Origin of the sequence: Spiroplasma endosymbiont of Panzeria rudis (assembly GCF_964019705.1) — a bacterium.
Lineage (GTDB): Bacteria > Bacillota_I > Bacilli_A > Mycoplasmatales > VBWQ01 > Spiroplasma_E > Spiroplasma_E ixodetis_A.
In genome coordinates, this window is record NZ_OZ026460.1 from 57,672 (window position 1) to 288,357 (window position 230,686).

The 230,686-nt window shown below is 24.2% G+C and carries 251 protein-coding genes, 9 tRNA genes and 7 pseudogenes (1 of these 267 running past the window's edge); 152 read left to right on the plus strand and 115 right to left on the minus strand.

Going from position 1 to position 230,686, the window contains the following annotated elements:
- From AACK89_RS00285 to AACK89_RS00330, 10 genes are all read left to right on the plus strand, one after another.
- Positions 1-418, plus strand: the 3' portion of a protein-coding gene (locus tag AACK89_RS00285) for a F0F1 ATP synthase subunit A (protein ID WP_338958309.1). 389 nt of this gene lie to the left of the window's left edge; only the last 418 of its 807 coding nucleotides appear in the window; its start codon lies off the left edge, out of view; its stop codon occupies positions 416-418.
- Between the two features lie 26 nt (positions 419-444).
- The gene (gene atpE, locus AACK89_RS00290; RefSeq protein WP_281749185.1) at positions 445-738 is read left to right on the plus strand and encodes an ATP synthase F0 subunit C; all 294 of its coding nucleotides are present in this window, start codon (positions 445-447) and stop codon (positions 736-738) included.
- A gap of 33 nt (positions 739-771) precedes the next feature.
- Positions 772-1,299, plus strand: a complete 528-nt coding sequence (gene atpF / locus AACK89_RS00295) for a F0F1 ATP synthase subunit B (protein WP_281749184.1) — start codon at positions 772-774, stop codon at positions 1,297-1,299.
- 12 nt (positions 1,300-1,311) lie between these two features.
- Complete coding sequence (locus AACK89_RS00300) at positions 1,312-1,854, plus strand: F0F1 ATP synthase subunit delta (RefSeq protein ID WP_338978519.1); 543 nt, start codon at positions 1,312-1,314, stop codon at positions 1,852-1,854.
- A gap of 11 nt (positions 1,855-1,865) precedes the next feature.
- Positions 1,866-3,449 carry a F0F1 ATP synthase subunit alpha gene (gene atpA / locus AACK89_RS00305; protein WP_338978521.1) on the plus strand — a complete coding sequence of 528 codons (1,584 nt, stop codon included), beginning with the start codon at positions 1,866-1,868 and terminating at the stop codon, positions 3,447-3,449.
- Between the two features lie 28 nt (positions 3,450-3,477).
- The gene (gene atpG / locus AACK89_RS00310) at positions 3,478-4,329 is read left to right on the plus strand and encodes an ATP synthase F1 subunit gamma (protein ID WP_338978523.1); all 852 of its coding nucleotides are present in this window, start codon (positions 3,478-3,480) and stop codon (positions 4,327-4,329) included.
- 17 nt (positions 4,330-4,346) lie between these two features.
- Entirely contained in the window at positions 4,347-5,909 is a 1,563-nt protein-coding gene (gene atpD, locus AACK89_RS00315; RefSeq protein ID WP_338978525.1) for a F0F1 ATP synthase subunit beta, read from the plus strand.
- A gap of 14 nt (positions 5,910-5,923) precedes the next feature.
- The gene (locus AACK89_RS00320) at positions 5,924-6,241 is read left to right on the plus strand and encodes a F0F1 ATP synthase subunit epsilon (RefSeq protein WP_174480958.1); all 318 of its coding nucleotides are present in this window, start codon (positions 5,924-5,926) and stop codon (positions 6,239-6,241) included.
- 5 nt (positions 6,242-6,246) lie between these two features.
- On the plus strand, positions 6,247-6,477 hold the full coding sequence (locus AACK89_RS00325) for a hypothetical protein (RefSeq protein WP_338961288.1): 231 nt from the start codon (positions 6,247-6,249) through the stop codon (positions 6,475-6,477).
- 241 nt (positions 6,478-6,718) lie between these two features.
- On the plus strand, positions 6,719-8,779 hold the full coding sequence (locus AACK89_RS00330; protein ID WP_338978528.1) for a PTS transporter subunit EIIC: 2,061 nt from the start codon (positions 6,719-6,721) through the stop codon (positions 8,777-8,779).
- Positions 8,780-9,216: 437 nt separating this feature from the next.
- Here AACK89_RS00330 and AACK89_RS00335 read toward each other — a convergent pair whose 3' ends face one another.
- A complete protein-coding gene (locus AACK89_RS00335) occupies positions 9,217-10,347 on the minus strand; it encodes an Mbov_0401 family ICE element transposase-like protein (RefSeq protein ID WP_338978530.1) in 1,131 nt (376 codons plus the stop codon).
- A 291-nt stretch (positions 10,348-10,638) separates the two neighbouring features.
- Between AACK89_RS00335 and AACK89_RS00340 the strand changes: the two genes are divergently transcribed.
- The 3 genes from AACK89_RS00340 (at position 10,639) to AACK89_RS00350 (ending at position 11,560) form a co-directional block, all read left to right on the plus strand.
- Positions 10,639-10,977 (plus strand): hypothetical protein, encoded by a 339-nt coding sequence (locus tag AACK89_RS00340; RefSeq protein WP_338978532.1) that lies wholly within the window; start codon positions 10,639-10,641, stop codon positions 10,975-10,977.
- 93 nt (positions 10,978-11,070) lie between these two features.
- The gene (locus AACK89_RS00345) at positions 11,071-11,370 is read left to right on the plus strand and encodes a hypothetical protein (RefSeq protein ID WP_338978534.1); all 300 of its coding nucleotides are present in this window, start codon (positions 11,071-11,073) and stop codon (positions 11,368-11,370) included.
- Positions 11,363-11,560 (plus strand): hypothetical protein, encoded by a 198-nt coding sequence (locus AACK89_RS00350; RefSeq protein WP_338978536.1) that lies wholly within the window; start codon positions 11,363-11,365, stop codon positions 11,558-11,560. The genes AACK89_RS00345 and AACK89_RS00350 overlap by 8 nt, the downstream gene beginning before the upstream one ends.
- Here AACK89_RS00350 and AACK89_RS00355 read toward each other — a convergent pair.
- Together AACK89_RS00355 and AACK89_RS00360 are read right to left on the minus strand one after the other, a co-directional pair.
- On the minus strand, positions 11,557-12,327 hold the full coding sequence (locus tag AACK89_RS00355; RefSeq protein ID WP_338978539.1) for a hypothetical protein: 771 nt from the start codon (positions 12,325-12,327) through the stop codon (positions 11,557-11,559). The two genes, AACK89_RS00350 and AACK89_RS00355, sit on opposite strands and share 4 nt — an antisense overlap.
- 30 nt (positions 12,328-12,357) lie before the next feature.
- A protein-coding gene (locus tag AACK89_RS00360) for an IS3 family transposase (protein ID WP_338977768.1) occupies positions 12,358-13,457 on the minus strand; the annotation gives its coding sequence in 2 pieces (ribosomal slippage) (positions 12,358-13,214 and positions 13,214-13,457; 1,101 coding nt in all).
- Between the two features lie 96 nt (positions 13,458-13,553).
- Between AACK89_RS00360 and AACK89_RS00365 the strand changes: the two genes are divergently transcribed.
- Both AACK89_RS00365 and secA read left to right on the plus strand, forming a co-directional pair.
- Positions 13,554-14,051, plus strand: a complete 498-nt coding sequence (locus AACK89_RS00365) for a hypothetical protein (protein WP_338978541.1) — start codon at positions 13,554-13,556, stop codon at positions 14,049-14,051.
- Positions 14,052-14,234: 183 nt separating this feature from the next.
- A complete protein-coding gene (secA, locus tag AACK89_RS00370) occupies positions 14,235-16,619 on the plus strand; it encodes a preprotein translocase subunit SecA (protein ID WP_338974175.1) in 2,385 nt (794 codons plus the stop codon).
- Between the two features lie 112 nt (positions 16,620-16,731).
- Here the strand turns inward: secA and AACK89_RS00375 are convergent, their stop codons facing one another.
- From AACK89_RS00375 to AACK89_RS00385, 3 genes are all read right to left on the minus strand, one after another.
- Positions 16,732-17,130 carry a hypothetical protein gene (locus AACK89_RS00375; protein WP_338978543.1) on the minus strand — a complete coding sequence of 133 codons (399 nt, stop codon included), beginning with the start codon at positions 17,128-17,130 and terminating at the stop codon, positions 16,732-16,734.
- A gap of 452 nt (positions 17,131-17,582) precedes the next feature.
- Complete coding sequence (locus AACK89_RS00380; RefSeq protein WP_281749630.1) at positions 17,583-18,821, minus strand: IS256 family transposase; 1,239 nt, start codon at positions 18,819-18,821, stop codon at positions 17,583-17,585.
- A gap of 321 nt (positions 18,822-19,142) precedes the next feature.
- Positions 19,143-19,292, minus strand: coding sequence for a hypothetical protein (locus AACK89_RS00385; RefSeq protein WP_281748502.1), 150 nt, complete (start codon positions 19,290-19,292; stop codon positions 19,143-19,145).
- A 123-nt stretch (positions 19,293-19,415) separates the two neighbouring features.
- Between AACK89_RS00385 and AACK89_RS00390 the strand changes: the two genes are divergently transcribed.
- The 4 genes from AACK89_RS00390 to AACK89_RS00405 all read left to right on the plus strand — a co-directional run bounded on the left by AACK89_RS00390 (position 19,416) and on the right by AACK89_RS00405 (position 21,848).
- Positions 19,416-20,515, plus strand: a protein-coding gene (locus AACK89_RS00390) for an IS3 family transposase (protein WP_338978545.1) whose coding sequence is annotated in 2 segments (ribosomal slippage) — positions 19,416-19,659 and positions 19,659-20,515 — 1,101 coding nt in all. Because the reading frame shifts where the segments join, the coding sequence is not laid out codon by codon here.
- 303 nt (positions 20,516-20,818) lie between these two features.
- Positions 20,819-21,439 (plus strand): ribonuclease H family protein, encoded by a 621-nt coding sequence (locus AACK89_RS00395; protein WP_281748496.1) that lies wholly within the window; start codon positions 20,819-20,821, stop codon positions 21,437-21,439.
- Positions 21,440-21,462: 23 nt separating this feature from the next.
- Positions 21,463-21,591, plus strand: a complete 129-nt coding sequence (locus AACK89_RS00400; protein WP_338978546.1) for a hypothetical protein — start codon at positions 21,463-21,465, stop codon at positions 21,589-21,591.
- Positions 21,592-21,593: 2 nt separating this feature from the next.
- On the plus strand, positions 21,594-21,848 hold the full coding sequence (locus AACK89_RS00405; RefSeq protein WP_338978548.1) for a hypothetical protein: 255 nt from the start codon (positions 21,594-21,596) through the stop codon (positions 21,846-21,848).
- Positions 21,849-21,860: 12 nt separating this feature from the next.
- Here AACK89_RS00405 and AACK89_RS00410 read toward each other — a convergent pair whose 3' ends face one another.
- Positions 21,861-23,450 carry a DEAD/DEAH box helicase gene (locus AACK89_RS00410; RefSeq protein ID WP_338978551.1) on the minus strand — a complete coding sequence of 530 codons (1,590 nt, stop codon included), beginning with the start codon at positions 23,448-23,450 and terminating at the stop codon, positions 21,861-21,863.
- Positions 23,451-23,608: 158 nt separating this feature from the next.
- Positions 23,609-24,708 (minus strand): IS3 family transposase gene (locus tag AACK89_RS00415; RefSeq protein WP_338978554.1). Its coding sequence is split into 2 segments (ribosomal slippage): positions 23,609-24,465 and positions 24,465-24,708, totalling 1,101 coding nucleotides; the frame shifts between segments, so codons are not numbered across the junction.
- A gap of 228 nt (positions 24,709-24,936) precedes the next feature.
- Between AACK89_RS00415 and AACK89_RS00420 the strand changes: the two genes are divergently transcribed.
- A complete protein-coding gene (locus AACK89_RS00420; protein WP_338978556.1) occupies positions 24,937-25,794 on the plus strand; it encodes a hypothetical protein in 858 nt (285 codons plus the stop codon).
- Between the two features lie 248 nt (positions 25,795-26,042).
- On the opposite strand, the gene AACK89_RS00425 is transcribed toward AACK89_RS00420, so the two are convergent.
- The 3 genes from AACK89_RS00425 to pepF all read right to left on the minus strand — a co-directional run bounded on the left by AACK89_RS00425 (position 26,043) and on the right by pepF (position 30,855).
- Positions 26,043-27,437, minus strand: a complete 1,395-nt coding sequence (locus AACK89_RS00425; RefSeq protein ID WP_338978559.1) for a hypothetical protein — start codon at positions 27,435-27,437, stop codon at positions 26,043-26,045.
- A gap of 460 nt (positions 27,438-27,897) precedes the next feature.
- Positions 27,898-28,887, minus strand: coding sequence for a GMP reductase (locus AACK89_RS00430; protein ID WP_338978562.1), 990 nt, complete (start codon positions 28,885-28,887; stop codon positions 27,898-27,900).
- 129 nt (positions 28,888-29,016) lie between these two features.
- Positions 29,017-30,855, minus strand: a complete 1,839-nt coding sequence (gene pepF, locus AACK89_RS00435; RefSeq protein ID WP_338978565.1) for an oligoendopeptidase F — start codon at positions 30,853-30,855, stop codon at positions 29,017-29,019.
- A gap of 145 nt (positions 30,856-31,000) precedes the next feature.
- On the opposite strand from pepF, the gene AACK89_RS00440 reads away from it, so the two are divergent.
- Complete coding sequence (locus AACK89_RS00440) at positions 31,001-32,395, plus strand: peptidase M17 (protein ID WP_338975775.1); 1,395 nt, start codon at positions 31,001-31,003, stop codon at positions 32,393-32,395.
- A 70-nt stretch (positions 32,396-32,465) separates the two neighbouring features.
- Here the strand turns inward: AACK89_RS00440 and AACK89_RS00445 are convergent, their stop codons facing one another.
- The gene (locus AACK89_RS00445; protein WP_338975776.1) at positions 32,466-32,963 is read right to left on the minus strand and encodes a hypothetical protein; all 498 of its coding nucleotides are present in this window, start codon (positions 32,961-32,963) and stop codon (positions 32,466-32,468) included.
- Between the two features lie 442 nt (positions 32,964-33,405).
- On the opposite strand from AACK89_RS00445, the pseudogene AACK89_RS00450 reads away from it, so the two are divergent.
- Positions 33,406-34,644: pseudogene (locus AACK89_RS00450) on the plus strand (IS256 family transposase).
- Between the two features lie 30 nt (positions 34,645-34,674).
- Here the strand turns inward: AACK89_RS00450 and AACK89_RS00455 are convergent.
- Positions 34,675-35,442, minus strand: a complete 768-nt coding sequence (locus AACK89_RS00455; protein WP_338978568.1) for a hypothetical protein — start codon at positions 35,440-35,442, stop codon at positions 34,675-34,677.
- 344 nt (positions 35,443-35,786) lie between these two features.
- On the opposite strand from AACK89_RS00455, the gene AACK89_RS00460 reads away from it, so the two are divergent.
- Entirely contained in the window at positions 35,787-36,728 is a 942-nt protein-coding gene (locus AACK89_RS00460; protein WP_338978570.1) for an ETX/MTX2 family pore-forming toxin, read from the plus strand.
- Positions 36,729-36,783: 55 nt separating this feature from the next.
- On the opposite strand, the pseudogene trmB reads toward AACK89_RS00460, so the two are convergent.
- A pseudogene (gene trmB, locus AACK89_RS00465) lies at positions 36,784-37,447 on the minus strand (tRNA (guanosine(46)-N7)-methyltransferase TrmB).
- 478 nt (positions 37,448-37,925) lie between these two features.
- On the opposite strand from trmB, the pseudogene rpsJ reads away from it, so the two are divergent.
- The 35 genes and pseudogenes from rpsJ to AACK89_RS00640 all read left to right on the plus strand — a co-directional run.
- A pseudogene (gene rpsJ, locus AACK89_RS00470) lies at positions 37,926-38,228 on the plus strand (30S ribosomal protein S10); the annotation flags it as partial.
- Positions 38,229-38,343: 115 nt separating this feature from the next.
- The gene (gene rplC / locus AACK89_RS00475) at positions 38,344-39,036 is read left to right on the plus strand and encodes a 50S ribosomal protein L3 (protein WP_174480934.1); all 693 of its coding nucleotides are present in this window, start codon (positions 38,344-38,346) and stop codon (positions 39,034-39,036) included.
- 23 nt (positions 39,037-39,059) lie between these two features.
- The gene (gene rplD, locus AACK89_RS00480) at positions 39,060-39,689 is read left to right on the plus strand and encodes a 50S ribosomal protein L4 (protein WP_338978575.1); all 630 of its coding nucleotides are present in this window, start codon (positions 39,060-39,062) and stop codon (positions 39,687-39,689) included.
- Between the two features lies 1 nt (position 39,690).
- Positions 39,691-39,984, plus strand: a complete 294-nt coding sequence (gene rplW / locus AACK89_RS00485; protein WP_338978577.1) for a 50S ribosomal protein L23 — start codon at positions 39,691-39,693, stop codon at positions 39,982-39,984.
- A 24-nt stretch (positions 39,985-40,008) separates the two neighbouring features.
- A complete protein-coding gene (gene rplB, locus AACK89_RS00490) occupies positions 40,009-40,872 on the plus strand; it encodes a 50S ribosomal protein L2 (RefSeq protein ID WP_252319248.1) in 864 nt (287 codons plus the stop codon).
- 14 nt (positions 40,873-40,886) lie between these two features.
- Positions 40,887-41,159, plus strand: coding sequence for a 30S ribosomal protein S19 (gene rpsS, locus AACK89_RS00495; RefSeq protein WP_174480930.1), 273 nt, complete (start codon positions 40,887-40,889; stop codon positions 41,157-41,159).
- A 12-nt stretch (positions 41,160-41,171) separates the two neighbouring features.
- Positions 41,172-41,504 (plus strand): 50S ribosomal protein L22, encoded by a 333-nt coding sequence (gene rplV, locus AACK89_RS00500; RefSeq protein WP_174480929.1) that lies wholly within the window; start codon positions 41,172-41,174, stop codon positions 41,502-41,504.
- A 16-nt stretch (positions 41,505-41,520) separates the two neighbouring features.
- Positions 41,521-42,264 carry a 30S ribosomal protein S3 gene (rpsC, locus tag AACK89_RS00505; RefSeq protein ID WP_281748519.1) on the plus strand — a complete coding sequence of 248 codons (744 nt, stop codon included), beginning with the start codon at positions 41,521-41,523 and terminating at the stop codon, positions 42,262-42,264.
- A gap of 1 nt (position 42,265) precedes the next feature.
- Positions 42,266-42,751, plus strand: a complete 486-nt coding sequence (gene rplP / locus AACK89_RS00510) for a 50S ribosomal protein L16 (RefSeq protein WP_281748520.1) — start codon at positions 42,266-42,268, stop codon at positions 42,749-42,751.
- Positions 42,732-43,226, plus strand: a complete 495-nt coding sequence (rpmC, locus tag AACK89_RS00515; RefSeq protein WP_281748521.1) for a 50S ribosomal protein L29 — start codon at positions 42,732-42,734, stop codon at positions 43,224-43,226. The genes rplP and rpmC overlap by 20 nt, the downstream gene beginning before the upstream one ends.
- Positions 43,226-43,504 carry a 30S ribosomal protein S17 gene (gene rpsQ, locus AACK89_RS00520; RefSeq protein WP_338978580.1) on the plus strand — a complete coding sequence of 93 codons (279 nt, stop codon included), beginning with the start codon at positions 43,226-43,228 and terminating at the stop codon, positions 43,502-43,504. Before rpmC ends, rpsQ begins: the two co-directional genes overlap by 1 nt.
- A 21-nt stretch (positions 43,505-43,525) precedes the next feature.
- Complete coding sequence (gene rplN, locus AACK89_RS00525) at positions 43,526-43,894, plus strand: 50S ribosomal protein L14 (protein ID WP_338978582.1); 369 nt, start codon at positions 43,526-43,528, stop codon at positions 43,892-43,894.
- Positions 43,895-43,907: 13 nt separating this feature from the next.
- Positions 43,908-44,255 (plus strand): 50S ribosomal protein L24, encoded by a 348-nt coding sequence (gene rplX / locus AACK89_RS00530; RefSeq protein WP_338978583.1) that lies wholly within the window; start codon positions 43,908-43,910, stop codon positions 44,253-44,255.
- A gap of 21 nt (positions 44,256-44,276) precedes the next feature.
- A complete protein-coding gene (rplE, locus tag AACK89_RS00535) occupies positions 44,277-44,834 on the plus strand; it encodes a 50S ribosomal protein L5 (RefSeq protein WP_174480922.1) in 558 nt (185 codons plus the stop codon).
- 1 nt (position 44,835) lies between these two features.
- The gene (locus AACK89_RS00540; protein WP_338978584.1) at positions 44,836-45,021 is read left to right on the plus strand and encodes a type Z 30S ribosomal protein S14; all 186 of its coding nucleotides are present in this window, start codon (positions 44,836-44,838) and stop codon (positions 45,019-45,021) included.
- 13 nt (positions 45,022-45,034) lie between these two features.
- Complete coding sequence (gene rpsH, locus AACK89_RS00545; protein ID WP_174480920.1) at positions 45,035-45,439, plus strand: 30S ribosomal protein S8; 405 nt, start codon at positions 45,035-45,037, stop codon at positions 45,437-45,439.
- Between the two features lie 12 nt (positions 45,440-45,451).
- Positions 45,452-46,006: a 50S ribosomal protein L6 gene (gene rplF / locus AACK89_RS00550; protein ID WP_252319239.1), complete on the plus strand. Its 555-nt coding sequence runs from the start codon at positions 45,452-45,454 to the stop codon at positions 46,004-46,006.
- Positions 46,007-46,036: 30 nt separating this feature from the next.
- Entirely contained in the window at positions 46,037-46,387 is a 351-nt protein-coding gene (gene rplR, locus AACK89_RS00555; RefSeq protein ID WP_174480918.1) for a 50S ribosomal protein L18, read from the plus strand.
- 18 nt (positions 46,388-46,405) lie between these two features.
- Positions 46,406-47,110, plus strand: coding sequence for a 30S ribosomal protein S5 (rpsE, locus tag AACK89_RS00560; protein ID WP_338978585.1), 705 nt, complete (start codon positions 46,406-46,408; stop codon positions 47,108-47,110).
- A gap of 9 nt (positions 47,111-47,119) precedes the next feature.
- Positions 47,120-47,563: a 50S ribosomal protein L15 gene (gene rplO / locus AACK89_RS00565; protein WP_174480916.1), complete on the plus strand. Its 444-nt coding sequence runs from the start codon at positions 47,120-47,122 to the stop codon at positions 47,561-47,563.
- Positions 47,564-48,922 (plus strand): preprotein translocase subunit SecY, encoded by a 1,359-nt coding sequence (gene secY, locus AACK89_RS00570; protein ID WP_338978588.1) that lies wholly within the window; start codon positions 47,564-47,566, stop codon positions 48,920-48,922. It abuts the gene before it with no gap.
- A 9-nt stretch (positions 48,923-48,931) separates the two neighbouring features.
- Positions 48,932-49,597, plus strand: coding sequence for an adenylate kinase (locus AACK89_RS00575; RefSeq protein WP_281748525.1), 666 nt, complete (start codon positions 48,932-48,934; stop codon positions 49,595-49,597).
- Positions 49,590-50,372, plus strand: coding sequence for a type I methionyl aminopeptidase (gene map, locus AACK89_RS00580; protein ID WP_338975787.1), 783 nt, complete (start codon positions 49,590-49,592; stop codon positions 50,370-50,372). Before AACK89_RS00575 ends, map begins: the two co-directional genes overlap by 8 nt.
- On the plus strand, positions 50,372-50,692 hold the full coding sequence (gene infA / locus AACK89_RS07645; RefSeq protein ID WP_348774424.1) for a translation initiation factor IF-1: 321 nt from the start codon (positions 50,372-50,374) through the stop codon (positions 50,690-50,692). The genes map and infA overlap by 1 nt, the downstream gene beginning before the upstream one ends.
- A gap of 21 nt (positions 50,693-50,713) precedes the next feature.
- Entirely contained in the window at positions 50,714-50,827 is a 114-nt protein-coding gene (rpmJ, locus tag AACK89_RS00590) for a 50S ribosomal protein L36 (RefSeq protein WP_174480911.1), read from the plus strand.
- Positions 50,828-50,851: 24 nt separating this feature from the next.
- Positions 50,852-51,250: a 30S ribosomal protein S13 gene (gene rpsM / locus AACK89_RS00595; protein ID WP_174480910.1), complete on the plus strand. Its 399-nt coding sequence runs from the start codon at positions 50,852-50,854 to the stop codon at positions 51,248-51,250.
- Between the two features lie 17 nt (positions 51,251-51,267).
- A complete protein-coding gene (gene rpsK / locus AACK89_RS00600) occupies positions 51,268-51,660 on the plus strand; it encodes a 30S ribosomal protein S11 (RefSeq protein WP_252319229.1) in 393 nt (130 codons plus the stop codon).
- An 18-nt stretch (positions 51,661-51,678) separates the two neighbouring features.
- Positions 51,679-52,647 carry a DNA-directed RNA polymerase subunit alpha gene (locus AACK89_RS00605; RefSeq protein ID WP_281748527.1) on the plus strand — a complete coding sequence of 323 codons (969 nt, stop codon included), beginning with the start codon at positions 51,679-51,681 and terminating at the stop codon, positions 52,645-52,647.
- A gap of 18 nt (positions 52,648-52,665) precedes the next feature.
- Positions 52,666-53,031: a 50S ribosomal protein L17 gene (gene rplQ / locus AACK89_RS00610; RefSeq protein WP_252319218.1), complete on the plus strand. Its 366-nt coding sequence runs from the start codon at positions 52,666-52,668 to the stop codon at positions 53,029-53,031.
- Positions 53,032-53,631: 600 nt separating this feature from the next.
- Positions 53,632-54,730, plus strand: a pseudogene (locus tag AACK89_RS00615) (IS3 family transposase).
- Between the two features lie 196 nt (positions 54,731-54,926).
- On the plus strand, positions 54,927-56,207 hold the full coding sequence (locus AACK89_RS00620) for an ankyrin repeat domain-containing protein (protein WP_338978590.1): 1,281 nt from the start codon (positions 54,927-54,929) through the stop codon (positions 56,205-56,207).
- 189 nt (positions 56,208-56,396) lie between these two features.
- Positions 56,397-57,821, plus strand: coding sequence for a hypothetical protein (locus AACK89_RS00625; RefSeq protein ID WP_338978592.1), 1,425 nt, complete (start codon positions 56,397-56,399; stop codon positions 57,819-57,821).
- A gap of 200 nt (positions 57,822-58,021) precedes the next feature.
- Positions 58,022-58,864, plus strand: a complete 843-nt coding sequence (locus AACK89_RS00630; RefSeq protein ID WP_252320168.1) for an energy-coupling factor transporter ATPase — start codon at positions 58,022-58,024, stop codon at positions 58,862-58,864.
- Positions 58,840-59,718, plus strand: coding sequence for an energy-coupling factor transporter ATPase (locus AACK89_RS00635; protein WP_281748539.1), 879 nt, complete (start codon positions 58,840-58,842; stop codon positions 59,716-59,718). Before AACK89_RS00630 ends, AACK89_RS00635 begins: the two co-directional genes overlap by 25 nt.
- A gap of 13 nt (positions 59,719-59,731) precedes the next feature.
- A complete protein-coding gene (locus tag AACK89_RS00640; RefSeq protein ID WP_338978593.1) occupies positions 59,732-60,580 on the plus strand; it encodes an energy-coupling factor transporter transmembrane component T in 849 nt (282 codons plus the stop codon).
- 457 nt (positions 60,581-61,037) lie between these two features.
- Here the strand turns inward: AACK89_RS00640 and AACK89_RS00645 are convergent, their stop codons facing one another.
- Both AACK89_RS00645 and AACK89_RS00650 read right to left on the minus strand, forming a co-directional pair.
- On the minus strand, positions 61,038-62,276 hold the full coding sequence (locus tag AACK89_RS00645; protein ID WP_281749630.1) for an IS256 family transposase: 1,239 nt from the start codon (positions 62,274-62,276) through the stop codon (positions 61,038-61,040).
- A 47-nt stretch (positions 62,277-62,323) separates the two neighbouring features.
- Positions 62,324-62,755 (minus strand): hypothetical protein, encoded by a 432-nt coding sequence (locus AACK89_RS00650; RefSeq protein ID WP_338978594.1) that lies wholly within the window; start codon positions 62,753-62,755, stop codon positions 62,324-62,326.
- A gap of 612 nt (positions 62,756-63,367) precedes the next feature.
- Here AACK89_RS00650 and AACK89_RS00655 point away from each other — a divergent pair.
- The 15 genes from AACK89_RS00655 (at position 63,368) to AACK89_RS00725 (ending at position 70,150) form a co-directional block, all read left to right on the plus strand.
- Positions 63,368-63,444 (plus strand) — tRNA-His (locus tag AACK89_RS00655).
- A 188-nt stretch (positions 63,445-63,632) separates the two neighbouring features.
- Complete coding sequence (locus tag AACK89_RS00660; protein WP_338978595.1) at positions 63,633-64,481, plus strand: rolling circle replication-associated protein; 849 nt, start codon at positions 63,633-63,635, stop codon at positions 64,479-64,481.
- A gap of 438 nt (positions 64,482-64,919) precedes the next feature.
- The gene (locus AACK89_RS00665; protein ID WP_281748544.1) at positions 64,920-65,207 is read left to right on the plus strand and encodes a hypothetical protein; all 288 of its coding nucleotides are present in this window, start codon (positions 64,920-64,922) and stop codon (positions 65,205-65,207) included.
- A gap of 49 nt (positions 65,208-65,256) precedes the next feature.
- The gene (locus tag AACK89_RS00670; RefSeq protein WP_281748545.1) at positions 65,257-65,451 is read left to right on the plus strand and encodes a hypothetical protein; all 195 of its coding nucleotides are present in this window, start codon (positions 65,257-65,259) and stop codon (positions 65,449-65,451) included.
- Between the two features lie 107 nt (positions 65,452-65,558).
- Positions 65,559-66,416: a hypothetical protein gene (locus AACK89_RS00675; protein ID WP_338978597.1), complete on the plus strand. Its 858-nt coding sequence runs from the start codon at positions 65,559-65,561 to the stop codon at positions 66,414-66,416.
- A 1-nt stretch (position 66,417) separates the two neighbouring features.
- A complete protein-coding gene (locus AACK89_RS00680; protein ID WP_338978599.1) occupies positions 66,418-66,837 on the plus strand; it encodes a hypothetical protein in 420 nt (139 codons plus the stop codon).
- 16 nt (positions 66,838-66,853) lie between these two features.
- Positions 66,854-66,982, plus strand: a complete 129-nt coding sequence (locus tag AACK89_RS00685; protein WP_281749165.1) for a hypothetical protein — start codon at positions 66,854-66,856, stop codon at positions 66,980-66,982.
- A complete protein-coding gene (locus AACK89_RS00690; RefSeq protein WP_338978600.1) occupies positions 66,982-67,230 on the plus strand; it encodes a hypothetical protein in 249 nt (82 codons plus the stop codon). The genes AACK89_RS00685 and AACK89_RS00690 overlap by 1 nt, the downstream gene beginning before the upstream one ends.
- Entirely contained in the window at positions 67,230-67,463 is a 234-nt protein-coding gene (locus tag AACK89_RS00695; RefSeq protein ID WP_281748368.1) for a hypothetical protein, read from the plus strand. Before AACK89_RS00690 ends, AACK89_RS00695 begins: the two co-directional genes overlap by 1 nt.
- Before the next feature lies 1 nt (position 67,464).
- Positions 67,465-67,671 carry a hypothetical protein gene (locus AACK89_RS00700; RefSeq protein WP_338978603.1) on the plus strand — a complete coding sequence of 69 codons (207 nt, stop codon included), beginning with the start codon at positions 67,465-67,467 and terminating at the stop codon, positions 67,669-67,671.
- 22 nt (positions 67,672-67,693) lie between these two features.
- A complete protein-coding gene (locus AACK89_RS00705) occupies positions 67,694-67,948 on the plus strand; it encodes a hypothetical protein (RefSeq protein ID WP_174480864.1) in 255 nt (84 codons plus the stop codon).
- Positions 67,949-67,958: 10 nt separating this feature from the next.
- Positions 67,959-68,333: a hypothetical protein gene (locus AACK89_RS00710; RefSeq protein ID WP_338960394.1), complete on the plus strand. Its 375-nt coding sequence runs from the start codon at positions 67,959-67,961 to the stop codon at positions 68,331-68,333.
- A 208-nt stretch (positions 68,334-68,541) separates the two neighbouring features.
- Positions 68,542-68,733 carry a hypothetical protein gene (locus AACK89_RS00715; protein ID WP_338978605.1) on the plus strand — a complete coding sequence of 64 codons (192 nt, stop codon included), beginning with the start codon at positions 68,542-68,544 and terminating at the stop codon, positions 68,731-68,733.
- Between the two features lie 2 nt (positions 68,734-68,735).
- Positions 68,736-69,788, plus strand: coding sequence for a hypothetical protein (locus AACK89_RS00720; protein ID WP_338978608.1), 1,053 nt, complete (start codon positions 68,736-68,738; stop codon positions 69,786-69,788).
- 11 nt (positions 69,789-69,799) lie between these two features.
- Positions 69,800-70,150 (plus strand): hypothetical protein, encoded by a 351-nt coding sequence (locus AACK89_RS00725; protein WP_338978611.1) that lies wholly within the window; start codon positions 69,800-69,802, stop codon positions 70,148-70,150.
- Positions 70,151-70,268: 118 nt separating this feature from the next.
- Here the strand turns inward: AACK89_RS00725 and AACK89_RS00730 are convergent, their stop codons facing one another.
- On the minus strand, positions 70,269-71,429 hold the full coding sequence (locus AACK89_RS00730; protein ID WP_338978613.1) for an Mbov_0401 family ICE element transposase-like protein: 1,161 nt from the start codon (positions 71,427-71,429) through the stop codon (positions 70,269-70,271).
- 103 nt (positions 71,430-71,532) lie between these two features.
- Between AACK89_RS00730 and AACK89_RS00735 the strand changes: the two genes are divergently transcribed.
- The 12 genes from AACK89_RS00735 to AACK89_RS00790 all read left to right on the plus strand — a co-directional run bounded on the left by AACK89_RS00735 (position 71,533) and on the right by AACK89_RS00790 (position 81,947).
- Positions 71,533-71,916 (plus strand): hypothetical protein, encoded by a 384-nt coding sequence (locus AACK89_RS00735; RefSeq protein WP_338978616.1) that lies wholly within the window; start codon positions 71,533-71,535, stop codon positions 71,914-71,916.
- Positions 71,917-72,019: 103 nt separating this feature from the next.
- Entirely contained in the window at positions 72,020-72,535 is a 516-nt protein-coding gene (locus tag AACK89_RS00740; RefSeq protein ID WP_338978619.1) for a hypothetical protein, read from the plus strand.
- A 28-nt stretch (positions 72,536-72,563) separates the two neighbouring features.
- Entirely contained in the window at positions 72,564-73,898 is a 1,335-nt protein-coding gene (locus tag AACK89_RS00745; RefSeq protein WP_338978622.1) for a hypothetical protein, read from the plus strand.
- Between the two features lie 2 nt (positions 73,899-73,900).
- Complete coding sequence (locus AACK89_RS00750) at positions 73,901-74,188, plus strand: hypothetical protein (protein ID WP_338978625.1); 288 nt, start codon at positions 73,901-73,903, stop codon at positions 74,186-74,188.
- Positions 74,157-74,990 carry a hypothetical protein gene (locus AACK89_RS00755; protein ID WP_338978626.1) on the plus strand — a complete coding sequence of 278 codons (834 nt, stop codon included), beginning with the start codon at positions 74,157-74,159 and terminating at the stop codon, positions 74,988-74,990. Before AACK89_RS00750 ends, AACK89_RS00755 begins: the two co-directional genes overlap by 32 nt.
- Positions 74,990-75,901: a hypothetical protein gene (locus tag AACK89_RS00760; RefSeq protein WP_338978627.1), complete on the plus strand. Its 912-nt coding sequence runs from the start codon at positions 74,990-74,992 to the stop codon at positions 75,899-75,901. The genes AACK89_RS00755 and AACK89_RS00760 overlap by 1 nt, the downstream gene beginning before the upstream one ends.
- A complete protein-coding gene (locus tag AACK89_RS00765) occupies positions 75,902-76,456 on the plus strand; it encodes a hypothetical protein (RefSeq protein WP_338978629.1) in 555 nt (184 codons plus the stop codon).
- Positions 76,457-76,459: 3 nt separating this feature from the next.
- Positions 76,460-76,801 carry a hypothetical protein gene (locus tag AACK89_RS00770; protein WP_174480417.1) on the plus strand — a complete coding sequence of 114 codons (342 nt, stop codon included), beginning with the start codon at positions 76,460-76,462 and terminating at the stop codon, positions 76,799-76,801.
- 43 nt (positions 76,802-76,844) lie between these two features.
- Entirely contained in the window at positions 76,845-78,620 is a 1,776-nt protein-coding gene (locus tag AACK89_RS00775; RefSeq protein WP_338978631.1) for a hypothetical protein, read from the plus strand.
- A 4-nt stretch (positions 78,621-78,624) separates the two neighbouring features.
- Positions 78,625-80,148: a hypothetical protein gene (locus tag AACK89_RS00780; protein WP_174480419.1), complete on the plus strand. Its 1,524-nt coding sequence runs from the start codon at positions 78,625-78,627 to the stop codon at positions 80,146-80,148.
- Position 80,149: 1 nt separating this feature from the next.
- Positions 80,150-81,535, plus strand: a complete 1,386-nt coding sequence (locus tag AACK89_RS00785; RefSeq protein ID WP_338978633.1) for a hypothetical protein — start codon at positions 80,150-80,152, stop codon at positions 81,533-81,535.
- Positions 81,447-81,947 (plus strand): hypothetical protein, encoded by a 501-nt coding sequence (locus tag AACK89_RS00790; protein WP_338978635.1) that lies wholly within the window; start codon positions 81,447-81,449, stop codon positions 81,945-81,947. Before AACK89_RS00785 ends, AACK89_RS00790 begins: the two co-directional genes overlap by 89 nt.
- A gap of 4 nt (positions 81,948-81,951) precedes the next feature.
- Here the strand turns inward: AACK89_RS00790 and AACK89_RS00795 are convergent.
- Positions 81,952-83,051, minus strand: a protein-coding gene (locus tag AACK89_RS00795) for an IS3 family transposase (protein WP_338977768.1) whose coding sequence is annotated in 2 segments (ribosomal slippage) — positions 81,952-82,808 and positions 82,808-83,051 — 1,101 coding nt in all. Because the reading frame shifts where the segments join, the coding sequence is not laid out codon by codon here.
- 230 nt (positions 83,052-83,281) lie between these two features.
- On the opposite strand from AACK89_RS00795, the gene AACK89_RS00800 reads away from it, so the two are divergent.
- Together AACK89_RS00800 and AACK89_RS00805 are read left to right on the plus strand one after the other, a co-directional pair.
- On the plus strand, positions 83,282-85,606 hold the full coding sequence (locus AACK89_RS00800; RefSeq protein ID WP_338978637.1) for a hypothetical protein: 2,325 nt from the start codon (positions 83,282-83,284) through the stop codon (positions 85,604-85,606).
- A gap of 49 nt (positions 85,607-85,655) precedes the next feature.
- Positions 85,656-85,916, plus strand: a complete 261-nt coding sequence (locus AACK89_RS00805; RefSeq protein WP_338978638.1) for a hypothetical protein — start codon at positions 85,656-85,658, stop codon at positions 85,914-85,916.
- Positions 85,917-86,063: 147 nt separating this feature from the next.
- Here the strand turns inward: AACK89_RS00805 and AACK89_RS00810 are convergent, their stop codons facing one another.
- The 15 genes from AACK89_RS00810 to AACK89_RS00880 form a co-directional block, all read right to left on the minus strand.
- The gene (locus tag AACK89_RS00810) at positions 86,064-86,507 is read right to left on the minus strand and encodes a hypothetical protein (protein ID WP_338978641.1); all 444 of its coding nucleotides are present in this window, start codon (positions 86,505-86,507) and stop codon (positions 86,064-86,066) included.
- 129 nt (positions 86,508-86,636) lie between these two features.
- Entirely contained in the window at positions 86,637-86,807 is a 171-nt protein-coding gene (locus tag AACK89_RS00815; RefSeq protein WP_338978643.1) for a hypothetical protein, read from the minus strand.
- Positions 86,807-86,971 (minus strand): hypothetical protein, encoded by a 165-nt coding sequence (locus tag AACK89_RS00820; RefSeq protein ID WP_338978645.1) that lies wholly within the window; start codon positions 86,969-86,971, stop codon positions 86,807-86,809. The genes AACK89_RS00815 and AACK89_RS00820 overlap by 1 nt, the downstream gene beginning before the upstream one ends.
- 131 nt (positions 86,972-87,102) lie before the next feature.
- A complete protein-coding gene (locus AACK89_RS00825) occupies positions 87,103-87,375 on the minus strand; it encodes a hypothetical protein (protein WP_338978648.1) in 273 nt (90 codons plus the stop codon).
- A 3-nt stretch (positions 87,376-87,378) separates the two neighbouring features.
- Positions 87,379-87,519, minus strand: coding sequence for a hypothetical protein (locus AACK89_RS00830; RefSeq protein WP_338978652.1), 141 nt, complete (start codon positions 87,517-87,519; stop codon positions 87,379-87,381).
- 5 nt (positions 87,520-87,524) lie between these two features.
- Positions 87,525-87,707 (minus strand): hypothetical protein, encoded by a 183-nt coding sequence (locus AACK89_RS00835; protein ID WP_338978655.1) that lies wholly within the window; start codon positions 87,705-87,707, stop codon positions 87,525-87,527.
- The gene (locus AACK89_RS00840; protein ID WP_338978656.1) at positions 87,707-87,904 is read right to left on the minus strand and encodes a hypothetical protein; all 198 of its coding nucleotides are present in this window, start codon (positions 87,902-87,904) and stop codon (positions 87,707-87,709) included. Before AACK89_RS00840 ends, AACK89_RS00835 begins: the two co-directional genes overlap by 1 nt.
- Positions 87,904-88,422 (minus strand): hypothetical protein, encoded by a 519-nt coding sequence (locus tag AACK89_RS00845; protein ID WP_338978657.1) that lies wholly within the window; start codon positions 88,420-88,422, stop codon positions 87,904-87,906. The genes AACK89_RS00840 and AACK89_RS00845 overlap by 1 nt, the downstream gene beginning before the upstream one ends.
- A 118-nt stretch (positions 88,423-88,540) precedes the next feature.
- Entirely contained in the window at positions 88,541-89,269 is a 729-nt protein-coding gene (locus tag AACK89_RS00850; protein WP_338978659.1) for an ERF family protein, read from the minus strand.
- A 1-nt stretch (position 89,270) separates the two neighbouring features.
- The gene (locus AACK89_RS00855) at positions 89,271-89,927 is read right to left on the minus strand and encodes a PD-(D/E)XK nuclease family protein (protein ID WP_338978662.1); all 657 of its coding nucleotides are present in this window, start codon (positions 89,925-89,927) and stop codon (positions 89,271-89,273) included.
- Positions 89,902-90,078, minus strand: coding sequence for a hypothetical protein (locus AACK89_RS00860; protein WP_199188879.1), 177 nt, complete (start codon positions 90,076-90,078; stop codon positions 89,902-89,904). The genes AACK89_RS00855 and AACK89_RS00860 overlap by 26 nt, the downstream gene beginning before the upstream one ends.
- Before the next feature lie 15 nt (positions 90,079-90,093).
- A complete protein-coding gene (locus AACK89_RS00865) occupies positions 90,094-90,303 on the minus strand; it encodes a hypothetical protein (protein ID WP_338978665.1) in 210 nt (69 codons plus the stop codon).
- Positions 90,304-90,308: 5 nt separating this feature from the next.
- Positions 90,309-90,497 (minus strand): hypothetical protein, encoded by a 189-nt coding sequence (locus AACK89_RS00870; protein ID WP_338978668.1) that lies wholly within the window; start codon positions 90,495-90,497, stop codon positions 90,309-90,311.
- A complete protein-coding gene (locus AACK89_RS00875) occupies positions 90,481-90,639 on the minus strand; it encodes a hypothetical protein (RefSeq protein WP_338978670.1) in 159 nt (52 codons plus the stop codon). Before AACK89_RS00875 ends, AACK89_RS00870 begins: the two co-directional genes overlap by 17 nt.
- A gap of 134 nt (positions 90,640-90,773) precedes the next feature.
- On the minus strand, positions 90,774-91,262 hold the full coding sequence (locus tag AACK89_RS00880; protein WP_338978672.1) for a hypothetical protein: 489 nt from the start codon (positions 91,260-91,262) through the stop codon (positions 90,774-90,776).
- 306 nt (positions 91,263-91,568) lie between these two features.
- Between AACK89_RS00880 and AACK89_RS00885 the strand changes: the two genes are divergently transcribed.
- On the plus strand, positions 91,569-92,255 hold the full coding sequence (locus AACK89_RS00885; RefSeq protein WP_338978674.1) for a hypothetical protein: 687 nt from the start codon (positions 91,569-91,571) through the stop codon (positions 92,253-92,255).
- 143 nt (positions 92,256-92,398) lie between these two features.
- On the plus strand, positions 92,399-92,935 hold the full coding sequence (locus tag AACK89_RS00890; RefSeq protein WP_338961175.1) for a DUF402 domain-containing protein: 537 nt from the start codon (positions 92,399-92,401) through the stop codon (positions 92,933-92,935).
- A 61-nt stretch (positions 92,936-92,996) separates the two neighbouring features.
- Here the strand turns inward: AACK89_RS00890 and AACK89_RS00895 are convergent, their stop codons facing one another.
- The 3 genes from AACK89_RS00895 to AACK89_RS00905 form a co-directional block, all read right to left on the minus strand.
- Complete coding sequence (locus AACK89_RS00895; protein WP_281748988.1) at positions 92,997-93,218, minus strand: hypothetical protein; 222 nt, start codon at positions 93,216-93,218, stop codon at positions 92,997-92,999.
- Between the two features lie 166 nt (positions 93,219-93,384).
- Complete coding sequence (locus tag AACK89_RS00900; protein WP_338978675.1) at positions 93,385-94,347, minus strand: HAD family acid phosphatase; 963 nt, start codon at positions 94,345-94,347, stop codon at positions 93,385-93,387.
- A 65-nt stretch (positions 94,348-94,412) separates the two neighbouring features.
- Positions 94,413-94,637: a hypothetical protein gene (locus AACK89_RS00905; protein ID WP_252320154.1), complete on the minus strand. Its 225-nt coding sequence runs from the start codon at positions 94,635-94,637 to the stop codon at positions 94,413-94,415.
- A 397-nt stretch (positions 94,638-95,034) separates the two neighbouring features.
- Here AACK89_RS00905 and AACK89_RS00910 point away from each other — a divergent pair, with 397 nt between their 5' ends.
- Complete coding sequence (locus AACK89_RS00910) at positions 95,035-95,550, plus strand: hypothetical protein (RefSeq protein ID WP_338978676.1); 516 nt, start codon at positions 95,035-95,037, stop codon at positions 95,548-95,550.
- 7 nt (positions 95,551-95,557) lie between these two features.
- Here AACK89_RS00910 and AACK89_RS00915 read toward each other — a convergent pair whose 3' ends face one another.
- Positions 95,558-96,073, minus strand: a complete 516-nt coding sequence (locus AACK89_RS00915; protein WP_338978677.1) for a hypothetical protein — start codon at positions 96,071-96,073, stop codon at positions 95,558-95,560.
- Positions 96,074-96,192: 119 nt separating this feature from the next.
- On the opposite strand from AACK89_RS00915, the gene AACK89_RS00920 reads away from it, so the two are divergent.
- The 8 genes from AACK89_RS00920 to AACK89_RS00955 all read left to right on the plus strand — a co-directional run bounded on the left by AACK89_RS00920 (position 96,193) and on the right by AACK89_RS00955 (position 106,483).
- Positions 96,193-96,453, plus strand: a complete 261-nt coding sequence (locus tag AACK89_RS00920; protein WP_338978678.1) for a helix-turn-helix transcriptional regulator — start codon at positions 96,193-96,195, stop codon at positions 96,451-96,453.
- A gap of 175 nt (positions 96,454-96,628) precedes the next feature.
- Positions 96,629-97,987 (plus strand): BMP family ABC transporter substrate-binding protein, encoded by a 1,359-nt coding sequence (locus tag AACK89_RS00925; RefSeq protein WP_338978681.1) that lies wholly within the window; start codon positions 96,629-96,631, stop codon positions 97,985-97,987.
- Between the two features lie 332 nt (positions 97,988-98,319).
- Positions 98,320-99,627, plus strand: coding sequence for a BMP family ABC transporter substrate-binding protein (locus AACK89_RS00930; RefSeq protein WP_338978683.1), 1,308 nt, complete (start codon positions 98,320-98,322; stop codon positions 99,625-99,627).
- A 17-nt stretch (positions 99,628-99,644) separates the two neighbouring features.
- Complete coding sequence (locus AACK89_RS00935; RefSeq protein WP_281748979.1) at positions 99,645-101,225, plus strand: ABC transporter ATP-binding protein; 1,581 nt, start codon at positions 99,645-99,647, stop codon at positions 101,223-101,225.
- On the plus strand, positions 101,218-103,518 hold the full coding sequence (locus AACK89_RS00940) for an ABC transporter permease subunit (RefSeq protein ID WP_338978685.1): 2,301 nt from the start codon (positions 101,218-101,220) through the stop codon (positions 103,516-103,518). The genes AACK89_RS00935 and AACK89_RS00940 overlap by 8 nt, the downstream gene beginning before the upstream one ends.
- Complete coding sequence (locus AACK89_RS00945) at positions 103,518-104,438, plus strand: ABC transporter permease (protein ID WP_338978688.1); 921 nt, start codon at positions 103,518-103,520, stop codon at positions 104,436-104,438. Before AACK89_RS00940 ends, AACK89_RS00945 begins: the two co-directional genes overlap by 1 nt.
- A 277-nt stretch (positions 104,439-104,715) precedes the next feature.
- Complete coding sequence (locus tag AACK89_RS00950; RefSeq protein ID WP_338978690.1) at positions 104,716-105,336, plus strand: hypothetical protein; 621 nt, start codon at positions 104,716-104,718, stop codon at positions 105,334-105,336.
- Positions 105,337-105,383: 47 nt separating this feature from the next.
- Positions 105,384-106,483, plus strand: a protein-coding gene (locus tag AACK89_RS00955) for an IS3 family transposase (protein WP_338978692.1) whose coding sequence is annotated in 2 segments (ribosomal slippage) — positions 105,384-105,627 and positions 105,627-106,483 — 1,101 coding nt in all. Because the reading frame shifts where the segments join, the coding sequence is not laid out codon by codon here.
- A gap of 238 nt (positions 106,484-106,721) precedes the next feature.
- On the opposite strand, the gene AACK89_RS00960 is transcribed toward AACK89_RS00955, so the two are convergent.
- From AACK89_RS00960 to plsX, 3 genes are read right to left on the minus strand one after another with little or no spacing between them, the layout of a single operon-like run.
- Positions 106,722-110,279: an ABC transporter permease gene (locus AACK89_RS00960; RefSeq protein ID WP_338978694.1), complete on the minus strand. Its 3,558-nt coding sequence runs from the start codon at positions 110,277-110,279 to the stop codon at positions 106,722-106,724.
- A 2-nt stretch (positions 110,280-110,281) separates the two neighbouring features.
- A complete protein-coding gene (rnc, locus tag AACK89_RS00965) occupies positions 110,282-111,001 on the minus strand; it encodes a ribonuclease III (protein WP_174481262.1) in 720 nt (239 codons plus the stop codon).
- A 28-nt stretch (positions 111,002-111,029) separates the two neighbouring features.
- Positions 111,030-112,058 carry a phosphate acyltransferase PlsX gene (plsX, locus tag AACK89_RS00970; protein ID WP_174481261.1) on the minus strand — a complete coding sequence of 343 codons (1,029 nt, stop codon included), beginning with the start codon at positions 112,056-112,058 and terminating at the stop codon, positions 111,030-111,032.
- Between the two features lie 773 nt (positions 112,059-112,831).
- Between plsX and AACK89_RS00975 the strand changes: the two genes are divergently transcribed.
- Complete coding sequence (locus AACK89_RS00975; protein WP_338978695.1) at positions 112,832-114,805, plus strand: hypothetical protein; 1,974 nt, start codon at positions 112,832-112,834, stop codon at positions 114,803-114,805.
- 46 nt (positions 114,806-114,851) lie between these two features.
- Here AACK89_RS00975 and AACK89_RS00980 read toward each other — a convergent pair.
- Positions 114,852-115,972, minus strand: a protein-coding gene (locus tag AACK89_RS00980) for an IS3 family transposase (RefSeq protein ID WP_338977698.1) whose coding sequence is annotated in 2 segments (ribosomal slippage) — positions 114,852-115,729 and positions 115,729-115,972 — 1,122 coding nt in all. Because the reading frame shifts where the segments join, the coding sequence is not laid out codon by codon here.
- A gap of 243 nt (positions 115,973-116,215) precedes the next feature.
- On the opposite strand from AACK89_RS00980, the gene AACK89_RS00985 reads away from it, so the two are divergent.
- From AACK89_RS00985 to AACK89_RS00995, 3 genes are all read left to right on the plus strand, one after another.
- On the plus strand, positions 116,216-116,377 hold the full coding sequence (locus tag AACK89_RS00985) for a hypothetical protein (RefSeq protein ID WP_338978696.1): 162 nt from the start codon (positions 116,216-116,218) through the stop codon (positions 116,375-116,377).
- A gap of 96 nt (positions 116,378-116,473) precedes the next feature.
- Complete coding sequence (gene ruvX / locus AACK89_RS00990) at positions 116,474-116,899, plus strand: Holliday junction resolvase RuvX (protein WP_281749598.1); 426 nt, start codon at positions 116,474-116,476, stop codon at positions 116,897-116,899.
- 16 nt (positions 116,900-116,915) lie between these two features.
- On the plus strand, positions 116,916-117,110 hold the full coding sequence (locus AACK89_RS00995) for a zeta toxin family protein (RefSeq protein WP_338978698.1): 195 nt from the start codon (positions 116,916-116,918) through the stop codon (positions 117,108-117,110).
- Here AACK89_RS00995 and AACK89_RS01000 read toward each other — a convergent pair.
- From AACK89_RS01000 to AACK89_RS01020, 5 genes and pseudogenes are all read right to left on the minus strand, one after another.
- A pseudogene (locus AACK89_RS01000) lies at positions 117,084-118,182 on the minus strand (IS3 family transposase). The gene AACK89_RS00995 and the pseudogene AACK89_RS01000 overlap by 27 nt on opposite strands.
- A gap of 22 nt (positions 118,183-118,204) precedes the next feature.
- Positions 118,205-118,477: a hypothetical protein gene (locus tag AACK89_RS01005; RefSeq protein ID WP_338978699.1), complete on the minus strand. Its 273-nt coding sequence runs from the start codon at positions 118,475-118,477 to the stop codon at positions 118,205-118,207.
- A gap of 143 nt (positions 118,478-118,620) precedes the next feature.
- The gene (locus AACK89_RS01010) at positions 118,621-118,824 is read right to left on the minus strand and encodes a hypothetical protein (protein WP_281748672.1); all 204 of its coding nucleotides are present in this window, start codon (positions 118,822-118,824) and stop codon (positions 118,621-118,623) included.
- A 134-nt stretch (positions 118,825-118,958) separates the two neighbouring features.
- The gene (locus AACK89_RS01015) at positions 118,959-119,477 is read right to left on the minus strand and encodes a hypothetical protein (RefSeq protein ID WP_338978701.1); all 519 of its coding nucleotides are present in this window, start codon (positions 119,475-119,477) and stop codon (positions 118,959-118,961) included.
- A 686-nt stretch (positions 119,478-120,163) separates the two neighbouring features.
- Positions 120,164-120,958, minus strand: coding sequence for a hypothetical protein (locus AACK89_RS01020; protein ID WP_338978702.1), 795 nt, complete (start codon positions 120,956-120,958; stop codon positions 120,164-120,166).
- A gap of 405 nt (positions 120,959-121,363) precedes the next feature.
- Here AACK89_RS01020 and AACK89_RS01025 point away from each other — a divergent pair, with 405 nt between their 5' ends.
- Positions 121,364-122,575 (plus strand): hypothetical protein, encoded by a 1,212-nt coding sequence (locus AACK89_RS01025; protein ID WP_338978703.1) that lies wholly within the window; start codon positions 121,364-121,366, stop codon positions 122,573-122,575.
- An 85-nt stretch (positions 122,576-122,660) separates the two neighbouring features.
- On the opposite strand, the gene AACK89_RS01030 is transcribed toward AACK89_RS01025, so the two are convergent.
- Positions 122,661-123,647 carry an OTU domain-containing protein gene (locus AACK89_RS01030; protein WP_338978706.1) on the minus strand — a complete coding sequence of 329 codons (987 nt, stop codon included), beginning with the start codon at positions 123,645-123,647 and terminating at the stop codon, positions 122,661-122,663.
- 296 nt (positions 123,648-123,943) lie between these two features.
- Between AACK89_RS01030 and AACK89_RS01035 the strand changes: the two genes are divergently transcribed.
- The gene (locus tag AACK89_RS01035) at positions 123,944-124,411 is read left to right on the plus strand and encodes a hypothetical protein (RefSeq protein WP_338978708.1); all 468 of its coding nucleotides are present in this window, start codon (positions 123,944-123,946) and stop codon (positions 124,409-124,411) included.
- A gap of 97 nt (positions 124,412-124,508) precedes the next feature.
- On the opposite strand, the gene AACK89_RS01040 is transcribed toward AACK89_RS01035, so the two are convergent.
- Positions 124,509-127,577 carry a DNA polymerase III subunit alpha gene (locus tag AACK89_RS01040; protein ID WP_338978709.1) on the minus strand — a complete coding sequence of 1,023 codons (3,069 nt, stop codon included), beginning with the start codon at positions 127,575-127,577 and terminating at the stop codon, positions 124,509-124,511.
- Positions 127,578-127,941: 364 nt separating this feature from the next.
- On the opposite strand from AACK89_RS01040, the gene AACK89_RS01045 reads away from it, so the two are divergent.
- Positions 127,942-128,232, plus strand: coding sequence for an ankyrin repeat domain-containing protein (locus AACK89_RS01045; protein WP_338978710.1), 291 nt, complete (start codon positions 127,942-127,944; stop codon positions 128,230-128,232).
- An 85-nt stretch (positions 128,233-128,317) separates the two neighbouring features.
- Here AACK89_RS01045 and AACK89_RS01050 read toward each other — a convergent pair whose 3' ends face one another.
- The 6 genes from AACK89_RS01050 to AACK89_RS01075 all read right to left on the minus strand — a co-directional run bounded on the left by AACK89_RS01050 (position 128,318) and on the right by AACK89_RS01075 (position 133,508).
- Positions 128,318-128,545 carry a hypothetical protein gene (locus AACK89_RS01050; protein ID WP_338978711.1) on the minus strand — a complete coding sequence of 76 codons (228 nt, stop codon included), beginning with the start codon at positions 128,543-128,545 and terminating at the stop codon, positions 128,318-128,320.
- A gap of 211 nt (positions 128,546-128,756) precedes the next feature.
- Positions 128,757-129,929: a tRNA uracil 4-sulfurtransferase ThiI gene (thiI, locus tag AACK89_RS01055; RefSeq protein WP_338978714.1), complete on the minus strand. Its 1,173-nt coding sequence runs from the start codon at positions 129,927-129,929 to the stop codon at positions 128,757-128,759.
- A 23-nt stretch (positions 129,930-129,952) separates the two neighbouring features.
- On the minus strand, positions 129,953-131,647 hold the full coding sequence (locus AACK89_RS01060) for a hypothetical protein (RefSeq protein ID WP_338978716.1): 1,695 nt from the start codon (positions 131,645-131,647) through the stop codon (positions 129,953-129,955).
- A gap of 44 nt (positions 131,648-131,691) precedes the next feature.
- Positions 131,692-132,465 carry a type III pantothenate kinase gene (locus AACK89_RS01065; protein ID WP_281748037.1) on the minus strand — a complete coding sequence of 258 codons (774 nt, stop codon included), beginning with the start codon at positions 132,463-132,465 and terminating at the stop codon, positions 131,692-131,694.
- Positions 132,466-132,467: 2 nt separating this feature from the next.
- Positions 132,468-133,142, minus strand: coding sequence for a DNA integrity scanning protein DisA nucleotide-binding domain protein (locus AACK89_RS01070; RefSeq protein ID WP_338978720.1), 675 nt, complete (start codon positions 133,140-133,142; stop codon positions 132,468-132,470).
- Between the two features lie 213 nt (positions 133,143-133,355).
- Complete coding sequence (locus AACK89_RS01075) at positions 133,356-133,508, minus strand: hypothetical protein (protein WP_338978723.1); 153 nt, start codon at positions 133,506-133,508, stop codon at positions 133,356-133,358.
- Between the two features lie 138 nt (positions 133,509-133,646).
- Here AACK89_RS01075 and AACK89_RS01080 point away from each other — a divergent pair.
- Positions 133,647-134,745, plus strand: a pseudogene (locus tag AACK89_RS01080) (IS3 family transposase).
- Between the two features lie 150 nt (positions 134,746-134,895).
- Here AACK89_RS01080 and gmk read toward each other — a convergent pair.
- The gene (gene gmk / locus AACK89_RS01085) at positions 134,896-135,474 is read right to left on the minus strand and encodes a guanylate kinase (protein ID WP_338957663.1); all 579 of its coding nucleotides are present in this window, start codon (positions 135,472-135,474) and stop codon (positions 134,896-134,898) included.
- A 14-nt stretch (positions 135,475-135,488) separates the two neighbouring features.
- Positions 135,489-136,046 carry an RsmD family RNA methyltransferase gene (locus AACK89_RS01090; RefSeq protein ID WP_338976230.1) on the minus strand — a complete coding sequence of 186 codons (558 nt, stop codon included), beginning with the start codon at positions 136,044-136,046 and terminating at the stop codon, positions 135,489-135,491.
- A gap of 101 nt (positions 136,047-136,147) precedes the next feature.
- Between AACK89_RS01090 and def the strand changes: the two genes are divergently transcribed.
- Positions 136,148-136,738: a peptide deformylase gene (gene def, locus AACK89_RS01095; RefSeq protein WP_338978726.1), complete on the plus strand. Its 591-nt coding sequence runs from the start codon at positions 136,148-136,150 to the stop codon at positions 136,736-136,738.
- A gap of 160 nt (positions 136,739-136,898) precedes the next feature.
- A complete protein-coding gene (locus AACK89_RS01100; RefSeq protein WP_338978729.1) occupies positions 136,899-138,611 on the plus strand; it encodes a ribonuclease J in 1,713 nt (570 codons plus the stop codon).
- Positions 138,612-138,681: 70 nt separating this feature from the next.
- On the opposite strand, the gene AACK89_RS01105 is transcribed toward AACK89_RS01100, so the two are convergent.
- From AACK89_RS01105 to AACK89_RS01120, 4 genes are all read right to left on the minus strand, one after another.
- Positions 138,682-138,879 (minus strand): hypothetical protein, encoded by a 198-nt coding sequence (locus AACK89_RS01105; RefSeq protein WP_338976236.1) that lies wholly within the window; start codon positions 138,877-138,879, stop codon positions 138,682-138,684.
- Positions 138,880-138,923: 44 nt separating this feature from the next.
- Positions 138,924-139,529: a hypothetical protein gene (locus tag AACK89_RS01110; protein WP_338978732.1), complete on the minus strand. Its 606-nt coding sequence runs from the start codon at positions 139,527-139,529 to the stop codon at positions 138,924-138,926.
- A 136-nt stretch (positions 139,530-139,665) separates the two neighbouring features.
- Positions 139,666-141,438 (minus strand): ankyrin repeat domain-containing protein, encoded by a 1,773-nt coding sequence (locus AACK89_RS01115; protein ID WP_338978734.1) that lies wholly within the window; start codon positions 141,436-141,438, stop codon positions 139,666-139,668.
- A 53-nt stretch (positions 141,439-141,491) separates the two neighbouring features.
- On the minus strand, positions 141,492-141,935 hold the full coding sequence (locus tag AACK89_RS01120) for a GNAT family N-acetyltransferase (protein ID WP_281748109.1): 444 nt from the start codon (positions 141,933-141,935) through the stop codon (positions 141,492-141,494).
- 167 nt (positions 141,936-142,102) lie between these two features.
- Here AACK89_RS01120 and AACK89_RS01125 point away from each other — a divergent pair, with 167 nt between their 5' ends.
- The 8 genes from AACK89_RS01125 to AACK89_RS01160 all read left to right on the plus strand — a co-directional run bounded on the left by AACK89_RS01125 (position 142,103) and on the right by AACK89_RS01160 (position 146,715).
- Positions 142,103-143,302 carry a hypothetical protein gene (locus AACK89_RS01125; RefSeq protein ID WP_281748107.1) on the plus strand — a complete coding sequence of 400 codons (1,200 nt, stop codon included), beginning with the start codon at positions 142,103-142,105 and terminating at the stop codon, positions 143,300-143,302.
- Positions 143,303-143,409: 107 nt separating this feature from the next.
- The gene (locus tag AACK89_RS01130; RefSeq protein WP_338974739.1) at positions 143,410-143,550 is read left to right on the plus strand and encodes a hypothetical protein; all 141 of its coding nucleotides are present in this window, start codon (positions 143,410-143,412) and stop codon (positions 143,548-143,550) included.
- Positions 143,551-143,611: 61 nt separating this feature from the next.
- Entirely contained in the window at positions 143,612-143,776 is a 165-nt protein-coding gene (locus tag AACK89_RS01135) for a hypothetical protein (protein WP_338978736.1), read from the plus strand.
- A 117-nt stretch (positions 143,777-143,893) separates the two neighbouring features.
- Entirely contained in the window at positions 143,894-144,184 is a 291-nt protein-coding gene (locus AACK89_RS01140; protein ID WP_338978737.1) for a SemiSWEET family sugar transporter, read from the plus strand.
- A complete protein-coding gene (locus AACK89_RS01145) occupies positions 144,177-144,482 on the plus strand; it encodes a SemiSWEET family sugar transporter (RefSeq protein ID WP_281748102.1) in 306 nt (101 codons plus the stop codon). The genes AACK89_RS01140 and AACK89_RS01145 overlap by 8 nt, the downstream gene beginning before the upstream one ends.
- Positions 144,483-144,524: 42 nt before the next feature.
- Positions 144,525-145,238, plus strand: a complete 714-nt coding sequence (gene plsY / locus AACK89_RS01150) for a glycerol-3-phosphate 1-O-acyltransferase PlsY (protein WP_338978738.1) — start codon at positions 144,525-144,527, stop codon at positions 145,236-145,238.
- 166 nt (positions 145,239-145,404) lie between these two features.
- Positions 145,405-145,671, plus strand: coding sequence for a 30S ribosomal protein S15 (gene rpsO / locus AACK89_RS01155; RefSeq protein ID WP_252319942.1), 267 nt, complete (start codon positions 145,405-145,407; stop codon positions 145,669-145,671).
- A gap of 210 nt (positions 145,672-145,881) precedes the next feature.
- Positions 145,882-146,715: an ankyrin repeat domain-containing protein gene (locus AACK89_RS01160; protein ID WP_338978739.1), complete on the plus strand. Its 834-nt coding sequence runs from the start codon at positions 145,882-145,884 to the stop codon at positions 146,713-146,715.
- Between the two features lie 97 nt (positions 146,716-146,812).
- Here the strand turns inward: AACK89_RS01160 and AACK89_RS01165 are convergent, their stop codons facing one another.
- From AACK89_RS01165 to AACK89_RS01185, 5 genes are all read right to left on the minus strand, one after another.
- Positions 146,813-148,051, minus strand: coding sequence for an IS256 family transposase (locus tag AACK89_RS01165; RefSeq protein WP_281749630.1), 1,239 nt, complete (start codon positions 148,049-148,051; stop codon positions 146,813-146,815).
- Positions 148,052-148,168: 117 nt separating this feature from the next.
- The gene (locus tag AACK89_RS01170) at positions 148,169-148,405 is read right to left on the minus strand and encodes a YneF family protein (protein ID WP_252319938.1); all 237 of its coding nucleotides are present in this window, start codon (positions 148,403-148,405) and stop codon (positions 148,169-148,171) included.
- 13 nt (positions 148,406-148,418) lie between these two features.
- The gene (gene tkt, locus AACK89_RS01175; RefSeq protein ID WP_338978741.1) at positions 148,419-150,425 is read right to left on the minus strand and encodes a transketolase; all 2,007 of its coding nucleotides are present in this window, start codon (positions 150,423-150,425) and stop codon (positions 148,419-148,421) included.
- Between the two features lie 228 nt (positions 150,426-150,653).
- Complete coding sequence (locus tag AACK89_RS01180; RefSeq protein ID WP_338978743.1) at positions 150,654-151,130, minus strand: hypothetical protein; 477 nt, start codon at positions 151,128-151,130, stop codon at positions 150,654-150,656.
- Between the two features lie 81 nt (positions 151,131-151,211).
- Complete coding sequence (locus AACK89_RS01185) at positions 151,212-151,976, minus strand: hypothetical protein (RefSeq protein WP_338978745.1); 765 nt, start codon at positions 151,974-151,976, stop codon at positions 151,212-151,214.
- 378 nt (positions 151,977-152,354) lie between these two features.
- On the opposite strand from AACK89_RS01185, the gene AACK89_RS01190 reads away from it, so the two are divergent.
- Together AACK89_RS01190 and AACK89_RS01195 are read left to right on the plus strand one after the other, a co-directional pair.
- A complete protein-coding gene (locus AACK89_RS01190) occupies positions 152,355-153,119 on the plus strand; it encodes a hypothetical protein (protein ID WP_338978747.1) in 765 nt (254 codons plus the stop codon).
- A 195-nt stretch (positions 153,120-153,314) separates the two neighbouring features.
- On the plus strand, positions 153,315-153,641 hold the full coding sequence (locus tag AACK89_RS01195) for a hypothetical protein (protein WP_338978748.1): 327 nt from the start codon (positions 153,315-153,317) through the stop codon (positions 153,639-153,641).
- A gap of 97 nt (positions 153,642-153,738) precedes the next feature.
- Here the strand turns inward: AACK89_RS01195 and AACK89_RS01200 are convergent, their stop codons facing one another.
- Positions 153,739-154,140 carry a hypothetical protein gene (locus tag AACK89_RS01200; protein WP_338962099.1) on the minus strand — a complete coding sequence of 134 codons (402 nt, stop codon included), beginning with the start codon at positions 154,138-154,140 and terminating at the stop codon, positions 153,739-153,741.
- Positions 154,109-154,927 (minus strand): hypothetical protein, encoded by an 819-nt coding sequence (locus AACK89_RS01205; protein WP_338978751.1) that lies wholly within the window; start codon positions 154,925-154,927, stop codon positions 154,109-154,111. The genes AACK89_RS01200 and AACK89_RS01205 overlap by 32 nt, the downstream gene beginning before the upstream one ends.
- A gap of 211 nt (positions 154,928-155,138) precedes the next feature.
- Here AACK89_RS01205 and AACK89_RS01210 point away from each other — a divergent pair.
- Positions 155,139-156,238 (plus strand): IS3 family transposase gene (locus tag AACK89_RS01210; RefSeq protein ID WP_338977768.1). Its coding sequence is split into 2 segments (ribosomal slippage): positions 155,139-155,382 and positions 155,382-156,238, totalling 1,101 coding nucleotides; the frame shifts between segments, so codons are not numbered across the junction.
- 227 nt (positions 156,239-156,465) lie between these two features.
- Here AACK89_RS01210 and AACK89_RS01215 read toward each other — a convergent pair.
- The 6 genes from AACK89_RS01215 to AACK89_RS01240 all read right to left on the minus strand — a co-directional run bounded on the left by AACK89_RS01215 (position 156,466) and on the right by AACK89_RS01240 (position 164,793).
- A complete protein-coding gene (locus tag AACK89_RS01215; RefSeq protein WP_256468302.1) occupies positions 156,466-156,588 on the minus strand; it encodes a hypothetical protein in 123 nt (40 codons plus the stop codon).
- A 267-nt stretch (positions 156,589-156,855) separates the two neighbouring features.
- Positions 156,856-157,218 (minus strand): hypothetical protein, encoded by a 363-nt coding sequence (locus AACK89_RS01220; RefSeq protein WP_252318892.1) that lies wholly within the window; start codon positions 157,216-157,218, stop codon positions 156,856-156,858.
- A 22-nt stretch (positions 157,219-157,240) separates the two neighbouring features.
- On the minus strand, positions 157,241-157,660 hold the full coding sequence (locus tag AACK89_RS01225; RefSeq protein ID WP_281748311.1) for an HIT family protein: 420 nt from the start codon (positions 157,658-157,660) through the stop codon (positions 157,241-157,243).
- Positions 157,661-157,711: 51 nt separating this feature from the next.
- Complete coding sequence (locus AACK89_RS01230) at positions 157,712-159,424, minus strand: hypothetical protein (protein WP_338978754.1); 1,713 nt, start codon at positions 159,422-159,424, stop codon at positions 157,712-157,714.
- 16 nt (positions 159,425-159,440) lie between these two features.
- The gene (locus tag AACK89_RS01235; protein WP_338978757.1) at positions 159,441-162,743 is read right to left on the minus strand and encodes a hypothetical protein; all 3,303 of its coding nucleotides are present in this window, start codon (positions 162,741-162,743) and stop codon (positions 159,441-159,443) included.
- Between the two features lie 16 nt (positions 162,744-162,759).
- Positions 162,760-164,793, minus strand: coding sequence for a hypothetical protein (locus AACK89_RS01240; protein WP_338978758.1), 2,034 nt, complete (start codon positions 164,791-164,793; stop codon positions 162,760-162,762).
- A 305-nt stretch (positions 164,794-165,098) separates the two neighbouring features.
- On the opposite strand from AACK89_RS01240, the gene AACK89_RS01245 reads away from it, so the two are divergent.
- From AACK89_RS01245 to AACK89_RS01270, 6 genes are all read left to right on the plus strand, one after another.
- The gene (locus AACK89_RS01245; protein WP_338975993.1) at positions 165,099-166,382 is read left to right on the plus strand and encodes an aminotransferase class V-fold PLP-dependent enzyme; all 1,284 of its coding nucleotides are present in this window, start codon (positions 165,099-165,101) and stop codon (positions 166,380-166,382) included.
- A complete protein-coding gene (gene sufU / locus AACK89_RS01250) occupies positions 166,369-166,827 on the plus strand; it encodes a Fe-S cluster assembly sulfur transfer protein SufU (RefSeq protein WP_174481014.1) in 459 nt (152 codons plus the stop codon). Before AACK89_RS01245 ends, sufU begins: the two co-directional genes overlap by 14 nt.
- Positions 166,811-167,371: a 5-formyltetrahydrofolate cyclo-ligase gene (locus AACK89_RS01255; protein ID WP_338978760.1), complete on the plus strand. Its 561-nt coding sequence runs from the start codon at positions 166,811-166,813 to the stop codon at positions 167,369-167,371. Before sufU ends, AACK89_RS01255 begins: the two co-directional genes overlap by 17 nt.
- A 99-nt stretch (positions 167,372-167,470) precedes the next feature.
- Positions 167,471-168,570 (plus strand): IS3 family transposase gene (locus tag AACK89_RS01260; protein ID WP_338978762.1). Its coding sequence is split into 2 segments (ribosomal slippage): positions 167,471-167,714 and positions 167,714-168,570, totalling 1,101 coding nucleotides; the frame shifts between segments, so codons are not numbered across the junction.
- 326 nt (positions 168,571-168,896) lie between these two features.
- Entirely contained in the window at positions 168,897-169,274 is a 378-nt protein-coding gene (locus AACK89_RS01265; protein WP_252318945.1) for a S1 RNA-binding domain-containing protein, read from the plus strand.
- A 170-nt stretch (positions 169,275-169,444) separates the two neighbouring features.
- Entirely contained in the window at positions 169,445-170,755 is a 1,311-nt protein-coding gene (locus tag AACK89_RS01270; RefSeq protein WP_338978765.1) for a glucose-6-phosphate isomerase, read from the plus strand.
- A 160-nt stretch (positions 170,756-170,915) separates the two neighbouring features.
- Here AACK89_RS01270 and AACK89_RS01275 read toward each other — a convergent pair whose 3' ends face one another.
- From AACK89_RS01275 to AACK89_RS01290, 4 genes are all read right to left on the minus strand, one after another.
- The gene (locus AACK89_RS01275) at positions 170,916-171,350 is read right to left on the minus strand and encodes a hypothetical protein (RefSeq protein ID WP_338978767.1); all 435 of its coding nucleotides are present in this window, start codon (positions 171,348-171,350) and stop codon (positions 170,916-170,918) included.
- A 193-nt stretch (positions 171,351-171,543) separates the two neighbouring features.
- A complete protein-coding gene (locus tag AACK89_RS01280; RefSeq protein WP_338962067.1) occupies positions 171,544-172,170 on the minus strand; it encodes an isochorismatase family cysteine hydrolase in 627 nt (208 codons plus the stop codon).
- 9 nt (positions 172,171-172,179) lie between these two features.
- Positions 172,180-172,494 carry a hypothetical protein gene (locus tag AACK89_RS01285; RefSeq protein ID WP_281748332.1) on the minus strand — a complete coding sequence of 105 codons (315 nt, stop codon included), beginning with the start codon at positions 172,492-172,494 and terminating at the stop codon, positions 172,180-172,182.
- 118 nt (positions 172,495-172,612) lie between these two features.
- Entirely contained in the window at positions 172,613-173,041 is a 429-nt protein-coding gene (locus AACK89_RS01290; protein ID WP_338976000.1) for a hypothetical protein, read from the minus strand.
- A 284-nt stretch (positions 173,042-173,325) separates the two neighbouring features.
- On the opposite strand from AACK89_RS01290, the gene AACK89_RS01295 reads away from it, so the two are divergent.
- From AACK89_RS01295 to AACK89_RS01325, 7 genes are all read left to right on the plus strand, one after another.
- Positions 173,326-173,401, plus strand: a tRNA-Val gene (locus AACK89_RS01295).
- A 7-nt stretch (positions 173,402-173,408) separates the two neighbouring features.
- A tRNA-Thr gene (locus AACK89_RS01300) sits at positions 173,409-173,485 on the plus strand.
- An 11-nt stretch (positions 173,486-173,496) separates the two neighbouring features.
- A tRNA-Tyr gene (locus tag AACK89_RS01305) sits at positions 173,497-173,581 on the plus strand.
- A gap of 10 nt (positions 173,582-173,591) precedes the next feature.
- A tRNA-Gln gene (locus AACK89_RS01310) sits at positions 173,592-173,666 on the plus strand.
- Between the two features lie 16 nt (positions 173,667-173,682).
- Positions 173,683-173,757, plus strand: a tRNA-Lys gene (locus AACK89_RS01315).
- A gap of 6 nt (positions 173,758-173,763) precedes the next feature.
- A tRNA-Leu gene (locus AACK89_RS01320) sits at positions 173,764-173,851 on the plus strand.
- Positions 173,852-173,916: 65 nt separating this feature from the next.
- Positions 173,917-173,998: transfer RNA gene (locus tag AACK89_RS01325), tRNA-Leu, on the plus strand.
- 73 nt (positions 173,999-174,071) lie between these two features.
- On the opposite strand, the gene AACK89_RS01330 is transcribed toward AACK89_RS01325, so the two are convergent.
- The gene (locus AACK89_RS01330; RefSeq protein ID WP_338976001.1) at positions 174,072-175,100 is read right to left on the minus strand and encodes a hypothetical protein; all 1,029 of its coding nucleotides are present in this window, start codon (positions 175,098-175,100) and stop codon (positions 174,072-174,074) included.
- Between the two features lie 488 nt (positions 175,101-175,588).
- Between AACK89_RS01330 and AACK89_RS01335 the strand changes: the two genes are divergently transcribed.
- The 3 genes from AACK89_RS01335 (at position 175,589) to AACK89_RS01345 (ending at position 177,984) form a co-directional block, all read left to right on the plus strand.
- A complete protein-coding gene (locus tag AACK89_RS01335) occupies positions 175,589-177,133 on the plus strand; it encodes a sodium-dependent transporter (RefSeq protein WP_338978769.1) in 1,545 nt (514 codons plus the stop codon).
- 5 nt (positions 177,134-177,138) lie between these two features.
- Positions 177,139-177,267: a hypothetical protein gene (locus AACK89_RS01340; RefSeq protein WP_281749467.1), complete on the plus strand. Its 129-nt coding sequence runs from the start codon at positions 177,139-177,141 to the stop codon at positions 177,265-177,267.
- A 643-nt stretch (positions 177,268-177,910) separates the two neighbouring features.
- Positions 177,911-177,984: transfer RNA gene (locus AACK89_RS01345), tRNA-Gly, on the plus strand.
- A 53-nt stretch (positions 177,985-178,037) separates the two neighbouring features.
- Here AACK89_RS01345 and AACK89_RS01350 read toward each other — a convergent pair.
- The 3 genes from AACK89_RS01350 to AACK89_RS01360 form a co-directional block, all read right to left on the minus strand.
- A complete protein-coding gene (locus AACK89_RS01350) occupies positions 178,038-178,235 on the minus strand; it encodes a hypothetical protein (RefSeq protein WP_281749520.1) in 198 nt (65 codons plus the stop codon).
- The gene (locus AACK89_RS01355; RefSeq protein WP_174481002.1) at positions 178,235-178,462 is read right to left on the minus strand and encodes a hypothetical protein; all 228 of its coding nucleotides are present in this window, start codon (positions 178,460-178,462) and stop codon (positions 178,235-178,237) included. The genes AACK89_RS01350 and AACK89_RS01355 overlap by 1 nt, the downstream gene beginning before the upstream one ends.
- Before the next feature lie 799 nt (positions 178,463-179,261).
- Positions 179,262-180,380, minus strand: coding sequence for an Mbov_0401 family ICE element transposase-like protein (locus AACK89_RS01360; RefSeq protein WP_338978771.1), 1,119 nt, complete (start codon positions 180,378-180,380; stop codon positions 179,262-179,264).
- 303 nt (positions 180,381-180,683) lie between these two features.
- On the opposite strand from AACK89_RS01360, the gene AACK89_RS01365 reads away from it, so the two are divergent.
- Together AACK89_RS01365 and AACK89_RS01370 are read left to right on the plus strand one after the other, a co-directional pair.
- Positions 180,684-181,094, plus strand: coding sequence for a hypothetical protein (locus AACK89_RS01365; RefSeq protein ID WP_338978773.1), 411 nt, complete (start codon positions 180,684-180,686; stop codon positions 181,092-181,094).
- 26 nt (positions 181,095-181,120) lie between these two features.
- Complete coding sequence (locus AACK89_RS01370) at positions 181,121-181,399, plus strand: hypothetical protein (RefSeq protein WP_338978777.1); 279 nt, start codon at positions 181,121-181,123, stop codon at positions 181,397-181,399.
- Here the strand turns inward: AACK89_RS01370 and AACK89_RS01375 are convergent.
- The 3 genes from AACK89_RS01375 to AACK89_RS01385 form a co-directional block, all read right to left on the minus strand.
- A complete protein-coding gene (locus AACK89_RS01375; protein ID WP_338978780.1) occupies positions 181,396-183,420 on the minus strand; it encodes a hypothetical protein in 2,025 nt (674 codons plus the stop codon). The two genes, AACK89_RS01370 and AACK89_RS01375, sit on opposite strands and share 4 nt — an antisense overlap.
- Positions 183,371-184,612: a hypothetical protein gene (locus tag AACK89_RS01380; RefSeq protein ID WP_338978783.1), complete on the minus strand. Its 1,242-nt coding sequence runs from the start codon at positions 184,610-184,612 to the stop codon at positions 183,371-183,373. The genes AACK89_RS01375 and AACK89_RS01380 overlap by 50 nt, the downstream gene beginning before the upstream one ends.
- Positions 184,613-184,755: 143 nt before the next feature.
- On the minus strand, positions 184,756-185,325 hold the full coding sequence (locus AACK89_RS01385) for a hypothetical protein (protein ID WP_338978786.1): 570 nt from the start codon (positions 185,323-185,325) through the stop codon (positions 184,756-184,758).
- Positions 185,326-186,302: 977 nt separating this feature from the next.
- Here AACK89_RS01385 and AACK89_RS01390 point away from each other — a divergent pair.
- The 4 genes from AACK89_RS01390 (at position 186,303) to AACK89_RS01405 (ending at position 191,216) form a co-directional block, all read left to right on the plus strand.
- Positions 186,303-187,402 (plus strand): IS3 family transposase gene (locus tag AACK89_RS01390; RefSeq protein ID WP_338977768.1). Its coding sequence is split into 2 segments (ribosomal slippage): positions 186,303-186,546 and positions 186,546-187,402, totalling 1,101 coding nucleotides; the frame shifts between segments, so codons are not numbered across the junction.
- Between the two features lie 647 nt (positions 187,403-188,049).
- On the plus strand, positions 188,050-188,379 hold the full coding sequence (locus tag AACK89_RS01395; protein ID WP_338962042.1) for a hypothetical protein: 330 nt from the start codon (positions 188,050-188,052) through the stop codon (positions 188,377-188,379).
- Between the two features lie 168 nt (positions 188,380-188,547).
- The gene (locus AACK89_RS01400; RefSeq protein WP_338978788.1) at positions 188,548-190,230 is read left to right on the plus strand and encodes a phospho-sugar mutase; all 1,683 of its coding nucleotides are present in this window, start codon (positions 188,548-188,550) and stop codon (positions 190,228-190,230) included.
- A gap of 14 nt (positions 190,231-190,244) precedes the next feature.
- Positions 190,245-191,216 (plus strand): 3'-5' exoribonuclease YhaM family protein, encoded by a 972-nt coding sequence (locus AACK89_RS01405; RefSeq protein WP_338978790.1) that lies wholly within the window; start codon positions 190,245-190,247, stop codon positions 191,214-191,216.
- Between the two features lie 66 nt (positions 191,217-191,282).
- Here AACK89_RS01405 and AACK89_RS01410 read toward each other — a convergent pair whose 3' ends face one another.
- Positions 191,283-192,323, minus strand: a complete 1,041-nt coding sequence (locus tag AACK89_RS01410; protein ID WP_338978793.1) for a hypothetical protein — start codon at positions 192,321-192,323, stop codon at positions 191,283-191,285.
- Between the two features lie 316 nt (positions 192,324-192,639).
- Between AACK89_RS01410 and AACK89_RS01415 the strand changes: the two genes are divergently transcribed.
- The 4 genes from AACK89_RS01415 to AACK89_RS01430 all read left to right on the plus strand — a co-directional run bounded on the left by AACK89_RS01415 (position 192,640) and on the right by AACK89_RS01430 (position 194,783).
- A complete protein-coding gene (locus tag AACK89_RS01415; RefSeq protein WP_338978794.1) occupies positions 192,640-192,960 on the plus strand; it encodes an ankyrin repeat domain-containing protein in 321 nt (106 codons plus the stop codon).
- A 47-nt stretch (positions 192,961-193,007) separates the two neighbouring features.
- Positions 193,008-194,107, plus strand: a protein-coding gene (locus AACK89_RS01420) for an IS3 family transposase (protein WP_338977768.1) whose coding sequence is annotated in 2 segments (ribosomal slippage) — positions 193,008-193,251 and positions 193,251-194,107 — 1,101 coding nt in all. Because the reading frame shifts where the segments join, the coding sequence is not laid out codon by codon here.
- A gap of 109 nt (positions 194,108-194,216) precedes the next feature.
- A complete protein-coding gene (locus tag AACK89_RS01425; protein WP_338978797.1) occupies positions 194,217-194,591 on the plus strand; it encodes a hypothetical protein in 375 nt (124 codons plus the stop codon).
- 18 nt (positions 194,592-194,609) lie between these two features.
- The gene (locus AACK89_RS01430) at positions 194,610-194,783 is read left to right on the plus strand and encodes a hypothetical protein (RefSeq protein ID WP_338978799.1); all 174 of its coding nucleotides are present in this window, start codon (positions 194,610-194,612) and stop codon (positions 194,781-194,783) included.
- Here the strand turns inward: AACK89_RS01430 and AACK89_RS01435 are convergent.
- Positions 194,770-196,008 carry an IS256 family transposase gene (locus AACK89_RS01435; RefSeq protein ID WP_281749630.1) on the minus strand — a complete coding sequence of 413 codons (1,239 nt, stop codon included), beginning with the start codon at positions 196,006-196,008 and terminating at the stop codon, positions 194,770-194,772. The genes AACK89_RS01430 and AACK89_RS01435 overlap by 14 nt on opposite strands.
- 314 nt (positions 196,009-196,322) lie before the next feature.
- Between AACK89_RS01435 and AACK89_RS01440 the strand changes: the two genes are divergently transcribed.
- The 6 genes from AACK89_RS01440 to AACK89_RS01465 all read left to right on the plus strand — a co-directional run bounded on the left by AACK89_RS01440 (position 196,323) and on the right by AACK89_RS01465 (position 204,267).
- A complete protein-coding gene (locus AACK89_RS01440) occupies positions 196,323-197,177 on the plus strand; it encodes a hypothetical protein (protein ID WP_338978800.1) in 855 nt (284 codons plus the stop codon).
- Positions 197,178-197,191: 14 nt separating this feature from the next.
- Complete coding sequence (locus AACK89_RS01445) at positions 197,192-198,772, plus strand: hypothetical protein (RefSeq protein ID WP_338978802.1); 1,581 nt, start codon at positions 197,192-197,194, stop codon at positions 198,770-198,772.
- A gap of 118 nt (positions 198,773-198,890) precedes the next feature.
- Positions 198,891-200,906 carry a hypothetical protein gene (locus AACK89_RS01450; RefSeq protein WP_338978804.1) on the plus strand — a complete coding sequence of 672 codons (2,016 nt, stop codon included), beginning with the start codon at positions 198,891-198,893 and terminating at the stop codon, positions 200,904-200,906.
- Between the two features lie 4 nt (positions 200,907-200,910).
- A complete protein-coding gene (locus AACK89_RS01455; protein ID WP_255495889.1) occupies positions 200,911-201,033 on the plus strand; it encodes a hypothetical protein in 123 nt (40 codons plus the stop codon).
- A 17-nt stretch (positions 201,034-201,050) separates the two neighbouring features.
- The gene (locus AACK89_RS01460) at positions 201,051-202,292 is read left to right on the plus strand and encodes a hypothetical protein (RefSeq protein WP_338978807.1); all 1,242 of its coding nucleotides are present in this window, start codon (positions 201,051-201,053) and stop codon (positions 202,290-202,292) included.
- Positions 202,243-204,267 carry a hypothetical protein gene (locus AACK89_RS01465; protein WP_338978810.1) on the plus strand — a complete coding sequence of 675 codons (2,025 nt, stop codon included), beginning with the start codon at positions 202,243-202,245 and terminating at the stop codon, positions 204,265-204,267. The genes AACK89_RS01460 and AACK89_RS01465 overlap by 50 nt, the downstream gene beginning before the upstream one ends.
- Before the next feature lie 78 nt (positions 204,268-204,345).
- On the opposite strand, the gene AACK89_RS01470 is transcribed toward AACK89_RS01465, so the two are convergent.
- Both AACK89_RS01470 and AACK89_RS01475 read right to left on the minus strand, forming a co-directional pair.
- Positions 204,346-204,549 (minus strand): hypothetical protein, encoded by a 204-nt coding sequence (locus AACK89_RS01470; protein ID WP_338978813.1) that lies wholly within the window; start codon positions 204,547-204,549, stop codon positions 204,346-204,348.
- Positions 204,550-204,656: 107 nt separating this feature from the next.
- Positions 204,657-205,049 carry a hypothetical protein gene (locus AACK89_RS01475; RefSeq protein ID WP_338978051.1) on the minus strand — a complete coding sequence of 131 codons (393 nt, stop codon included), beginning with the start codon at positions 205,047-205,049 and terminating at the stop codon, positions 204,657-204,659.
- A 301-nt stretch (positions 205,050-205,350) separates the two neighbouring features.
- Between AACK89_RS01475 and AACK89_RS01480 the strand changes: the two genes are divergently transcribed.
- Positions 205,351-206,472 (plus strand): Mbov_0401 family ICE element transposase-like protein, encoded by a 1,122-nt coding sequence (locus AACK89_RS01480; protein WP_338978049.1) that lies wholly within the window; start codon positions 205,351-205,353, stop codon positions 206,470-206,472.
- A gap of 1 nt (position 206,473) precedes the next feature.
- On the opposite strand, the gene AACK89_RS01485 is transcribed toward AACK89_RS01480, so the two are convergent.
- The 27 genes and pseudogenes from AACK89_RS01485 to AACK89_RS01615 all read right to left on the minus strand — a co-directional run bounded on the left by AACK89_RS01485 (position 206,474) and on the right by AACK89_RS01615 (position 230,526).
- Positions 206,474-206,899 (minus strand): hypothetical protein, encoded by a 426-nt coding sequence (locus AACK89_RS01485; RefSeq protein WP_338978046.1) that lies wholly within the window; start codon positions 206,897-206,899, stop codon positions 206,474-206,476.
- Positions 206,900-207,060: 161 nt separating this feature from the next.
- Positions 207,061-208,182 (minus strand): hypothetical protein, encoded by a 1,122-nt coding sequence (locus AACK89_RS01490; RefSeq protein WP_338978816.1) that lies wholly within the window; start codon positions 208,180-208,182, stop codon positions 207,061-207,063.
- Positions 208,133-209,374, minus strand: a complete 1,242-nt coding sequence (locus tag AACK89_RS01495) for a hypothetical protein (RefSeq protein ID WP_338978818.1) — start codon at positions 209,372-209,374, stop codon at positions 208,133-208,135. Before AACK89_RS01495 ends, AACK89_RS01490 begins: the two co-directional genes overlap by 50 nt.
- A gap of 16 nt (positions 209,375-209,390) precedes the next feature.
- Positions 209,391-209,513 carry a hypothetical protein gene (locus AACK89_RS01500; RefSeq protein ID WP_255495924.1) on the minus strand — a complete coding sequence of 41 codons (123 nt, stop codon included), beginning with the start codon at positions 209,511-209,513 and terminating at the stop codon, positions 209,391-209,393.
- Positions 209,514-209,517: 4 nt separating this feature from the next.
- Entirely contained in the window at positions 209,518-211,596 is a 2,079-nt protein-coding gene (locus AACK89_RS01505) for a hypothetical protein (RefSeq protein ID WP_338978820.1), read from the minus strand.
- 3 nt (positions 211,597-211,599) lie between these two features.
- Positions 211,600-213,318: a hypothetical protein gene (locus AACK89_RS01510; protein ID WP_338978822.1), complete on the minus strand. Its 1,719-nt coding sequence runs from the start codon at positions 213,316-213,318 to the stop codon at positions 211,600-211,602.
- A 14-nt stretch (positions 213,319-213,332) separates the two neighbouring features.
- Positions 213,333-214,517 (minus strand): hypothetical protein, encoded by a 1,185-nt coding sequence (locus tag AACK89_RS01515; RefSeq protein ID WP_338978825.1) that lies wholly within the window; start codon positions 214,515-214,517, stop codon positions 213,333-213,335.
- Positions 214,518-214,535: 18 nt separating this feature from the next.
- On the minus strand, positions 214,536-214,910 hold the full coding sequence (locus AACK89_RS01520) for a hypothetical protein (protein WP_338978797.1): 375 nt from the start codon (positions 214,908-214,910) through the stop codon (positions 214,536-214,538).
- A 17-nt stretch (positions 214,911-214,927) separates the two neighbouring features.
- A complete protein-coding gene (locus AACK89_RS01525; protein ID WP_338978826.1) occupies positions 214,928-215,113 on the minus strand; it encodes a hypothetical protein in 186 nt (61 codons plus the stop codon).
- A gap of 1 nt (position 215,114) precedes the next feature.
- On the minus strand, positions 215,115-215,303 hold the full coding sequence (locus AACK89_RS01530; RefSeq protein WP_174481134.1) for a hypothetical protein: 189 nt from the start codon (positions 215,301-215,303) through the stop codon (positions 215,115-215,117).
- A gap of 35 nt (positions 215,304-215,338) precedes the next feature.
- Positions 215,339-215,497 (minus strand): hypothetical protein, encoded by a 159-nt coding sequence (locus AACK89_RS01535; RefSeq protein WP_174480221.1) that lies wholly within the window; start codon positions 215,495-215,497, stop codon positions 215,339-215,341.
- A gap of 16 nt (positions 215,498-215,513) precedes the next feature.
- On the minus strand, positions 215,514-216,338 hold the full coding sequence (locus tag AACK89_RS01540; RefSeq protein ID WP_338978829.1) for a hypothetical protein: 825 nt from the start codon (positions 216,336-216,338) through the stop codon (positions 215,514-215,516).
- Positions 216,339-216,349: 11 nt separating this feature from the next.
- Positions 216,350-216,586: a hypothetical protein gene (locus AACK89_RS01545; protein ID WP_174480108.1), complete on the minus strand. Its 237-nt coding sequence runs from the start codon at positions 216,584-216,586 to the stop codon at positions 216,350-216,352.
- Complete coding sequence (locus tag AACK89_RS01550) at positions 216,586-216,747, minus strand: hypothetical protein (protein ID WP_338978831.1); 162 nt, start codon at positions 216,745-216,747, stop codon at positions 216,586-216,588. The genes AACK89_RS01545 and AACK89_RS01550 overlap by 1 nt, the downstream gene beginning before the upstream one ends.
- A gap of 3 nt (positions 216,748-216,750) precedes the next feature.
- Positions 216,751-217,044 carry a hypothetical protein gene (locus AACK89_RS01555; RefSeq protein WP_338978833.1) on the minus strand — a complete coding sequence of 98 codons (294 nt, stop codon included), beginning with the start codon at positions 217,042-217,044 and terminating at the stop codon, positions 216,751-216,753.
- 2 nt (positions 217,045-217,046) lie between these two features.
- Positions 217,047-217,511 carry a hypothetical protein gene (locus AACK89_RS01560; RefSeq protein ID WP_338978835.1) on the minus strand — a complete coding sequence of 155 codons (465 nt, stop codon included), beginning with the start codon at positions 217,509-217,511 and terminating at the stop codon, positions 217,047-217,049.
- A complete protein-coding gene (locus AACK89_RS01565; protein ID WP_338978837.1) occupies positions 217,511-217,636 on the minus strand; it encodes a hypothetical protein in 126 nt (41 codons plus the stop codon). The genes AACK89_RS01560 and AACK89_RS01565 overlap by 1 nt, the downstream gene beginning before the upstream one ends.
- A 47-nt stretch (positions 217,637-217,683) precedes the next feature.
- Positions 217,684-218,202 carry a hypothetical protein gene (locus tag AACK89_RS01570; protein WP_338978839.1) on the minus strand — a complete coding sequence of 173 codons (519 nt, stop codon included), beginning with the start codon at positions 218,200-218,202 and terminating at the stop codon, positions 217,684-217,686.
- Positions 218,203-218,204: 2 nt separating this feature from the next.
- Positions 218,205-218,456 carry a hypothetical protein gene (locus tag AACK89_RS01575; RefSeq protein ID WP_338978842.1) on the minus strand — a complete coding sequence of 84 codons (252 nt, stop codon included), beginning with the start codon at positions 218,454-218,456 and terminating at the stop codon, positions 218,205-218,207.
- Positions 218,457-219,435: 979 nt separating this feature from the next.
- The gene (locus AACK89_RS01580; RefSeq protein ID WP_338978843.1) at positions 219,436-220,104 is read right to left on the minus strand and encodes a copper homeostasis protein CutC; all 669 of its coding nucleotides are present in this window, start codon (positions 220,102-220,104) and stop codon (positions 219,436-219,438) included.
- Positions 220,105-220,122: 18 nt separating this feature from the next.
- On the minus strand, positions 220,123-221,298 hold the full coding sequence (metK, locus tag AACK89_RS01585) for a methionine adenosyltransferase (protein WP_422397453.1): 1,176 nt from the start codon (positions 221,296-221,298) through the stop codon (positions 220,123-220,125).
- A gap of 11 nt (positions 221,299-221,309) precedes the next feature.
- Complete coding sequence (locus tag AACK89_RS01590; protein WP_338978847.1) at positions 221,310-222,296, minus strand: alpha/beta fold hydrolase; 987 nt, start codon at positions 222,294-222,296, stop codon at positions 221,310-221,312.
- A 30-nt stretch (positions 222,297-222,326) separates the two neighbouring features.
- Complete coding sequence (locus tag AACK89_RS01595; RefSeq protein ID WP_174480992.1) at positions 222,327-223,154, minus strand: TIGR00282 family metallophosphoesterase; 828 nt, start codon at positions 223,152-223,154, stop codon at positions 222,327-222,329.
- Positions 223,155-223,169: 15 nt separating this feature from the next.
- A complete protein-coding gene (gene ylxM, locus AACK89_RS01600) occupies positions 223,170-223,484 on the minus strand; it encodes a YlxM family DNA-binding protein (protein ID WP_174481096.1) in 315 nt (104 codons plus the stop codon).
- The gene (gene ftsY / locus AACK89_RS01605; RefSeq protein ID WP_338976012.1) at positions 223,477-224,460 is read right to left on the minus strand and encodes a signal recognition particle-docking protein FtsY; all 984 of its coding nucleotides are present in this window, start codon (positions 224,458-224,460) and stop codon (positions 223,477-223,479) included. The genes ylxM and ftsY overlap by 8 nt, the downstream gene beginning before the upstream one ends.
- 220 nt (positions 224,461-224,680) lie before the next feature.
- Positions 224,681-225,547 (minus strand): annotated as a pseudogene (locus AACK89_RS01610) (ankyrin repeat domain-containing protein); the annotation flags it as partial.
- Between the two features lie 251 nt (positions 225,548-225,798).
- Positions 225,799-230,526, minus strand: a complete 4,728-nt coding sequence (locus AACK89_RS01615; protein WP_338978850.1) for an ABC transporter permease — start codon at positions 230,524-230,526, stop codon at positions 225,799-225,801.
- Positions 230,527-230,686 lie beyond the last annotated feature (160 nt).

Here is a 230,686-nt window from a genome sequence, read left to right on the forward strand (position 1 = left end):
ACTTTTATTTTTTAAAAAATTTATTATTAACCCTCTAGAATTAATTACTCAATTTGCACCTTTGATTTCTTTATCTTTTCGTTTATTTGGTAATATTTTAGGTGGAAGTATTATTTTGGCAATGCTTTATGGGGTAACTGCTAATATTTGAAGTAATATCCCAATTATTGGTCAGATGAATTTATTAATTGGTGTAATTGGACCATTCTTACATATTTATTTTGATTTATTTGCTGGAAGCATTCAAGCCTTAATTTTTGGCACCTTAACTCTTGTTTATTGGAAATTACAAATGGAAGAAGGAAGTTCTCATAAGGGAGAACTTACTATTAAATTACCAAAAAAACTTCGTAAACAACAAGCAATAAATCATGAAGAAGAAATTTATACCGAACGTTCAATTATGGAAAAAAAATAAAATACAAAAAGGAGAATTTATTTATTATGGAATTATTAACAACAGTAATGACACATGTCTTTCATTTTTTTAATCATTTAGCAGCTGATCCTAATGGATTGATGAATTTAAAGTTTGTTGGAGCTGGAATTTCAACTATTTCTTGTGCAGGAAGTGGAATTGGTCAAGGTTTTGCTGCTGGTAAAGCTGTTGAAGCGGTTGCTCGTAATCCTGAAGTAGAATCTAAAATTAGAACACAATTTGTTATTGGTGCAGCTATTGCCGAATCAGGTGCTATTTATGGTTTAGTTGTTTCTCTAATTTTAATATTTGTAGCATAAGGTATTAAAAAATATTAAAAAGTAGGTGATTTTATGAATTTTAATTTCAATGATTTAGTATCAGGTGATGATATTGTTAATCAATTATTTCCCAATCTTCCTGTTTTTATTGCTCATATTTTTGCAACATTAATTTTATTAATGGTACTTTGAAGATGAGTTTATGCTCCGTTTCGTAAGGCTTTACATTCGCGACATTTAGTAATTAAAGAAAAACTTGATGATGCTGCTTGCAAGCAATCATTAGCTAATCAAGATCGTGGTGAAGCTAGTCAAATATTAAAAGCTGCTAAAATTGAAGCTCAGGAAATTATTGCTAATGCACAAAATGATGGTTACAATAAGCGTAAACAAATTATTGATAAAGCGCAAGAAGAGAGTATGCGTATTACTAATCAATCAAATCGTGATTTAGTTCGTGCTCGTAAAGAGGCAGAAGCAAAGATTAACGAAGAAATCAAAGTAGTAGCATTAGAAGCAGCTAAAAAAATTATTGGTGCTGAAATGAATGCTAAAAAACATGAACAATTAATTACTGATTTTATTAAGAATTTGGAATAGTGGTGAAGTTAAATGATAGATGAAGGATTAGCTAATCAATGAAGTAATGGTCTTTTTCAATTAGCAAGAGAAATAAAAAAAATTACTCAATTTGCTGAAGAAAGTAATAAATTAATTGATATTTTTACTAATTATCCAGAATTTATTGATATTACTAGTAGTAGTAATTTAACTATTGAAACACGTAAACAAATTATTAGTGAAACTTTTAAAAATCATATTGAACCATATATGTTAAATTTTTTCTTTTTGTTGATTGATGAACATCATTTCCAGTGTGTTCGTTTCATTTTAAAAGAATTTCGCAAATTATGTAATGAATATCAAGATGTAAACTATGGCATTATTTATTCAGTGATAGAACTTTCAAACCAACAAATAAATCAAATAAAATTGAAAATTGAGAAAGTCATTAAACATAAGATTAAAGTCGTTAACAAGATTGATAAATCATTAATTGGCGGCATTAAAGTTAAAGTACGGAATCAAGTTTTTGATGGTTCAGTTAAAGGTCAAATTGATCAATTAAAACAAGAATTATTAAGTCATGAATAGAGGTAAAACAAATGTCCTTAAACGTTAATCAAATTTCAGAAATTATAAAAAGCCAAATTAAAAATTATGGTAAAAAAATTAGTGCTAATGAGGAAGGCATTGTTGTTACTGTCGGTGATGGAATTGCACTAATTCATGGTTTAGATAAGGCTGTTAATGGTGAATTAGTATTTTTTCCTAAAAGTAATATTTATGGTATGGTTTTGAGTTTAGAAGAAACTGCTGTTGGTGTTACTTTAATGGGGGATGACACGGGTATCAAAGAAGGAGATATTGTTAGTAGAACAGGTAATGTTGTTGAAACACCAGTTGGTAATATGCTTTTAGGAAGAGTTGTTAATGCACTAGGGCAAAAGATTGATGGTAAAGGTCCAATTAAAACTACGAAAACTAGACCGATTGAAAGAATAGCGCTGGGTGTGATGACTAGAAAATCTGTATCAGAACCTTTAGCAACAGGATTATTATCAATTGATGCAATGATTCCGATTGGCAAAGGTCAAAGAGAGTTAATAATTGGTGATCGTCAAACTGGAAAAACAACGATTGCTATTGATACTATTATTAATCAAAAGGGTAAAAATGTTTTTTGTGTTTATGTTGCTATTGGTCAAAAGGCCTCAACTGTTGCTCAAATTGTTGATAAATTAACACAATTAGGGGCAATGGAGTATACAACTATTGTTGCTGCTACTGCTAGTGAAGTTGCTCCTTTGCAATATATTGCTCCTTATACAGGAGTAACTATTGCCGAAGAATGAATGGAAGAAGGTAAAGATGTCTTAATTGTTTATGATGATTTGAGTAAACATGCAGTGGCCTATCGTGCTATTTCTTTATTATTAAGACGACCACCAGGAAGAGAAGCTTATCCAGGAGATGTTTTTTATCTTCATTCACGTTTATTAGAACGTGCAGCTAAATTAAATGAAAAACATGGTGGTGGGAGTATTACTGCCTTACCTATTATTGAAACACAAGCCGGTGATATTTCTGCATATATTCCTACTAATGTTATTTCAATTACTGATGGTCAAATTTTTTTAATGTCAGAATTATTTAATGCCGGAATTCGTCCAGCAGTTGATGTGGGTTTATCAGTTTCACGGGTAGGTTCATCAGCACAAATTAAAGCAATAAAACAAGCAGGTGGAACATTAAAATTAGAATTAGCACAATTTTGTGAATTACAAGCTTTTTCACAATTTGGTTCTGATTTAGATGAAAATACTAGAGCTGTTATTGAACATGGTAAACGTGCCATTGAAATTTTAAAACAAAAACAAAATGAACCATTAAATCAAATTGATCAAGCAATTATTTTATTAGCAATTAAAAATAAGGCAATTAAATGATTACCAGTAGAAATGATGGATTCTTTTAAAAAGGAAGTAATAACTTATTTTCAAAAACAACAACGAAAAAGTTATTTAAAATTACAGCAAGATCAAGCGTTTAGTGAAGAGTTACAAGTGAGCATTAGTCAAGGCATTATGCAGGTTGTTTATAATTTGACCAATAAGCTAAATGACTATAATCCTAAAATATATGGTAGTCTTGAAGAATGGGAAACATTAATTAAAACATTCAAATAATGTATTTAGGAAGGTAAGGTGAAATATCATGGCTCAAAGCATGGAACAAATTAGACAAAAAATTAAATCTGTTAATACTAGTTATAAAATTACTAAAGCAATGCAACTAGTATCAACAGCTAAATTAAAAAAAGTAGGTAAAAGAATTGAGATGATTAAACCTTATTATTCTGAAGTTTATGATACATTCAATCAACTAATACCTAAATTAAGTAATTCAATTTATTTAAAAACAAAAGATCAAGTTATTAATAAAACAATATGAGTCGTTTTTAATTCTAATTTAGGATTATGTGGTGGTTTTAATAATAATTTAAATAAATTAGTATTAGAACAATATAAACCACAAGATGAAATAGTTGTTATTGGTAGTAAAGGAGTTTCATACTTTACTAATCATCATTGTAAAATTATGCAATCTTATACTGAAATTAACATTCAATCATCATATAATGATTCGCAAGAAATATCTTTGTTGTTAGTTTCTAAGTTTAATAATAAAGAAAATGATGCTATTAAAATTGCATATACAAAATATGTAAATACGGTAACAACAATTCCAACAATTATTGATTTATTGCCAATTGTTTCTATTAAAACTAATCAAGAAAGTAATTTAATTCAAACCGATTTTGAACCAGACGCTAATACTGTTATTAATAGTGCTATTCCTTTATATGTTGGTGCCATTGTTTATGGTGCATTAGTAGAATCACAAGTGTCAGAGCAAACATTACGAAGATTAGCAATGGAAAATGCTTCAAATAATGCCAAAGAAATGAAAGATAAATTATTAGTAAGTTATAATCGTGCCCGTCAAGGTGCTATTACCCAAGAAATTTCAGAAATTATTGGTGGCGCTGATGCCCAATCATCATAATAAAGGAGTAAACTAAAATGAAAAATGCAACTAGTAAAAAACCTATAACAATTAAAGAAAAAAAAGTTAGTGATAAAAATTCTTTAAAAAAGGATAATACTAAAGTTATTGCTAAAGTAAAAGCAAAAGTCACTAAAAAAGTAGTTAATAGCAAAGAAAGTGTTAAAACTAGTAAACAATTACCAACTAAACGAAATATTGGAAAAATTGTTCAAATTTCAGGTCCAGTTATTGATATTCGTTTTAATGATAATAGTTTACCTAATTTAAATAATGCTATTAGTATTGATAATAATGGTCAAAAATTAATTGTTGAAGTTGCAAAACATATTGGTGATGATAGTGTTCGTTGTATTTCAATGGGTCCAACTGAAGGATTACTACGTGGTCTTGAAGCAGTTGATTTAGGAATACCAATTAGTGTTCCTGTTGGTGAAGAAGTTTTGGGTAGACTTTTTAATGTATTGGGTGAAGTCATTGATGATGGTAAAGAACTTAAAACTAAATTAAAATATCCTATTCATCGTACACCTCCTAGTTTTGATGAATTACAATCAAAATCAGAAGTTTTAGAAACAGGAATTAAAGTTATTGATTTATTAGCACCTTATGCTAAAGGTGGAAAAATTGGTTTATTGGGTGGAGCTGGAGTTGGTAAAACAGTTTTAATTCAAGAATTAATTAATAGCATAGCTAAAGAACATGGTGGTATTTCTGTCTTTTCAGGAGTTGGCGAAAGAACACGTGAGGGTAATGATTTATATTATGAAATGCAAGAGTCAGGTGTTATTAGTAAAACTGCTTTAGTGTTTGGTCAAATGTCAGAACCACCAGGTGCTAGAATGCGTGTTGCATTAACTGGTTTAACAATTGCTGAATACTTCCGTGATGAAAAACAGCAAGATGTATTATTATTTATTGATAATATATTTCGTTTTACACAAGCTGGTAGTGAAGTATCGGCCTTATTAGGAAGAATGCCTTCAGCAGTAGGATACCAACCAACATTATCGACAGAAATGGGTGCTTTACAGGAACGTATTGTATCAACAACACGTGGTTCTATTACATCTGTACAAGCAGTATATGTACCAGCCGATGATCTAACTGATCCAGCTCCTGCGACAACATTTACTCACTTGGATGCTAAAATTGTTTTAGATCGTAATATTGCTGCTTTAGGGCTTTATCCTGCTGTTCATCCTTTACAATCTTCATCAAGAATGTTAGATCCTGCTATTGTTGGTCAGGAACATTATGATGTTGCACAAAGAGTTATTGAAACAATTCAACGTTTTTCTGAATTAGAACCAATCATTGGTATTTTAGGAATGGATGAGTTGAGTGAAGAAGATAAAAAAATAGTAGCTAGAGCAAGAAGAATTCGTAATTTTTGTTCACAACCATTTCATGTTGCTGAAAAATTTTCGGGTTTAAATGGTATTTATATTCCTATTAGTCAAACTGTTAATAGTTTTAAACAAATTTTAGATGGTGAATGTGATGATTTACCAGAGCAAGCATTTTTATATGTAGGAACTATTGAACAAGCAATTGAAAAGGCAAAGAAATTGAGATAATTGAAGGTGATAGTATGGCATTAAATCTTAAAATTATTACTCCTGATGGTATTTTTTTCGATGGAGAAGTACAGTGAGTTAATGTTAAAACAACTGAAGGCTATGTTGGTATTCTTGAATGGCATACACCTTTGATTGCTAATATTCAAATATCAAAAATGTCATTTAAAATTAAAGAAAAAATTCGTAATTTAACGATTTCTGGTGGACTTTTGGTAACTGATTTACATATGGTTCGTATTATTAGTGATAAAGTTGAATATACATCAATTTTAAAAGAGCAAGAAACAAAGGTATTTGATGAACGTATTAAAAGGGTTAGTGGAGGTTAATAAATATGCATGATTCACATTTAATAAAATGAATAATTGAAATAAGTATTTATCTTTTTAGTTTTATTGCTAGCGGATTTGCTGTAAAAGCAATTCCTTTTAATAAATTTCTTGATCATAAAAGAGTAAAAGAATCATGAATTTTATATATGTTAACAACTTTAGTTTTTACTTATTGTATTGGTACGTTAATTATTAAATTTATTGGTTTAGATATTTGATTTAATTTAAATTAATACTTAAAATTAAAAAAATAAAAATAGTAAGTGTTTTAAAATATTTACTATTTTTTTAATTACAATATACTATTAAAATTTATAGTAGTTATTAATAATATCTATATAGATTATAAAATTTCTCCGAAATTACTATTATAGTAGTAAAAAAATCGTTTTTATTTATTTTATTGTTGTTTTTACTATTATATATATATAATATTTTTATCTGTATAGAACAATATAGAATGGAGGTGAGAAAATGAGTAAATTTTTTCATAGTAAACAAACATCTCCTGAGGATAAGAAAAATTCTAGTTTTACTTTTAAAGGAACTTTCAATAAATTAGGTGGCAAAATGTTTGGTAAAATGCAAAACTTATCAAGAGCCATTGTTTTACCAATAGCTACATTACCAATAGCTGGTTTATTGTTAGGAATTGGTGGTGGAGTTGCTAGTGCTTTAAAGCAATTGCCTAATCATGATAGTCTTGTTGCTATTATTAATATTTTTTCAATTATGCAATCAGCCGGAAACGTTGTTTTTGCTAATTTAGGATTGATTTTTGCTATTTCTATTGCTTTTGGTTTTGCAAAAGCTAGTAAAGGTGTAGCTGCTCTTTCTGGATTTATTACTTTTATTGTTATGACTTCAGTTATTAGTGGCATGTTTTTTTGAAATCCTAAAACAGGAATGTTGGGGTTTGATCCATGAGGTTTAGGTGAAGGTGCAAAGATTACTCCAGAAAGTGGTAAATCTTCTGGTTTATTTTCTTCTGTCTTAGGATTATTTCCTACGTTTGATACTTCAGTTTTAGGTGGCATTCTTGTTGGTTGATTAGTATCAATTGTTCATAATCATTCATACAATATTCGTATGCCAAGAGTATTAGCTTTTTTTGGTGGTGAACGTTTTGTGCCAATTTTAGCTGTTTTTGTTGGAATAGGAATGGGATTAGCTTTTTTCTTTATTTGACCAATGTTATTAATTGCTTTTAGAGAAATTGGTAATGGCTTAGCAGCTGGTATGAATACAGGTCAACTTACTGATGGACAGTTAACTGGTGATAATTTTCATCCGACAGTTGGTGGAGCATTTATTGCAATGTTTTTTGGAATTACTGAGCGTTTATTAATACCAACAGGATTGCATCACGTTCAATATGCGCCTTTCTGATATACTGGAATTGGTGGAAATTGAATTAATGAATCTGGTGATCATTTTGTTGGAGCGTACAATATTTTCTTTGGACAATTTGCTTCTAATGCAGTAGGACACATGAATCAAACACCGGGAACAATGTTTATGAGTGGGCGATTTGCATATATGCAATATGGCTATCCCTTTGCAGCACTTGCTATGTGAATGTTAGCACGACCAGAAAATAAAAAAATGGTTAGTGGTATTTTAGGATCTGCTGCTCTAACTTCTTTCTTAACAGGAGTTACAGAACCATTATTGTTTTCATTCTTATTTGTAGCACCATTATGTTTTGTTTTCCATGCATTTATGGCAGGAATTAGTTTTATGATGGCGTATTTATTAAATATAGTTGTTGGTCAAGGTTTTGCTGCTGGATTTATTGATTTTTCTTTCTTTGGAATATTACCAAGTATTCTTGGTAAAGAAACAGGATTCTATTGAGTATTTGTTACTGGATTAATTATGGCACCTGCTTATTTCTTTGGGTTCTATTACATTATTAAGTGAAGAAATTACAAAACTTTAGGTCGTGAAGAAGGAGAATTAGCAACCAACTTAGCTTTACAAAGTGTTGAAAGTTCTTTAGATAAGTCTTCAAAAAAAGGTAGAACAAAAGTAGAAAATTTATTACTTGGACTTGGTGGAGCATTAAATATCATTGATGTTAACGCTAAAGATAAAGTATTAGTTGCAACTTTAAAAGATGCAAATATTTATTCAAAAGCTTTATTAAGATTAAGTGGAACTAAAAATATTAAAGTAATTGCCAATAAAGTTGAAATTACCTATCTTGATGGTGCAGAGTCTATTCATAAAACTTTACAAGCAGAAATGACAAAGAAACAAACATTAACACCTGATACTAATAAAGATAAAAATAATGATATGTTAGAAAATATTTTTAAAGGTCTTGGTGGACGAAGTAATGTTAAATTATTAGACAATTGTGCTACAAGATTGCGTGTTACAGTTTTTGATGAAACTAAAATTGATGATAATATTTTAAAATCAACTGGTGCGGTTGGTATCTTTAAAAAAGGTACAGCTATTCAGGTAATTTATGGGCCACAAGTAGGTAATATTAAAAATGATTTATTAAAAACTTGAACTCCAAAATAAACTATTACTAAAATATAAAAATGAGCAACTTTTTGAGTTGTTCATTTTTTTAGTTTTAGTTACGGATAATGTTAAAATTATAATATAGGATGGAGGGAAAACTATGTTTTTTGATGATGAAGAAGAAAAGTTAGAAGAAGCTAGGTATGAAGAAATACAAACAAATATACAAAATTGGGAGATTGTCAAAAATCCGGAATAAATTAAATCGTTGTAGTCTTATTATAATTTCAGACAAGAAATAATTTGAATTTTTATGAAATTGTATTTAAATAATATAATTTTTTTAAATTTATTGCAACTAAAATACTTATTTTTAAAAATTACTAAAAAATTAAAAAATAAATTTAATATTTATACACAACAAAAATTCTTATTAAAACACATTTAATAAGTTTTATTCTATTTTGATTTTTAAAAAAAAGTTAAATTTTAATTTATAATAATTGTATCTCTGTATTTATTTTATTACATTTAAAAATAACCATTTTAATATAAATTGAAATATTATAAGTTCTATTACCAAGCATTTCTTTTAAAACATGTCAAATATTAGTTTCAGTAAAGCAACCAATATTTCATTTTGCACCTTGATTTTCAATACCTTGTTTATTATTTTTAAAATATTTTTTCTTTAATTTTTTATGATTATCTAATTCTTTATATAAATAATCAATTAATTGTTCATATTGACCATTATTAATTAAATTTTTACAGTAATTATATTCTTTTAAATATTTTCCTTTATTTCCCGCCATTATACCAAGATATAATGTTCTAATTAAATGGAATTTATCTAAAACAAACTGTGCACCTAAATAATTAGCAACTTCTTTAATTCATCCTGCACTATCACCACAAATAATAATTTTTGCTTGTTCAATGTTTTCATAAAATTTTTGACAATGTTCTTTAACAAATTCAGCAGTTTTTTTAACGCCAATTGCTGTTCTTGTTGGTCTAATAATTGCTTTTACTCTTTTATTTTGTACTTTATGATTAATATTATCTGTATATGTTACTATTAATCTCATAGAGTGTTTTGTACCTTTACGTTTAAAATCTCAAAACTTTCGATGTCCATCATCAATTGCTACAAAAATAGGTTGATTTTTTTCTAATTTTACTTTTACTGGATTTGCTTCAATTACTTCTAAATTTTTAAAAACTCTATGAACAGTACTAACACTAATACCTGCTTTTTTACAAATAGCACAAATATCATGATATCTTTTTCCATCAGCAAAATATTCAATAATAGTTTGTTCAACATCTTCACCAATTCTTTTATATTTAGGTAATTCTAGTCATTCATCAACTAAACAAACACGAACTCATTTTTGTAATTTTTCATCAAAATATTCATAAATTCTTCTTTTATAAGTTACTAATCCATACATTATTTTTCTTGTTCGATATTGATAATCAACAATTTTATATTTCTTTTTATCTCTTGTATTTTTTATTCTTCAATCTCATTTTTCTCATTTTTTTCTTATATGTTCTAAAACTAATTTATCAATTTTTGCACTTTGTTCTCTAAAATTTCATTTATAATTAAAATTCAAATTTACTTCTCCTAACTATTTTAAAAAAATCTAAATTTATTGTAAATATATTTAAAAAATTAATTTACTTAATTATTATATACATATATAAGTGTAATTTAAAATTAAATAAAAAAAATACTTTCATATTTAAAATATAATAAACAATTTCAATATAATTAATAGTATAGGTATCATAAAATAAACGCCTTTAATTTAGGCGTTATTTTACGTTTAAAAGTATAATTGTAAAAATATCAAAAAATAAGTATAATTTAACAATAAAATGTTAAGAGATAAGGAGAAATTAAAATGGAAATAGGAAAAATAGAAATTTTAAAAAATAAAATTCAAGAAATTCAAGAAATGATTAATTATATAAATATTATAATAATTAAAGAGAAAGAAAAAAATAAACCCAATGAATATGATTTAAGAATTTATTCAAGGGAAATTGTTAGTTTTGAAAAAGAACTAGAAATTTCTAAAAGAAAGTTATCAAACGAACTAAGTAAAATTACAGAATTAACAGAACTAACACCATTGTTACAATTAAATGATATCAATATTATTAATTCATATAAATCTATTAATAATCAAGAAAAAAGTAGTAAAGTTTTTATTAAAAATAATAATTGTGTAATATCTTAAATTTCATTTAAAAATAGGAGTAAATTATCATGAACAAAGAAAAGTTATTAAAAGTTGTAAGTAACTTAAAATCTTTCAAAAAGATTTTGAAAAATGAATGTTATCTGTCAAAATAAAAATTGTAGTAACAAATGAAGTAATATTGTTTTATTAGAATTAAAATCAACAACATTTAGTCTTTTTCTTTGTGAAAATCATGCAATTAATTTAGAACATGAATTATTACCAAAATGATTAAAAACTTGTGAAGAGTTAAGAAAAAATAATAAAATAAAAAAGGAGCAATTTAATATGAAAACATGAATAAAAACAAATTTAAGTAAAATAACATTAGCATTAGCACTAACTGGTGCAACAACTGGAACAATTGGTTTAATCATGGGGGGTGCTTAGCCATAATGTAGGTACTAATGTTAAACATTATTTAACACGAAATGGAGAAATGGTATATGGAACAACTACTATTTGAGTTAATACATATACAAGTGAAAATATTTTTCAATTATATTTTTCTAAAAAACCAAAACATGAAGATGATATAAAATGAGATGGTAACTATCCTGATTGATATTTTGATAATTAAATTTCTAAATTTATATAAGAAATATTTTCATTATATTTATCAAATAAATTAATATTATTTAAACTTATTTCTTGTTTATCAGTTATTAAAATTAAGTCATAATTACCAGCTCCAAATATTCCACTAATTTCAATCCTATTTAAGTTATTAATAGGATTTTCTATTTGTAATTCAAATTCACTATTATTATCAACTTTTAAAATTTCTTTATAAAATTCCAGTTTAGAAAATAATTGTGATTTATTAGAACCATATAAATTTAAAGCATTTTTAATTTTAATTTTATCAATAATTACTCTTGTAAAATATTTTCCATATTCACCATTAGCTAATGTTCAATCAGCAGGAATTAATGAAGGTATGTTATTACTTTCTAATTCATTTGTAATAGATAATCAGTTAAATTGATTATCATCTAACTTAAATAATTCATTTTGACTAATATCATTGTTTTTCAATTTAATGTTATTAATATCGGTAAAATCAAAATATGGAGATTTTAATATTACCTTTACATCTTTAAATTGTCAAATATCTATTTTACTAGGTTTAATTGGAGTTGATTTTAATTCAAAATAATAAGGCAATAATATTTTATTATCATCATTTAATCCTTTATTAATTGATAATGATGAATAAATATATTTTGATAACATAATAAATACTTGTTTAAATATTTGTATTTGTGGTAAAGTTATATAATTTGGATATTCAAACTCTCATTGTTTAAATAAGTTAGTAATTATTTCATCGGGTTGGAATGGCAACCCTTTTTAGGACTATTTTTTGGTAGACATTTATTTTTGATAATTAACTGGAGTTAAGTAGTTTAAAGTGCTGTGAATTCTTATGTTGTTATATCAGTTGATGTAATCAAATAATTCTAATTTTAATTGGATTAATGATGTAAAATTTTTATCATTAATAAATTCAATTTTGAAAGTTTTAAAAGTTGCTTCAGCAACAGCGTTATCATAAGGACAACCTTTTTTGCTTAAAGAGCGATTAATATTGAATGCTAGTAAAAGTTTATCAATAATTTTATTATTAAATTCATTACCGCGATCACTATGAAATATTTGAATATCTTTTAAACAACGATTTGAGTGCATAAATGCTTGATGTACTAATGATGCATCTTTTTTAGTACCTACACTATGTCCAATAATTTCGCGGTTAAATAGGTCAATTAATAGGCAAATATAGTTTCATTTACCATTAACTTGAACATAAGTTAAATCACTAACAATAACTTCATTTTTAAGCCTATTATTAAAGTTTCTATTAACGATATTGGTTATTTGACTATCGTTGACTTTATTATGATGATTTTTGAATGATAATTTAGTGTATTTTGATATTAAATTATGTTTATTCATAATTTCTTTAATTTTTCTGCGTGACAAATAAATATTCTTTTCTTTTAGAACAACTTTTAATCTTCTTGTTCCATAAACTTCTTTATTTTCTTTAAAAGCACTAATAACAGCTTCATCATAAATATTATTTTGTTTTTTTTCTTTTTCCTTTAAATTAAAATAATATGTTGATTTAGAAAGTTTTAAAAAACGACACATTGTGCGAATTTTATATTTAACTTTATTTTTAGCAATAATTTCTATTTTCTGCCTATTATTAGTGCTGCTTGCTTTAAAATATCATTTTCCATTCGTAACTGTTTTAATTCTTTTCTTAATTTAATTAATTCATTTTCTTCAATAGAACGATTATCTTTAGTTTTAAAACTGCCTGAATTAGTAAATTGCTTAATTCAATTATAAGTAGCTGCTCTTGTAACATTGTACTCTTTAGCAAGACAAGACACTGACTTACCGCTTTGATATAAAGCTACTATTTGTTTTTTAAATTCATCGGTATATGAGTTAATATTGGCCATAATTATAGTTCCTTTCTTTTAACTAATTTGTTCACTTGTCTACGTAATTAGTGTCCAATAAAGTGTAACCTATCCAAGCAGATTCAAGAGTTGACAATGGAACAGATTCAGTCTTTAATAGCCCAACAAATTCAAGCGTTTACAAAGGACCAAATTCCATATTTTACAGATATGCAAATTCAATGGTTTAGAACTGACCAACGTAAATTTTTTAAAGTAATAAGAATTCCAATTATTAATAAACTAAAAACTAGTTCATTAATAATTAAAGAAAATCAATTTTTTGTAGAAGAGAAAATTGGAAAAAAAAGTAGTCAATGAAGTTTAAAAAAATTTTGATTTTTAGTTATTAGTTTCTTTTTCACAACAACTTCAATATTTAGTTTATTTTATATTTTTAAAAAAAATAAAAATCAACTTACAAAAAAAAGTAAATTAAAAAAAGAAGAAGACAACTTTAATGAAAATAGTTTAAATAAAATGTTAGAATCTAAAATTAATTTTATTGAACTTACAAAATCAGAAATTAACCAGGAATCTTTTAATAAAAGTAATATTAAATCATATAATAATCAAGTTTTTTATAGTAATTAAAATAATTATAGTAAATTATTTTTTCTAACTTCGAAGAGAAAGAAAAAAATATAATATAAATACAATTTTTTTTTGGGTACTAAGTTTTCTAAGTTTTTTTATGTTAAAATAATAAAGATTTTATTACTTTACAAGTAATAATAAGTATAAGTAATAATAAAGAAAAAAATGGTGATTTACTTTATGTGAGATCGTAAAATTTTACGAAAAATTAATAAACAAGTTAAGGAAATAATTAGCCTTGATGAAACAATGAGAAAAATTAAAGATGAAGAATTAGCAAATAAAACAGTTGAATTCAGAACCAGATTGGCAGAAGGTGAGACTTTAGATGATATTTTAGTTGAAGCTTTTGCGACAATTAGAGAAGCAGCACGAAGAATTAGTGGATTACATCCATATCCTGTTCAATTAATTGGTGGTATTGTTCTTCATAATGGCGATGTTGCTGAAATGCGAACTGGTGAAGGAAAAACTTTAACTGCTGTGATGCCAATTTATTTAAATGCTTTAAGTAGTAAAGGTGTTCATGTTATTACTGTTAATGAATATTTAGCAGCAAGAGATGCCGAATTAAATCGACCAATTTTAGAATTTTTGGGAATTACTATTGGCGTTAGTCTTCGTGATCATTCTACTAATCAAAAACGTGAAGCGTATTTAAAAGATGTTACATATACAACTAATTCAGAATTAGGCTTTGATTATTTGCGTGATAATATGGTTAAGGTTTATCCAGAAAAAGTTCAACGTCAGCTTAATTATGCTATCATTGATGAGGCGGACTCTGTTTTAATTGATGAATCAAGAACACCTTTAATTATTTCTGGTGGTTCAAAAAATCGTACTCCTTTATATCAAGCATCAGATGTTTTTGCAAAAACTTTAATACCTGAAGATTATAAAATTGATTGAGAATCACGTCAAATTGCATTAACAGTAACGGGTGTTAATAAAGCCCAAAAACAGTTTAATTTAAAAAATTTATTTGATATTGATAACTCGGAATTATTTCATCATATTCAAAATGCACTTCGTGCTAATCATGTTTTCAAATTAGATGTAGAGTATGTTGTTAAAGATGGTGAAATTGTGCTAGTTGATCAGTTTACTGGTAGATTAATGCCTGGTAGAGTATATAGTGATGGACTTCATCAAGCTTTACAAGCTAAAGAAAATGTTACAATTCAACAAGAAACAACAACAGTAGCTACTATTACTTATCAAAACTTTTTCCGTTTATATAATAAACTAAGTGGTATGACAGGAACTGCTAAAACCGAAGAAGAAGAGTTTGTAAAAATTTATAATATGAGAGTAATTAAGATTCCTACTAATAAACCAATTATTCGAGAAGATAAACCCGATCATGTTTTTGCTTCATTAAATGCTAAATTTAAATCTTTAATTGCAGAAGTTAAAGAACGACATACTAAAGGACAACCAATTTTGATTGGTACTGCTAATGTTGATGTATCAGAACGAATTGCTAATATGTTAACTTTGGAAGGAATTAAGCATGAGATTTTAAATGCTAAAAATCATGCTCGTGAAGCTGATATTATTGCTAGAGCTGGTGAAAAAGGATCAATTACTTTAGCAACCAATATGGCAGGACGTGGAACAGATATTAAACTTGGTAAGGGTGTTATTGAACTTGGTGGCCTTGCTGTATTAGGTACTGAAAGAAACGAAGCACGAAGAATTGATAATCAATTACGTGGAAGAGCCGGAAGACAAGGTGATCCTGGATTTTCACGATTTTATGTTTCAATTGAAGATGATTTGATGTTACGTTTTGGTGGTGAAAAATTAAAAAAAGCTTTTGCAAGTTTAGGTGAAGACTATATTAGATCAAAAATGTTAACTAGATCAATTACTAGAGCACAACAAAAAATTGAAGGTATGAATTTTGATGCACGAAAAAACTTATTAGATTATGATAATGTTATTGCTCAGCATCGTGAAGCTACATATCATCAACGTGATAATATTTTACTTGCTGATGATTTATTAGATTTAATCAAAAATATGCACAGAACAGTAGCACGTGATTTACTAAATATTTTTAATAAAGTTGTTGGTAGAGAACAGTTTATTGATTATGATGAATTAGTTAAAGGTATTGAAAATAAATTAATTAAACCTAATGATTTAATTGCAGAAAAGTTAAATCGATTAAGTATTGAAGAAAATATTGATTTAATTGTTGAAAAATCTTATAATTTTTATCTTGAAAAAAGAGAAAAATTAAATGATGTTATTATAAAACAAATTGAAAATAGTGTTATTTTACAAACTTTTGATCAATATTGAACTAATCACATTGATGCTTTAAGCAAACTGCGTGCAGGAATCCATTTGCGTGGTTATGCGCAGTTAAATCCCTTACAAGCTTATATTGAGGAAGCTTCAAAATTATTTAATCGTATGAAAATCAATGTTGCTCATCAAGTTATTATTATGTTACATAGCATTGATCCAGAACAACATCAGGTTCGTGGTGGTCAAGATGTATTGGATACAGTATTAGCAAGTAATGTTGAAACTAAAACTAAAATTGGATAATTAATCTTTATTTAAAAAACTAAGTATTTTAATACTTAGTTTTTTAAATATGTTTTTTTATTCTATTTGATTTTTTTCTTTATGTTTTCATGACTTCTTTTTAAATATGTTTTTATTTTTTTTTACTGTCATAAGTGACTGAAGTTGTTCAATGGGGGAAATTATTACCTTTAGTAACAGCATTATTATTATTCATGGGTACTAAATTTTTAATATAATTAGTTCCATCTGCTGTGGTGGGACGTTCATAAATAATAGTTCAATTTAAACTTTCAATTGGATCATTAAGCTTCGGTTGTGCAATAAAATTATGTCAAAACATTAAGGCACCCGCATAATCTCGACGGTATAATTGTGGATTAAAATTATTGATAATTTCTCCTTTATTTCATACTTCTTCAATTTGTTGTGGCGTTCATATTGCTTGTTCATTATTATTATTATTTGTTGAAGAAGTTATGTTTTGATTAATTTCATTTTGTAAATATAGTGCTTTTGCTTCTAGTGACATATATTTCTTTTTTCTACTTTTTTTAATAAAGCATATACAAGAAATTATTAAAACTATAAAATAAAAAAATTCTAATCCTCATGGAATAATGAAAAATAGTTTTTTACGAATAGTTATCACAGAAGCAAATTTATAAAAAGCAGCATATCCACCAAAGGAAAAAAATAAAATTGATCCAATAATAAAAAATAATGATATTCATAACATAATTCTAGTTAATATTAGAGAAATAAAGTCATTATTTTTTAAAAAGATAAAAGGAAAAGCAACAATACCTAAAATTATGAAGCCAAAGCCCAATACTGCAATTGTCAGAGTTGGAAAAGTTAAATTGAATTTAAAAAATTTCTTAGTGATTAAATTATCAATAAGGATTAATAAATCAGTAGTTTCTCTTTTAAAGAAAATAAGAGGCTTTTTAATAATCTGTGTATCTTTGTTTTACAAAGTTACTAATTTAGATTAATTCTGTCTTCAAATTTTATCATAAAATGAGCAATTGCTGTATTTCAATTTTGAATAGGCAATGTTCATTTTTTTGTTATATTTTCAATTGCCAAGTAAAATATTTTGAAAACTGCCATATCATTAGGAAAAACTTTTTTATTTCTGATGATTTTTCGTAATTGACTATTAACAGATTCAATAGCATTTGTAGTATAAATCACTCTTTTGATTTCTACTGGATAACTAATAAAAACCATTAAATTATCTCAATTTTTATATCAAGATTTAGTAATTTGAGGATATTGTTTATTTCATTTACTTTCAAACGATTCTAAAGCTTGCATTGCTTGTTCTTCACTACATGCACTATAAATTGGTTTTAAATCTGCAACTAGACCTTTTCGATGTTTGTATGAAACATATTTTAAACTATTTCTAATTTGATGAACAATGCATAATTGATGTTCTGTTTTAGGATAAACTGATTGTATTGCTTCTGACATGCCTGTTAAATTATCACTACAAGCAATAAGAATATCATTTAAGCCACGATTTTTCATTTCTGTGAAATTAGATAATCAAAACTTAGAACCTTCATTTTCACTAATTCATAATCCTAAAACATCTTTTTTGCCTTCTAAATCAACTCCTAATGCTATATAAACTGATTTGTTAATAATCCGTTTATCTTGTCGTACTTTAACTACTATACAATCAAAATAAACAATAGGATAAATACTTTCTAATGGTCGATTTTGTCATGCTTTAACATCATCAATAACATCATCAGTAATTTGACTAATAACACTTTCACTAATATCAGCACCATGATATAACTCTTGCAACTGCATTCTAATGTCAGATAATGTCATTCCTTTTGCATACAAGGAAAGAACTTGTTGATCAAAACCATCAAATCTTCTTTGCCTTTTAGGAACTATTACAGGAGTAAAATTACTATTGCGATCTCTTGGTACATCAATTTCAATTTTACCTTGTTGAGTTATTAATTTTTTTGAACTTGTACCATTACGAGCATTTTCAGTAGTACTATGTTGATTTTTTTCATATCCTAAATAATTTTGCATTTCAGAATTCAACATTTTTTCAACTAATCTTTTTGTTAATTCTTTATATAAACCGCCAGGTTTAAAAACTGTTGTTAAATCTTCAGTATTTTCTAGTAATAAATCTACTGCTTTTGATATTGGATCATTATTATTAAAGTTATCTTTTTTAGCCATCTGTAACTCACTCTTTCTAGTCATTTAATTATATTTACTAGAATTAATTAAACATAGTTATTTTTGTAAGTTACACAGATTACTAAACATTTCCGAAAATTTCATAAAAATCAACTAATTATTAAAGTTATACTTGTTAATCATGAAAAAATTATAATAAGTCAATTATTATAATAGTTAATACTTTTCTTTGTTGAATAATTATCATCAACAGTTTCTTTAAATATCTTTTTTTTCATTTTTAAAAACCTTATAATATTTTATTGTTAATCAGTTCTATTAATTTTTCTTTTTTCATAATATCTCTCCAAAACTAACTTATTATTTTTGTGTATATTTTGTTACTGTATTATTGAATGCTTGTTGATAACATTTACCACTGCAATATATAAATTTATCACGATATAAAGAGTCAAATGTATATTCTTTCTCACATGATGAAATATAGCATTTAGTTGTAATAATTGGCATAATCTAATTAACCCCCTTTAAATTTATATTATATATTTTACATGATTTGGATAGGTTACACTTTATTGGACACTAATTACGTAGACAAGTGAACAAATTAGTTAAAAGAAAGGAACTATAATTATGGCCAATATTAACTCATATACCGATGAATTTAAAAAACAAATAGTAGCTTTATATCAAAGCGGTAAGTCAGTGTCTTGTCTTGCTAAAGAGTACAATGTTACAAGAGCAGCTACTTATAATTGAATTAAGCAATTTACTAATTCAGGCAGTTTTAAAACTAAAGATAATCGTTCTATTGAAGAAAATGAATTAATTAAATTAAGAAAAGAATTAAAACAGTTACGAATGGAAAATGATATTTTAAAGCAAGCAGCACTAATAATAGGCAGAAAATAGAAATTATTGCTAAAAATAAAGTTAAATATAAAATTCGCACAATGTGTCGTTTTTTAAAATTTTCTAAATCAACATATTATTTTAATTTAAAGGAAAAAGAAAAAAAACAAAATAATATTTATGATGAAGCTGTTATTAGTGCTTTTAAAGAAAATAAAGAAGTTTATGGAACAAGAAGATTAAAAGTTGTTCTAAAAGAAAAGAATATTTATTTGTCACGCAGAAAAATTAAAGAAATTATGAATAAACATAATTTAATATCAAAATACACTAAATTATCATTCAAAAATCATCATAATAAAGTCAACGATAGTCAAATAACCAATATCGTTAATAGAAACTTTAATAATAGGCTTAAAAATGAAGTTATTGTTAGTGATTTAACTTATGTTCAAGTTAATGGTAAATGAAACTATATTTGCCTATTAATTGACCTATTTAACCGCGAAATTATTGGACATAGTGTAGGTACTAAAAAAGATGCATCATTAGTACATCAAGCATTTATGCACTCAAATCGTTGTTTAAAAGATATTCAAATATTTCATAGTGATCGCGGTAATGAATTTAATAATAAAATTATTGATAAACTTTTACTAGCATTCAATATTAATCGCTCTTTAAGCAAAAAAGGTTGTCCTTATGATAACGCTGTTGCTGAAGCAACTTTTAAAACTTTCAAAATTGAATTTATTAATGATAAAAATTTTACATCATTAATCCAATTAAAATTAGAATTATTTGATTACATCAACTGATATAACAACATAAGAATTCACAGCACTTTAAACTACTTAACTCCAGTTAATTATCAAAAATAAATGTCTACCAAAAAATAGTCCTAAAAAGGGTTGCCATTCCACTTATCAAAATGAAATGTAAATGAAGTATTATGACATGGATGATTTGCTAAAAATTCAGGATTTGAAAACGATCCTAACAAATGACCCAAATTTAAAAATTAAAATTTTAAAATAATAAATATTTTTTTGTGTCATTTTATTTAATTAGTAAAGTCACTTGCTAATTAGCATCAGCAATATTTTTGCTTTAATTTGTCATTTTAATTAGATAAAATTTAATATTATTGTAAAATTAAAATAAACAATAGAGGAGTCATAATTATGGCAAGTAAATTTTATGCAGTAAAAAAAGGTAGAGTCATTGGAATATTTGAAAACTGGAATGAATGTGAAATACAAATTAGAGGTTTTGCTGGTGCTCAGTATAAAAAATTTGCAACTAAAAAAGAAGCTCAAGATTATTTAGATGATAAAATTCAAATAAAATCTGAAAATCACTATAAATATGAAGTAATAGCATATACTGATGGTAGTTTTAAAGAAGAAATTAATCAATTTTCTTATGGACTTGTTTTCTTAAATAATGACAAAAAAGATATATTTTATGAAAAATTTGATGATGAAAATTGAGCAAAATTAAGAAATGTTGCTGGAGAAATAATGGGTGCACAAAAGGCAATGCAGTTAGCTTTGGAAAATAATATAAAATCAATTTTAATTTGTCATGATTATGTTGGAATTAGTAAATGATGTACTGGTGAATGAAAAACTACTAAAGTAGAAACAAAGGCATATAAAGCATTTTATGATAAAATAGCAAAAGATGTTAATATTTATTTTAAATGAGTTAAAGGTCATAGTGGTGATATATATAATGATGAAGCAGATGCTCTTGCTTGAAAAGCATTTAATTTAAAAAAAATATCTAAACCAATAATTTAAATATTAAAAAGGTGGTAAATAACATGATTAATAAAAAAATAATATTAGCAAGTTGTTTAGGGAATATTATTGGAGGTAGTTTGTTTGCTCTTTCTGATTTATATCAAAAAAGAGAACAAAATATTTTGAATTTGATATTACTTCAGCTGTAACAGTGTTTTCAGGGTGTTTTGCTGGTGCTCTTTTTGGTTTTATTTCAGGTCTTTTTTGTTGTTTAAATGATGGAGAAGATAATGGTGATTATAGAGAATTTTTTGAAAGTCAACAAATCATTGATAACACTCATTCTTTTCAATCTTCAAACGAATTTGCGCCTTTATTGCAAGAATATATTCTTGAAATTAATGATGAACAATTCATTCCTAATAATAATGCAGATCTTGTTTTTAATCCTCGTTTAGTTTATTAAATATAATAAAAATTATTCAAAAAATTTAATACCTTGATCATTAATAACTTTATTAATATCAATTTTATTATTAAGGATGTCTCTAATTTTTAAATCAATAGTATTAGCACAATATAAATTAATAATTTCTCTAGTTTTATTATCGTTTAATTGAGTTGGAAAAAAGCGACTTTCAGCTTGCTCATTTTCGGTTGGGTTTAATTCACGATCTAGAAAAATCATAACATCACCTTGATCTAATGTGATACCAACATTAGTAGATTTAATGTTACATAAAATAATTTTAACTTTTTTACTTTGAAAATCACTAATAGCTTTAAGTCTTTGTTCATGATTTACTTTACCAGTAATTAATTGATGATTTAATTTATGTTTATCTAAAATGTTACTTAAAATGTTAATTCCTTTATCACTAAAACTACTATAAATAATAATTGAATCATTTTCATTATCATGTAAGTAGTCTAGTAATCAATTAAATTTTGCTCCTAATTCTTTCATTCCCTCATTAATAGGTGTTGAACAAATAGTTCTTAATTTGGTAAATATTTGTAAAAAAGTTATTTTAGATTTTTTATTATAAAATAATTCTTGTTTCATAGTTTCAAGAGTATCACAATAAATTGCAGTTTGTGCTTTGGGCATAGTTAAAATTAAATCATTTTTAATAATTTTTGGCATTTCATTACGTACATCAATTTGTTTACGCATAATTGATATTTTTTTAACTAAATAATCAAATTCTGCTGCTAGTTGTGGTTTAACATTTGGTTTTGGTATATTAATAGTTACAAAATTAGTAATACGTTTTCTAATTATTCCAAAGTAACGAGCAACAAAATCTCAATAATCAATATTTTTATATAGTTTATTATCAATAATTTTTAATATACCAAAAATATCACTAGGATGATTGTTGGCGGGAGTACCAGTTAAACAATAAACTGATGATACTTTATTTGCAACTTCCAAAATTGTTGAACTTTGTGCAGTTTTGTAGTTTCTTAAAAAATGTGCTTCATCAATAACTAATGTAAAATCAAATTTAGTTAATAATTTATTTTTTATATCATTTTTAAAAGTGTTTTTAGAAACTACTAAAATACAATTATTACTATTTTTAAATTGATTATATTTTTCTGTTCGCACTTTAGTAATATCATCTTTAATAGTAATACAATTATAGGTAGTTCATTTTTTAATTTCGGGAACCCATGTTAATAAAATAGTTGACTTAGGAACAACAAATAATATTTTATTAGTTTTCATTTCTGATAATGCTGTTAAAATGGTGGGTGTTTTACCAGTTCGCATTTCATTAAATAAGCCAAATCTTTTATTTGCTTTTAAAATTGCAACATCAACACGTTGATAATTTCTTAGTTTAGGATTACCTGGATAATCATTTAAGTTTTTTTCTTGTTGGATTTTTTTTCATGATATTAGTGAGTGTTCATATATTTGTTTTAATTTATCATTATTATTTGTATATTTAAGTAGTATTTCAAGAGCAAACGGAGTATTAAATATTTTAAATTCATTAGTATTATTGATATCAATAATACCTAGTGCATTTAAAATTTCTTTTTTATTTTTTTTCACTTTAATTGTAATATGTTTATTATTAAGACTTATGATTTCTAACATTATTAACCTACTTTAGTGTTTGTATATGATATTAAATATTATAATAAAATTAATATAAATTAAAAAATAATTTGGAATGGCAACCCTTTTTAGGACTATTTTTTGGTAGACATTTATTTTTGATAATTAACTGGAGTTAAGTAGTTTAAAGTGCTGTGAATTCTTATGTTGTTATATCAGTTGATGTAATCAAATAATTCTAATTTTAATTGGATTAATGATGTAAAATTTTTATCATTAATAAATTCAATTTTGAAAGTTTTAAAAGTTGCTTCAGCAACAGCGTTATCATAAGGACAACCTTTTTTGCTTAAAGAGCGATTAATATTGAATGCTAGTAAAAGTTTATCAATAATTTTATTATTAAATTCATTACCGCGATCACTATGAAATATTTGAATATCTTTTAAACAACGATTTGAGTGCATAAATGCTTGATGTACTAATGATGCATCTTTTTTAGTACCTACACTATGTCCAATAATTTCGCGGTTAAATAGGTCAATTAATAGGCAAATATAGTTTCATTTACCATTAACTTGAACATAAGTTAAATCACTAACAATAACTTCATTTTTAAGCCTATTATTAAAGTTTCTATTAACGATATTGGTTATTTGACTATCGTTGACTTTATTATGATGATTTTTGAATGATAATTTAGTGTATTTTGATATTAAATTATGTTTATTCATAATTTCTTTAATTTTTCTGCGTGACAAATAAATATTCTTTTCTTTTAGAACAACTTTTAATCTTCTTGTTCCATAAACTTCTTTATTTTCTTTAAAAACACTAATAACAGCTTCATCATAAATATTATTTTGTTTTTTTTCTTTTTCCTTTAAATTAAAATAATATGTTGATTTAGAAAGTTTTAAAAAACGACACATTGTGCGAATTTTATATTTAACTTTATTTTTAGCAATAATTTCTATTTTCTGCCTATTATTAGTGCTGCTTGCTTTAAAATATCATTTTCCATTCGTAACTGTTTTAATTCTTTTCTTAATTTAATTAATTCATTTTCTTCAATAGAACGATTATCTTTAGTTTTAAAACTGCCTGAATTAGTAAATTGCTTAATTCAATTATAAGTAGCTGCTCTTGTAACATTGTACTCTTTAGCAAGACAAGACACTGACTTACCGCTTTGATATAAAGCTACTATTTGTTTTTTAAATTCATCGGTATATGAGTTAATATTGGCCATAATTATAGTTCCTTTCTTTTAACTAATTTGTTCACTTGTCTACGTAATTAGTGTCCAATAAAGTGTAACCTATCCAAAAGAAAAAAACATTTTGAACAAATTAAAAAAATAGACAAGATTATAAATATTAATGAACTTTATGAAATCCAAAAACAAATAGAAAAAAATAGAGAAGAAATATTAAAATTAAAAAATCAATTACCAAATAAACAATTACAAACAACATATATGATAAAAAAATGAAAAGAAAACATAGTAGCATTAGATGAAGAAATATCCAAAGAAATGATACGAGAAGAGAAATTAGATAGTGAAATAAGAGTATTGGAAGTTGAAGGAACAAATATAGAACAGCAAATTGAAAATTTTAATGCTCATGATTTAAATAAAAAATTAATTTTATCAAAGTTAAAATTAAAAACAGCAAGATTAGCTGTTAAGTTAGAAAGAAGAACATACAAAACAAAAAGAATATTTTGTAAAATTGCTAGAAATGAACTTGAAATAGCAAATAAATTTTTTTCAATAAAACAAGAAAATTGATGATTATGTCCAAATCTAAAATTAGAAAAAGAGGTTTTAGATGCAAGATTAAAAATAAGATTAAAATTGAAGATGGAAAATATTTGCGATTTAAATCGTAGTATGAGTAGAAGAAATTTAGATATTGCAAAAATAGATAAAAAAATTGCAAAATTAAATGTTAGTATAAATAAAAAAAATATCGAAATTAATGGTTGTCTTGCAACAGTAAGACAAATTTATAATTCACAAAGTATAAAAACACAAATAAAAATATTATTAAAATCTCCTTTTATTTGATTGAATAAACAATTTCAAAAATATAAATATGAAGTAACGTTAAATCAATATCAAGCTCAATTAGAAAAATTAGAAAAAGAAATCCAAAAATTAGAAACAGATAAAGGAGGGCGAAATTTTTCTAATAAATTTTGAGTTATTATTAGTTGTGGTCGTTTTAATAATAGTAGAAGTAATGAAATTAAACAACAAAAAATTGCAAAATTATATGAAATTAAACAAAAGATTTCTGGATTAAGAAGTCAAGCAACTATGCAATCTTAACCTTCAACATCTAGACATGCTGTATCTTGAAATGAAATGGATCCCAATCGTTGTTTCAATGAAATTGGATATAACGATAATAGGGGGTTTACTTCTTCGTTTTAATATATTAAATAATTGTAATAATAAAAAAGTGAATTATTAATTCACTTTTTTATTATTATATAATGTATTTTTCAGTTAATATATTAAACTAAAATGTGTTATTTTTTTATATTTCATCAAAAGATGAATTAATGACTTTACTTTTACATAACTTGGATAGATGGTTGATTTGAATCTGGATGATCTATCGATTCGCTTTCATTTATTAAGTTTGCATTAAATGGTTGAAAATTAAATTGTTTTATTAATTTTTTAAAACTATAATTTTGTGCTTGTTGATTAGCAAATCTTTCTATTCCTTTTATACTATTGGTTGCTATTTCTTTTGCAATTGAAATTTTTGTTCAAAATCAATCAAAATAAGAAAAAGAAAAAGAAGTAAGAGTATTTTCAAGAATTACTGTCAATAGTGTTAGTGGAAGTGCTTTTTTAATATTTTCTAAATTTATTTCTTTTTCTTCGCCATAAAGACCAGTTAATATATTTTTAAAAATTGATACAAAAAGAAGCATACTAACAGTACTACCATATTTAATAATTTTTGAAAAGTTTTGATTTTTTAAATTTTGTCATAATTTTTCAATGCAAGGTTGAGCAATTTTATCAAAAATTAATTCTTCAATTAAAATACTAATAAAAAAAATACTTATTCTTTCTATAAAAGAGATGAAGTTGAAATTTTCTTCGCTAACATATAAATATAAAAATTGATCTCAAATACTAATACCACCAATTACTAAAGAAAAAGATAAGTATTTTCATTTATTTTTTAAAGAAATAAGTTTGTAATTTAAATACGATAAATTCATTACTGTAATACCACTAATACCACTCATTAATACATCTCAAAAATTATGATAAAGATTTTCAGGTAACTTTTCTTTATGAAAATAATTTTTAGCTTCAAATAATAATACTGATCCGAAAGCAAAATTTAAAAAAAATGTATTAGGTAAAAACATATATTTTGAACTGAAAAATTTTTTTAAAAAATTAGTTTTTTCTTTATTTATTGGTAAAAAAGTAGTTAAATCCAAGTCATTTAAATTATTATTGTATTCTCTTTCTTCTTCATTATTGTATATTTTATATTTTGTTTCAATTTTTTTATTTTCATTTAAATTTGATAATTCTAAAATAACTCTGCCATCATTTAATATAATTTCTTTCATTAAATATAATTGATTATCAATATTTGCTATTTTTTCATTTAAAATATCACCTGTTATAAATTTCGTATTATATTCTCAATTACCATTAATATCTAATCTTTTCTGTGTTTTTCCACCATAACGATCATCAGTATCCCTTCAATCATTGCTAAAATTAACAATAGTATTTACTGAATCACCATCAAATAATAAACTGTTTAAATTATTATTTTCTCTTCCATTTGTTATTTGATCATCATCTAAAGTTATAATACTTTCAGTACTAGATGAATCATTATGATTTATTGACATATTTGAATTATTAATTCCATTATAATTAATATGTGCACTTGTTTCTAATAAAGGTAATTTTTCTGTATTAATCATCTTTTCATCCCCTTCAAAATAAAAAACCATTTACTTTGAAATGAAAGTAAATGGATTAAAAAACTTATATTAATTTTTATATTTATTATAAAGAAATAAAACGTATTTCACAATATATTTTTATCTGGTATTTTAAATAAAGTTTATTTAATTCATTATATTTTATTAAAATAAAATTGAATATAAACTAAAAAGCAAAAAAATATGGAAGAAACTAATAAAGCCTTTGCTCACTATAAATGATAATAAAGGGGATAGAAAATGGCAGAAAAATCAGAAAAAAAGTTTTAGACAAAGTAGTTTAAATATTAAAAATAATTTAATTATTAGATTCTTTAATATCATTAAACAATTATCACTGTGAATTCAATTATCATCATAGGCAGTTTGATTTGCTTCTATTTTAATAAAAAACAATTCTCGGTACCCAGAATTGTTTTTAAAGAAAAATTAAAAGTTATTAACGATCATCACCATTATTAATAGTACCTTTAACAATAACATAATCACATTTTGTTAATGCAGATAAATCTTTACCGCCACCATAAGAAATAGCAGATTGTAAATCTTCTTCCATTTCTTTATAAGTATCAGCAATTGAACCTTTATATGGAACAAGTATTTTTTTACCTTCAATATTTTTCGCTTCCGCTTTGTTAAAAATACTTGCTGATCCAAAATATTCTTTGTAAGATTGACCATTTATTGTAACAATTTTGCTAGGTGATTCATCATAACCCGCTAAAATACTTCCTGCCATAATCATAGTGGCACCAAAAGCTATTGCTTTAGCAATATCACCATTACATCTAATACCACCATCTGCAATTAATGGTTTAGTGGTGCTATTGGCAACATCTTGTAAAGCATTTAATTGTCAACCACCTGTACCAAATCCAGTTTTTAGTTTAGTAATACAAGCTTTTCCTGGACCAACACCAAATTTAATTGCATCAGCGCCTCATTTTTCTAAATCTTTAACAGCGGTTTTTGTCATAACGTTACCAGCAATAATAAAAGGTTTAGTATTTGTTTTAGTAAAAGTAGTTTTTATAAATTTAATCATTTCTTCCATAGCATTACTATGACCATGAGCAATATCAATAGTAATAAATTCAGGAATTAGATTCAGTTTGATTAATTGTTCAAGTAACTCTTTATCCTCTTTTTTAACACCAATGCTAATTGAAGCATATAATTTTTGTTCATGCATATTTTTAATAAATTTAATTTGATCGATATTAAAACGGTGCATTACATAAAAGTAATTATTTTTAGCCAATCAAATACATAATTCTTGGTTAATGACAGCACTCATATTTGCCGGAATAATTGGAATTTTAAAAGTAAAACCATTTAGTTTAACACTGGTATCACATTCTTTTCGCGATTTAACTATTCCTTTATTTGCAATTAGATTTATATCTTCAAAATCAAATTTCACATTCATTTTTTATTTATTCTCCTTAGTCTTTACTAATTGTAATAGTCAAAATATGTACATATTATTTTATAACGTTTTAAATAAAATGCTAAAGGACTAAAACACCATTAGTATTATATATTATTTTTTTGCAATTTAATTATCTTTATTATTAATTAAGTCTGATAATTGGTTAATCATTTTCTTTAAATTAGTAATTAATGGGTTATAAACATCAATTTGTGTTAAATCAACACCCGCATCTTTTAAAATATCTAATGGATATTTGCTGCCACCAGCTTTTAAAAAGTTAAGTAAATTTTCTTTTTTACCATTTTTAACATCTTCATAAAGTTTATAAGAAACGGTAATTGAAGTAGCATATTTATAAACATAATAAGGTGAGTGGAAAAAATGAAGAATTCGTGGTCATGAGTATCCTTTTGCTTTTTCTTCGTATTTATCTAATGCTTTTTGTCCATATTTATTAGCTGTATTTTCAAATAAATCAGCCAAAATATCGGCGTTTAATGGCACTTCTTTTTCTACTAATTTATGTGCTTCTCATTCAAATTCAGCAAATTGAATTTGACGAAAAAAAGTACCAATTACAGTTTCAATATGAGTTTGTAGTAAGTAAATGCGTTCTTGATTATTTGACGCTTTATTATATAAATAATCAAATGCTAGATGTTCATTAACTGTTGAAGCAACTTCAGCTAAAATAATTGGATAGTCAGCATTTGGATATTTTTGATATTTTTCTGAAAATAGGGTGTGAACAGAATGACCTAATTCATGAGCTAGTGTATTAAGTGAATTAATAGTATCATCTCAATTCATTAAAATAATGGGTTCTACGCCATTACCACCTGTTGAATAAGCACCAGTTCGTTTATTTGTGTCTTCATAATAGTCAATTCTACCTGGTAATAATGCTAAGTTTAATTGTTCTAAATATTCATCACCTAAGATACTTAAAATTTCTTTGATTGAATTAATACCTTTTTCAACACTGAATTTTTTGGTTGGTATTGTTGTCATTTTTAAACTAGTATCGGTACTATAAAATTTTTTAAATTTAAAAAATTTACGTTTTAAATTATAAAATTCTTCTACTAAAATAGCGTGTTTCTGTCCCGTTTTTATTAAATTTTCATATAGTATTAATGGTACATCATCACTTAATAAACTATATTCTAAAGTAGTTAAATGTTTTTTATTATCTTTTTCTTTATCGTTGTTACGAATTTTTATTTCTTCAACAGCTACTTCTAAAATACTTTCATAAACTTGTGCTAATGAATGTTTTTTATTTTTAATATCTTCATAAAATTTTTTTGAAATATCAATTCTTAATTGTTGATTTTTTACTGGATTACTATTTTCTAAAATGTCTAAATATAAAGTTTGTGTTAATTCTTGTTCTTTATTTTGATAATTAAACATTGTTTTTTGTTTATCAGCATAAACCAAACTATCATATAAACCACCAGCAGCACTTCTTGATTTACTAACTTTACTAAGTAAAGTTTCATCGTGTTCACTTAAAATAAATTTTTCAAATTTAAAGAAAACTTCCATATCATGTTTATATATCATTAATGAGGGATCATTATTAATCCAGTTTTTAATAGTTTGTAAACCAATAGTTTTAATTTCTGGTTCAATCCATGCTAATTTTTCCGATAACTTACTTTGTTGAGTCGCAAATAAACTAGATAATTGTTGCAATTCTAAGTTAGTTTGATCTAAATCTCCATAATGTAAATATTGTACAACTTTAGATTCTAACATTGATATTTCTTTGCTAATTGCTAAATATTTTTTAAAGTTATCAATATTATTTAATTTTCCTTTAAAAGTTAAAAGTTGATTGGCAAATTTATCAAACTCAGGTAAAGCTTTTTTTCAAGATTCATTATTAATAAATAAATGCTTAAAATCTCAGCAGTACTTTTTTTTATCTTTTTCATTTAATTCAGAACGCTTCATAGTTTTTGCTCCATTCTATGGTAATATTACAATACAATAATAATACAATAATATTGTTTAACTTATCTATTTTTGTTGTAATTTTTGAAAATATTAATTCAGATATATTGTAATTATTTTAATATTACCATTTAGGAGTGAAAATATGGATAAAAATATTCTACTTAATGTTAGTAGTAAACTTGAATTAAAATTAAAATTAACAGCGGTATTTGCTGATAAAGTTCCTCATGAATTGATTGCTAAAGAAAAAAATAAATTAACATTAATTTCTGAAGATAAAACTTATTACCTATATTTAGGTGATAGTAAAGGTTTAACTCGTAATGATGTTTATAATTTTTTTGTAAATTTTAGTAGTAATAATAGTCAAGATTTGGATATTGATGTCAAATCTTTTGTTACGAGTAATTTAAATGAAAGTATACTTTTACAAACTATATATGAAGCATTATGATTCGGTACTTTTAAAGAATATACTTTAAAAAGTAAAAAGAATGAAGAAAAAAAAGTTAAATATAATGTTGTTTCAACAGCAAAATTCCCTAGCTATACTTCACAACAACAGATCGAAATTCAAGGAGAAAGTATTAATTTAGCACGTAATTTGCAAGATATGCCACCTAATTTATTATATCCCGAAGTTTTTGCAAAAAAAATTCAAGATGCAGCAAAAGGTATTAAAAATTTATCAGTAAAGGTTTTAGGGCAAAAAGAAATAACAGAGCTAAATATGAATTTATTATTAGCAGTTAATGCTGGAAGTAATTTTGATGCTCGTGTTGTTGTTTTGGAATATAAAGGTGATCCACAGCATGCCGATGATATTTTGGGATTAGTTGGTAAAGGAATTACTTTTGATAGTGGTGGTTATTCACTAAAACCTTCTTCAGCAATGAAAGGTATGAAATTTGATATGTCGGGTGCAGCTAGTGTATGTAATGCTGCCATTGCTGCTGCTAAATTACAATTAAAAATAAACTTTGTCGCTGTTGCTTGTTTAACAGAAAATAAGATTGGTGGTCATGCTACTTTAGTAGAAACAGTTTTTACTTCAATGAATGGTAAAACTGTAGAAATTAATAATACCGATGCAGAAGGAAGATTGGTATTAGCAGATGGTATGACATATGCTTTACGTAAAGGAAAAGCAAATCGTATTATTGAATTATCAACTTTAACTGGCGCAATGCTAGTGGCATTAGGTAGCTATATGACTGGTGCTTTTGCTACTGATGATAAATTATTTAATGATTTTGATTTATCATCACAACAAACTAATGAGGAAATTTGAAGAATGCCAATTCATCAACAAAATATTTTAAATATGCGTTCATCTAAAATAGCTGATTTAAGTAATCTTTCTAAAGATCCATATGGTGGTTCATCAAATGCTGCTGCATTTTTAAAAGAATTTAGTGAAGATAAACCATTTTTACATTTAGATATTGCAGGAACTGCTTATAAAAATGATCGTGGTATGGGTATATTAATTAAAACATTAGTTCAATATATGAAAAATTATAGTACAAGTAAATAAAGTTATAAAAAGGAATAATCATAACAATCATTCCTTTTTTATTTTATAAAAAAGTTATTTGACAATATTTTTAGTTAATTGGTATTGAAATAATATTTGATTCTATTTTTTGTAGTGTTTTTAATAATGGTGGTAGTTGAGAATTATTAATTTTATTAATATTTAATCGATTACTTGTATCAATAGTATCATTTAATTTAATATTTATTTTTTCTAAGATTTTAATATTTTTATCAATTTTTTCATAATAATTTTTGACTAATTTTTCTAAATTTTCTTCAGTAATATTTGAACTTAATTGGAAAATTGAATTATTTGAGTAAACAGACTGATAACATTTTTTAGGAAAATTACATATATAACTTAATACTTGATAAGTATATGTATTTTTAAATCTTTCTCAACAAAAATCAGTAATATTAAGTTTAAATGAAAAACCAATTTGGGCTATTATTGCAACTATTATATTTTCTTTAGTTATTAGTAGCTTTAAATCTTTTATAAAATCTATTTTTTTGTTAGCACTTATTTGAGCAGTAATAATATCAAAATAACTATCAAGTGTCATCGAAGATACTATTGATATTAATCAAGTAAATAAATATTTAATATTTTTACAAATATTGTTATTGTAGTCATTATTAGGATTTAAAGTTTGTATTTCTAAAATTTTTTGTATTTCATTTAAATTAAATTCTAGTTTAATAAAATTTAAATCATATCATCTTTTTAAAGCAGTTATTTTTTCATATTCTAATTCAATATCTGCTTCACTAACAGTAGGTTTATTAAATAATTTTTTTAATGCATTGTCATAATAATGAGTGTTTAATATTTTTTAATCCATTTTCAAATAGATTAAATTTTAATTTAAAAATTATTAATGCTAAAAAGGATACAATAATAGTTTCAAGAGAGAAATGTTTAGTAATCTGTGTAACTTACAAAAATAACTATGTTTAATTAATTCTAGTAAATATAATTAAATGACTAGAAAGAGTGAGTTACAGATGGTTAAAAAAGATAACTTTAATAATAATGATCCAATATCAAAAGCAGTAGATTTATTACTAGAAAATACTGAAGATTTAACAACAGTTTTTAAACCTGGCGGTTTATATAAAGAATTAACAAAAAGATTAGTTGAAAAAATGTTGAATTCTGAAATGCAAAATTATTTAGGATATGAAAAAAATCAACATAGTACTACTGAAAATGCTCGTAATGGTACAAGTTCAAAAAAATTAATAACTCAACAAGGTAAAATTGAAATTGATGTACCAAGAGATCGCAATAGTAATTTTACTCCTGTAATAGTTCCTAAAAGGCAAAGAAGATTTGATGGTTTTGATCAACAAGTTCTTTCCTTGTATGCAAAAGGAATGACATTATCTGACATTAGAATGCAGTTGCAAGAGTTATATCATGGTGCTGATATTAGTGAAAGTGTTATTAGTCAAATTACTGATGATGTTATTGATGATGTTAAAGCATGACAAAATCGACCATTAGAAAGTATTTATCCTATTGTTTATTTTGATTGTATAGTAGTTAAAGTACGACAAGATAAACGGATTATTAACAAATCAGTTTATATAGCATTAGGAGTTGATTTAGAAGGCAAAAAAGATGTTTTAGGATTATGAATTAGTGAAAATGAAGGTTCTAAGTTTTGATTATCTAAATTTCACAGAAATGAAAAATCGTGGCTTAAATGATATTCTTATTGCTTGTAGTGATAATTTAACAGGCATGTCAGAAGCAATACAATCAGTTTATCCTAAAACAGAACATCAATTATGCATTGTTCATCAAATTAGAAATAGTTTAAATATGTTTCGTACAAACATCGAAAAGGTCTAGTTGCAGATTTAAAACCAATTTATAGTGCATGTAGTGAAGAACAAGCAATGCAAGCTTTAGAATCGTTTGAAAGTAAATGAAATAAACAATATCCTCAAATTACTAAATCTTGATATAAAAATTGAGATAATTTAATGGTTTTTATTAGTTATCCAGTAGAAATCAAAAGAGTGATTTATACTACAAATGCTATTGAATCTGTTAATAGTCAATTACGAAAAATCATCAGAAATAAAAAAGTTTTTCCTAATGATATGGCAGTTTTCAAAATATTTTACTTGGCAATTGAAAATATAACAAAAAAATGAACATTGCCTATTCAAAATTGAAATATAGCAATTGCTCATTTTATGATAAAATTTGAAGACAGAATTAATCTAAATTAGTAACTTTGTAAAACAAAGATACACAGATTATTAAAAAGCCTCTTCAAGAGCAGTAAAAGTTTTAACAAAGGATGTTGGAATTAAAGGTAAATCATTGGCTATATCGTTTTTTATAATACTTATAGAACTAGCAAAAGATACTCCGCTAGTGAAAACTGCGAAAGTAGCAATAATTTTTATTAATTCATTAGTAATTATTGAATATGCTTTAAGATTGTTATTAATGTTTTCTTCAATGGTTAATATAATATTATTTTCAGTATTATTATTTAAAAGAGTTTTAAACTTTGTAACTAATTGTTGACATAAGTTTGAAAACTCTTTCATTTGTGTTTCTAATGTATTTTTATTTGTTTCAAGAATATTAATTTTAGTTTTTATTTCCTCAAAATTAAGGTTAGTTATTTCAGTAGTATTAGTAAATACTTTATCTTTTATTTTATTTCATACTTTATAAAATAAAGTTTTTTCTAATTGACTATTATCGAAATTTGTTAAACATTTCTTTAGAAATGAAACAAAGAGTGAAATAGTAGTATTGCCAAGTACTTCTCATTTAATTAAAGTAGTAAATGCCTTTTTAAAATCTATATCCTCATTACTATTTACTTGAGTACTAATAATGTTTAAACTAGCAATTGTAATAATAGCTGATGATATTCATAGCGATCCCGAAACTAAATGTTTAATTTCTTGGTAAAATCCATTAGTTCAATTTTTAATAGTTTGTTTTCATGTGCTAGTATTATTTGATAGTGGTAATAAAGGTGTGGTTTCAGTTATTAATGATAATGGCATTAGTATTCTCCTTAATTACTTAAAATATTTGTTTTTCTTTTTAATCTTTATAATAAATTCAAATAAAATCAATAATATTTACTTTTAATGTTATTTATAAGATTACTATTATCAATATTATAAGTTTTCGTATAAATTAAATAATTAATTATTACTTATTTATATAAGAATAAAAAGATAAAATTTGTTAAAAATAATGTTAATTTTAAATAATTTCATTAATTTTTTTGACTTTAACTATTTTATTGTATATCATTCATTTATCTTTAAATCATTATTTGTTCTGCTAATTAAGATGGTCACACAAAACATGTGTGTATAAATATTTAGGAGGAAAATAATATATGATCAAAAATATGAGGAAATTATTATCATTAATGTCTATTTTAGGATTTTCAACAGTAACAGTAACGAATGTAGTTGCTTGTACTTCTGCTGATACTTCTATAAAACATGAAACAAAAAAGAATGGACTTACTTGATATCCACCAGATAATATGGAAAATATTATTAAAGATATCAATAATACAATTATTCCAAAAAATTGATGAGTAGCAGATGGTAATTATGAAATACCAATTTCCATGAAGGATTTGATTCAAAAAGAATATGATAAATATTTTACTGGCAAAGAAGGTACTTTAAAACCAATAAAGACTGTTGCTAAAGATGAAAATATAGTAGATTCTTTTCAAGACATTTATACTAATAGTTCTAATCCCGAACAAATTTATCAAACTCAATCACAATCTAAAACTATTACTAATACTTTTTCTTGAAAAACATTAGAAAAAATTGGAGTTAAAGTTAAACCTGAATTTAAAATTCCTTTAGTTGGTAAAAGTGATGTTGAAACTAGTGCTGAATTTGGTTCAGAGCAACAAGGAACTAAAACTACTAGTGATAGTGAAACATTAACTAATCCAAGTCAATCATTTAAATTAAAATCACATTCAATAGGAACAGTTTTATATACTATTAAGCAAGGAACGTATCATAATGAAGGGAAAATTAGTTATTCAGTAAATTTAACTGATACTATTAGTTCTTCATATTATTGATCACAAACGGGTCAATGAAGTAAAAGTGACTATACTATTAAAGATTTGATTAAACTTTTAGTTGATAACGGTTATAAAGAACAGCTTAAAATTGGTTCTAACACTTATTCAATTATTTCAACAGATAATCCTGATAACCCAAAAACTGTTTTTTTAAATTTACCTATTTCTTGAGATTCACAGGGTGGAAAATTAAATGTAACATTTGATGAAAAATCTTTATAGTTTAATATGAATATAATCTTAGTTAATCATTAACTTTTTTTAATAAAATTGAAGTTTAAACTTCAATTTTATTTTTTTGTATTAATAAATAATTAATGTTTTTATTTTGTTTAATGAATTTTTCTTCATATTCAGTTTTAATAAATGCTTCATCATTTTTTATTATTATCTTGATGTAGATTAATTGTATATTCTAATAAATTTCATTTATTTTTTTGAAATTCTAAAAGTGAATAATTAAATAAATTGTTATTATCTGTTTTAAAGTGAAGTTGACCATTTTTTATTAAAATTTTTTTGTATATTTCTAAAAATTTTTGGTATGTTAATCTTCTTTTAAAATGTCTTTTTTTAGGTCATGGATCAGAAAAATTTAAATAAATTTTATTAATTTCATTATTGGCAAAAAAATCTTTTAAATTTATGGCATCTTCTATAATTATTTTTAAATTACATAATTTATTTTCAATTAATTTTTTTAATAATATAGTTACAATAGAAATATTTTTTTCAATAGCAATATAATTTTGATTTGAATTTTGTTTAGCAAGATTTATAATGAAATTTCCTTTGCCACTTCCAATTTCAATATTGATTGGATTTTTATTTTGAAATATTTTTTTATTTCATTTCCCTTTGTAATTATAGGGATCATTAATACATAAATTATTATGTATTAAAATAAATTCTTTTGCTCATGGCTTATTTCTTACTCTCATTGTAATTCCTTTTCTAATTTAATCAACATAGTTGTTATAAAAGTGTAACTTACTAATTTTAGAATTATATCAAAATTGAAGTTTAAATATCTTTTGCTAAAAGAATTTCATTATTATATTTATATCATGTAATATTTTTATTTAAATAAATTTTGTGAAATATTATAATTATATATTACCTTTTACTTTTTTAAAGTAAGAAAATAATAAAAAAATAATGGTATTTTATTATTTTTTTAATAAAAATCTTTATTTTTTACAACTAAATTAATAGTTAAAAGATTATGAGCAAAAAACCCATTATTTTTTTTGTTTTTTTTGTATTTTGCTATTCCCTTTTACCATTACACTATGTTATACTTACAAGGCGTGATTGTTATGTATAAATGCTGATACACTGATATCAGTTGTCATTATATCACATGTTTTGTTCTTTATTTTATTAAAAATCGTTCTAAGGAGGATATAGCCAATGGCAATCATAGGAGACAAAGTAAAAATTCGTTTAGAAAGTTATGATCACTCAGCTATTGACCAAATAGCACAGAAAATTAAAGATGTGTTAAAAAAAGAAGGTGCTGAAGTGGTAGGTCCAATTCCATTACCAACTCATAAAGAAATTTTCACTATTCTTCGTTCACCGCATAAACATAAAGATTCACGTGAACAATTTGAAAAGAGAACCCACAAAAGAATTATTGGTGCTCAATTATCACCAAAATCTTTAAATGCTCTAAGTGGACTTACTATCCCTAATAGTGTTAGTATCTCTTTGATAATCGAATCTAAAGATGAAAAAAAATCAACTTTAAATCAAGTATCAAAAAAGATTAATAAAAAAAATTATTAAAATCGATAAATATTAATTATTTACAACATATTCCAAGGAGGAAATTATGAAAGGAATCTTAGGTAAGAAACTAGGAATGTCACAAGTTTTCTTAAACAACGGACAACTAGTTCCAGTAACAATTATCGAAGTACAACCAAATGTAGTAAGTCAAGTTAAAACAAATGTAAAAGACAAATATAGTAGTTTACAACTTGCAACGTTCGATCTTCGTGTTACTTTATCAAACAAACCAACAATCGGACACTTTAAAAAAGCCGACAGTCAACCTAAGCGCTTCGTGAAAGAAATTCGTAACATGAACGGATTTAATCATAAAGATCTTATTAATGTTGCTGACGTATTCACAGCAGGTGAATTCGTTGATGTTCAAGGAACTTCTAAAGGTAAAGGATTTACAGGACGCATTAAACGTCATAATCAATCACGTGGTCCAATGGGTCATGGATCAGGTTTACATCGTCAAATGGGTTCAACAGGTTCTATTAATGCTAACCGTGTGTTTAAATCACAACCAATGCCAGGGCAAATGGGAAATGTTAAACGTAGTGTTGCTAACTTAGAAGTTATTAAAGTAGATAAAGAAAATAATTATCTTTTAGTAAAAGGTTCAGTTCCAGGACCAAAACAAGGCTTTCTTGTTATTAAACAAGCAGTTAAAAAACCAATTCTCAAAACCCCAGTATCATTAGTTGTTAGAAATCAAAATACTACAACCGAAGTTACTGATGGTCAATAAAGTTAATTATGGAGGATAGCAAAATGAAAATTAATGTTGTTAACAACGCTGGAACAAAAGTTAGCGAATTAACTTTAAACGAAAAAATTTGAGGAATTGAACCCCACAAGCAAGCGCAGTTTGATAGTTTATTAAGTTATAATGCTACAAAACGTCAAGGAACACACGCTGTTAAAAGTCGTGCTGAAGTTGCTGGCGGTGGTAGAAAACCATGAAAACAAAAAGGAACAGGTAATGCGCGTCAAGGCTCAATTCGTTCACCACAATGAAAAGGTGGGGGGATTGTTTTTGGACCAAATACTGATCGTAATTATTTAATTGGATTACCAAAAAAAGTAAGAAGATTGGCAATAAAATCAGCATTGGCTGCCAAATTCCAAAATAAAAAAATAGTTGTAATTGATGAATTAAACTTTGAAAAACCTTCAACTAAAATTATGTTAGAAACTTTAAAAGTTTTAGAATTAGCAAACAATAAAACACTAATTGTTTCAGGAATAAGCAATAAAGAAACAGTTATTAAATCAGGTCGCAATTTACCTAGAACAACAACAATCGCTGCTAATAGTATTAATATTTACGATTTATTAAATGCTAAAAAAGTATTGTTTACTACTGAGGCAATTAAAATCGTTGAGGAGGCTTTAATTTAATATGCATTTAAGTGAAGTTATAGTAAAACCAGTATTAACTGAGAAAACTTATAAACAAATGGCTGAAGGTATCTATACATTTACTGTTAACCGTAAAGCTAATAAAAGTCACGTTAAAAAAGCCTTTGAACAGATTTTTGAAGTTAAAGTAGCAGACGTTAATATTATTAATAGTAAACCAAAAATTAAAACTGTTGGTAGATTTGTTGGAAAAACATCGGCAGTAAAAAAAGCTCTTATTAAATTAGCTCCTGGTGAACAATTAAGTTTGTTTAGTTCTGAAGAACAAAGCTAATGAGATTGGAAGGAGAAAAAAACAATGGCAATTAGAAAAATTAATCCCACTACTGCAGGAAGACGTAATATGACCGTTCTGGATTACAAACAGAACTTAACTATTGGTAATAGCCCTGAAAAATCTTTATTAGTAAATTTAGTTAAACAAGCTGGTAGAAATAATCAAGGTAAAATTACAGTAAGGCATCAAGGTAATGGTCATAAGGTTAAATACCGTATTATTGATTTTAAACGTAACAAAGACAATGTAGTTGGAACAGTTAAAACAATTGAATATGATCCAAATCGTAATGCTAACATTTGTCTTATTTCTTATCTTGATGGTGAAAAGCGTTATATCTTAGCACCAAAAGGAATCAAAGTAGGAGATAAGTTATTAAGTGGTGAAAACAGTGATACTGTTAAAATTGATATTACTGTTGGTAACTGTTTACCATTATCACAGATTCCACAAGGAACAGTTGTTCATAATGTTGAATTAAAACCAGGTAAAGGTGGACAAATGGCACGAAGTGCTGGTGGTAGTGTTCAAATTCTTGGTCGTGATGAAACAGCTAAGTATACATTATTAAAATTAACATCAGGTGAAGTTAGAAAAGTATTAAGTAATTGTCGAGCTACAATTGGTACAGTTGGAAATGATGATCATAACTTAGTAAATATTGGTAAAGCAGGAAGAAATCGTTGAAAAGGAATTAGACCTACTGTTCGTGGTAGTGTTATGAACCCAAATGATCACCCACATGGTGGAGGAGAAGGTAAAGCCCCAATCGGAAGAAAAGCTCCAGTAACACCATGAGGTAAAAAAGCATTAGGTTTAAAAACTCGTGATAGTAAAAAAGCATCAAATAAATTAATTGTACGAAGAAGAAATGCAACAAAGTAGGAGGAAAGTAATATATGTCAAGATCTTTAAAAAAAGGACCCTTTGCTGATAGTCATTTATTAAACAAAGTGGAAACTCAAAATAAAAATAAATCAAAAAAAATTATTCAAACTTGATCTCGTCGTTCAACAATTTTCCCACAATTTGTTGGACATACATTCGGTGTACATAATGGCAAAACACATTTACCTGTATATGTAACAGAAGATATGGTTGGTCATAAATTAGGAGAATTCGCACCCACACGTAAGTTTGGTGGTCACGGTTCTGACAAGAAAAAGCGTTAGGAGATAGAAATTATGGAAGCAAAAGCTCATTTAGATAAATTACGCATTAGTCCAAGAAAAGTGCGTTTAGTAGCCGATTTAGTTCGTGATAATGCTGTTGCCAAAGCTCTAGTAATTCTAGCTCATGAAAAAAAACGCGCAGCACAGCCAATTATAAAATTAATTAATTCAGCAGTTGCTAATGCTGCTAATAACTATGGAATGGAAGCCAACAAATTACGTATTAAGGAAATATTTGTAAATGAAGGTCCAACTATGAAAAGATTTATGCCCCGTGCTCATGGTAGAGCATATCAAATCTTAAAAAGAACAAGCAAAATCACTATCGTGGTTAGCGATAATTAGGAGGTAAATAAGTAATATGGGTCACAAAGTTAGTCCAAATGGATTAAGATATGGTATCAATAAAGATTGACAATCACGTTGATATGCAACTAGTAATGAAGATTTAGCAAAATGAATTTTAGAAGACCACAAAATTAGAAAAGCACTATTTGCGCATTTAAAAACTTCTGGTGTTTCTAAAATTGAAATCGAAAGAACTAAATCACAAATTACCTTATTTATCCACTGTGTTCGTGTTGGTTCAGTTTTAGGGCAAGGCGGTTCAAACATTGAAGTATTAACAACATTAATTCGTAAAACAATTAAAAATCGTAAAATAGGTATTAGAATTAATGTTGTTGAAATTAAAAATCCTGATATTGATGCGCAAACAATTGCTAATACATTAGCACAACAAATAAGCAATCGTATGTCACATCGTACAACACAAAAATTAGCAATTCGTAAAGCACTTCGTGCTGGAGCAAAGGGAATTAAAACTCGTGTTTCAGGAAGACTTGGTGAAGCGGATATGGCACGTGTTGAAGGTTATTCAGAAAGTAGTGTTCCTCTAGCAACATTACGTAGTAATATTGATTATGCTACTGCTGAGGCAAAAACAACTTTTGGTCAAATTGGTATTAAAGTTTGAGTATATAAAGGTGAAATTTTATCAGGAACTGACTCAACTCAACCTGAAATTATTTCAAAATATAATCAAAGAAATAATAACAATCGCCGAAATAATTACCCACAACAACCACGTAAGGAGGTAAAGTAAGATGGCTATACCTAAGAGATATAAACACTCTTGCGTCCACCGTTTAAGTTATGAAGGAACTGCAAAAGGTTGTAAAACAGTTGCTTTTGGAACTTACGGACTTCGTGCTGAAGAAGGTTCTTACATTACTGAAAGACAAATTGAAGCAGCCAGAGTAGCAATGACACGTTACATGAAACGTGGTGGAAAAGTTTGAATTAGAATCTTTCCACATTTACCAATTACTAGAAAACCAGCGGAAGTACGTATGGGTTCAGGAAAAGGTTCAATTGATCATTGAGTCTCAGTAGTAAAAGCAAAAACAGTTATGTTTGAAGTATCATATCCTAATGAAGCAACAGCACGTGAAGCATTGCGTCTTGCAATGCACAAGTTGCCAATCAAATGTAAAATTGTTACTAGAGAAATAAAACCAACAGAAGAAGTAAAGGTTGCTAAAAATTTAACAACAGAATTGGGTGAAGCAAATGGAAATGCAAGTAATTAAAAATAAATCAACTTTAGAATTACAACAAGACGAAGAAACTCTTCGTGCACAATTGTTTGCTTTACGAATTCAAAGTTCGTTAGGTAAACTAGAAACTCCGCATATGATAAATAATCTTCGTAAGGATATTGCTCGTATTAAAACTGAATTAACTATCAGAATTAATAATGGTGAAAAAATCAAACCATTACATATTAATAAAATGGTATTACCAGAAGAAAATAAAGAAAGCAAAAAAACTAAAAAAGTTGCTAAAGTTGATGATAAAAAAGATATTAAAGTTAAAACAATAACTAAATCAGAAGTTATTAAAGAATCAGATAAAATTGCTAAAAAAGAAGTTACTGAAAAAACAACTAAAGCAAAATCATCAAACAAAGAAGTTAAAAAAGTTACTGCTACTAAAGTAGAAAAACCATCTAAAAAACCTACAGTTAAGAAAACTGTAACACCAGCTAAGGAGGACAAAGAATAATGACAAATATTATTACAAACAAACAACGTAAAACTTTTGTTGGAATTGTAAGTTCTGACAAAAATGATAAAACAATTACTGTTGTTGTTGAAACTTCAAAACGACATCCAATGTACCATAAAAGTTTTAAGTCAACTAAAAAGTATCATGCCCATGATGAAACTAACCAAGCTAAAATTGGTGACAAGGTTGAAATCATTTCAACTCGTCCACTTTCAGCTCTAAAACGCTTCCGTTTGTTAAAGATTATTGAATCTAAAACAAATAAAAAAGCTTAATTAACCAGGAGGATAAGAAAGATGTTACAAAATCTATCGTGAGCCAATGTGGCTGATAACACTGGTATTAAAGAAGTTATGGTTATTAGAGTTTTGGGTGGTAGTACTAAAAAATTTGCTAAAATTGGTGATATTGTTGTTTGTTCAGCAAAATTAGTAACACCTAATAGTGCAATGAAAAAAGGACAAGTTGTTAAAGCAGTTGTCGTACGTAGTAAATTTGGTGTAAAACGTAATGATGGTTCTTGTGTAAAATTTGATGATAATGCAGTAGTAATTATTAAAGAAGATAAAACGCCACGTGGTACTAGAGTATTTGGTGTCTTGGCTCGTGAAGTTAAAGAGCGTGGTTATAATAAAATTGCTTCTTTAGCAGAAGAAATTGTTTAGGAGGATGAAATAAATGGCAAGCAAAAAGAAACCAGTTATTAGTCTTGATACTAAATTAAAAATAGGCGACCAAATTAAAATCATTGCAGGAAAGCATAAAGGTCATACCGGACCAATTATCCAAGTACTTCGTGAAAAAAATCGTGTTATTATTGAAGGTATTACTGCTAAGAAAAATAAAAAACCTACTCAAAATGATCAAGAAGGTGGAATTGTGGAAGTAAAAACTAGTGTTCACATTTCTAATGTAATGATCCTTGATGGTAAAAAAGATAAAAAAGTAACAAAAATTGGGTACAAAATTGATAAAGATGGCAAAAAAGTTCGTATTGCACGAAGATCTGAAACAGAATTACGATAATAAAGGAGTAACAGCATAAAAATGAATCGTTTACAAGAAAAATATAATAAAACTATTATTCCCCAATTGCAAAAAGAATTAAATTTTACATCAATAATGCAAGTACCCAAAATTGAAAAAGTTGTTATTAATATTGGTGTTGGAGATGCAAGTAGTAATCCAAAAGCCATTGATAAATCAGTATCTGAATTATCAAAAATTACTGGTCAAAAACCAATTATCACTAAAGCGAAAAAATCAATTGCCGGCTTTAAATTAAGAGCGGGAATGCCAATTGGTTGTAAAGTTACATTACGTGGCGAAAAAATGTATGATTTCCTTGATAAATTTATCTCAATTTCTTTACCAAGAATTCGTGATTTTCAAGGTTTATCAGTTAAAGCATTTGATCAAAATGGTAATTACACTGTTGGTATTAAAGAACAAATTATTTTTCCTGAAATTAATTATGAAGAAGTAGATAAAGTTCGTGGTATGGAAATCTCAATTATTACCACAACATCAAATAATGCAACAGCATTATTGTTATTAAAAAAAATAGGATTACCGTTTAAAAAACAAGGAAAGCAGGTGGCATAAGATGGCAAAAACTTCATTAAAAGTAAGACAAGCCCGTAAATCAAAGTTTAGTACGCAAGCATATACACGCTGTCAAAAGTGTGGCCGTCCTCATGCGGTTATTCGTAAATTTATGTTATGCCGTATTTGTTTTCGCGCTTTAGTATACCAAGGACAAATTCCTGGTATTAGAAAAGCATCATGATAGGAGGTATATAATTATGATGACAGATCCAATAAGTAATATTTTAACAGTTATTCGTAATGCTATTAGCGCTGCGGATAGCAGTAAACATCGAGTAGTTAGTGTACCTTCTTCAAAACAACTAGTTAAGATAGCCGATATCTTGCAAAAAAATGGTTATATTGAAAAATATCGTGTTACTAAAGAAAATCCTAGCAAACCTAAATTAGAACTTTTATTAGTTCATACTGGTAAAAGTCCAATTCTTGGTTTAAAAAGAATATCTAAACCAGGATTAAGAATGTATGCAAAATGTGAAGACTTACCAAGTGTGTTAAATGGTTATGGAATTGCAATCATTTCTACATCAAAAGGTATTATGACAAATAAACAAGCAAAAAAACTTGGTCTTGGTGGCGAAGTTCTTGCTTATGTATGATAAGGAGGAAACTATATGTCACGTATTGGTAACCGTATCCTTACCATTCCAGTAAATACTTCAATAACGCTAGATGCAAGTAACTTGTTAACTGTTACAGGAGCAAAAGGTTCTTTAAAAAAACTATTACCAAATGTTATTAAAATTAACGTTGATGAAGAGAAAAAAACAATTACTACAACAAGACCTGATGATAACAAAAAAAATAAACAACTTCACGGAACAACTAATTCATTAATTAATGGAATGTTAGTTGGTGTATCAACAGGTTTCATGAAAGAATTAGAAATAAATGGTGTTGGATATCGTGCTGCTGTCCAAGCTAATATCTTAAATTTAACATTAGGATATTCTCATCCTATTAAGTTTGAAATTCCGCAAGGAATTACCATTGTTGCTCCTAAACCAACAGTATTACAAATTAGTGGTATTGATAAACAATTAATTGGAGAAGTTGCAGCCAAAATTCGTAAATTCCGTAAACCAGAACCATATAAAGGTAAAGGAATTAAATATAAAAATGAACACATTCGTCGTAAGGAAGGAAAAGCTGCTGGTAAAGGTAAATAATCTTATACTGGCACTTAAGGAGAATAGAAAATGATTAATAAACAACAAGCTCGTAAAGTTCGTCATTATCGTATTCGTAGTAAAATTATGGGTACTAGTGAAAGACCACGCTTAAATATCTTTAAATCTAATAATAGTTTTTATGCTCAAATTATTGACGATACTGCTTCAAATACAATTATTGGTGTATCAACATTAACATTTAAAGATTTAGCATCAAAAAGCAATATAGATGCTGCTACTAAACTTGGAGAAACAATTGCTAATTTAGCTATTAAGAAAAAAATTAAAAAAGTGGTTTTTGATCGTGGTGGATATTTATATCATGGTAAAGTGAAAGCATTCGCAGAAGCAGCGCGTAGTGCTGGATTAGAATTCTAAAAAAGGAGAATTAAAAGTATGAGTTTAGAAAATAAAAAAACAATTATTGATGATAAAGAAAATACTGAAGTTCAAAAATCAGTAGCAAAACCTTCTGTTAAAGCAGAAGTAAAAAATCCTACTGGTAATGAAAATAAAATTAGACATACTAATTCATCACAACCAAGAAATAGCCACGATAAAAAAGAAAATAAAGTTCGTGAACCACGTAAAAATTTTGAACGTAAACCAAAAAATCCAAGTGAATTTATTGAAAAAGTGATTTGAATCAGAAAAATTAACAAAGTAACAACTGGGGGAAGAAGATTGCGTTTCTCTGCTGCTGTTGCTATTGGTAATGGTAAAGGAGTAGTTGGTTTTGGTATATCTAAAGCCAATGAAGTTCCTGATGCAATTAAAAAGGCAATTGAAGCTGCTCACAAAAATTTAACAACAATTACGATAACTAAAAACAGTAATTCTATTGTTCATGAAGTTAAAGGTAAATATTGTGGAAGTGAAATTTTATTAAAACCAGCTAAAGAAGGAATCGGAATTAAAGCTGGTGGATCTGCTCGTGATATTTTAGAATTAGCTGGTATTCATAATATTTATTCAAAAGCATTTAGATCTAGAAATAAAATTAATTTAGCTAGAGCAACAATTGCAGGTCTTGGCAATGTTAAACCAGCAGAATATTTTATAAAAAATAAAAATCTTACTACTAAGCGTAGTAATGGTTAGAGGTGGATTATGGAAACAACATTACATAACTTAAAACCAACACCAGGTTCTCGTAAAGACATTAAACGTTTAGGTAGAGGAACTTCATCTGGAAAAGGTAAAACGGCTGGTAAAGGGACAAAAGGACAAAATGCCCGTACCGGTGGTGGAACAAGACCCGGATTTGAAGGAGGACAAACACCACTATATCGTCGTATTTCAAAACGAGGGTTTACTAACTTTACTACAACCAATTATAGTATTATTAACTTAGAACAAATTGATTTAATTAAAGAGCATGAAATAACACCTGAACTTTTATTTCAATTAAAATTGATTAGAAGTAAAAAAGATGGTATTAAAGTTCTTGGTAAAGGTAAATTAACAACACCAAAAACAATTAAAGCTCATAAATTTTCAAAATCAGCAATTACTGCTATTGAACAAGCCGGAGGAAAAGCGCAGGTGATCTAAGTGTTCACAACAACCCGTGAATTAATAAAAAAGTATAAAGAAGTTATAATTAGAATTTTATTTACCATTTTTATTTTATTTATCTTTCGTGTTGGAGCATTTATTACAGTTCCAGGAGTAACTTTGAATGAAGATTTAAGTAGCAGTAATAGTAGTGGTATTGAATTCTTTAATTTAATTTCAATGTTAGGTGGTGGTGCTATTAGCAGATTTTCTGTTTTTGCACTTGGAGTGTCACCTTACATTACTGCATCAATTATTGTGCAGTTATTATCAACTGATGTTCTCCCTACTTTAACAAGATGAGCTAAATCAGGAGAAAAAGGTAAGAAAAAATTAGAGTTAATGAATCGAGTATTAACTGTCCCCTTTGCTATTATGCAAGGTTTTGCCACAATCTTTGGTTTACAATCTCAACATATTATTAGTGTTGATTGAAGTTCGGGATCGGCAGCAGCTGGACCAGAAGTTTTCTATTATGTATTGATTCCAGCTATTTTACTAGCAGGGACAATGTTATCATTATGAATGGCTGATCAGATTACTAATCGTGGTATTGGTAATGGAATTTCACTAATTATTTTTGGTGGAATTGCTGCTAATTTACCATTTAACTTAGCTTCAACTTTTAAGTATTGAGTAGGACCAGATACTAATAATGGTGTTATTTTTCAAGGGGCTTTAAAATTTGCTCTTTATTTTGCAGCCTTCCTACTGATTATTCTTGTTGTTGTATTCTTTAGTGAATCAGAGCGACACTTACCAATTCAACAAACTGGTAGTGGTTTAACTTTAAAGGGTGATAAAAGTTCTTATTTACCTTTAAAAGTTAACTCAGCTGGAGTAATTCCTGTTATTTTTTCTTCGGCACTAATTACTGCTCCAATGACAGTGGCGCAAATTGTTGATCAAAATAGTGGTTTTGCTAATTTTGCTAGAAATTATTTATCTTTACAGTCGTGGCCGGGAATTAGTATTTTTGCTATAATGACGATTATGTTTACCTTTTTATATGCACAAGTGCAAATTAATCCCGAACAAATGGCTAAGAATTTTCAAAAATCAGGAACTTATATTCCTGGCGTTCAGCCAGGGAAGGAAACAGAAATTTATATTAAAAGAATGTTAAATCGTTTAAGTACAATTGGTTCCTTTTTCTTAACTGCTGTTGCAGTAACCCCATTTTTAATTTCTAAATTTACTAATCTACCTTCTTCATTAGCAGTTGGTGGAACTGGATTAATAATTATGGTTGGAGTAGCACTAGATACAACAAAACAAATTAAGGGACGAATTACTCAACATTCATTCTTAAATTATAAGGAAAACAAAGATGTTAAAGAACACTTATGGTCTTAGGGGGTAACGATGAATTTAATTATTTTAGGTCCACCAGGATCAGGGAAAGGGACACAGTCACAGTTTCTGAAAGAACAATATAATTTAATGCATTTATCAACTGGTGATTTGTTTCGTGATGAAATCACAAAACAATCACCAGTAGGTAAAAAAGCTCAAACTTATGTTAATAAGGGTCAATATGTTCCTGATGAGATTACAAATGAGATTATTAGTAATACTTTAAAAGATATTAAACATAATTTTATTCTTGATGGTTATCCAAGAACAATTTCACAAGTAGCATCATTAGATAAAGTATTAACAAGTTTGAATGAAACGCTTTCAATGGTATTGTATCTAGATATTAATGAAGAAACAGTTATTAAACGTTTGTCTTCAAGAGTTACTTGTCCTCAATGTAAAGCAATTTATAATCTTAATTTCCTACCACCAAAGATTACTGGTATTTGTGATAATGATGGGGTAAAATTAATTAAACGAATTGATGATAGTGATGAAAAGACAATTATCAATCGTTTAAAAACTTACAAAGTAGCAACGGCACCATTGGTAGATTCTTATCAAGAACGTGGACTGTTAAGAACGGTGGATGCCAACCAAGATAATAGTGATATTAAAAAACAAATTAAATCATATTTATCATCATTAAAAGGAAATAAAAATAATGGTTAGCATTAAAAGTCAAAGTGAAATTCAAAATATCAAAGCCGCTAGTCAAGTTGTAGCACTTATTCATAAAGAGTTAGCAAAGATAATAAAAGTTGGAATAACTGGTAAAATGCTTGATAAAGTGGCAGCACAAATTATTAAAGAAAATAATGCTATACCTTCTTTTTTAAATTATCATGGTTTTCCTGCCACGATTTGTGTTTCAGTTAATGAACAATTAATTCACGGCATTCCTAATGATAAACCTTTTAAAATGAATGATATTGTGAAAATTGATGCTGGTGCTGCTGTTAATGGTTATCATGCAGATGCTGCCTTTACAATGTGTGTTGGTGGTAAACCAACACCAGAACAAGCAAAACTTATTAATGTGACTAAAGAGTCATTAAATAAAGCAATAGCAATTATTGCACCAGGAGTTAGAATTGGTGATATTAGTAACACCATTCAAACTTATGTAGAAAGCGAAGGCTTTTATTTACCAACATCATATACTGGGCATGGTATTGGTAAAAAACTCCACGAAGACCCAGCTATTCCTAATGTTGGTAAGCCCAACACCGGAATAAAATTGCAGTCAGGAATGACAATTTGTATTGAACCAATGGTTCAAACAACAACTGATAAAATTCTGGTTTTAAGTGATAAGTGAACAGTAGTTGCTGCTGATAAACAACAAACTGCTCACTTTGAACACACTATCCTAGTAACTAATGATGGATGTGAAGTACTAACAATACTTAATGAAAATCAAAAAAATAATGAGGAATGTAATTAATGGCTAAACCAAAACAAGTAGTTAAACCCAAAGTTCAAAAAGTAAAAAAAACTAATGATAGTACTATTGAATGTGAAGGTATAGTAATAGAAGTCTTACCTAATGCTAGATTTAAAGTAAAGTTGAATGAATATGACTTTACTCCTATTGTAAGACCATCGGGTCGTATGCAAACACATAAAATTAAAATTATCAAAGGTGATCATGTAAAAGTTGAATTATCAACTTATAATTTAACTGAAGGACGAATTACTTTTCGTAACAGAATGGCTACTACACATTTACCGATAAATAAAGATGATGAAAACAAAGAAAACTAATAGTTTAACAGGAGGAAAATGATGAAAGTACAAGCATCAGTTAAAAAAATTTGTGACAAATGTCAACCAATCAAACGTAAAAAACGTAATGTAATCATTTGTGAAAATCCTAAACATAAGCAACGTCAAGGATAGAAATATTAAGGAGGAAAAATAAATATGACATCAAATACTAACAATGCAAGTCGAAGAATTGCGCAAGTAAATATTCCTGGTAATCAACATACAGTAATTGGTTTAACAAGAATTTATGGAATTGGTCGCAGCAAATCTTCAGAAATATTAAAAGAACTAAAAATTGAAGAAACTAAAAAAATTAATGAATTAACAGAAAAAGAATTAAGTTCAATTAGTCAATTAATTGAAAAGAAATATAAAACTGAAGGTGAACTAAGACGTGAAGTGTCTTTAAACATTAAAAGATTAATGGAAATTGGATGTTATCGTGGTATTCGTCATCGTAAAGGATTACCAGCCAGAGGACAATCAACAAAAACTAATGCAAGAACTTGCAAGGGACCACGTAAAACGGTTGCTAACAAGAAAAAAGCAAGTTAATTAGGAGGAAAAAAATAATGAATATAAAAACAACAGTAAAGAAAAAAATTAAAGTTAATCCTAATTTTATTAAAGCAAAAGCATTTATTAAAGCAAGTTTTAATAATACTATTGTTACTATTACTGATCTTAATGGTAATGTTATTGCTTGATCAAGTGCTGGAGCAGTAGGTTTCAAAGGAACTCGTAAATCAACTCCTCACTCAGCACAGTTAGCAGCTGAAGCTGCAGGTAAAACTGCTATGGAACACGGAGTTAAAATTTTAAGTGTTTTTGTTAATGGAACAGGACCAGGAAGAGAACCATCAATTCGTAGTTTACAAGCAGTAGGTTTTGAAATCAAAGATTTAAATGATGTGACACCAATCCCTCATAATGGTTGTCGTCCACCAAAAAAACCAAGAAAATAAAGTAGGTGAAAATAAAACATGGAACAACAATTTTTAAAACCAAAATTTAGTTTAAACAGTGAAAATAGTGCTATTAATTACAGTGAATTTATTGTGAGTCAATTAGAACGTGGTTATGGAACAACTTTAGCTAATGCCTTAAGAAGAACATTATTATCTTCAGTACCAGGTATTTCTGTATATGCAATTAGAATAAGTGGTGTATCTCATGAATTTACTGCAGTTAAAGGTGTAATTGAAAATGTTTCTGAAATAATTTTAAATGTTAAGGACTTAGTTTTAGCCTTTGATGGTGATATTCAAAAGGACGAAAAAATTGCTAATTTAAAAATTAGTATTACTGGTGAACAAGATATTACTGCTGGAGATATTAGTTGTCCAACTGATGTTAGAGTAGTTAATCCAGAATTAATTATTGCTCGAACAACTTCAAGAAATGTTCTTTTTGAAATGGAATTAATGGTAAAGAAATCTCGTGGTTATTCTTCATTTGAGGAAAATAAAAAAGAAATTGCTAATAGTTCAGGCATTATTGCTATTGATTCAAACTTTTCACCCGTTGAAAAAGTTGATTATAAAATTGAACCTGTAACTAAAACATTAAAAGGTATTGAATATGAAAAATTAATTCTTGGTGTACAAACTAATGGTTCAGTTAAAGCAGCATCAGCTATTGCAATGGCAGCTAAAATTTTAATGAGTCATATTGAATTTTTTGTTAATTTAGATGATAATGTTAAAAACTTTGAAGTTATTTCAATTACTAATGAGCAAGAAAATAATGATTTAAACAAAGCCTTAGAAGAATTGAATTTAACTGTTCGTTCATACAATTGTTTAAAACGTGATGGTTATAAAACTTTGGGTGATATTGTAAGTAAAAGTTTAGATGAAATTAAACAAATTAAACATTTAGGTTCAAAATCAATTAAAGAAATTGAAGATTGTGTATCAAAACATAATTTAGAGTTTTCTATTAAAAACTAAGAAGGAGGATAAGAAAAAATGTCATATATTAACGATATCGGAAGAAATAGTGCTAAAGTAGATGCTGAAATCCGTAATTTAGCAAGTGAATTAATTGTTCATGGAAAATTAGTTTTGTTAGAAAAAAGAGCAAAAAGATTACAAACATTTATTGAACCTTTAGTAACATTAGCTAAACGTGGTGATTTGCATTCAAGAAGAATGGCAATTGCTAAATTACGTAAAATTACAACTAAAGAGCATCCAAAGGATGGTGTTATTCCAACATTATTTGGCAATATTGCTGAAAGATATAAAGACCGTAAAGGTGGATATACAAAGTTAATTAAAGTAGATAATAGAACTGGTGATAATGCGCCAATGGTATTAATTACTTTTGTTTAATTAAAAATATTAAAGCAAGAAAATTTTGGAAAGAGTAAAGCATTTTTATGTTTTCTCTTTTTTATATGGTTGACAATTTTAAATAAAATTGTATTTTTTAATACAATTATTGATAAATATTTTTTATGGTATTTTTATTATTTCAATGTTATATTATATATGTAAGTTTTATTTTATAATTAAAACTCCTTATTTTTATAAGGAGTTTTTAGTTTCTTTAATAAAAAGTAAAACTTATATATTTGATTGGGGTAGTATTTGGATTATTTGTATTTAAAACAATAATTATCAAAAAAATATCAGTCAATAATTAAAATTATTTTTGTAAAGAAATTTATTAGATATAGTAATTTTTAAATATTTATCTCAAATAAAGGAGAATAAAACATGAAAAAAATAATTATTGCTAATGCATAAGGTATTGTTGAAGAAAATCTTACTAAGGAACAAAGAGTACTTAATCATTCTAAATTTACTCCAACAGGAATTTTTGTAGTTAAAGGATCAAAAATAACAATAAAATTTGGATAGGTTACACTTTATTGGACACTAATTACGTAGACAAGTGAACAAATTAGTTAAAAGAAAGGAACTATAATTATGGCCAATATTAACTCATATACCGATGAATTTAAAAAACAAATAGTAGCTTTATATCAAAGCGGTAAGTCAGTGTCTTGTCTTGCTAAAGAGTACAATGTTACAAGAGCAGCTACTTATAATTGAATTAAGCAATTTACTAATTCAGGCAGTTTTAAAACTAAAGATAATCGTTCTATTGAAGAAAATGAATTAATTAAATTAAGAAAAGAATTAAAACAGTTACGAATGGAAAATGATATTTTAAAGCAAGCAGCACTAATAATAGGCAGAAAATAGAAATTATTGCTAAAAATAAAGTTAAATATAAAATTCGCACAATGTGTCGTTTTTTAAAACTTTCTAAATCAACATATTATTTTAATTTAAAGGAAAAAGAAAAAAACAAAATAATATTTATGATGAAGCTGTTATTAGTGCTTTTAAAGAAAATAAAGAAGTTTATGGAACAAGAAGATTAAAAGTTGTTCTAAAAGAAAAGAATATTTATTTGTCATGCAGAAAAATTAAAGAAATTATGAATAAACATAATTTAATATCAAAATACACTAAATTATCATTCAAAAATCATCATAATAAAGTCAACGATAGTCAAATAACCAATATCGTTAATAGAAACTTTAATAATAGGCTTAAAAATGAAGTTATTGTTAGTGATTTAACTTATGTTCAAGTTAATGGTAAATGAAACTATATTTGCCTATTAATTGACCTATTTAACCGCGAAATTATTGGACATAGTGTAGGTACTAAAAAAGATGCATCATTAGTACATCAAGCATTTATGCACTCAAATCGTTGTTTAAAAGATATTCAAATATTTCATAGTGATCGCGGTAATGAATTTAATAATAAAATTATTGATAAACTTTTACTAGCATTCAATATTAATCGCTCTTTAAGCAAAAAAGGTTGTCCTTATGATAACGCTGTTGCTGAAGCAACTTTTAAAACTTTCAAAATTGAATTTATTAATGATAAAAATTTTACATCATTAATCCAATTAAAATTAGAATTATTTGATTACATCAACTGATATAACAACATAAGAATTCACAGCACTTTAAACTACTTAACTCCAGTTAATTATCAAAAATAAATGTCTACCAAAAAATAGTCCTAAAAAGGGTTGCCATTCCAAAAGATTAATTAACTATGAATATGCTAAAGATGGAGATAGTTTAAAAGATTCTGCAGAATTAAAAAAGCTAGAATGGTTTTTAGAAGAATTAGAAAATATAATAGTAAATAATTATCATATTAATATTAGTTATAGATGTGCTAATTTTCTTATTATGAATGATGAAAAGGAACAATTAATAAAATTATTTAAAGTTAATGATTCAATTTTATTTAAAAGTAAATTAAGTTTTGCATTAGCAAAAAAATTAATTGAAGAAGGAAATATCAAAGGTATAAAATTATTAACTAATATTATTAGTTTAGAAGAAATAATTGATAATGAGAGTAATCTTTTTCATATTGCTGCAAATAATGGTCAAATTGATATTTTAAAATATTTATTATCAATTAATAAAGAATTAATTAATAATAAAAATAAAAATGGAGAAACACCTATTGAATGTGCTTTCGAATATGCTGCCAAACGTTTTATCAAATATGGTGAATTTGATAATGAAGTTATTGAATTTTTAATTAATAATTATAATGTTAATTTATTGTTTACTAATAATGAATTATGAAAATCATTAGATCCTAACTGAAATATTAATTCAATTAAAGGATGAAATATATTCCATATAGCAACACTTTTTGGAAATGTAGATATTGTAAAATTATTAATACAAAAATTAAATGATCAATCATTAATAAATTATGTAGCAGAAAAAATTGGTACTCCTTTACAATGTGCAATTATAGGTGCTAGTGTTGACACAACGGGCTTACCTAAAGAGGGAATGCCTTGAGTTAATCCATTAGGTTACTTTAGATTTATATCAAATAATGATATGGGTATAAAGGACAGTAGAACTAAAATTTTAGTTGAAAATTATAAAGAAATTGTAAAAACATTGCTTTCTATTTTATCTTATGATCAAATTAATTCTAAGGACACTGAAGGAGATAGTCCAATTCATGATTGTGTACTAAGATCTAATGTTGAATTATTAAAATTAGTATTAAACGCAGGTGCTGAAATAAATATACAAAATAATTTAGGATATACTCCCTTGCATCAAGCAGTTCTTTATTCTAGATTTGAAGTAATAGAAGAACTGTTACAAATACCTAATATTGATTTAACAATAAAAGATAAAACTGGATTAACTGCATATGATTTAATTGTGAAAAAAAGTAATAGAAAAGATAAAATTAAAATAATGAATTTAATAGAAAATTATCTCTTAAGTAAAAATATTAAATTTGAACGTTTTGTTGAAGTTATTATTGATAATAATATATCTGATACTAATAGTTATTATGATGAGGTTGATACTGTTTCCTTATTAAGTAATGATGATACAAGTGATGTAGACAGTATAATTTGAGAATCTAATAATAATTTTCCAGATAGTTTAATTACTGATACTTTTTCTTATACAACAAGATTTTAGTGTTTAAAAATAAACTTTTTTAATAATTCTTAAATATTTTATAAAAATTTAAAAGTGTTATCTAGCAAGTATAATATATATTCAATAAAGTTTATATATAATATAGATGAAAAACTAAATATAGTTTTCAATCCATTATTTTTTTTTAAAAAAATAATCGATTTTTTTTATTTTGAAAGGAAGATTTTGATGCCAGTTACTAAACAAGAAAACCGTAAAAAAGAAAGTTCAGAAATAAAAAAAGTAATTAAAGCCTTTGAAAAAGAAATCAAAGAAAATGATAATCAAATTAAAAATGAAAAAAAAGAAATAAAAAAATGAGAAAAACTAAAATTAAATATTAATGATGAAAAAGAAGGTTTAAGTAAAGAAATTAAAAAACTTAAGATAGCTTTAAATGAAATTAAAAATAAATTAAAGGAAAAAAAAGAAAAAAATATTAAATATGAAGAAAAAGAGGTAAAGTTTAAAGAAAAAGATTTAATAAAATTAGAAAACTTAAGAAAAGAAATTGAAAATAAAGTTGAAGTAGAAGAAAAGCAACAACAACAAATACAAGAAAATATAACAAAATTAAAAGAAAATGAACAAGAAATAATAAATGAATTAGAAAAATTCAAAAAAAATGAGAAAGAAATGGAAGAAGAAATAGGTAAATTAAAAGAAACCATAGTTGATGATGATACTAATGTGAATCTTTTGATTAAAGAAAAAGAAAATGAAATATTAGAAGTAAGATTAAAAATTGCTAATTTATCTGATAGTTTAAAAAGAAAAGAGAAAGAAATAACATTATTAGAATTTGAAGAATTTAAACATAAACAAATTATTTTAGAAAATAAAGAACAATTAATAAAAGCAAATCATAAATTATATTCAAATAAAAAAACAGAAAATGAAGTTAAAATAGCAGAATTGGAGATCAAAAAAAACAAGAGAATTTGTGAAATATATGAATTACAGCATAAACTAAATATAGTGGTTATAGATGAAGCAAATATTAATTCAAAAATTTTAAGTTTACTTTTGACAATATGTAGGCTTGAAAAATCTTCTATAAAAATTGTCAAAGAAATTACAGAAAAAAAAGATGTCTTAAAACGAATAAAAAATAATTCATTAGAAGAATCAATAATAATTTCACCAGAAGAAAATGTTACTTCTACTCAGCAAAATGCAAAACCATGATTTAAACGTATATATAAACCATTTACTAAACTTTATAGAGGTAGTAAACAAAAACTTACATTAGTATATTATCAAAGAAAAGAAAAATCTTTAGAAGCGGAAATTAGGAAATTAGAAGCTGAAAAATTAAAAGATTTTTGAAATAAATTTTGATTACTTATGAGCTGTGGTTGTTATAATAATCATGGTAAAACAACAAGAAAAATAGAAGAAAAAAAACGAGAATTAAAAGATATTAAAAAAGAACTAGAAAAATTATCAAAAAATAATATTTCAAATAATGATCCGCAACCTTCAACTTCATCAGCAGTACCCAGCTCATCTAAAAGTTGAAGTGACAAATTATTGAAATCAACAGAAGAAGTAACAAAAAATGATTCTTTATTAAAAGAAAATTCTAAAAATCCGGATATTTCTTTACATTAATTTTATAGAATAGAAATTTATATAACTTTAATTTATAAACTAAATTTTATTAGAAAATGAACAATAATTTTACTTCAATTTTGAACAGATATTGTTCATTTTCCTCTTTTTTTATAATTTTTATAAATTATAAATTGATATATATAAAATTACTGTTATAATTTTACTAGCATAATATTTAAAATGGAGTTAGAAGTAATATGAGTAAATCTAAAATTTCATTAAGTTTAAAAAATGTTGAATTTCGTTATAAACCAGAATACAATAACGCTGTTGATAATGTTAGTTTTGATATTAATCATGGTGAATATATTACTATAATTGGTCATAATGGTAGTGGTAAGTCAACACTTTCAAAAATTATTATTGGTGTTTTACACAAACAAAAAGGTACAATTCAATTATTTGGTGAAACAATTACTAATAAAAACATTAAACAATTACGTCGTCACTTAGGTATTGTTTTTCAAAATCCTGATAATCAATTTATAGGTTCAACTGTTCGTGATGATATTGCTTTTGGCTTGGAAAATCATTTAGTTGAACCCAGTGATATGCCAGCAATTATTGACAGAGTTTCTAGGGCAGTGGGTATGGAAAAATATTTAGATCATGAACCGCTATGATTATCTGGTGGTCAAAAACAACGTGTAGCTATTGCTTCAGTTTTAGCTTTAGAACCTGATATTATTATTTTTGATGAGGCAACTAGTATGCTTGATCCAAAAGGTAAACGAGAAGTTAAAGAAATTATGTTAAAATTACAAGAACAACGCAATAAAACTATTATTTCTATTACTCATGATATGGATGAAATTATTAATGCCGATAAAATTATTGTTATGAATAAAGGTAAGTTAGTTCGTTATGGAACTCCATCTGAAATATTAAAAGAATGAGAGTTTTTACAAAGTATTCATTTAGATATTCCTTTTGTTTTAAAAGTATCGTTAGGTTTAAAAAATAAGGGGATTAATATTAATGAAACATTAAGTGAAGAGGAGTTGATTTCTAGCTTATGTCAATTAAATTCAAAGAAGTAAGTTATACTTATTCTCCAAAAACCCCTTATCAATATCAAGCATTAAAAGATATTACTATTGAAATTGTTGAACAAAAAATAGTTGCTATTATTGGTGAAACTGGTAGTGGTAAATCAACTATGATTCAACATATTAATGGTTTATTAGTTCCAATGGCAGGTTCAGTTGCCATTAATGATTTTATTATTAAGGCTAATCAAAAAAAAATTCGTGATATTAAAAAAATACGTAAACAAATTGGCTTAGTCTTTCAATTTCCCGAATATCAGTTATTTGAAGAAACTATTGAACGAGATATTATGTTTGGACCAGTTAATTTTGGTGAGAAAAAAGATAAAGCACGAGAGTTAGCAAAAAAATATATTAATTTGGTTGGATTAGACGAAACATACTTATCAAGAAGTCCGTTTGATTTGTCTGGTGGTCAAAAACGAAGAGTTGCTATTGCTGGTATTTTGGCATTACAAGGTCATACTTTAATTTTAGATGAACCAACAGCAGGACTTGATCCCGATGGTGAAAAAGAATTAATTAATTTATTTTATGATTTAAATCATAAAGAAAACAAAACTATTATTTTAGTAACTCATAATATGAATCATGTACTAATGGTTGCTGATGAAGTTATTGTATTACATAATACACAGATTTATAAAAAAGCAGATCCAATTACTATTTTTAGAGATAAAAAATTAATTACCGAAACCGGAATTGAACCACCAAAAATTTATAGTTTTTTATATAAATTAGAAGCAGCAGGATTTGATACATCAAAAATTACTGCTAGAAGTGATTCAGAATTAATTGACCAGCTATCAAAAATATTATCCAAAAAAAATAGCAATAAAAAGTAAGGAGTAATAAATAATGAAAGTTAGTTTTGGTCGTTATTTACCTTTAAATTCAATCATTCATCGTGTAGATCCAAGAATTAAATTACTAGTTTTAATTTGTTTAATTGCTTCACTTTTTTTTCATACTGGTTTTGAAGGTTACGCTCTTATTGGTTTTACTGTCATAACAATTTTCTTTTGTGCAAAATTACCTTTTATGATGTTATTAAAATTAATGCGTCCCATTTTATTTATGGCATTTATTTTATTTATAATTAACTGTTTTTTAACTGATGGCCCTAATGTTGGAATTATTTGACGTTGGCATGGTATTAAGGTATCATATAAAGCTATATTTGTTAGTATTTATATTGCTCTTAGAATTTATTTAATGATTTTAATTACAACAATTTTAACAACCACAACACAACCATTAGATTTAACATTAGCATTAGAAGATTTAATGTTACCATTAAAATTAATTAAATTTCCAGTACATATTATTTCAATGATTATTTCTATTGCTCTTCGTTCAATTCCTACATTATTAGATGAAGCCGGTAGAATTTTAAAAGCGCAAGCATCACGTGGTGTAGATTTAAAAAATGGTCATTTTAAAGAAAAAGTTAAATCGTTAGTATCATTAATTATTCCCTTATTAGTTTCTTCATTTCAAAAAGCAGAAGATTTAGCGTACGCTATGGATTCAAGGGGTTATGATCCACAAGGTAAAAGAACACGTTTTCGTCAATACCATATTGATTTTAAAGATATATTTTTCTTTATTATTGGTGTAGGATTGTTAGCATTTCTTATATCTTATACTTATCATCCAGAAATTTTTTGAAGAATTCCATTTATTGATGATTATTATTCACAATAATAAACGTATATGAATTAGCTTTACTAATTTTAAATGTTATTAATATTAAATTTAATTAAAAATTTTGCAACAAGAGTCATAATATTTATCATTTTTATTTTTTCTTATACTCACTATTATTTTTTTTAATTAAAAATTCTTAATTTAAATTTAAAATATATTAATAATTAAAATTAATTAAGGAGTAAGTCCGGTTGATAAATTATAATCATAAATATCACTATCTAAGTTACTTGTAACTACAATACTGTTATTTCATTCAACATTTTGTTGTGCTATTTTTTCACTAACTAACAATTGTTCAATAGCTTTATCTAATAAATTTAATTGATCTAATTCTAAATTATTTAATGCATTTTTTATAACTTGTTCATCATATACATCATCACAATTAAAATTACTTAAATCAAAAATTGAGGCTTTTTAATAATCTGTGTATCTTTGTTTTACAAAGTTACTAATTTAGATTAATTCTGTCTTCAAATTTTATCATAAAATGAGCAATTGCTGTATTTCAATTTTGAATAGGCAATGTTCATTTTTTTGTTATATTTTCAATTGCCAAGTAAAATATTTTGAAAACTGCCATATCATTAGGAAAAACTTTTTTATTTCTGATGATTTTTCGTAATTGACTATTAACAGATTCAATAGCATTTGTAGTATAAATCACTCTTTTGATTTCTACTGGATAACTAATAAAAACCATTAAATTATCTCAATTTTTATATCAAGATTTAGTAATTTGAGGATATTGTTTATTTCATTTACTTTCAAACGATTCTAAAGCTTGCATTGCTTGTTCTTCACTACATGCACTATAAATTGGTTTTAAATCTGCAACTAGACCTTTTCGATGTTTGTATGAAACATATTTTAAACTATTTCTAATTTGATGAACAATGCATAATTGATGTTCTGTTTTAGGATAAACTGATTGTATTGCTTCTGACATGCCTGTTAAATTATCACTACAAGCAATAAGAATATCATTTAAGCCACGATTTTTCATTTCTGTGAAATTAGATAATCAAAACTTAGAACCTTCATTTTCACTAATTCATAATCCTAAAACATCTTTTTTGCCTTCTAAATCAACTCCTAATGCTATATAAACTGATTTGTTAATAATCCGTTTATCTTGTCGTACTTTAACTACTATACAATCAAAATAAACAATAGGATAAATACTTTCTAATGGTCGATTTTGTCATGCTTTAACATCATCAATAACATCATCAGTAATTTGACTAATAACACTTTCACTAATATCAGCACCATGATATAACTCTTGCAACTGCATTCTAATGTCAGATAATGTCATTCCTTTTGCATACAAGGAAAGAACTTGTTGATCAAAACCATCAAATCTTCTTTGCCTTTTAGGAACTATTACAGGAGTAAAATTACTATTGCGATCTCTTGGTACATCAATTTCAATTTTACCTTGTTGAGTTATTAATTTTTTTGAACTTGTACCATTACGAGCATTTTCAGTAGTACTATGTTGATTTTTTTCATATCCTAAATAATTTTGCATTTCAGAATTCAACATTTTTTCAACTAATCTTTTTGTTAATTCTTTATATAAACCGCCAGGTTTAAAAACTGTTGTTAAATCTTCAGTATTTTCTAGTAATAAATCTACTGCTTTTGATATTGGATCATTATTATTAAAGTTATCTTTTTTAGCCATCTGTAACTCACTCTTTCTAGTCATTTAATTATATTTACTAGAATTAATTAAACATAGTTATTTTTGTAAGTTACACAGATTACTAAACATTTCCCAAAAATTTGTTTTGAACTAGAAACATGATCAGATTGCAATTCTCTTTCTTTTTCTTTAATAAGTTGATTTCTTTTTTGGTCATATTTTTTCTTTCTTACTTTTATTTCGGATCTTTGATAATATTTTTTCTTTTTTGCTTTTACTTCGGGTTTTTGATCATATTTTTTCTTTCTTTGTTTATTTTTTTGGTATCACATTTGATCATATTTTTTCTTTTTTGCTTTTACTTCAGGTCTTTGTCTATATTCTTTCTTTTTTGCTTTTACTTCAGGTTTTTGTTCATATTCTTGTCATTTTCTTTTTTTAGATTGTTTATTAACTATTTCTTCATTGGTTTGAAATGAAGAAATAGTATTAGTAACTATACTTAAACTATTATTCATGTTTTTTCCCCTAAATATAATTAAAGTTAATTTTATTTAAACTTTTATTATATATATTTTGCTATTTATTAAAAATAATATTTTTTGATACATAAAAATGCATATTATAACTTTTTCAAAGTTTTAATAATAAGATTAATAAGATATATAAATTAAAATTATATAAATTATACCAATTTTAAATGTTTTTTAAATCTGTAAATCAGGGTATTTGTTTTGTTTTTGGTGTTCTTAATTAAAATTAATTGAGAAAGGAATCAGTATATTGCTAAATTTTTAATCATAAGTATTAGTATCTAAATTACTTGTAAGTTAGTATTGTTAATAAAATTTGATTAATAAATTGATTTAATAAGATATTATCTATTACATTTTTATGCTTTTTATTAAGGGCATAAAACTTTATTTTAAGAGTATTTAAATTAATAATTAACCATAATTATTAATTTTAAATTGTGTTCTAATTGTTAATAGTAGCATTGTTTTTTTATTATTGTTACTGTTATATATGAAAATTAGATGATTATTTTTGTAGTTTTATGAAAAAAAATATTAAAAAATGATAAATTTATTGTATAATATTTAACGGTTTTACTTATAGAAACTAATATGGCGACTGTGGCGTAGCGGTCTAGCGCATCAGTTTGTGGAACTGACATTCGCGGGTTCGAATCCCGTCAGTCGCCCCATTTAATAAAATTATGTTTTTTACTACTCCTTTTTGGAGTTTTTTCTTTTTTAAATAAATATTATTATAAATTTATTAAGTATCACAATTCACCGCAAGATAATTTATTAATTATTTTGTTTTTTGTGTTATGATTATTTTGTTAGTAAAAATATATAAAATTAATAATACTGTCGAGGATTTTTATATATGCAAGAAAATTTTTATATTAAAAAAGTTTATTATGGTGCTTATGTTAAAAATATAGTTTTGCCTATGAGTGCTATTTTAAATAATAAGCGCAATGAAATTGGTATTAAAAATTTAGGGATTAATGATAAAAAATTACGTAATAATGCAATTCGGACTAAAACAAAATTAATACATAAAGCGTATCATAATTTTTATAATTCAAAAGTTTTAAGTTTTGTTACTTTGACTTATGCTGATAATATGCAAGATATTAATAAAGCAAAACATGATATTGCTATATTCTTTAAACGTTTAAAGCGTTGATGAAATGACCCTAAACGTTCTAAATATTTAGGTGAATTAAAATATATGTATGTTTATGAATATCAAAAACGTGGTGCTATACATTTTCATATACTATTTAATAGAAAAATACATAAAAGTATGTTACCACAATGATGACCATTTGGTTTTAATGATGTAAGAGTTGTTCAAAAAGGTACTAATGAAAATATAGTTAAGTATTTAAGTAAATATGTTGTAAAAGTACAAAATGATATAAAATCTCAAAATCAATATGATTTGGGTGTTCGTGCTTATGCTTTTTCTCGTAATTGTTCTAATCCAAAAGTAGTTAAAGGTCAAAAGATAATGTTATATCAACGTTTAATTGACGCTTCTGTTAATGCATTACATACACAATTTTTTAAAAAGAAAATTGATAATTTAGGTCGTACTATACTTTTTGGGGGTAGTTTTGATACTACTGTTTTTGGTGATAATTTTAAAGATTATGATGAATATCTTTCAATTGATAGTATTAGATTTAGGAATGCAATTAAATTTATACCGAAAATTTTACATTAAATTTTATTTTTAGAGTATTTTTCACATAAATTTCTGAGTAATTGTGTTTTTTCATTACTTACAGGATTTATATTATTTTCATATTTTTATATTATTGAACTTTTTTTCATCAAAATCATTTTCATTTAAACCATTGTTTCTTTTAACATAATAACAATCACATTTTTGCATTTTATCACCACCTTTTTATATAAATATTATAGTATTTTTATTTTTAATTAAAAATAAAATTTTGGTTAAAATACTTGTATATATATATATATATATATATAATGGTTATTGTCATAAAGATATTTATTGTGTCCTCGACAGACATTATTTTTCTTTATGGCGTTTTTTTGTTGTTTTTTTATTTTTTTATGTTATATTATAATTAATAATGTTAATTACCCGCATTATTAATCTGACTTTAATTAAGTCTCTGTCGAGGAGGTTAAGATGTATTTTTTATGTCAATTGACAAAAATTAGAAGTAATGAAGTAATTAAAGATGAGAAAAGTGGTAAGTCCAAAAATTATGATGTACTTACTTTTTCGCCGTTTTATGTTACTGATAAAGGTATTAAAATATCAACTGGTGAAAAGTCTAAGGATAAATGAGTTTTACATGATAGTGAATTATATACTAAACTTTCTAAAATGAATTTAAGTCTTGGTTCTTATTATGATGTTGAAATAACATGAGAAGCAAAAATTATTGATATACATAATTTAAAAACTAAATAGTTATTTATTATAGGGTAATTATTAAATAATTATTTAAAGGATTTAAGTTATGTCAAAAATTAATAATTGCGCTTGTGAACAACATTTTCATTTAGCAATGTATGTATGCAAACTTTGTGACCAAATTATTTGTCCAAAAAGAGTTTTACAAAATTTATATACTGGAAAATATTATTGTCCAAATTGCATATTAGATATTGCTTTGGTTAAACAAAAAGAACAATTACAACAAAAAGAAAATTAAAAACTAAATAGGGAGCATATTTATACTTTTTTGTGTACTTTGCTCCCATGTTATACAAATTAGTATAAATATGCTCCTTATTAATATAAAAGTAAGGAGTTTTATTTATGCCTAATGAGTTAGAACAAACTAGTAATTATACTTTAACTAAAATATTAAGAACTGGATTAAGTCCATTAAGTGCTATGGTAGGAGTTAGTGCTTATTATGGTCAATATTTAAAAAACCCAATTTTGGGAAGTATTAATTCTTTGTTATTTAGTAAAAAGTTAGGAATTGATATATGGAATATTAATCAAAGACCAACTACTAGAAATAAAGTTATTAATAGTTATAAAAAGATATTTTTAGGTTTAGGAACAATTGGTTTAATTAATTATGCTAAGTTTGTTCAGTATGTAAATAAGTCTGTGTCTTTATTAAGAGATGAACCTTGTTTTTGACCACCATGTCCAACTGAACCATCAATTTCTACTCCAATACCAACTCCTAAGCCAGTAATTGATAAATCTTTTGTAGATTGAGATACTTATATATCTTTAAATAGTTTTGGTATAGCAAATGTTATTAGTGGTTTAACTGAGTTAATACCTAATAGATTTCAAAATATAAGAAAAATAGCGAATATGGGTACTGGTGGATGTTTGATAAGTAGTGGTGTTGCTATGGGTATTAATAATGATTTTAATAATTATTTTGCTATTCCTACGATTATTGCTGGTGCAAGTGAGATTATTAATACTTTACTGTTGCCATTAGGAAATACACATAATAATACAGAATTACAAGAAGTGTTTACTGATGAAAGAGCAAGATTAATTAATGCTAGTGTTAATAATTATCAAAGTACAGATGATGGTATGGTTGATGTTGATTTAAATGATGATAGTATGTCGGATATTAATTTAGATAGAGCAAGTTTAAATTGGGATTATTCTTATTCTTATACACTAGGTGGTGTTTAAAGTGAAAATATATATGTGATGAATTTTAAAATTTATGGCATTAACTGGATGTATTACATTTAGTATATTTTTAGGATTAATTCCTAGCATTATAGTTTTAGGAATTGTTGCAATTAAACCAGTATCTATTTTAATTGGTATTGTTGTAGGTTATATTGGTATTCCATGAAATAATATTAAAACTAAAATAACAAATTGAGTTTTTAAGAGAAAAGAAAATAAATTTAGTAAAAAGAATGATTTAAAAGTTGAAAGAAAAAGATATGAAAAACAAAAATTAGAAAGAAAATTTGAAAATTTAAATAATCAAATAAAAGATTTAAAACAAACATTAGAATTTCAAAATAAATTATTAGAAATTAATAATGAAAATTCAAAGATTAATAAACAAAATAAAACAATAAAAACGTTTATTTTATAAGGAGTGAATTAATTTTATGAAAAAAGATAAATGAAAAAATATGTCAAGACAAAAGTTGCATAAGAAAAAGGCAAAAAGAAATTTTGACCAAAGATTAAGTGAAAATATGAATTATGATGATTTTTTATTAGGGGGTAAAAAATAATGGAAAATAAAGAAATTAAAAAAAAGTGGTATGACACTTCTAAATTTCATGTTTTTTGTTTTATTGTTGGTTTCTTTTCTATGGTTTGAACTGTTGCTGAAATACATAATATTATAAATGGTAATTTTGACTTTTTTATTGGTTTAGATTTAGGAATTAATATTTTACTTTTTGTTTTAGTAATTGTTTATGAATTATTTAGTTTAATTGATTTTTTAAAAAAAAGAAAAAAAGGAAGTTTTAAATAATGGATTTTAAAGAAATTATAAAATATGCGTTATATATTGGTGGTTTTTGTTTAATTCTTTGGTTTTGTAGAAATTGAATACGTGAGGGTATAGAAAAATATAAACATAGAAAACATATAAAGGAGAATGATAGTGAGCCTGATTGTATTTTTTGTCGTAAAGATTTTGAAAAGAAGAAACGTAAATTAGAAATGGAAAAACAACAAAGAGAATTAGAGAAAGGAGGTGATTAATATGCCCGCTGGATTATCAGTATTATTAAATATGATTGGTGGTGTTGGCCAACAATTATTAAATGCTTTTACTTATATTTTTGGTTGAGTATTTACAACTGGCGATGGTGGAACACTTACAAATTGACCAGTGTTAATTTCAATTGTATTTATGGTATTAGTGTTTATCAAACAATTTGTGGGACATATTATTCATGGAACACATTAGTAATTAGAAAGGAAGTAAGCAAATGGTAAAGTTATTTTTTAGTTTGGTTTTTGTTTTACCTTTATTAGGTAGACTTTTACCAGTTGTTAATACTTTGGTACAAACTATTTATATGCAGTATTTAAGTTCTTTTGCTGGATTACATACTGTGACACTTTTTATTAAGTCGTTCTTTTATGATAGTTTATACACTTTACCTTTGCCTATTCTTGCTTTAATAAATGTTAGTTTTGTATTTTATTTAATTTTAGGATTATTTAGATTTACAAGACATTAGGAGTGAAATTATGTTTATACCTTTTATTACAACCGTTATGCAATTATTTGCTTCAATTTTTATGAAGTTTTTTAGTTTTCCACTTGGTGATTTAGGTTTTAATTTAGGTACGTTAATGATATTTTTGATTTTGCTTAGATTTGCATTTAGGGTTATTTTACCCGAGTTGATGTTGCCAACATTAGGGTTAGGATATGCTGTTAAGTTTATTGGTAAAAGTTCTGTTTCTTTGGGTGTTGGTACTGGTCAACAAATTGCTAAGAGTTATCAAAGACGTGTTGAAAAAGTAAAAACAAGAAATAAACAACAAGGTAAGTTTAAAGGTGGTGCTGGCGGTAATAAGTTTACTGGTAGTTCAACTCGTGACTTTGGTATTGGTGATTAATTATGTCTAATTTTGTTTTTAGTATATTGCATTTTATTTTTATATTTTCTAGTAAAGATATTCAAATATTTTTAAATCAACCAAATATTACTAATGAAGTTTATATTTTGTTTAATTTGACTTTTTGATTGGTATTGGGTGTATTTTTAATTTTATTTATCGTGCTATTAAATTTGTTTTTAGGTCATTGTTTGGGTAGGTGTTAAGTATGAGTGTTTTAGAAATTTACAATAAAATACATCAATGTATAGTTGACTATTGAACTATGTTTATAGGTAATCCAGTTGATGATTTTACTACTATTTTATGAAATTTAGTAATTTATGGAACTCAGTTTTTTATTGGATTTGTTTTGTTTTATGGTTCATGGTGAATTTTAAAATGTTTATTTGGTAAATAATTATGTGATTTAAGTTTGCAAAATTATTTTTTGTTGTAAATACTTCTGTTCAAGCACCAACTAGTTTAATTGCTTCAAATGACCCTAATATTGTTAATTATGATATTACAAAAGAAATGGTTAAACATGTTAAATACCATAGTTTTGATGATTGAGCAACAATTCCATGAAATTCTGCTTATTTTGATGTTGACCAACCGGATTTAAAATTAGTAAGTGGTGAATTTATTGGTAATCAGGGTACTTATATATGTTCTTATTATAGTGATACAGTTGGTGTTCCGTCACAAGAGATAAATATGGGGTCTGGTGTTTATACTTTTAATAGAAAACAATTGGATGAATTTTCACGTATTATGTTTAATCATAATTATGTTGCAGAAAAGAATACTAATCGTTTGAATTTTGTTAATGCTGATAGGAGAGTTATAAATTTTCAAACACAGTTAAATTTTGAAATTGATAAACCTTTAAGTTTTTATATTCAAGGTTTTATGTTTTATTTTGAATATGAATATTTTAAAACTTTTACTGCTAATTTTGTTTTTAGTTTTTTAGATAATGTTGGTGATACAAAGTATGTTTTTAAAGGTAAGGTTGATAATGATATTTATCAGCAAGATTTATATAATTTTGTTACTATGCCTATTCGTGTTCCAAATTTAAGACATTTAACAGTATTTTTTGATGTTCATGGTGATTCATTTTCACATATGTCACCACGGTTAAATTTTGGTCAAATTAATATTTTTTCAAGTGAGAAAGTAACCCCAGTACCACCAAATAGTCCTTTTAATCCTGAGTATGAGCGTGTTAGTTGATATGATGTTTTTGGTCATTTGCGTAATTCTTTTAGGTGAGTACTTTATGGCGTTGTTGGTAAAGTTTTACCAGTAGAACCATTAAGAGAGTTTTTTACTAAACTTGACGGATTATTGAGACGTATTTTTGATGATACTATTAGTTCTGTTTTAAATGTTGATTTTACTAGTGGTTTAGAACAAGTTTTAACATTGTGAGTATTTTTAAAAGCAGTTGGGTTTTTAGTTGGTTAGGAGTTGAAATAATGCCTTGATATGGTTATGTTCTTTTAGGACTTTTATTATTAATAATATTGTATCCATTTTTAATAACTAGAAAAAATATAAAGATATTACAACGTGTAGGTAGTTATATTATTTCTGCACCTCCAAGAACTGGTAAATCTGCTCTTGCTTGTTGTTTAGCACAAAAACATAAAGGTAGAGTAGTAAGTCCTATTCCTATTAAAGTACTTAATGAATATAGTTATCGTTGTTATTATGATGATGTTTTTAAGTTTAATCAATTAAATAGTAATTATGCTTTTAAAGAGTGTGATATGGTTGTTTTAGGGACGTATTTCAAATGTGGATATAATTTAATTTTCTTTAAATAAAAGATAAAATAAATTATTAATTGTTATGAATATTATAACCCTATTTAGGGTAAATGTCAAGTTTTATAAAATAAAAATTCCTAACTATTTAGGTTTAGATTTATTAAATTTTATAAATTTAAACAAACACTTTTAATTTATTAATTCTTGCTTGTTTTAATTTTAATAAATTAAAAAATGCTTCTTTTGAATAAATTTTTGCATTATTATTAGATATAGATTTTATTAAATGATAAACATCACTTTCAGCACTACAACCAATATTTCAAATAGCATTTTGATTTCTAATTCCTTGTTTATTATTTTTAAAATATTCATATATTTTTTCATCAGCATTATTTTCTTTTAAATAATCTAATAATTTATAATAACAACCATTTAAAAATAATTTATAATAAGCATAATTTAATTTTTTATTATTTTCTTTTGTTCTTTTACCTTTTCCTACAATAAATACTTGTTTTAATTTTTGTAATGGATGTCATTTATCTACAGCATAATCAATTTTTAAATAATTAGCAGTAGATTTAAGATAAGTAGCACCATCACCAGTTAATTTTAAATTTTCATTAGTATAACCAATAAAAATATTATCTAAATTAGTTATTATAGATTTACCAAATTCTTTTTTAGTAATTCTTTGACCTTTTCTAGTTGATAAAACAAAAATATATTTATTTTCTAAAACATGTCTATTATCAGTAGATTTATTTAAATCATAACCAGTACTTATACTTACTGTTCTATGTCTAAATTTTCTTTTTTTATTATTATCAATTAAATTATTATATGATTCATCTGATTGAATATAAATATAATCAGTTGGTAATATTTTTATTTTTTCTTTTGGTAATTCTTGAACAAATATATTAGTTTTTTTTACTCTTCTACAAATTGTTGATAAAGATATATTTATTTTTAAATTATGTTTAATTATAGGATATGTAATATTATTTAAATCTGCATTCAATATTATTAATTTATTAACTCAATTTGTATAATTTTTATATTTATCAATATCAATATATGTTCTTGTTGGAGTTATAATTTCATTTGTTAATTTATTTTTATATGTACGTAATGGTAAATAAGATATTCCAAATTCACTTTTTATTAAATGTTTTCTACGTTTTATTACTTTATATTTACTTCTATCATATTGATTTAAAAATCAATCATTATCATATTTTAATATTTTATTATCATAATCTAATAACATTTGTTTTTCATGATTAATTTTATGTTGATAATTATCAAGTTTTTCGGATATTAAAATCATAATATTATTATTCCTTCCTTTAAACTACAAATGATTATATATAGATACATTAGTAAATGTTATAATATACTTAACAATAATAATGATTTTAAAAGGTGATAATATGCCAGCAAAAAGAAAAGAATTAGGAAATTATAAAGAAAAGATAAATGAATATTTTAGAGATAATAAAAATGTGCCAACTAGAATGACAAAAACTGGTTTAAATTTAGCATTAGGAATTGATAGAAAATATATATTTGATTGCCGACGCTACCAGACAAAATGACAACAAAATTTCTTGAAAGATTATGATAAAGCATGTCAAAAAATTGCTAATTATTTATTACGTAATACTATGAAAGACCCAAAATATCAATGAGAATATTTAAGAAAATGTCATCCAGAAGAATTTGATGATTTACAAAATAATTTTGAAGAAAATAACTCAAAAAGTAATATAATTATTAATATTTGTGAACCTAGAAAAATAGAAAATAATGATTAGAAACCTATAATAAATATAGGTTTTTTTCTTTATTTTAAAGGATAAAAATGATATAATTAATATTAAGGAAACAGTAGCCATTCTGTGAGTTTAGGAGTTAAATATGGAAAACTTTAACTGAGATAAAAGTAAAAATTATACTAATGAAGAATTGGAAAATTTATTAGAACAACACCGAAATTTTGTTTATAAAAATACTAAAACTGAATTAGAACCAAAAATAAATGAATATGAAACAAAATTAAAAGAATATGAAAATAAAGTTAATGAATATCAAGAAAAAGAATTATTTAATGGTTTTAATGATAAACAATTAAAAATAGTTAAATCATTAATTAATACTGAATATAAAGAACTTGATAAACATTCTGCTTTAAATAAAATAAAAGAAGATTATGCAGAAATATTTAATAATAATTTACATAATAAAGAAATTAAAAAACAAGAAATTATTAAAAATGAAGAATCTAAACAAGAGTTTTTTAATCCAAAAACACTTTTTGAATTAGATAATAATATTACATCTAAAAATGAAGAATTATTAAAAAATACAGAAGTTGTTGGTGCAAAAACTAAACAAGAAATGATTAAATTTTTAGAATTTTTATTTAGTAAATAATTAAATATTTCTCAAAAGGAGAGATATTATGGCTATTCCACAAGTTCCAACTGGTTTAATTACTGGTGGTAATAATGGAAATAAAGCAATGTTAACTGCTATGGAAGCACAAGTAAAAGGTATACTTTATAATGATGAAAGTATGATGTTTTTAAAAGCAAGTGCAGTTGCAGAACAAATAAGTGAAATACCTGGAGCAGTAGAAGCATATTACCGTATTGCTGAACGTTTACGTTGAGGTTCAAAATATGATGTTGAAGTTGGAACAAATAAACAATGAACAACATTAAGAACAACTAGTGTTATTTTAGACCAAATATTAGTTATTGATTGAAGAACTGAAGATTTTGATATGAATAGATTTATGTCAAGTCCAATTCCTTTAAAAGCAAATATGTTATCAATATGAGCAGAAAGTGCATTAAGAAATTATTTATTTATACAAGAATGTATTTTTTTACAAGGTATTAAAGATTATTGTATTGCTAAATCACAAGTAATTCCTATTAATATGTTAGAAATGACAGAAGATACAGCAAAATCAGCATTTTATCAAATTGGAGATAAAATGAATGAATTATTAGGAAATATAACTGAAACTGAAATTGGTACAAATGTAAGTGATTTTATTGGTGCATTAGGATTTACTCCAATGTTACAATTAACAAAAGCATATTTAAGATTAAATTATGGTCAAATTGCTGCAGATACTGTAGCAAGTGGCCAATTATATAAACAATCAGTATTTGGTATGTTTTTATATAAACATATGTTTTTAAATAAAGATATGGTTAAAGATACTAAAACTGGTTTACATTTAGAAAAAACATTTGATTTAAAAAAAGTATTAGGAGTTTTTGTACATAGAAATGCATTTGCACAACCTAATAGTTTTCAAAAAATTGTTAATTTAATTGATAATAATACATTAAATCAAAAAACATTAGGTAAAGCACTTTATGGTATAACAACAGCAATTCGTGGTTGATTATCATTTATTATTATGGAAAAAATGCCAACTGCTTATGAAATTAAAGAAGCACAAAAACGTTGTTGAACTAATTGAATTAAATTAACTCCAGCAGAAAGAGAAAAATCACCAGTAACATTTAAAATTGCTGATTTTGATGATTTTAGAATTAGTTTAAATGATTTAATTTATTTTAAAAATTTAGGAAAAATAACTATGGCTGGTGATACACCAACTAATGATGAATTAGAAACTGCAATAATAAATGCTGGTAATCGTGGTTATGAAAAAGGTAAAGCAATATTTAGTAATATTACAAAAACAAGTGCTACTATGACTGGTAATGATAAAGATTATATTGAAGAAATAGAATTAAAATTTTCTAAAAAATAATTATGGAATATATTTATAAATATTTTAATGAAAAAGCACGTATTACTATTTATTCACCAAAACCAGCAGATTTAACTACAAGTAATGATATTAGAGCAATTTTATTAGATGAATATCCTAAATTAAGAAATGATTATTTTATTGTAAGTGATGTACATGATAGTTATGCAATATGTGTTGGAGATAATATACATTGTGAAGGTAAAGTAATAATTAAAATAGAAAAACAACCTAATTTATTAAAAGGAGTTAATGAAAATGCCAATTTCTGAAGATATACAATTAAATAATTATACTTTATTAAAGATAATTCGTTCTTCAATTAGTCCTTTAAGTGCAATGATAGGTACAAGTGCTTATTATGGTCAAGTAATTGCAAATCCAGTATTAGGTTCAATTAATAGTTTATTATTTGGTAAAAAATTAGGTTTAGATATTTGAAATTTAAATCAAAGACCAAATACTAAAACTAAATTAATTAATAGTAGTAAAAAAATCTTATTAGGTTTAGGAACAATTGGTTTAGTTAATTATGCAAAATTTACTAATAATGATATTAATCCTAATCCAACAGAAAATCCAATAACTACTACAACACCAATTAATCCATTTCCAGATGATTTATTATTTAGTAATAATAGGACTGATAATCATTTAATGGATTGAGATACATATTTTTCTTTAAATGCTTATGGTATTTCAAATCTTATTAGTGGATTAACTGAATTAATCCCAAATAGATTTGAAACTATACGTAAAATAGCAAATATGGCAACTGGTGGTTGTTTGATTAGTAGTGGTGTTGCTATGGGTATTAATAATGATTTTATGAATGCTTATGCAGTACCTACCATAATTGCTGGTGCAAGTGAAATTATTCATAATTTACTACCTATGGAAACAACACATCATATTCAAGAAATGCAAGAAACACCATTTAATAATGAAACTGCAAGATTAATTAATGATAATAGATTTACTATTAATAGTGAAACTGCAAGTCAATATTATGGTAGTGATAATATGAGCGAAGTACCATTAAATCATGATAATGCTTCATTAAATTGAGATTATAATCACATGAGTTTATAATGAATCCTTTAATTATTGAATGAATATACAATGCTTTAGTAAGTAATGATATTAAATTAGCATTAATAAATGCTTTAAAAACTTATTATAAAAATAAATCATTAAAAGCAGTATTTGATAGTGAAAATATTAGTGAAAAAGAAATACATCAACCATATAGTGTTTTTAATCCAAATATACTTAAAAAATTAACAAGTATATTAAAACCAAGTGAATTATCTATATTACAAAATGAAATTAATAAATTTAAAAATCCAATAAATAGTTTTAAAAATTCTATTATGTCAACAGAAATTAGAACTGTTAAAAATTATGTTAATAAATTTAATAATTTATTTAAAGAAAATGAAGAAGAAATACCAGAAAATGCATGAGAAGTATTATCAAGTTCATGATTTAAAAAAGGAAGATTTATTGTTGATAATAAAAATTTAAAAATTGGAACTTTAACAACATTATTTCAAAGTGATAATGATAAAAGACAAATATGATATGGTCCATATACTTATCCAACATTTCCACAAGAAATATGAATATTAATGACACAAGCTAAAGGTAAAAATGGTTCTGGTGCTGGAACAATATTTTGAAAATTTTGAAATAGAAAATGATTACCAAGTCAATTAAGAAAATATGTTAAAAGTGAATTAGCAAAAAAAGGTAAATATTATGGTTCACAAGATACTAGTGTAATTTATCCTAATAATATTAATGTACAAAAAACTATGCATTTTATTAATAGATTAGAAAAAGGTTTTTTTAAATTAAAAGAATATAAAACTTTATCTAAAAATGAAATTGGAAGTACACAATGAAGATATGAAAGAAAACAATTATTAAAAAATTCTTTACATACAAATAAATATATAAAAATTAAAAGAAATTCTAATTTTTATAAAACATGAAAGTAGGTGGTAATTATTATTGAATTAGATAAACCAATTAAACCAATTGGTATATGAAATACTATTAATCCATTAAGTAAAGATAATAAAGAATATAAAAGATTAAATAAGATTTGATTTAATAAAAATAGTACTCATATAGATAAAATAAAAATTTTAATATCAAATATTTTAAAAATAACTAGTCATAGTCTTGGTATGTTTATAACATTATTTTTTACAATAACACCTTGATTAATACCTAAAATACCAATATCAATGGGAATAGGTAATTATACTCATCCAATCACTAATTTAATTATTGATAATCAAACTAATCAATATAATTTTACTTGACCTGACCATTTAATATTAACGTTATTTCCTATGTTTGGTCATATTAGTTTAAATATTATTACTAAATTAGGTAATTATGGAAAATTAATTAAATATTTATTAATAACTATACCAATTATTATTACAAGTCCATATTTAATATATCAATATAAACATATTAGAAAACATAAAAAAGAATGTCATTTATGTAAACAACATTCAAATAAAATACAATTGGAGGAATAAAAAATGAATTTATCTACAACAGTAATATCAGCAGTATTAAGTGGAGCAGTTGCTAGTGGAGTAATTGTTACTATTGTTTTATTATTTTTATCAAAATTTATTAAAAAATCAAAACAATCAAATTTAGCAAAAGAATTAAAAAATAATAAAGAATTAGAATTTATTAAAGCAAATATTAAACAAATAAATTCTCAATTACAATTAGAAACTACATCAACTGCTAAATTACTTGATAGTTTTAATGTAGAACAAGAACAAATAGATAATTTTGTAATAGCACAAAAATCTAAAAAGAAAGAATTATCTGAAAAAGATAAGAAAAAAGTAACTAAATTTAAAATTTAAAGGGTTTAAATACCCTTTATTTTACATTAAGGAGTAAATTATTATGGCTATTAAAGACCCATTAATGTTTATTACAATTGAAGAATTTAAAAATTGAAAAGGTTTTAATAAATCATTATTTGATGAAGTTACAACACCAGATAGTGAAATTAGATATGCAATAGAAATTGCAAGTAGTAATATTGATTTTTTAAGTGGTTTTACTATTTCAAAAAAATGACCAGAAATAAATTCAACTAAATTTACTGATAATATTCAAACGGCAACTACTCATTATGTTAATTTTTTATTAGGTAAAGGTGTTGAATATGCACGTGGTCAAGCAAGTATTGGTCAAGGTGGCATTACTTATTCACAAAATAATCCAGAAGATCCTTATTATATTGTTCCACAAGTATTTAATTATTTAAAAGAAATAAATGAATATCCAACTATGCAAGGTTTTAATCTTGATGTTTCACCTAAACAAAATTGATTTAAAAAATTTATGGGTAATGGTGGTGAACAAAATCCATGAGAAATTTATGTACCATTTACTAATATTAAAAGTAGTGATGATAGAACTAAAATTACTATTACTCATCCAAAAAACATTATGGGTTCAGTACTTGATATTGATACTACTGGTATTAAATCAAGTGATAGTCATTCATTATGAGAAATTGATAAAGATAATCCTAATTTTATTAAACCAAAAGATTATAAAGGTATTGATGTTAATGGTAAAAGAATTATTGATGTTGGTACACCTACATTTTTAAGTGATGCTACTACTAAAGTATATGTTGATAATTTATTAGATAAAAAACAAAATAAATTAACTGCTGGTGAAAATATTAAGATTGATGAAAAAACTAATACTATTAGTGCTATTGGTGGTTCTACTGATTTAACTGATTATTATAAAAAAGAAGAAGTAGATAAAAAATTAGAAGATACAAAAGCACAATTTCCTATTGCATTTCAAATAAATGCTGTAAGTCAAGAAATTCCTAATTTAGAAACTACTAATAAAACAGTTGTTGGTTCTATTAATGAAAATAAAACTAATATTGATAAAAAACAAGATAAAGAAAATTGAAAAATAATAGGTGAAAGTATAAATAATCGTGAATATAATAATTTTAAACTTTGATTTGATAAACTTTATAGGGTACTTATAACTTGAGAAAAACCACCATTTAATCAAGTAAATACAAGAATTATAGTAGAATTTAAAACTGGTAAATATTTAGGTGGTAAGGCTGGTGATAAAATTTTTCTTACACAAGGAGAAATTGATGGAATTGAAGCAAATTTATATTTAGTTGTAGTAAATGCAAATAATTTTAAATTAATTATAGAAGGTGCTAATGAAAAATATGGGAATATATTTTCGTTAGAAGAATTACAAAATACTATTAAAGTTAATATTTTACCTTTAAATATTATTTCTAAAACTTTAAATATAAAATTACTAGAAAAAGATGCCTTTAATATTGAATTAAAAGATATTCCACCAAAACCAAGTCCAAGTGGTTCAAATTGAAAAGAAGTAGGAACAAAAGTTAATATAAATCATATTAAATATACTTTTAAATCAAATACTAAATATAAAATTTATTATAATTTTGAAAGCCAAACAAGTAGTAAAAAATTTGCTTTTATGTGTAAAGAATTTTTATATGGTGAATTAAATAAAGAGGTTCAAACTTTGGATTGAGATAATATTAATGGTAGAATAATGCTTTCTTTACAAATGCAGAATGATACAATTGCTATTGTTAGTGACCCTACAAGATTTGGCCAACTTTTAAAATTAGAAGAATTGCAAGAATAATATTATGAATAAAGAATTTACATTTATATATGAAATAGTTTATTGATTATTAGGTAAATCTGATTTTACACATGATGAATATAATTTTAGTGGTTCTAGATATAGTGGAAAAACATTTACTGTTGCAATGATATTACCAGTATTATTTGCAGTAGCAATTAAATTAAATAAAAAAGTTGCTATTTATGGTTTTAGAAAACTTAATAAAGATATTAATGATATGGTTAAAGAAATATATGAAGCATTTATATCTGCTGGATTTCAAGATTATAAAGATTTTACTTTAAAATATCCAAATAAACAAGCAGATTTTCGTTTTAAAGGTAGTAAATCATTTATTAGAGTTATGGGTGTGTATAGTAATAGTAATGATAGAATACCATTAAAAGGCCTTTCTCGTAGTGAAATAAAAGGATTTGATTTATCAATAGAATGAGAAGAAGAAGCAAATGAATTTACACAACAAGAATTTCAAGCAATTACATTTGCTATTGGTAATGCTAAAAAAAGAATTAAAATAACAACTTGTAATCCAGATAATATATATCAATATCATATTAATTATATGAATGAACGTGTACCTTATAATTTAGAAATAATGAAAGTAAAAAATGAACAAATAAAATCTATTATTGATAATAATAAATTTAAATTATTTCATTATAGTAATTGAAAATTAAATAAACATAATTTATCACAAGATATAATTAATGATTTAGAAGAATTAAAAGTATTAGACTCTATAAAAGCACAAAGTTGATATTATGGAGTTCCTAGTGTTTTACAAGGTGCTATATTTGCAAGATATTTAGATAAAGTAAATACTAAATTAGATTTTCAAGTACAAAGATTAAGTGGTGGTTTAGATATAGGTATGGCAACAAGTAGTAGTGGTCATCCTACTGCTGCTTCATTATGATTTATTGGTGAAAATTATAATGGAAGAAGAGCGCATAAAGTAAGTGAATTTTATCATAGTAATGCTAATATTAATGGTCAACCAGCAATGTATTTTAAAAATACTTATGAATTAGCAAATAGTATTATTGATTATTATTTAATTGAAGCACAAAAATATTTTGCTATGTTTAAAGGTTTTACTTGTTATGTTGATTATGGTAATGGTGGACAAGCATTTATTGATGTTTTAAATGTAGAAAAAAATAAAAGAAATATGAATTGATTAAATTTTGAACCAGTAGATAAATCAGTAATGTATTTAAAAGATAGAATTGATTTTACTACTACTGGATTAATTAAAAATATATTAAGTTATGATTGAAATAATTGTCCAGAAACTAAAAGACAATATAGTTTAATTCAATGATTATCTAAATCTAAAATAGATAATGCTAATAATGAACCACAAATGTTAGATTTACATGATGATACTTGAGATAGTGATTGTTATGCATTAATGAATGATATGAAATGATTAATTGAACAAATAAATAATGAATTATTAATTAATAAAACTAAATTTGAATTTGGTAAACAATATAGTTTTATTAATAATAAGGAGTGATAATATGAATTATAATCCAACAGAATATTTTAGTATACATGAAGATATTTGAGAATTAGATATACCTAGAATTATTGCAAATAAAAGTACAATGTTATGATTAGGTAAAGGTTTATTATTTAAAAGTGAAAATAAAGAATTATTAAATTTTTTAAATAAATTAAAAGATAAAGATAAATGAAATGAAAAATTATATCAATTTGGTATTCAAAATTCATTATTAGGTAAATGTTTTTTAATATGAATGTTAACTAAAAATGGTGAATTAAGTTTAACTTTACCAAGTCCAAGTTTTATGTCACGTGTTGCTAAATTTAATGAACAAGAACAATCAGCAGAATTATTTTTTATGAATGAACAAAGTGATAATGGTAGTTTAACATGAGTAACAATAGAAAATTCAAAAGTAAAAGTTGAAATATTTAATGGTAATAGAGAAATTTTATTAGGTAGTACAAAATCAAAAATTAAACCAGAAAGTCAATTAAAAGAAAAATATGAATTAAAAAATCCATTTGGTTATTTACCAATTGTTGAAATTACAAATTTACCACAAATTCATTTTTATGGTAATAGTACACAAATGAATGCATATCCAGATTGTGCACCAGTATGAAATTTAATATGAGATTTACAACATATTATTAAACAAAAAAGAAAAGAAAGAATATTAAATTTAACTAGATTTTATGGAATTATTGATAATGAAAAATTTAAAGCTTTAAATTTAAGTGATGATTTTCAATCAATTATTAAAGATGCATTTTTAAATATTACTACTGCAAATTATGTAAAAGGTGGTAATGGTGGAGTTGATATTGTACAAGGTAATCCAAAATTTGGTGAATATTGACTTGATTATAATGGTACAGCAAAACAAATATTTAATGGTGCTGGTTATGATTATGATGAATTTAATGGTATTAATTATGAAAATAAAACTAAAACATTAATGAATAATAAATTTGATATGCAAACAACAGAAGTTAAAATAACACATTATACAACTTATTTATATAGAATGTTTGATATGTTAGTAACTTTTTCTAAAGATGAAAATGGAAAAGTATATTGAAATGGTATTGGTGAAAGACCTTATAGTTTTGAATTTATACCAATTGCTATGGTTGACCAATTAGTACAAGATGAATTAATTAATAGTAGATTAAATAATGGAACAATGTCAATAGTTGAAGCAATTAGTTTATATGAAAATATTGATACATTAATGGCAAAACAAAAATTAGAACATATTATTAATGAAAATAAATTTTTAAATAAAAATTTAGGAGATAATACAAATGATAATGAACAACGCAGTAAGAATTCAATTAATGAAACAAGCACATCTAGCATTAAAGCAAACTCAACAATTAATAAAGAGATGTAGTTATTGAAAAATATTTCCATTTGTTATAAATAATGGAGCAATTCCTTTAACTGAAACTGGTTATAAACCAATTAATAGTAAAATAAGTGATTTTGGACAATATGAATTAATATTAACTGGTACTACTCCAGTTGTATGTATTTGAAAAAATAGTACAAAAATATATCAAAAAAATAAAGGTAAAATTAATGAAGAAACACATAAAGTTAATGGTCAAGATGAATTTTATACAAAACAATATAAAATTGGAGATTATTGAAATGCTTATTTAATTGATGATACAAGTGGTGTTGATTTTAGTAATTTACCAAATAATCAAATATTTAAAACAGTACAAACAAAAAGACAATATACTTTAGTAATGTTTGAAGAACATGGAATGGCAACCCTTTTTAGGACTATTTTTTGGTAGACATTTATTTTTGATAATTAACTGGAGTTAAGTAGTTTAAAGTGCTGTGAATTCTTATGTTGTTATATCAGTTGATGTAATCAAATAATTCTAATTTTAATTGGATTAATGATGTAAAATTTTTATCATTAATAAATTCAATTTTGAAAGTTTTAAAAGTTGCTTCAGCAACAGCGTTATCATAAGGACAACCTTTTTTGCTTAAAGAGCGATTAATATTGAATGCTAGTAAAAGTTTATCAATAATTTTATTATTAAATTCATTACCGCGATCACTATGAAATATTTGAATATCTTTTAAACAACGATTTGAGTGCATAAATGCTTGATGTACTAATGATGCATCTTTTTTAGTACCTACACTATGTCCAATAATTTCGCGGTTAAATAGGTCAATTAATAGGCAAATATAGTTTCATTTACCATTAACTTGAACATAAGTTAAATCACTAACAATAACTTCATTTTTAAGCCTATTATTAAAGTTTCTATTAACGATATTGGTTATTTGACTATCGTTGACTTTATTATGATGATTTTTGAATGATAATTTAGTGTATTTTGATATTAAATTATGTTTATTCATAATTTCTTTAATTTTTCTGCGTGACAAATAAATATTCTTTTCTTTTAGAACAACTTTTAATCTTCTTGTTCCATAAACTTCTTTATTTTCTTTAAAAGCACTAATAACAGCTTCATCATAAATATTATTTTGTTTTTTTTCTTTTTCCTTTAAATTAAAATAATATGTTGATTTAGAAAGTTTTAAAAAACGACACATTGTGCGAATTTTATATTTAACTTTATTTTTAGCAATAATTTCTATTTTCTGCCTATTATTAGTGCTGCTTGCTTTAAAATATCATTTTCCATTCGTAACTGTTTTAATTCTTTTCTTAATTTAATTAATTCATTTTCTTCAATAGAACGATTATCTTTAGTTTTAAAACTGCCTGAATTAGTAAATTGCTTAATTCAATTATAAGTAGCTGCTCTTGTAACATTGTACTCTTTAGCAAGACAAGACACTGACTTACCGCTTTGATATAAAGCTACTATTTGTTTTTTAAATTCATCGGTATATGAGTTAATATTGGCCATAATTATAGTTCCTTTCTTTTAACTAATTTGTTCACTTGTCTACGTAATTAGTGTCCAATAAAGTGTAACCTATCCAACATATTACAATTGATGATTATTTACAATTTTTTTGTGTATTTAATGATGAAAATGAAAATATTGGTGGTAATAGTGGTAAAAATCAAGATAGACAATTATTATATATTTCAAATGTAACAAATTATTATAGTCCTTATAATGGTGCATTTAGTATGCAAGTATTAACTTTTAGTAGTTTAAATGATAGAGTAATTAGTAGTGGTCAAAATACACTTGATTTTGTACAATATGCAAGCCCGGGTAGTGGTTATGCTTTCCCAACTATTCAACAAGGAAAAGTAACATTAAATCGTACTTTAATGCGTGATATTGGTGTACGTTATTCTCATAGACAAAGTTATGGATTAGAATTATTATCAAGTTGTTATTATTATGGAAGACCTATTATTCAAGGTCAAGAACCAATACAACAAAATAATGAAGAAATATTTGAAAGTAAAGTATTTGCTTCAAGAAGATTATTTATTGCTGGTAATAATGAAAAATCTACAACTAATATTAAAAATAATGGTGGTTTAATTGCTGGTATAAATGATAAAATAACAACAAGTAGTCATCCAGAAACTACATTTTATAATATTATGGATGCAAAACCAACTGGATTTACTAATTTTAAAAATTTTACAGAATGATTAAAAACTTCATTAAATTTTCAAGATAATTTATTTGTAACAAAAGATTTTAAAGGTATGCTTGCCTTTGATAAAGATAAAGCAAGATTAAGTAATGGTACATCAGTAGGAGAAGCAAAATTCTTTTGAGATAGTGAATGAAATATAAATAATTTAACTGGTAATTATAATGTTGATATGTCAAGTAATTTTAAATATAAAGACCCAGAAAGTGGATTAATTATAGGAAGTCCAACTGTTGATTATTCAAAAATATCACAAAAATATATGTCAGCAATATTAAATTTTAATAGTGTAGTATTTTCACCATTAATACAAATGCCTTATGATAGTCAACAATGATTACCATTTGCTTTAAGTGATATTCCTTTAATTGGTAAATTATTAAATGCTTTAACATTAGGTATATGAAGTAGTTGAGTTATTACTCAAAATGCTCAACAATATAAAAAAATGTTATATTTTAATGGTTTTATGAGTGCATTTTTTACAAGTAATTTAGAAAGTATTATTGGTAATGGTGGTTTAATTCCTTTAAATGCATTTACAAATGATAATGATTTTACTATTGGTAAATTATTAGGAGCAAATGTTTCAACAACTGCTATGACAATGAAATTAAGTGATAGAGTTAGTGTTTATCCATGAGACCCTACTACTGGTCAGAAATTAACTACAAAAGAACAAATAAGTACAGTTGATTTATCACAAAAGAAAAATAATAAAGTTTATATTTTAGCTGAAGATACTGAGTTTTTAGATATAGCAAGTCCTTTTACAAATGAAGATAAAAATTGTCAATGAAATCCAACAGGAAATGGAGTTATTGATGGTTCAAATTATGCTTATATTATTGATACAATTGTAACTCAATCATTACATCAAGGAGAAGAAAGACATACATTTTATAGTGATAATCCTTTTACTTATCAAGGTGATTATAATGAAATATCAGTTGCTCAATTTCGTTATAATAATATGGGTTATTTAACTGGTAATGCTTTTAATTGAACGACTTTGTATAAATTAAATCATGATGAATATGAAGAAAGTGAGGAAACTACATTTAGTTATCCAGCAAAAATATTACCACCAAGTCCACAAAATATTGCTAAAACCATAATTATTAATCCAGATAATTTTAATGTAATTAATAAAGGAACCGATATACCTTTAATTGGTTTTGATAGTTCGCATAATCCTTATGATAATACTAATGATTGATTTAATAATAACAAAATTAAAACTAATGATTTTGTATTAAATATAACATCAAAATTAGACCCTACATTATTGATTTATAGTTTTAATGATTTTAAGAGATATTATAAGTCCATAACTATTTATTATGAATATAATTTTGAAACAATTGAAAATAAACATAATGAACAAGGTATAAATTTTAACACAACAGAAAGTTTTAATCCGGCAAAAACAGAAAATACAAGTAAAACTATTGATTTAAAAGATTTAATATTTTCAAATCTACAAAATAAAAATGTTAAAGATTGAAAATTAGTTCCTAATGTTCAACCTTATTCTGCTTTTGGATATGCTTATAATTCCACAGTATTATCTAATTATAATCTTACTGGATATACATTTACATTAACTGAAAGTTATTATGGTATAAAAGAAGAATTTACTACGGATAGTGCATGTGGTATTAATATATTAGATGTAAGTAAAAATAATATATTAATTTGAAAATTTAATATTTACATAAATCTCGGAAAAATAGAATCAATTTATGGAGATGCAATTGGTGAAAAAATTGGATATGGTAAAAGATATATTTCAAATGTAACTTTAAAAATTACAAAATTAATATTTAACAATAGATAATTTAATATTCTTTGTTATAATTTTAATATTAATTTACAAAGGAGTTAAAATGGATTTACCTAGTACAATTGCTTTACTAATTGCTATAATGTTGCCAATAATAACTGCATTTATTTATTTTGGATTAAAATTATGTTTTAAAAATAACACTTATGGTATTTTATTGCTTTTTGTTGCATTAAATGTTTTTGGATTAATTTTTGGTTGTTGTATTATTTCTAATTTAAGATATAAAGAAAAAAAAACATTATATGATAAATTAAATAATTATTTAGATAAACAAGAAAAAGATAAAACCCCACAATCTTAAATATTAATGTATAATATGAAAATACTTACCTAAGGGGTTAGAAAAGGTAAGTTGTATATATCAATTTATTTCATTTATATTTAAACTTAGGTTGGCACCTAATTAAAAAGTTACCTTAATTGGTAACTTTTTTTTAATATTAAATCTTTACAACCAAGTTGATTTATTTTTATTTGAATTTAGTTTTAATTTTTCCATTTCTTTAATTTGTTCTTCGATTTCTTTTTTAAATTTTCTATCTTCTTCTTTTTTTTGTAATTCCATTCTTTGTTGTTCTCTTCTTTCTCGTTCTTTTTGTTCACGTTCTCATGCTTTTTCATGAGCTTTTTGTTCTTCTACTTTTCTTCGTTCACGGTCTCTTCGTTCACGTTCTTCTTTGGCTCTTGCTTCTTTTTCTCTTCGTTCACGGTCTCTTCGTTCGCGTTCTTCCTTGGCTCTTGCTTCTTTTTCGGCTCTTTTTAGATTTTCTTTTATTTTTTCTTCTTCTTTTTTTCTTTCTTGTTGAAAATCATTATATCTCTTCATATCTTCTTTTTTTTGTTCTTTAGCTTTATCATTAAATTTTTTATATTTTTCATCTTTTTTTCACATAATTTAATCACCTTTCTTTTTTTTCTTTTTTTAAAAAAAACTCATTTACTTTAAAATAAAGTAATGAGTTATAAACTTATATTAAGTTTATATTTTTTATATCATAAATATTTACTAAATATGTATAATTTAATTAGTTATTTTTTCATAAATTAAATATCCAATACCAATAATTCCTAAAATTAAACCAATTACTCCAAATATTATTAAACTAGCAACTATTTCATATCATATTGGTACATTCATTAATTCTCATCTACTTAAATAAAATCAATGTGTAAATCAATATCAAAATGTCATTATTTATGTTTTTCCTTATGTTGCTTTGTTATTTGATTTAAAGTTTGACTTAAATTTATATAATTATTTATAATTTTACTTAATACTTCTTGTTCATTAGTATCTAATTTATTACTTATTTCATTAGTAAATTCTATAATTTTTTCTTCAATTTCTTTAGTCATTATTTACTCCTTATTTTTTTTTTATATCATCATCTAATAATTAATTCACCTAAAATATTACCTATAATGGAACTAATAATAGTATTTACTATAAATATAATTCAATCATATCAAAACATTATTATTTACTCCTAATTATAATTTAATCTTTCTTCTTTTGTTTTTGGAAAATGATTATATGCACACATTTCTTGATTATCTAATTTAATAAATACTCTAATTTCATTTGGATATTGTTTATATGATAAAACTTTTCAATCTGCTAATTCATAACCTAATAAAGTACGGTCATCATCTAATTCACTACTTCCACCATTTCATGAAAAATATATTTCTGTATTTCTTGTATATATTTTAAAAACATTATATTTATCACTATATTTTAAAAAGTCTCATAAATTCATTATTTACTCCTTATTTAATTCTTTTTTTATTTTTAATCTTCATCTTCTACGATTTTCTTTATTAACACCTGCTCTTTTTGGATTACCATCTTCATTTTTACAACATCAATTTTTTGGCTTAAAAAACTTATGATTTTCTATCATACTTTTTACTCCTTATTTTTTATTTCTTTTACTTTATTTTTAAATTGTTTTTTATGAAAATAACACATATTAAAAAATTGAACAGCACTATCTTCAATATTTCCAATTTTTAAAGTAACTAATACTTTACTATTACAATCTTTAACAATACATTTAAGTAATACTTTTTCTTGTTTTTGCTTTTGCATTAATCAAATACTCCATTCTTTATTAATTGTAAAATTACATTAGTTTGTTCTATTGAACCTTTTATATGACTTTCATTATAAAGTTTAGTTTGTAATCTTTTATTATCCATTTCAATACATAAATTTAAATAATCAATTAATTTTTGTTTATATTCGTTTTTATATTCATTAATAATATCTTCAGTAGTAATTTCCATTATTTTTTCTCCTTATTTAAATAATATCAACCAATTAATAAACTATCTGCTTCATCATGATTCGTAATATTAAAATCTCATTCATTTTCTGAAATAATAATTTGTGCCATTGCTAATGATGTTTCTTTTGTTCATTTTTCATTTTTAATATCTCAATATGCTCCAAAAGGTCTATTTTTATATCATTTCTTTCATTCACTTGGACTTATTAACATATTTTTTGTTAATAATTTATTAAATTGTCCAGCAATAAAACCACGTAAATGTTCTTGTGTTTCATAACCAATACCATTTTTTGAATGAAAAGTACCACGTTCAATAATTAAATCTAATTCATTATCATTAACTTTTATATCTCAATAAAATTTTCTTTGTCCATCATATTTTTTTAAATTATAACTTTTAACAAATATTGGTTTTCATCTTATTATAAAATTATCACTTATATTTTCTTTTTCTCATAAAGTAAATCCAGTATTTTTAATACTTGGGTCAATTGAAAGTAAATAATTAGTCATAATTATTTCTCCTTAATTTAAACTTAGTCTTTTTAATATTTTCATTAATTGTTTATCTTTTTTTGCTACTTTAATTCCATGTTCAACTAATTTTTCATTATATTTAAATTGTTTTCTTTTATTCATTTTTAAATACTACTTTATCTAATTTATTTATATTTTGTTCTAAATTTTGAAAATTATTATTTAATAAATTACCATTTTGATAATTATTTTGATTATTTTTAAATATTTCATCTAAAAAAGATTTACCTTTTAAAATTATTAATTCTTTAAGTTTAAAATTATTATTATTTTGCATTTCTTTTTGTATTAAATTTTTAATAAAATTATTATTTTGCATTATATTTTGTAAATATAATAATTGTTTACCACTTGGTTCTCAATTATTATTTATATTTTGATTTTGTAAATTATGGTCACTATCCAATTCATCTTCACTTATTAAAAGTAAATTCATTAAAAAATATCTTAAACCATAAGTTTCAGCACTACCTTTTGCTTTTGCAATATCACTATTTTTTCCAGCAACAAAACAATTAAATAAAATACTATCTTCTAAATTATTACTAATTAATTTATATTCTTTTAAATATGAAACTTGTTTTTCTTTAATTAATTGACCTTGTTTATTATATGTTTCAATTTCACTAAAATTAAATGTATCTTTGATATCGCCATGAATAAACGTAACTTCATATTTTTTTAATAATTCTTTAAATTCAGTTAAAATATCACTTAATAATCAATATTTATATTTTCCATAATCATTAATCCCATTTTTAGATATTGCTTTAATTTCTGTTTGTATTTTATTTAATTTTTGATATATATTTAAATTTGTCATTTTATTTCAATTCCTTTCATGTTCAAATTGCTTTTTGTCATTCAATTAATAATTCATTTGTTATTTCAACTTTAATTAATTCAATGTCATTTTCTTTAACTCAACATATAAAATGAGTATTTGATAATTCATAATTATTATTTTTTAATAATCAATAATATGCTATTATTTGTAATTTTGATTTTTCTAATAATTCTTTAGTAAAAACTTTATAAGTTTTAAAATCTACTATTATATTTAAATTATTTTCTTTATAAATTAAATCTGGTGTTCCAGCAACAATATCATAATTAAATATTTTTTCACTAATATATTCATTATTATTAATAAATTTAATAGGTAAATAATCTAATAATGTATAACAATAATTTAAATAATTTTGTGAAAATAAATCTTTAATATAATTTTTAATTTGATTACTAATATTTTTAATATTTATATTTTTAAAATATAATTCTGCTACTTTATGAACTGCATTACCACGAATTTTTGCATTATAAATATTAAAACAATATTTACATTTATTACATTTACAATATGAATTACCTAAATAATAATCAAGTATTTTACTTACTGATATTAATTCTTTATTTTTAATAAAATATTGATGTGTTTCTTTTTTAAGAATTAAATTATTTTTTTGATTGTTTAATTGCATTTTTTATTAAATCCCTTACAAAATCATTCATAGTTATATTTCTTTCATAACAATATGTTTTTAATTCATAATGGTCATTTTTAGTAAGACGAATTTTTAAATTTTTAATTAATAATTTATCTTCATGTTTTTTAAGTGCTGCTGCTACCATATTTATTTATCTCCTTTAACCTTTAAAAATTCTTTTATAATCAATAATTGCTTGTTCTAATTGATTTACATTTTTATAATTAAAATAATCACAACTAATGTTTAAATCTCCATCATTGTCAATTCTAACGTCTAAACTACTTTCATATTTGTCATTAAATTCTTCTTGTAATTTTTCAAATTTTTCTATTAATTTCATTGCATTATGTAATTCTAATTGATTCATTATTTTTACACTCCTTTAAAATTTTCTAATTGTAATTCATTAATATAATATTCATATAAAGAATCTCAATTATTTGATGTTAAATACATATCTTCTTCAATAATGTCATTTATACATTTATTACAATAATAACTATTATCAATTTCACTAATTCATATATATTTTTCATTATGAGTATTACACTTCATAATCATCACTCATTAATTTATAAAAGCAGTTATTACAAGTTCTATTTGCAAATGATGAATTTTTATTACATATATCACATGAACCAAATATTTTTTCAATTTCTTCATATTTTAAATATATTCTTTTATCTTCTTTTAAATTCAACATAAATTAATTCTCTCTTTCTATAATTTTTAATATTTCTTGTATTTCAATATATTTTTTATTTTTAAGTAATTTTTCATTACATAAATTTTTAATTAATTCTATTTTTTCAACATTTAATAACATATTAATTTCCTTTAATACTTTAAATAAAATATTTTTTCATTATGAGTATTTATATCTTTCATTGGTGTAACAATATAATTTATTGCTAAATCATTATCATTATATGGATTATTTATTTTAAAACTTTTCATATCTTGTTCTCATGTAATGTTATATTTAAAACATTCTTGATTATTATTATTTTTAAAAATATAATAACCATTATATTCTTCATAAAATTCACATGATATTAATTCATTTTCATTTGTAGTAATATCTGAAATATTTTTAATATATTTTAAAATTTCACTACCTTTAATACTTTCAATATCTTTTGTAATTGATTTTTTACCTAATTTATAATTAAAATCTTCAATTATTTTTAATGTTATTTTTTTATTATTTTGATTAATAGTAGTATCTTTAATTGGAAATCATGTTTCATATTCACCAATTTCTAATAACATACCTTTAGTTGTTTCTCTAACTTTATTTTTAATATCTAAATTAACATTAATCATTACAAATCCTTTCTACGTATAAGCCTTATCACCTACAGTGATAAAAGGCTTATATACTACTAACTAAATACTTCTACTAATATACGTAAGGCTTATGCTACTGTAAGTAGCAAAGCCTTGGGGGTAGGAGGTCTGGAGGGAGGGGGAGAAAAAAATCTTAAATTTTTAAAGACCAGCAGAAAAATTACTATTTGCAAATTCCTATACAATAGCTTTTATAATTTTTATTAAATTTGGAATAATTAATTACTTTAATAAAGTATAGGTTTAATAAAATAATTAATTATAATTGTTCAACAATTAAAAATGAGAGTTTTATCTCTCATTTATATTTTTATTAAATCGTATCCAAGTTTGCAATGCGCCCTTGTTTTAGATGAGTTAGGTTTGAAAATTAATAGTAATGATTTGTCACCCGAATTTAAAGAAACACAAGAAAGTTTGGGAATGTTTTGTAAATTAATAGGTCATAATTTTAATGGAATTATGTATATGATTGAACAACACCCCGATAGAATACCAAAACAAGCACGTGAAAAAGTGGAATATATTGTGCAAGTTAAAAGAATCCGTATTTTGTTATTTTTAGTTAAGTTTAAACTAAATATTTACACTAATATTGATGATTATAATAAAGTTGTATTATCTAAAAGACAAACAAAGCGAATAATTAAACGTGGTGGTTTACCACCAAGTTATAGTGGTGAAACTATGACTTTTAGTTTATGATTTCCTAGGTCTTATTTACAAAGATATAATAGTCGTGCTTTAAATTATATTCATTCTTTAAAGAGTGAATTAAGTACTGTTAAAGACTATGAACAATCACAAGCATTAGATTTTACTGTTGATGATATTAGAGTAGTAGGATTAGATAAGTTGGATAATATATTACAAACTGAAAAGAAAGAAACTGAAAATACTGTATGCCGTGCTTGTTATTATAGAAATAAATATTCTAAGAAAAATAAGAAAGATGTTAAAATAGAGTAAACCTATATTATTGGTCGAAGCCAACCAGAACCTTGGTTGGTTGGCCGTGGCGTTTACGCCACTGGGGTAAGTTGCGAAGCAACTAGGGGCAACGCCCTTATATACTTGTTTATGATTTGCAGAAAGTTGAGGTTTAAATGTATATGTACCTTAAAGAAGGGCAAATACTTTCAATTCATGCATATAAGCATAATGGCGATTTATATCGTAGTTGAAATAATTCAATTGTTTTAGAAGATACTGAAAAATATTTAGTTTTAGTAAATGAGAATGTAACAATTACTGAAATTAATGGTCGTAAATGAACAACCGTTGATCCAGCAATTTGGTTATTTTTTAAAAATGATTGATACAATATTATTTGTATGATTCGTAATGATGGTGTTCATTATTATTGTAATATTGCCAGTCCCTTTATTTTAGATTCGCAAACAGTTAAATACATTGATTATGATTTAGATATTAAAGTATTTCCTAATCGTTCTTATAAACTGTTAGATTTGAAAGAATTTAAAACTAATCGTCGAATATGAAAGTATCCAATACCTTTACAAAATATATTATGACAAAATATAAATAAATTAAAAAAAGGAGTTAAAAAAAATGAAATTAATTTATTTAATGATGATGTAATTTTAAATTATTGAAAAAATTACCAAAACCAAAGTTTACAAAAATAGTAAGAACATATGTTCTTACTATTTTTTATATTAAAACTTTTTATAATTAAATTAAATTTTTTTATAAAATAGATAATTTTTTTGCATAATTATGTTCTCTCATAATACTGTTTATATTACTTTTTTTACTTTTATTTTCAATACCATTATTTATATTTTGAATATCTATATCATTAAATTGTACGTTTTTTTTGTAATTATGATAATTAATAGCATATGTTCTTAATTTTTTTATTTCTTTAAACATTAAGTTTTTTATTTCTTGTTCAATTTCTTTATTCATTTTTTTACTCCTTTTAAAAATAAAAACCTATTTACTTTGAGAAACAAAGTAAATAGGTTAAAAACAATATTTAGTTTATAGTTATTTTTAACATCTTTTTGAAAATTTACAATTAATATATATATATATTAATTTTATTTAGAGATTGAATATTAATTTTTGTAAATTATTTTCATATATTTTCATATTTTTTGAAATAATGTTTTAGTAAATTTAATCAATTATCTAAATTAGAACCATATTTTTTTTCTAAATCTCATAAAAAATTACCATATACATCATTACCACCAACCAGTACATAAGTTTCTTTTCAATTAATTTTTCCTTCTTCTAGTTTAATTTCTTTTACAAAACCAAGGTTTTTTAGATCACTATCAATTAAACTATTTTTTTCATTTTCTTTTCAATAATGTTCTATTATTTCTCCATTTTCATTTTTTGTAAATCAAAATTCATCTCCCACTTTACCAATTAAGTTATTAAAATTTTTATTATTTATTAATTCATTTTTTAATGATATTTTATCAATTAATTTTGAATTAGTTAAATTAGAATGAAAATCATTAATGTTATCACCCAATCTCATTACAATATGTGATGGTACATTTTTTATTGGTACTAAATCATTTTCTCAATTTTTTATTTGCATACTATTTTTATCTTTTGATGATAATTTAAAATTGTTATTATTAATATAATTAAAACGATTTTCTTTTGATATTAAATCTTTATAATTATTTGAATCATATTTAGTTACTCCTTGCATTCATCAAACATAACTATCAAGAAATGCCTTTGGATAATAATTATTTTCTAGTAGTTTTTTAGTTGGTATTGCTTCATCTCCATACTTGATATTTTCGCCTTGAAAACGATTTGAATCAAATAAAATAATACCACCACTTTTTCATACATGTTTAACAAATGCTAAAACTCCATTATAAAGTTGTTCTTCAAAATTGACTTGATGATCAACTCATTTTTTAAATTCATAATCCATATCTTTCATTTTTGGATTAAAAAATTTATAAATTGAAAAACCAATATTATTTATGAATGTTTCATCCAAATCAGTAATAACAATAGGTACATATTTATTAGCTTCAATTTTTGATTCATTATAATGCACAGTATAATTTTTATCTTCTTCATCATTTTTGGCATTAGGTTTATTTGCGGTTGCGTAAATAACATCTAATGATAAATGTTTTTATTTGCTTCTATAACATCATCATACTGTTTTATTGCTGCACGAAAAGTATTTAATAATGATATTTTTCTTTCTGCTGATTCTTGTCAAATTATTGATTGTAACACTTTTAAATCATAAATATTGTTATTTTTATAACATCCAATAGCGCTTAAACTTGTACTTGTAATAATTATTAAACCACTTATTATTTTTAATATTTTTTTCATGTTTTTTCTCCTTTTAAAAATAAAAACCTATTTACTTTGAGAAAGTAAATAGGTTAAAAACTATATTTAGTTTGTAGTTTTTTTAACATTTTTTTTGAAATTTTACAATCAATAAAGATAATATATTTATTTTTAAAATTTAAAAGACAAGATATAATTATTTTTAACTATTTAAATTACGTATTATTGTTGATTTATATTGGCTAAATGTTAAGATAAATGTAAAATTAGATACTTAATTATTAATTACATTTAGTTTTTAATAATTTTAAAAATGATTGATAAATAAAATTATTGTTTATAGATTTTAAATTTTTTTTGCATAAGATGTTAAAGATAAAGTACGAATAGTTTACTAGAAATATTGCGAAATAATAATTATAAAGAGGTAAAAAGGATGTTAAAATTTTCAAAAACATTACCTAACATTGGTATTTATCTACTTTTGACAACATTAATGCCGGTAATGGTTATTTCTATAATTATGATTTCTTTAAAAGGATTAATGGAAAGTTCTTATGAATTATTATGGAAGTTTGGAGAATGATTACAAGAAGTTTTTGATTCTGGATTAAGTACTATTCAATGATTGGGATGAATTATATTGATAGCTTGTCTAACAACTTATGGTATTCTTATATTTATTTTAGTTATGATAAATTCAAGAAAAGCATTTGAACAAAGAATTGGTTATATTCTTGGTTTAGTAATTGGAGTTGCTTCAATTGTTGTTACATTATTACCATTAATTATTGTTAGTATTGCTAGTCTTGGCAATGGAGTAATAACTTTAGTATTAGGATTATCATTTGTTTTTATTGGATTGAATGGTGGTTTAGTTGCTTGTGGATCATTATTTGGTTTAATTAGTGCAAAAAACATTATAAATTTATGAGATGCAAAGAAAAAGTAGATATAATCTACTTTTTATTATTTATATATTTACTTCATGGTAATTGTAAATTTGTTAATGTATAATGCATTAATTGTCGATGTATGCTAATAATTAAAACGTTAAATATTGTTACAATAAGTAAAATTCATCAATGATCGTTTAAATTATTAAAATAATCAAGTTTGCTTTTAAAAACGGCAGTTTCAACTAACATAAATAATGCATTTAAAATGAAAAAAATTAATCAACCAAAACTAAATAGAATAATTAGATAACGATAAAATTTAGTTTGAAAAGTACTACCTTTGACTTTAATTTGATAAACCGTTTCATAAGTATAATGATTAATAGAAAAAGCAAACAAAATTAATAGAATTAAACTATTTATGCCAACTATTAATAAAATATTAATTATTTTTTCGCTAGTAGTATTTATTAAAATTGAACCTATTATTATAAATATAATTTGAACAATTAATCACAAAATGCTAACATAAAAAAAACTTTTTTTTGTTCAGTATTTAATTAATTCATTTTCCATTTTGTATCACCATATTAATTTTAGTATATTTTATGCAAATATAGAATAAAATTTATCTTTTTATAATTTTTCATAACATAATAAGTTTGGGAATAACTAAAATTAGAGAGGGAAATAAAATGGCAATTGAAGTAGAAATTAGGCGTATACGTCTAAGACTTGGTTGAACGCAAGCATATTTGGGGAAATTAGTAGGTGTTCGTCAAGCAACAATTAGTAGAATTGAGAGTAATGCTAAAAATTCTTCATGAGGAATAATTCATAAAATTCTTTTAGCATTATTAGTAGATATGAATGATATAAAAGGTTTTACGCATGATTTTGTATTAAAAGAAAATGATTTTGAACTATTTATTAAACTGTTAATGGCTAATTCATAATTAAAAACTAATATTTTATATAATCCTGTTCATTGCGCACGAATTATTATTGATGCATATAATAGAGGAATTATTAATTTTGATGAAAAATATGGTAAAAATAAAGTATAAAAAAATTGTAAATAAATATTAATATTTTTACTGTAGTACATTTTTTTATTTATAGGAGAAATTTATGAAATATTTTTTAAAATTATTAATTATTACTTTGTTAATAAATAGTTCGTCAGTAGGATTAATTGGATGTAGTATTCCTAGTGTTGGTGATATTTGAATAATTACTGATGGTGGTGATTTATTTGATAAAGCTTTTAATCAGCAAGTATTAGAAGGTTCAAAAGAGTTTACTAAAACATTTAATGATAATCGTATTATGATTAGTAATTTACCCGGTAATGAAGTTTGAAAAAATAAAAAAATGAAAACACGTTGAATTATTTCACGAGATAGTACTGTTTCAACTTTACAAAATAATTATAATTTAGCAACATTTGCTGGTGCTAAAACAATTATTGTTGTTGGGTTTAATCATCTTGGTGCATTAACACCAGCTATTCAAAATCAATATAAAAAGTTAGGTGTTCGTTTTATTTTAGTTGATGCTAAATTAGAAAAACCAGTTGATGTAGCGTGTTTAAGTTATTCAGCAGAACAATCAGGGTTTTTATCAGGATTAGCAGGAGCAATATGATTAGCAGCTAATCATGAAACATATGATGATAATGGTTTAAAAATGTCAACTTTTGGTAGTTTACCAGCTGATACTATTGTTAGTTATATGATGGGTTATTATTGAGGTGTATATTATTTTAATAAATATCGTAATAGCAATGATAATTTATTGGAAATGACTAATGCCATTAGAATTAAAGAGGGTAAGGAAAAAATTGAAAAATGAACTAATAAATTTGATATTTATTTTGATAAAATTCCTAAACAATTTACAGGTAGTTTTGAATCTGGTACAAAATCATCAAAAGCAATAACTTCACAATTAATTGATGGATATAAAGATGATATTGTAATGCCTGTTGCAGGAGCACAAACAATTGATTTAGTATCAGCTGTTAAAAACTCTACTACTAATAGCAAAGCAAAAATTATTGGTGTCGATGTTGATCAAAGTGTTCAATATAGTTATGCTAAAGATATTTTTATTACATCAGCTTTAAAAGGAATTCATAAGTCAGTTAATACTTGATTATGACATTCTTTTAATTTAGATTATAATAAGGATGATCAACATTCAGTTATTAAACCTATTAATGGTGAACAATACTTTGATGGCAGCATATCACAACCAGCATTAGGTGGTCAGCAATATCTTGGAATTGCTAATAATGATTCTATTAGTGCTATTTATAATAACTTAATTATTGATAGTAATGATTATTGACGTTTAGCACAAAAAGTAACTGACGCTTATAATAAATTAGTTGCTGATTTAGTTAATGATTCTACTCGTGATAAGTGAGAAAATGCTTGAAAAAATTATGTTGATGAAAGTGTTGAAAAGTATAAACCACAGTTTTAATAAAACTTTACTATATATTTTAAAAAAATTATAATTATTCTTGAATTTTTAAAGAATAAGTTTTATTATCTTATATAATGGTAGTTATGCCATTAAAGGAGAAACTAGTGTTTAGAGTTAATTGTGAAAATAAGAAAATAATTAATATTAAATACATATATACTGTATTTTTTAATAGTAAGTTATTCCCACCTATTTATTTTCAAAATTTATTTATACACAGTTTTATTTTATTTTGAATAATTGAATTAAGAAAGCAATGTTTTTGCTTTCTTTTTTTATATTTTTTTTATATAAATATTTATATATATTTGTAGGAGGAATATAATAGTATGCATAAAATTTTTACTGTATTTAGTGCAATATCATTGTCAGTAATAATGATATTACCAATCATTGCTTGCAATAGTCAGTTTAATGATCCAAATATTTATCGAATAACTGTTGTAACTGATGGACATACTATTAATGATGCTTCTTTTAATGAATCATCATATAATGCTGCTCTCAAGTTTAAAAAAGAGTTTAATGATTGAACACATAGTGATTATGTTGATCCTCAATATAAAAATAAAAGAGTTGAGGTTTCTTGAGATAATCCCCAATTAACTAATACTGATGATTTAATGACATCATATAATAAAGCCGTTTTCATAAATAGTAAAGTAATTATTGCTTCAGGATTTTTACATCATAATGCTTTGGTTAAAGCACAAAATACTATTTTAAAACATAAAGTGAAATTTATTTTTATTGATGGTGATACTCCAAATAAAGAAGTACCAAAATCTAATAAGCAATTGGCTGGTTTACTTTACAAAGCAGAACAATCAGGCTTTTTAGCCGGATTGGCAGGGGCAATATGGTTAACTGCTCATGCTAATCAATATGGTGGACTTGATAATTTAAAAATGTCAACCTATGGTGGACTTGATATTCCAGCAGTTACTAATTATATGTATGGTTATTATTGAGCCATACAGTTTTTTAATAATAAATTTAAAAATAAAGAAGATGAAGAAAAATTAATATCATGAGTTAAAATTTTAAATTCAGATTTTAAAGAACCATTACCAAATATTAAATTTATAAATTCAGGTACTCAATTTAGTGGTGATTTTACTCAAGGTTCAAAAGGTTCACAAGCAATTAATGATGATCTTGCTCGACAAAAAACTAATATTATTTTTCCAGTAGCAGGACCACAAACCGAAGATACTTTATCATCATTAAAAAAATCTGGTCAAGGTAAAATTATTGGTGTTGATACAGATCAACAACTTCAATATCCACAATCTGCAGATAGATTTATTACTTCTGCAGAAAAAGATTTAATTAGTTCAATTAAACTTATGCTCTGAAAATCAGTTGGTAAAACTAATCAGAATCCAGAGCATCCAACTGATCCAACTGCCGATCAAACATTTATTGATGATGCACCATACAGAGGTGGACCTAATTTTACTGGAATAGCACCAAATAAAGCAATTAAAGATGGTGATAAAGATATTTACACACCATTAATGACAGAAACTACTAATTGATTAGATAAAATTTCTGCTGGATGACAAAAAGTACTCAATTTAAAAGATCATTATTGAATTAATGGTATTAAAAAAGAATATGATCCATTTAAATAATTAAGAGGGGTGATAAAATGCAAGTAAATATTGAAAAACAGAACTTACAATATGCTGTTGAAATGGAAGGTATTACTAAAGTTTTTTTAGATACTATTATTGCTAACAATAATATTTCTATTAAAATTAAAAAAGGAGAAATTCATGCTTTGGTTGGTGAGAATGGTGCAGGTAAATCGACACTAATGTCAATCTTATTTGGACTATATCAACCAACAAAAGGTATTATTAAAATTAATGGTAAAGAAGTAGTAATATCAGGACCAATTAGAGCAGGTGAATTAGGTATTGGAATGGTACATCAACATTTTAAATTAGTTGATAACTTCACTATTTTACAAAATATTATTTTAGGTAGTGAACCAGTTCATAAATGACAGTGAATTAATTATAAAAAAGCTAAGTCTAAAATTTTAGAAATTTCAAAAAAATATAAATTAGACATTAAACTTAATTTAAAAATTGAGAATGCTAGTGTTGGTATGCAACAACGTGTTGAAATTTTAAAAGTTCTTTATCGTGGTGCTAGTATTATTGTGCTTGATGAACCAACCGCGGTTTTAACACCACAAGAAATTACTAGTTTATTAACAATTATTGAAGAACTTAGACGTGATGGTAAAACTATTATTTTTATTAGTCATAAATTAGAAGAGGTTAAACAAGTTGCTGATAATGTTACAGTAATTCGTTTAGGTAAAGTTATTGAAACTTTTGAATCTAAGAGTAAAACTAAAGAAGAAATTGCTACTTTGATGGTTGGTAGAGATTTAGTTGATATTAGAAATCAAGGTAATGTTGTATTAGGGCCAGTATTATTAAAAATTGATAATTTATTTGTTCATAAAATTGGTAATAAGAAATCAATAATGGGTCTTTCTGATTTTAGTTTAGAAGTTAAGTCACGAGAAATTGTGGCTATTGCTGGTATTGAAGGTAATGGTCAAACCGAATTAATTTCAGCAATTACTGGTTTAATTAAGCCAGAAAAAGGTGATATTTTTTTTGGTAATAAGAATATGAAACACAGTTCAATTCAAAGTTTATATAAAAATGGTTTAAGTCATATTCCTGAAGATCGTCATAAATATGGACTTGTTTTAGATTATAATGTTATTGATAATATGGTTTTACAAAATATTAGCGAATATCCTTTTTCTAAGCATGGTTTGATTCGCAGTAAAGCTATTCAATCTTATGCACAAAATATTATTAATAATTATGATGTTCGTGGTAGTAAAAGTGGTTTTGCTTTAGTTAGAGGTTTGTCGGGTGGTAATCAACAAAAAGCGGTTGTTGGTAGAGAATTAACAAGAAAACATAAAATTTTAGTTGTTGCTCAGCCAACACGTGGCTTGGATATTGGTGCTATTGAATATATTCATAGTCGTATTCTTGATGAAAAAAATGAAGGTAATGCAGTATTATTAATTTCTTATGAATTATCAGAAGTTATGTCATTAGCAGATCGAATTGTTGTTTTACATGCTGGTAAAATTACTGGTAATGTTAGTGCTAAAAATGTTACTCGTGAACAGTTAGGATTAATGATGGCAGGACAAAAAATGTTAATGGAAGGAAATGAAGATAATGTTTAAACAAAAAACATGATTTTTAAAACGACGAAGTCGTTTATATCTTGGTTCAAAAGAAATGAATAGTAGTCTTACTAAATTTAAGGGTTCAATTTTTGCCATTATTTTTGGATTAATTATTGCTTGTTTTGTTATAATTGGTTCAGGTCAAAATGCTTTTACTTATTTTCAGTTGTTATTAACATATGCTTTTACAAGTTGGCCAGCTAATAATTGAGATAATACTTTAGTTTGATGAGCAATTTATATTGTAGCAGGATTAGCACTAGTTATTTCTTTCCGCTTAGGAATGTTTAATATTGGAGTTGCTGGTCAAATGTTAGCAGCAGGAGCTGTTGTTATCGCAATTGGTGTTCGTTATGACTTATCACAACCATTAGCTATAATTAGCGCGTTTTTTGCTGGAGTATTAGCAGCAATATTGGTGGCGTTGGTAACAGTGTTATTAAAAGTTTTTTTTAATGTTCATGAGGTTGTTACTTCTATTTTATTAAATTGAACAATTTGATATTTAGTAAAATGACTATTTAAAATCAATAAAGATTTATATGATGCTGATCACGGAACATCAGTAACTATTCATGATAGTATGAGTATGAGTATTAATGGTTATAATTGTATACTACCATTATTAATTTCTATTATTTTAATAATAACAGTTTGATTCTTATTGAAAAAAACAACTTTAGGTTATAAAATTCGAACAGTAGGTTTAAATCCATTTGCTGCGGTTTATAGTGGTATTAATCATAAACATTATTGCATAACATCATTTGTTATTTCAGGAGCATTAGCAGGAGTAATGGCTGTTATTTATTACATTGCCAAAAATCCTTCAATTAGTTTTTTAACTGATGATTTGCCGACTATTGGTTTTGATAGTATAGCTGTTGCTTTAGTTGGTCAAATTAATCCAATAGGTGTTGTGGGTTCTGCTTTTCTTTGAGGTTTAATTAAGAGCGGTGGTTCAATTGGTTCAGTATTAACATTACCAACAGCAACTGGTGATATTATTTTTGGTGTTATTATTTATTCAGCTGCCTGTGCAGTTTTATTATCTCGTTTACAGCCAATTAAATTTTTAATTCGTTATTTAAATATAGCCTTTGATGGAGAAAAACGAAAAGTTACAAATAGTTTTATTGCCAAGATGTACTATCATTTTATTGAAAATTTTAAAATAAAGAGACAATATAATAAGTTAAAATCAGATTTAATTAAAGAAAAAAATAATAAAATTAATCACTTAAAGATAGAATATAATAAATCATTATCAGATTATGAGTCAAAAGTTAAAAATTTAAAACAAAATCTTTCACAAGAAATTAATAAATTGAAACAAGAATTAAGTGATCAATTAAAGTCATTAAAAAATCAATTAGTTAAAACTAATGATAAAAAATTAAAAGAACAATTAATTTTAAAAAAATGTCAACTTCAAATTACTTATAAAATTGAAATTAAGGAATTAATTAAAAAATATAAAATTGATAAAGAACAATTAAAAGGAAAATATAATAAAATACTATGAGATGATAAGTCAGTAGTTAAAAATTTAAAACAAAATCTTTCGCAAGAAATTAATAAAGTTAATAGTGATATCAACTTACAGTTACAAGCAGTTATTAATAATAAAAATGATAAAGTTGGTGTTAATTGAGCACAATTTTTCCAAGAAAATAAAGCTTTAAATCATTATATATATAAACAATATAATGCAATTTGAAAAAAAGGTAAAATTGGTAATTGAAATAATTTTCAACAAGAAATAAAAACGATTTATGGTGAAAGTTTAAATATGTATATTAATGAAAAAATGAAATATGAAAATAATGTTTATAACTATAAGCAAGATTTAATTCGAGAAATAACATTATTAAAAAAACAAAAAGCAATATTAGATAAGTCAAGAGTAAAAGACTTAAAATTAAATCTTTATCGAGAAATTAATAAATTGAAACAAGAATTAAGTGATGAATTAAAGTCATTAAAAAATCAAAAAGTTAAAACTGATGATAAAAAAATAAAAAAACAATTAATTTTAGCAAAACATCAACTTCAAACTAATTATAAAAATAATGTTAAAGAGTTAATTAAAAATTATAAAATTAACAAACAGCAATTAAAAAGTCAAATTATCCCAATTAATAGTAATATTAATATATTAACCAAACAATTTACTAAAAAAGCGGAAATTGAAAAGACAACTTTTATTAATAAATTTACTGATATATTTAAAAATGAACAACAAGCAATTATGAAAATAAAAACCGAAAGAACAGGAGGAAAAAGTTAATGGAAGCACTCAAAATAATTCTTGAACATTCTAGTTTAATTTTTGTTGTTTTAGTACTTGGTGCATTATCTGGATTAATTTCAGAACGTGCTGGTGTTGTTAATATTGGTATTGAAGGAATGATGACAATTGGTGCTCTTGCTTTTTCTTCATTTGGAAAAAATATAGGTGTTAATTGAGGTAATTGATCACAAATTATTGCTTTATTAGTAGGTGGATTAGCGGGAATGGGATTTGCTTGTTTCCATGCTTTTGCATCAGTTACTTTAAAATCTGATCAAATTATTTCTGGCGTTGCAATTAATATTTTAGCAGCAGCAATTGCAGTTTTTGTTGTTCAGTTACCAGGGAATAATGGTTTTATTTCATTAACAAATATTTATCAATTACCAAAAATTGGTAATAATGAATTTTTTAATTTATATTTATTTTTAGCAATTATAGTTTTAGTCAGTATTGCTATTATTTTGAAATATACTAAATGAGGATTACATCATGTTGCGACTGGTGAAAATCCCAATTCAGTTGATGCTGCGGGAATTAATGTTATTAAACAACGATATGTTGCTGTATTATTATCTGGTTTTTTAGCAGGAATTGCTGGTGGTATTTTTCCAATGTATGCTAGTCAAACTTTTCGTGGAACAGTTAGTGGAAATGGTTTTATTGCTTTAGCTATTTTAATTTTTGGACAATGAAGGGTACCATTGATTACAATTGGTGCTGCCTTATTTGCTATTGTTGAAACAACAGGTGCCAGAATTACGTTTTTACCAAATATTCCTCAATGAATATCAAGTAATTCTGATATATGGAATATATTGCCTTTTGTAACATCTTTATTAGTTTTAGTGTTTACATCAAAATGAAGTAAAACACCAAAAGCATTGGGTATTGCTTTCAATAAATCTAAACGATAAAATTAGTTATTAATAATTTTAATGATGAATTAATTTTGAAATTAAATTTTACTTTTTTAGTAATATTTTCCAAGACTTAATTAAAAATATAATAAAAAATAAAAAATTTTATGGTTATTTTATACTATAAAATTTTTTATTTTATTAAGAATTTGAAAAAAAATTCACAATAATACAGTTTTATTTATCAAAAAAAATAAATATAATTTTTGATAGATAGAAAAATGTGGTAAAAGTTTAAATTAAATTTAATTAATTATATTTAGAAGGGAAAAACATGAATAATGGAAGTATAGTTATTAATACAGTTTATTCATTTCAAATTAATGAAATAGTTAATAAACAATCTAATAAAGAAAAACAACAAAAATATGATCAAAAACCTGAAATAAAAGCAAAAATAAAAGAATATAATCAAAAACCTGAAGTAAAAGTAAGAAAGAAAAAATATGCTCAAAGGCCAGAAGTAAAGGCGAGAAGAAGAGAATATATGCAAAGACCTGAAGTGAAGGAAAGAAGGAGAAAATATGATCGAGAGTGATATCATAAAAATAAAGAAAAAATGAGAGAATATGCTCAAAGGCCAGAAGTAAAAGCAAAAAAGAAAAAATATGCTCAAAGGTCTGAAGTAAAATTGAAAAAGAAAGAATATACTCAAAGATCTGAAGTAAAATTGAAAATGAGAGAATATGCTCAAAAACGTGAAGTGAAAATAAGAAAAAAAGAATATAGACAGACATTATATAAAACCAATAAGGAAGAGGAACTAAAAAATAATCAAAAATGATATCAACTTAATAAGCAAAAAAAGCAAAAACAAAGAGAATTGCAATTTGATCGTGTTTTTAGTTCAAAACAAAATTTTGAATTGGATAGGTTACACTTTATTGGACACTAATTACGTAGACAAGTGAACAAATTAGTTAAAAGAAAGGAACTATAATTATGGCCAATATTAACTCATATACCGATGAATTTAAAAAACAAATAGTAGCTTTATATCAAAGCGGTAAGTCAGTGTCTTGTTTTGCTAAAGAGTACAATGTTACAAGAGCAGCTACTTATAATTGAATTAAGCAATTTACTAATTCAGGCAGTTTTAAAACTAAAGATAATCGTTCTATTGAAGAAAATGAATTAATTAAATTAAGAAAAGAATTAAAACAGTTACGAATGGAAAATGATATTTTAAAGCAAGCAGCACTAATAATAGGCAGAAAATAGAAATTATTGCTAAAAATAAAGTTAAATATAAAATTCGCACAATGTGTCGTTTTTTAAAACTTTCTAAATCAACATATTATTTTAATTTAAAGGAAAAAGAAAAAAAACAAAATAATATTTATGATGAAGCTGTTATTAGTGCTTTTAAAGAAAATAAAGAAGTTTATGGAACAAGAAGATTAAAAGTTGTTCTAAAAGAAAAGAATATTTATTTGTCACGCAGAAAAATTAAAGAAATTATGAATAAACATAATTTAATATCAAAATACACTAAATTATCATTCAAAAATCATCATAATAAAGTCAACGATAGTCAAATAACCAATATCGTTAATAGAAACTTTAATAATAGGCTTAAAAATGAAGTTATTGTTAGTGATTTAACTTATGTTCAAGTTAATGGTAAATGAAACTATATTTGCCTATTAATTGACCTATTTAACCGCGAAATTATTGGACATAGTGTAGGTACTAAAAAAGATGCATCATTAGTACATCAAGCATTTATGCACTCAAATCGTTGTTTAAAAGATATTCAAATATTTCATAGTGATCGCGGTAATGAATTTAATAATAAAATTATTGATAAACTTTTACTAGCATTCAATATTAATCGCTCTTTAAGCAAAAAAGGTTGTCCTTATGATAACGCTGTTGCTGAAGCAACTTTTAAAACTTTCAAAATTGAATTTATTAATGATAAAAATTTTACATCATTAATCCAATTAAAATTAGAATTATTTGATTACATCAACTGATATAACAACATAAGAATTCACAGCACTTTAAACTACTTAACTCCAGTTAATTATCAAAAATAAATGTCTACCAAAAAATAGTCCTAAAAAGGGTTGCCATTCCACATAACTAAAAAGCCTAACCCTAAAACTTGAATAATATTTTTTCTTTGTTCACGCAAATAATTGAAAAATATTTTTACCATATTCCACTAACCCCAGTTGATACTTCAAGTTAATTTTATCAATTTAAAAATATTTTTTAAAATTAAAACATTTTAATGTGTAATTTTTTATTTTAAGCAGTAAACCAGATTATATATTATTTAGTTAATGTCATTAATTGTTTATTATTAACGTTTAACTTTCAAGTAATAATGTATGAGACTAAATAAATTAAAATATTTATACTAATCATCAATGCAAAATATCATCAACGAAAAACAATAGGAAATGCGATTTTTGCAAAAGTTGCTAATAAATTAGAAAGTACCATTACTAAAGAAGGAACAATAAAAACAGCAACCAAACTACTCATTACCAATGCAGGTATTATTACCAGAAAGAAATTATAAGAAACTTCTAATGGAGTATAACCTAAACTTCGTAAAATATTAATTAATATTAAATTATCACAAACACTAATATTAGTAACAATAACAATAATCATTAGTGATAATGTAACACTAAAAATACCAAAAAATGAAATTATTATTTGTAAACTATATTGATTATTCTTCATAATACTACGTAAATTACTAATATCATACACCGATGATAATGAAGTACTAATACCTTTACTTTCCAAATATCCTGAGTGTGAAATTTGTGCTAAATCAATATTATAATCATTTTTATTACTAATAATTGGTAAGTAATGTTTAAACTCATTATCAGTAAATTTGCTTAATTTACTATTAGCAAAATTATTTTCTAATAAATCACTTTTACTACCAAATAAAATCTCATTAAGTCAAAGTTTGGGCATTACTATTATTTTTGGATCTAATTTATTAATATAATCATAAGCAACACCAATTATATATTTTGTTTGATTATCTAATCCTTTATACCTATAAATAACACTATTATTAAGTTGTTCTCCACCATTATAAACATTAACAACCGAAGGTAAAGCAGAAGTAGCCATTGGAATAAATTGAACAGCACTACTATCTGGATTTTTAATTCCTAATTTTTGAATTAAATGATTACGAATATTAATAAATTGTTTATCTTGCCAATTATTAGAAACTTCCATATCAGTTAAATTTAATTTACTAAAAGTAGAGAAATCACTTATACTAAAATTTAGAGATAAAAAATCACTTAAACTATCATCAATACCATAAGCAGTTCTTGGTGCACTTCAATTTTTAAAAGATTCTTTTGATAAGGTTTGTGTATCATTATCAAAAACAGCACCACGCTGATTAGGAAGTAACAGATTAGCCTTATCAAGTTCTAATTGTGTGTATGGTACTTCATACTGTTCATCATAAGGAATTAAACCAAAACTTATCAATAAATCAGTATTGTTTTTACCATTATTATTGGTTAAATAATTAAATAATATTTTATTTTTTTCTAAAAAATTCTTAATTATTGATGGAATCTTTGATGGATTAGCATCAATTCATTGTTTTATTTTTAATAATTCACTACCCATAATATAACGATTTTGAACATTAATCACAATTGATTTATTAGGATTAAGAGGATCAAATTGTTTAATTGCCGCTAATAATTCTGTATATAATGAAATTTTACTTTTAATATTATCAACACTATTAAATTGATACATTAATTTATTTTCGTTATTAATAAAGTTAGTTTTAATATTATCATCAAATTGATAACCATTTTGATAATTAAAATTAGTTCCCGCAAATTGTGAACCTAACATATTATTAACTAAACCACTAGCAGCAAGCGCAAAGAATACTAATGTTGCAGCAAAAATACTAGTAAAACACATAATTAATGTTTTACCAAAACTACGTAGTGAAGTAGTAACGGCCAACTTATTACGATAACTAAATCTACCAATCACATATCTTGCAATAAAAGTAAAAGTTGAACTAATATTTATTTTATATTTTTGTTTTGAAATATTATTAGTAATTAAATCTAAGGGTTTATTTCTTAATAAGAATAATACCATTAAAAAACTAATGAAAGTTAAACTAATGATTGGAATAACAAGTAATAAAATAGCAGTAACAACATTAAAATACCAACCATAACTAATTAAGGCAACAGTACTAATATTAGTAATATAAATTAAATAATGCGCAACTGGAATCGAAATTAAAACACCAATAATAGCAAAAATAAATAAAGGAGCAATAATTGAAATTACTAATGATATACTTAATTGTCAACTTTTATATCCTGTTGCTTTTAAAATTCCAATTAATTTTTTATTACGATCAATCATTTTAAAAGTAATAATAAAAATAATAATAGTAGTCACAATAAAAATTAAAATTAAAAATAAACTAGAAATCTCTTCAATAACATTAATTCTATTATTAATGGAACTAAAAGATCATTCTTGCATACTAGTATAAAATCTAGGATTATTGATATTTAAAGGTGAAACTATTTTATTATATTCAATACCATTATTATAATATTTTGTACTTGCTATATCAGTAGGTGTTTTATAAGTTGCATGAAGATAATTATAAATTCATTCATTATTTATTTGTGAATCAATATTTTTAGCCAAGTCAGGATTAATACCTAAAAAAAAATCATCAATATTACTGCTAAATGCCTTTAAATCAGATTCAACTTTGTGCATCGTATTACCATTAGTAAAAGCAACAGTATTATTTTTTAAATCAAGTGAATTACCAAAATAACGACCAACAAATGCTGCTAATGAGCTTGTAGCATAACCACGAATAATAAACGTTTGTCCAGCAATTACATAATTTTGACCAATATGTAAATTATTTAGTTCAGCAAAATGTTTGTAAATTAAAATTTCATTATCTTGTAATGTTTTTTCTGTTAAACTTGGGCCACCATCTTTGACAATAATTGCTTTATTAACAATATATTCAGGTCCTGTTTCAATAAAAGCAAAATTTTTACTAGTAATTAATAAATCACGGACCATAACAGCATGTTGTCATTCAATATCTTTATATAACATTCCCATTGACATTATTTCATATAACTTAGCTTCATTTTTAATATCTATTTCACTATAGTTTCGATTAGCATATGGATACTCAGTTTTTCCTTTAAAATTATCATTATAAAACTGTAAAGCAGCTTCACTAGTAATCATAAAATTTGTTGCATTTTCTGGATGTAATGGATCATATAGATATTGATTTAGAATATTAGCATATTGTTCTATCGTTGCTTTATGAGTATCATAAGATGGATAATTAATAGGAATATTAATTTTAAAATCAATATATTTATGACTAGTATCATTAAAAAGACTATCACCAATAGTAAAATATTCTTTACTATTAGCGAGTCCTCCATAAAAAGTAAAACGATATATATCAGGTCTAGTAGCATCTGGTATTGTTAACTGAAAAGTAGCTTTTGCCATCTTTTCTTTATCAATAGTATTATCTTTTTGATAATAATTAATATTATTTAAATAAGAACCATTTTTATCTTTTTCATTATATTTTCCATCAAAATTAACATATTCCACTGGTGAAAAAAATGTATATTGGTTAAATTCATTATGAGCAATATCGTTAACATATTGTTCAAATAAATAATTATTAGAAAAATTTAATGATAAAAAGGCAATAATCATAATCATTACTAAAAAACCTAAACCAAACATTTGTAATAAATTGTTTTTTTGTTCACGAATATAATTACGTAATAATTTAAACATGATTATCCCTTCTTATGATCACTTATTAATAAATTAGATTTTGACAGTTTTGCTAAAGCTGACTTTGCTGCTTCTTGCTCAGCTTTCTTTTTATTTGTTCCTACTCCTTTCCCCATTAGTATTTTATTATCTAAATACACATGAACAATAAAATAAGTAATATTATCTTTTTTAATTTGTTCCATAGTTTTATAATTAATAGGATCTCTTTTTTCTGCCTGTACTAATTCTTGTAATTTAGTTTTATAATCAATAATTGTTTCTAACTGATTAGTTTTAATTAATTCAAATAAAGTTAAATCTAAGATTTTTTTAACGGCACTATTTCCTAAATCAAGATATACTGCAGCAAGAAATGATTCAAAAACATCTGATAAAATACTTTCGCGTTGTTGCCCACCTGTATTTTTTTCACCATTTCCCAAAAATAAATAATCTTGTAATCCTAGAGCAATTGCCACTGCTGCCAATGTTTCTTGTCTAACTGCTTTACTACGTAAACTTGTTAATTGTCCCTCATCTTTATTTGGAAATAAGTGCCAAATGTAAGTTGAAATATTTTCCCCTAAAATCGAATCACCCAAAAATTCTAATCGCTCATATGAATAATCTAAATTATGTTCGTTTGAAAAAGAACGATGAGTAAACGCTTCACGATAATTACGATTAGATTTAATTTTTTCTAAAATACTCGATTTTAAAATATGTTCAATATTAATCATATTTTTCTCCTTAATACTTATTTATAAATTATAATTCTTGAATTTGTTTAGCTATTTTATTAGTAACATCTTGCTCAATAGCACGAATTAAAAGTTTTAAAGTACTATAATAAGATTTTTTATCACTAGATCCATGTGCTTTAAAAGCAATGCCATTAATACCTATTAATTGAGCACCACCTGTATTCTTATAATCAAAAGTCTTTTTAATATTTTTAAAAATACCAATTGACATTAAACCTAAAAATTTAGTTCATAAATTTTTTTTATAACCATTTTTAATTAATGTAAATAATAATGATGCCATGCCTTCAACTGATTTTAAAACAATATTACCTGAATAACCATCACAAATAATAATATCAACATCACCACTTAAAACATTTCGTGGTTCAATATTACCGTGAAAATTTAAAAAACTTAACTTTTCATTTTTTTGTGTTAATTGTTTTAGTTTAGCATATGTTGCTTTAGTTACTTCTGGACCTTTGCTTTCTTCAATGCCAATATTTAATAAACCAATTTTAGGACGTGAAATATTTTGAATAGTTTGACAATAAATATGACCCATTAATGCAAAATTAATTAATTCATCAACAGTGTTTTCAATATTTGCTCCAACATCCAATAATACTACTTGTCGATCTTTTATTAAAGTAGGCATAATTGGCATGAATGCCGGACGTTTAATGCCTTTGATTTCGCCTAATAAAAAATGACAAGCACCAAGATAGGCAGCAGTTGAACCCGAAGTTAGAATCCCATCTGCTTTTTTATTTTTAACTAACTGAATGGCTTGATTCATAGAAGAATCAGTCATTCTAATACCAGCGAGTGGACCATCATTCATAGTTATTACTTGGGTTGTTGCTAGTATTGTTATTCTTGATGATAATGGCTTATTTTTTAATAAAATCTGCAAGTTTCCATTAATTTGTTTTTCATCACCAACTAAACAAATTTCAACGTTTTTGAATTCTTTAATAACTTCTAACGCTGCAGCAATAGCGGGCAAACTACCATGGTCTGAACCCATTACATCAAAAGCAATTTTCATAGTTCCTCCTAAAAACAAAAAATAATTTAAGAAACCTTAAATAATATTATATTATATTATTGATAGTTTAATTATACGTTAATTTTTTTAATTCCTTAAGATTAACAATCCAACTAATACTGCATTTATTTATTTTAAATATGAATATTTCATTATTTGCTAGTAAAAAGTTAAAAAACAATTTATCTCTAATTATTTTGATATTGATTTTCTAAATAATTGTTTTTATTTACACCAGTTTTTTTTAAAGACCAAAACCCTTTTATTTATTTTATTAATAAAAAAAAATTTAAAAGCAAAAAACTAATATAAATATAAAAATATCTTATCATAATTTTACTAAAATCAAAAATAATCAAAGAATTAAAAAAATATTAAAACATTTAATAGTGTTTATTTTTATTTATAAAATAAACACTATTAATTTGATTATTATTCATAAAAAATAAAAATAAAGTTAATTAAAAATAATTTTTATTGTATTTTATTTTAAAAACTTTAGAATTTAGTTACTTCTTATTATATTTCTAAGAAGGCATTGGGGAAAAATTAATAACACAACTAAAAACTTTACTTATAAACAGTAATTTTTTGGATATGATTTTGAAATACTTATAAATTTTTGTAGTAAAACTAATTCAAAAAAATTAATACTACTACTTTTGAGGATCTTGTTAAAAGAATATGATCCTTTTTAAAATATATACTTACTGTTATTAATAACAAATTAACATTATATTAAATAAAACTTTTGTAATTAAAAAGGAGTAAAAATGATAAATTTTAAAAAAATAAAATTAACAAAAAACAATAATCGCTTTGGTGGAAAAACAAAGAAATGAAAAAATAATAAAGGAGAATGAGAATATAAAACTGAAATTAGAAATAAATCTAATGAACTTGATTCAGTTATTTATGAATCGTATATGACAATTTATGACAAAAACAAAAATGATTTTAAATTTTGAACTAAAAGAATTGCCTTTCCAAATAGTCAAATTATTTTTGAAATATTTTTAATTAAAAATAATAAATTATATAAACACGTTAAAAAATATGAAAACATTGACAAATTATCAGATGACCTAAACAATAATAAACTTTTAGATTCCTCTCCTATCAAAGTTAAAGGAGGCGAAAAATCAGATCCAAAATATTATTATTTTTTAGAAAACGCTACTATAAATTCTATTAATAATATAGATATGTTTATAAAAAATATTACCTCATTTAATCAAGAATTAAGTATTAATATTAATTATGATAATTTATTAAATTTATATCAGTATTTAACAAATATGCAAAAAATTATTGATAATCCTACTTCGTCTAGCAATATTTCAATAAATGCCAAAATTAAAAAAACATTACCTAATTTATTGTTAGGATTACTACTAGTTTATATTGCATTTACTGGAAAAAATGCACAAAGAATAATTTCTACATATATTTTTGATGAGCAAGAATATACATCAGAAGATTATTTTTATGGAATATTTCAAAATAAACAAAACTATTTCACAACATTCATTGATACTATTTTAACGACATTTTTTACCTCAGCAATTGCTGATTGATCAAGAAATACAATTTTAAATATAATCCAAAGTCAAAAAAGTAATCCAATAAATGATTTTAAAATTAAAAAAATTCCTATTGAACCATTTGAAAAATATAAACATGAATTTTTAACCCTTTTATATGAAGAAAATGAAGTAAAATTAAAAAATAATATGTCACGAATAAAACGTATTAATAATTTAATAAAAAAACTTAATAATATTCCAAACTCTACAGATTTTGAATATCATCCAAATTTTAAAAAAGAAATTGAAAAAATTAGTGACTTTAATTGTTTAAAGAAGCCTATTGATAATAGTATAATAAAAGAATTAACATCTTCGGCAAACAAAGTGATTGATAATTTAAATAAATTAAAAAAAACTGATTTAGATACTTTAGAATGAAAAGAAAGAATAAATTATTCATTATTTGATTTATTTTTAGAATCAGTAACATGACTAATGGCACATTCTATAATGACAGGTGCAATAGCAAATGCTATACAAGAAAACTTTAAAATAAGTGATTGAATTAAATATTTTACTAAATCAAATATTATATTAGCAAATACAATCACTTATTTTTCTATACGACCAGTTAATTATATATTTAAATGAGGATTAGAAAAATTAAAAATTAAAACTAATATTTGTCCTCAAATAATTTCAAACTGAATTACAAAACAATCAAATTGTGGAAAATTTTCAATGGCAATTTTGTCATTTTTTTTCAATGCTGTTTTTACTAATATTACTAAAACAACAACACTACTTACTAAATATGAAGTTACAAAATCTCATGATCTACTTGAATTAAAATTTAAAAAATGAGAAACATGATTATTTTTTTTCTTAGCAACAGGTTCTCAAATGATTTCTCTTTCTATTTCAAATTTTTATAAAATCTTTAGTTTTGAAACTTTAATAAAAAAAAATAGATATTTTCATAAACCAAACATAAGTTTACTAGAAGAAAAATTAATAGAATTAGAAAATAATAGTAATATTCCAATTTTTAATAAATCAGAAGTAATAAAAATGCAAGATAGTATAAATGAAGTAAATAATGCTTATAAAGTAATATATTCAAATACAAAAAAATTCAAGACAAAGATAATAAATAGCACTGATTATGATTCAAATCAATTTCCATTATGAAACAAAAAAATGATTTTATTTGCTTAATTCATAATATAACTTAAAAATATTGGAATGGCAACCCTTTTTAGGACTATTTTTTGGTGGACATTTGTGTTTGATATTTAATGGGGGTTAAGTAGTTTAAAGTGCTGTGGATTCTTATGTTGTTGTATCAATTGATATAATCAAATAATTCTAATTTTAATTGGATTAATGATGTAAAATTTTTATCATTGATAAATTCGGTCTTAAAAGTTTTGAAAGTTGCTTCAGCAACAGCATTGTCATAAGGACAACCTTTTTTGCTTAAAGAACGATTAATGTTGAATGCTAATAAAAGATTATTAATAATTTTATTATTAAATTCATTACCGCGATCACTATGAAATATTTGTATATTTTTTAAACAGCGATTTGATTGCATAAATGCTTGATATACTAATGATGCATCTTTTTTAAATCCAACACTATGTCCAATAATTTCGCGGTTAAATAAGTCTATTAATAGGCAAATATAGTTTCATTTGCCATTAACTTGAACATAAGTTAAATCACTGACAATAACTTCATTTTTAACCCTATTATTAAAATTTCTATTAACAAGATTTGTTACTTGACTATTATTAACTCTGTTATTATGATTTTTGAATGATAATTTAGTGTATTTTGATATTAAATTATGTTTATTCATAATTTTTTTAATTTTTCGTCTTGATAAATAAATTCCTTTATTTTCTAGAACAACTTTTAATCTTCTTGTTCCATAAACTTCTTTATTTTCTTTAAAAGCACTAATAACAGCTTCATCATACATATTATTTTTAATTTTATCTTCTTTTTTATTTAAATTAAAATAATATGTTGATTTAGAAATTTTTAAAAAACGACACATTTTACGAATTTTATATTTAACTTTATTTTTAGCAATAATTTCTATTTTCTGCCTATTATTAGTGCTGCTTGCTTTAAAATGTCATTTTCCATTCGTAACTGTTTTAATTCTTTTCTTAATTTAATTAATTCATTTTCTTCAACAGAACGATTATCTTTAGTTTTAAAACTGCCTGAATTAGTAAATTGCTTAATTCAATTGTAAGTAGCTGCTCTTGTAACATTGTACTCTTTAGCAAGACAAGACACTGACTTACCACTTTGATATAAAGCTACTATTTGTTTTTTAAATTCATCTGAATATGAGTTAATATTGGCCATAATTATAGTTCCTTTCTTTTCACTAATTTGTTCACTTGTCTACGTAATTAGTGTCCAATAAAGTGTAACCCATCCAGTTCCTTTCTTTTAACTAATTTGTTCACTTGTCTACGTAATTAGTGTCCAATAAAGTGTAACCTATCCAATTTTTTTTAAAAAATATTTATACTAATTTATGGATATTTTTAAAAAAAAGAAAAAAATAATCCAAAATTTAACATTAGAAAAGAGGATCTTTTTATTATGGATAAAGATAAGGAAATTGAAAAGTTAAGAAAACAAGATACAGAAAATAAAAAACAATTTGAAGAAGAAAGATTAAAAAAAAGAATTGAAGAAGCTGAAAAAGAAAGAAAAAGAATTGCAGAAGAAAAAAAACAATATAAAAAAGATAAAAATTTATAGACATAATATTTTTATTATACTTACAATATAAAAAATATTTTTTTATAAAATTAATATATTATTAAAATTAAAAAAAATATTAAGTATAATAAATTTATGAAATATTTAGGCATTGATTTAGGTAGTAAAACATTAGGACTTGCTCGTGGTGAAGGAAAAATTGCTTTTTCTTGAAAAACTATTCGTTTCCCAGAGCATGATTTTAATAATGCTATTATCCAACTCCAAAATGTTATTAAAGAATATGATGCTGATATTCTTGTTTTTGGTTACCCTTTAAACATGGATAGCACAGTCGGCCCCAGCGCAAAAATTGTTTTAAATTTTATTGATAAATTTAAATTAACACAAAATAATGATAAACTAAATATTGTTTTACAAGATGAAAGAAGAACTACCTATTCTTCGCAGCAAATATTAATTAAATCTAATGTTTCTTCAAATAAAAGAAAACAAGTTAAAGATCAATTGGCTGCTGCTATTATTTTACAATCATACTTTGATAAAATAACTCAATCTTAAATTTTAGGAGATAAATGTGAAATATAAAAAAATTAATTTAATCGCTATCGCTGGCGGCAGTGCTTCAGGAAAAACAACAGTAGCAGAAAAAATTGCTGAAGCTTGTAATAAAAAAAATGTCATTTTTGTACAAATGGATAATTTGGAATGGCAACCCTTTTTAGGACTATTTTTTGGTAGACATTTATTTTTGATAATTAACTGGAGTTAAGTAGTTTAAAGTGCTGTGAATTCTTATGTTGTTATATCAGTTGATGTAATCAAATAATTCTAATTTTAATTGGATTAATGATGTAAAATTTTTATCATTAATAAATTCAATTTTGAAAGTTTTAAAAGTTGCTTCAGCAACAGCGTTATCATAAGGACAACCTTTTTTGCTTAAAGAGCGATTAATATTGAATGCTAGTAAAAGTTTATCAATAATTTTATTATTAAATTCATTACCGCGATCACTATGAAATATTTGAATATCTTTTAAACAACGATTTGAGTGCATAAATGCTTGATGTACTAATGATGCATCTTTTTTAGTACCTACACTATGTCCAATAATTTCGCGGTTAAATAGGTCAATTAATAGGCAAATATAGTTTCATTTACCATTAACTTGAACATAAGTTAAATCACTAACAATAACTTCATTTTTAAGCCTATTATTAAAGTTTCTATTAACGATATTGGTTATTTGACTATCGTTGACTTTATTATGATGATTTTTGAATGATAATTTAGTGTATTTTGATATTAAATTATGTTTATTCATAATTTCTTTAATTTTTCTGCGTGACAAATAAATATTCTTTTCTTTTAGAACAACTTTTAATCTTCTTGTTCCATAAACTTCTTTATTTTCTTTAAAAGCACTAATAACAGCTTCATCATAAATATTATTTTGTTTTTTTCTTTTTCCTTTAAATTAAAATAATATGTTGATTTAGAAAGTTTTAAAAAACGACACATTGTGCGAATTTTATATTTAACTTTATTTTTAGCAATAATTTCTATTTTCTGCCTATTATTAGTGCTGCTTGCTTTAAAATATCATTTTCCATTCGTAACTGTTTTAATTCTTTTCTTAATTTAATTAATTCATTTTCTTCAATAGAACGATTATCTTTAGTTTTAAAACTGCCTGAATTAGTAAATTGCTTAATTCAATTATAAGTAGCTGCTCTTGTAACATTGTACTCTTTAGCAAGACAAGACACTGACTTACCGCTTTGATATAAAGCTACTATTTGTTTTTTAAATTCATCGGTATATGAGTTAATATTGGCCATAATTATAGTTCCTTTCTTTTAACTAATTTGTTCACTTGTCTACGTAATTAGTGTCCAATAAAGTGTAACCTATCCATTTATAATTTTCTATTTTAGTTTTATTTTTTGGTTCACTTCCTAAATAATCTCAATTCATAACATCTTCTACTAATACCATTAATGTACCAATAGTTTTAGGAGTTGCTAATGGATTAGTTAATAATTGTTTTGAATTTAAAAAGAAATTTTCGACAATAACTAATATTTTTTTATTATCAGAATGTTTTTTAATTAATAAAAAGTATTTTTTATACAAATTTTTACTTTCTAAAACTGTTTTAGTTTTAAATGTTTCATTAAAAATAATATTATTAGTTTCATTTTAATATATAACAATTCCATTATTACCAATACCAGCGGGGTCAATACCAATAATTAAGTCATATTGCATTAATTAAGTTAACCTCTAATAACTGTTTTAATAATTTCTAAATCACAATTACATCAACAATATTTACATTCTTCAATAAATTCTTTATGACCACAAACTAAATTATCTTTTTTTAAATCATCAATCAGTTTAATTAGTCCTATTTTAAATTCAATATCATCACTGTCTGGTATGCAAATCGTTCCTCTTTTAGTTAAATATTCTTTATCCATATTTATACCTCCTACTTAACCTAATATTTAAAATACAGTCATAACAAATCGCTTTACTATTTTTATCTCTTAAAAAATATTTTCTTGTTTTTATATCATTAGTATTAAAGAATAAATAATCTAATTTATTTTGTTTACATGTTCAACAAAAATACTTTTTCATTATGAGTTGAAATTTCCTTATAAGAAGTAACTATATAATTAATTGGTAAATCATCATGTTTATATTGATTATTTATTTTAAAACCTTTTCTGTTTTCTTCTCACGTAATGTTATATTTAAAACAAGGATTAGTAATTTTAGTTTTGTTATCAGTTATTTCACCCATAAATCAACTATTATGCTGGTCATAAAATGTTAGTGGTTCAAGTTTTATATCATTAAGATAATATTCTTTTGGAGCAGTTGGTTTATTAACAGTTATTTTCTGTTCAGAAATATATGGTTCTAATAATTTTGTTAATTCATCACCATTTAATTCTCTTTTAATATTTTCAGAATTAAAAACTCAATATGTGTAATTATTATCAACAATAAAAGAATTATTTTTAATCATTCATTTTGGAAGTGATAATTTATATTCAACATAATCAATAAGAATAGATTGTGGTTTATCTTTAACAATTTGTTCTTTTTTAAATTCTATTTGCATAATAATCCTTTCCTAATATGTTCTGTTGCTTCTAGCATAAAGAACATATATTTTGATTTTTAGATTATTAATAATACTACTATTCGTTTTATTAATTCCAGCAATTCTGGGCTCAAAAATAAATTGTGAAATTTTAAAAAACATTAAGGCATTCGATTCAATATTTATTTAATTTGTGTTAAACAAATTAATATTTTAATTGAACCGGCACCGCTTAATTTTTTTTACAAGTTTGAAATTTATTTTCTCGCCCAAAAATTTTTTCAAAAAAAATAAAAAATAAAACCAACACTTGCTCACTGGGGAGTGGCAAGGTTGGTTAAATAAAGAATAGAATTAATACAATAGGTCCCTACAACAGGTCTATATATACTAGTTTCCAATTCGCTCCCACCCCAAGAATTACCATTAATGGTTAGTATATTTTATTAGGTATCACTCCACTTTTTATTTATCCATGCAAGTCCACATGCTAGCTACTATTTTTAACAACTGTGTTGTAGTTCACTTTTTTAGTTCCCTAACACGTGTTGATAATAGCGTTAAAGAGGTTTATTAAAAATTTTAAAATTTTACAATTACAAAAAAAGACAAGATTATTTCTTGTCTTTTCCTTAATAACTTTGAGAATAATTTTTATTTTTTAAATGTATATTTTTTAAAATACGTCGAATATAAATTTAAATTTAAGGGTTAAAGAGAGTAATTTTGTCTAATTTTTCATTATTTTGCAAATAATTCATTTTTGGAAATAAATTACTAATATAGGAATAAATTATTTCGTAAATTTGACAAGCGCCCATATATTTTGCTTTTTTACTTGCTAAATTTAAACTATAAAAATATATTTTACTATTTATTTCTGTTATTCACATTGTATCGTTAATGTTAAAAAAATCATCTCCAATTATTGGTTTGGCTTCAGATTGACCTTTTTTTATAATTAACACACTATAACTTATAGGTTTATTTATAGATCTATAAATAGCAAGATAAATATTTTCATTTTTATCAATAAATATAGAATTAACTATTAGATTGTTTGGTAAATTTATTTTTTCAGTAATTTCAGTATTAATATTATATTTATAAAAGCCATCAAAAGTTGATACATAAATATTATTTTTCAAATAAATAATATCAGTTACCATACCTGAAACTAATGGCATAGTTTTAGATTGATTTTTATTATTAAGAATTAGTACTCCACCAGCAGAAGTTAAATAAATATTACCTTTAATATCAATTATCATGTGAAAAGAACCTACTTTGAATTCTTTATTTTCTCAATAAATTTCATTATCTCTGGTACTGATATTATATTTTCAAATTTTTTGTCCAGGTGTATGAAGATCAGAACTATCAAAAGTTGTATAATACAAATTACCATTGTCATCCTGTGTTTGTTTTACATTTTTTGTTGATATTATATTTTTATAATTAAAGTTAGTATCTTGATAATTATCATATATTTTTTTCATTATATTATCCCCTTCATTCTTTTTTTAAAATAGTTATTTTTATTATTTCTTCTTTTAAGTACATATCAATAATTCTAGTAACTAAAATGAACAAACAATATCATATGCTTACTAGAACTTACTATAAAAGAAAAATAATTAGTAGTATTTTTTATTATCCATTATATTTTTATATTTCACATTATCTAGGTTAAACCTTGTTTACTTTAAAAATTAAAGTATCGGTCAAAAAATTCTATAAATTTTATAAAAATAATTATATTTATTTATTTTCTATAAGTCAAATTTTAATAAAAATACAAATATAAATAATCAATAATAGTCATCAATATTTCTTCAATCAATTGTTGCAATTTGACATTAATGTAGCAAAAATGATAAAATAACACGTTGGAGTGGTTAAATATGAAAAGAAAACTAAATTATAAAAAAATATTAATTGCAACTGGTGTATTAGCTGTCGTTGCTACAAAAAGCACAAAATCAGAACCAAAAAAAGAATTAAGTTCTATCATTACTAAGTTAGAAGTTGACGGTAAAAAATTTAATACCGAAAAAACAGTTCTTGATGAAATCATTAAACAAAACAAAGATGTAACTGCTAATGATGTTGAAATTAAAAACTTCAAAGCAGCATCAGAAGGAACTACTGGTTCAGCAGAACTACATGCTAAAGCCGACAGTAAATATACAGGAAAAGTTAACATTACAATTACTGCAAAAGACAAAATCGCTTTAGACAGTAAAATTACTAACAAAGAAGTTGACGGTAACAAATTTAATACCGAAAAAACAGTTCTTGATGAAATCATTAAACAAAACAAAGATGTAACTGCTAATGATGTTGAAATTAAAAACTTCAAAGCAGCATCAGAAGGAACTGCTGGTTCAGCAGAACTACATGCTAAAGCCGACAGTAAATATACAGGAAAAGTTAACATTACAATTACTGCAAAAGACAAAATCGCTTTAGACAGTAAAATTACTAACAAAGAAGTTGACGGTAACAAATTTAATACCGAAAAAACAGTTCTTGATGAAATCATTAAACAAAACAAAGATGTAACTGCTAATGATGTTGAAATTAAAAACTTCAAAGCAGCATCAGAAGGAACTGCTGGTTCAGCAGAACTACATGCTAAAGCCGACAGTAAATATACAGGAAAAGTTAACATTACAATTACAAAAATTGATACTGAAGAAGAAAAATTAGAAAAAATTATTAAAAAAATAAAAACAGCCGCTGATAAAGAAAGATATGGCAAGGAATATGTTGAGGCATATAAGGAATATTTTGCATTTCTTCAAAAATCTATCGAAGCAAAATTTAAAATAGATCCTTGAATTATAGATGTAAAACCTACAGAAATAAATAAAGAAGAAATTTTTACAAAATTAGAAAATTATATTAGACAAATTAGAATATCACATTATAAAATTGGATTAATGGAACAAGGAATTTATTTTCATTTTAAACCAGAACAAATGATAATTACTGATAATCAAGAATTAAAACTTAATAATTTGTGAGTATTTTTACATAATTATGATGAAAACAAACATTTACCAAATTCTTTTTTTAATATAAATACAACTATTAAATACCAAGTAAAATAAATTTAAAATATACTAAAAATAACCAAATATTTGGTTATTTTTTATTAATATAACAAATCAATAAATATAAAATTGATAATACTAATTAATTAGTATTTGCATTAGTACTTTCTTTTAATAATTGTTGATCTCCTGTTTTTGAACTATTAATTATTGGTTTAATAAATGATTCAAAAACCAGATTAGGATTTGTAAATAATTGATCTTGATTATTTAATTCAAAAATAGATTTTTCTAATATTTCATTTTTTTGATGTGCTGGTACTTTAATTATATCTTCAATAAAAATATCAATTATAGCATTTTGTGTTTCTTCATTAATTTCTTTATCAGACAACTGATTTTTAAGTTTCAATCTAGCATTAATTAAAAAATCAGCACTTTCCTCTCTTGGAAATAAAATACTTTCTTGAAAACTATTATTACTTGAATTAACTTCAAATGAAGGCGTCACTACTTTTGTAGTTTCTTCCTCATTCCTTTTTGTTGGTGTTTGATTAGTAACATTTGAAAAATATTGATAATGTCGAGCTTGATAGTATAACTTCACCTCATTATTAGCAATTACATTATTATCTGGTTCAAATCTTTCCCTACTTGCAACATCAAAATCTTCATTAATTCTAATAATATTACAATTTAAAATATTACAAATTGCTTCAATTTCAACAGAACCTGTTATTTCGCCATTTTTTCTCATTTGTTCTAAAGTTTTTCTTATTTGTGTATCTTCACTATTGTTAGGATACAATTCTTTATTTTTTTTATTGATTTCACTTTCTAATAACATTGATCTAAAGTTAGCTTTATTATCTGGCCGTTTTGTATCTAAATTTGTTTCAATATAATCACAAATACGATTACGAAAGACTTTAACTAATTTTTCATTTTCTTTATCAGTAAAATTAAAATCAGCAAAATTAAAAATTCGTTCTCAACCGATTTCTATACCAAAAAGTGATTTATATCTTTTTTTAAATTGGTTTTTATTGGTTTTAACTTGTTCTAAATATGAAACAATTACTGCTCATAATAAACAATTGCCATCTCTTTGTACATCTTTAATTGCCATGGTAATGTGTGCTCCTTTAAAAGAAAAATAGTTACTTTAAAATAAAATAATAAACTAAAATTTTAAATAAATATATTGGGATTTTAATGCTCGTTGCTTTGCAATTCATCGCAAAATTGGTAATAAATATTACTACTTATAATATAACAAAAAAACAAAAAAATAATAGCAAATCATTATTAAAATATTATATATAAATATTTTATAATTTAATTTTATTTAATAAAAAATATATTATAATACTTTCCTAACAAATAAAATTAACCTATAAATAAAATATAAGGAGATTTTTAAAAATGAAAATTCAGAAACTTAAAAAAATAAATTTAATAACACTATCACTATTGATTTTAACTATTTTGGTTATATTTACATCTTTAACCCTAATAGATTTTTTTAACATAAAAAATGATATAAAATATATTCCTTCTTTCTATAATTATTATCGAAAACAAGAAATAATAACAAAAGAAAATGGTTTTAATTTAATAAAAGAACGTGGTTTAATTTATATGTTAACTAATAATAAATTATATTTTTGTAAACATTACCTCTTCCAAAATATTGTTGAAAACTATAATCTTAAATCATTAGTACAACTAAAAATTGGAATTGTTTTTGCTATAATTTTAAGTCCAATTTTATTATTTATAACTATATTACTAATTTTTTTAAATATTTATTTAAAAATAAAAAAAGTAGATAATAACTTTTGAGATGCTATTGAAAATTGTGAAATTATTAATAATTATTATGTTCATTAATTTTTTATTTATTATTAGAAATTAAAGTAAGAAATTTAAAAACTATTGATTATATTTATTATTTAATATAGTAAGCATAGATAAAATTATATGCTTACTATAAATTTTTAATTACTCTTGATAAAATTAACTGAATATTATCATTATAAATTTCTACCTTTCCTTCCATTAAAATTACTTTATTAACTTGTAAATATTCTTGGTATATTTGATATAACTTTTCAAAAACCGTTACTTCAATAACATTATTATCATTTTGCATTTTAAAGAAAGCCATTAATTTTTTAGTTTTAGTTTTAATTACTCTAATATTATTGATAACTCCATATACTCTAACATGTTGATCAACATAATTATTAATATATGCTAAATCAATAGCTTTATTATGAGGATCTAATTGTTCTTTTCATAGTAATTTAGGATTATATTTTAAATAAAGTCCTAATGCACGATGTTCATTAATACTATTATTATTTCAATCATCTTCTCTTTGTAACATAATTGGTTTAGCAATTAAATTAAAATTTAATGATAATTCGCCACTAGTTTCATCTTTTACCTGCACCATATTGGCATATTCTAATGCAGCATCCAAGTTTAATAATAACATTGTTCGATTTGATTGAATATCATCTAAAGCACCAGCGGCAATTAAATGTTCAATGTTTTTACGATTCAAACCAATAAATATTGCTCGAGCACAAAAATTAAAAAAATCTTGAAAAAATCCATTACTAGTACGTTCTTTAATAAGATTACTACAACTACCTTGACTCATTTGCTTAATTGCTTGTAAACTATAACGAATAGCTTTTTTAGCATCATCAATTAAAAAATCAATGCCAGAAAATTGAATTGATGGTGGTAAAACTTTAATTTGATATTTTTGACATTCATTCAAATATTGTAACATTTTTTGATCATTACCAATAACACTACTTAATAACGATACCATAAATGCCAATGGATAATTTGCTTTTAAATAAACTAAATAATAACTAATTAATGAATAAGCAACAGCATGAGATCAATTAAATCCATAACTAGCAAATTTTTCAATATCTTCTCATATTTTCTTAACAACTCTTGATGAATAACCTCTATTAACAGCACTTTTAATAAATGAGTTTGCTTGTTCTTTCATAACTGTAGTATCTTTTTTACTAATTGCACGACGAATTAAATCAGCTTTTCCTAATGAATAACCAGCAATTTTCTGTAAAATTAATAATATTTGTTCTTGATAAATAATAATGCCATAAGTTGATGCTAAATAAGGTTTTAAATCTTCATGAATATACGTAAATTTTTGTTTTCCTAATTTACGATTAATATAATCTTGAATGTACTCTTGTGGTCCAGGACGAAATAAAGAAGAACTAGCAATAATATCTTCTAAGCTATCAACTTTCATTTTAATTAAAATTTGACGCATTCCTGAAGATTCCAATTGAAAAATACCGGTTGTATCACCATTTTTAATAATGCTAAAACTTTTTTCATCATTTAAAGGAATTTGAGATAATTTTAAATTTAAAAAATAATGTTTACTTACTTGTTGTAAAATATTTTGCAAAATAGTTAAATTACGTAATCCTAAAATATCCATTTTTATCAAACCAAGAGCTTCTAGGGTTTGCATTGGAAATTGCGTTTGATAAATACCTTGAAATCCTAATTGTAATGGAATAGCAGTAACTAATGGTGCACTTGTAATAACGATTCCTGCTGCATGAGTACTAGTTTGTCGTGGAAAACCAAGAATTTCTTTGGTTAAAGTAAACAATAAAGGATACTTATTTGCATATCATGCTAATTTTGGTGATTGTTTAATAGCCATATCTATTTCAAAATTATATTGAATTGGTATTAATTTTGTCATTTCATTAATATCTTCAATATTAACTTGAAAAACTCTTCCCAAATCACGAATTGCCATTTTACTAGCAATTGTTTGAAAAGTAACAATATATGCAACATGTTCTTTGCCATATTTTTGATGAATATATTTAATAACTTCATCTCTTCTTGTATCTTCAAAATCGATATCAATGTCTGGTAATGATATTCTTTCTGGATTTAAAAATCTTTCAAAAATTAAATTATAAGCAATAGGATCAACACCAGTAATTCCTAAAACATATGCCACTAAACTACCAGCAACACTTCCTCTACCTGGTCCAACCATTATATTCTTGCTTTTTGCAAATTTAACATAATCATTAACAATTAAAAAATAATCAGCAAAACCCATTTCATTAATTACTTGTAATTCATATAAAACTCTTTTAACGTATGTTTCAGGAATTTCACGACTTTGAAAATGCGCTTCTAATCCCTGCTTACATAATTCTTGCAAATATAAATTACTAGTAAGATTATTAGGGCAAGTAAATTTTGGTAAACTTAATTCTGCACTATTTGGCTTATTTTTAGGAAATTTTAAATTACATAATCAAATAACCTTTTCAATGTTTTCAATAATTTCATTTGGATAATGTTGCATTAAATCTTGTTTAGTTTTATATAAAAACTCATTACTTTTTGATAAATCTTCTGATTTTAATGTTTTTTGTTCTTTAATAGCTTGTAAAATTTGATAAATACGATGTTGTTTTTCATCTAAATATAAAACCAAATCAATTGGAATAATATTAGATGTAATCGATTTTAATAAAGTAATATTATCCATATCACTAGGTACTAAACCAAAATAAACTAGTTCATGACCTGTTGAATTTAAAATATCATAATTATTTTTAATATATCTAATATTTTTGTTATTAGCATGAATAATAACTAAAACTTCACGTGTTTGATTAAGATATTTTTTTACATCATTAGTAGTAACAATATTATTATTAGTACTAATAATAGTAGAAAGTTCTATTAATCTTTGATAACCAGCATATGAAGTTGCCATAATAGTTAATTCAACTTTATCACTAGCACTTTCTCAAACGCAATTTAAACCAATTAATGGTTTAATTTCATTCTCTATACATAAATTACAAAATTCATAAGCACCATACATTATATTTTTATCTACTAAAGATAGAACTTTTAAATTATTTTTTTTAGCAAATTCAATATAATCACTTATTTTAATAGTTGATGAAAGAAATGAATAATTAGAACGAACATTTAAATTAACTATATATTTCATACTATCTCCTACAATTCTTGAATGACTTATATTACAAGTTAATTTTAACATCATTTTATCTTGCTAGGTTATTCTTAAGTTATTGTTTTCAATACAAAACTATTTAAAACACTTAAAATAAACTTTTTTAGAAATAAAATAAAAATATAAATTTTATTTCTAAAATTTATATTAAAAAAGAAAAAATAAACATTATTTTTTTCAATAATTAATAATAAATAACTTGGAAAAATTATAATATATTTTTTGCATATTAAAACCAATAATATGATAAAATCTGCATAAACTTAATATAAATTTTCAACTTATTACTTCATTTTAAAGTAAGTGAGTTTGTTATTTTTAATCAAATAAGGAGAAAAAAATGGACATTCAAAATATTAATTTAATAAAAGCTGCTAAAAGTGGTGATCTACAAGTAATTAAAAAAATAATTAAAAATGGTGGCAATGTTAATTATATATGTGATGATATAACCGCTTTAATATGAGCAGCGCAAAATGGTCATTTAGATGTAGTTAATATCTTAATAGATAATGATGTTAATATTTATCATGTAGTTAAAAATAGACCTGATCCTTGAATATTAAATAATATTAATGGACAAATAATTATAGCCAAATATTTAAAAACAAATGGTTATTATAACTACTAGATACTATTGAAAATGGTGATACAGCTTTAACAATAGCTGCTAAAAACAAAAACCCAAAAATAGTTGAAAGATTAGCCTATGAAATTTATGAACAAGAAATAAAGCAACGATATAAATTTGGATTACCTACTATTCTTAATGTTACAACCAATAAAAATAATTTTGAAGTTAAATCTCTTCAAGAATTAGCAAATGAAGTACAAAAAATAACAACCAATATTGATTTTAGAGAACCAAATCCATATCAAAAATTACAAATAAATTTAAAACTTGCTCAATTAGAAATTGATAAGAAAAAAATAAATGAAATCAATAAAAGAATTGAAAAAACAAAATTATTAGTAAATGAAATAAATGCAATCGATTTACAAAATCAAGCTTCAACAAGTAATCAAAATACTTATTGTAATATTTTATAGTTTACTATTAAAAAATAACAAAAAGAGTGAAGTTTCACTCTTTTTTTATATTTAAAGTAAATAAACTACAATTTATTAAAACTATTAAATTATTAATAAATTTATTTATATTTTTTCAATATCTTTAAAACTATTTATTAAAATTTGTTCTCAATCAATTATTTGCTTTAAATCATTTTCTAAAAGTTCACATTTTTTAATCTTTGGTTGTGTAACAGGGTTTTTGGGAACAAATAATGAACAACAATCAGCGAATGATAAAATTGATGTTTCATAAGTACCAATTTTTTTAGCAAGATTAATAATATCAACTTTATCTTCGGCAATTAAACTACGCAAAATTGGTAAATTGCTAACAATATTAATAGCATTAATACTTGCTAATGTTTGTGAAGCAACCTGACCAATTGCTTCACCAGTTGCTAATGCTTGAATTTTATATTTTTCTGCAAATAAACTAGCAATTCTAATAAACATTCTACGCATTAAAGTAATACGATAACTTTCTTTCTTAATATGACTTAATTCATTTTGCAAGTTAGTAAAATTGCAAATATATAAATTTTTACTACTAGCATTATAAGGTGCTAAAATTTGAACTAAAGTTTCTACTTTTTTTAATGCTGTTGGTAAAGTAAAAGGTGGAGTAGCAAAATGTAAATATTGAACTTGTAATCCTCGTTTCATTAATTTATATGCTGCTACAGGGGAATCAATACCACCGCTCAATAATAATAACACTTTCCCTGAACTACCTACTGGAAATCCACCAGCACCAATAATTTTATTTGCAAATAAATAAATATCATCGTTATTAACTTTGATATTTATTTTTAAATCAGGATTAGTAACATTAACTTTTAAATCTGTTTTCTTTAAAATTATAGAAGCTATAATTTTAACTATTTGTTCTGAATTTAATGAAAAACTCTTATCACTACGACTAACAAAAAGTTTAAATGTTTTAAAATTTGTTAGATCTTGACTTAAAATTAATGATATTACTTTTTCTGATAATATTTCCATATTTTTAGCAATTCTAAAAGCAGGTGATAATGAACTAATACCAAATATTTTCACCAAAATATTAATAACATCATTCATTACATCAAGAGATAAATTGGTTAGTTCCATCCGATCATGAAAATGAATAATATTTATTTGTTTATAATCACTAAGAGCATACTTAATATTTATTTTTAATTGTTTAATAAAATCAATCCGATTTTTACTTTTAGTTGTTAATTCACCATAACGAATAATAATAATTGGTACCATTTAATTTTCCTCTTTTTTAAAATTTATTCCATTAATTCCAATAATAATGTTAATGCTTTTTGATTATGATTATTAGTGATATTATTTTCAATTTCATTAAATTTACTATTAAGTTGCTGATTAATTGAACGATGACGATTAGCATAAACAAGAGTTAAATGTGATAATTTATGAATAGTAATTTCCATTTTTAATTCAGTATAAAGATGAAAAATTTTATTTTGTAAATCATTAAATTTACTAAAAGAAGAATTATCATAATTTCCATTTTTAAAATTTAAAATAGTATCATTTATTAAATATTGTAAATCACTAAACTTTTCTTTATAAATTTCATTTAAATAATAAAAATTAATATTATTTAAAATATTATCAATTTGTAACATCATTGAATTGATTTTATCAACATAAGTTTTAAATTTAATTTTTGCTTTATTTTGTTCATTCAACAATTTATTATACTCTTTTAAACTATTAAAAACAACAATACTATTTTCAAATAACGCCGCTAATAACATCACTAATGTTTCATAACTAGTATTTTTTATTGATTTTTGATGTTCTATGATTAATAAATTATCAAAATGATTAACAGTAGCAAGTTGTTTATTAATAATAGTTTCTAAGTTAGTTATTTTGCTATTTTCTATCATTTTAGAATTAATTTTATTTGAAAGAGCAATTTCATTTTTAATAGTTTCAAATATTTCATTAAAATTAAAACTCATAACTAAAAATTTTTCATAATTTTGTTTAAAAATATTATAAAATATTTGTTCTTTATCAATTTTATTACTAAAAGTGGCAATTAATTTTAATATTTCTTGAGTGTTAACCTTAGCTTTTTTGTATTGTAAATTATTAATTTGTTTATTAATAAAACTTAACTTTTCATCAACGTTTGCTACTAATTGTTCGTATTGTAAAAGTAAAGTATTATTTATTTTTATCATTTGATATTTATTTTTTAAGGCAGCCATTTTCTGTTTAATTTCATATGTTATAATATAACGAAGTGTTGGTAAATTATCTAAAATTTCTGCCAATGTTACAACAGCAATAGCAATCTCACTTAAAATAGTAATAATTTGACTAACATTAATAGCATTAATATTTGTTTCTAATTCTTTAAACATATCATTAATTATCTTAATAACTTCATCTAATTGTTCTCGATTAAGATCGTTTTGTAAATTAATCTTGATCATTTGATCTTGTAAATAATTAAAATTTTGTTTAAAAAATAATTGATATTCTCGTAATAATTGATCAATACTAATAAAATAATCTATTTCAATTGTTAATAACTGCAACTGATTTTTTAAATTATTACTCTTATTATGCATTCTATACATTAATTTATATCTTTTTCATAATTCTTTATTATTTTGTAATTTTAAAATTTGAATATAATTTTTAAAAACCTTATTTAAATCTTTTTTTAAAAAAAGATTATAACGACTAATTCAAATTCCTAAAATAGAACTATATTGTTCATTTGCTTGTACCATTTTATTAATACGATTTAATCGTTCTTTAATATTAATATTTTGAATATATTGCAAATTTTTATAAACCATAAATTGTTTATTTTTATACGAACTAAAAATTACTAATAAACTTGTTAAAACGATAATAGTAAAAATTAATAAACTAATAATAGTTATTATAATAATTTGTGCATTAGTTAATTTATAAATTTTTATTAACATTAACATAGTTTTTTTCTCCTTTCCTTATATTTTAAATATATTAAAAGATATTAATCTTTTATTTTATTATTACTTCTAAAATATTTAATAATATCAACTAAACCTAAAAATAACATTTGTGGTTCATAAATATAAGAAAAATCAAAATAAGATTTTAAAATTGGTACACTACCTCCTGTTAAAATTACAGGTAAACTAATATTTGTTTCATTTTGAATCCTAACAACTATACTATTAATCATTGCACTAAAACCATAACCATAACCAATTGATAAAGCATGATTAGTATTTTTACCTAACATTGATTGATAATGTTGCATTTCAAAATCGACAAGTAAAGCAGCATTATCAATCAATGCATCTTTACTTGTACTAAATCCAGGTCCAATAATAACGCCAACCAAAACATCATTAACAACAATACTATAGGTAGTAGCAGTTCCCAAACTAACAACTATCGCATTGTGATACTTAGTATAAGCAGCATATGATAATGCTATCAAATCACTACCTAATTGGCGATTTTCTAAATTAAGTTTTAAAGGTAAAGAACTTAGCAAATTAAAATCAACAATTAACGGTTTTAAATTATATGTAAAAACAATTAATTTTTCTATTATTATTAAAAAATTTGGAACAACACAACTAATAACAGCTTCTTCAAAATGTAATTTTTTATTTAATTTAAATGCTTTTTTCAATTGATCAATTGCAGTTTTACTTTTGGTTTCTATTACTGCTCATTGTTCAATAATTTCACTATCATAAATCATAGCAATCTTAATTAATGTATTACCAATATCTACTAATAACAAACTTTTCATTATTATACTTGTTGAACCATTTCTTTAGTTGAAGCTAATTCATCATATAGTGTACGAACAAGATTATTTAAGTTTTCAACTTGTAAAAACTTACCACTACGAGCTATTGAAACAGAACCATTAGTTTCACTGACAATAACTGATACTGCATCGGTTTGCTCTGATATTCCAATAGCAGCACGATGACGTGAACCAAATTGACTAGATATTTTTTTATTAGTTAGTGGAAAATAAGTAGAGGCACATTCAATACGACCTAAACGAATAATAACTGCACCATCATGCAATGGTGAACCTTTAATAAAAATAGACTGTAATAGTTGTGAAGTAACTTCACCATCAATTTTTACTCCCAAATCAGTATATTCATTTAATGAAACATTCCTTTCAATAGTAATTAGTGCTCCAATTTTTTCTTCTGCTAATTTAATCACTGCTTCTGCTAAAACACTTGCTAACATTCTCTTTTCTGAAGTTGCTAGTAGTTTCATATGAGATTTATTTCTTGTTGTTCATCAAACTTTTTTACCACGAATAAAAGTATTCATAACTATTAAAATAAGAATTGTCATTAATAAAGAAATGATTATTCCAAATAAAACCGCTATTTCAGCAATAACTGTTCCAATATCTGCTGAAATTACAGTCGAAATAATATTTAACGGTAATACACTCATATTAAATACCACCATTCCTTTATTTTTTGATTCCACTACTTTAATTATAAAGTAAAAAAAATATTTTTGATATTATTAGTATAACAACTTATCATAATTTACAAAATACTCCTTTTAAATTTATTTTTAAAAGGAGTATTAATATTACTAATAATTTTATATTTTACCTTATATAAGTTTATAAAATTATTATTTGTTAATTATCTTTATTTACTATAAATTTGGTACAGTGTTATGAACATTATTTTTATTTACTACCGATAATGTTGGTAAATTCTCATTTACTTCTACTTTTATTAAAAAATCATTATCACTATCTTTACTATTTTCTCTTGAAGATAATTTTTGTTTTAATTGTATTATCATTTTTAATGCATTTGATAGTTTTGCTAATTCCTTTAAAGATAAAAATACTTCTTACAATATTTTGGATAGGTTACACTTTATTGGACACTAATTACGTAGACAAGTGAACAAATTAGTTAAAAGAAAGGAACTATAATTATGGCCAATATTAACTCATATACCGATGAATTTAAAAAACAAATAGTAGCTTTATATCAAAGCGGTAAGTCAGTGTCTTGTCTTGCTAAAGAGTACAATGTTACAAGAGCAGCTACTTATAATTGAATTAAGCAATTTACTAATTCAGGCAGTTTTAAAACTAAAGATAATCTTTCTATTGAAGAAAATGAATTAATTAAATTAAGAAAAGAATTAAAACAGTTACGAATGGAAAATGATATTTTAAAGCAAGCAGCACTAATAATAGGCAGAAAATAGAAATTATTGCTAAAAATAAAGTTAAATATAAAATTCGCACAATGTGTCGTTTTTTAAAACTTTCTAAATCAACATATTATTTTAATTTAAAGGAAAAAGAAAAAAACAAAATAATATTTATGATGAAGCTGTTATTAGTGCTTTTAAAGAAAATAAAGAAGTTTATGGAACAAGAAGATTAAAAGTTGTTCTAAAAGAAAAGAATATTTATTTGTCACGCAGAAAAATTAAAGAAATTATGAATAAACATAATTTAATATCAAAATACACTAAATTATCATTCAAAAATCATCATAATAAAGTCAACGATAGTCAAATAACCAATATCGTTAATAGAAACTTTAATAATAGGCTTAAAAATGAAGTTATTGTTAGTGATTTAACTTATGTTCAAGTTAATGGTAAATGAAACTATATTTGCCTATTAATTGACCTATTTAACCGCGAAATTATTGGACATAGTGTAGGTACTAAAAAAGATGCATCATTAGTACATCAAGCATTTATGCACTCAAATCGTTGTTTAAAAGATATTCAAATATTTCATAGTGATCGCGGTAATGAATTTAATAATAAAATTATTGATAAACTTTTACTAGCATTCAATATTAATCGCTCTTTAAGCAAAAAAGGTTGTCCTTATGATAACGCTGTTGCTGAAGCAACTTTTAAAACTTTCAAAATTGAATTTATTAATGATAAAAATTTTACATCATTAATCCAATTAAAATTAGAATTATTTGATTACATCAACTGATATAACAACATAAGAATTCACAGCACTTTAAACTACTTAACTCCAGTTAATTATCAAAAATAAATGTCTACCAAAAAATAGTCCTAAAAAGGGTTGCCATTCCATTAAGTTTATAAAATTATTGTAATATAGTTTTCTATACCATTATATTTTTATACAAATTAACATCGTTAAATGTTTTTAATATTTAATTCTAAACTATCAAATCAAAAACTAATTAATATTATTTTTAATAATATCTGTTATTTCTTTAACAGCAATATCTAAGTCATCGTTAATAACAATATAATCATATTCATGTTGAACTTTAAATTCTTCTTTTGCTTTATTTAACCTTTTCTCAATAATTGCTTCTGACTCACTAGCACGCATACGAATTCTTTGTTCTAATTCTTGATAAGAAGGAGGCATAATAAAAATACTCATAATATCATTGCGATGTTCATAATTTTTTAAAACTTGACTAGCACCATCAACCTCAATTTCTAAAATAACATTATAACCTTGATTTTGCAAATTTAAAACATAACTCTTACTAGTACCATAGTAATTACCAATAAAATTTGTATATTCTAAAAAATCATTACCTTTAACATGATTTAAAAAAGTTGATACATCAACAAAAAAATAATTAATGCCATCTTGTTCTTTATTACGTGGTTTTCTTGTTGTCATCGAAACTGAATATGCTAAATTTAATGATTTATCAGCAAATAATTTAGCAATAATTGCACCCTTACCAACACCACTTGGTCCAGAAAGAATAATTAATTTTCCTTTTTTTTGTGCCATTTAGATTCTACTTTCTACTTTTCATAAAATTGAATTATTTTAATATATATTTTACCGTATTTTTTATTAGATACTACTTTAAAATGGAAATTTAATTGTAAATTTTCAAGTGGTACATTTGTTTCTAAAACAATTAAAGCATTATTAGCAAGTAAATTATTTTTATAAAAGAAATCAATAATTCACTGTTGACAAGTAATATTTACAAACGGTGGATCAATAAAAACAATATCACACTGTTGTACTAGTGTTTTACTAAAAATTTGATAATCCAAATTACTTAATTTAACTTGTTCTTGTAAATTACAAGCAAAACAATTTTGATTAATAATATTACAAGCAGCTTTGTTAATATCATTTGCAAAAGCAAATTTTGCCCCTCGTGATAAACTTTCAAGAATTAAATTACCACTTCCAGCAAATAAATCAACAACAATTTTATCTTCAAAACTACAGTAATTTAACATAATATTAAAAATATTTTCTTTAATTCGATTTAATGTTGGCCGTGTTGATAAACCATCTAAAGTAATTATTTTTTTTCCTTTTAATTTTCCAGCAATAATTTTCATGTTTTCTCCAAAATTTAGTTTATAATAACTTTATCATTAAATTTGATAAAAGCAAATTAGTTTAATTTATTATTTATTACAAACTGATGAAAGGATCTGCAATGTTAAACAAATTACAAAACGAAGTACCATCAGCATCTTGAATTACTGAAGATACAAAAGCTAGTTTATTAAAACCTTGTGCTGATGTTATTTTACCCTTAACACCTAAAGATGAAAATATTATGAAACGTATGATTGATTGAGTAAAAGCATCACAAGATAAAGAATTTAATGCTAACAACATTTTAACCGAAGCTATTGGTATTGCTGCACCACAAATTGGAGAAAATATAAAAATGTATTATATTTTATTACCAATTCCTGATAAAAATGAAAAGATTATTTACTATGAACATGCATTAATAAATCCAAAAATCATTGGTAAAAGCGAACAAATAGCTTATTTAAAAAAAGGTGAAGGTTGTTTAAGTGTAACTAATCACCCTCATGAAGGTTTAGTTCCACGTAGTTATAAAATCAACGTTACAGGTTATGACTATTTAAAAAAGAAAAAAGTAACTTTAACTGTTAGAGGTTATGAAGCAATTGTTTTTCAACATGAGCAAGACCATTTAGAAGGAAAACTCTTTTATCATCACATTAATAAGGATAATCCTTGACTTAATGATGATAAATGGATTATGATATAAAGTAGAATGATAAACTTAAGTTTTTAAATTGTTTTATTATAGTTAAATATAATATACCAAATAAGTAATAAGTAAAAACATGATTAAATTCATTACATTTTTTTATGTTATGTTTTATGTTATTTTCTTATAATTTTAAAATGAATGAAGGAGAAAAAATATGAGTGATACATCGACAAAAAATACTATACCAGTTAAAAAGTTCGTCACGAAAATCTTTGCGCTTGGTGGGCTAGAAGAAGTTGGAAAAAATACTTATGTAATTGAACAAAATAATGAAATTATTATTATTGATGCTGGAGTAAAATTTGCTGATGCTTCTATGCCAGGAATTGAAGCAGTAATTCCTGATTATAGCTACCTAAAAGAAAATAAACATAAAATTAAAGGAATATTTATTACTCATGGTCATGAAGATCATATTGGTGGTATACCATACTTATTAAAAGAAATTAGTGATATTCCGGCTATCTACGCTCCTAATTTAGCAGCAGCTTTAATTCGTCATAAAATTAAAGACAAAGGGATAAAATCAAAAATAAAAATAAATATTGTTGATGGTAATAGTAAAATTAAAACTAACAGATTTATTATTAGTTTCTTTGCTGTTAATCATTCAATTCCTGATGCATATGGAATTTGTGTAGAAAATTCAAATGGAACTGTTGTAACAACAGGTGATTATAAATTCGATTGAACACCTTTAGGTCATAAAGCAGATATTGATAAAATGGCACAAATGGGTCAAAAAGGAGTAACATTATTTTTAGCAGATTCAACCAATGCTGAAGTACCCGGTTATACAATGACAGAAATGCTTGTTGTTAAAAGAATTAGTGAAATATTTGCTAAAGCGAAGGGCAGAATTTTAATTTCTACTTTTGCTTCTAATGTACACCGTTTACAACAAATTATTGAAGTTGCAACAAAACATAATAGAAAAGTTATTGTTGTTGGAAGAAGTTTAGAAAGAATAGTTAATGTTATTCGTCAAATGGGACATTTAAAAGTTCGCGATAGTTCATTTATTAAAGCAGAAGAAGCTAAAAAATATGATAATAATCAAATTGTTATTATTTGTACGGGTTCCCAAGGTGAACCAATGGCAGCATTATCAAGAATTGCTAATCGCGAACATCGTCAAATAAAAATTATACCCGGTGATACAGTAATATTCTCTTCATCGGCAATTCCTGGTAACCGTGCTGACGTTGAAAGAGTAGTTAATAAACTAACACGACTTAGTGCGATTGTTGAAGAAAATTCACCATTAAATTGATTACATACTTCTGGTCATGCTTCACAAGAAGAACAAAAACTAATGTTAAATTTAATTAAACCATCATACTTTATGCCAATGCATGGTGATTATAGAATGTTAAAAGTTCATAAAGAAACAGCTGTATCAATTGGAATCCCTGAAGAAAATATATTTATTTGTGCTAACGGTGATCCAATTATTATGGATAATGGTAAATGTTCTTTAAGTGATAAACGCATTGCTGCTGATCCTATTTATGTTGATGGTGGTAAAGATATGTCAGGAGTAACAACTGCTGCAGTAATCCGTGATAGACAAATTCTTTCTAAAGATGGTTTAATTGCAATTGTTGTTTCTATTGATTCACAAAATAATAAATTATTAGCACCACCAACGTTTATTTCTCGCGGTTCTTTCTATGTTCGCGATGCAGCACCTTTAGTATCTGAAGCAATATCATTATTAACAAAATCTATTAATGAAGTATTAAAAAGCGAAAGACCTACTTTTGCCACAATAAAAAATGCTATCAAATCAACATTAGCACCTTATATATTTAAAAAGAAAAGAAGAAACCCTTTAATTATTCCTGTTATATTAAATAAAAAATAGTTTTTAAAACTATTTTTTATTTTTTTGATATATTTTATTAAAATAATTAGCATTGAGTATGATGTTATTATTAAGGGTTAACTATTAATTCTTCTCCTACAAAAATCATAACTTCACCGATTTTAAATCTAACTGTAATTTTATCAGTGGCTATAAAATTACCTGTTGATTTATCATTTTTTGTTACTAATAATTTTAGTGAACCTTTATTTAATAATTTTTGGATTCCAAAGATTGTTTTAACATTATCTTTAGAATTATCTAACATTGAAGTCAAATCACTCTTAATTTGAAATTTACTTACTGATTGGCCTACTTTAAATTCACTTTGAAAATTACTATTAAAATCTGTTTTTTAATTGGAAAAATATCATGATTAATTACTCCATTTGGACTTGTTTTTGTAACTACTTTATATTTATCAGTTTTTGTAACACCATTTGTAAACATTATATTATATGAACCTTTTACAATATAAAAATCATTTTTCTGTGTTACTGGATTTAAATCAACATTAATATTTGAAATAATAGTAGTTACATTATTTAATTCTGTTTCATTAAAAATAGCATCTTCTAATTTTGTGCCACTATCAATTTTAATATTTAAAACATTTTTTAAAAATTGAAAACTTTCTTCATCTTTAGCTTTTTTATCATTTTTAATCAAATTTATTACCTTAATATTAGTTGTATTGATTTTTCAAGTTACTTGTGATTTATCATTTTCATCAATATTAATAGTAGGCATTAATAATCCTTCACCAGTAGCATTAGTCAATTTTAAACCTTGTGAAACTTTTGCATTTAATAAATTTTCTTCGAAATCTTGATTATCACATGCAATAACTGAGCTTGTGCTAACTGTAGTTAAAGCAACTGCCGACATTAATCTTAATACCGATTTTATAATATTCATATTTTCTCCTCAATCTTTAAATCTTTTTTACTATACCTATTATATATAATTTTTGTTATATTACATTAATTATTATTTTATTATGATTTGAGTGTTTACTTAAAATTTAATCTGTATAATTAAATGAAAATTACCTTTATATTTGTAAAGTTTGTTTATTATTAATTGTTAAAAAAGTATTATCATCTTCAATTAAATTTATGTTATTTTTAAAATAATCAAAAGCATCAATAGCAACTTCATCTACATCATAATAATAATTTATAATGTTAAATCTATTTTTATTAGCATTTTTATCTTTTTTATTTAAAGGTTTAATAAAACAAGATTCTTTTCTTGATAATAAATCAATATTTTTTTCTAAAAATATTTTATCTTCTTCATTTATTTGAACTTTTGATTTAATTGCTAAAGCATTTTCTTTTTTTAGTAACATACAAGCATGATTTCATGCCGAATTCCCCGAACTATCTTTATAATCAATATCAACCGGTCATTTTGTTACTAAATAAGTTACTAATTTTTGTCAATCATTTAATACTGCTATATGCAATAATGAATAATTTTCCTCTTCAAATTTTAGACTATTAATAAATTCTTTTTTAAAAAAAAGATTTAGTTGTCCATCAATATTTTTGGTTTTTTTATTAATATAATCTTCATAATTTTGCAATATTTTAATAAATTTTCTTTCTATTTTTTTTGAATAAATTCTTTCTTTATTTTTAATAAAAATAATATTCATTTTATTTATCATTTTTTTAACATTTAATAAATTTTCTCTTTTTAAACTATTTACTTCAATAATTATCTTTTTTATCTGTCAATGATTATATTTGGTTGCAAATAATAAAGCAGTATTGCCATTTACATCTACATCATCAATATTAGCATTATGTGCTAATAAAGTTTTAACTATATCCAAATGTCCATTTTTAGCAGCAACAATTAAAGCGGTTTCTTCAATTATATTTTCATGATTAACATTAGCGCCATTTTTGATTAAAGTATTAACTACATCTAAATGACCTCTACCAACTGCAGCAATTAAAGCAGTATAACCACAAATTTTTGTTATAGAATAAACATTTGCACCTTTATTTAATAACAAATTAACTACTTCTAAATGACCATTCCTCGCAGCCCACATTAAAGGCGTATCACCATTTTCATTTATACAATTAACATTAGCTCCCAATTCTAATAAAGCTCTGACTATTTCTAAATGACCATTCCTCGCAGCCCACATTAAAGGCGTATAACCAAACATATTTTTTCTATTAACATTAGGATAATTTGTTAATAAGGCATTAGCTATTTCTAAATAATTAGATTTAATTGCTAATATTAAAGCAGTATTACCATTTATAGAGACATGATTAATATTAGCGCCATTTGCTAGTAAATCATTAACTATTTCTGTATATCCATTTTTAGCAGCCACTAACAAAGCAGTTTCGCCATATCGATTTTCATGATTAACATTAACATTAAGTGTTAATAAAGTTTTAACTATTTCCAAATTTCCATTTTCAGTACTTAAAATTAAAGCAGTATTACCAAATTGATCCTCACAACTAACATTAGCATTATGTTCTAATAACAGATTAACTATTTTTGTATATTTTTTTTTAGCAGCTAAGATTAAAGCAGTATTACCATTTACAGATATGTAATTAATATTAGCATTATGTTCTAATAAAACATTAACTATTTCTAGATAACCTTTTTCAGCGGCCCACATTAAAGGCGTATAACCAGTTCTATCAATATAATCAATATTAATATCATATTTTAATATTTTATTAACTACATCTAACTTTTTATTTTTAATAGCATCTATCATTTTTGCTTCTTTGTTATTAATATTTATATTTATTCCAAATATTTCTCTAACTCACTCAAACATATTCTTTTCCTTTCATTGTTTTTTTAAAAACAATGTATTTAAAATATTATTTTTTAAAATTTACCTTCATTATATATTTTTTTCTCCATTTTACAATGTTTAATACCAGCGTCCAAAAATATTTCAGAACAAACTTTATAACCCAAATTTTTATAAAAATTTAGTGCTTGAATTTGGGCATAAAGAGATATAACTTTAAATTGATTTTTAATTGCAACTTTTTCCATAAATTCCATTAATTTTTTACCAATACCCAATTTACGATATTCTTGCAATATACACACTCTTTCAATCTTTACAATATCTTCAACTTTTCGCATTCTACTAGTAGCTATTGGTTTATTATGATCATCAAAAACTAAAAAGTGAATCGATACATCTTCAAATTGATCAATTTCTTCTTCAAAAGGAACCTTTTGCTCATTAACAAAAACTTTTTTTCTAATCAAAAATGCTTGTTCTAACATTTCAATATTATTAACTATTTCAATTTTCATGTTTTCTCCTTAAATATAAATAATATTTTAAATTAATTATATAATTAATTTTTAAATTTAATTTAACAATTAGTAAATTTTACCAATTAATAAGTGAATTTTTAATTAGTGCTATAATTTAAGTAAGCGATTTTAAAAAATATTTTTTTTGGGGGAGGGAATAAATTTTGGAAGTACAAAAAATTCAATTTAAAAAATTACGACCGCATAATTTTTTGGGAGGGCAATATTTTGTTTTATTATTTTTTTGAATAATATTTATTACATTACTAATTACTGCATTAGTCTTATTTTTAAATGAAAGAACAAGAATTGATAAAGAAAATAATGTTAAAGAACTACTAGAACAAATTGCTAACGCAAAACAAGAAAGTGACAAAACTCCTTTCTATAAAAAATTAATGGCTATTTATTATCCATTAATTGATTTTTCATTAATGTCATTTATTTTTACTCAACATGATGATGCACCAATAAGTGACTGAGGAAGTGCATGAACACAACGTTTAAATAGTATTAATACTGCTTATTCATATATCTTTATTACAATTTTAATCGCTTTAATTGCTTTACTTTTTTATATTATTATAATCATTAAACTTTATCGTCGTCGAGCATTTCAAAGAAAATATGGTTTAACAACTCAATTTGCAAATGATTATCCAATTTATGATATTAAAATGTATCTAGGTTTTACAGTTAATTTAGCTATTGTTTTTAGTTTTTTCAATTTTCTAACAACTATCATTGTATTAATTTATGGTATTATCTTGGTATTAACTTCTTATTTCTTTTGATATATTTTAAAAATTAAAACAGAAATATTAATTATGCATAAATGATGAAAAACACCAAACTTTGCTTTATTTTTATCTGTTATTTTATTCCAAAATGGTTATACTTTATTAAAATCAATATTTGCTCAAAAGTTTAATGTTAACTTAGACTTAATTTTATCAATTATTTTACCAATTGGAACAATTACCATCTTTATTACCTTATTAATCAAAAATATGCTTAATTCACAAGTTACAGCAGTAAAAAATGCTATTAAAACAATTGGTGCTAAAATTAGTGCTTTTCAAATTTTCTATTATACACAAAAAGAAAAATCTTTAGAAGACTACATGTTTGTTAGTCAGTTGCCAACACTTGTTCGTATACCATTACAAAATAATAGCATTAACACCAAACAAGCAGTAATGCTAATGGCAACTATTGATGAAACAATAATATTTTTTAAAAAACACTTTCATAAACCAAAAGAATTAAACTATATGCTTTTTCACTTATTTAATAGAATAACTGATATTGAAGAAATTGAAGAAATCAAAAATAATATTCTTAAAATAGAAAAAAATAATTAATCAAAATTTAACAAAAAAGTTTTAAAAATAGTTAATACCATAGAAAATAATAAAATTTGTTATAATTGAGTAGAGTAATTATGATATGAGGAAAGGAAGTTATATACATGTGACCATTTAAAAAAAGGGATAAAACCGGAGAAGCAAAAGATCAAAAAAAATGTGATGGTTGTGGGAAAATGAAAAGTTCATCTGAATGTACTAAAGCAGCAGATGGTAAATGTTTGTGTAAAGATTGTGCTAAATAAATATATTAAATAAGTGTGTTAATGACACACTTATTTAATATATTTAGAAAGGAAGGATATAATGAAATGATTCAATAAAAAAAACAAAAAAACTGATGATGAACCTTTAACAAAAACCGTAAAATGTTTTGATTGCGAAATGATGTTTGAACCTTTTGACATTCTTGATACAAAAGAAGGGAAAACTTTATGTAAAAAATGTTTCATTAAAGAAGAAGAAAAATAAATTAATGATGTGTTTAGCAAAACACATTTTTTATTATTTAAAATAAAATAAATAACTATTTTCACAATATTTTATTATAATTACTATGATAAATTAAATTAATTAAAAGGAGAAAAAATGAACATTTTTATAGAAATATTGGGGTATCTTGCAGCCATTTGTATTCCTTTGGCATTCTTACCACAAACTATTAAACTAATTAAAACAAGAAATACTTCAGGTCTTTCTATTTTTTCATATAGTATCTATCAACTGGGAGGTCTTACTTTTTTAATATTTGGCATACTTCGTAATGATATTCCCATGATTACTTGTCAAACTATTACTGCTATACTAAATTTCATAATAATTGGGATTATTGTTAACAATTTAATTAAACAAAAAAATAAGGAGGAAAAAAATGTCTAATATTGCAATTGATATTATTGGATATATAGGTGCCTTTTTTATTTCGGTTGCCTTTTTACCACAAACTATTAAACTAATTAAAACTAAAAACACAAAAGGTTTATCGTTAATTTCTTATAGCATATATCAAATAGGATTAACTTCATTCATAATTTATGCTAGTTTAATTAAAAACATTCCCTTACTAGCAGCAAATGCCTTTGGCACAGTTATTAATATCATATTATTAACATTAATAATTTATAATTTATATTATAATAATAAAGATAAAAAGAACAATTTAACTTCCAAAAAATAAAATTTTTATTAACATAATACTTGCACAAGAATGGAGAAAAAAATGGAACATATTAATCTATTAGGAACTTTTATTTTTATTATCATTGGTTATTTAATTGGCTCAATCTCACCTTCAATTATTATTAGTAAAATAAAATTTAAAACCGATGTTAGAGATTATTACTCTAAAAATGCTGGTGCTACTAATTCAACACGAGTTATGGGTGGTAAATGAGGAGCTATTATTTTAATTATTGACGGTTTTAAGCCCGCTATTCCTATTTTAATTGCATACGGTTTAACCTTTATCAATATTACTAATCCTAATTATGAAACAATGTTTAAACAAGCATATATTTATCCAACTTGTCTTGCTGCAATTATTGGTCACTGTTGACCACTATTTTATGGTTTTCGTGGTGGTAAAGGAGCTGCATCTTCATTAGGAGTACTATTAATGATTAATCCTATTTATTGCGTTATCACAATTGCTAGTTGATGATTTATTTTATATTTAAGTAGAATGTCATCTTTATCTTCAATGTTAATGATGATACTTGCTTTTATCTTATCATGAATACCGAATATGCCACTGCATGCTTTTCTTTCCCAACAAGACACTCAATACTATATTGTTAATATAATTATGGCTCTAATTTGAATATTAATTATTATTCGTCATTGAGATAATTGTAAAAGAATTCTTAATCATACTGAACGTAAAGTGACTATTTTTGATAAAAAAAATAAAAAAGCAAATGAAGAAAAAAAATAAAAAATCATCTCTTTATACAAAATTAATAAAAATATTTTTTTAAAAATGCTTGTTTTATGTTTAAAATTAATGTAGTATTATAACCGTGTTGACTTAACATTGTTAATATTCTCTCCGATATTATCTTTGCTTAAGCCGAATTATATTTAAAGGAGAGTTGTCAAATATGGAACAAATTAAACAAGATGAATTGATTAAAAAATTTCGCTTAAATGCCAAAGATACTGGTTCTTCTGCAGTTCAAATTATTAATTTAACAAAAAGAATTTTAGAATTAACAGCCCATCTACAAGTACAAAAAAAAGATATTACTGCAAAACGAAGTTTGTTAAAAATGGTAGCAAGCAGAAAACGCTTCTTAAAATACTTTAAAAAACAAGATGTTGCTACATACAATAAATTATTAACAGCACTATCACTAAAAGATAACTAATATTAAATCAGTATTTACTTATTAATACTGATTTTTTTTATATACATCTAAATAATATTAAACATAGAAATAAATTTACAAATGATTTAAACGATAATAAAATTAATACTAAAAGTGTTATAATATAATTATTAATTATTATATGTTTCTAACCCATTTATTTTTCACTAAAATAAATGGGTTTTTGATTTCAAAAGGAGGAACAAAATAATGAATGATAAAGATATTAATGGTGAAAAAATAATATCAGTTATTTTAAATTCTGTCACTTCATATCAAAATATTACATATTTTAATTATTGGGATTATATAATTAAAGAAGAAAAAATTAGTTCTGAAATAAAAAAAGAGATCAATAATTTAATAGAAAAAAATGCTAATCTAAATTATACAAACGAAAATGGTGATAATCCTTTAATAGTAGCAAGTCACTATTATCAACTTATAGATTCCATTAAAATTTTAATAGAAAATGGCGCTAATATCAACCACGCAAACCAAAATGGTGATACAGCCTTGCATTTAGCTGCTAAAAATGGACTAGCACAAATAGTTAATACTTTACTAATAAATAATGCAAATATTCATTTCATAAATCAAAATGGTGATACGGCTTTGACAATCATTATTAATAATAGTTTATTTTATGATAAAAACATAAAAAATATATTAGAAAACATATTTTATCAAGAATATGAAGAATATATTACAAATAAGGCGAAAGTAGAAATTATTAAATACAGGCCAGAATTTTCAAATAACTCATTATTTCATGATATTAAAGATAATATATTAATACATTTAAATACAAATAATTCAGTAAAAAATATAAAAGAAAATTTAATATTAATTGGATTAAAAATCAATAAGAAAAAAATTTTAAAAATTGAACAAAGAATAAAGAAAATATTTAAATGTAACATTAATAAATTAAATACTAATCAAGAAAAAGAAAAAAAATGACAGAAAAAAATTAAACAAGAATTAAAAGAAGAAAATTATCCACAAAATAAGCCATCAACAAGCGGATATATAAAACATTAAATTTATCACAAATATAATGAATAAAAATAGTTACCATAATGGTAACTATTTTACAGAGGCTTTTTAATAATCTGTGTATCTTTGTTTTACAAAGTTACTAATTTAGATTAATTCTGTCTTCAAATTTTATCATAAAATGAGCAATTGCTGTATTTCAATTTTGAATAGGCAATGTTCATTTTTTTGTTATATTTTCAATTGCCAAGTAAAATATTTTGAAAACTGCCATATCATTAGGAAAAACTTTTTTATTTCTGATGATTTTTCGTAATTGACTATTAACAGATTCAATAGCATTTGTAGTATAAATCACTCTTTTGATTTCTACTGGATAACTAATAAAAACCATTAAATTATCTCAATTTTTATATCAAGATTTAGTAATTTGAGGATATTGTTTATTTCATTTACTTTCAAACGATTCTAAAGCTTGCATTGCTTGTTCTTCACTACATGCACTATAAATTGGTTTTAAATCTGCAACTAGACCTTTTCGATGTTTGTATGAAACATATTTTAAACTATTTCTAATTTGATGAACAATGCATAATTGATGTTCTGTTTTAGGATAAACTGATTGTATTGCTTCTGACATGCCTGTTAAATTATCACTACAAGCAATAAGAATATCATTTAAGCCACGATTTTTCATTTCTGTGAAATTAGATAATCAAAACTTAGAACCTTCATTTTCACTAATTCATAATCCTAAAACATCTTTTTTGCCTTCTAAATCAACTCCTAATGCTATATAAACTGATTTGTTAATAATCCGTTTATCTTGTCGTACTTTAACTACTATACAATCAAAATAAACAATAGGATAAATACTTTCTAATGGTCGATTTTGTCATGCTTTAACATCATCAATAACATCATCAGTAATTTGACTAATAACACTTTCACTAATATCAGCACCATGATATAACTCTTGCAACTGCATTCTAATGTCAGATAATGTCATTCCTTTTGCATACAAGGAAAGAACTTGTTGATCAAAACCATCAAATCTTCTTTGCCTTTTAGGAACTATTACAGGAGTAAAATTACTATTGCGATCTCTTGGTACATCAATTTCAATTTTACCTTGTTGAGTTATTAATTTTTTTGAACTTGTACCATTACGAGCATTTTCAGTAGTACTATGTTGATTTTTTTCATATCCTAAATAATTTTGCATTTCAGAATTCAACATTTTTTCAACTAATCTTTTTGTTAATTCTTTATATAAACCGCCAGGTTTAAAAACTGTTGTTAAATCTTCAGTATTTTCTAGTAATAAATCTACTGCTTTTGATATTGGATCATTATTATTAAAGTTATCTTTTTTAGCCATCTGTAACTCACTCTTTCTAGTCATTTAATTATATTTACTAGAATTAATTAAACATAGTTATTTTTGTAAGTTACACAGATTACTAAACATTTCCATTTTATTTATATTTAATAAAAATTATCGTTTTTTAGTAGTACTTTGTTGACGTTTCATTGCTTGCATTACTGATTTAATTTGAGATTCAGTAGGTTTACGCCCCATTTGTAAATACATTGCACGAATCATATTTTCATTAATAGGAGGATTTTTCTGTAATTGTTTTTCGAAAATCTTCTTAGTAACAATAAAACCAACTAATCCACCAATTAACGCACTAGCAATGCCAATGATTAATACTGCTCACCAAACCATCATTATTAATTTCTCCTTACTTACTGTTTAAAAACTTATTAATTTTATCACACACTTGATTTGATGTAAAGCCATATTTTTCTAGTACTACCTTATCAGGAGCAGAAATACCAAAAGTACTTACGCCAATAACAAAGCCATTACCTGCAACATATTTATATCAACTATCTTTAGAACCCATTTCAATAGCAACTTTTATAATATCATTAGGTAAAATTTTATTTTGATATGTTTTATCTTGTTTATCAAAAATAAAAGTAGAAGGCATTGAAACTACACGAACATTAAGTTTTTGATCGTTTCATAGTTGTTCTTGACTAGCAATAGCCAACGAAACTTCACTACCGGTAGCAATAATAATTAAATCTAAAGCTTTACTACTCTTCTCTTTACTAATAATATAAGCACCTTTTTGAACTGCCTCAATATTACTATTTGCAAGTTGTGGTAAATTTTGTCTAGTAATAATAATAGCACTAGGGTTAGTTTTGCTAGATAATGCCATTAAATATGCACCAATTGTTTCTTTTGTATCAGCGGGGCGAATTACATTAAAATTAGGAATAGTTCTTAACATTGTTAGTTGTTCAACTGGTTCATGGGTAGGACCATCTTCGCCAACTGCGATACTATCATGACTAAAAATAAACAAAGATGGAATTGACATTAAAGCTGCTAATCGTAATGCAGGCTTTAGATAATCACTAAACACAAGAAAAGTAGAACCAAAAGGAATTGTGCCTTGATGTAACGTCATACCGTTAACAATAGCGCCCATTGCAAATTCTCTTACTCCATAATGAATATGTCTTCCTGAATGATCAAGAGGTAAAAAGTCTTTATCTGTTACTAATGCTTTAGTTGAGCCAGCTAAATCAGCACTACCACCAATTAATGTTGGACAATGAGCTGATAAAAGTTTTAAAATATTACCAGAGTCTACTCTTGTTGCTTGTGGATTTACTCCAATAATTAAAGTTCAATCAATTTTATTTAATTGATAATCTTCATTAAAAATTTCATTTTTCAATGCTGATTTAATTTCATTATACAATTTTGGATATAATTTTGCATATTTTTCAACTTTTTGATTTCAAACTAATTCTATTTTAGAACCATGATTAAGTGCTGTTTGTGTGAAGTAAGTACTTACTTCTTTTGGAACAGTAAATTCAGGATATTCTCAGTTTAAATTTTTAGCAACTGTTTTAATATCTTCCATTAAAGGAGAGCCATGAACACTGGGTGTTCCTTGTTTACTAGCCCCATAACCAATTATAGTTTTAATTTCAATTAAAGTTGGTTTATCACTAAGTTTTGCTTTTTTAATAGCTTCAGAAATAAGTTTATCATCTTCACCATCTTCAACTTTTAAATAATTTCACTCTAATGCTTGAAGACGCATTTTTAAATTTTCTGAATATACTAATTTAACAGATGAATCTAATTGAACATCATTTGAATCATATAAAATAATTAGTTTATTTAATTTAAAATGTCCAGCAAAACTAAGTGCTTCTTGCGCAATACCTTCTTGTAAATCACCATCACCACAAATTGCATATGTATAATGATCAATAATATTAAGATCTTTTTGATTATATTTAGCACCAAGAAAACTCTCAGTAAGCGCCATTCCAACAGCATTAGCGATACCCTGACCTAATGGCCCAGTAGCCGTCTCTACTCCATAGTCTAAATGATATTCGGGATGACCGGGTGTATTACTATTTAATTGACGGAATTGTTTTATATCATTGATTGTATATTTATAACCAGCATGATGTAATATTGAATATAATAAAGCACTACCATGACCTGCTGATAAAACAAATCGATCACGATTAAATCATTTTGGATTTTTTGGATTAAAAGATAAATGATTTTTGAATAAAGAAAAAGTCATTGGTGAAGCACCTAAAACAATACCAGGATGGCCACTTTTAGCAGCATTAACTGCTTGTACTCCTAACATACGAATTGAATTAATAGTTAATTTATCTAAATTAATTTTATTTTCCATAATTTCTCCTTAAATTTTTAATAGTTATTATTTAATATAATATTAACAATATTCTTAATAAAATAAGTAATTTTTTAAAAATAATTAAAAAAGTATAAATAATAATGACAAAAATATAATTTTATTTTAACTAATTTGAATCTTTGAACAAATTAAAAAAGAAAAAATCACCCCAAGATAAAAAAAATAATATTTCATCTTAAATAAGATAACTCTTTTCTTAATATTTTACATTTGTGATGTTCTTGGTTTATTTAAATTTGTTAATGGTGCGTTTGTTGAGTCATTGTTTACTTGTTGTTTATTAAAAGCTTTTCCAGATGATTTTGAAAATAATGTTGGATTTGTTTTTGGCTTTTTACTACATGATTCTGATATTTTTTTTCATTTTTTACTAATTTCTAATTCAATTTTCTTATTTTTATTAATTTTTCCAAAAGTTACTAATTTAATAAATAAATTTAAAAATTTATTTATTTTTTGTTGTTCTAAAACTTTAATTTCTTCTATTTCAGATTTTTTGATTACTTGCATTAAATTTGATTGTCTTTTTGCTGATTTTTCAAGTTCTTCTTGTTCTTCTAAATATAAACCAATTGCTTTATTATTTCTTTCTTGTCTTTTTAATGATAAAGCTTCTAATGCAATCGCTCTATCAATATCTTCTTGCTCTTGTTCTACATTAAATTGGTCTTGCAATGACAATGCAATCGCTCTATCAATATCTTCTCTTTCTTTCTCAGATACTTCTTCTGATTGTAAGGATAATGGTACTGATTTTTCAAGTTATTCTTGTTCTTCTAAATATAAACCAATTGCTTTATTATTTCTTTCTTGTCTTTTTAATGATAAAGCCTCTAATGCAATCGCTCTATCAATATCTTCTTGCTCTTGTTCTACATTAAATTGGTCTTGCAATGACAATGCAATCGCTCTATCAATATCTTCTCTTTCTTTCTCAGATACTTCTTCTGATTGTAATGTTTTATAAGGTTCATCAACAACTACAAAACCAAATTCATCATCTTCATTGGTTGCTTGTAAATCTAAACTACTTTCATAAAGAGATGGTGAAATGGTTGGTTCGGAAATTATTGCCTTTTCTTGATGATTATTATTTGTATGTTGAATTTGACGTTGAACAATCTTACTTCCTTTGGGTCTTACTCCTTGTTTTAGTATTTCCTCTTCAGTAACTAATTTTACTTCTGTCTCTACTTTAAATGTTTGTGATGAGGGAATTGATGTTTCTTTAAATTCTTTTACTATTATGTCAGATTGTTTTTCTTTTTCTAACGATAATTTTTTTGCCAGTTCCACTTGTTCTTCTTCTTCTGATAATCTCATGATTTCATCAATAAGACCTGGATCAATTGCAAGTTGTTCCATTTGTTCAAGTGTGAATGTTCTCATTTGTTCCATTGTAAATACTGGTGTTTGTTTTTTATCAATCGCTTCTCTTTGCTCTTTTGTCAATGAACGGATTTGTTGTGTTGTGAATGCAAATGTTGGCGATAATTTTAATTTTCTAATATAAGTTTCAGCTGCCATTATTTCTTCTTCCTTTCTAAAAATAAAAAAACCCATTTATTTTAAAATTAAAATAAGATGATTAAAAAACTTTATATTCTTTTGTAGAATATTATCATAATAATAATATTTTTCCAATAAATTCGTATTATTTTTTTTCATTGAGTTATAAATAAATATTATAACTTAAAAAAGGACTTATTTAATATGCAAATTATTAATATTGAAACATATTGTAAAGTACGTTTAATACACATTATTTATTTAAGTTTTTTAGTTTTTGCTAATTTCAAATAAAATGTTTATAATTAAATCAACACTTTTTAATGACTAAAGTGTTATAAAATATATATTTATTAATTTTTTAAATAATTATTTAAAAAATAGAGGTATAAAATTATGAATAAATATTTAATTTTTTTAAGTGTGATACCACCTTTAACTTTTTTAGGAAACAATATTAATAATATAAATATTGAAAATACTGTACTAATAAATCAATTAGAAGAAAATAATGCTTCATTCAATAACCAATTTAACTATTTAAGCAATAGTGAGTGAATTACTAATCAATCAATAACAGATCATAAATTTTATAGTTATGATACATTATCTTTAGCAAAATACACTTTTCCTAAAGCAAGGAATACTTTTTTAGCAGATAACTATGGTAACCTAGTTTATAACCCTAATATAAATATTCCTGATAAAGATAAAGTAAATATTGAAAATACAAAACAAGAAATGAACAGCCACAAAAAAGTAACTATTATTAAAGATGATTATAATCCATATAGTAAAAGTGAATATTCTCATTCATACTTTACTGGTTATAATAATTGAAAATATATTCAACAAGGTGATATTGAAAAACATATTGATATTTCTAATCAAGCAGGTGCTGATAAAGTTGAACATAGCAATAATCTAAATGAAACACTAGGTTTATATTATATTGCTAAAGCAACACATGATAATAAAATTAGTAAGACAATAGCTAATAACTTAGCAATGTATTTTATTAATCAAACTAGTTTAAAAGGGCAAATTAACAATCAATTAACTAGTAACATTATTAATTTAATTATTGATAATCAAAATGTTTATAATTTTTTGAATAAATCACCACTAACAATAACTACTAAAAACTATTCATTAAATTAAATTTTTGATAAAAGTAATAATCTAGTTGCTATTTATTATAATAATTGAAAAAACACTAATAATATTATTAATGATAAAATAAATTATTCTTTTTCAGATTGACATAATGGAACATCAATCGCTACTGATAATTCTAATATTTATAATATTCTTAAGTGAAGCAATTATGCGAGAGACTGAAATACCTTCAGTAATATGTATCCAACTTTTTGTTTTATTAATTCATATTTCAAAGTATCAACTTCAACAGGAATTGAAAGTAGTCCAACACTATCAACTAATACTGCAAAAATTGAACAATATAAAAACCCCGGTAATGCTAATGTTCTTTTTATTGCTTATATTAATACTAAAGATGGTGGAGGATGAGGAACAGAAATTGCTCTTAACTTAGATCTTTGACATGATAATGATAATATTTACTTTCAATGGTATTGTTTTTTAAATTCTTCATTTGGTCGTATGACATATGTTAACATTGCATTAAACAACATAAATTTTGATAACATAATGAACAATTAATAACTTTATTTACAATTTTTAATTAATAAACAAAATTAATAATAAGGACAAAGTTTATTTTGTTCTTATTATGATTATAAAGATATATTTTTTATTATTATAATAATTTAAGTAAATCTATTCGAAAAAATTTATCTAATTTTTCTCATCCAAGATCACGATTTTGTTCAGGAGTCATTATTCAACGACCAAAAGCTTCTGGAAATAAGTCAATATATGATGTTCTTCCATATCAACTTCTAACAATACCATAACTTAAAAGTTTTTGATAAGATTTATTATTAATCTTAGTTCCTTTTGCTAATGATGAAATCATATATTTTCTTGCATCAAAATTATTATTTTGTTTATTACGAATTAAAGAATCCAAAATATGACCATATTCATGTACCATAACTTCCATTCCATACTTTATATCTCTAAAAATATCTGTATCAAGTATTATTTTAGTATTACACATATTATTATTACAAGAACCAAAATATGCTTCTCCTGACATATTTATTTTTAGACTGTTCTCACAATTTTTTATCTAATTCAATTTTTTCTAACATTTTAAAAACATTATTTTTTCCATATAATTGAGCTAAAATATTATAAAAACGACATATTGCTGTTTTTAATTCATCAATGTTTGCATTTATATGATAATTACTAATTGTTTTAATAAATGATTCAAAATCAATTTTGCCATCAAATAAAAGATGATGATCATTAAATTGTTTTTTTAAATCTTCAAAATTTTCAAAATTATCATTATTATTTTCCAACTTTTTAAAAGCATTATTTGATTCTTCATTTGCTTTAAATTTAACTTGTTCATTTAAAATATTAATAAAATCATTTACAGCAGGTAAATTTTTAAATTCATTATCATTTAAAATATCATTTTTTCCAAATAAAATTTCTTGATGATGTTGATAAGAATAAGTAGGAACTTGTTCATCTCTTATATTCAAATCAGGAACAATATAATCTAACGTTACAAAAGATCTATTAGGACTATATTTAAGCTTTACTGTTCCAATATAAATATCTTCATTTATTGAAGTAATTATTGCTTGATTTTGGTTATTAACAATTTTAATTTCCAAACTAGTTACATCTATATTATATTTATTACTAAAAATATCTATAATTTCTTTTTTTACTTTTTCATCATCATTTATAGCAGTTATGTTTTGTCCAATATAAATTTTACCTAAATTTCTTTTTCCTTTAGGAAAAATTATTTCTAAGTTTTTTTTCTTTTCAATTTCAATTTCTTCTTCAATATTTTCTTCCATTTCAGAATTATATAAAATACCAGTAGTTGCACCACTAATTAAAACCGCAGAACTAATTATTCCGGCAATAATTTTTGAATTTTTATTTTTTTTTAGACATATAATACTCCTCCATATTTTGATTTCAGAAATAAGTGGATAGGTTACACTTTATTGGACACTAATTACGTAGACAAGTGAACAAATTAGTTAAAAGAAAGGAACTATAATTATGGCCAATATTAACTCATATACCGATGAATTTAAAAAACAAATAGTAGCTTTATATCAAAGCGGTAAGTCAGTGTCTTGTCTTGCTAAAGAGTACAATGTTACAAGAGCAGCTACTTATAATTGAATTAAGCAATTTACTAATTCAGGCAGTTTTAAAACTAAAGATAATCGTTCTATTGAAGAAAATGAATTAATTAAATTAAGAAAAGAATTAAAACAGTTACGAATGGAAAATGATATTTTAAAGCAAGCAGCACTAATAATAGGCAGAAAATAGAAATTATTGCTAAAAATAAAGTTAAATATAAAATTCGCACAATGTGTCGTTTTTTAAAACTTTCTAAATCAACATATTATTTTAATTTAAAGGAAAAAGAAAAAAAACAAAATAATATTTATGATGAAGCTGTTATTAGTGCTTTTAAAGAAAATAAAGAAGTTTATGGAACAAGAAGATTAAAAGTTGTTCTAAAAGAAAAGAATATTTATTTGTCACGCAGAAAAATTAAAGAAATTATGAATAAACATAATTTAATATCAAAATACACTAAATTATCATTCAAAAATCATCATAATAAAGTCAACGATAGTCAAATAACCAATATCGTTAATAGAAACTTTAATAATAGGCTTAAAAATGAAGTTATTGTTAGTGATTTAACTTATGTTCAAGTTAATGGTAAATGAAACTATATTTGCCTATTAATTGACCTATTTAACCGCGAAATTATTGGACATAGTGTAGGTACTAAAAAAGATGCATCATTAGTACATCAAGCATTTATGCACTCAAATCGTTGTTTAAAAGATATTCAAATATTTCATAGTGATCGCGGTAATGAATTTAATAATAAAATTATTGATAAACTTTTACTAGCATTCAATATTAATCGCTCTTTAAGCAAAAAAGGTTGTCCTTATGATAACGCTGTTGCTGAAGCAACTTTTAAAACTTTCAAAATTGAATTTATTAATGATAAAAATTTTACATCATTAATCCAATTAAAATTAGAATTATTTGATTACATCAACTGATATAACAACATAAGAATTCACAGCACTTTAAACTACTTAACTCCAGTTAATTATCAAAAATAAATGTCTACCAAAAAATAGTCCTAAAAAGGGTTGCCATTCCATAAGTTCTTTATATTCTTGCCTTTGATATCAATAGATATAGACTAGTATTGTTTTTATTTATAATTTGTTTTATTAACAATTAAGATGAAAATTGTTTTAGAAATCTAAAACAATCAGTAAAAATTTTTAAAATTAGTTGATAAGGACTATTGATAATAATATAAATTTTATTAATAATCAAAAAATTATTGATTAGCACACTCTGGGCATTTCATAATTTTTCTTGCTGTTTTTGAGTTTGAAGCTAAATCATTACCATTAATTTCTTTATTACAACTTGAACAATGTAATACTTTTCTTTTTTTCATATCTCAATCTCCTTTATTTTTTTTATTAATGCTTAAAATTATAGCATCATTAATAAAAAATGCTTTTTTGATGAAAACAAAAAGGTAGTTATGTCACTCATCAATTAATAATTTTTATAAAATTTGATAATTAATAACTATTATAATATTTTTTTCTTATTATTTATGTTGAAAATAAACTCTAAAAATATTATTAATTATTTATTAAAAATTGGTTTAATACTATTTTCAACCAATATTTTAAGTTATTAATAATTATTTTATGACTTATTTACTATTAAATATTCATAAAATAGAGCCAAACGCCATGATAATATGTGGTAAAGCATTAATATAAGTTCATGTTGACTTATAATCTACATCTTTGCCAACAAATAAACCAATAACTATTATAACTGAAAGAAATGATATAAATAGTGCTCATAGTCTTGATCATAATCCAGGTTTAACTGAAAATGGTATTAGAATATAAATAATACCTATTATAACTAATGTAGCTCCATTTTCATTTCAGCCATAGAAACTATAAGTTATAACTCCCGCTGCATACAATAAACTAAAAACAATAATTCATACAGCACCAATTAGCATTAATATTTTAGGTAAAGTTAATAACTTAAGACTTTTCATTTTTTTCCTCCTTAAATATTTTTTACATTAATTGTGATTTTAGTATTTTTTTAATATTATTAATATCATCAATTGTAACATTTTCTTTTGTCCTATTAATTAAAAACCCTTTTTCACGAATATATTTTGGAATAATATGAACATGATAATGAAACACTTCTTGAAATGCTTCGCTACCATTATTAGTTAAAATATTAAATCCTTTAATTTCGGGAATAGTTTTTATTAGCAAATTAGCAATTTTATGAGTTGTGATACTAACATCACTCACTATTTTGGGTGTAGTATCAATAAAAGTTTCAAAATGCTGCTTTGGAATTACTAGAATGTGTCCTTTAGTTACGGGATTGATATCCATGAATGCTGCTGTATTTGTATCTTCAAAAATTAAGTTATTTGTATCTTTAATAATTGTACAAAAAATGCATGCTTTATTTGTCATATATTTCACCTCAACTTACTTTATAAGTATAACTTAAAATATTAAGTATTATTATGGATAAAACTCTTTTACCTTATTTCAAAATCCTTCTTCATATATATTATTTTTTGGAATATATGTTGGAAATAAATTTTGAGCAGCGATTTTAAAGTTTTCAGCTACTGGTGAATCTTTAGTTGCAGAATCACTAGCAGATATAGAATATAACATTTGTCAAAATATATTTCACTTTGTTTCTTGGGTAATAGTGCTTTCGTTAGCATCACCCCTTATATACTTAGAGAAATCTGTCTCAAGACTAGCATTACCACTATTGTTTCATGAATGAATTAAATTACTAATTTCTGGAACTCAGCCTTTGTTTTTATTATTTAAAAAACTAAAATCTAAATTTTGTAAAAGGTTTAGGAAATAAATAGGAGCAGAGTAAGTAAATGTAGCAATATTATTATTCGTAGTGTAATGTAATCCACCATTAGTTACTCAACTTGCAGCTTCTTGGGTAGTAGTAGCAGTACTTAAGAAACCATTAGCACCAAAATTAGGATCAATTTCACTAATAGTTGAGGCATTACCGCTTGTTAATTGAGTAAAAAAATCAGAATTTAAAGTTTTTTCTTTTCCTGAATCATCATTTTTAACAATCGACTCTCACTTTGGAGATTCAGAAGGACTACTATTTCATTTTTGATCAATGCTTTGCGCATTTGCTAAATCAGTAGTAAAGTTTCAATTTACATTATAGTTACTCTTTTGTCAACCAGTAGTATCTTGTAATTGACTTATGTAAAGGTTATTTGTTTGGGTTGAAATTATAGGTTTACCTGCTTCATTATCTTTAATATCAACAATATTGTCTAAAATATAAGACATTGTAAATAAAGTTTGATTTAATTCTGGTAAAATTTGATATTGATAATATTGTTGATAACGAAAACGTAATCATCATTGGAAACGTTTTAAATATTTTGAATAAGTTGGAATATCAGTACCAGAAAGACCTTTTTGTGTTTTATTAATACCAGCACTACTATTTCATTTTTTAGCATCATTTGGTAATAATTTACCAATTTCATTACTATAATTGTCATCTGGATGTTTAGCAATGGCAGCTAATTGTTCATCAAAAGCAGCATCTTTATCACCATAATCTTTATATAAACTATCAGGAGTAAATATTTGATCAGGATCATTAACTTTATCAGTATCTTTATTTTTTTCTTTATAAAATTCTACATTTTGATAATTAAATTTACTTGTACCATCCTGATGTCAACTTTGATTTTGAAATAATAACTCATTATTATCTGCTGCTGATACTTTATCTAGTGAATTAGCTGTATTAATACCACTTAAGTACTTTTGAGTTAATAAATTTAATCCTAAATCATCTTTAAGTTTTATAAAAGCTTTATTGGCTTCTCCCATTGTAGTAGTACCATCTGCATTTTTTGTGTCTTCACTATAATGAAGTTTCTTATGAAAAAATTCATAAAATTTTTGCTGAGCAATTGTTCCTTCAACATCTTTTAAAATAAAATCAAAACCTTGTGAATAAGTATTCTTAAACTGAGCAGAAATCGTTTCATTAAAGTTTACTCCTAAAAAATTAAATAATACACGATTTTTATAATCATCAGGAATTTTACCACTAGGTAAATTACTCATATCACGTTCATTATCACAAGCAACTAATAATAATACAGGGCCAGATAAAAGAGTAACTGAAGTTAATAATGGTAAAATCTTTTTTATCTTTTTCATTTTTTATACCTCCCGTCTAAGAACTAATGATACTTGGATCATATCATCATAATGTTCGTTTCCCAACAACATCTAGATAATTAGCAATATTAGTATCCATACGAGCAACTGGTGCATCTTGTGTAAAGCCATCTCATGTATTATTAGTTTTTATAATATTATCCTTAAATGTTGCATTAATATTAATACCTTGTCTATTGTTTCAACGATTTTCTTTAGTTTTATCAAATCAACTTTTCATTTTTTCAACAAAGTCATTAATTTTCTTATCAGTTGGATCAAGAGGACTTGAACCAAATATATCCTGTAAATTTCAATGAATTAAACTTGAGTTATTATTAAAGTATAAATTATAATCTCATCAAGTTGCATCACCAAGGCTACCAGTACCTCCAGTAAAGGCTGTTAATGCATCATTTAAATTAAAAGTAGGAGTTGTATTTGGAGTATATTTTTGTAGTAAAAAACCAGTTTGTAAATAATCAAGATAAGGAGAATCAGATAATCCACCTGGACGCTCAGATAACGGTGCTAAGTCTTTTCACTGATAAGTATCTTTTCTATGATTTTTAAATGTTTTAATTATATTATAAGTTGATTCATCGCTTTTAGGTTTGTCTTGCTGTTGATATGTGATACCTGGCGCTTGAATAAAATGAATACCACCAGTATCAATAAAAATGCCAACTCCAGGTCCATTATTAACTGCAGCATCAGGAAGTTGTGGTCCTTTTATATCTTTCATATAAACTAAATCATTATATTGACTAGTACCATCTTTACCTTTATCTTTAATACTATCGCGGTCTATATAAGGAATTAAGTCATCTAAACCCTTTTCCTTGTCAGTTGGTGAAGTAAATTCTGTTAATTTATATAGTTGAATACCATCAACATTTTTACCAACACCTTCAGCACTAGTTACATAACGATATAAGTAATAATAAAAAGGACTATTCTCTTGTGAAGATTTAGTAATATCCATTAATCCTAAATCACCAGTTTTACTAACATCAGTAATAGCGGCCCCTTTTTCTTCGGTGAATGTTTGATCGAAACCATTGGTTCTAATATTGTTTAAAATTTCATTAATTTTAGTTTTATTTTGAGAAAACTGAGAAGCATTAATCTTTTCTTGTAAAGGTTTAGCAGTAGAGTCAAAAGGAATAACAATTTGACGAGTTCAAATTAATTCTTGATTTCTTAACATTACTTTAGCTATTTTAGATTGATTATCACTTAATAAGCCATCAATAGTATTGTATGAATCTGTTTCATAATTACTATCATTCTTATCATCACTAGTTTTTACAACAGGAAGACTAATATTAACACCAGTTCATGTTTTAGCAATTTTGACATTATCGTTTAATTTTGCAATAGCATCTAATTCTGAATTATTAGCATTAGCAACAATTCAAATTTTGCTAGAATATTTACCAAGGGCGATACTACCTGCTTTACCATTAATGTATTCTTGTACACTATCATAAGTACCATTTGGATTGTTTTTGCTCTTTACTTGTTCTCATAAATCCTTTAATCAAATATTAATTTCATTTTGATTGTAGTATTTATAATCCTTATAATTACTAGTAACATAACTACGTTGAATAATACCTAAAGCACTCTTTTTTAAAATATTATCAATGTAAGTATTAACATCATCATCGCCCAATACTTTCTTTCATTGTTTTTCTCATGAACGACCATATTTTGCTTGTAATGATTTTATTTTATTTTCCATTTCAGATTGAGCTGCTGTCAAAGCAGCAAGATAATCATCTTTATATTCTGGAGTATTTTTTAAAATTGAAAGATTAATATATTGATTAATATCAGTATATAATGTTTTACCTCATCCACTATTGTTTCATGAATGAATTAAATTACTAATTTCTGGAACTCAGCCTTTGTTTTTATTATTTAAAAAACTAAAATCTAAATTTTGTAAAAGGTTTAGGAAATAAATAGGAGCAGAGTAAGTAAATGTAGCAATATTATTATTCGTAGTGTAATGTAATCCACCATTAGTTACTCAACTTGCAGCTTCTTGGGTAGTAGTAGCAGTACTTAAGAAACCATTAGCACCAAAATTAGGATCAATTTCACTAATAGTTGAGGCATTACCGCTTGTTAATTGAGTAAAAAAATCAGAATTTAAAGTTTTTTCTTTTCCTGAATCATCATTTTTAACAATCGACTCTCACTTTGGAGATTCAGAAGGACTACTATTTCATTTTTGATCAATGCTTTGCGCATTTGCTAAATCAGTAGTAAAGTTTCAATTTACATTATAGTTACTCTTTTGTCAACCAGTAGTATCTTGTAATTGACTTATGTAAAGGTTATTTGTTTGGGTTGAAATTATAGGTTTACCTGCTTCATTATCTTTAATATCAACAATATTGTCTAAAATATAAGACATTGTAAATAAAGTTTGATTTAATTCTGGTAAAATTTGATATTGATAATATTGTTGATAACGAAAACGTAATCATCATTGGAAACGTTTTAAATATTTTGAATAAGTTGGAATATCAGTACCAGAAAGACCTTTTTGTGTTTTATTAATACCAGCACTACTATTTCATTTTTTAGCATCATTTGGTAATAATTTACCAATTTCATTACTATAATTGTCATCTGGATGTTTAGCAATGGCAGCTAATTGTTCATCAAAAGCAGCATCTTTATCACCATAATCTTTATATAAACTATCAGGAGTAAATATTTGATCAGGATCATTAACTTTATCAGTATCTTTATTTTTTTCTTTATAAAATTCTACATTTTGATAATTAAATTTACTTGTACCATCCTGATGTCAACTTTGATTTTGAAATAATAACTCATTATTATCTGCTGCTGATACTTTATCTAGTGAATTAGCTGTATTAATACCACTTAAGTACTTTTGAGTTAATAAATTTAATCCTAAATCATCTTTAAGTTTTATAAAAGCTTTATTGGCTTCTCCCATTGTAGTAGTACCATCTGCATTTTTTGTGTCTTCACTATAATGAAGTTTCTTATGAAAAAATTCATAAAATTTTTGCTGAGCAATTGTTCCTTCAACATCTTTTAAAATAAAATCAAAACCTTGTGAATAAGTATTCTTAAACTGAGCAGAAATCGTTTCATTAAAGTTTACTCCTAAAAAATTAAATAATACACGATTTTTATAATCATCAGGAATTTTACCACTAGGTAAATTACTCATATCACGTTCATTATCACAAGCAACTAATAATAATACAGGGCCAGATAAAAGAGTAACTGAAGTTAATAATGGTAAAATCTTTTTTATCTTTTTCATTTTTTATACCTCCCGTCTAAGAACTAATGATACTTGGATCATATCATCATAATGTTCGTTTCCCAACAACATCTAGATAATTAGCAATATTAGTATCCATACGAGCAACTGGTGCATCTTGTGTAAAGCCATCTCATGTATTATTAGTTTTTATAATATTATCCTTAAATGTTGCATTAATATTAATACCTTGTCTATTGTTTCAACGATTTTCTTTAGTTTTATCAAATCAACTTTTCATTTTTTCAACAAAGTCATTAATTTTCTTATCAGTTGGATCAAGAGGACTTGAACCAAATATATCCTGTAAATTTCAATGAATTAAACTTGAGTTATTATTAAAGTATAAATTATAATCTCATCAAGTTGCATCACCAAGGCTACCAGTACCTCCAGTAAAGGCTGTTAATGCATCATTTAAATTAAAAGTAGGAGTTGTATTTGGAGTATATTTTTGTAGTAAAAAACCAGTTTGTAAATAATCAAGATAAGGAGAATCAGATAATCCACCTGGACGCTCAGATAACGGTGCTAAGTCTTTTCACTGATAAGTATCTTTTCTATGATTTTTAAATGTTTTAATTATATTATAAGTTGATTCATCGCTTTTAGGTTTGTCTTGCTGTTGATATGTGATACCTGGCGCTTGAATAAAATGAATACCACCAGTATCAATAAAAATGCCAACTCCAGGTCCATTATTAACTGCAGCATCAGGAAGTTGTGGTCCTTTTATATCTTTCATATAAACTAAATCATTATATTGACTAGTACCATCTTTACCTTTATCTTTAATACTATCGCGGTCTATATAAGGAATTAAGTCATCTAAACCCTTTTCCTTGTCAGTTGGTGAAGTAAATTCTGTTAATTTATATAGTTGAATACCATCAACATTTTTACCAACACCTTCAGCACTAGTTACATAACGATATAAGTAATAATAAAAAGGACTATTCTCTTGTGAAGATTTAGTAATATCCATTAATCCTAAATCACCAGTTTTACTAACATCAGTAATAGCGGCCCCTTTTTCTTCGGTGAATGTTTGATCGAAACCATTGGTTCTAATATTGTTTAAAATTTCATTAATTTTAGTTTTATTTTGAGAAAACTGAGAAGCATTAATCTTTTCTTGTAAAGGTTTAGCAGTAGAGTCAAAAGGAATAACAATTTGACGAGTTCAAATTAATTCTTGATTTCTTAACATTACTTTAGCTATTTTAGATTGATTATCACTTAATAAGCCATCAATAGTATTGTATGAATCTGTTTCATAATTACTATCATTCTTATCATCACTAGTTTTTACAACAGGAAGACTAATATTAACACCAGTTCATGTTTTAGCAATTTTGACATTATCGTTTAATTTTGCAATAGCATCTAATTCTGAATTATTAGCATTAGCAACAATTCAAATTTTGCTAGAATATTTACCAAGGGCGATACTACCTGCTTTACCATTAATGTATTCTTGTACACTATCATAAGTACCATTTGGATTGTTTTTGCTCTTTACTTGTTCTCATAAATCCTTTAATCAAATATTAATTTCATTTTGATTGTAGTATTTATAATCCTTATAATTACTAGTAACATAACTACGTTGAATAATACCTAAAGCACTCTTTTTTAAAATATTATCAATGTAAGTATTAACATCATCATCGCCCAATACTTTCTTTCATTGTTTTTCTCATGAACGACCATATTTTGCTTGTAATGATTTTATTTTATTTTCCATTTCAGATTGAGCTGCTGTCAAAGCAGCAAGATAATCATCTTTATATTCTGGAGTATTTTTTAAAATTGAAAGATTAATATATTGATTAATATCAGTATATAATGTTTTACCTCATCCACTGTTGGGATTATTTAATAAATAATTAAAAAAGGTGTCAGTCGTAGTACTTGTATCTATAAAAGCACTATTTCAGTCGAAAACATTAGTTGTGCCTCTTTCATTTGAATTATTACAAGCTATAATAGACATAGTTGATGTTGATGATAACGTGAAAGCTGCAACTAAGGCAAGAATATTGCGCACTTTATTCACTCCTTTTAATTAAATCTATAGCAAAAAAAGATTTTTTAATTTATTTTACTAAGATATCTTAACATAAAATTTATATTTAAGGGATAGTTTTTTCTAATTAATTTTAAAATGAAATAACTAATTACCAATTATTTATTTTAAAAAATTTAAAATATTATTTTTTTTAAATATTATTACTTTATAGTGCACAAATAATATTTTATTCATTTTTTAATTTTAAGAAAATTAGCACAAAATTAAGTGTATAATCATTAGTATAAGTATATTATATTTGGTGTAATGATATAGGAGTAAATATGAATAAAAAAATAAACATTAATGATAATACCTTTAAAACTGATTTTCCCTTTTTTAAAAATAATCCTGATTTAGTTTATTTAGATACAGCCGCTTCTTCACTAAAACCACAAATAGTTATTGATGCTGTTAGCGATTATTATGAAAAATATTGTATTAATCCACATAGTCAAGATTATCAACTTGCTGTTAAGGGAAATGATATATTTGAAGATACTAGAAAAACAATTAGTAAATTTATTAATAGTAACGAAAACGAAATAGTTTTTTGTCCTTCAGCAACTTTTGCTTATAATCAAATTGCTTTTGGCTTAGAAAAATATTTACAAGAAAATGATGAAATTTTATTAACCACTTTAGAACATAGCTCATTACTCTTACCATTTTATCGTTTGATACAAACTAAAAAAATTAAAATAAAATTTATTGAAACAAATAAACAAGGATTCATTACTGTTGAAAGTTTAAAAAAAGTTTTAACACCTAAAACCAGAATAGTTGCTTTTGCAAATATTAATAACTCTTTAGCAATAGAAAATGATACTGAAACATTAACTAATTTTATTAAAGAATATGGTAAAAAAAATGTTAAAAGTGATAATTGAATTTTTAAAAATATTTTAGTAATAATAGATGGTGCACAATCAATAGGACATATAAAAACTGATGTTAAAAATTGAAATATTGATTTTTTTGGATTTTCTGGTCATAAAGTTTTTGGTCCAACTGGAATCGGTGTCTTTTGAGGAAAAAACGAATGATTAAATATGCTAGATCCACTAATATTGGGTGGAGGCATGAATGGTGATATTTATGAAAATGGGAAATTTAACTTATTAAATAGTCCTTATCGTTTTGAAGGTGGAACACAAAATATTGCGGGTGTATTTGGGCTAGGTGCAGCTATTAAGTATTTATTAAACATTGGTATTGAAAATATTAGAAATCATGAAATTTTACTAAAAAAATACGCAATTGAACAATTAACAGCGCATTTAGGAAATAATATTGAAATTTATAATATTGATGGCAATAGTAGTAACATAATATTTAATATTAAAAAAGTATTTGCACAAGATGTTGCTAATTTTTTAGGAACACAAAATATATGCGTACGCAGTGGAACTTATTGTGCTAAATTATTACCTAATATAATTAACGCTGAAGTAACAATTCGTCTTAGTTTTTACATATATAATTGTAAAAAAGATATTGACTTATTAGTAATATCTTTAAAAAAAGGGATTAATGAAGGAGGAGATTTTTTAAATGAATTCTTTTAATAACAATCAAGACTATTATCGCAAACTAATTGTTGAACACTATAGTAATCCAAAAAATAAAGGTTTTAAAAATTTACCAAATAGTTTGACATATCATCAAAACAATGAATCATGTGTTGATAATTTTCATGTTGAAATTTCTATTAAAAATAAAGTTATTAATAGCGCACGCTTTACTGGAATTGGGTGTGCTATTTCAACTGCAGCAACCGATCTTTTTTGTATTTTAATTGAAGGTAAAACAATATCACAAATAAAAGAAATTATTATTAATTATCAAGCAATGTTATCAGAAAAGCAATTTAATGATAAAATAATTGAAAATATGATTGCTTTTAAAAATGTACCAAGACAGCGTAATCGAATTAAATGTGCCCTTATTGGTATTAATGGTATTAATAAAATAATTGAGAAAGAATGTGAAAAAAATGGAAATGGAAATTAAGGATAAAATTAGTTTAAGAACCATTTATTTAAAAAAATTAAAAAATGTTTCTAAAAATAATTATCAAAAGTGAAATAAAATTATTTTCAATAAATTTAATGAATCACATTATTTTAAACAAAATAATGTATTTGCTCTTTATAATTCCTTACCATATGAAGTAGAAACTAAAGAAATTATTGAATTATTATGAAAAAATCTAAAACAAGTTTGTTTACCAAGAATGAATGGTGAACATTTGGAATTTTACTTTATTAATAGTTGAAACGATATCGTATTTGATAATGATTTTAAAATTGGACAACCAAGTTTAAATTGCCAAAAAGTTATAGGAAGTCAAATTGATTGTATGTTAGTACCATTAATTGCCTTTGATAAAGATTATTACCGTATTGGTTATGGTAAAGGTTTTTACGACCGTTATTTATCTAAAAATAAATTTAACTTTAGTAAAATAGGACTTGGTTTTGATATTCAAAAAATTCCTTATATAATTAATCACGATAATTGAGATATACCATTAGACTATATTTTTACTAATTAATATTTTAATCTAAAATTAAATACTGGATAGGTTACACTTTATTGGACACTAATTACGTAGACAAGTGAACAAATTAGTTAAAAGAAAGGAACTATAATTATGGCCAATATTAACTCATATACCGATGAATTTAAAAAACAAATAGTAGCTTTATATCAAAGCGGTAAGTCAGTGTCTTGTCTTGCTAAAGAGTACAATGTTACAAGAGCAGCTACTTATAATTGAATTAAGCAATTTACTAATTCAGGCAGTTTTAAAACTAAAGATAATCGTTCTATTGAAGAAAATGAATTAATTAAATTAAGAAAAGAATTAAAACAGTTACGAATGGAAAATGATATTTTAAAGCAAGCAGCACTAATAATAGGCAGAAAATAGAAATTATTGCTAAAAATAAAGTTAAATATAAAATTCGCACAATGTGTCGTTTTTTAAAACTTTCTAAATCAACATATTATTTTAATTTAAAGGAAAAAGAAAGAAAACAAAATAATATTTATGATGAAGCTGTTATTAGTGCTTTTAAAGAAAATAAAGAAGTTTATGGAACAAGAAGATTAAAAGTTGTTCTAAAAGAAAAGAATATTTATTTGTCACGCAGAAAAATTAAAGAAATTATGAATAAACATAATTTAATATCAAAATACACTAAATTATCATTCAAAAATCATCATAATAAAGTCAACGATAGTCAAATAACCAATATCGTTAATAGAAACTTTAATAATAGGCTTAAAAATGAAGTTATTGTTAGTGATTTAACTTATGTTCAAGTTAATGGTAAATGAAACTATATTTGCCTATTAATTGACCTATTTAACCGCGAAATTATTGGACATAGTGTAGGTACTAAAAAAGATGCATCATTAGTACATCAAGCATTTATGCACTCAAATCGTTGTTTAAAAGATATTCAAATATTTCATAGTGATCGCGGTAATGAATTTAATAATAAAATTATTGATAAACTTTTACTAGCATTCAATATTAATCGCTCTTTAAGCAAAAAAGGTTGTCCTTATGATAACGCTGTTGCTGAAGCAACTTTTAAAACTTTCAAAATTGAATTTATTAATGATAAAAATTTTACATCATTAATCCAATTAAAATTAGAATTATTTGATTACATCAACTGATATAACAACATAAGAATTCACAGCACTTTAAACTACTTAACTCCAGTTAATTATCAAAAATAAATGTCTACCAAAAAATAGTCCTAAAAAGGGTTGCCATTCCAAATATTTATTTTAAATTACCGTTTTAAGTATAAAATAAAGAAAAATATTAAAAAAAATTAGTGATATTGTTACAAATAACATTCATTTCTTTAAAAACAAACAAGTTGCTAACAAATTTAATATTCTAATAATCTTTAAATTTAAAATCAATTAATAATTTCTCATTCTAATGTTTAGAAATTCATAAAATTAATATTATTAATTTTAACTTCAAGATTAAATATAATGTTATAATATTTTTATGTATTATTAAATTATACAAAAGAAAGAGGAATTAACTTATTATGAGTACAATTATTAAAAATGAAGAAAATGAATCAAATGTTCAACAATTTCAAGTTGGTGACATTATTACCGTAACTCCAACTGGAATAAAGGAATTTGGAGTTTTTTGTAAGTGTCCAAATGGATTTTCTGGTTTAATTCACATTAGTCGTATTACCCCTAAATTTGTTAAAAATGTTAGTGATTATTTTACAATTGGTACATCAGTTAAAGCAGAAATAACAGGTATTGATCATACTAAACAACAATTAAGTTTAAGTACAAAAGAACAAGGATTAGTGGCAAAGAATAATTCTTCAATTGAAGAAAATGGTAAAGGATTTGCACCAATAAGAGAAACTGTTGATAATTGATTTAAAAAAGAAGAAAATAATTAAAATACTATTTTTCTTCCAAATAATAAAAAATATTGCTATTTAATGGCAATATTTTTTATTTTTTTCTTGCAATCTAAAATTTTTACAACTATATTTTTATTATAAATATTAAATAGTATTATTACGAATTAATATTTTAATTTTAAATACTATAAGGAGGTTATAGAATAGTGATAAAAACTAATTTAAAGTTTACTAATTTAGATATGAAAGAATTATCAACTTTATATCAAGAAAAAGTAACGGCGATTAACGCCGAACTGGAAAGTAATGCTAAAAATGAAAATGGTTGATTAGGATGAATTGATTTTCCATTTGCATACCAAAAAGACATTACTTTTCAAGAGTCTTGAAAGCGAATGAAAACTCTAGCATTGAAACTACAAAAAGAAATACAAGTTTTAGTAGTAATTGGTATTGGTGGATCATATTTAGGTGCTAGAGCAGGAATTGATATGGTGCAAGGTTTATTTAATAATACTGCTCCTGTTAAAGTAATTTATATGGGTAATACTATGAGTTCAACTTATGTTCACCAAGTTTTATCATATTTAAAAGATAAAGAATTTGCCATTAATGTTATTTCTAAATCAGGAACTACTACTGAACCAGCAATTGCCTTTCGTTTGTTAAAAGAACTATTAATTAAACAAAAGAAAAATAAGAATATTGTTAATAACAGAATTATCGCTACTACTGATAAAACAAGAGGAGTACTCCATGATTTGGCAAAAGAAGAAGGATATGAAAGCTTTGTTATCCCCGATAATATCGGTGGTAGATACTCTGTTTTAACTCCTGTTGGTATTTTTCCGATGATGGTAGCAGGAATTAACTGTGAAGAAATTATTGCTAGTGCACAATTAGCAGCAAAAGAATGTAAAAGTGATAAAATTGATGTTAATAATGCTTATTTATATGCAGTTTCTCGCTATCATTTACATAAAACTAATAATAAAGCAGTTGAAATTTTAGTAAGCTATGAATTACAAATGCAAATGTTATGTGAATGATGAAAACAATTATTTGGTGAATCAGAAGGTAAGGATGGCAAAGGATTATTACCAGCTAGTGTTGTTTTTTCAACTGATTTACATTCAATGGGCCAATTTATTCAAGAAGGTTCAAAAATGTTTTTTGAAACAGTAATAAAAATCAAAAAACCTAATGAAGATATCAAAATTCCACTTGATAAAGAAAACAATGATCAATTAAACTATTTAACAAAACATTCTTTACATGAAATTAATAATATTGCCTTACAAGGAACTATTGAAGCTCATAGTGATGAAATAGTAGGAAAAACTCCAAATATTTTATTAGAATGGGATACAATGGATAGCAAAATGTTTGGTTATGCTAGTTATTTCTTTATGAAGGCTTGTGCTGTTAGTGCAAAATTATTAGGTGTTGACCCATTTAACCAACCTGGTGTTGAAGTATACAAAAAGAAAATGTTTACATTATTAGGTAAAAAATAATTTCCTAATAATAAATTTAATAAAACATTAAAATATAGTTATATAAAAACCATTCTGAAAAGAATGGTTTTTATATAATTTACTTAGTTGTTTTTCACTTATTAATTTACAATATTATATTATGACATTTTTTTGCAAATAATAATCTAAATAAATGTAATTATAAGTTAAGTTGTATTTTAAATGATGGTAAATGATATATACCAGTACTAGTTGATGGTGCATTTATAAAATCAAATTGATTTATTTCATTTACCATTTTTTGTTCTTGTTCTTTAATTAAAAAACTTTCTACTATATGCTTAGTTATTTGTTCTTGAATAGAATATTGTACTTTTTCTTCAGAAAAACCTTGATTAATACATTCAATAAAAATGAAAGATAATTTTTCATTTATTTCATTATTCTTAATAATCTCTTGATAAACATCATTAAATTCATTATTTAATAATTTTATATTTAATATTAATAAATCTTCATAACTCATATTTATAAAATTTAAATTAAATTCAAATTTTTCAAAAATATTTATTATTAATTGTTGATTTTCAAGTTCTTGATACTCACTTTCTGATTGGATTACTTTACTAGCCATCTTTTAATCTTCCTTTTCTAATATTTTAATTTAATAAAACCTAATATAGATTAATTTCTATATTAGGTATAAACATTTATTAAATTATTTTATTATTTTATCATAATTTCTATTCTAAATATAAAAATTATTAAATAATATGGATAAAATTTATTATTTATATAAATTTATTTTATTTAAAACTCTACTTTAATTAAATAACATCCTTAACAATAGTAATGCCATTTTTAAGCATTGAATATCATGCATATTGATTTAAAATATGAGCTGGATGCTCTGGTTGATCATAAGTATTTGTCATTGTCATTGGAACAATAACATTTACTTCTTTATTGTGCTGATTAAATCAAGTTTTACAACTAATAGCAAATTGATAAATACAAATATCAGTACAACAACCAACAATAATAATGTTATCCCATTGTAAATTTGGCTTAAAATCAAAAGCAAAAAAACCATTAGTACTATTTTTTTTAATAATCTTAATATTGTCAAATTTTAATTCTTCTACTAACTCTGATTCAATAGTATTTTCCAAACAATGACTAGGAAAAGTATGGAATTCGGGACTATGTTCATTATGAGCATCATTAAAAGCAATAACTTTGGTTTCATTAGTATTTACTTTTGCTAATAAATTTTTAATTGGTTTAATAATTGAATTAATATTAGGTGAAAATAAATTTCCTTTTTTAGCAAAGCCATTAACCATATCAACAATAAATATAATATTATGACCTTTTAAAGTTTTAAAATCTAAATTAACTGTTTTATCCAAAGTTTTATTTATCATTTCAATAAATGAATCATTATTTTTCATTATTCACCTCTATTTTTTAAAAATTAATCGTTTAATAATAAATCAAATTATACTACAGCCAGAACAAATTGGCATTAAGAAAATAGTAAAAATAATTCCTACTTTTAAAAAGAAAATATCTACTGTTATTCCTTGACTACTTTGATAGGTTAAACTATCAATTACACCATTTATATAAATAAAATTAAATCCATTAAAAATATCTATTTTAATACTTAATAACATAATTAACCCTAATAATAAAAATATAAAACCAGAAAAAAATAAAATAGTAATTATTTTTTCATCAAGAGGTAATTTTTTTCATCAATTTTTAGTTATCATTATTATCACCTATTTTTTTTAATTATATCATTGTTATATTACTGCTATAAAATAAATAAAAAAATTCTTACTTTAATGTGAAAAATAAGAATTTTTTAAAATTAATAAATTGCTATTTTTACTTTTTTACTACTTTTAAATAACAACTGTATCCAAAAATAATAATACTTGTAAACAATAAGATTGGAGTAGCAATAACCGATAAGATTAATCCTATTTGTAACTGTGCTGCTGTACCTGTTAAAGTTGCAGTTCCACCTAATGCAGCAACTGCAATTTTTAATTTATCAAAATAATCAGTTAATGACATAGTAACACCAAAATTAGTTATACTACCCTTAATAAAATCTCCAATAGTTCAAGGATGAGAATTTCTTAAAATTCAAAACCCATCATGACTTTCGGCCACTTTAGCTCCTAGAGGTTTAACTGTTCAAGATACTGTTCCAATTAAAATTAATCCTAAAATCATTACTATTAACATAGTTATAAATACGTAAAAACTAATTTTATCTAACTTTGATAATTTTTTTCAAATTTTTTGCATAAATTTTCCCTTTCTTTTAATATAAATATGTCTCAAAAAAATTGTAGCAAACTCTAAAAAAATATTATATTTAAAATATATAAAAACTGAAAATAGGTATAAAATAGTAATATTTAACATAAAATTACTTTTTTTGGTTTTTTCTCTTAAGTTTTCTTTTAAAAAATAATTAAAAATAAAATAATTTTACATTATCTTTAAAAAATAATTGTAAATGTGAAAAATATCTATTATAATGATTAAGGTTTTTTAAGAATAAATAATTCTAATAAAACAAAAAATAAGGAGTATTAGCTCAGCTGGGAGAGCAATTGCCTTACAAGCAATAGGTCGGCGGTTCAAGTCCGTCATACTCCACCATTTACCTGCTGATGTGGCTCAATCCGGCAGAGCAACGGTTTTGTAAACCGTAGGTTGCAGGTTCGATTCCTGTCATCAGCACCATTATTATTTATGGAGGGGTAGCAAAGTGGCCAACTGCACCTGGCTGTAAACCAGATCTCTTCGAGTTCGGGGGTTCGACTCCCTCCCCCTCCACCATATTACTTATTGGGGTGTAGCCAAGCGGTAAGGCAACGGCCTTTGACGCCGTCATGCGTTGGTTCAAATCCAACCACCTCAGCCATATATTTTATTAATTTGTCCTCGTAGCTCAGCGGTAGAGCACTCGGCTTTTAACCGAGGTGTCGCAAGTTCGATCCTTGCCGGGGACACCATTTGATGCCCAGGTGGTGAAATGGCAGACACGTCGGGCTTAAGATCCGATGACTTTTACAGGTTGTGCGAGTTCGAGTCTCGCTCTGGGCACCATTTTATATATTTATTAATGACGAGGAAGTATTCCTCATTTTTTATAAATAAGTAAACTATATTTTGCCCAGATGGCGAAATGGCAGACGCAGTAGACTCAAAATCTACCGAGAAATCATGCGGGTTCGAGTCCCGCTCTGGGCACCACTAATATTAAATTATTAGTATAAAAAGGTATTCTTAAAAGAATACCTTTTTATTTTTATAACATTAAATATTATTAAACTGATAATCGACGTTCTGAAGATGGTTGTTTAATAGGCAAACGTTCTTCAGAATTTAATGTTGCTATATTAAGTGGTTTAGGATCAGGTATTTCAACAACATGAGAAGTTGACATGACTGATTGTGTTTCCTCTCCATTATTAATTTTTTCTGGATTAAAAGATTTATTTAATAATGAAGTATTATCATCACTATCTTCAGAACTTGATGATGATGGCGAAGATGTACTGCTAGAAACATTTTCATAAGTATCTTCTTCATCAAAATTATTAACATCCGCACATCAATTTTCATATAATTCCATTCCAGTATTTATTAATAAACCAGTACCAACTGTTGCAAGACCAGCTATTGTTTCTCAAAAAGCAATTGATCTTTTTTTATAAAATGGTTGATCATCATCATTATTATTTGGATTACTTAATTCATGATATGCAAAAAGACTAACACCAGTAATTGCACTAGCAATAGTTATTGGTGCTAATAAACTTGCTGCTGTATTACCTATTTTTTGTCATATATTACGTTGTTGATTTATTACATTTTCTTCATTATTAGGTGCACAACATTCTGATATTTTTTTACTGATTGTCACTATGTGATTTAAACTTGAAGCTGCTGCTGCTGTAATAAAAGCATATGTAACAGGTAATGTATCTGGATTGGGTGTTGGTCAGTTAAGTCAAGCTACTGCTAGTGGTAATAATGGTGCTGTTGCAAAACTTACTCCTGTTAATAAATTATTAATCCTTACATTATTAATATTTCGATATCTTAATATTAAATTAGTTAACGAAATTTTTGAATTAACTGCGCCTTCCACCATAAAACATAATGCTGGTACTAGTGATAATACTCCATCTTGATATAATAAATAGTTACCCCCAGTTACCATTGAATTACCAATAGTAAGTAATACATCTCTTATAGTAGGTGCTACCCTATTTCTATTATTAGTTGATATTAAATCATTTGGTAATAATTGTTCTGTAGAAGAATAACTTCTTGCTGGTGATGAATCCATATTTTTCATCCTTTCTAAAAAATAATTTAAAGTAATAAAATTAATATAAAAACACCCATATTAAGAATTACAATCCTTAAATATGAGCTAAACTCTAGTCTTTATTTATTACTTCTTGTATTATAACCCTATATTAAATAAATGAAAGTAATATAATCATTAATATTAAAATTATGAAAAATAATTTTAAAAACTTAAATAATTAAATTAATAACACTAAAAAATAAATTTTTATTATTTCCTTATATAAGGAAAAGTTTTATTTTTTATTAATCTTTTTTAAAATTTACTCAAAACCCTTGTTTTTTTCTTATTATTTATTTTTAATAATATCATTTTATTTAATAAAATAAAATTTTGATTTTCTATATATTTTTCAATACACATTATTAATAAATAACATCGCAAAATTTTATTTACTGAAATTGGTTTTAATAAAATATTTTTTTTTGTATAATTAACTGTTATAAAGGAGGTCATTTATTAATATGAAAAAACAACGCTTAAATATCTCAAAATTAGGATTCTTACTTTCAGTAATGGGTTCGGCAGTAGGATTAGGTGGTATTTGAGGATTTCCAACTCAAATGTATAACCATCATGGTGCTTTTCTAATCACTTTTTTAATATGTATGGTAATTTGTGCAATACCAGTTTTATTTATTGAAATGACAATTGGTAATAAATATCGCAAAAATCATATTGAATTTTTTAGTGAGGTTGGAGGTAAAAAAGGTGCTTTTTTCTCTTGATTGCATTCAACAACCGTTATTTTACTAAGTACTTATTATAGTGTTTTAGTAGGATGAACTTTAATTAATATTATTATTAGTTTTACTTCTAATTTAAATAAAGGTTCTTATTTTTATCATAATATTTTACAACAAACAAATGATCAAGATATTAGCAATTTAAATAGCCTAGGTAACTTAAATTGAATGATTTTACTTGCAACAATTGGTGTATGAATTATTTTGGGTATCATTCTATTAGGTGGTGTTGAAAAAGGAATTGAAAAAGCCAATAAAATTATGATTCCATTTTTATTTTTAATGATTATTATTTTAGCAATTTATACTAGTACATTATCGGGTGCTAAACTTGGATTAAATGTAATGTTTGATTTAGATGCTAAAGAATTATTAAATCCTGGATTATGAAAAGATGCTTTTGGTCAATCATTCTTTATGTTATCAACATGTACAGGAACCATTTATATTTATGCAGCTCATGCTCCCGAAAAACAAGATAGTACTAATCAAGCTTTTGTAGTAGCCTTTGGTACTAGCGTTATTGGTATATTAACAACAATTATTGTTTTTAATTCAATAGGTGCAATTGCTCAAAATCAAGGTAAAACTGATATTAAAGATGTATTTCAAGCAGGTCCTGCTTTGATTTTCCAAGTAATACCACAATTATTTGCTATTATTAATAATCAAGTTCCTATTTTAGGAAATATTTTAGCAATATTATTTTTTGTTACACTTTTCTTTGCGGGTATGTCCTCACTAATTGGTCAAGTTGAATCAATGGTAAATGGTCTAGAATATGAAATTCATTTAAAGCGCAAACAAGCATTAGCAATATCATTATTAGGAGCAATGGCAGTATCAGTATTATTTACCTTTAGTAATTCACCAGCGCTGTTTAATGGGCTAGCAATCTGAGTAGCACAAATTTGATTACTAATAATTGGGTTTATTTTATTAATTGGTATTAGTCCATATGGCTGAAAATTATATGATACATTAAAATTATATAATAATGAAAATTCATGAATGAAATGAACAAAAGGATATAAAATAGTAATTTTAATTATCGCACCAATTTTAATTTTAATTAATATTGCTACTGGTATCTATGATTTTATTATTAATATTATCAATGCTAATTTTGTCTATGGTACAGTTGGTCTAACACTTGGTGTTGGATTAGTTTTACTTTTAACTTTTATCTTAACTTATCATAAAAATATTCATAATGGTTTTAATAAATTATTTAAAATAAAAACAAAAACTGAAAGAGGTTAAAAAACATGGATGTTGGAGCAATTATTTTAATGGTAATTTCTTTAGTAAGTATTATTGGTCTTTTTATTTTCTTTGTCATAATGGATTTTAAAAGTCATAAAAAACAAAAAAGAAAAGAAAATAACAAAGAATAATATTTTTTAAAATATTTTAGTATACTTATGATAAAGTATTATAATTAGGTTTTTTTGTAATCTGGCATCAAAATGCCAGATTACAAAACTTATTATTAAATGGTGAGTGAAATGGAAAAAAATAAATTAAAACAAATTTTATTAATTAGCAAAATAACTTTAACAATTGCTTCTTTATTTTTATTTTTAGTTTGACTAATGTTTATGACTAATAATTTTTTTCCTAAATCTCAAAACTCATTTGTTGCCAAAATTATGAATACTTCAATTCAAATTATGATTTGACCAATTACTAGTATAATTCTATTTATTTTTATTATGCCAATATGAGTTACTAATAAAAAACAAATTTTATTAGTATTTTTAACATTGTCACTAATTATCACAATATTGTGTTCAACTTTTCTTTTCAGTTTAAATATTAATAAATTCTGAATTATATGATTAATTGCTCATTTTTTTGCTATAGCTTCAATTATTTTTGTATTTTTTTCTTTAAAGAAAAACTTCTTTTATTTAAAAAGAAAAAAAATAAACATATTGAAAAAAAAGATTAAAAAATAATTTTTTTTAACTTGTTTATCAAAAGTAGTTGACTTTAATTTTAGTAATATGATATAAATACATGGTGGTTAACATAACTGCGGGTGTCGTATAATGGTATTATTACAGCCTTCCAAGCTGAAGACGTGGGTTCGATTCCCATCACCCGCTCCATTATAAAAAAATAAAAGCCGTAATTAATACGCCTTTTTTTATTTTATAATGGTTTATATTTTAGGACCTTTTTTAGTTTGTAGTACTACTGCTGTTTCTTCATCACTAGAATTACTGCAAGCACATTTATTAACTATTTCTGCTCATGAATTTACTGGATACATAACTAAAGACATTCCATTAGTTCTTTCTGGTAATGATTCTAAATATTTTATTTTATTATTTGTGCATTCTTCTAAATTAATTTTCATTAGTTATCCCCTACTTCTTTTAAAATTCGACTATTAAAAGCATCTGCTAAGAACTTATAAACTTTTACTTCAGAAATATTTTTTAAATCATAACAATTAATGATATCAGTTAATTTTAAAATCACATCATGATATTTTATAAAATAAGTTTTATTTTCAACATTTGCTCACTTTTCTAAATTCATTGCATAATAAATTATTCCATCTCTATAAAATTGTGATTTCATATTTCTCACTCCTTTAAACGATATAATAAAACAAAAAACCTAATTTAAATACAAAAATTTAAACGAGATCTATAAAAAAACCAAAATATTTTGCTCCAAAGTTCCTTTAAAACTTTAATACAATTGTAACTCATTTACAAGAAATTCCAAGTAAAATCAATAAAAAAAATTAATAACTTAAAATTAATATAAAGAGATAAATAAAGATTGCAAATGCAATCTTTATTTATAATTGTCCTGAAATTGTTTTTAAAACAAAATTTTTTATATTCACTGATTGGAACTTCAGTTTTATTTATTAAATCACTCACTTGTTTTTGTCATTTTTTAACTAAGTTTTTCATCTCTACATAGTCAGGTGTAACAATAGAAACAAAAATAATCATTTGTTTCATAATTTGTAACTCAACCTCACAATGTTTCTTATTGACTAATCTGGCGTCTCAAGCATAAGCAAGAACTGTTCTATTGCTTAATGCTACTTTAATTAATTTGTTTTAGTTTTATCTTTAGGAATTTCTTTTAATCTTTTTTTTCCTTTTCTTTAAAACTTTAATGGGACGGTAACAAAAACGGAGGATATAATTACTTTTTAAAGATTTCTTTCAAATTTTAGACAAGAAATAATTGTAATTATATGCAATTGTAAATACATCTTACTACTAAATTAAATTAATTTCAATTAAAATACAAAAATTGAAAAAATCAATAATAAAATTAATATTTATACACAACAAAAATTCTTATTAACTTTTAATTTAATAAGTTTTTAAAATTTTAATAAAAAAAATTAATTAAGTTATGTTTTTAAATTTATTTGATTACATTTAAAAATAACCATTTTAATATAAATATTTATGTTATAAGTTCTATTACCAAGCATTTCTTTTAAAATACGTCAAATATTACCTTCTGTAAAACAACCTATATTTCACTTTGCACCTTGATTTTCAATACCTTGTTTATTATTTTTAAAATATTGTTTTTTTAATTTTTTATGGTTTTTTAATATTTCATTCATATATTTTATTAACTCATCATATTGACCATTTTCAATAAAATTTCTACAAATCTTATATTCTTCAAAATATTTTCCTTTATTTCCAGCAATTATTCCAACATATAATTTTTTAACTAAATGGAATTTATCTAAAACAAAACTTGCACCTAAATAATCAGCAACTTCTTTAATTCATCCTGCACTATCTCCACAAATAATAATTTTTGCTTGGTCAAAATTTTCAAAAAATCTATTTCCTTGTTCTTTGATAAATTCAGCAGTTTTTTTAACACCAATTGCTGTTTTTGTTGGTCTTATTATTACATCTGCTCTTTTATTAACTAATTTATGATTAACATTATCTGTACAAAATAATACTAAACGCATTGAATATTTACCAGAATTGCGTTTAAATTTTCAAAATTTTCGATGTCCATCATCAATACTAATATAAATAAATTGATTTGGTTCTAATTTTATTTTAGGAACATCTAATTTATTAACTTGATATTCTTGAAATAATCTACTAATACTTGTTGTACTAAATTTTGTTTGCTTCATAGTATGTAAAATATCAACATATCTTTTTCCGTCAGCAAAATGTTCAATAACATTATTTTTGATATCCTGACAAGTTCTTTTATATTTAGGTAATTCTAATTCTTCATCTAATAAACAAACTCTTACTCATTTTTTTAATTGTTCATAATAATATTTATAATCACGACATTTATAAATAACAAGACCATTGATAGTATTTCTAGTTCTTTCTTTAATTTTAACTGGAATATATTTTCTATCTCTTTCTTTTAATATTCTTCAATCTGTTTTTTCTCATTGATTTTTTATATCGTCTCTAAATGATTGATACATTTTTTTTGTTGCTTCTTTTAAAGTTCATAAATAATTAAAACTCATATTTTTGCTCCTAACTATTTTAAAAAATTCTAAATTTATTGTAAATATATTTAAAAAATTAATTTACTTAATTATTATATAAATATATAAGTGTTATTTTAAATAAAATAAAAAATATTTTAAAAAATGCTTTCATATTTAAAATATAATAAACAATTTCAATACAATTAATAGTATAGGTATCACAAAATAAACACCTTGTATTTAGGCGTTATTTTACGTTTAAAAGCATACTTGTAAAAATAATGAAAAATCAGTACAATTTAGAAGTAAAATTAAGAAAAAAAAGGAGTAATTAAAATAATGAATATTATTGAAGAAGAATATAATTGAATTTTTAATTTTTTAGAAACAACAAATTTAAAAGAAACAACTGAACAAATAGTTAAAGAAAAAAATGAACTTGCAAAAAGTACAATTAGTGATATGAATAATGAAATAATAAAAATTAAAAAAGAATCAAAAATAAAAAACTTTTTTATTACAATTTTTACTTTTGGAAAAATTAATAAAAACAAAGAAAATAAAATCAAAATTATGCAAATAAGTAAAAAAATAAATAAACTTAAAACAGTAATTATAAAATGAGATTTATTTTTTGAAAAAAAATGAAAAAATGAAAATTGTCAAAAATGAGTAAATAGTATAAATAATAATGAAATTAAAACTAATGAAAAAAGTAATTATTGCTCAAATAGTCGTACAGTTTTATAAAATTTAAAAAAAAGGAGTAATTTAAGATGAAAACATGAATAAAAACAAATTTTCAAAAAATAGCATTATCATTTGCTGTAATAACTGGTGTTAGCGGTTTAATCTTAGGAATAGTTTCATATAATAAAACTAATCAATTAACATATTTTTTTGATTACGACCATGAAGCGCACTGGGGGGCAATAATTTGAGCAAGACCAGTAAATAATAAACATAAAATTACTCTTTACTGAGCATCAAATAAATTAACTGATGACGCAGTAAAATGAGATGGTATTTATCCAGATGGATATTTTGATAATTAAATTTCTAGATTTATATAAGAAATATTTTCATTATATTTATCAAATAAATTAATATTTTTTAAATTTATTTCTTGCTTATCAGTTATTAAAATTAAATCATAATTACCAGCACCAAATACTCCGCTAACTTCAATCCGATTTAAATTATTAATCGGGTTTTCAATTTGTAATTCAAATTCACTATTATTATCGATTTGTGATATTTCTTTATAAAACTCTAATTTAGAAAATAATTGTGATTTATTTGAACCATATAAATTTAAAAAACTTTCTAATTTATTTTTATCAGTTACTAATCGTGTAAAATATTTACCATACTCACCATTACCTAGTGTTCAATCTGCCGGAATTAATGATGGTATATTATTGCTTTCTAATTCATTAGTTATGGATAGTCAGTTAAATTGATTATCATCTAATTTCAATAATTCATTTTGACTAATGTCATTGTTTTTTAGTTTAATATTATTGATATCTGTAAAATCAAAATACGCAGATTTTAATACTACTTTTATATCTTTAAATTCTCAAACCTTATCGGGTGTAGAATGTATAGGATTTGATTTTAATTCAAAATAATAAGGTAATAATAATTTATAATCATCGTTTAAACCATTATTAATAGACATAGTTGAATAAATATTTTTTGATAGCATTATAACTATTTGTTTTAATATTTTAACTTGTGGTAAATTTGTATAATTTGGATAATCTAATTCTCATTGTTTAAATAAATTGGTAATAACTTCATTTGGTTTTTGTCCCTCAAACTTAGCACGCATTTTGTCTAAATCATTCATTTCTTTTAAAACATTACTTAACGATGCACCATCAAAATTTCTATTATAGGTATATGTATAAGTTAACATATCTAATAATACTTTTTGTAAACTATCAATTGGTGGTCTATCTTTTATTTCTAGTTCAACATCATGAAATTTATTTGTTGTAGAAATAAATAAATTATAGTTACCTGCTAAAAATCATGACTCTAATTTTTTATCTTTTAATTCTAGTTCATCAGATAATGGTCATACTTTTGAATTTTTAGTAACATCATATCCTATTTTAGCATTAGTTACTCTTGCATTATTAATAATTTCTTTTCTTGTTTCAGTACCACCACCAATAGCAATTAAATCTAAAACTGATTTTTCTTGGCCTATAAATTGTTTTGCTAAATTTCATGGTAATATTTGTTCACTAAATCATTGTTGTAATATTCTAACTTTTGGTTGAGTTTCAATAGGCATTGATAATAGTGGAAATGCTATCTTATCTTTAACAAATAACTTTGGGTATACTTCCATATTGTCAACTTCACCAAGTACCTTTATATTGCCAAAAATCATGCTTCTAGGGGCTTTAATTTTTAAACCAATTACTTTGGTATCTTTATCTAATGGTTTTTGTAATTTAATAATGATTGGATAACCATCTCTTGTTTTAAAATCTTTAATTTTAATAATAGTAATACTTTTAGTACTTCTAGTTTTTGGATTTTGATAAGGTTGTGAATAATTATTAATGATATATAAATTATCAATATTATTTTCAGTTAAAGTTTCATTTATACTAACTGCATATAATTTAAATTGATTTAATAAATTTATTTCTTGAAAAATTAAATTTTTAATATCAGTCATACTATATTCAATTGTATTATCATTAATATTGGTACTTGCTCTTTGATTTAATTGCATAGTAAAGTCTGATGTTTCAACAGCAGTAGTTTTTAATACTTTATCAATATCAATAAAACCAATTTTAATAGTGTTTGCTGAAAATCTTAAACTATTATTTTCATTATTTTTAAATAAACGTTCAATTTCATAAATATAAATTGTTCTTTTTTTAAATTCATCGTATGCTCTATTAATATCAGGGTCACTAGTAGCACCCATCATATTAGTAAAGTCATAAGGAATATTATCAATTAAATAATCATTTTCTACTTCTGCTTGATTAAGTTTAGTTTGTTTCTGTGGAAACTTCGTTTGTGGTTTGTTGTTGTTTTCCATTGTTCTCTCCTATTAATTGGTTATTTTCGGGGTTAAATAATTTTAATTTAACAGTTAAGTTATTAATTTCTTGTTCATCATTAATATTAAATGTTTTACTAGTTAATAAATCTTTATCAATACGTACTAATATTTGAATAAATTTAAGAATATCAATATTAAATTGTCATAATTTTTGTTCAATATAATTAATAGTTGAAATATTTACTGCTGTACTTTCGGGAACTGATTGTTGTGCAGATTTCTTTTGACTTGGTATATGAATACCACAACGTTTAAATATTTCATTAATATTTCAATCGTATATATCAGTTAAATTTTTACCTTTAAAATTGCTATTTGTCATATTGATATTTTCATTTTGTTCATTATTATCTCCGCCACTTTTAAATATGTAGTTTTTAGTAACCAAAGTTCTTACTGCTTCTTCTAATGCTGATTGAACATTACCATAAGTTTGACTAAATATAAATTTAGGTGAATTTAAAATGGTATCTAAAACAATTTGTTCATAAATAACATCTAATGCTTTAATTTTATCCATTACTTTATCACAATCTGCTAATTCATTTGCTTTATTTCGCATAATTGCTATTGGTATATAGTTAATATTTAGTATTTGTTCTTGTGCTAAATTAGGATTATTAATGTATGATTTAAAATCTAATGGAAATTGTTTTTTATTATCACTAATACTATAAATTGCACGATTAATAGTTACTTGTTCATTATTTAATGTATAAACTTCGAATAATCTTACTGTTTGTGCATTTTGTTCATAACTATCATAAAAAATAGTACATTGAATTAATTTACCACCAATATCATAAACTCTTTGTTGTATATCTACTACTTGAAAATATAAATCATCATTAGCAATATAAATTAAATAACCACTAATTCCTAATTTACTTAATTTAAAAATAGAATTTCAATTTTTTCTATAAAATTCTTGCTGAATTAAGTATTTTTTAATAGTTTCATTATTAATATCTAATGGAGCATTATATAAATTAGCATTATTTTCTGCTACAAAATCAGTAAAATAAGTTTCATGATTAAAATCATTAAAACCAAAATAATTTAAAATTGAAGCATGTGTACTTTTATTTTTATTAGTTAAAAATTTTAATTTTTCATTTTGATTATCACTAATATTACTTTTATCTTTTCTAAAAAATCTACCTAACATAATATTCACCACCTTTTTAAAATATTTGATTAATTTTTTATATGATTTTTACAATAATAAATATAATTAAACCCGCTGTTGCAGACGATAATAAAACTCCAATTAAACCTAAAATAATTTTTATAATTTTAAAAAACATAATATTATTCCTGTAATTCTTGTAATTTTAATAGTTGTCCAAATGTAAAAGGATATGGAACAGTAGTCATGAATATACTATTTTTATTTACTTGTAATCACGTATATGAACCATCTGTATATATAAAACTATCTAAATATTCTGTATTATTATTTCCACTATATATAAATTCTTTATATATTCATGAATATTCTGTTTTATCATTAGTAACACAATAATTGTAATAAATACGATATATTTTATTTTTAATAAAATTAAATTGAATAGTTTTATTATCTTTTTTTGTTCCTACTTCTTTTCAATTTGAACCACTTGGACTTGGTGTTGGAGGAATATCTTTTAATTCAATATCTCAAATATTTTCTTCAATTTCATTAGTTTCTAAACTTCTTGAATTAATTTTTAATTTTGGTGTAATATCTATTTTAATAGTATCTTGTAATTCTTCTAATGAAAATATATTTCCATATTGTTTATTTCCTCCAATAATAATTAATTGACTTTTTCTATTAACAGTTCCTAATTTAATAATTAATGAAGCATCTTCATTATCAATTTTAGCTTTAACAAGCATATAATCTCCACCTATATGAGTAGAACTAGATTTAAATTCTATTTTTAGTTTTACACTTGTTTGATTAAAAGGTGGTTTATCTCATGTTATAAATACTCTATAATATTTATTAAAACTAAGAGCAAAATCTTCTCATGTACGATTATCAAAACTTTTACCTATTATTTTTCATACTTCTTTATCTTGTTTTTTATCAATATTTGATTTATTTTCATTAATAGCACCAGCAACTGTTTTATTAGTAGTTTCTAAATTAGGAATTTCTTGACTTATAGCATTTATTTGAAATGCAATAGGAAATTGTGATTTTGTATCTTCTAATTTTTTATCTACTTCTTCTTTTTTATAATAATCAGTTAAATCAGTAGAACCACCAATAGCACTAATTTTATTATTTTCATCAATAGTTATATTAGTACCAGCAATTAATTTATTTTGTTTTTTATCTAATAAATTATTAGTTTCTAGTTTTGTATAATAATCACGTTCAGTACCTTCTTCCGATATAAATTCAGTTGGTGTTCCAGTTCCTTGATATTGATATATTTTAGAAATAAATGCTGAATAATATGTTCCGGGTGTAGCACTAGCGCGAATTTTATAATTACTGCAAGTTAAATATAATCTAATATTATTAGTTTTATCTGAATAAAAAGTATCTAATAGAGTATATGATTTTATTGCATATTCTTCATTTAATTTAAATATAGATTTTCTAGTATATTTATATTTATAAATATCACTCTCATAAATATAACCTCATATTACTAATATTTCTTTATTTAAATTATCAGTTGAAAGTTCATTAGATATCTCTTTTCATAATGGACTAGTTTCAATATTAAATCAGTTATTTTTAATATCATCAATATTTTGTTTATTAATCTCAATTTTATTTTCTTGGATAGGTTACACTTTATTGGACACTAATTACGTAGACAAGTGAACAAATTAGTTAAAAGAAAGGAACTATAATTATGGCCAATATTAACTCATATACCGATGAATTTAAAAAACAAATAGTAGCTTTATATCAAAGCGGTAAGTCAGTGTCTTGTCTTGCTAAAGAGTACAATGTTACAAGAGCAGCTACTTATAATTGAATTAAGCAATTTACTAATTCAGGCAGTTTTAAAACTAAAGATAATCGTTCTATTGAAGAAAATGAATTAATTAAATTAAGAAAAGAATTAAAACAGTTACGAATGGAAAATGATATTTTAAAGCAAGCAGCACTAATAATAGGCAGAAAATAGAAATTATTGCTAAAAATAAAGTTAAATATAAAATTCGCACAATGTGTCGTTTTTTAAAACTTTCTAAATCAACATATTATTTTAATTTAAAGGAAAAAGAAAAAAAACAAAATAATATTTATGATGAAGCTGTTATTAGTGCTTTTAAAGAAAATAAAGAAGTTTATGGAACAAGAAGATTAAAAGTTGTTCTAAAAGAAAAGAATATTTATTTGTCACGCAGAAAAATTAAAGAAATTATGAATAAACATAATTTAATATCAAAATACACTAAATTATCATTCAAAAATCATCATAATAAAGTCAACGATAGTCAAATAACCAATATCGTTAATAGAAACTTTAATAATAGGCTTAAAAATGAAGTTATTGTTAGTGATTTAACTTATGTTCAAGTTAATGGTAAATGAAACTATATTTGCCTATTAATTGACCTATTTAACCGCGAAATTATTGGACATAGTGTAGGTACTAAAAAAGATGCATCATTAGTACATCAAGCATTTATGCACTCAAATCGTTGTTTAAAAGATATTCAAATATTTCATAGTGATCGCGGTAATGAATTTAATAATAAAATTATTGATAAACTTTTACTAGCATTCAATATTAATCGCTCTTTAAGCAAAAAAGGTTGTCCTTATGATAACGCTGTTGCTGAAGCAACTTTTAAAACTTTCAAAATTGAATTTATTAATGATAAAAATTTTACATCATTAATCCAATTAAAATTAGAATTATTTGATTACATCAACTGATATAACAACATAAGAATTCACAGCACTTTAAACTACTTAACTCCAGTTAATTATCAAAAATAAATGTCTACCAAAAAATAGTCCTAAAAAGGGTTGCCATTCCAGATTTATTAAAAATTTTAAAATTTTACAATTACAAAAAAAGACAAGATTATTTCTTGTCTTTTTCCTTTGAGAATAATTTTTATTTTATCTTATAAAATCTATATTTTTTAAAATACGTCGAATATAAATTTAAGGGTAAAAGAGAATTTAATTTGTCTATCATCATTTTGAAATAGTAATATTGGAAAGAATTTATTTTTATAGTAATTCATCTTCCTACTTTTTTGGGAACCTCCCAACTTTAATTTAATAAAAATCCTAACATAGAAATATATCTATATTAGGACTGAACAGTTATTAAATTATGAATATATAATAACATAAAAAATAATACTTTTGATGAAAATTATAATTAACACTTATATAAGTATTAATATTTAATTTCCTATACATGTATTTTTTATAAATAATTAAATTATAAAACTTCTAAGGAAATAACTATTTCTAATTAAACAATAGTTATCTAATACAAGAATAAATGAAAAATATCTATATTAAATATAGATACTATGATATAATTTTTCTAAAATTAATATAAGTTTTTACCTATTTACTTTTATTTTAAAGTAAATAGGTTTTTAATTTAAAAAAGGAGATATTTAGAAGTGCTATATAGTAAAAAAACAGAAAATCTTATAACAGAAAAAGAAAAACAAGTTTTTAAAGAAAAAACAACAACAAATTCAAGAAAAATTAAACCACAATTACCAATAACAACATCTCTTGCTGAAATATTACTAAATAATAATGAAAAGCTTGTTGGTACTATTACTAGTGATCAGTATCTTAATAAAGATAACAAACAAGTACCATTATATAAAGTAATTAAAACTTCAGAACCAAATAAAAAAATAAACATTAAAGCAATAAATTCTATTAAAAACGACAAACAACCAATAACAATTCTAAATAAAACCAATTCACAATCAATATAAAAATAAAATAAAATTATTAAAGATTGAAATTGAAATTTTTAATAATTTTATTTTTTATTATTTAATTAAAAGTTTATGTTTAGATTAACTACTAAAATTTATTTTCTTCTTATTTTATAGTATGATTTACCTATAAACTTAATTTTTTATTATAAAGGAGAAATAATAATGAATGTACTAAAAACATATGAGATTTGAAAAAAGCAAAACTTACCACAACACTTAAAAAAACAATTAACTACAATGTCTAAAAGTGAAATTGAAGATGCTTTTACTACAACTTTAGAATTTGGTACAGCTGGCATGCGTGGTATTACTGGAGTTGGTACCGGCAGAATTAATGAAATTATTATTATGAAAGCAACTGTCGCATTTATTCAATATTTAAAATCTGCTTTTTCTGAAAAAGACTTACTTCGTGGTGTTATTATTGCTCATGATAATCGTCACTTTTCAGCAGAATTTACAATGTTAACAGCAAAAACTTTAGCCAAACATAAAATTCCTATTTTTTTATTTAAAAATAATGATTTAAGACCAACACCAGTACTTTCATATAGTATTAGAAAAGTTAATGCTCTTGCTGGAATTGTTATTACGGCCAGTCATAATCCTCCTGAATATAATGGTTATAAAATTTATGATCAATATGGCTGTCAATTTCTTCCTAATGTTACCAATATAATTAGCAATAAAATGGAACAATTGCCTGATGATTTTCAATTAACATTCGATTATGATACTAGCCTAATTAAAGAAGTGCCTTCAACAGTAGAAGATAATTATCGTGATGATATTAAAAATTTACAGTTTTATCCACAAGTTAAAAATCGTAACTTTAAAATTGTATTTTCTAATCTACACGGTACTAGTCGTGAATGAGTTAAACCAATTTTAGAACAATGCGGTTATGAAATTATTTTAGTAACAGAGCAAGCTAACTATGATCCTGATTTTAAATGTGTGGTGTCGCCCAATCCCGAAGTAAAACCAACATTTGATTTAGCAATTAAACACGCTAAAAAACATGATGCACCATTAATTATTTTAAATGATCCTGATGCTGATCGCATTGGTATTGCTGTAAAACATAATAATGATTATGTATTATTAACAGGTAATGAAACAGCACCAATTTTATTAGAATATTTATTAAGCCATTATCAACTTAATAAAACAATGCCAAAAAATCCCGTTATGTACAATACATTTGTTACTTCCAATTTATCTGATATGATTGCTAAATCATACGGATGTCAAGTCATTAAAACGTTAACTGGCTTTAAATGAATTGGTGCAGAAATGCTAAAAGAAAAAGCACGTAACATTAACTTTGTTTTTGGTTTTGAAGAAGCATATGGTTATGTTATTAAAGATATTACTCGTGACAAAGATGGTATTCAATCAGCAATAGTAGCAGCAGAAGCGGCTTGATATTATCAAAATTCACAAAAAACATTAGTTGATGTTTTAGAAAATATTTATCAAAAATTTGGATATTATTACTGTTATACTGTTAATCTTATTTTAAAAGGAAAAATAGGACAAAATACTATTAATAATATGTTAGAAACATTAAGAACTAGTAAAATACCAACGCTTAATAATATTAAAACAATTAAAGTTGAAGATTATCAAACTGGTTTACATGGAATGCCATCGCAAAATTTACTAAAATTTTACTTCAGTGATGGTTCATGATTTGCTGTTAGACCTAGTGGAACTGAGCCAAAAATTAAATTCTATTTTGTTTGTGTTGATAAAACCATTAATGATGCACAATTAAAAATGAGAAAAATGTATGAAGAATTAGCTATCAAACATCTAAATATCAAAGATATAAAATGATAGAAAGGAACTAAAAAATGACTGTAATTAAAGATATTAAACCTAATAATGTTTTAAGTTTAGTAGTAATTATTAATCGAGTAATTCAAGGTGTTGCTTCTAACAATACTAATTATTTAAACTTACAATTACAAGATAAAACTGGGACAATTTCAGCAAGAATTTGAGACGTAAGCAAAGAAACTATTGAACAATTAACAATAGGACAAGTAATTAAAATTGAAGCAAATAGCATTAATTATAATAATGAAATACAACTAAAAATTAATAATTGAACTATTATTACTAATCCTAGTGAATATTATGATTTATTACTTACACAAGCACCAATTAATATTATTGAAGCATGAACTGAAATTAGTCAAACAATAAAGGAATTTAAAAATCCAATTTTAAAAAAAGTATTAATCCAATGTTTTAATAAAAAAAATATTGATGATTATAAAAAATGACCAGCAGCAGTTAAAATGCATCATGCTGTTCAAAGCGGTTTATTATGACACTCAGTAACAATGCTAAGAATGGCAAAACAAGTAGTAGCACTTTATAATGATCGTAATATTAATAGTGAACTATTATATGCAGGAATCATTATGCATGATTATGGAAAAATGGTTGAATTAAATAATAATCCTATTAGTTCATATACACTATCAGGTAAAATGATTGGTCATATTTCATTAGGTGCAATGCAAGTTACACTTGCTTGTAAGGAATTAAATATTAACTTAGAGGAAGAAATCGTAGTTTTATTACAGCATCTAATATTAGCTAGTCATGGTAAATATGAATATGGCTCACCTGTCTTACCAAAAACAATAGAAGCTGAAATTTTACATCATTTAGATAACTTAGATGCAAAAATCTATGCAATTGATGAAGCTTTGGTTAATATTAATGTTGGTGAATCAACTGCTCGTATTGCAAGTATTGAAAATAGAATGTTTTATAAACATCAAAATTTAAAGGAAAATAATAAAAAAGTTTAAATAATAAAAACTCTCTTTTAATTAAAAGAGAGTTTTTATTATTTATCATAAATTTTAATAAATTAATTAATTTATATTTATTTTTATAGGGTAAAAATAACCAGTTTCTGTATTACCATAAAAAATCAATACATTTGCTTCTTTATCTGTTTCTTTATCTTTAAATCAATCATTAGGTACTGGCTCTTTATTTTTATCATAAATTTCATTTTCATTTCTAAGCTTATTAAAATCAATTTTTTCTTTATAAATACCTTTTAATAATAATTTAATAACTAATTCTGAATCTTTTTGTAATTTTTTTAATTTATTTATAACATCTGTTACGGCTTCTTGTTTATTTATGGTTGCTTTAGTTGAACTTGGTGGTGCTAATGAAGCGAATGGCAAAGTTGTCTTTGAAAAATAATTTTGCATATCACTATCTGAAATAATTGTTTGCTTAGTTATATCAATCATTGTTGAACCTTGATAATTCGGATCATTTGAATTACTACTTATTTTGACAACTATTTTAGATACTTTTTCAAGTTCTTGTTTATTGTTTGTTATTTCTTGATTATTTTCGTTATAAAATTGAAGTTGATAAACAGCAGCTAATGGTGTTGACTTAAATTCATCAAAACTATTTATATTACTAATTAATTCTTTATAACTTTTACTTGGATTAGCAATAATGTCTAAACCAGTTAATTGAGTAATAGTACTTAAATCAGTTTTATCAGATTGTTCTTTTATATTTATTTTAATTGGTGCTGTTGAACCTTGATAATTCAAATCATTACTATTGCTAGTAATAACTATATATAAATCACCAACTTTTTCTAATTTAGTAGTTATATCATTTTTAGCTTCTTTATCACTAAAATATTTAATTACAGGGTTAACTAACTTTGGATTTAAGTTTTTAACTTCTGGTGTATTATTTATTAATGTATCTAATTTTTTATTACTTTTATTAACATCTATAGTAATATTTGTTGTTAATTTAGTAATTTTATCTTTTAATTCTGTTTTTTGTGTTGTGTTATTATTACAAGCAACAACTGATAATGATATTGGTGTTGACATTGTTAAGATCGATAATAATTTTACTAAGTTTTTCATTTTTTACCTCGCTTAAAAATAATAAGTTAATTTAAAAACCAATAAAGATTTTGAATTAATAATATATGAAAACCAAATATTTTACAATATAAATTTAATATGCAAAAATACTTGTAAATTAAGAAATTTTTTAAAAAATTTCTTTTCTTTTTTATATATTTTAAAATTATTTTTTAATTAAAAATGATAATTTTCTATTACTAGTAAAGAAAATATGATATTATATTATTAAAATTTAATATAAGTTTTTAACCTATTTACTTTATTTCAAAATAAATAGGTTTTTTGTTTTAATTTAGAAAAGGAAGATAAAGAAATGCCTAAAAATAAATTTTTAACAGCTATTGAAGAAGGTGACTTACAAACAGTTAAAACTTTACTATTTGATTCTGATAACAATAAGTTCGATATGGAGGGTGCCTTAATAACTGCTGCTGATTATGGTCACATTGAAATAGTTCGATTTTTAATCCAAAATAATACTGATATCAATCATATAAATAGTACAAAAGATACTGCTTTAACACTAGCTGCTGAACAAGGTCACACAGAAATAGTTAATCTTTTAATAACAAACGGCGCTAACGTTAATTATATAAATAAAAATTTGGATAGGTTACACTTTATTGGACACTAATTACGTAGACAAGTGAACAAATTAGTTAAAAGAAAGGAACTATAATTATGGCCAATATTAACTCATATACCGATGAATTTAAAAAACAAATAGTAGCTTTATATCAAAGCGGTAAGTCAGTGTCTTGTCTTGCTAAAGAGTACAATGTTACAAGAGCAGCTACTTATAATTGAATTAAGCAATTTACTAATTCAGGCAGTTTTAAAACTAAAGATAATCGTTCTATTGAAGAAAATGAATTAATTAAATTAAGAAAAGAATTAAAACAGTTACGAATGGAAAATGATATTTTAAAGCAAGCAGCACTAATAATAGGCAGAAAATAGAAATTATTGCTAAAAATAAAGTTAAATATAAAATTCGCACAATGTGTCGTTTTTTAAAACTTTCTAAATCAACATATTATTTTAATTTAAAGGAAAAAGAAAAAAAACAAAATAATATTTATGATGAAGCTGTTATTAGTGCTTTTAAAGAAAATAAAGAAGTTTATGGAACAAGAAGATTAAAAGTTGTTTTAAAAGAAAAGAATATTTATTTGTCACGCAGAAAAATTAAAGAAATTATGAATAAACATAATTTAATATCAAAATACACTAAATTATCATTCAAAAATCATCATAATAAAGTCAACGATAGTCAAATAACCAATATCGTTAATAGAAACTTTAATAATAGGCTTAAAAATGAAGTTATTGTTAGTGATTTAACTTATGTTCAAGTTAATGGTAAATGAAACTATATTTGCCTATTAATTGACCTATTTAACCGCGAAATTATTGGACATAGTGTAGGTACTAAAAAAGATGCATCATTAGTACATCAAGCATTTATGCACTCAAATCGTTGTTTAAAAGATATTCAAATATTTCATAGTGATCGCGGTAATGAATTTAATAATAAAATTATTGATAAACTTTTACTAGCATTCAATATTAATCGCTCTTTAAGCAAAAAAGGTTGTCCTTATGATAACGCTGTTGCTGAAGCAACTTTTAAAACTTTCAAAATTGAATTTATTAATGATAAAAATTTTACATCATTAATCCAATTAAAATTAGAATTATTTGATTACATCAACTGATATAACAACATAAGAATTCACAGCACTTTAAACTACTTAACTCCAGTTAATTATCAAAAATAAATGTCTACCAAAAAATAGTCCTAAAAAGGGTTGCCATTCCAAAATTAATAAGTGAAATGCCACAATTAGTTAAAGATTGATTATTGGGATAAGATTAGGAGAATGTTAAATGTTAGAAAATGAAAATAATGTTCAACAAACAACTGAACCTTTAAATGAAAATAATGCTCAACAAGAAATAGAAAATAAAGTTAATGAAGCAGAAAATAAGTTAAATAAACTTAATCAAGAAATTAAAGAAAAAGAAATGATTAATATATTTAAAAAATATCAAGTTAAAACTGAATTTTATGATTATTTAAAATTTAAAACAAATAATATAGAAAATTCAAAAATTGAAGAAACTATTAAAAAAATGATTAAAGAACAACCAATATTTAAACAAACAATTAATACAGGTGGCAATAAACAAATAATTATTAATAATAAAACAAATGATAAAGAAAATTTTTTAATTAATTATAAAAAGAAAAATTATTTATAAACGAAAGGAAGAAATAAAATGTCAGTACCATTTAATCAAAATTTAGACAATACAGAGAGATTAGTAGAAGCACCAGAATTTATAGAGTTTTTTAAAATTTCAAATAGTCCATGGGCAAACTTTTTTCCTACTGAAAGAGGCTTTTTAATAATCTGTGTATCTTTGTTTTACAAAGTTACTAATTTAGATTAATTCTGTCTTCAAATTTTATCATAAAATGAGCAATTGCTGTATTTCAATTTTGAATAGGCAATGTTCATTTTTTTGTTATATTTTCAATTGCCAAGTAAAATATTTTGAAAACTGCCATATCATTAGGAAAAACTTTTTTATTTCTGATGATTTTTCGTAATTGACTATTAACAGATTCAATAGCATTTGTAGTATAAATCACTCTTTTGATTTCTACTGGATAACTAATAAAAACCATTAAATTATCTCAATTTTTATATCAAGATTTAGTAATTTGAGGATATTGTTTATTTCATTTACTTTCAAACGATTCTAAAGCTTGCATTGCTTGTTCTTCACTACATGCACTATAAATTGGTTTTAAATCTGCAACTAGACCTTTTCGATGTTTGTATGAAACATATTTTAAACTATTTCTAATTTGATGAACAATGCATAATTGATGTTCTGTTTTAGGATAAACTGATTGTATTGCTTCTGACATGCCTGTTAAATTATCACTACAAGCAATAAGAATATCATTTAAGCCACGATTTTTCATTTCTGTGAAATTAGATAATCAAAACTTAGAACCTTCATTTTCACTAATTCATAATCCTAAAACATCTTTTTTGCCTTCTAAATCAACTCCTAATGCTATATAAACTGATTTGTTAATAATCCGTTTATCTTGTCGTACTTTAACTACTATACAATCAAAATAAACAATAGGATAAATACTTTCTAATGGTCGATTTTGTCATGCTTTAACATCATCAATAACATCATCAGTAATTTGACTAATAACACTTTCACTAATATCAGCACCATGATATAACTCTTGCAACTGCATTCTAATGTCAGATAATGTCATTCCTTTTGCATACAAGGAAAGAACTTGTTGATCAAAACCATCAAATCTTCTTTGCCTTTTAGGAACTATTACAGGAGTAAAATTACTATTGCGATCTCTTGGTACATCAATTTCAATTTTACCTTGTTGAGTTATTAATTTTTTTGAACTTGTACCATTACGAGCATTTTCAGTAGTACTATGTTGATTTTTTTCATATCCTAAATAATTTTGCATTTCAGAATTCAACATTTTTTCAACTAATCTTTTTGTTAATTCTTTATATAAACCGCCAGGTTTAAAAACTGTTGTTAAATCTTCAGTATTTTCTAGTAATAAATCTACTGCTTTTGATATTGGATCATTATTATTAAAGTTATCTTTTTTAGCCATCTGTAACTCACTCTTTCTAGTCATTTAATTATATTTACTAGAATTAATTAAACATAGTTATTTTTGTAAGTTACACAGATTACTAAACATTTCCTACTGAAATTGTTGACTCAGTAAATATTGAATTTATTGTTAAAAAACCAAAAAAACCGGAAGTAAAAATTATTGCTTGGGATGATAAAAGTAAAAGATATGAATTACCATATGTTGATACAGATAAAATTAGTAAAAAAATAACTAAAAAATATCTTGCAGGAGAAATTATTGCAGATGTAGATTTAAAAGCAAATAATGGACAAAATTTATTAGATAGTATGCAATATGAAGTTGCAAATGATTTAGCAGATAAATTAGCAATTGATGATACACAAGCAATTGCAAAATTTGCTACTAAAATCGATATTGAAGATACAACACCAGTAGGCTATTTAAAATCAATGTTATCTGCTTGAAATACTTTGTTTCAATTTAGAAACATTGCAAATAGTAAATTTTTTATTACTAATGGTCTTTATGATAGTTTAGTTTATTTAGCAGATAATAAAGGTTTAATTACCGATAATCAGTTGGCACAACAATTACGTTTAAATGGAAATAATTTATATGTAAAAGGCGTATTATGTGAAATCGTTCTTGATGACTATATGATTTTTACTAATGATAAAAATGAACAACAATTAATGACCTTTGTTTTAGCAACACCAAGAGCGATGAAAAGATACATGATAGAAAATACAGTTATTTATGTAGATTTTATTAAAGATGATAAAGCAGGAAGAGCATATAAAGTTGCTGGTGAAGTTGTTGGAGAAGCAATACCATATATTTCTAATAATGAAACAACATCACGTTGAATGTTATGTGGAGTTATTAAAACAGAAAAAACTGATTTAAAAACTAAAATTACAAGTTTAACAACTGATATTACTGCAAATGTTAATAACAATAATAGTGAATTAAATACACAAATAAAAAGTACTAATGAACTTAAATCATTAAATCCAAATTTAACAAATCCAACTATTAAATATTTTAGTGATGCACAAGGAAAAACTAATGTAAGTAATCAAAAACAAAAAGCAGGTGACTTATATATAACTATTAGTGCAAATGTTAATGACTTAAATTATAAAGGTTCAACAAATCCAATTAAAATAACTCTTAAATAAAGGAAATTAATATCATGCCAATTGGTACAACTAGTACAGCAATACTTTTAAACATAAATAAACCAAAACATACTAGAACAAGTAACCAACAAGAAAATAAAAGTTTTTGATGAGAAATTTTAGAAATGATTGGTGTACAAGTTATAGCAGTAGCACTTGCTCCTTTTACTGGTGGATTAAGTGAAAGTGTAGCCCTTGGATTAGGTGCAAGTGATTTAGTTGCTAGTATTAGTGCTGTTGGTGTAGAGTTTTTAACTGATTTTACTATTAATCAAGTTTATGATTATTTAAAAGGAAATGTAACAAAATTAAATACTTTCTTTAATATACTTCCTGCATTTGCTGGACTTAATAAAATTAGTCGTGGTTATCGTACAAGTAAATTTATTAAACTAGCACAAAAAACTAAAACATTAGAACAAGTGGGAATTAAAGAAGCAAAAAATTTACAAGAAATTATTAGTCAAGTAAGTGGAAAAGAAATTTTAACAGATAAAATTATTGGTAATAAACGTTATTTAATGAATTATAGTTTTACTCCTAATCGTGAAACAGTATTACGAGATTTAGGTTATGTTGCTGAAAGACAATATAAAAATAATTTTCAAAAACTAGAAACAGAAAAATTAATGGAACACTTATTATTACAAAATACATTAATAAAACTAAGTCCACAATTAACTCCTAAATTTAAAATTAAAGATATTGAAAAAGCAAATAACTTTTTAAAAAAATTTAATACTGATTTAAAAAAAGTATTATCTATGAATCAGCATGATTGATTAAATTTAGTTCATACAATACATACAGAAAATAGATATGGAAAAACTTTAATTTTAGATTTACAAAAAATTCGTGCTAATTCTATTAAATTTAATTTTAAAAATAATATTATTCATCAACTTGTTTTAAAAGCAAATCAAACTTTTAAATATTTTGATATTAGATTTTATTTAAAAAAAGGTTTAAATAAATTTTGAAAAGATACTCCATATTTTGAAAAATTACGAGAAAGTATATATAAATTACAAGAAAAATTTGAAAAGTTAGAAAAACAAGCATTTGAAAAAATTAATAAATTAAAAGAAAAAGCAACTGATTTATTTACTAGTGCAGAGAAAAAAGCAATTAAACATGCACAATTAATTCCATTAAATTCACCTGTATTTATGGGATGTAAAATTCAACCTTTATCATTAGATAAATGTGCAATTACTATTTATCATCGCAATCCTAAATATAAACCCATTACAGTTGTTGATAGTATTCTTAAGGCAGAAACTTTTGTTACTCAAATACATCCATTTCATTGATATCGTTGATATAGTGGTTGATACATTGGTTATGGTGTTAATCATAATAAATGATTAAAAGCAATAGCATTTGCTCCACCAGTTGTTCAACAAGTAATTAGAGATAGTTTTAAAGTATATAGAGAAATATTTAGAACTATTAGAACTTATCATAAAGTAGTAAATGTTATTAATAATCCTATTGAAAATATTAATAAATCATTTAAAAATGTTGGTTTAAAGTTTTCAGTTAATACTTTATGGAACAGGATTATTACATCATTTAGAAAAATTTGCATATAGTCAAGTTGTAGAAAAAGGTAAAAAAAAGTTACAAAAAGAAATTATCCATATATCACATAGAAAAACTAAAACAAAAACTAAGCATTATAAAAAAGCATTTTTTAAGGAATGATAAATTATGATTAATAAACTTTGAACTGATGTCAGTCTTGAAAATTATAATAACTGATATCCATTAACTGGAAAAATTACAGAAACACCACAGCAATACATACAAACATGACCTAATGTTAATGATTGATTTAAAACTTTTGCTATTCGTGCTCAAAATGATATTAATGCTTATCTTGATTTTATTTTATCTAAATTTCCTTTTGATAGTTTTAAAGATGAATTAATTAAAGAAACATTAAGAGATATGGTTTATGTAATGGTTGAACATTGAGTATTTAATCGTACACCAATTGAATTTAATGTTGATGCTACTATTCAATTTAATAATGGTAGTCAATTTAGTGCAAGTAGTACTCCTACGATTAATGTTTGAGATTTAGCACCTAGTAGAATGAAAATATGAGCAAGATTAACAGAATTAAAACAAATATTTTCAAGTTATAATGATGATGAAATAGATATTGAAAAAATTGACTTAAAAGCATTTTATACTAGAAATCAAGTTGATGAATTAATAAAAGAACAAAAAGAATTTACATTATCAAAACAAATTAAATTATATGATGATTTAGTTGATGATAATGAAAATGAAATATATAGAGGTCCTGTTAGTAAATTTATTAATAAAGGTTATGTTGCAACAGATTATGATAAAGAAACTGAAACAATGATTTTAGATTGACCTGATGAAATTGGTACATTACCACCAGAAGCATTACAAAATAATCCACAAATTGGTGATTATACACATGCACCAACTTGTGATTTTTCTGCTAAACAACAAAAACGAATTACTACAAATGAAAATAGTATTAAATTATTAGAAACTAAAGTTGATAATAATATCAAATTATTAGAAAATAAAATTGAGATTAATAAACAAAATATTGATGATATTAAAAATAACTGATTTAATATTGAAACTAGTCCATTATGAAAAGAGATATCTAATGAACTTTCAACTGATAATTTAAATAAAGAAATATTAGTAATATGAGGTTATATTTATGAGAGTGATATTTATAAATATAAATATACTAGAAAATCTATATTTAAATTAAATGAAGAATCTGCAATAAAATCATATACTTTATTAGATACTTTTTATTCAGATGAAACTAATAATATTAGATTATACTTAACTTGCGTTAATTATAAAATTCGCGCTAGTGCTACACCCGGAACATATTATTCAGGATTTATTTCTAAAATATATCAATATCAAGGAACTGGAACACCAACTGAATTTATAGCAGAAGATAGTACTGAACGTGATTACTATACAAAACTAGAAGTAGATAAAAAAATAGAAGATGTAAAGTCACAATTTCCTATTGCATTTCAAATAAATGCTCTTGGTACTGAAAATCCTAATTTAGAAACTACTGATAAAACTCTTGTTGGTGCTATTAATGAAAATAAAACTAATATAGATAAAAATTTTAATTTAACTATTGATAAATTAGAACCATTATTTGATAATAATGTTTTTGATATACAAGAAAATAAATTTGTTGTAAAAGCTAATTTTATTTTAAATATTTTAAAAAGTGCTTATATTAAAGAATTAGAAACTAGAAATAAAAGTATAGTTGATGCAATTAATGAATTACATAAACGTGTTTGAAAACTTGAAGGTGATTTTGTAAAAATACAAAAAGAATTAATTGATGATGAAAAGAAAATAATAAATAATGGTAATTGAAAAGAAGTAGGAGAAGTTATAACAGATAAAAATAATAATAATCAAAATTTTATAAAATATATATTTAAAGATAAAACACATTATAGAATATATTATAGTTTTGGTGATTATACTAGTAAAGAAAATAATAAAAATTATAGTTGACAAATAATTAATTTTTATTATCAATTAGATACAAATGTTTTAAAAAGTAGTTTATGAATATCAAATAATAATGTTAATGCAGATACTGAAATTAATATTTATAATAATAGAATAATGTGGGGTATGGGTAGAGATTATATTTTTAAAAAATTAGAAGAATTACAGGAATAAGATTATGTTTTTTAAAATTATAAAAATTATTTTAGGTTTAATTGGAGTTTTATTATCTTCTGCAGTTGCTGGTTTAATTATATTTATTATTGTAAAAATTGTATTAAAAATTAATCAAATATTTTAAGAAAGGTGGTGAATATTATGTTAGGTAGATTTTTTAGAAAAGATAAAAATAATATTAGTGATAATCAAAATGAAAAAGTAAAATTTTTAACTAATAAAAATAAAAGTACTCATGCTTCAATTTTAAATTATTTTGGTTTTAATGACTTTAATCATGAAACTTATTTTACTGATTTTGTAGCAGAAAATAATGCTAATTTATATAATGCTCCATTAGAAATTAATAATGAAACTATTAAAAAATACTTAATTCAGCAAGAATTTTATAGAAAAAATTGAAACTCTATTTTTAAATTAAGTAAATTAGGAATTAGTGGTTATTTAATTTTTATTGCTAATGATAATTTATATTTTCAAGTCATAGATATACAACAAAGAGTTTATGACATTACTGGTAAATTAATTCAATGTACTATTTTTTATGACAGTTATCAACAAAATGCACAAACTGTAAGATTATTTGAAGTTTATACACTAAATAATGAACAAGTAATAATTAACCGTGCAATTTATAGTATTAATGATAGTAAAAACCAATTTCCATTAGATTTTAACTCATTTATTAATAACCCTAATTTAGCACAAGAACAAACACTAAATATTAACTATATACCAATAGCAATTATGAGAAATAAAGCAAATGAGCTAGCAGATTGTAATAAAGTAATGGATAAAATTAAAGCATTAGATGTTATTTATGAACAAATTGTTTTAGATGCCATTTTAAATTCACCTAAATTTATATTTAGTCAAACTTATGGCAATGTTCAATCTTTAATAGAAGACGCAGTAAGAACTTTGGTTACTAAAAATTACATATTTAAAAGTGGTGGAGATAATAATGAACAAAACGAAAATATCAATATGACAAATAGTAATTTTAAAGGTAAAAATTTAACTGATATATACGATTGAAATGTTAATGAAATATTTAAACGTTGTGGTATTCATATACCAAGTCAAAAGAAATCAGCACAACAATCAGTACCCGAAAGTACAGCTGTAAATATTTCAACTATTAACTATATTGAACAAAAATTATGACAATTTAATATTGATATTCTTAAATTTATTCAAATATTAGTAAGTTTAGATAAAGATTTATTAAATAGTAAAACATTTAATATTAATGATGAACAAGAAATTAATAACTTAACCGTGAAATTAAAATTATTTAATCCCGAAAATAACCAATTAATAGGAGAAAACAATGGAAAACAACAACAAACCACAAACGAAGTTTCCACAGAAACAAACTAAACTTAATCAAGCAGAAATAGAAAATGATTATTTAATTGATAATATTCCTTATGATTTTACTAATATGATGAGAGCTACTAGTGACCCAGATATTAATAGAGCATATGATGAATTTAAAAAAAGAACAATATATATTTATGAAATTGAACGTTTATTTAAAAATAATGAAAATAATAGTTTAAGATTTTCAGCAAATACTATTAAAATTGGTTTTATTGATATTGATAAAGTATTAAAAACCACTGCTGCTGAAACATCAGACTTTACTATGCAATTAAATCAAAGAGCTAGCACAAATATTAATGATAATACTATTGAATATAGTATGACTGATATTAAAAATTTAATATTTCAAGAAATAAATTTATTAAATCAATTTAAATTATATGCAGTTAGTATAAATGAACCATTAACTGAAAATAATATTGATAATTTATATATCATTAATAATTATTCCCAACCTTATCAAAATCCAAAAACAAGAAGTACTAAAAGTATTACTATTATTAAAATTAAAGATTTTAAAACAAGAGATGGTTATCCAATCATTATTAAATTACAAAAACCATTAGATAAAGATACCAAAGTAATTGGTTTAAAAATTAAAGCCCCTAGAAGCATGATTTTTGGCAATATAAAGGTACTTGGTGAAGTTGACAATATGGAAGTATACCCAAAATTATTTGTTAAAGATAAGATAGCATTTCCACTATTATCAATGCCTATTGAAACTCAGCCAAAAGTTAGAATATTACAACAATGATTTAGTGAACAAATATTACCTTGAAATTTAGCAAAAGAATTTATAGGCCAAGAAAAATCAGTTTTAGATTTAATTGCTATTGGTGGGGGAAGTGAAACAAGAAAAGAAATTATTAATAATGCAAGAGTAACTAATGCTAAAATAGGATATGATGTTACTAAAAATTCAAAAGTATGACCCTTATCTGATGAACTAGAATTAAAAGATAAAAAATTAGAATCATGATTTTTAGCAGGCAACTATAATTTATTTATTTCTACAACAAATAAATTTCATGATGTAGAAATAGAAATAAAAGATAGACCACCAATTGATAGTTTACAAAAAGTATTATTAGATATGCTAACTTATACATATACTTATAACAGAAACTTTGATGGATATGACCCTAAAAAAGATGAACAAAATACAACTGATATTACTAAATTAAGACTTAAATTTGAAAACCAAAAACCTGATGATGTTATAACTAATTTATTTAAAAAATGAGAATTAGATTATCCAAATTACATAAATTTACCACAAGTGCAAATATTAAAACAAATAGTAATTATGTTATCAAAATATATTTATTCAACATTATCAATTAATAAAGGTTTAAATGACGATTATAAATTATTATTACCTTATTATTTTGAATTAAAATCAAATCCTATACATTCTACACCAGATAAAGTTTGAGAGTTTAAAGATATAAAAGTAATATTAAAATCTGAATATTTTGATTTTACAGATATTAATAATATTAAACTAAAAAATAATGATATTAGTCAAAATGAATTATTTAAACTAGATGATAATCAATTTAACTGATTATCTATAACTAATGAATTAGAAAGTAATAATATTCCTTCACTAATTCCTTCTGATTGAACATTAGGTAATGGTGAATATGGTAAGTATTTTTCAAAAACAATTATTGATAAAAATAAAATTGGAAATGCTTTAAATTTATATGGTTCAAATAAATCACAATTATTTTCTAAACTCGAATTTTATAAAGAAATTTCACAAATTGATAATAATAGTGAATTTGAATTAAAAATTGAAAATCCGATTAATAACTTAAATCGGATTGAAATCAGCGGAATATTTGGTGCAGGTAATTATGAATTAATTTTAATAACTGATAAGCAAGAAATAAATTTAACTAATATTAATTTATTTGATAAGTATAATGAAAATGTTTCTTATATTAATTTAGAAGTTTAATTTGAAAAATAATTTTTAGGATAAATACCATCTCATTTTATATCATTATCTCCTGCTTTTTTAACAGAAAAATATAAATTAATCCCCCCCTTCAAATTCATGTTTTCATATAGTTGTATTTCCTCATACTGCTATATGGTCATGATTTAAAAAATAAGTCAGATTATTTGTTTTATTTTGTGCTAGTGAACCAATTATTAAACCAGTTACTCCACTTACAGCACCAGTTAGTGCTAATGCTAATGTTATTTTACTTAAATTTGTTTTTATTCATGTTTTCATAATAAACTTCTCCTTTTTTATTTTGTTATTTTTTTTGTAAATCTTTCCAAGAATTCATCAGCACCTTTTAATAATTTATTATATAGTTGGTCTATTTCATCTTTGTTCTATTTTTTGGCTTTTGTAATTATTTCATCAAATAATTCTTTTGATATTTTTTTATTTTCACATTTTTCTTCACATATATTAACGTTGTCTGATAAACTTATAACTTCAATTGGTAAATATCTTTTTTTACATATATAACAATTTTTTCCAACTTTTTTTAATCATACTTGGTCAGTATATTTTGGTGTTTCTTTTTTTAACATTTTTAAATAGTTATTTCTTTCATATTTAAATTTAAAAGTTAATCCTTTTTTCTCTAATTTTTGTAATTTTACTTCTGCTACAGCATTTTTAAAACAACTACTACAAAAATAATATTTTTGAAATTTATCGTAATTATATACTAAATGATTACATCAATCACATATTTTTTCATCATCTTCATTTCACATTTTTTTCTTCTTTCCTTAAATTCTTAATTTTACTTATAAATTGTACTATTTTTGATTATTTTTACAAGTATGCTTTTAAATGCAAAATAACGCCTAAATTAAAGGCGTTTATTTTGTGATACCTATACTATTAATGATATTGAAATTATTTATTATATTTTAAATATGAAAGTGGTTTTTTAAATATTTTTGATTTAATTTTAAATTACACTTATATATGTATATAATAAACAAGTAAATTAATTTTTAAAAATATTTACAATAAATTTAGATTTTTTTAAAATAGTTAGGAGAAGTAAATGTGAATTTTAATTACAAATGAACTTATAAAGAACAATATCCTAAAATTGATAAATTAATTTTAGAACATATAACAAAGAAATGAGAAAAGTGAGATTGAAGAATAAAAAATACAAGAGATAAAAAGAAATATAAAATTGTTGATTTTCAATATCGAACAAGAAAAACAATGTATGGATTAGTAACTTATAAAAGAAGAATTTATGAATATTTTGATGAAAAATTACAAAAATTAGTTCGTGTTTGTTTAGTTGATGAAAAAATGGAACTTCCAAAATATAAAAGAATTAGTGAAGATATCGAAGATACTATTATTGAAAATTTTGCTGATGGAAAAAGATATCGTGATATTTGTGCGATTTGTAAAAAGGCAGGTATTAGTGTTAGTAGCGTTCATAGAGTTTTTAAAAATTTAGAAATAAATGAAGCAAATCCAGTAAAAGTAAAATTGGAAAAAAATCAACCTATTTTTGTAGCAATTGATGATGGACATCGAAAATTTTGAGATTTTAAACGTAAAGGTACAAAACACTCTATGAGATTAATAGTAACATATACAGATAATATTAATCATAAAGTACAAAATAAAAGAGTAAAAGCAATTATAAGAAAAACAAGAACTCCAATTGGAGTTAAAAAAACTGCTGAATTTGTTAAAGAACATTGTCAAAAATTTTATGAAAATATTGAACAAGCAAAAATTATTATTTGTGGTGATAGTGCAGGATGAATTAAAGAAGTTGCTGATTATTTAGGTGCACAGTTTGTTTTAGATAAATTTCATTTAATTAGAACATTATATCTTGGAATAATGGCTGGAAATAAAGAAAAATATTTAGAAGAATATAATCACTGTAAAAATTTAATTAATAATGGTCAATATGATGAATTAATTAACTATTTATATAAAGAATTAGATAATCATAAAAAATTAAAAAAACAGTATTTTAAAAATAATAAACAAGGTATTGAAAATCAAGGTGCAAAGTGAAATATAGGTTGCTTTACTGAAACTAATATTTGACATTTTTTAAAAGAAATGCTTGGTAATAGAACATATAATATTAGTATTTACATTAAAATGGTTATTTTTAAATGTAACAAAATAAATTTAGAAACATAATTTAATGAATATAGTAATTATTGATTATTTCGCAATTTTGAATAGCATCTCAAAAATTATTATTTTTTATTTTTATTTTTAAACCAATAATGAAAAAAGTAAATAACATAGTTATAAAAAATAAAATTGGAACTAAAATTAAAACCAAAAAAATTCCACTTCGTAATTCAGTTCATTCATAATAATTCTCTTTAATATGATGAGTTCCAAGATTATAAAAATATTTTGCAGAATGCTCTATGATAAAACTTAATTGAAAATGTTTTAACATTTTAAATCCATTAATACAATTTAAATTTTTATCAAAATAAAAAAGATTAAAGTGACTAAAATCTATTAATATTAATCCTATAATTAAAGTTAAAATGCTTAAAATAAATAGTAATACAGTTATTAACTGTAATTTTTTCAGTGTTTTAATTTTCATCTTTAAATTCTCCTTAACATTATTTCATAAGTTTAACATTTAACAAACTTAATTATAAGTATTTTAGTTGCAATAAATTTAAAAAAATTATATTATTTAAGTACAATTTCATAAAAATCCAAATTATTTCTTGTCTGAAATATAATAAGACTATATATGAATTAATTTATTCCGGATTTTTGACAATCTCCCCTTTTAAATCTATTATTAGTTGCAAGATAAACATATCATCCTTCATTACTAAAAGATAAAACTTTTTTATCTTCTAAATGTATTTCTTTTTTTAATGGTCAATTACCATCTCAAACAGCACCCATTTCTCAACCTAATCAAGTATCAGTTACTCTTGCATTATTAATAACTTCTTTTCTTGTTATAGTACCAGTACTAATTTTAATTAAGTCTAAAACTGATTTTTCTTGTCCAATAAATTGTTTTGCTAAATTTCATGGTAATATTTGTTCACTAAATCATTGTTGTAATATTCTAACTTTTGGTTGAGTTTCAATAGGCATTGATAATAGCGGAAATGCTATCTTATCTTTGACAAATAACTTTGGGTATACTTCCATATTGTCAACTTCACCAAGTACCTTTATATTGCCAAAAATCATGCTTCTAGGGGCTTTAATTTTTAAACCAATTACTTTTGTATCTTTATCTAATGGTTTTTGTAATTTAATAATTATTGGATAACCATCTCTTGTTTTAAAATCTTTAATTTTAATTATAGTAATACTTTTAGTACTTCTTGTTTTTGGATTTTGATAAGGTTGTGAATAATTATTAATAATATATAAATTATCAATATTATTTTCAGTTAATGGTTCATTAATAGATACAGCATATAACTTAAATTGATTTAATAAATTTATTTCTTGAAAAATTAAATTCTTAATATCAGTCATACTATATTCAATTGTATTATCATTAATATTAGTACTTGCTCTTTGATTTAATTGCATAGTAAAGTCAGATGTTTCAACAGCAATAGTTTTTAATATCTTATCAATATCAATAAAACCTATTTTAATAGTATTTGCTGAAAATCTTAAACTATTATTTTCATTATTTTTAAATAAACGTTCAATTTCATAAATATATATAGTTCTTTTTTTAAATTCATCGTATGCTCTATTAATATCTGGGTCACTAGTAGCACTCATCATATTAGTAAAATCATAAGGAATATTATCAATTAAATAATCATTTTCTAATTCTGCTTGATTAAGTTTAGTTTGTTTCTGTGGAAACTTCGTTTGTGGTTTGTTGTTGTTTTCCATTGTTCTCTCCTATTAATTGGTTATTTTCGGGATTAAATAATTTTAATTTAACTGTTAAATTATTAATTTCTTGTTCATCATTAATATTAAATGTTTTACTATTTAATAAATCTTTATCTAAACTTACTAATATTTGAATAAATTTAAGAATATCAATATTAAATTGTCATAATTTTTGTTCAATATAGTTAATAGTTGAAATATTAACTGCTGTACTTTCGGGGACTGATTGTTGTGCTGATTTCTTTTGACTTGGTATATGAATACCACAACGTTTAAATATTTCATTAACATTTCAATCGTATATATCAGTTAAATTTTTACCTTTAAAATTACTATTTGTCATATTGATATTTTCGTTTTGTTCATTATTATCTCCACCACTTTTAAATATGTAGTTTTTAGTAACTAATGTTCTTACTGCTTCTTCTAATGTTGATTGAACATTACCATAAGTTTGATTAAAAATAAATTTAGGTAAGTTTAAAATAGTATCTAAAACAATTTGTTCATAAATAACATCTAATGCTTTAATTTTATCCATTACTTTATTACAATCTGCTAGCTCATTTGCTTTATTTCGCATAATTGCTATTGGAATATAATTAATATTTAATGTTTGTTCTTGTTCTAAATTTGGATTATTAATATATTCTTTAAAAGATAATGGAAATTGTTTTTTATTATCATTAATACTATAAATTGCACGATTAATAGTTACTTGTTCATTATTTAATGTATAAATTTCAAATAATCTTACCATTTGCGCATTTTGTTGATAACTATCATAAAAAATAGTACATTGAATTAATTTACCAGTAATATCATAAACTCTTTGTTGTATATCTACTACTTGAAAATATAAGTCATCATTAGCAATAAAAATTAAATAACCACTAATTCCTAATTTACTTAATTTAAAAATAGAATTTCAATTTTTTCTATAAAACTCTTGTTTAATTAAATATTGTTTAATAGTTTCATTATTAATGTCTAATGGAGCATTATATAAATTAGCATTATTTTCTGCTAGAAAATCAGTGAAATAAGTTTCATGATTAAAATCATTAAAACCAAAATAATTTAAAATTGAAGCATGAGTACTTTTATTTTTATTAGTTAAAAATTTTACTTTTTCATTTTGATTATCACTAATATTACTTTTATCTTTTCTAAAAAATCTACCTAACATAATATTCACCACCTTTCTAAAATATTTGATTAATTTTTAATATGATTTTTACAATGATAAATATAATTAAACCTGCTGTTGCTGATGATAAAATTACTCCAATTAAACCTAAAATAATTTTTATAATTTTAAAAAACATAATATTATTCCTGTAATTCTTCTAATTTTTTAAAAGTATAATCTCTACCCATACCCCACATTATTCTATTGTTATAAATATTAATTTCAGTTTGTTGGTTATTGTTATTATTTGCTATTCATAAACTACTTTTTACAACGCTTGTATCTAATTGATAATAAAAATTAATTATTTGTCAACTATAATTTTTATTATTTTCTTTACTTGTATAATCACCATAACTTATATATATTCTATAATGTGTTTTATCTTTAAATATATATTTTATAAAATTTTGATTATTATTATTTTTATCTGTTATAACTTCTCCTACTTCTTTTCAATTTGAACGACTTGGACTTGGTTGTGGTTGTTTTTCTAATATTTCATTAATTGCTTGTAATAATTTTTTATTTTGAGTTTTTAATATTTTATATTCATTATTTTCTAATAATTCCTTACAAAGTAATGAATTTTCTTCATCATTTAGTAAAATTTCATTTGTTTCAGTATTATATTTAAAATAATCATTTGAAAATTTTTTGTCTTTTATTTTTTCTTTTAATTCATTAATAGCACCAACAACTGTTTTATTAGTAGTTTCTAAATTAGGAATTTCTCGACTTAGAGCATTTATTTGAAATGCAATCGGAAATTGTGCTTTTGTATCTTCTAATTTTTTATCTACTTCTTCTTTTTTATAATAATCTGATAAATCTACTTTACCACCAGTAGCACTAATTTTATTATTTTCATCAATCTTAATATTTTCACCAGCAATTAATTTATCTTGTTTTTTATCTAATAAATTATTAGTTTCTATTTTTGTATAATAATCACGTTCAGTACCTTCTTCTGCTATAAATTCAGTTGGTGTCCCAGTTCCTTGATATTGATATATTTCTTCTATATCACCAATTAAATCAATTTTTCCACGTTCAGGATAAGAACTACCGCCACCACTAAATGTTTTATTTCTATTGTTATAGTAAATAGTTCCAATATTTAAAATATTTTTATTTTGGATTTGTTCACTATACGTCATGGAATCAACATCTAACAATTCAAATTCATTAAAAACATTATTTAAATAAATTTTAATTACTTTATAAAATTTCATAAAGTTATTTTCTGTTAAATATTGATAACTGATTTTAATAAAATATCATTTAAATATTTCTATATTATTATTTTCAACTTTTTTTCATAAAGGACTAGTTTCAATATTAAATCAATTATTTTTAACATCATTAATATTTTCATTTGCTTTAATTAATTCATTATTTAATTTGGTAATTTCATTTTCATTTGTAGTAATTCTTTTTTGCTGTTTAGCAGAAAAATCACAAGTTGCAGCATGTGTATAATCACCAACTTGTGGATTATTTTGTAATGCTTCGGGTGGTAATGTACCAATTTCATCAGGTCAATCTAAAATCATTGTTTCAGTTTCTTTATCATAATCTGTTGCAACATAACCTTTATTAATAAATTTACTAACAGGACCTCTATATATTTCATTTTCATTATCATCAACTAAATCATCATATAATTTCATTTGTTTTAATAATGTAAATTCTTTTTGTTCTTTTATTAATTCATCAACTTGATTTCTAGTATAAAATGCTTTTAAGTCAATTTTTTCAACATCTATTTCATCATCATTATAACTTGAAAATACTTGTTTTAATTCTGTTAATCTTGCTCATATTTTCATTCTACTAGGTGCTAAATCTCAAACATTAATTGTAGGAGTACTATTTGCACTAAATTGACTACCATTATTAAATTGAATAGTTGCATCAACATTAAATTCAATTGGTGTACGATTAAATACTCAATGTTCAACCATAACATAAACCATATCTCTTAATGTTTCTTTAATTAATTCATCTTTAAAACTATCAAAAGGAAATTTAGATAAAATAAAATCAAGATAAGCATTAATATCATTTTGCGCGCGAATAGCAAACGTTTTAAATCAATCATTAACATTAGGTCATGTTTGTATGTATTGCTGTGGCGTTTCTGTAATTTTTCCAGTTAATGGATATCAGTTATTATAATTTTCAAGACTGACATCAGTTCAAAGTTTATTAATCATAATTTATCATTCCTTAAAAAATGCTTGTTTATAATGATGAGTATGTTTTTTTGTTTTTTTATGTGTTATATGCTCAATTTCTTTTTGTATTTTATTTTTACCTTTTTTTAATTTTTTCTTACTTTTTGCTATAACTTGACTATATGCAAATTTTTCTAAATGATGTAATAATCCTGTACCAAATAAAGTATTTACTGAAAATTTTAAACCAACATTTTTAAATGATTTGTTAATATTTTCAATAGGATTATTAATAACATTTACTACTTTATGATAAGTTTTAATAGTTCTAAATATTTCTCTATATACTTTAAAACTATCTCTAATTACTTGTTGCACCACTGGTGGAGCAAATGCTATTGCTTTTAATCATTTATTACGATTAACACCATAACCAATGTATCAACCACTATATCAACGATATCAATGAAATGGATGTATTTGAGTAACAAAAGTTTTTGCTTTAAGAATACTATCAACAACTGTAATTGGTTTATATTTAGGATTACGATGATAAATAGTAATTGCACATTTATCTAATGACAAAGGTTGAATTTTACAACCCATAAATACTGGTGAATTTAATGGAATTAATTGTGCATGTTTAATTGCTCTTTTTTCTGCACTAGTAAATAAATCAGTTGCTTTTTCTTTTAATTTATTAATTTTTTCAAATGCTTGTTTTTCTAACTTTTCAAATTTTTCTTGTAATTTATATATACTTTCTCTTATTTTTTCAAAATATGGTGTATCTTTTCAAAATTTATTTAAACCTTTTTTTAAATAAAATCTAATATCAAAATATTTAAAAGTTTGATTTGCTTTTAAAACAAGTTGATGAATAATATTATTTTTAAAATTAAATTTAATAGAATTAGCACGAATTTTTTGTAAATCTAAAATTAAAGTTTTTCCATATCTATTTTCTGTATGTATTGTATGAACTAAATTTAATCAATCATGCTGATTCATAGATAATACTTTTTTTAAATCAGTATTAAATTTTTTTAAAAAGTTATTTGCTTTTTCAATATCTTTAATTTTAAATTTAGGAGTTAATTGTGGACTTAGTTTTATTAATGTATTTTGTAATAATAAGTGTTCCATTAATTTTTCTGTTTCTAGTTTTTGAAAATTATTTTTATATTGTCTTTCAGCAACATAACCTAAATCTCGTAATACTGTTTCACGATTAGGAGTAAAACTATAATTCATTAAATAACGTTTATTACCAATAATTTTATCTGTTAAAATTTCTTTTCCACTTACTTGACTAATAATTTCTTGTAAATTTTTTGCTTCTTTAATTCCCACTTGTTCTAATGTTTTAGTTTTTTGTGCTAGTTTAATAAATTTACTTGTACGATAACCACGACTAATTTTATTAAGTCCAGCAAATGCAGGAAGTATATTAAAGAAAGTATTTAATTTTGTTACATTTCCTTTTAAATAATCATAAACTTGATTAATAGTAAAATCAGTTAAAAACTCTACACCAACAGCACTAATACTAGCAACTAAATCACTTGCACCTAATCCAAGGGCTACACTTTCACTTAATCCACCAGTAAAAGGAGCAAGTGCTACTGCTATAACTTGTACACCAATCATTTCTAAAATTTCTCATCAAAAACTTTTATTTTCTTGTTGGTTACTTGTTCTAGTATGTTTTGGTTTATTTATGTTTAAAAGTATTGCTGTACTAGTTGTACCAATTGGCATGATATTAATTTCCTTTATTTAAGAGTTATTTTAATTGGATTTGTTGAACCTTTATAATTTAAGTCATTAACATTTGCACTAATAGTTATATATAAGTCACCTGCTTTTTGTTTTTGATTACTTACATTAGTTTTTCCTTGTGCATCACTAAAATATTTAATAGTTGGATTTGTTAAATTTGGATTTAATGATTTAAGTTCATTAGTACTTTTTATTTGTGTATTTAATTCACTATTATTGTTATTAACATTTGCAGTAATATCAGTTGTTAAACTTGTAATTTTAGTTTTTAAATCAGTTTTTTCTGTTTTAATAACTCCACATAACATTCAACGTGATGTTGTTTCATTATTAGAAATATATGGTATTGCTTCTCCAACAACTTCACCAGCAACTTTATATGCTCTTCCTGCTTTATCATCTTTAATAAAATCTACATAAATAACTGTATTTTCTATCATGTATCTTTTCATCGCTCTTGGTGTTGCTAAAACAAAGGTCATTAATTGTTGTTCATTTTTATCATTAGTAAAAATCATATAGTCATCAAGAACGATTTCACATAATACGCCTTTTACATATAAATTATTTCCATTTAAACGTAATTGTTGTGCCAACTGATTATCGGTAATTAAACCTTTATTATCTGCTAAATAAACTAAACTATCATAAAGACCATTAGTAATAAAAAATTTACTATTTGCAATGTTTCTAAATTGAAACAAAGTATTTCAAGCAGATAACATTGATTTTAAATAGCCTACTGGTGTTGTATCTTCAATATCGATTTTAGTAGCAAATTTTGCAATTGCTTGTGTATCATCAATTGCTAATTTATCTGCTAAATCATTTGCAACTTCATATTGCATACTATCTAATAAATTTTGTCCATTATTTGCTTTTAAATCTACATCTGCAATAATTTCTCCTGCAAGATATTTTTTAGTTATTTTTTTACTAATTTTATCTGTATCAACATATGGTAATTCATATCTTTTACTTTTATCATCCCAAGCAATAATTTTTACTTCCGGTTTTTTTGGTTTTTTAACAATAAATTCAATATTTACTGAGTCAACAATTTCAGTAGGAAAAAAGTTTGCCCATGGACTATTTGAAATTTTAAAAAACTCTATAAATTCTGGTGCTTCTACTAATCTCTCTGTATTGTCTAAATTTTGATTAAATGGTACTGACATTTTATTTCTTCCTTTCGTTTATAAATAATTTTTCTTTTTATAATTAATTAAAAAATTTTCTTTATCATTTGTTTTATTATTAATAATTATTTGTTTATTGCCACCTGTATTAATTGTTTGTTTAAATATTGGTTGTTCTTTAATCATTTTTTTAATAGTTTCTTCAATTTTTGAATTTTCTATATTATTTGTTTTAAATTTTAAATAATCATAAAATTCAGTTTTAACTTGATATTTTTTAAATATATTAATCATTTCTTTTTCTTTAATTTCTTGATTAAGTTTATTTAACTTATTTTCTGCTTCATTAACTTTATTTTCTATTTCTTGTTGAGCATTATTTTCATTTAAAGGTTCAGTTGTTTGTTGAACATTATTTTCATTTTCTAACATTTAACATTCTCCTAATCTTATCCCAATAATCAATCTTTAACTAATTGTGGCATTTCACTTATTAATTTTTTATAATCATTAACTGCGTTTTCTAATGTATCAATATCAGAAAATTTAAAACAATTATCAATTTGTAAATCAAAATCTCTATCAATACTGATATCTTGTTTTCTATATTTTTCATTAAATTCAATTTTTGTCATATTATTTTTCTCCTTTATTAATTTTTTCGTTTAATTTTGCTAATTTTTTTTGATGTTTTATAATTTTGTTATTTGCTCTAACATGTTTTGGAGTTGTGATAAATCTTTTTAATAAAACAATAATTTCTCTGCAAATTAATGTTCCAACACTTGTTCCAATAATTATTAATTCATGTAAAAATTCTTTCATTTGAATATTTTCCTTTCAATTTTTAATTTTTTTAATTATTCATCAAATTGCCCACCATTAATTCTTTCAATCATTGATTGTGAATTACTTATAATAGTTACTAATAAAGAAATTTCTTTATTTAATTGTTCCATCCTTTCTTTATGTGTTTTTATTTCGTGATTATAATATTCAATTAATTTTTCTTTATTCATAAATTACTCACCTCCTTTATAAACTCATGTGATTATAATCTCAATTTAATGAAGCATTATCCTGATTTAATGGTACTTCGCTCATATTATCACTACCATATTGACTAGTTGTCTCACTATTAATTGAAAATCTATTATCATTAATTAATCTTGCAGTTTCATTATTAAATGGTGTTTCTTGCATTTCTTCAATATGATTTATAGTTTCCATAGGTAGTAAATTATGAATAATTTCAGAAGCACCAGCAATTATGGTAGGTACTGCATAAGCATTATTAAAATCGTTATTAATACCCATTGCTACACCACTACTAATCAAACATCCACCAGTTGCCATATTACAAATTTTTCTTATTGCTTCAAATTTATTAGGTATTAACTCAGTTAATCCACTAATAAGATTTGAAATACCATAAGCATTTAATGAAATATAAGTATCTCAATCCATTAATGACTGATTTTCTTGTTTATCTAATATTAATCATGGAGGACCTTCTGTTGTAGTTGTAGTAGTTATTGGAATTGGTGTTGTTGGAATAATTGGAGTAATATTATTCTCTGTTCATTTACTATAATTTGCTAAACCAATTGTTCCTAAACCTAATAAGATTTTTTTACTACTATTAATTAATTTAGTTTTAGTATTTGGTCTTTGATTTAAATTTCAAATATCTAAACCTAATTTTTTACCAAATAATAAACTATTAATTGAACCTAATACTGGATTTGCAATCACTTGACCATAATAAGCACTTGTACCAATCATTGCACAAATTGGACTTATACCAGTTCTAATTAATTTAGTTAAAGTATAATTTGATTGATTTTCTATATTTGGCATTTTAATCTCCTTTAATTTTCTAATTTTTTAATTGTTACTTTAATTCAACCTTGATAAACATCATTATCACCAACTATTAATGCAACATTACTTTCTGGGTCAGAAACAATTATGTGTTTTGATTTAACATTTGGGTATTGTCTTAAAATAATTGCTCTAATATCATTACTTGTATGAATTGCTTTGGGAAATGGTGATAATATTTCAATTTCATCTTTATTTTCAAACAAAGTAGGTAATATTATCATTAATTATTCTCCTTATTTTTAATTTGATTAGAAATTTCACTTAATATTTTCAATATTTTATATTCATTTTTTAAATCTTTAATTATATAAATTAAAAATATTATTAGTGTTATACTTGTTATTAATATTGGTGCTATTAATAAAATTTTTCATAATATCATTTTTTACTCTTTTCATTTTTTAAATCATTTAACATTGATTGAACAAAATGCACGATTTTTAGGAATGTTTAAAGTGTTAAAGATTTGACCAGTTACAATAATTTCATCGTTTTTGTTTAATAAAATACATCGGTTATAAAGTTTTGGTTTATTAAAAATTAAAGTAACATAATTTAATCCATTTCATTGACCACGAACACTATAATATAATTCCTTATTACCTTTTTCGTAATATTTTGCTTCAATAGTGTTACTCAGTTTTACTTTTAATTTGACATAATTTTCTTTATCTTTCATTTTTATAATTTCCTTAAATAATTATCAAAAATTAATATTTTTTTATGATTTTTTAAATAATATTGAATATGCTTATAAGCATCTTGTTCATGTTTTGTTAATTTTATATTTCCTTTATAATTTGTTATTTTATTTTTATTTTTTGGGTGGTTTTCTAGATAATCTCAGTTGAAAACATCTTGTACTAATACCATTAATGCACCAATAATTTTAGGTGTTGCTAATGGATTAGTTAATAATTGTTTTGAACTTAAAAAGAAATTTTCTACAATAACTAATATTTTTTTATCAATAAATTTTTCTTTAATTAATTGCATTTTTTCTTTATACATATTTTTAGTTCATAAAACAGTTAATGTATTAAATGTTTCATTAAAAACAATATTATTAGTTTCACTTGAATATATAACCATTCCATTACTACCTATTCCTGCTGGGTCAATACCAATAATTAATTCATATTGCATTATCAATCAAATTCACCATTTTTAATTTTTATAATTATTTTATTTAGATTTCCAGAATAACATGTATCTATTTTCCCAAGATATATACTATTTCTTAATTCAGTAATTAATTTTTCTTTATTCATATTTATACCTCCTACTTAACCTAATATTTAAAATACAGTCATTTTGTTTACATGTTCAACAAAAATACTTTTTCATTATGAGTTGAAATTTCTTTATAGGAAGTAACTATATAATTAGTTGGTAAATCATCATGTTTATATGGATTATTTATTTTAAAACCTTTTCTGTTCTCTTCTCACGTAATGTTATATTTAAAACAAGGATTAGTAATTTTAGTTTTGTTATCAGTTATTTCACCCATAAATCAACTATTATGCTGTTCATAAAATGTTAATGGTTCAAGTTTTATATCATTAAGATAATATTCTTTTGGAGCAGTTGGTTTATTAACAGTTATTTTTTGGTCTTTAATATATGGCTCTAATAATTTTATTAATTCATTACCACTTAATTCTCTTTTAATATTTTCTAAATTAAAAACTCAATATGTATATTTATCATCAGCAATAAAACTATTATTTTTAACCATTCATTTTGGACATTGTAATTTATATTCACCATAATCAATAAGAATAGATTGTGGTCTATCTTTTACAATTTGTTCTTTTTTAAATTCTATTTGCATAATTAATCACTTCTACATCAATCACAAACATATCCAAATGGTTTTGTATAATCCAAATGTTCATCAATATCATAATCATCTTCAAATTTTCTAATATCATGTTGTTCTGCTTCTAATTCTGTTTTAAAGCGATAAAGCATTTGGATTTTGTCATCTTCATATAATTCATTACATTCAACACATCTTTTTCTTCTTTTTTTAATTTTTTTATCAATCTTTCTTAGTGATTCATAATCAAGAATTTCTATTGCCATAATAATCCTTTCCTAATATGTTCTGTTGCTTCTAGCATAAATAACATATATTTTGATTTTTTAGGTTATTAATAATACTACTATTCGTTTTATTCATTCCAGTAATTCTGGGCTCAAAAATAAATTGTGAAATTTTAAAAAACATTAAGGCATTCGATTCAATATTTATTTAATTTGTGTTAAACAAATTAATATTTTAATTGAACCGGCACCGCTCAATTTTTTTTACAAGTTTGAAATTTATTTTCTCGCCCAAAAAATTTTCCAAAAAAAATAAAAAAATAAAACCAACACTTGCTCACTGGGGAGTGGCAAGGTTGGTTAAATAAAGAATAGAATTAATACAATAGGTCCCTACAACAGGTCTATATATACTAGTTTCCAATTCGCTCCCACCCCAAGAATTACCATTAAATGGTTAGTATATTTTATTAGGTATCACTCCACTTTTTATTTATCCATGCAAGTCCACATGCTCTAGCTACTATTTTTAACAACTGTGTTGTAGTTCACTTTTTTAGTTCCCTAACACGTGTTGATAATAGCGTTAAAGAGGTTTATTAAAAATTTTAAAATTTTACAATTACAAAAAAAGACAAGATTATTTCTTGTCTTTTTCCTTTGAGAATAATTTTTATTTTATCTTATAAAATCTATATTTTTTAAAATACGTCGAATATAAATTTAAGGGTAAAAGAGAATTTAATTTGTCTATCATCATTTTTAAATGGTAATATTGGAAATAAGTTACTAATATGATAATTAATTATTTCGTAACTTTGACAACCGCCCAAAACAAAAAAATACAAAAGTAGAAAAAATTTTAACAAAACAATGTTCTTTAGAATCTAATAAAAATGAAATCAATGCAACTAATTATAATAATAAACCATCAATAAAGGTTACTGTTTTTTTGTACTAAAAGAACAGTAACCTTTATTAAATGTTTAAACTTATCTATTATAAAACTTTTTATTATTTATGCAATATTTTTAATATTATTAATTAATTTATAATTAATAGGATTATTAAAATTATTATCTTCGTGCACACATTTTCCAACATGAATATCATTAATACCGTTTTTTAATAAAACATTAACATTTTCTAAATTAACTCCACCACCAGCAAAAATTTTTATTGGTAAATTTAATTTCTTTAATTCTTTAAATTTATTAATATTATTCACAATATTATCTTGACCACCAGAAGTTAAAACTGTAGTAACACCTAATTTTACTAATTGTTCTAAAGCTTGTTTTTTATTAAAAATTTCATCAAAAGCACGATGAAAAGTTATTTTTAAAGGCTTTGCTAATTTAATAATTTCACTCATTCTTTCAACATCAATATTATTATCTTTAGTTAAAATACCACAAACAATACCTGATGCATGAGTTTTTTTAATAAATTCAATATCTCTTTTAAAGATTTTAAAATCATTATCAGTAACATTAAAACCATTATTATTATTTCTAACCATAACCATTACTGGTTTCAATGAAATTTTACATGCTTCAGCAATCAATTCATAACTTGGAGTATAACCACCAAATTCCATAGCAGTACAAAGTTCAACTTGATCAGCTAAAGAATTATTAATTTTTTCTATATCTTTTAAAGATGTAGCTATTACTTCTAAAAACATAAAATATTTCTCCCCATCTTATTTTTTTGGTAAATAAGTTTTCAATAAACTAACTTTATCTAATTTCTCTCAAGGTAATTGTAAATCATTTCTACCAAAATGACCATAAGTTGATAATTGTTGATAATTTTGTTTCAATAACTCTAATTTATCAATCATAGCACTAGCAGAACAATCAAAGACTTGATAAATTATTTCTGTTAATTTTGCCTCTGTTAAACCGGAAATAATAGTTTGATGAGTATTAACAAATATTGCAATTGGTTCAGGAGTTCCAATTGCATAAGCTAATTGTACTTCACAAATCTTTGCTAAGTTAGCAGCAACAATATTTTTAGCAATATACCTAGCATAATAAGCACCCGTTCTATCAACTTTAGTGGGATCTTTTCCTGAAAAAGCTCCCCCACCATGACAAGCAGCTCCACCATAAGTATCAACCATTAATTTTCTTCCTGTTAAACCAGTATCACCAGCAGGTCCACCAATTACAAATTTACCGGTTGGATTAATTAAATATTTAAAATCAAGATTTAAATGATATTTATTAGCAATATATTGCATAATTTCTGTATGAATAAATGTTTTAAATTGTTTTTCATCATAATTTGCTTGATGTTGAATGCTCATTAAAATAGTATGTATTTTTAAATTTTTAGGGTCTTCTTGATCAATAGTAACTTGCGCTTTCATATCAAGAAGTGCATACTTAAATTTTTTTTCCTTTCGTAATTTTGTAGCTCGTTTAATTAATTCATGTGCTAAAACAATTGCTAATGGCATATATTCTGATGTTTGCTGACATGCATAACCAAACATTATTCCTTGATCACCAGCACCAATTTGATGATTTTTTAATTCAACACCTTGTAAAATATCAGATGATTGTTCATGAATTAACACTTTAATTTCACAAGTAAAGCCATTGAATCCAATTTCATCATTTATATAACCAATTTCAGTAATAACTTTTCGCGCAATTGCTTGATAATCAACTTGAGCGTGACTATGAACTTCACCACCAATTAAAACAAAATTTGTAGTAATAAAAACCTCACATGCTACTTTGGCATGTGGATCTTGTTTTAAAAAAGCATCCAAAATTGCATCAGCAATTTGATCGCAAATCTTATCAGGATGACCAGGAGCAACAGACTCACTAGTAAAAAGAGGATGGGTAATATTAGGTATTAATTTCATATTTTTTAACCTTTCTCAAGTAAAATATTTTTTGTAATTCATGGCATAATTTCATTATCAAATATATCTTTAATATTAGGTTCATTAATTAAAGCATGTTTACCATCAAAAATAAAAACATAACTATGATGTTTCTTCCAATATTTTTTATTAATTTTAAGTTGATGAAAATCACTAAATACATCATCAGCGCTTTGCAAGATTAACGTTGGAAGTTTTGAATTACTAATTTCCATTATACTTTTTTTATTAATTTTTTTAAATTGTAGTAAAAAACGTAATGATCAATTTTGACGATTACTATATCTTTGATTTATATTAGTAATATGAGCATTATTACTAGAAATATCTTGATTTTCAACATAGATTGGCATTTGAATATTAGAATTAAAAATAAAAGCAAAACAAAAACAAATAATAAAACTTAATGAAAATTGATAAAGATTTTTTTTAGTTACTAAATTACTAGTAATTAATGCTGATACTTGTGAATTATTTTTAACAGCATGACTAGCAATAGCTGCGCCTAATGATTCACCAAAAACAATAATTTTTTGATTGGAATATTTAGATTTTACTGCACTTATTATATCTTTTAAATCATTAATATCAGTACCTAATGATTTAAATTTTCAATCTTGTCCATTTTTACCATTACCTCTTCGATCATAAGTAATCAAAGATAGTTGTGATTTTTTACAAAAAGAACTTAGTAATTTAAAATCATCTTTTTGACCTTGCAAGCCATGAGCACCAATAATAATGACTGTACTTTTATCAACCATTTGCTTAAATAATTTTACTTCATAACCATCACGTAAAATAATTACCTTTTCTCGTATTTCAGCAGCTTGTTGTACATGAACATTGTCTTTAATTTTTGCCATTAATAAAATTCTTAAAATTATTAAAATTACTAATATACTAATCCCAATTAAAATCGAATATAAACCATTTTGCTCAGTAAAAAAATTAGCATTGTTTCATATCATGTTAAAGTTAGTCCCTTCCTATATTTGTAATTATTCGTAAATTTTAAAATTAGGTGCTTGTGGATGAATAAAAATACGTTCAATTTTTTGTGCTTTATTTGTTTCATCATTAATAGTTAATAAAACAGCTGAAAATTGACCTTCACCATCTGCTGGACTAAATTTTGCTGGCATACTTTTTTTATCACGAATAATAACTTCTTCAGCTTTAGCACCAATAATAGAATAAAACGGACCTGTCATTCCAACATCACTAATAAAAGCGGTACCTTTTGGTAATAAACGATTATCTGCTGTTTGAACATGAGTATGAGTTCCTACCACACAAGTAACTTGACCATCAAAATTTCAAGCAAAAGATAACTTTTCCGCTGTTGCTTCAGCATGAAAATCAATAATATGAATGTCACTTTTTTCTTCACTATTTTGTTTATCAATCGTAATAAGTTGTTCAAGAGCAAAATAAGGATTATCAGATTTATCCATGAAAGTACGACCAATTAAGTTTGTTACACGCACTTTTTTATTACCAACTTTAACTAAAATTGTACCATTACCTGGATGATAAGGATTATAATTTAAAGGACGCAATAAATCGGGAGTTGTATTAATATACTTAGCAACATCAGGATGACCAAAAATATGATTACCGGTAGTAATAATATCAATACCAGCATTTTTTAATTCATCATAGTGTTTTTTACATAATGATTTACCATGCGTAGTATTTTCACCATTCGCAACTACTAAATCAATCTTAAATTGATTTTCATATTCCTTTTTTATTTTAGGAATTCAATATTTAACCATTTGTCTACCAACAATACTGTAAATATCACCAATTATTAAAATTTTCATTAATTTCCACCTGCTTTATTCTATTTTATCAATTTCTTGTAAAACTTTAATAAAATTATACTTTTCCGTATATTTTTCATATATTACTTGTCGTTGTTTATATTTTTCATAAAGATGCAACTTACTTTCATATTTATTTAATAAAATAATAACTTTTTGTAGACTATCATGAACAGCCGTTCGTGATACTTTTTGTAAATCAGCAATTTCTTGTAAAGATAAATTCTCAATAAAGTAATTTGTAAAATATTGTTTTTGTTTTGCTGTTAATAATGTATTATAAAAAGCAAATAAACTATAATATAAAACTTGTTTTTCTAAACTATTCATTTTCATACTCCACAAACAAATCACTTGTTAAACTAAAAATATACTTATCTAAATCAAACTCTTCCAAGTCATTAATACCTTCACCAAAACCCATTAATTTAACAGGAATATCTAATTCTTCCTTAATAGCAAGAATAATACCACCTTTAGCAGTGCCATCCATTTTTGTTAAAATAATGCCAGTCAAAGAAACAATTTTCATAAATTCTTGCGCTTGATTAATACCGTTTTGTCCAGTTGTACCATCAATTACTAACAATGTTTCATTAGCTTCATGTCCTAATTTCTGAGTAATAATTTTATTAATCTTTTTTAACTCCTGCATCAAATTAACTTTATTTTCTAATCTTCCTGCCGTATCAACAATAATAACATCACAACCTTCAGATTTAGCTGCTTCAACTCCAGCATAAACAACACTAGCTGGATCTTGCTTTGGTGTTCCTAAATAACAAGGAATGCCAATTCTTTCTGCTCAAATTTGTAATTGTTCAACTGCACCAGCACGAAAAGTATCAGCAGCAACTAGAATTGGTTTTTTACCTTGTGTCTTTAATTTAGCTGCTAATTTAGATGCTGATGTTGTCTTACCATTACCATTAACACCAACAACTAAAAATAACGAAATATTATTACTACTAAAATTTAATCTTGTAGAAACCAACTGACCATCAGTATAAATAACAAACATTTTATCAATAATAATATCATTAATATCTTTTGGTTTTGTTAATTTTTGGATTTTGGCTTCATGACGAATTTCATCAGTAATAGTTTCTGCCATTTTGTATCCAACATCTGCTAAAATTAATACTTCAGTTAATTCTTCAAAATATTGTTCATCAAGTTGATGATAACGCGCTGCTAATGCTTTAATTTTAGATGCAAATAATGTTCTTGACTTTTTAAGGCCCTGATCATATTTAGTTGTCTTTTGACCAAATAATTTTGTCTTTAAATTTTTAAAAAATGCCATATTTTCACCTACATTGTTTATTATACCAATAAATAACTAGTTATTTATGACATTAATACTTTAATTTTATTAAAATATTAATAGTACGATTTAAAAGTTTTATTTAATAAGTAATTTATTATATTTTAATTTAATAATAAATCCAAAAAATATCAATCAATTTTTCTTGATTTTAACTAAAAATAAAAGATTGCTTTTGCAATCTTTTTAACTTGTTTTATTAAATACATGATGAATTTGATGGTTTATATCCACTTGTTGAAGGTTGATTTTGTAAATCCATTGCATTTATTTTTTTAGTTTTATTAAAACTTAATCGGTTGATTTTTTCTTCAAATACATGTTTCTCATTATTAGCAATTTCTTTTTCTAATAATAAATTTTTAAGTTGATCAGTTTTAATTAAAATATCCTTATTTATATCTTTGTTCTTATTAACACAACCAAAAGTAAAAATAATAATAATATAATTTAATACTGAATTTATTTTTTTCTGTTCAAAATGTGCAATATCTCTTTCAATATTGGTAATTTTTTTAGTTATATTTAATAAATTTTTTTGATTTTGTTTTATTTTTAATTTTTTCATTTTTTTAAAAAAAAATTCAGAAATTTTCTTATCTTTTGAAAAATCTTTGGCAAAAGATAAACTATCATTACCCATTTTATCTTTTTCAATAAAATTAGCACCCTTATCAATTAATAAATTAATAAATTTTAAATCAGCATTACCCATTATAGCATAATGTAAAGGAGTATTATCTCTATTATTTTTGACATTTATATTAGCGCCATATTTAATTAATAGATCTGCAGTTTCTAAAAAATTATGAAAACATGCATAATGTAAAGGAGTATTACCAGAATTATCTTTTTCATTTATATTTAAATTATTTATTTTATTAGTAAGAAAATAAATAACTTCCTTATTATTACCATTTTGTAAAAAGTAAATAAAAAGTTTTTGATCAAAAACTTTTCTTAAGTTTTCATCTGTTAATATTCTTTTTGCTTCATTCAATTCTTGCATTTTAAGTTTTGATTGAGGATTATTATTTTTATCTGGGTGAGTTTTTAGAGCAGTCTGTTTGAATTTTTTTTAATTTCTGCTACTGATGCTGTTGGTAATACATTTAATATATCATAATAATTAGAAATTAATGATTTATCTTTCAAAATTCTTTTTTTCTCCTTTCAAAATAAAAAACCCATTTACTTTAAAATAAAGTAATGAGTTAAAAACAATATTTAGTTTTCAAATAAAGTATACATATTTGACTATTAATTTGGTAAATTTAAATATTTAAATTTACCAAACATTCTTTAGTGAACTTTATTTTATTCATCAGATTTTAATAATTCAATTAAATTCATTTTATTTAATTCATGATTATTAATAATAAATGTTGAAATATATATACCACCAATTATGATAAAACTTACTGGTAATATTCATCATGTTATTGTAAATGGTAAAGCCACACCAACAAAACTAATAAGAATATTAATTAAACCATAAATAGCAAGGTAACCTAGGGCAAACCCTACAATATAACCAAGTAATGCTCAAGGTGTAAAAATACCTAAAGTAAAAGAATTAATTTCTCAATTAGTATATCCTTCTGCTTTCATATGAGCCATAAAACGACGAAATTGATCGGTAAATAAATCAGTAATCATAATAACAATTAATATTGAACAAATAATCGTTGTCACAATAAATAAAGCACTAGCACTGAAAGCAATATCTGACATTTTAGTAAGCATTGCTTGTTGTCTTGATAATAAATAATTTTTTTTGACCATTGGTATATTTTGATTACCACTTAAACTAGTGGTTGCATAAATAGTATAATCATCTAAATTTGATTTAAAACTCATTCTTCCAATTAAATCAAAAACATTAGCATTAGCACTTAACTTACCATTAAATCATTGAAATACATCCGTTCCTGAATAATAAGGATTATCATCAATATAACTATAACCCATAATTTCATTAGCTCATTTTTGATCAACATAGGCTTTAGGAGTATCATAAGAATCTTGAATTCCCACAACTTGATATGTATGAAGTGGATTATCATTACCCGTAATATTTTTTCATCATGTTGGCATGTTATTTTTAATATCTGCTTGTAAACTATCAGCATTAATATTATTTTCTTTAGTTAAAATATTATTATTAACCATTCCCATAAATCATTCTGCTGGGCGGTTTAATAAAATACTTAATGGATCTTTAGGATCAAATCCATTATATGACTTTACCAAATCATATGAAAAAGGTCTAATTCATTTACCTGTTAAATCGGAAATATTTTCTAAATTAAATTCAATAATTTTAGTCCCATCAGCTGTTGGAATTGTACCCTCTATAGCATGATGATCAATATCAGAAGGCAATTTTAATCAAATATCATTAACATTATTTCAAGTACTAGGTTCATTATTTATAATTGGTTGTCCTTTTTCATCATACATACCATTATACCTAGTACCATGGATATCACTATATTCTTTACTATTATCAGATAATTTTATTTTTTGATCACCACGATAATTTCATTTTGTTCCACTTTTTGATCAGATGCCACCATTTGTAGTATAAGAATCTGTTGGTGGTGTTTCACCGTAATATCAATTTTCTTTTGGTAAAGGAATACTTTTACCATCAATATTTTTATAACATAAAGTATTAACTTGTGGTACACCACTAAATTGTGAACCAACATCTAATCCAAATTTAGATTGAAAAGCACGATTGATAACCATTGGAATAGCATTAGCATTAGCATTATATTTTAAAGCTTTAACTTCATCATTTTTTAATACTAACATTGCAGTATTGGGATTAATCCCAATAACATCCATTAGTTCTTTTTTAGCAATTTTTGTACTTTCATCAACACCAACTTTAAACTGTGTTACTAATTCTTCATCTGGTCCATTAATATCACCATTATTAGTAGTTTTTGGATTAAAAGCAATAGTATTATGACCAATACTAAAATAATCATAAGGATTTTCTTTAATATTAGGTCTTGGCAAACTATCAATACTCTGACGAACAAAGCCCGGTAATACTTGCTTTAAAATTTCTTTAATTGCCTCTGGACCAGGGGGCACTCCAGGATTGGGAACCTGCAAAATATTAGGTAATTGGCCACTTGCAAAATTAACAATATTATATGAAAATATTTTTGATGGTGTATTATCTTCTTTACTTAAATCAGTTATTAACTGATTACTAAAAGCTTTGCCACCTAATCAACTATATGATCAAACTAAATCATTAAGATCTAATGTCCCTGTTGATTGTTCTTGATAATAAGAGGACATTTTTTTTATAAACTCTGCTCTTTCAGATTCAGGAAAAGATGAATCGAAAGTAAAAATATCAGCAAAATTATTAGTTAATTTTTCTTTTTTAAACAATAATGGATTATATCATCCAACACGTGCCTTTTTCTCATCATAAACAATTTTATCTTCAGGTCAAGGCATAGCACCATAAGTTGGATAATATTTCTCACCACTTGGTCGATTAAAAAAATCTCATGAATATAATCCATATTTACTCATCGGCATATTCGGCATTGGTGTTTGATACTCATAATAATTTTTATATTTTTGAGTTTTGAAATAATTAACTTTTAAACTATTAATAGTGGCAGGAACTAGTGTTGTTGCTACAATTGAAAGTGAAGCTAAAGTAATAACTCCCGAAGTAACTAAAATTTTTTTTCAACTAGTTTTTGATAATGATAATAAAAAACGAAGACGAAAATTATTTTGTAAAAACTTGCTAGCTCTACTTTTAGGAACACCTAAAGCTAAATCACTATCTTTTTTAATTAAAAATAAAGGATCACGTTTTAAAAGACGAAAGGCAGTTAATAAAGTAACAACTGTAATAAAACCAATAATTAAAACAATTGAAATAAATAATGGAACAACATCAAAGTTAAAAACATTATATGGTAAAACAAATAAAGTATTAAAAATCTCAGTTAAATATACCTGAATTACAAGACCAACAATTCAGCCAATTGGAATTGCAATTAATAGCGTTAATAATGGATATGCCAAATAAGAAATCGTAATTTGTCATGTTTTATAACCTATTGATTTTAAAATACCCATTGAAACTTGTCCATGTTGGATTGCCTTTTTAACAATTAAAGTGGTGATAAAAATAACAACCGCTAGTAAAAATAATACGCCTGCTATTGCTGCAAATAAAAACCCAATTATTGCTGAATTAAATATCTTTTCTTTACTATTATAAAGCGAAAACTGACTATTGCTACTTGTAACTACAGGATTTGGATTAATAAGATATGTAGAAGATGATTGTGGTGTTGGGTTAGTATTACCATATTTCTCAACTAAATACTTATTATAATCATATTGATTTAAATTACTAACACCATTATCACTAAATATTGTTTTTTGAAAAAAATCATTAAATAAATCAACATCAAATTCATGAATACTATTTTTAGGAATATTATTTCATTTTGTAAAATACATTAAAGTATTATCGGTTTTATCTGCTGTCTTATATCAATTTCCATCATTTCATGCTGAAGGTGTAACATAAGCAATAAATTCAGTTCTTGTATTAGGAATTGGATCTAAGTCACTAATCGTTGGATAAATATCATAAGCATCACCACCAATACCACTAACAATAAAGTCAGTACCATTAATATTAATATGATCGCCTGGTTTATACGCTTTATTACTTTTATTTTTTCTTGCATATTGTGGCGTAATAACTATTTCATTTTTACTTGTTGGTGCAACACCTTCAAATACTTTTAGATTAGTATGATTTAAAGCATTAGGTAAACCAATATCAATAATTTTAGTATTAATTTGAGTATTATTAATTACTCCAGCACTGGCAGTAAATTGATTACGAACATATAAATCACGCATTTGTAATGCTGCAACCGCACGAATTAAATATGTAGAAAATGCATCTCTTTCAGTGCCATCACTAATCACATTATAGTTAAAAGGTGAATGATAACCAATAGAAGTATTAGTAAAATTAGTATAAATGTTACTATCTGATTCTGTTGCAGAAAAATTACGATAAATTCTCATTCATTGACCATTCATACCATACTCATTATCTAATTTTGGATCAGTTTCAGTTTCCTTAACTACTTTAATAAAAAGTTCATTTCTTTCTGTTGGATCTTGCAAATTAACACTATCAGGAATAGTAGCATCATTAGAAGAAGATCTAAAATTTATTTTATTTTCTAAAATTCAAGTGGTAACTTTATCATTATCAGTTTCCTTTAATATCGGATCTGTTGAATGTTTTGTAATCCATTCCTTAATAAAAGTATTAATAGATTGAAGAATATTGGGTGCTGTTTTTTTTAAGAAAACATCGCGATATAAATCATCTGCTGCTGTTTTAAAATGGTTTTTTAAATTTTCATTAGCAGCATTTTTTGATTTTAATAATAATTGACCATAGATGCTTGCTTTAACATTATTATTATTCAAATTAAAAACTAAAGGATTATCCGGATTTGTTCATCTTATATCATTAAACCCAGTAATATTGCCTGTATTATCACGAGTATAATCAATAGTTAAGTTATCTTTAGTGATTGGTAGTATTTCTTGATCTGTACCTATTTTTGTATCATCAAAATAAAGCGCTTTAGTACTTTTACTATTAGTTCCATCTTGAACATAAAATCGACCTAACTTTAAACTAAAAGCTTGATTAGCAATTTGTTTAATACCTTGCGACACTGGTGAATAAGGTAAAACAGCATCAAACTTAAGATCATTTAATCCTAATTGATTACTTCCTTCAATCATTCTAACGTATGATATTCAACTTCCAGTAACCAACGAAGTTGCAAAAGCAGTAAGTAATAGTAAAATAACGAATTGTAATTTACTTTTTCATGTAGCAACTAAAGTCTGCTTTAATAGTAACGCATTCTTAAATAAACTTTTTTTTGATTTCTTATTAGTAGATACCATTTTTTTATTATTCGCTTTTTCGCGTTTATTTAACCTTGCCATTACAGTTCTCCCTAATTCCTGAAATTAAAATTTTGCATTTAATTTTAATTATTAAGTTCAAATATGGATTAATAATATCACACTTATACAAAATTAATATATAGGATAATTTTAAAATAAATAATAGATAGTTTTTATAATGTTTAATTTTTCTCTGTTT